The organism is Brevibacillus sp. DP1.3A, assembly GCF_013284245.2.
Lineage (GTDB): Bacteria > Bacillota > Bacilli > Brevibacillales > Brevibacillaceae > Brevibacillus.
In genome coordinates this window covers 2732666-2963351 of the sequence record NZ_CP085876.1, presented here as the reverse complement: position 1 = coordinate 2963351, position 230686 = coordinate 2732666, and the positions used below count along the sequence as shown (strand labels likewise).

Here is a 230686-nt window from a genome sequence, read left to right as displayed (position 1 = left end):
GTCCAAGGAAGGGATGAGTTCTATACTGAGTACGCTCACGTTAGACCATCTACCACTTTACAGAAAGGGATGTTTATCCCAAGTGGACAATTCCTTGGCACTGTAGACTTTTCAGGCGTGACAACAGGACTTAATCTTCATGTTGGACGGTATACTCGTGGTGATGTTGCCACTTGGTATAATAGGCCAACTTGTGATTGGACTATAGAAGGGGTCCGTCCTATCCGTCGTTTGGGACGTATTCGTCCTTAGCGTCCTGGACTTCACTTTTAGCCGTCCATTATAGGAACGGCTATTTGTGTTTCTACTTAATAACTATTGTGATACAAATAGTTTATTGTCAAATAATTCAAAGGCTAGTGATTAACTAACTTCCCTAAATAAACGATATATTGAGGTGGCACGCATGAAAGAAATCCAAGGAAATGAAATTGCCAAAATAGGCAAACTCGATAATGAAACCCTACAAGAAATTGTTAAATTTCAGCAGCATGCTGCAAAGCTTCTGCAAGTAAAGTTGGACGATCAGCCCCATGATATTGTCAAAGTCATCACCGAGTGGGTACGCGAACTGAAATCAAACAAGCAAACACTTGAAAATGACGACTGTATCGCACTTGGTGTACTACTTGGCGAGCAGTATGTTCGTGCTTTCCGCTGGCATTGGGGGACAGTAAATGATAGTAGTGCTGCAGTGCTCAATGCTGACAATTCGATTGCAATCCAGCCAATCTTTTGGGTCGATGAAGTGGTGACAAACAGAGAAGGAACTAACTTCATGCTCAATTTCAATATGGTTGCAGACGGAAATATGCCCATCTGCCCCCCTAACACGGCAATGTGGTTCCACTAAATCTACTTTTCACAATACACATCGTGTTAAGTACCGAACTTGAAAATGCTCATCTGGGCCGCGTCTGCGGAACATGTTCTTGGCTTTCGATCAGTTTTAAAACTCCATGAAAATCGCTTAATGTCAACTGTTTCACCTACTGTTGTATCAAATGACATCAAATCATTTCATCTTTTTGTGGGTGATTTGTGGGTGCGTTATGCATGTAGAAATTATGCTGCTTAGAGCCCTTCAATCTTAAATATTTTATGAAGAAAACTCGTCTCCTTAAAAATAGGGACGGGTTTTCTATTTCTTGAACACAATATGAACATTTTCATTGAATGTTCCTTTGATTTGAATTTATTCCTTTTACTGTTTTGCTCAAATCATCGAAATGTAATATATTCCTAAGAGAAATTATCCATTTTTAACAGTTCAAGGTTTTATGGATTTTGTAAAGAGATACAGTAAGTTTTTTGTAAGTATGGGTCTAATCACTGCCGTTTTATTTTCTGGGCAAAACATTAGTTTAGCTGAAGATCAACAAACCAATAAGGACCTTATTCCAACTATGACTGACTTTGATAAACCAGGCCCTATTATTATTAGTGAAAGCGCACATTATGGAAGCGGTGGACGGAATGACTATGGCTGGAAAGCATTTGACGATTCTGTTGATTTTAGCCACTTAGATTTTTGGTACGTTTATGCAACAACTCCCCCTGAAGGAGGACATTTTTTAAAAATTGACTTCGGTCCTTCCGAAAAAAAGAAAGTTAATACCATGACTATAACCCCTTTATTTCATAATGACTCTCTACAGTCACTTATAAAAGACTGGAAATTTTATGGTTCAAATGATGGTTTGACATGGTCTCTTGTTACTGAAGGTACATTTGAAAATGATAGAACTCCAATAACAGTAGAAACGAATAATGACAAATATTTTAGGTTTTATCGTATTAATGTACTAAATAGTTATTATGATCCGTCTGGTAGTTCTGTAGGAATCATGGAAATAGAGATGACAGGCGATACAATCACAAGTACTGATCCTGAGCCAAAGCCTGAGCCAGAACCAACCGGTGACAACGCTCTACTGGTTATTAAAATGATCAGTGGTCTCGAGAAAGAGTTCGAATTAACTGCAACCGAAGTTCAAGACTTCATCGACTGGTATAATGGCCGTGCAGATGGTAGAGGAAAAGAAACATACATGTTCGATAAGGACTTTAACAAAGGGCCATTTACTGCTCGCAAAGATTATGTGGCTTTCAGTAAGATTCAATCGTTTGAAGTGGTGGAATATACCAAATAACATGACGAGGCACCTCCTCTTAAACAGGGAGGTGCCTCTTTTTATTCATAGGTTAGCAATCTCTTCGATACATTTGGGTCGTCATTCTTTGGACTTCCGACCTTTGCAGGTATAGCTAGCTCCCTTTACTCAGGCCAATCACACCGCTTCTCCATAATCCTGGGCGGTTGAAATAGAACTTATATTGGAGGACAAAAGCATGACACAGAAAAAAATGCTGATGTTGATTGTGGTGCTGCTGATCGGCGCCGCCTATTTCTTTGGACTTGTGCCAATAGAGGAAAAAACAGTCAGCAACGGGAACGTAGACCATACGATTGTTTTTCCTTCTGATCGATATCCTCAGACTGCAAAGCATATCAAAGAAGCGATTGCCTCTGGGAAGTCAGCTATATGCACAATTGACCGCGATGGAGCAGATGAAAATCGCCAAGATTCTCTCAAGGGCATTCCTACAAAAAAGGGATATGATCGAGATGAATGGCCTATGGCCATGTGCGCTGAGGGAGGCACGGGAGCACATATCGAATACATATCGCCTTCAGATAATCGAGGAGCTGGATCGTGGATATCCAATCAATTAGAGGATTATCCAAACGGAACAAAAGTTGAAATCGTGGTCAAATAAAGTATTTGTTTCGTGTACCCGCAAATTCCGGATACGAATAGACATTTACAGTAAAAAAACCGTCTCCTAAAAAAACAGGGACGGTTTTTTTACTAGCCAGCTAGAATAAAATCAACAAACACTGGTGATCGACGCATGCCGCTCTTTGTCCAAATTCGCATTTTGAGACGTGCTTTTATTTGCGGCTGCAAGTAATCGTAACAGTACGATAATTGCCAAGGATAATCTGATTTGGGAAATCAGGGTTTAATGCAAATAGTTTTCCGACACCAACCATATCAACTGCTCCACTTTCGATTGCTTCATTCATACCTTCTTCGGAACGGAAACCACCTGTTACGACCAATGGTGCTTGTTTAATTGTTAAATTTTTACTTTCGTCGGTTTCGTCGGATTTCGTCGCGGCCATCACAGCGCTCCTGGTTTTCTGCCAGCTCCATCTGTTCCGGTCTATCTTCAAAGAAACGTATTGATCCAGTCAGAACCAACGGAGTCGGATCGAGCTGCCATTGTTGTATGTCAACGATTTCGACGAGACAAAGTGAGGAGAGTTTCAAAGGGGTTTTACATAAATTTTTGAAATGTAAATACTTACTCAATGACTCAAGAAGGCAGACATACACACATTTTTCAGGATTTCCATTTCTGACATATTCACCCTAAGGAAGAAAATCATATCCTATCTGGAATGTCGGACACTCTGGCCAACCTGTTCAGACACATATGGTTGAAACTGCTTAGTGAAAAGGAGTTGAGAAGTTGTCTCGTTCAGTGAAAAGCACCTTCAACAGCTCTATTAAAATTGATGTCCTGATCCCAGCTATTGAGAAAGACCTTGGCACTCTTCCGTATGTCATTGACAGTATCCGTAAGCAAGTGAAGCATCCGGTTGGTAGGATCATGGTTGTATCGCCACCAAGCAAACGAATCCAAGCCCTTTGCCGGCATAAAAACTGCACCTTCATCAATGAAAAACGCGTCCTACCGATTACCAAAAAAGACATTCACTACCAAACCAAACGCACCAATCGCTCAGGCTGGCTGCTCCAACAATTGTTGAAGCTGGCGGGAGGAAACTTGACCAAGCAAAGGTATTATCTTGTGATTGACGCCGACACCATTCTCATTCGACCTCATGTGTTTCTCGTCAATGGGAAAACCGTTTTTTACTGCCGTAACTGGAGTCGTCCCGAGTATTTTCGCACCTACAAGAAATTAATGGGGACCAAGCCAACCGCTTCGCGCTCTTTCGTTGCCCACTATATGCTGTTCGACAAATCGAAGCTCTCCCGGCTGAAGTCTAAAATTGAGGCTAGGCATAAGACTAGATGGTACTGGGCGATTATCAAGAAAACCAACAAGCAGAGTTATGCCGGCTTCTCCGAGTTCGAAACTTACGGTAACTTCGTGAAAGCTCACTACCCCGGTCATCTGGTTGTAAGAAGTTCTCTTAACAAAAGCTTATCTTCAAAACCAGCATCACTTACTCGTAAACGAATCATCAGACTCGCCCAGAATTACAGGTCCATCTCCTTTCATAAACGCGGCTGGTATATCCGGAAGAAGCGCGTGAGAAAATGAAGTGCTGCCGAGTCCAACTGCTTGTGATGTAAGATAGTCTCCAGACCTTGCCTGAATGTGTCTGCGGCAATCTTGGATTCGTTACAGGTGTATGCGGTATCCGGATCGCTTCAGATGTGTATGCCCACATCTCAAAGAAAATTGAATTAGATAACATGAACAAGTTTGAAAGTTACATGGAAAGTCGTGGGCAAAAATGTTAAACCCTGAAAAAATCAAAATTGCCCACCAAATAAAAAACCCCTCGTACCTACAGGCACAAGGGGTTTCGCTTATTAGTAAGCAGTCGTGTAATGCTCGCGCTTCCAATCGCGATCGCGTGGGGGGAACATTTTCTTGGCTTTCAATCGGTTTTAATACTCCCTAGAAATCGCATAAAATCAACTGTTTCACCTACTGTTATTTCAAATGACATCAAATCAATTCATCGTTCAGCATCCCAGTAATAATTCGGATTCGGTTACGGAACCCCTTACCGTAATGGCGAATTTTCATACCAGCCTTAATATCTGCATGGTAAAAAATGATCTTCAACGCGATTCCGGACCGAGCTGTACCCACTTGATCAGGGCGCAGGTGCGGTGTTCCGGTTTGATCCAGAAAGGATGCGATTAGTCAATTGATCGTGTTTTCTTCGTGCTGGTCCTGCAAATCCCAGCGATCGGCACCGCCTTTCCACCAACAAGAATTTGTGATGTTGACCACATATTGGCTAGATACTGCTTTTTCTTCTCCACATCGGTGATCAAGTTCCCTTCCGAATCGTAAAGAATCAAATCGTACAGAGCGAGTTCCTTAAACAGCACTTTCGGATTCTTGAAGTATTCCTGTACATCTACTTTACCAGTGACAGCCTTATTAATCGTGTCCAATACAAGCGCTGAACCTCCTTGTCGAAGGTAAGTAATCTCTTCCTCGTCGTATACTTCAACCAACATGGTCTTAGTATTCTTGGTGGCATCCGTCACTGTGTAGTAGCGAATGATGGTAATTAGCTTTCGCCTTAACTGTGGTGTCATACACAGAATACAGTCGTCAGCTTTGAACTTAGTGATGCATATCTGACCGTCCTCGTCGAAGTAGTAGTATTCGAATACCTCTCCATCGATTGAAGCGTCCTCGATAATGTCATAGGACAAGCTCTCTTCATCGTTAGTCATCAGGACAGCTTGCACCTTTTTAACGTATTCTTCCACGTCTGCTCCTGCCTCATTGGCAGAATACCGAATAGGGTTACTGGCAATGTATGAAGTACCGAAGTCGATAATTTTCCGAGCAAAAGTTAAGACGATTTTGTTATTCGGCTTGCCCTTTTCCGTGCTTTATTCCAGATGATCCATTTGATATTCAGTCTAAATTGAGTCTCTCTTTTTTTCTTTCCATCTGTACCATATAAAATTAACCAAAAAAACTACTACCAACTGAATCAAAAAAACTATGTTATCATTTTCACCATTATAAAAGAACCTAAAAACTAAAAGACTTGATAGAGCAAAAATCCCCAGAAAAACAACTGCTATACGTAGAATTGTAAACACAAATATTAGCAATTGTTTCATAATTCCTCCCTTTTACTTACTTCTTTTTTAAATCCGCCATGGATTGCCATTCTGTGTTCCCAAGATAATGATCTCCAACTAAATACCCTTCAATGTATGCAACAGATCCAGTTAACCCTGAATTTATTCCAAAAGATTGGGTCCCAGTCGTATAATTTTTAGGTGTAAATTTATATTCTTTTATTACCCCGATTGTTCCTCCTACTGCTCCATAAGTAGTTACATATAGTGTAGGTTTAGAATATACGGAACTTGTCCCAGAGTTAGCATAGATTGTACCTTCAATCTTTCCGCCTATTGCATCCAATCCAAGAAAGAGGTCATTTACCCAAACAGAGCCTGAAGCTTTTGCTTCATTAGAGTACTTACTACCACTACCGTACCACGTTTGTTCTTGCCAGTATTTTGCCATGGATTTTTGATCGTTTACACTTTCGATGTTGTGTCCTTTTCCTTTCAGCTTTTCCACGTATTCATTAATGTCGCCCTCAATAACTGTCGTGGTGACGGTAATTTCCACATCACCTTCATCAAATACTTCTACACCTTCTTGAATATTATTCTCCTGTAACAGTTGAACGCTAATCGGATTATTTACAGAACCTTCTTTAGCATATACTGATGGTGAAACGGCGGATAATACGAACGCCGACAAAATAAACAAGGATGAAATTTTCTTCATAAAACTCACTCTCCAATTTATGTTTTTTCATAAATCTTTCCAAACGAAAGTATCATACATCCTTTTCCAATTTCAATATTAATTTAAATTTTTTAACAATATTTATTTTTGTTACCATTTTGAGATAGAATTAGTGTTTTTGTTTTTGTATCATGTTTGTTTATATATTTTTATCTTCCAAGGGATTACATTGAACCGACTGATAAGAAACTGGCGGAACACCTTACTTTTAATTTGATTAGCCGTATAAGAAGGATTCATTTGCCAATACAAGGCAGCTAGTCCTGTTACGTGAGGAGTTGCACAAGAAGTACCAGTAAATAATCCGTACTCCTTAGAAATATCATAATGATTAATCCCATTTCTATTGGCGCTTGAAGGAATGGTTGTCATTACATTATGACCAGGAGCAGACACATCCAATTCAGGACCACGACTTGCATATACGGCAGGTTCTTTATTAGCCTTTAGACACCCTACAGATAATACAAAATCGTATCTTGCTGGATAAATCATATTGTCATTCATTGCCCTGCCTACATTTCCTTCATTACCCGCACCACAAATTATTAGAATATCATGAATCGATGCAGCATCTCGAAAAGCGATCCTACGGCTTTCCACATCTACAATTCCACCAAAGCTGCAATTAATAATTTTTACTCCTTGGCTAACCAACCACTCTATCGCTTCGATTTGAGCTGCTACGTCCACACCATTTCCAGTTTCGGGGGTAATTTTTACACAATAAAGAGACGCTCCAGGAGCAATTCCCACATAACCTTTATCATTGTTACGCGCGCCAATAATTCCTGCAACTGATGTTCCGTGACCCAGGTAGTCAGACTCTGGTGGCGTTGTATATCCATAGACTGCTCCATAAGCGTTATAGCGGCCTGCATATACAATGTCCTCATGATTTGCGAAACCTGAGTCCATAATGCCCACTTTTACACCTGCACCCGTGTATCCTTTAGAAACGAATTCTGGTAAGCCAATTAATGCAGATGGCCATTCTGGTGGGTTTTGTGCCATTAAGGGCTGGTCTTCAATATTCTCCTCCACCGCGAGAATGCCTAGGTCATTTCTTAACGAAACAAGTACACTTTCATCTGGATCACTAATAATAAAGGTACGAGGTAAATTTTTGAGTTCTTTCTGTACTTTTGCTCCGTGCTTAATTAGCTTTTGCATGTTACTTTCATGTACTTCTTTTAGTGTCGCTCTCTTAAATGTTTTCTCCTTAAACGAGACCAAGTAAATTTTCTCTCCATAAATTTTCTCTCCTTTGATTTGTGAATGATCTGATCAGATGGCAAACAGAAAAGCCACCCGGCGTTCTGAAGTGCACCCCTTAAAGTAGACATTGGAAAAACCCCTGTGGTTTACCGATGAACTTTAGGGGGTGCATTTTTTTATGGCAGCTAAAGGGCAAAAGTTTATGAGCTATCCAGAAACACTGAAAAGGGAAGCCATACGTTTACATCTTGAGGAAAAATGGACGTATAAACGAATTACAGAACATCTGGGAATTCTGGACAAAGATCGTGTGAGAAAGTGGATGAGAAAGTATAGACAGCTTGGAGAGTTTGGACTCCTAGATCAACGTGGACGTCGGGAGACGTATATTGACCAGGACCGTCATGTTCAAAAATTAAAGCGTGAAAATGAAATCCTAAAAAAGTGTTTGGAAATCTGGGTACGGGAGGTGTAAGGAAGAAATATCACATGGTGGAGACATTGTCTTCAATCTTCATGGTAACTGAGATTTGTAAGGCTTTAGGTGTCTCGAGAAGCGGATATTATAAATACCTCTCCACTAGAAAACAGAACAAGGACAAAGCTTTGAAAGAGAAAATCAACATGATCTATAAGCAAAGGAAAGGAATTTACGGCTACCGCAGAATTCAAGCAGAACTAGTACGCCAGTATGGTTGTAAAGTAAACCATAAAAAAGTGTTACGGTTGATGCAAAATCTGGGGATTAAAGCAGTTATTCGCCGGAAACGTGCCCATATCACCACTTTTCAAGCCATTGTTTCCGATGGACGTGTAGCCGAGAACATGCTAAATCGTAATTTCGTTGCTCAGAGACCAAATCAAAAATGGGTAACTGACGTTACCCAATATCGAATCGGAGATGAACGCATCTATCTCTCAGCAATTAAAGATTTGTGTACGCGCGAAATTGTTGCCTATCATATCAGCTCTCGAAACGACAATGCGCTTGTTCTTCAGACTTTCAAGAAAGCATTTAAAACACAAAAAGACGTGACTGGTGTGATCGTTCACAGCGATCAGGGTCACCAGTACACGTCTCATGCATACCACGACATGCTGCCTACGGTTGGCGCCAAAATCAGCATGTCACGACGAGGCAATTGCCTAGACAACTCCTCGATGGAGAGCTTCTTTTCTCATTTGAAAACCGAAGCTCTATATCCCTATGATATACGAGATGTACAAGATGCTCAAAGAAGAATTGAGGAATATATCCATTTTTACAACGAAGAACGTCTTCAACTGAAATTAAAAAAACTGACGCCTAGTGAATTTAGACGTCAGTTAGCGGCCTAACGGCCGGGGTTTTTCTTACTGTCTACGAAATGGGGTCTTGACCATTCCGAGTGGCTTATTTCTTATTTGCTTGTCTCCATTTTATCAAAGAGTCATGTTAGCTCTCATAATTATACTATACTGTAAATTTGCGTAATTAATTGTCAGCCTAGTAAGCTCATCTTATTAATCTTGTTTTGCAAAAGAAAAAGCACCGCGTGGGTGCTTATTTTTCCCCTGCAATTTCCCTAAGATCCACACCAACTACTGCACTAGAGTTATCGCCCCTAGTTACAGCTTCTCTTGGTACTATTATTGGATGAGTCCAGGGACCCTCCTGTTCCAACCTAGCAGTACAACTGCCACTATCAATGAATTGACCTAATCCAGCCCAAGCAGTGTAAACAGTTACGTATCCTTTTAACATTGAAATCCCCCCTCAATTCCATTTTGGAGTAAATGAGATGGATTGTCTATACTCCCCCCACTTACTACGGCAGAAGACTCTGCCGCGATCCACTCCTTACACCGTTGCGGTCACGGCAACCCGGGAGGTTTGGGCTATGAGCTGCCACGATTGCACACACGCAGCAACCATGAGTGAAGTATAAATAATGAGAGTTACCGGACAAGGGGCGAGGGGCCGAAGCCGTATGTCTCGCATGTGATCCCCTGTCCGGTAAATCCCAGCAGAGTAATTCACGATTTTCCAAAGCTCCGAGAGGGGTTCCCAAAACTTGAAAACCGCTGTAATGCATACAATGAAAAACAATAATTGTATGGTTCCCTGCTACGATCATCGCAAGACTAGCGCGTTCAGGCTCAGATTGTCCCCCTCTCGTAAGGTCACATTCGTCATCACCCATAGATTCGCTCAGGTACGCCATTGATAAGGGATAGACGGTATCTCCCAAGAGCAGATGTTGCTTGCTCTTGACTCAAGATTACCGATTCCACCATTTCAAATCATCCTGCCTTTTATCCTTGATTTTGTCAAGGTTTTGTCCCACTTTTTGTCGGGTTTTTGCTCTGTAATAAAGAAAAAAACCACTAAAAAGTGGTTTTCGAATTCAGCTATCGATCCCGTTAGTTGAACGGTTTGGTTGAACTTAGTAGTTGATTTTGTTGGTCTAATCGCTTTAATGCGTCATTGACTACTTCTTTTGAAAAGTTTTCCACAATTACTTGATTCTCTATTAAGAAAACATTATCGTCCATGTTCCGCTCAATGTAATCCAACAATCCAGCCTTAGTGCAAAGGGAACACCATCTCTTGTCACCTTCACTAAAGGTGACTGTGACCTCAATATGTTCTAAAGATTCTTCACTTGAATCTTGAATCGTATCGTCAAATGTCCAGTTAACTAATACTGGTACACTACTCCCGTCAGGTACGAAATAATACTTTCTATACCATCTTGCTCGGTTATTGTCACCAACAACCCTTATCTGTTCTTTTGCTTCGTCCTCTGCTAAAACTTCGTAATGCTTACCACGTGTCAGAGCGTCAAAATAAAGACCCACATCATTGCAAATTACTATCGTTCTTTTGTTGTCTGCCACCTTCGTTCACACCACCTGTTTCCCAATGACAATATATCAATATATAAAAATCATTATACATTAATGTTGTGCTAAACTGCCTGTTAGCGGAACGAACGTTATGAAAATAGAACAGCACTCAGATCATCCCTAGTGCCGTAGCAATTTGCATGATTGCCTCTTCCTTTTTTCTGTAGAATTGGTCTTTTGTCAGACCTAAGTCCAGATATACATTGATGTCCTTCACTCTAGCCGCGCTGAGATACTTCTCTTCGAAGATCTGTCGCTCTACCTCATCGAGCGAATACTCGAGTGCTCTCTCGATCTGCTTCGCTTTCAATTCGTTCTGCGTCTCTGAAAGCTGCAACCGAGGGAATAATTGCTCGATGCCCTTCTCCTCTTGCTCCTTCTTGTTCTGAACAGCAACACAGAGGGCTTTGTATGATTTCCATTCTTTCACAGCAGCCTTCCTGACTTCTCTCTCATTAACTGGTTGCAGAAATGACAGTTGTTCTTGTACCTGTGCGCTCATCTTTCTAATTCCCCCTCGTTGTTAGCCCATGATATAATTAGTTTAGGCGAACATATATACGGGCTCCCATTTGGGGGCTTCTTTTTTGTCCCACACCCCTTCTGCTACGGTTAGGTGCGGAAGGAGGTGATTAACATGACCAAGCATCTGTATTTCTACGTAAGTTTCGCGGATGCAGCTCGTCTCAATCTAGAGTTAATTCAGCTCGGCTATAGGAACTACTATCTACAACCGCCTGAACACCTGGTTGCTTTTGTGTTCCATCCGGTTACTGAAGTCAGTACGCCATCTTGAGACAACTGTTTGATGCGGATAGTCCGTTCCCCGGACTATTCAGCAAATATCACCGGTATATTCATCCGATTAGCCAGCTCATAAAATCCCCTAATTCAACAGGGTTTCTGGAGATTCGCTCAGCACTGAGGCAGATGATCTTGCTTACCACCCCTTTTCTAGGTCCGCGATTAATTGGGTCAGTTCCGAGCGATCCGGGTCAATCGCCTTCACGTCCAATTTCATGTACACCTTATGAGCTTCATTTTGGACAAGTGGCATGCATGACCCATCTCCCGAAATATTTCGTTAAATTTTTCGACTTGAGGAGAAACGTTCTAATTTGTCTGTCGTCTTACTAATTATGTATGGTATTACATGTAAACAGAAAGGAAATGACACTCTGTTATGAAAAAAAAATATGTGCTGCTTTCTTCTCTGATTTTATGTTCATTGCTTGGTACGGAGGCTTATGCAGGTTCACAACAAGAAACGGCTGCACCTTCTCCTTCCTCAGTAATTATTCCAACTAGTAGCAAAGATAAACACGGCAATACTATTGAAAAATCAATGGCCTATGTGAAAACTCTACAAGTGAAAAACGGAAAATTAGTAGTTTCGCTTGACTATGTTCAATGGTTTTTCGGTGAGGAAGCAGTTAAAGCTTATCGTCAAGATCATCCATTAGTGAAAGAGACCTATCCAGCACCATATTACATTCGAAATAGTAACCCTAAAATTAGAACGTTTGAAATTTCTCCAAAAGCTTCGTTTACTCTTCAAACCAACTCTACCAAAGATGGGGATTTACATTGGAATGAATCAGTAAACGCCGATACTTTTAGCAAGTTTGTACAATCCAAAGGAATTCCTTATCAGCTACCTTTCCACATTGAAGTAACAAATGGGGTCATCACAAAAATTACAGAGCAGTACGTCCCCTAATTATTAGCAGCACTCCCTATTTGGGATGCTGCTTTTCATTTTTTCTCTTGTGATAAATTGCCTGCAGTAGTTCTGGGTTCAAATTGTTCAGTCTGTGAGCTCTAATTATTGAATTCCCCCATTTTTTTAACTCATGTAAATTAGTCCAAGCATTATCTCTTTACCTTCATATGCTGATCCTACGAAACGTAAATAAGCGTAGAAGGTGAAAGCATGAAAAAAAAATCATCCAAGATTTTGAAAAAAAGAGGTGTAAAACGTACTAAAATCATCACCCTAAGTCAGAAAAATGTACGTATAACAGATAGTCTCGGAAATGGCTTTTGGCGCCACAGTTTTACGCCCATCGAGATTAGGCCATATTCATATCAAAATATTGCCTTGATACCAGCACCAGAAGGTACTAGGAGGGTTATCAGTGCTGGATGGCTCATTGAACAAAATGAACCTGTATATGTGCTTCAAAATTACCCATATGGACTAGATAGATGGTTTATGCGTATCTATAACCCAACTGGCTTTTTTAGAAGAGTATTAACTTTTGTAATAACTAAATCGCCATAAAAGGAATTTGATGGACACGCAGTTGTGCAATTGCTTCGGTTTCGTCAGAACCCTTGATATAGCGAGAAAACATTTTCGACTCCTGTCTTCTTGCAGGAGTTTTTCTTTTTTCGCTAGCAAAATTATGTCTGCTACACTTCATTCCATCCTCCCCTTCTCTCAAGTAATATTGTGTTAAATACTTTGGCTCCGCTGCCTGCCCACACTTAACGCAAAACAGCTTTTCTTCTCCGTCAATCCACCACATGTGCTCGCACACAATTTCACTTCCCCGCATCGATATTTTTACATAATTTGTAATTAATGGTATATTATATTTAGAACATTTAGACAGGGGGTGATACATATGAAAAAGTTGCTTGCTGTTGTTTTCACTGTAATGATTGTAGCTTCTGTTCCGGTTGCTGCTTCTGCTTCCGCTTCCCCGTTGGGCTGGGGGGTTTGCCCTCCGTGGATTACTCTTTGCAGTAGAGGATAATTGCTATTTTCATAGAGAACGAGGGCGATCATGCTCTCGTTTTCTTACTTTCTCTTATGTTAAACAGCTTCTAACAACTCCGGATTTTCGTAAAGTTTCCTATGATTATGTCATATTCACAATCACTTTGATGCTTCCAGTAAGCTAAAGGGTCTGCACTCTCATGAACTCACTTCACTTCGCCAAGCACTCTCTCCGGACTTTGCAAAATATCATCCTCGTAAATCTATTGATTAGAGGATCATTTGCTTTTCTCACTTTTGCTCAAAATGTCGTCCACTTGTCTACTATTCGACAATATCTCCTAAAGCAATGAGAATGGACATCATATATAGTGGAATATATTGGTATTATCATAGAAAGGTTGATGCTAATGTTTAAGTGTACGTTGTGTTAAATAAACCCTAAAAATTCCTGACCATACCTTCCTAAACGATCCAAACGCCAAACCACTAAGGTATCAGAAGGACGAACAAATCGAAAAACATCTTCCAATCCTTGCCTTTTATCTTTTGCACCACTAGTTTTATCGGTAAATATTTCCTCACAACCACTTTATAACAAGCTTTGCACCAGAATTAAAATACTATTAGAAAAGAGGTTATTATGAAAAAATTCTCATTAATTTTGTTTGCGATATTCATGCTTCAGCTCTCCATTGTCTCAGCGGCGTCTGCAAAGAGTACGCTCAAAGTTGGTGAAACACTCGAAAAAGGTCAAGTGTTAACCTCGAATAATGGTATATATTCCCTCATCATGCAGAACGATGGAAATCTCGTACTTTATAAGAATTTCAATAATTCCACAACGTCTCTCTGGGCTTCAGGCACTGCTAAATTTCATGCTGATTATATTGATCCAGCTACTGGTTATTATAAATCATATTATCCCGAATATTTAGGATTCGCCAAAACTCTTAATTTCCCAGTAGCTCTTGGTTTACAAGAAAGGGGAAAAGGCTATACTATATGGAGATTTGCTCCCGAAGATTGGGCTCCACGCCATTACGGAAAAAGTAATGTGCCAGCTGACCTCACTGGCGACATTCTAGTTGTTCAAGATGACGGTAATACAGTTGTTTATAACACAAAGCACGCTGATAAAGGCTGGTATCCTGTCTGGGCTACAAATACTTACGGGAAATAAGATTATAATGAGAGAGCCGCTTACTGTGGCTCTTTTTTTTGTCAAGCCAAGTGTCACTCCCCGTCCGTCGCCGTATAGAAGAGAGAGACTTCTTTTGGGAGTAATTAAATTCAAAGCGAACGCAATTATTGGTCCCGTTAATAAAATTGCTCCAAACATAAACTCCTCTTCCCAAGGGTTTATCTATTCCAGCAGACACATGTCGAAATTTCGTTCCGTTAGGCAAAACAAGTGATGCATTACTTCCATTCGCTACTGCTTCCACTTCAACAAGTAACTTATTCGCCCACCTTTTCTTAAGTAATGTTTTGTAAAGAACATCCTCTCCCACTGCGCCTGCAGTTTTTTACGTCCATTTTTGACGATTGCAAGCACTCGTCTAGTCAAGAGGTAAATTTTGTTAATAAGTTATCTTAGATCGTTATAAAGGGGGAAGTACCTCATGAAAAAGAAGAAATCTGTTTCTAAGAAATTCAAGAAAGTAAAAGGTCAATTGGTGCAATATCAACCATATGAATCATATGGGCAATATGAATCATCTAGGCAATATCAATCACGAGCTAGACGTTGTTTCCCGTGTTGCTGGGATGATGACTGCGGTTTATGTTGCCCTACCCGCCCACCAGTATGACCATCCTCTAAGATACCGCGATCGTTTTCTTAAAAGAGAATGTCCAAGTATAATCCCAACACTAATTTTGGACTTCATGGACACTCCTTCATTATTCAAGGAGTGTCTTTTTTATTTATCAAATCGTGTGTTGTGTATCGTAAGAGTTCCATTTGTTTTTTGGATCACTGGTGAAACCAGCGACTTATTATTTCGTACATTCAACCATAGACCAAATGAATGGTGGTATACCGTGGACACTATGAGCTTGCTTAAAATTCTCTTTCCAATTGTTGTTGTGTCTATCATCCTGTTTTTGTTCTGGAAACAAGAAAGCTTGAAAAAAAGTGGTACGCGGATCGCCGTGCCTTGTACTTTAAAAAGAAAAGAAATACAAATCTCACGTAACGGTATATCTCCTCAAATGAAAAACTACCTGATGGTTTTTGAAGATGACTTTGGTAACAATATCGAAGTTGAAATCCGAAACAAAAGAACATTTAATACACTAATCGAGGGTAACTCTGGAGAGCTAATTTACATTTCCACCAAGCCTAGCATAAGCAATCAATTTGTTGATTTTACAAAGAAGAATCACTCTTAACATAGTTACCGCTGTGTTAAGTGACCGCTCTTCCCGAGAACAAACACCTTTCCTTCTTCCGTTTGCAGCCAGGCTCTCAACTTCTTGGTCCCGTTCAGAGTTTTGGTTACACCGAAGCCCTTCATGGTGTCGAGCATGATCTCTACATTGCCGATCCCTTCGATCCGAACCTCGAACCACTTTACTCCGAACACGTCATTGCAGGTTATGCCCAGGATGTTCATGGTCGGACTTGTCATACAATCCCCACCGCCTCGCATTCGCCCTCGCAGTCCTCGTCGCTGAATAGAGCCAGAACGTGCTCTGGATAGCCGTTTTTCCGAAGCAATTCCCGGTACTCTGAATCGTCTGAGCTGACAGACAGGTGACCATGCAATCTTTCGGGAAAGTATTGCTTCGCATCTTCCAACGCTTGCTCGGGTGTTTCCGCTGACAAGGTAATCACCTGCTCGACTGTTCCTGATAGACCCTTGATCTTGTAAACTGTCATGGCTATTTGCCTCCCTAACTATTAAGTTAAAAAATCCGTGTCACCCAATCTGTTAATATGATTGAAACTATTTGTTAACTTGTCCGTCTACGTTATAAAAGAAACTGATTGGAGATGTGGACAAATGCCATATATCAACCTTCAAATTACAAAAGGTACAACCCGTGATCAAAAGGCTCAGATTGTGAAAGAGTTCACTGAAACTCTTGTTAACGTTCTTGGCAAAAAACCTGAACATACTCACATCGTTATTGAAGAAATTGATGATGAAAATTGGGGGTTCTCCGGCATTCTTACTGACGACTTCAGAAAACAATAGGTAGTTTTCAACCGCCCGGCTATTGCCGGGTTTTTTCATTCTAATGATGGTCAATATACCAAGTACACATTTTGTAAATTTGCTTGTTCAAGGGAAAAAAGCGGTTTAAACTTCAAAAAAATCCCACATTTAAAAACAAAGGCATATGGTGATGAACATTGAATAAAAGGCAACGAAAAAAGTTACATAAACGTCTGTTGGAAGACATCTGTTATGAAGGTAGTGTATCTAGCTATTGGAGAGGCGAATTAAAACAAGTGGCCTTCCATGCTGCAAATAACTATTGACCGTAATAACTCAACTTATCTTCCTAAATACCTTCATCAAGAAATTAAGCTGCATAACCTAAACTTTTGTCTTGAAAAACAACCCTATCGACAAATTGATATCCTTAGTCACTATCCAGATAGTTATGTGATTTTTTGTATCTCCCCCTCTGAGTTTCCTTCGGTTCGACAAATATCAATGAACAATCCAGATTTAATGTAATGCGACATTGATTATCAAATTGAGCAAATTGAGGAGAACCTTGTATGGACGTTGGTCAAAAAGATAGTCAAACATATACAAAACAGGACCTAATCGATTTTATTCAAAGATCGCTCGCTGAGTTAGAAAACAATCCAGATTGGGAAAATATCTCCCTAAATCATTTTCTCGAATCAATGGCTGCTTGGCTTGAAACCCCAATGTCGCCAGACATCCCTTCTTGGGAAGCCTTCGCAAAAATCTTATATGCTGCGAAATACTACGAGTAGTTTGAAGAAGTACATAACACTCTGAGCATTTTGCATCTATCCGCTATATGCCGGGCAGCGAGAAGATTGTCTGCTGCCCCACTTGATCAGCTGCCACTGGATTGATCCAGATAACTTCTGTTCTGATGCGACCCATTTCCGCCAATGCTTTAGGCAAATGTTGTATAAATCATTATCGTAACCACTTAGTATCACAGGTCCCGGATGTTCTTCTAATGCGTCGAGCAATTCAATATGGTCAGCATCCGTCATCTCTTTCTTGTACAAACGTTTGCTCCTTGTTGATAACAAATAAGGTGGATCCGCATAAATCAAAACGCTTGGATTTTTATAACGTTCAATCAAGTGCAAAGCTGGCTGTTGTTCTATTTGGATGATCACGGATAACTTTGAACAGATTTACCACCTCTCCATCAAGGTCATTGATCGTTTCAAGAGCGGATGATTCTTTGTTGAAAAATACTGCTCCGGATCCGAAGTATGGTTCCAAATATGTGGTATGTTCTGGCATATGCTCGATGATCCAGTCAGCCATGCTCCATTTGCTGCCGGGGTAATGTAGGATGCGTGGGCATTTCAGTCCCGTTCCCTCCCTCCTGTTTATCTCGCTGAGCAAGAGGAAATATTACTATCCTGTTGCTTGCTATTTCTTACATGCTCAGTTAAATTTCAGAAAAGTCTGTATACAAATATCTATCTCCATGTGTTACTATTTTAATTGAAAGTTAAATTCATCCATAAATAGGAGGTGATTAGGAATGTTCAAAAAACTTCTTCAAAAGATAGGTAGTAAACCCCTAGCTAGATGTACTCCTCCCTGCCTTTGGTTTCCACCCTACACTAAATGCATGTGTCCTGACTAAGTGATTTATTACAAAAGAGGCTATCCCAAAGACCATGAAAATGGTAGAGGGGTGGTCTTTTTTTCGTCTCTTTCGTTCATGTCTTTTTATCTAATCGAGCTGATTGTTTTTCATAATTGAGTTTGTGTTAAGCTTGGATATTGATCTCTAGGCTAAGCAAAGCGATTGCTTCCCTATCCGTTAGTCCGTGTCTGTCTCGGTTTTCCCTGCCCAAAGCCTTGAATTCCCCCATCATTTTTGCTTCTTGCCTCCGTTTTCAATACTCCAAAACTTGCCCGATAGTAATGCTTTTAAGGTTTTCTGACATTTCACGTTTCATTTAGACGACCTCCACTTTACGAGGCCGTGGCAAAAACATATCAGGGCCAAAATATCTTCCGTTTTCAGCAAGTCTACAATCGTCACAATAGAAATCGATGTTACCTTGCCACACACAATCCTCACATCTGTCACGCTGCTTGACCATTTCGATTTCTTTCTTCATTGACTCATCCATACAAGGCCTCCTATTTATCAAATCGTGTGCTTTGTAAAATGCCCCGTACTTCTAGTAAGTTGTTTAAAATCGATTGCATATTTACCATTTTCTTGAAATATGATCTTCATGTAGTTACTTTCCTGAGAGGGTGTTTTTTCATGAGTGCACTTAAGTCGACGTTTATCGGCGCTATTTATTCCGCTCCTTCCCCGCTGCCTGGTCAATCGCATCGTTCTAGCTCAAATATTGGTACGGAAGTCCTTCCGCCAGACACAGTTAATTTTCAATGGGTAATAAGTGGAGTTTCCAATCCTAATCAAATTAGTTTTGATGTCAGTCAAGATGTTAGTGGTGGCAATGATCCTACTCATCTTACTGGAGTAGTTAGCGAAAAAATCACAGATGTTATTTCTACTCGTTCTCTTTACATTGGGAATCCCAAGGGTGCACAAGCAAACTTTTTGGTTGAAATCTATGCACTTTCAAGAGCATAAATAATGCTGTTCAATTAGGGTGTCCTTTGGGACACTTCTTTGTTATTTGCAAATGACTATCTTGCATTTCCGTTTTGTTAAGTCACTCGATCTTACCTCTCCAAGCATTTATAATAATGTCTGGAGGTGCTATTTCATGGAAAGATTATCTGGCACCCACCCAACCGAATCTTCGTCAGGTTCATCTTATCCATTCGGAGCTGTTTACTGAATTACAGGAAAAGGGCTTTACTGTCGCTCCTGGTCAAATAGGTGAAAATATTACCACTGAAGGTGTCGATTTACTTGCTCTCCCTACCGGAACAAAACTGACTATTGGCAAATCAACTGTGGTTGAACTTACGGGCCTACGTAATCCCTGTACCCAGTTGGATAACTTCCAACCTGGTTTGATGGCTGCAGTACTAGACAGAGAGCAAAATGGTAACCTCATCCGTAAGGCTGGTGTAATGGGTATTGTACTCATCGGTGGAGAGGTATTTCTTGGAGATGAAATCAAAGCACAGTTGCCCCCTAAACCATACAAGCCACTCGATCGAGTCTGAGTCACTTCAGCCCTTCTTTTTGTTAAATCAGTATTCTTTCAACGTAGTTATGTCAATGTTCATCGCGTTCCAGTTAGCACTAGTGGCAGGGACTACTTTCTGGATAAACAAGTTCTCTGCCACTTCCTTGAGAACAGGAACAACCCTTGTATTTTTGTAGTAACGAGGCATACTGTTGATTGTTTCCTCGGTATAAAGCCCGGCCTGATTCAAATCTTCAACATATCCCCCGTTGTCTTGTCCCCACCATACATACCGATCTTTTGCTCGGGACCACTTTAGGCTGAGTAGATAAAATTCTTTCACAGTAACCACCTCCTTATCTCCACCCTCTCCCTCCCTTGTTTTACAAATCGATTGTTTTGTTCATTACTTATATTTCATGTAAAATAATCAAAAGATTAGTAAAAAACGCAAATAATTTGGAGGGTACGAAATGAAGGTCAAACGAATCGTCGCCAATATAGACACCCAGGATATCGCCGCAGCTAAATGCTTTTATCAGGACGTGCTCGGCCTAAATTTATTGATGGATCATGGTTGGATCGCAACTTACGGGACTGCCGAAGAAATGAGCGTTCAAATTAGTTTTGCTTCACAGGGAGGTTCCCACACTCTTACTCCGGATCTATCAATTGAAGTCGATGATATCGATACAGCCATCGAACGAATGAAAAATGCAGGGTTTCCAATTGAATATGGGCCAGCAGATGAGCCTTGGGATGTTCGGCGTTTCTACGTCCGCGACTCATTTGGCAAGCTCATCAACATTGTTGGTCATCTTAAGTACACTTGAAGCCTACTAATAAAATTACCGTTTTGTTAAGCAACGACTTCCAGAGCTGCATTGCAAATGTCCTTCGGTTCAACTTTGTAGATGAGGACCAGCAAGAGCACAGCGAACTTTGCCCCAAGTATTGGATCACCTTTTTTGAACTTCTCCTCGATCATCCACGCATCGGCTATGTTTTGGAGTGGGTTCCATTGCGCTGTGTCAATTACTCCGTCAGCATCCTTTTGGGCTACTATGCAGCCATCCCATCACCTTCGTTGCCAGCGTTTCAATGATCTGTCGCTCGGTCATGCTGCATCCTCCTCATCAGGGAGCATCGCCAAAATTTCCTCGTATAGCCTTACAACATCCCACGAGCAGTTTCCTGATACATATACAGTGAGGAAATCCCGTTCCAGAGAAAAAGAGATTTCGATTTCACTTCCGGTCTCGTCGTCAAATGCCATTGCATAGTTCGTTATATGACATACCTTAATTTTTGGGGGTATCCTCAATCACAATTAAGGAGTGACATTAATGAGCGCTGGCTTTTTTGGCTTGCAGTTGCGAGTAATTTTCAATGTTTATGGGCAGCTTTATAAGCTGCCCTTTTTACATAATTGCCCTCTAAACTTTGTAGTTAATTTGGATAAGCCTTTATAAAATGAACTTGCGCATCAATTAGCACATTTACGTTTACCATAGGCTCGTATCAGTTGCCAAGCTTCCCCCATTTGCATTCTCTATACCATGTGAGAGAAGCAAGGTGATTAATATGTCGAGAACTGACGTGATAGTAATTCAATTCAAACGTCTCAGAGTGGCTGGCGAACGGAGGCGAATAATACGCGTATCTCTCTCACAAAAGCATCAAATATAGTATGAAAGATCGTTTAAAAGGAGGTGCCAGAATTGGCGGCACAAAAAGGTGTTACAACTTCAGCGAGAAGAGTGTCCTTAGAAGTACAAAGAAAGAATCGTAGAAAAGCAGTCCGATTAATCAACAGAATTGTTGTAGTAAAAACAATATTTGATACATTTACCGGCTGTCTTCTCAGTGTCGGACCAAATGGTTTTCGCGTTCGGGTCTACACTGGTAGCAATGAGACGTTCACGATCATCACGATTCCATTAAATTTCGTTATAAACATCTTTCCTTTCCCTTGCAATTGCAATTGCTAGGGAAAGGCCCCGCCCCAACGGGGCTTATACATATTTCCTTTCTTTTTTTCAATCCTATATTATTCAAATGTTGGTAATTCTCTTTTGATTGAAGTGACTCTACATGAAGCTAGCCTTACTTTCATGAGCTGTTGTAACTATTACAGTAGTCGTAGCCATCTCTGGTAGTGGGGACAAATAAAAGACCAAGGTTGGTTGAAAAACAAAGTACGATAAATGAAAGGGTCAACCCAAACTAACTGCTGGTTAACATAATTGAGCTTGTGCACCCCAAGAAAAAGTCACTTATCCTACCAGAACCAAAACAAACTAGGATTCGGGGAACAGTACCATCATGATCTAAATCTCGTATTGGGCAGGAAAGATGGAAATTTCATACCGAAATCTTCTTTGTTTAACGCCTTTTCACTAGCGTTGAAAAATTTGAACATTCCCTCAATTCCCATCCACTCATTAAGACAAATCCCGTTGTATCAATGATTTCACCGAGTGCCCTTTCAAATGATTTCGAAACTTTTCATTTTTTCGTGGGCAAAAAGTGGGCAGAATTTGAAATGACTATCCCTTAAAAAAAGTGCACCTAGGAGCTTGATTGCCCCACGGGTGCATTTATCTTTACACCTATGCTGCCAGAATACAATCTACGAAGACGGACGAACGAAGCATGCCGCTCCTCGTCCAATTCCGCATTTTGACGCGTGCTTTTATTTGCGGCTGCACGTAAACAAAGTCGTGATCCTCTCCGGTAACCAATGATTTCGCAACGCCGTAAAACGCTTGCTTGTGAGTATGTGGCACGCTAGGTTAATGTTCTATGTTTATCCGTTTGTATCGAAATAAAGCCGATATCCTTTACGCGAAGGCTACCGACTATTCCCGCTATGGCTACTTTCATTTTGTCCCATCATCTAACATGTGATTATGTACCGCTGTTACGGTTATGCCATTTTTCGTTAATTTACGAACAACTGGATTCACTTCATTTGACAACAAAACGAAATCACCAGTAGTTGCTGCCTTGTCACCAATCAATTGTAAGTTAATAGGCATGGCGATACCCATAGCAGGTGGGATACTTATACCTTTTTCTGTAATTTCCTCTGGTCTCAGTATAGAGAATTGAAACACCTTTCCTTTTTTCTCACCTTTCCACCCCATGATGCTCTCAACCTTAGACCAGTTAAAAGTAGACGGAGATCTCTCAGCTGGCGCAGAAGTTAATGGAGTGCCTGTGAGGCCAAGAACATGCTTCATTTTTTGAGCCAGAGTTACTGGATCACCATGACCAACAACATGCAAATACATGATCTTTGGATTTTCTTCCATGATGTGGTTGTGCAAAGCAGTCACTTCAATCCCTTGCTCCACTAACAAGTTCTCGACAGGTTTTACTTCTTTTTCAAGAAGAACAAGATCGCCCATCATCATCGAATGGTTGCCCACTTGTTTGAATGCTAAGTAAGATGTTAAAGCAAGGTTCGGATCGAGTTGAACATCCCCGACTTCTACATGCAAATCGGAACGTGGAAACGTGACTTTACATACATCTTTTTGAACAGTCCCCTTGTTAAACACTTTTTTTACAGATTCCCAATTAGCCCCTTTCTCTTGCGATACATTTGAATTATTTTTTAAGTCTGCCTGCTGAATGACACTTTTTTGCTCAATTTTGTCGGTTATTTTCATGATGCTAACTACTGTAATCATTAGGACGATTCCCATCCATATAAACATGACTGACTTCTTCATTTTTGACCTCCTACATAACATCTCATTTCTTATCTTCCCTACGTTTTTTAGAATATACTTCAGGGAATCAGAATTGCCTTCAGGAGCCGAACCGTTTGATAATCCTGGACTTCGTTATTCTCACTACAGAGGACATTGCACCTTTAACGCACTGTTACGGGCACACTCAGACAGTTTTTGCCAAAAGAAAAGTCGGTTTTCCTATGCTAAGGATTACCGACTTTTGGATCTTTGTATTCAGCTTTCGTTACACGTTAGTTGGACAAGTTGCTATTGGGATTGTCCTGAATATATACCATCAAGAAACTCGATTGAGACGCGTTCTGCTTCCTTCCTAGGTACAATTTCCGAACCTTGGCGTAGACTTTGGTACATCTTGATCGTATTTTTTAGCGCCTGGTAGCAACTTTCAAAGCTGTGGATGGGAATCGTTCCTTTTAGTTCCTCCAGTTCCTTGATAGCGTATTTCTCGAGCTTTCGAACCCCTCTCGGGGAATGACCGTTGCGAATGAGTACCAACGGCCCTAACACTGCATTGCGCATAAATGTTAGAGTATCGATTAATTCGAATAATTCGCCTCTCCCTAATTTTGTGGCGCAGTAATGCACCCATACCCAGAAGCGATCTTCGATCCATTGAGGATCAGGGAAAGAGAGAGAGGGACTTGTTTTACTGAGTATCATTGCAATACCAGAACCTCTCTCCCAAAGAATCAGTGGGTTCTCGACTCGGGATTCGAGCTCTTCCAGTTGTACAAATTTAAGGTCGACATGAAGAGGGGCTGGGCCATATAAACAAATAAGCAATCTGGGTTCCCCGACATGCTCGCCTGTGAATGCAGAAAGTAAATTACCGAGCCTTTCGGCAATTCGGAAGCGTTGTTCCATGATCTCGTTTCGAAAAGCATAATTGTAGACGATTATTAAATCCAGATCACTATACTCATCCATTTCTCCGTACATCATAGATCCGCCTGCGAGGAGACCTATAAGTCGTTGATCTTGGCTTACATACTCAATTGCTTGTTCAATGAATCGATCGTGTAATGGTAACTTCATACCAAGCACTCCTTAAATAGTGACCCATAAAATGGGTATTATTATAAATTAACATTTACATTGAGTGGTAGTCAACTGTATGTAGATCAATATAGCAACAGATTACACTATCCTGCCAGTTAGTTTAATATTTACAATCGGTCATCCATAAATCTTTCAGCTTATTGGGATTATCCTAATGTCTGGTTGGAAATTTTGCCTCGCGTGAGGAATGAGTAAACAAAAAAGCCCCAACTGCTTTAAGCAAATTGGGGTACACAAGAAGTAATACGTGAATAAAAAAGTGCACATACATATAGTAGATTATCAGCGCAGTATTTACTACAAGTATATATAGGTATGCATACCTTCTCTTGCCACAAAAAAATAGCGCAGACTCATCTGCACAGATTGAGTCGTACAGATACTTTCTGCATTAAGCGCTATCGCCTTAAACAGCATGCCGTATAGGATCGTTTCATGCAGGATTTCTCGCCATTGGTCAGGTTGAATCATTGTCTAATACACTCGCTCAACCTGCAGCATTTTTTCAATGGGCACCCACCACACTCCATCAACGCGAACAAGCTTGATCTTGTTCTCATCCCGGTCGATGTCTTTTACCACGCCCCATTCCCTACGGATACAGTTCTCGTGCCAACTAACATTGATCGCATAGTCTTTTCGCACCGAGTCGTAAATGATCAAGTTCATTTCTGCCAAGGAATCTGGGCCAACCTGGGGTAGCGGAGCCACGACTTCCTCATAATGATGTTCATACAATATGGTCATTCGAAGTCTCATCCACCAATCCAGCCTCGATCAGATCCCGGAGAATGTCAGGGGCGCATCCAAGACTTGCCCCAGTACGGATTTTGCTAATTGCTTTTAGATGCTTTGGTGTTAAAACGGGAACAGCTTGGAGTTGGCCATCAATCACTGCTTGGATTGTCTCCATGTTAATCACCCACTAACGAACGTTTGTTCCTATTTTATAAGAACGACATGCGAACATGCAATCGCAATTTTTTCCAAATAAAAAAAGGGGCTGGTTGTGCCAGCCCCTCTTTCATTTCTTTTTCTCCAACTCCGCCTTTAATCTTGCATTCTCTTCCAATAGCTTTTGAATGTCCTGGACATCCTTGCCCGAAAACCAGCCATACAAATCGTTTCTTGCTGCATACTCCGGCAATTGATCACGAAATACCATTTTAATGTGCCGTACATCTTCAACATAATAGGTAGGAATTTGTTCCATGACCGATTGCTTAAACTCTTGAAACTTCTGATAGTATTCAATTGCTGCGAAGTCGTATGGCTTTTGTCTTAATGCTTCATCTGTGACAACAAAAGCAAATCTAGGTTTACCCGCTTCTCCGGCATACTCATATTCCCAATGCGTATAGCTCTTGGATTCATCAGGAAGCGTTAAACCATAGAATCCTCCGAGAATCAGGATATATACATCGGACTCATCGATCCATCTCTTCCTAATTTTCATTGGACTTTCCTTAAAAAATTGCTCGATTCCAGCAGGAATATGACCGGCTTGAAGTACGGCTTCAACAGCGGTATGTCTTTCCTCAATAAGATCGTAGTAAGTAGGCGATATGTAAATTTGTAATTTTTTTCATAGGCCCACCCAAATTAAAGAATTAGTATAAATAGAATCTACCACTCACTCACTTTATTTGTCAGAATTGACTGGAGTTTTCATGCGGCAAGCTTGCACCAGACGCCAAATAGGAGGTTTATTCGTGCAGAAAAAATGGACAAGAACACAATCAGGATGTCTTGGCGGTTCGTACCGTATAGATAGTGAAAGGCGGGCGACTTATACGGGATCCCTGGTGAAGCAAACCAATCAACATTTACAGAGAATCGAAGACCTGCTTACTAAGTAATCGATAAGAAGGATTAACTTAGTTCATCACAATTTCTCTTGTGTTAAATTGCTCCGGGAAACTGGTTCCATTCCTCGTCCAGCCCGTTTTTTTCCAATGCAGTAACCGAATGCAGAGAAGCAAGGAGCCCCAAATTACAGAGGAGATCAACATTATTTAGATGCTCAATCTGTCCGTGATGAGAATCTAATTACCGCGAATGGAAGCGGAGCATCGGAGCCTACCATATATATTGGAGAAATTGGGTTCTTTTCCACTCTTTTAATGCTCTCATCTGGTCAAATCTCACAACTGCCTCCATTTGCACTTTCTTCAGTTATTCAAAATATTGTCAATTTCAACCGCTGTTCGACAATCTCTCCTAAAGTTACGAGGGTCGATTTTGTGATAAAATGGTATATATTGGTATCCAAGGAACAAAATGATAGTCACCTCTTTTTTTGCAAGAAATGCTGCAACAATTGACCTCTACTCGATGATAGTTTCCAAACAACTTTTATCATGAAAGGTTGATGTTCATGTTTAAAAAAGCACTTATTATCCTGTCATTAAGTTCAGTCGTCGTAGTACCCTCTCTAGCCACACAAGTCCAAGGGGCAGCGCTCCCTACACAGGAAAAGGCAACCACCTACGCTTCCAATAAAACAATCAGAAACGCCACGTATGGTGAAGAAATCTGGGTGTCGCTTACCTCACCTATTCCAGCCGGATGGGTTATCGTTAGAACTTTAGGAACCCAGAACCTGATCAGGAATGTGAGCGGTGCTTCTTATGGCACGGAGGTAGAGGTGCTGCTAGCTTCGCCTATCCCAACCGGATGGGTCATGGTTCGAGCCTTTCGAGGATCGAATGTAATCAAGAATATGAACGGTGCTTCTTATGGCACGGAGGTAGAGGTGATGCTCGCCTCGCCTATTCCAAAAGGATGGATCTTGGTTCGAGCCTTTGGAGGATCGAATGTGATCAGAAATGTCAATGGTGCTCCTAATGGAACACAGATTGAGGTAATGCAAGCCTCGCCTGTTCCTGAAGGATGGATCATTGTCAGTTCAGGCGGAAATTCGAAAGTGATCAGGAAAGTTGGCTAAAACAAAGCACACATGGCATGCATCTAGTCCGCGAGCTGACGTCGGAATGAATGTGAAGCCACCGCTAAAGTGATCAGAAAATACGATACTTGGTTTAATCAAGAATTTAGGTTTCATTATCACAAGTAATGTTTTGTAAAGAACATCCTCCCCCACTGCGTCTGCAGTTTTAACGTCCATTTTTCACACTTGCAAGCACTCGTCCAGTCAAGAGAGAAATTTTGTTAATAAGTTATCTGAGATCGTTATAAAGGGGGAAGTACCTCATGAAAAAGAAGAAATCTGTTTCCAAGAAATTCAAGAAAGTAAAAGGTCAATTGGTGAGTTATCAACCATATGAATCATCTGGGCAATATCAAGCGCGAGCTAGACGTTGTTTCCCGTGTTGCTGGGATGATGGCTGCGGTTATTGTTGCCCTGGCCCCCCAATAATGTGACCATCCTCTAAATAGAGCGATCATTGTCTTAAAACAGATTGCCCAAGTATAGTCCCAACATTAAACTTGGACTTCATGGACACTCCTTAATTATTCAAGGAGTGTCTTTTTAATTTCCTATTAATCAAAACGTGTGTTGTATTAACCAAAAAATATACTGAATAAACGAAGGACCTTTTTCAAAACGTATAATGTCAACTATTTTTAGGAGTGATTTCAGTGTCAACAATGGAACAACAAAAATCATCCACACAAGAAGGTATTGTCTTAGCTGAAAAAGACCAGGAGACGATAAAAAAATTGACTGAACAAGTTAACGAAACCGCACAACAAATTTTTGAAATTATTAATCGAACTTTAGAAAACAAGTCTTCGAATGAATTCGATAAATTCGAATTTGTAAAAGGGCCTGAGGTTTTCAACGTAGCAGAAGCGTCTGACGATGAGAATGTCACAAGAATCATTATCTCTGGTAAAGGAGGTTGTGGTGTATACGTAGACCCGCCAGGAATTTGTAGACCTTGTTAAGCAGCTATGGCTGCTTTTTTTATTCAACTGACTTACCGAAGTGTTAAACTTCCATTTGCTCTCGTACCTGCTCCGCTATAGCAGAAGCAACAGCCGCAACTTGGATCAATTCTTTGTATAAATCTTTTGAATCCGTTGGCTTTCCCCAACCCCAAGTACCCTGCATTGCTTGGGAGACTTCCCCAACCTCTTCCGTTAAGATAGCTAGCCAACGCCCTAAATCATGACGCTGCTTGCCCCATTTTGCGTCTTGTCTGCATCGCTCCTCGAGCACATCAGAATTAACCTTGTCCATAACCATCGTTACTCTTTCAAGCATTTGCACCCTCCTTGTCTTAGTAACTACTTTGTATAATTTCCTTTCCATCACCAGATGCTAAAAAATAAAGGAGGTATTTCTGTTTGACACCATCAAATAATGATCCCAGATCATGTGAACCTAATTGTTTACCAAATCCAGTGATCCCACCACCGGGTGTAGTGCCTAAACCACCAACCCCTTGGCCACCACCGGTATTGGAGCCACCCCCGGCACTGCAGCCACCGAATTCACCACCTGCACCCAAGCCACCTTCGATACCTCAATTACCCAATCCACCATCGATCACGCCAGGAATTGAACCACCTCAACCACCAGTCCCATGGTGATCACCCGATAGATTGTTTATCCAGGAGTAGCTGGTTCCAGCTACTCCCTACACATCAAGTTAAGTCGAGACGTTTCGGGTAAATCCATCCCTTGCGAACCTTCTCCATCCATGTTTCTTTATCAGATTTTCAAAACACTTCTGACTTTCTCCATTAAGTAGAAACCACTCGAACTGTATATTATTTGTAAAAAGAACCGTTCATTGGCCCACTTCCCTACCTCAGCAGTTGTATTTTCACTTAGTATCCCTAAACTCATAAGTTGTGCGGAAAATTACAGCTAGAACCTTAGAGAGGATAAATTGGTCTCCATAGTAAAAACTATCCCTAATATGTGGTAAGGGGGAAAGACATGACGAGAGTCTGGAGAGAACATGATGTTGATACTACTTTTAGACGTGCCCATAGATATATTGATGGAAATGAGACAAAAGTAATTGGAGCATTTCCAGTGCTAACGTTTAAACCAGATAACAGTTTTGATCTAATTTTTGTGAAAGAAACAGCAGGTGCAATGACCTCGTATTCCGATATACATCAAAATGACTCTGCACTGATTTTCCTTCATGAACAATTGCAAGGATCAAATATCATCGACGGAGATAAAACTTATGTTACTGCCTTCCCAATTCATGAATTCAGAGATTCAACTGTTGGGGCAATATTACTGTCTTCAGATGCAGTAGAAGTAAAACATATACATTGGAATGCACTTGGTTTACCACGTTTAGTATCTAATTGGTCAGATATGGTTATTGCTTTCAATATTGTTGACGATTATGCCGTTGCAAATAATTTTGCTGGTGGCTTCTTAGACTGCCACTTAATAGATGAGCACCGTAGGCTATTTTTGTTCAAAAAAGACTACTTTGAAAGAAAAAGTATACCTGAATGGAGGCTTAACCATCTCACAAATTTTCGTTACAATTTTTGTAATCCTCCTTTTGAAGCACGAATAAGAAAAGCGCATAATATTATTTGCTCTATCCTTGATGCAAATTCCTGTAATGTATTAACTGAAAGAGATACCCTCAAACTTAAGGAAATGTACTATAATAATTTGACGTTATCTCACTTTGAAGATAACAATATGCCCACTTTAGGAGGTGCAAATATTAATTGCCCAAGCATTTATTTTAATATTAATCGTTTATCGTCCGCTGATGACATTTCAATAGCACGCATTGTATTTCACGAATTAATGCATACCATTGGGTACGATCACCCCGCTGATGAGAATGATCCTGCGTATAAAGCTTCAGTCCCACATAGAGTGATATTTTGTATTCCTTCTAATGGTGATAGTAACGACGCCCAGATTCCAATCCCAAATTTTTGTCAATTAAAGCGTGATTTACATTGTCCAACATAAGATACAATTAATTATCAGCATGAATCGTTATGTTCTATTTAATGCCGCGATAAGATTAATTGCGGATGGGTTTTCTCTTCATGCTTTTCATTTAAAATATTGTGCAATTCTTTTTTGTCCCACCAATCCACGTTACGCTCCAAGAAAAAGGAGTGTTCCCGTGTGGAAAGGTCGTTTTACTATGTCGTTACTTAGAGTGAGGCAAACGCTCTGGTTAGGGTCTTATCCGAACGCTTCATTCCGTTTGCACTCGTTCAGTCCAAGCTGCTGAAAATACCACCAAATCAAATTGCTATCGTTTTTCCTGATCTACCAGTACAGCTTTACGCTGTAGTCCGTGAACTATTTGGAGGGGACGGGCTGCGCTATCCTGAGTAGCCCTGCTTCCTCCCGTTCCATGGCGGCAATGCTCCGCTTACTTTCCAGTTGTTCACGTATGGGTTAACGATAGTTTGTTTAATCCGCTATTGCCACAACCTCATGAAACACTTCCGTTTCTTCATAAACACATATTGCGGCTTCGTAAGCATCCATTGGTGAATCGTATGTCGCCATTACCATTTCGCCTACCTTGATCCCATATCTCATGTCACATACCCCTCCCGTTTATCAAATCGTGTGTTGTGTTTCCTATTCATTGACAACCTGATTGCCGCCCTCCAAAATGGTAATATGTGTGGATTCAGATTAGGAGAGAGCAGACATGCTCTTTCGCTCTTTCCTAAGTTATCGAAAGGAGTGAAGATAAAAATGGATTTAGATAACTACAAACTCATTTGGACAACCGGAAAAGAAAATTATGTTTTAGTCAAGATGGATGGTCGTTATTTTGTTTGTAACCGAGTTACTAATACACTTTTGTTAATTGAAGATGAAGATCTGCATGAAGCGATTGTCAACGAAATGTTAAAAAATCAGTGCGAGATAGTAGAAGAGAGTTAAACTCAATTTACCGTTGTGTTAAGCGATGGCTCTTAGAGCAGCTCCACAGATTGCCTCTTGTACGGTAGAGGCTATTGCGACATGACCATCTTTTCTCGTGTACGTCCTGTAGATGACGACTCTGGCGTTGGGTGATTTCGAACCGAGGTCAATGTTTACTTCCCAAAAAGATTCACCCAACTTTTCGACTACTTGCCATGCATCAGCTATGTTTTGGAGTGGGTTCCAAAACGAAGAGTCAAACAAGTTTCCATTATCTCCATACCAAAATTCTGTTTCTCCGTAACGTTTCCACCCCATCACCTTCGTTGCCAGAGTTAGAACGATCTGTTGATCTGTCATTTTGTTATCCCCCTAGCCCTATTTTCATCGGTTCCAACACTTCCCCTGTATCAATATTCACGAGCTGCCACTTGCAAAAGCTGTCGGCGTGCCACCTAGCTACGTACGAAACGTGCCTGAAGTCGCTCCAATGCGTAGCATCCTCGATCTTCTCCACGTCATCGTATGGATAAGCGCATGGGTTGTAATTCCCGTTATGCTTTAGGAACGTCTTAGTTTCCTTGTTCTGCACCGTATATTTTTTCGACATGCCCTTTCCTCCCTAACTAATAAGTTAAAGTCGGTCCTTAATTATGGTATTGTATTTTGACTGACAAATTTTGAGGTGAAGCTATTGATTTATGCTAAAGTAAAAAACATTATTGATCGATGGGACCCGATTGGGTTAGTTGGTATAGATCCCGAACACGATCATTACCGATTTGAAATAAATGAGATTATTAAACTTCTTCAATCTAACTACAGCACCCCTGAAGAGTTAGCCAAACATGTAGAAAGCATTTTCATCGAATACTTCGATGACGAAATTTATAATCGTCCCTTCGCTGAATGTCTGAATGTCGCTCGCATTCTAGTTACAATCAATAGCGATTAACAATTAACGACTGTCTTTTAAGTGCTGTATTTACCTTTTCCCTCCATTTTCTGAATACACATTTTGTTAATTCACTGATATTTCAAGACCTTCCTATAAGACACGGCAGTGTCCTTCTATGCCTGTTTTTCATGCCTGTTTTTCATGTCCATTTTTGACCCTTGCGAACACTCGTCCAGTCAAAATGAAAATTTTGTGAATACCCTATCTTAGATCATCATGAGGGGGATATCTCTTGAAAAAGAAAAGATCTAAGTCTAAGAAATTCAAGAAAGTAAATGGTCAGTTGGTGCAACATTCAGCTCACTATCCAACTCAATTCGGAGCAGATTGTAGGTATATTTGCACTCGCTATGGGTGCGGTTGGTGGTGTCCAGATCCCCCAGTTTAATGTGTCATTGCAGACGACGAGAGAAAGCCTAGTTCATTAAAGTCTCTGCTGAGATACTCATTAACCTAGGTTAATTATCCACCAAAAAATTCAAGTGATTGTGTATTGAATAGTGTAGCTGAGCATAATTAAACACGGCTCATCTCCTCCCCCTGCATATAATGGCAGGGGCCTTTATTTTTCAAAATGAGCATTGTGTTAATTGCTGTTTGACCCAACAACCCGTGGTAATATATGGTTAATTCTGATGCCATACATTATTGAGGTGTTTTATGAATTTTGATTCATGGGTACTTATTCTCATTGTTGAATTTGTTTTTTTATGCGCTGTTCTTTATGCCAAGTCATGGCGAGCTGTAACTATCGTTTGTGCAATTTTATTGATAACACTTATAGTTGGTTCAACCTCCCTAATTCTGGATGTTTTAAAGTAAGTATCCTGAGCAATTTGTAAATAAACAAATTTCGTGATACATTTTTTGTAAAATACTGTATATAGGTGAGTATTATGAAAAAAATAACTTTGCACAAAATAGTTTCAATTGCAATCTACTTGAGTGGTCTTTATTTAATGATAACTAGCCTGGATTACGGTTTACTCGGTATCCTTTTTTTAGCAATTGGAGTATGGCATGTTTTTACGTACTTTGGCAAAAGTAATGTGTGATTTAACATAATTCAGATTGTGTACCCTATAAGCTGAAGCTATCTACTGCTTCGTCCATAAGGTCTTGATTGATACCGATGTACCGTAACGTAATTTCGGATGACTGTGGTTGAAAATCAGTTGTAGTGTTGCAATATCCCGTGTCCTCTTGTAGAAGAAGCATCCAAAAGTTTTGCGCGTTGAATGGCACCCGATTTCCGTCAATCCAAGTTTCGCAGCAGCCCCATTGAAAATTTGATAAGCTCGTACCCGCGTAATTGGCTGTTGGCGCTTAGATGATGCGACTATATACTCATCTGGACCTTTTCCTGCAATGTACCTCGCTATCTCTACCCGCAAATCTGCATTCAACTTGAATTTCTTACGTTTCTTCGTCTTCTTCTCGATGATCAGGAGATGACTTTTCCCTTTCACATCCCGTACTTTTAAAGGCAATAGATCAGATATACGTAATCCTGTGTTGATACCCATCACGAACAAAAAGTAGTTCCGGTCCGATTGCTGCAAAAGAAGTCGTTTCATATCCTCAATCTTTCCTGGGTCACGTATTGGCTCAACGAAATTCATGCGAATACCTCCCTAGTACGATAAGATTGAAAAAAGGAGTGTTTCGTATGGAAAAGTCGTTTTACTATTCTGTGCTTTGGTCTGATGTTGGTTATTTGAAAGAGACTCTACAAGCTATCGAGATACCTTTTGTGATTGAGCAATCATCTGACAGATTGGCTCTGGAGGAAGGAGCCGTTGCTTTTGTGTTCCCAGATATGCATGTTCGAGTGTATCGCCATGTTCATGAGCTATTTGACTGCCATGGCCGCGCTTATCCTGGATGACCCTTTCTCTGCATAGTCTTATCAGTTGTAACATTCATGCCAATGATCCGTTCTTTCGGACGAGGCTTAGGTAGTGAATCCAGTCTCTTTCGCTCTTCCTCGGTAATTTGTCTGGTAATGCACTCGCCTACCGCTGAACTTATGGCCTCATCCCTTTTTCTCGCTCTCATATCAGTTCCAAATCTACTTGGAGCTCTATGAAATCTTCTCATCTTCCACACTCTCCCTCTCGTTCATGCCCTTGATCTCAACCGTTGGAGCCGTTCAAACATGTCCGGGAAATCAGTGATGCTTTTAGCTTCCTGAGTAAGATTTGCCCCTTCTTTCTCTTGCTGCATTTGCCACTGAACGCTTTCAGGCAGCTTGTCCACCATGGGAACGACATTGTTTCGTCTTTTCCATGGTCGATGATGACTTCGTTCAGGCATAGGCTGTGCGGTTTTGCCACTCTCAACAGCCTTGTCCCGCTCAAGTTTCTTCCAAGCAAATGACAAGCAGTAGTTCACCGATGTAATCTTGTCTTTTGGATGACGTGGCTGGTACTGCTCGAACGCTTCGTCAATTGCAGCGAGGAGCATGTCCATTGTTCCTCCACTGGCAATAAAGGTCTGAATATTTTTAGGTTCATCACCTTTGAGGTAATACATCTGGCCTGTTTTCGTGATCATCTTTTCTTCTACTCTCTGGAAAGCCAGCTCCGTTTCATTTAGGTCTTCTTCCTGAACAGTGTCATTTATGCCGATCCCAGTAGGTATCTCGTTCGTAGAAGAAGATATTTTTAAAGATTTATTTAAAAGACTTTCTTTAGACCCCTCTCCATCCTTAGAACCGCAAGGGATTGGAGAGTTATCCCCATCATATTTTTCATTGTCGTCCGTCATATTTTTTATTGATTCCGACAATGATTCATTGTTAGCTTCAATGTTTTGTAATAGCGACGACAATAAAACATTGGTGACCTCAATATTTTGTAAGCTGCTATTTACCAGCTTTTTCAGGTGTTCCGATGATGCTTTTTTCTTTCGAGCGATCTTCCATTGTTCAAAGTGTTTGTTGAACATGATGAGTCGATACTCTGAAAACCACTTGATGACTCCGTTCGCTTCTAAATGCTGTAGCTCTTCGCTCACTACGTTGCGGTACACGCCCACGGCCTCGAAATCAGCGTAACTGTCATACCTCCATGCCTTTTTGCCGCAGCCCCAGCTCAACCGTAGAACTAAATCAATCATGCTTCTCTGACGCTTGGAGAAATCTCGCATCGCGATTTCTTCATATAGTGAATGGGCTATTCTAATATGTGCATCTGTAGGTTGTGGGTTTACCATTGGCCTACCACCTTTTTATATAGTGCCCTTACTGTATAGCGGGAGGAGCACTGTTTGCTGATACGTCTCGAACGCTAGGCGGCCCTCTCTTGTGTTATGAGCTTTCCAATGGCAGGTTCCCGACTGAGTAACTGGCCCGCACGCCAAGGCTACATTCCATGGGGCTCCAGTACCTCCTTGGCTTCGGAAAACGATATGGTGTCCCTCCAGTGTCCAGACCTAGAATGAATCTTTCTCGCACACAACACATCGCCCGTTGTCCCGCTCCCAAACTTCCGCTAATACTGCCGGGGTAATCTTTCCACGATCTTTTTGTTTCTTAACCCGTCGCTTGTGATCGGGTTTTGGTACCTTACGTACCTCGTCAAACATCCCCATCGTTATCACTCTGCCTTTGCCCTAGCACTTGATACTGGTTCAATTTGATGGGCTTCCACTTTGGATATCTAATCCGCATGTAGGCTACAGCATATCGTTTCAAGGTTTTCGAATCACCTAGCGTTCGATATAAATCCGGTAGTGGAAACCATTTCTCTTCATGGACTATCGCAACTCCCGCTCCATTTAGCTGGACAACAAACTTTCATGTATTCATATTTGCAACATTCGCTATAATGATTAATAGTGAGGCTTGTCCTCCATAGTTTTTGGTTGTCGTTTCCGCGTCCGGCAAGACACTAGGAAATGACCGTGTTATCCCCCACCTGTTCGCTGCAGGTGGGCTTTTCTTTTTCTATCAAACGCCCTAGTATTTGTGCTGCTTGCACTGATTCTCTTGCTTTCTTTATGTCTAATACTTTTTCAGCTGTAATCCGCATTTTAAGTGCGACCATGATCATCCCTTGCTTATCGTAGCGGATTGCCGTATCCTGCAATGCCGAAACGATCAATGATAACTGTTCTTCATCTACTCCATCCAGCGTTTCTTTTACATTGTCTTGACGCAATACTGCCATCCCTTTCTTGTAGGATTTTCCACTTTTCTATCGAATTTGGGAGTTGTCCAGACTTACCCAATCGATACAGGAAGGAAGTGATATCTTGTACAAAAATCCGTTAATAGCTCCCTCGTTGACAGATGAAACAGAACTCGATGATACTGGAAAAGAGGTTTACACTCACGACTGCCATAACCTACCCATTTGTATGTCGTATGGTAGCAACTACACTGCCTGTCTTACCGGTGCGTTCGCAGGTAACAGATGTAGCCGTGGTGAAAAAATGAATATTCGGATTCTGAATGATATGAATCCAAATGCCACTTATAAACCCGCGAAGACATCATCAGAAACAATTGAGGCTTATATCAAAGGGTAAACTTCGACTGTAAAATCGCATTTTTAGCCTCATCCAGTATTGAGATTGCATCATGAACTGTAAGTCCCTCGACATAAAGGCGACTTGCGAATTCTTGAGTAATCTCATTTTTTTTACTCTGAACTGCTTTCTCCAGAAGAATCCCTTTTGACGACGTTGCAGGACTTCTCTTTTGCACAATAAGCATTTGTCCAAGATTTTGAAACCCAACCTGCTCAACAAAGGCTTGCCAATTATTCAAATCATCTAGTACCCCACCTCGTTGAATGACTATTGCCTTGTTGATCCGTTCCATTACGGTGTCCAGATCAGTCTTTGCTTTATCCATCGCCACTCACCACCTTTCTCTTTAGTCACGAGGCCGCCAGCAGCCCGACCTCTCTGCCAGCCGTATAGCTACTCTGACTGATCCCGATGACCCCGCTATGTATTACTTGGAGGTTCGAACCTCCGTGCAACTGACATTTTTTTATCAGCTGCACGCAGGGCCGAAGCCCGCGTATCATAATGAGCAGTTTGTTAAATCACGATCTGTAATATTCAGAAAATTACCTTTTTAATAGTTTCCTACATATGTTAAGATGTATTTGGTGGTAAAATTTCCCTTTTAATTGGAGGTGATTAACTATGTGGAAGAAACTCCTAAAAACAATCAGCTCAAAAGGTAACGTTTTCCCTTGCGAAAAAACACCTGGCTGTATAACTTTGCCCAATTTGCCTTATTGCATCTGCACTTAGATGTAGCTAATCTCATTAAAGGTCCAAGAAGGCTGACTTAAAGCTTTGAAAGTGACAAGGGATGGTCTTTTTTATCGCTTATCTTTATCAAAATTCAGAATTTGTCTCCTGATTGGGACAGCCCTGATGTATCACAGTGCTTGTCCATCTCCACAAAAACGTGGTAGGATAGGTGTATTCAAATTTGTTTTGTTGTTGAATTGGTCACTGTTGCGAGCAGTGGCCTTTTCGTTTTCTCTGGCTGCTTCCATTTCGCTTTCCAGCTCGTTAATTTCTTTCACAATCCACCAGTCCCATGTACCATCTGCTGGCTGAAAGCGCAGGGAACGGTAGATTCTCCAAAGCTCAGCTTTTCGGGTAATCGCTGAATCAAAGTCATACCTCACAGCCTGTCACTTCCCTTTATTTCGATTTAAAATCGGCTTGCTTTAACCGTTTACCTCCATTTGTAGAAGCATGTCCGCCAGCAATCAGTGCCTTGGTTGTTCATACAGCCACTTAATCAAAAATTCTCTTGTCTCTCTGGCTGGGAAATACCACTTTCCTCCTACCTTAAATTTTGGGAACCTTGGATCATAGAAAACCTTATCCTGTATGGTGTTCCAACACATTGGGTGCGTTTGTGGGTGAAACGATTTTTACTCCCGCACCCACAAATTAAAAAAACCCCTCGCACCTACAGGCACAAGGGGTTTCGCTTATTAGTAAGCAGTCATGTATTGCTCGCGCTCCCAATCGTGAACGCGTGTGCGGAACATATCCCACTCAATTTCTTTCGCTTCAATAAAGTGTACCAATGCATGCTCGCCCAATGCTTCGCAAATCACCGGATCTGCTTTCAGGCACTCGATTGCTTCCTTCAAAGTAGCAGGCAAGTTCTCGATTCCGTTTGCTTCGCGGTCTTGCTCGGTCATCACGTAGATGTTGCGATCAATAGCAGGTGGTGGCGTAAGCTTGTTTTTGATTCCGTCCAAACCAGCTTTCAGCATAACTGCCAACGCCAAGTATGGGTTCGTTGCAGGGTCTGGGCTGCGTACTTCAATACGCGTGCTCAAGCCTCTGGAAGCAGGGATACGGATCAATGGAGAACGGTTTTTCGCAGACCAAGCTACGTAGCAAGGAGCCTCGTAACCAGGAACCAAACGCTTGTAAGAGTTTACGAGCGGATTCGTGATCGCAGTAAAGCTGCGAGCATGCTGCAAAATACCTGCCAGGTAATGCTTCCCTGTTTGGCTCAGTCCCATTACATCGGACTCGTCATAGAAAGCATTTTCTTTACCACGGAACAGCGATTGGTTCGCGTGCATACCGGAACCAGCTACACCGTACAGCGGTTTTGGCATGAAGGTCGCATGCAGACCGTGTTTTTGTGCGATGGTTTTAACAACCAGTTTGAACGTCAAAATTTGGTCAGCTGCTTGGAGTGCATTTGCATACTTGAAGTCGATTTCGTGTTGACCTGGGGCTACCTCGTGGTGAGATGCTTCCACTTCAAAGCCCATTTTCTCCAACGTCAATACGATATCACGACGGCAGTTTTCACCGGAGTCGAGTGGAGCAAAGTCGAAGTATCCGCCTTGGTCGTTCAGATCCAGCGTAGGCTCGCCTTTTGCGTCCAGCTTGAACAGGAAAAACTCAGGCTCTGGACCTACGTTGAAAGCTGTGAAGCCCATTTCTTCGGCTTCTTTCAAGGCACGCTTCAGGATGTAGCGCGGATCTCCTTCGAATGGAGAGCCATCTGGCATGTGGATATCACAGATCAGACGTGCAATTTTACCAAATTCATTGCCCCATGGGAATACAACCCATGTATCCAGATCAGGTACCAGGTACATGTCGGATTCCTCGATGCGAACAAAACCTTCGATGGAAGAACCATCAAACATCATTTTGCCATCGAGTGCTTTTGGCAATTGGGACAGCGGGATTTCTACGTTTTTAATGATCCCCATCAGGTCGGTAAACTGCAGTCGGATATACCTTACGTCCTCTTCTTGGGCCATGCGCATGATGTCTTCTCTTGTAAACTTGCTCACATTTCTCTCCTCCTGTCTCTATATCGGCTTTCTATCTAGTGGAAGAAGCGGGAAAGCTCTCCACGTATCAATGCACCCTCGCCATGGCGAGTGGCATCGCGATACATAATCTGTTGCCTTAGGAGCTGATGCAGCTCTTTGTCGGACATGTCCTTGCGTTTCTCTTCGGACGTCGTGGTAATCTCTGTTTGTTCCAAAGCAGGCTCTTGCATTTGCAGGACTTGCTTGATCCCTGCAATATTCAGTCCTTTTTCAATCAGAGCCTTGATCTCCAACAAGCGATCTACGTCGTTGAAAGAAAAGAGCCTCTGCTTCCCTTCTGTGCGGGCAGGCTGAATCAGGTCGTTTTGTTCGTAATAACGGATTTGCCTCGCAGTGAGATCCGTCAGCTTCATGACGATCCCAATGGGAAAGAGGGCCATATTCCGGCGAAGGTCATCACTCATGACTTGTCCCTCCTGTTTCGTATTTCTTAGTCTTATTCTATTTTATAACAAAATCCCTGTCAATAGATGTTAGATAATATTACACAGAAAGTTATGTACAGTTTTTTACATGAAAAAACGGCATCCTCGATTATCTAGAGAATGCCGTCCAATCCTTGCGATTTTATCCTATTCACCCGGTATTTCGAGTAAGCCTTTTTCCAACATCCCGTTCAACGCTGTCAAAATCCCCACTTTTACGTGCGAGTACGTCAACCCGCCTTGAACGAAGCCCAAGTAAGGAGGACGAATCGGGCCATCTGCAGAGAATTCGATGCTCGCCCCTTGAATAAACGTACCTGCTGCCATAATCACAGGATCAGCGTATCCAGGCATTTCACTTGGATACGGAGTGACGTGTGAATCGACTGGTGCTGCTTTTTGTATCCCTTGGCAAAACGTAATCAGTCGTTCAGCACTGCCGAATTCCACGGATTGAATCAGGTCCGTCCGCGGCTCATGCCACAATGGATTCGTTTTGAAGCCCAGACGCTCCAGCATTGCCGAAGAGAATACCGCTCCCTTTAAAGCTTCTCCCACTACGTGTGGAGCCAAGAAAAAGCCTTGGTACATCTCCAGTAGCGAGTAGAGCGATGCACCACCCTCTGCGCCAATTCCCGGTGCTGCCATTCGATACGAAGCAAGCTGAACCAAATCCTGGCGTCCTACTATATAACCGCCTGTTTTGACCAAGCCACCACCCGGGTTTTTGATGAGAGAGCCTGCCATGATGTCTGCACCTACGTGCAATGGTTCTTGCTCCTCCGTGAACTCTCCGTAGCAGTTGTCTACAAATACGATCAGATCAGGCTTGATTTCTTTTACAACCCGAATCATTTCTTTGATTTTCGCAATGGTGAAAGAAGGTCGATCTGCATAGCCTCGCGAACGTTGAATCCCAATGACCTTTGTCTTTGGCGTAATCGCTTGTGCAACTGCCACAAAATCAATTTCACCTTCTGGCGTCAAAGGCACATAGCTGTAGCCGATGCCGTAATCCTTGAGTGAGCCTTGCCCTTCGCCGCGCACACCTACTACTTCTTCAAGCGTATCGTACGGTTTACCCGTAATATAGAGAAGGTCGTCGCCTGGACGAAGAATGCCAAACAAAGAAATCGCAATCGCATGTGTACCCGAGATAATATGGTTACGCACCAATGCCGCTTCTCCACCAAACACTTCGGCATAAATCGATTCTAACGTTGCACGTCCGGAGTCATCGTAGCCATAGCCTGTGGATGTTGAAAAATGAAATTCATTGACCTCATGTTTTTGGAAGGAACGCAATACTTTCAGTTGATTCGTATCCACCAAAGCGGAAATTTGACGATGTCTCTCTGAGATCGTCGCTTCCACCTCCATTACGAGGGGGCGAAGCTTTTCTCCATGGGAAAAATATGAAAACATCTGTTACTTACCAACTCTCTTCAACAGTCTCTGGTTTATCCAGGAGGAAAGGAGCAATCCTGCCGTAAATCGGATTATCCTTGTTCACGCGGACAGTGATCAAGTAGGCCGCTTCCTCTTCATTAAATTCTTGTTCCATCTCTACCCCATCCCGATGCAAAAGGGAGAGAATGTCTCCGCGCTCGACAGGAACGCGCAGCTTCATCTCATTGAAAGATTCGAGTGCAAATGACTCAATCTGGCTGAGCAGTTGCTTCAGGTCATTTTCCCGCATGGCAGAAATCAAAATCGATTCGTCTGCACGCGGCAAGTAAGAGCCCTCTACAAGCATATCTGCCTTGTTGAAAACGACTAGCAGCGGAATTTCTTCTGCTTTTAGCTCGCGCAAAATTTTGTCTACGACTTCCATATGTACTTGGAAGTCAGGGTGATGACTATCTACCACATGCAGGATGAGGTCCGCTTCTTTTACACCTTCCAATGTCGAACGGAATGCAGCGACTAGACTCGTAGGCAAGTCTTGAATAAAACCAACCGTATCTGTCAAAAGCACATCCAGTCCGCTCGGCAACTCCAATTGTCTGGTTGTAGGGTCCAAAGTGGCAAACAGTTTGTCTTCCTGCAAGGTGTTTGCATTCGTAAGCTTGTTGAGGATCGTCGACTTCCCAGCATTCGTATAGCCGACCAACGCAATCTGGAACACATTGTTTTTCTTCCGACGCTCCCGATGCAATTGTCTCGTCCGAACAGTATCCTCTAATTGCTGCTTGAGTTCACTGATCCGCTTGCGAATATGTCGACGGTCGCTTTCCAGCTTGGTTTCACCCGGTCCACGCGTACCGATACCGCCCCCGAGACGAGATAGCTGCTTTCCTTGCCCGGCAAGTCGAGGCAGCAAGTAGTTGTACTGCGCCAGCTCTACCTGGATTTTCCCTTCACGCGACTGTGCACGCCCTGCGAAAATATCCAAAATGAGCTGCGTACGGTCAATCACTTTGCAATCAAAAACTTTATCCAAATTACGAGTCTGACTCGGAGACAACTCATCATTGAAAATGATCACGTCCACATCCAGCTCTTCAGCTCTCTGCGCGATTTCATCAATTTTTCCTGTCCCCAAATACCAGGCAGAATCAACCCGGTCCCGATTTTGCGTGATGACGTCCAGTACTTCTACACCAGCAGTATCTGCCAGCTCATGCAATTCTTCCATGGAAAGACGGGTTCTTTCTTCATTCCGGTTATCTAAATAGCAACCAATCAGTATGGCTGTTTCTTTCGTTTTGATCAGATCGTTCACCGATTCACGCCCCTTCATGCACTATCATACCACATTTTGCCCAAAACGTTACGGCAGCAGGGCACGCCAACTGAAATCAACTTATGTCATGGGTTACTTGTCGCTTTCTCTGAGAAAATCTCCTTCACGAAATACAGAATCGCTTTGCTAATCACTTTGCGGAGTTCCTTCTCATCATATCCACCAGGCAAGGCATCCACCTCTTCCTTGAGGAGATCTTCATGAATGCGGAGATTCAGATTTTTCAGGATAACCCCCATGTCTTTTACGCCAAATGTCTCTTCCAGTACACCTTCTGTCGTCTGATGGCCGAGACGTACAACGTCCGTATATTTCTTTTGCTCCATCTTGTTCCTCCGCATGTTTGATGAAGTTCTTTATTTTGGAAGATTATATCATATTGTGGAATTTCGAATAGGAGTCGTTAAAGAATACAGAACGACCATCACCCTTTGGTTACGGAGTAATGGTCGTTTTTCTTCTGGTTTTAGTTTCATCAATTCTTCTGTGGTTAAATGACTCGCTTTCATTTTCTGGAAATTCAGGAGTCAAACTTCTTTTACTTCTCCCGTTTGTGCGTTAATTTGTAGAAGAGTATCTACTTCAATATCATAATCTGTTGCTTTAATCTGCCAATGATCTTTTTGTCCATTTGCACTTTTAATAATGATTCCGTCATCAAGTTTGCTCTTTAAATAATGGATTGCGTGTTGAATAGCCTTTTTTTCATCCATTTCATTAATAGGGTTTTTGCTTTCTTCATTAATTACAAGTTTACTGAGTTCTGCTGAACTGGGGTATGCCAGCGCGGATGGTGTCGTTGACCATGTAGATACCATGTGTCCTACTTCGATTTTATCAAATGAGATGTTATTGCCCTTGCTATCTTGAAAGACTGCTTCTTCTTTTGGGAAGTACCACTCTGCTTCATAGTTAGTACTGTCCTTCGTCTTCGTTTCATCATTTTCTATGACTAAGAGACGTTTTTTTGCAGTATCTTTTTCAATGACGTATCCTGTTATTGTTTGTCTTTCAATCTCAGTGTTACTCGTTGCACATCCAGACATGAGTAATGCTGCTAAAAATAATGTTAAAACGTTTTTCATTGCAATCCCTACCTTTCTAGGCTCCCATGAAAGAATTTTTCTCATGAGAACCTAGATTTCAATTTAATTTTCAATAAAAATTGCATCAAGGTTGAAAGAATCTTCTATTTTACTGATATGAGTATAACCTCCTGTATCAGCACGATGAACACCGATTGCTGTTCCCCCATAAAATATAGGCTCACTACTATCTCCGCTTATTTCAGAATAACTAGCTTGTCTCATGTTTGTGAAGTATTGTGTTTCTCCATTTGAGCTTACTATATTCCCTCTCCAATTGGTAGATTCCAGAGTGCCGCATTTCACTTTTCCCATCTGACTTCCTGAAATACACACAGTATCTCCAATGGTCTCGTTCCTTGTCCTCTGAAATCAGAACCTAGATTCAATAATGGATAATAATGATGTCTTTGACTGGGACATTGATGGCCCAACAAGGTATGACAAAAGTTAAGAACCTCTATAACGACTAATATTGAAAGGGCGTGTAGTTAATGAAAAAATTAATCACAATTATTTCAATGGCAGCTTTAGTTGTTGGGGTAGGTTCAGCACTAGCTTTTAAAGAAATCAAGGAAACAGCACACGCAGACTCTCATAGCAATGCTTTGGCTAAAGTATATAAATCAACTGACGAGTTGGTTGAAAACTCAAACGTGATTATCAAAGCAAAATTACCGAATGAGTACAGAAAAGAACAAGTTTCTGAAATAGTATTTTATGTATATGATGCTAAAGTAGATAAAGTATATAACAACGAGACTGACCAAAAGATTTCAGAAGGTGATACTGTTGAAGTTTATCGTGTTATAGGTTTCGACACTGGCGGAGGTAAAGAAATGGCTGACATAGTAGCACCGAAATTTCAAGAATTAGAGCAGGGTGAATATCTCTTGTTCTTAAATGGTAGTTACGATGAAGATCTTAAGAAGCACATCTTGATCCCAAATTCACCTCACCAACTCTATAAATCCGACAGCTCAAAAGGTTTGAATTCTAAGAAATCTGTTGATAGTCAATTTGAAAGTATTTCTGAATCAGAAGCTCTTCCTTCAATTAATGAAGACGATCTTCTTGATTCAATCAAGTAGTTTCCCACGGCACTTGTTTATCAGGTGCCTTTCTTATTTTAATAAAAACATCATTTTAAAACCTCTTTCTCTGCTTCAAACTCACCGAAATCTTGAAGGGCATGATAGTTAAAACAATTAGTGGCTGCAACTTTGTTTGTAAAACACCCCAAATATTTGTTGCCACCTTTCCCGTCCTTAATACGAACCTCCCAAATTTGATTTTTCTTTTTCGATGCAACACCTCTGTACTCAGAAGTGGTGCCTACACGTAATTTACAATCCCTCATGTTTTCCATATGAAGACACACTCTAAGATTGCTTTTTTGATTATCTAGTTAATTCCATTTATATGGTCAACTGTTTCGGCATCAATTTTACTTTGTATCAATCTCACAACAATCCATGCAATGACTTGTCCAATTCGATCTCTTGCGTAAAAATTGGCAGGTTTTCCGATGTTCCTGAGTATACTTTCTGTATGATGGTCAAGGCAGGTGAAACATGTGAAGCAAGCAGGAGCCATTCCTCAAACTGAGGTGCTCGAATCTTCAAGTAGCAATAATCGAATTCAAGTTGTATTCAATCGACCAGTAAGTGTTAAGCAGACAAATACTTTACCTGAAATAGTACGTACTACGTCGAGTTCAAATTTAACAACTGTTTTTGAAGAATTAGAAAGCCTGATTGGCTTACATGAAGCCAAGAAAACGATTTATGAAATTTATGCGCTCATCAAAATGAATAAAGCAAGGGAACGACACGGGCTTAAAATTGAGAAGCAAGTTTTCCATATGGTTTTTAAAGGAAATCCCGGTACTGGGAAAACAACAATTGCACGCCTTTTCGGAAAGATTTTTAAGGAAATGGGTGTTTTAACTAAGGGTCATCTAACTGAAGTAGAACGTGCAGATCTCGTTGGTGAATTTATTGGGCACACAGCACAAAAGACCCGTGATCTTGTTAAGAAAGCCATGGGAGGAATACTATTTATCGATGAAGCCTATTCATTAGCTCGTGGCGGTGAAAAAGATTTTGGAAAAGAGGCTGTAGACTGTCTTACAAAATGCCTTGAGGACTTTGGCAATGATTTCGTCTGTATAATTGCAGGGTACAATGATGAAATGGATACATTCCTTGAGTTAAATCCGGGACTGCCTTCACGCTTTCCCGTCCACATCAACTTTGCTGATTATGAGGTTGATGAGTTGATGGATATTGCAAATGTAATGGCAAAGAACAAGGAGTATAGAATCTCTACTGAAGCAAGTGAAAAACTGAGAAGAAGACTGCTAACAGTAACGAGTGATCCATTTCATGTGAATTTCAGCAATGCAAGATATGTACGAAATAATATTGAAAAGGCAATACGTGTGCAAGCCGTTAGATTGCTCAAAATTCCTGACCCAACCCGTGATGATTTAATGAATTTGAAGTCTGAGGATTTTTCAATTTAGAAACAATAAAATCCCTCATATTGAGGGATTTTACTTTTTCAATCTGAGCCTGTCCAAAGCGAAGCAGAGCACCACGATTCCAAGCAGAGATCCCGAAAGAAACGGGACCACATGCTGCAAAGGATGGACGAAGGGTGAAATTCCTTTGACCAGCAATGCGTGTAAAACGACCGTCACGATACCAAACAACCCCACCCCGAACCAGAACATCCATTTTTCCAAGACAGGTACTTGTCTCATAACGATCTGGCTGTTTTTGTGCGCCCTTCTCGCAATGACATACAAAATGGCCAAGCCACCGAAAAGGGTACTACCGTGCTGCAGCAGCTTGTAAACAGGCACCTTATAATGGGCAATCGAGATGGATTGTTGCAAGAACAAGAAGTGGTCTACCATACGTCCACCATCATGTGTAAAAGCATCCCATGCCATATGGCTCAAACTGCCGATTAACGCTGAGTATATAAACACAATTGCCGCTCGCCATGCTGGCATTCTGCTTCCATGGTTTGTGTTGTCCATCCCTCGTCCTATCCACTCCGGCAAACGCGCAAGCATCGGATTCTTGACCACGTACCGGTACAAAAACGCTAATAGGATCGCGATGGGCAAATCAACTAGCCACAATCCGAGCATGGTGTGACTGTACACGCTGTATGGCTGCATCCGGAAGAAATACTCAAAATCCGGTGCCATACTGCCAAAGACGAGGGCAGAGAACGAAAACCACTTGCATTTGCGTAACGGCAGTACTATAGCCGGATGAGCAAAAGTAAAAGGCATGCGCTTACTCCCTTTTCGTCATTAGAGTGGCAATAGATTGGCAACTACCTGCTTGCCGCTTACTTGAATCCCTTTATCCTGTTTTCCGCAATGAGCCAGATCTTTGATGAGCTGCTCAATTAATCGCTTGGCTTCCTGACCTTCCTTTTTCTCCAGTTTTACAGTCAACTGCACGGCATCCCCGGATGAAAGAATTCGTTCTGCCTGTCTTATTTTCGTATCGTAATCATGGTCTTCGATGTAGGCACTTAAACGAATTTCTTTTACTTTTACGCCTTTTTCTGCTTTTCGGTTTTTGGCGTTTTCCTTGATGACCTGTTCCTTATAATTCGTTCGATTCACTAACTGACAAGGCGGCGGACTCGAAGCCAAAGACAGACATACCAGGTCCACTCCCTGTTCTTTTGCCATTTGAAGCGCTTCTTTTGTGGAGATGATTCCGAGATCTTCCCCGTCTACCCCTGTTAATTGTACGACTGCCGCTTTTATTTTTTCATTCAGGATCATCTTGATCTCACCTAACCTATTCATTCGATTTTCAAGGACATCATTACTTCTCCAAAGAATGCAGCGTATCCTTCCAAAGCTCGTAAATGCAAATCATTTTCATGACGAAGATCAATCGTTTTTGTATAATAGGACAAGGCATTAACTTACGGACGTCTTTAACAGAATATTCATTAGCAAACTAATTAATTGGGGGTACTTTGGTGGAGTTCAGTTATGCAACCGCATTAACCCATTCTGCGTCGCATGTAATGAAAATGCATCGGCAAAATGTAGAATTTCTGATTCAAAAATACGACGTCTATCCAGGTCAACCCATTCTGTTGATGCGCTTGATTGAAAAAGATGGAATGATTCAAAGAGAATTGGCCCGAAAAATCGGGGTAAAGCCTGCTACGCTTACCGTCATGATTAATCGGATGGCCAAATCGGGACTTGTCGAGCGCAGAGCAGATGAACGGGACCAACGTATCTCCCGCGTTTATCTTACCGACAAAGGTCGGATGGCTACCAAGCATGTCAAAGAAGTATTACGTGTCATTGAGGAAAATTGCTTCATCGGATTTTCTGATGAAGAAAAGGATGTGTTGCGTGGCTTGCTCGATCGCATGCACAGCAACCTCCAAGCTTTTTACTTGCAAAATACGCAACCCTCTTCTGAGTTGTAAAAAGCTTCTTTCCTGGAATAATAATGAGAAAGGTTTGACAACTTGCCGTGAATAATCTAGCAAAAGAACTTGATTCCTCGTCCCTAACTGGCAACAAATCACGCCGGCTGTGGATGGCTGCGATTCTAGGGTCACTTTCTGCTTTTGGTCCACTGTCCCTAGATATGTATTTACCTGCGCTTCCTATGCTTGCTGATGATTTGCAGACGAGCACCTCCATGACCCAACTCAGTCTGACAGCATGCATGCTCGGCCTGTCCATTGGTCAGTTATTCGCAGGGCCGATCAGCGACGTACGCGGTCGAAGAATCCCTTTAATTATCGGGCTCATTTTGTATGCGGTCTCTTCCTTTTTGTGTGCGATAGCTCCCTCTATTTATACGTTCGTCTTGCTTCGCTTCGTACAAGGTCTTGCTGGTTCTGCGGGAATTGTTATCGCCCGCGCTACCGTTCGCGATTTGTACGCAGGGACAGAACTCACGAAGTTTTTCGCCCTCTTGATGCTTATTAACGGAATCGCCCCGATCGCGGCACCTATCGTGGGGGGACAAATTCTCCAATTTACTACCTGGCACGGCGTGTTTGTCGTACTGGGTCTGATTGGCGCTATCATGTTCCTAGTCGTGCTGCTTGCTCTGCCAGAAACATTACCACAAGAGCGCCGCTCCAAGGCGGGAATCGGCAATACACTGACTACCTTTGGTACCTTGCTGAAGGATCGCGTTTTTATGGGGTACGCCATCGCGCAGGGACTGGTGACTGCTGCCATGTTTGCATACATCGCCGGTTCGCCCTTTGTGTTTCAAAAAATATTTGAAGTGTCTCCACAAACGTTTAGTCTCATTTTCGCGATTAATGGTGTAGGCATTATTATTGCGAGTCAAATCACAGGTAAGCTTGCAGGTAAAGTGAGAGAAACTTCTTTGTTCATTGCTGGGATTACCATTGCGGGAGTCGGCGGAATCCTCCTTCTGGCAATGATTCTATTTCAAGCTGGTCTTATTGCTGTGCTTGTTCCCCTCTTCTTTGTCGTATCCAGTGTAGGGATCGTGGGCGCGACAGGATTTTCCCTCGCCATGCAAAATCAAAGCAAGGCGGCAGGAAGCGCATCTGCTCTCCAAGGGCTCCTTTCCTTCATCAGCGGCGGAATTGTCGCTCCACTTGTGGGAATCAGCGGCGAATATACCGCAGTACCAATGGGGATCATCATTGCTCTTTCTACGATCAGCGCCATTGTCTGCTACGTAGTCATGGTTCGTCGGAGTTCATCAGCGTCCTGATCAATTTACCACTTGCAAACATACGTTCTGTGCATTACAATCACATTATGGGCAATAATAGCAAGTGGCTTTGACAAGTTGGTCATATGAAAACCAAGGGAGATGTTGACACATGGCATTGCGTTTGATTCCTTACATCGTTTTGAATGGTACTGCAAATGAAGCAATCAGCTTCTACGAGGGTGCGCTAGGTGCTGAAGTGCTGTTCAAGCAAACCTTCGGTGAAATGCCGGAAAATCCGGAGTTCCCATTACCTGCAGAAGCCAAGAATCGTATCGGACATGCTACTATTCGCGTCGGTGAAACTGAAATGATGTTTTCCGATACCTTTCCAGGACAACCGCATCAACTTGGTGATCAAGTGACCATCTGCATCTCGACCGATGATAAAGAACAATCTCATAAGATTTTTGATGCCCTGCAAGAAGGCGGTCAAGTGCTTATGCCTCTGCAAGAAACGTTCTTCAGCCCAGCATACGGCAATGTGAAGGACAAGTTTGGCATCACTTTCCAAATTTACACGAATAATCATTGCATGGAGTAATGTGAAAGCCCTGTTCGCTTCAATGGTCAAGACCCCATTTCGTAGACAGTAAGAAAAACCCTGGCCGTTAGGCCGCTAACTGACGTCTAAATTCACTAGGCGTCAGTTTTTTTAATTTCAGTTGAAGACGTTCTTCGTTGTAAAAATGGATATATTCCTCAATTCTTCTTTGAGCATCTTGTACATCTCGTATATCATAGGGATATAGAGCTTCGGTTTTCAAATGAGAAAAGAAGCTCTCCATCGAGGAGTTGTCTAGGCAATTGCCTCGTCGTGACATGCTGATTTTGGCGCCAACCGTAGGCAGCATGTCGTGGTATGCATGAGACGTGTACTGGTGACCCTGATCGCTGTGAACGATCACACCAGTCACGTCTTTTTGTGTTTTAAATGCTTTCTTGAAAGTCTGAAGAACAAGCGCATTGTCGTTTCGAGAGCTGATATGATAGGCAACAATTTCGCGCGTACACAAATCTTTAATTGCTGAGAGATAGATGCGTTCATCTCCGATTCGATATTGGGTAACGTCAGTTACCCATTTTTGATTTGGTCTCTGAGCAACGAAATTACGATTTAGCATGTTCTCGGCTACACGTCCATCGGAAACAATGGCTTGAAAAGTGGTGATATGGGCACGTTTCCGGCGAATAACTGCTTTAATCCCCAGATTTTGCATCAACCGTAACACTTTTTTATGGTTTACTTTACAACCATACTGGCGTACTAGTTCTGCTTGAATTCTGCGGTAGCCGTAAATTCCTTTCCTTTGCTTATAGATCATGTTGATTTTCTCTTTCAAAGCTTTGTCCTTGTTCTGTTTTCTAGTGGAGAGGTATTTATAATATCCGCTTCTCGAGACACCTAAAGCCTTACAAATCTCAGTTACCATGAAGATTGAAGACAATGTCTCCACCATGTGATATTTCTTCCTTACACCTCCCGTACCCAGATTTCCAAACACTTTTTTAGGATTTCATTTTCACGCTTTAATTTTTGAACATGACGGTCCTGGTCAATATACGTCTCCCGACGTCCACGTTGATCTAGGAGTCCAAACTCTCCAAGCTGTCTATACTTTCTCATCCACTTTCTCACACGATCTTTGTCCAGAATTCCCAGATGTTCTGTAATTCGTTTATACGTCCATTTTTCCTCAAGATGTAAACGTATGGCTTCCCTTTTCAGTGTTTCTGGATAGCTCATAAACTTTTGCCCTTTAGCTGCCATAAAAAAATGCACCCCCTAAAGTTCATCGGTAAACCACAGGGGTTTTTCCAATGTCTACTTTAAGGGGTGCACTTCACAACGGCGACAGGGCTTTTTTATTGATACTTTTTCGATTGAGGTATTTCCATCTCTGATTGATGAGAAATGCGCTGATGAAAAAAGATGCGCCAGAGTACCAAACAGCAGAAAATGCAATCATCCCCCACGCGCCAGATCATAAAAAAAGAACCAGGATCACATGTATCCTGGCTGTTGGTGTTGATTTGCTTACTGTTGGTTGTTCTCTTGAGACATGAGCGATACAGGGCGTTGCGGAGTGAAAGTGGAGATCGCATGCTTGTATACTAATTGTTGCTTGCCTTCGCTATCAATCACAATCGTGAAATTATCGAATGCTTTAATATACCCGCGCAATTGAAATCCGTTCACAAGGTAAATGGTAACCGCGATGTTTTCTTTCCGCAAATGATTCAAGAACGTATCTTGAATGTTGATCGTCTGTTTCATGTACACTACCCCCTAAAAGGACTTGTATGTTATATATTCGGCAATTGTTGAAACTTTCCTGCCAATATTCGCTTGATAGTTTCCACGTTATTCCTCTGTTCGGCCGGATCAGTCATGTCAAACCATTGAATTTCTGCCATGCGCCGGAACCAAGAAAGCTGGCGTTTTGCAAAATGTCGCGTTCGCTGCTGTATGTCGTTCACTGCTTTTTCTAGCGTGATTTCTCCATACAGATAAGGGATGAGCTCCTTGTACCCCAAGCCTTGCATGGAGACGAGTGACGCGTCGTAGCCAGCATCTAAGAGCCCCCTCACTTCCTCAACCAGTCCCGCTTCGATCATGAGTTCGACCCGGTGGTTGATTCGTTCGTACAGCTTTGCGCGGTCCATCGTGAGACCGATCATCACCAAATCATAAGGTGAATGCTGCGCCCGTAGCTGAAAGTCGGACATTTTGTACCCGCTGCTTTCATAAATCTCCAATGCGCGTATCACCCGCTTTACATCATTGGGATGCAAGCGTTCGGCTGTAATCGGATCGACGCCGGCCAGTCTGGCGTGCAGTGCTTCCACGCCTTCGCTGTCAGCCAATCTTTGCAGACGATCACGGAACTCAGGGTCTTGAGAAGTGGTGGAAAACTGAAATCGATGGGTAACCGATTCTATGTACAGACCTGTCCCGCCGACGATAAACGGAAGTTTGCCACGTTGGTTGATGTCTGTAATCAGCGCTGCGGCACTTTCCTGAAACATCGCGACAGAGTATTCTTCGTCTGGATTTTTAATATCAATGAGGTGATGCGGTATGCTCGCAAGTTCCTCAGGCTCTGCTTTTGCGGTGCCAATATCCATTCCACGGTATACTTGCATGGAATCTCCGGAAATGATCTCACCGTCGAACTGTTCGGCCAGCTCCAAACTAAGCTGGGTCTTGCCAACCGCTGTTGGGCCAATAATCACGACTAGCCTTTCTCTCTGTTGCAAGGTCACTCCCCTCCACCTATCTCTTTGTAGCTGTACACGACCTGCTGGCCACGGGAGCGAAACGGCGTAAAACCAAAACGCTCGTACATCCTACCTTCTTTTCCTTCTTTCATTACCACACGTTTTCTCGCAACTCGCTGCGCTTCCAAAACAGCCTCTTCTGAAAGAGCATCTGGATTGGCGAGCTCCCGGACTCCGGCGATCCCCGACGAGCTTTGTACAGTTATCTCGAACATGGGATCGAAATAAACGACGTCGAAGGAACGTGTAGGCAGTCCTCTCAGTACTTCTAGATGGTCGCCACATCGTACCTCAATACGGCGCATGGCTTGCTCTAATTCTTCCGCATCGGATGACCAATGCCGCAGTCCATCTTCTACCAAGATAGCTAACAATCGCTCAGATTCGATGCCAACGACTTTCCCATTTGCGCCAATCGCATGAGAAAATACAATAGCATCAGCACCCAAACCTAAGGTTGCATCCAGCACTTCATCCCCTGGATGAATTTGGCAAGCAACAAGCATAGTATCAGTATCGCCGCGCATAAGCCGCTTTATACGAAAAGCAGATGTGTTCGGATGAAAAAAGAATGGTTTTTTCCCCGGCACTTCCAAACGTGCTCCGAGAGCGGAAACCACCAATACTTCTTCTACCCCATATCGCTTGCGCATTTGACCCAATGAAAAATCGCGTCGATTCACAACCTGTAGCCCCAATGTACTAGCCAATTCGGCTGCGTGACGCAAGGTTTCTTCACCAGGCTCAAGTCCTGTCGTAACAATCACGCCTTTGTTCCCTTCCTTACGTCTTCGCCCTTTTTGACAAGAACTGCTGTTCTAGAAAAACGACTCGACGGTTTTTACATAAACGGTAACGATCATATTATTGTAAGCAGGATTAATTTGCCGGTCAAATAGAATCTGAACCAAACTGTTTTCCTCTTTGCTATGACAATCATACCATTTTTTATGAAAGCGCGTCGGACTGAAGTATGATTTTCCAGTCCATCAGTTTCACACATGTAAAAAAGACCCGCGAAGTTCCGTGGGTCTTTTTTGTTATGAGCATATCTACTCCTCTATGGTAAGGTTCGCCTGTCTGATCCAGTCCAGCCTGCGGTTATTTAACAGGCCGAGATTGTAATAAATAATCGATTGAGCGCTTGCGTCCACTGCAGTTTTCACCCTCGCTGCCAACTCGACTGCTGACTGGATTTGGCTATGATGTAGGGAGAAAGCTGCCCCCAGCGCAGCTTCTGGCGCTACAAGCTTGATCGCATGAAAGGTATACGCCACATCACCGACACTGTCTCCATAGGCGAGCGGAACGAGGCGATCCAATGTAGCGGCAGCTTTTCGCAACGAAACCCCTTCCCAATAGGACTGATTCACAAAAAACGGTGTCGAGGACGGAAAGCCATCCAACGCAGTCCCCTTACTCTGCGCGATTTCCTTCAGGCTCCTCCATAGCCCATCTACCACTTCCAGACGGGATTGTTGATAGTGATACAATTCCGGATATTCCAGCAGCAAAAAGGCAACTTCTCTCGCTTCAGCGGATACTTGCGAGATACGATCGGCTTCCACCATTTGACTGACTAGCCTCGATACAAGCTGTTGGACTGCTCCGACATCGATTCTCTTTGATTCGGCACGTTCCGTACACGCCCCACAAAAACAAAGCGAGAGTAACCATTGCAGTGACTCTCCTAACGGCAGGAGGCATACTTCATGATGCTCGCCATGCTTTATCGGCAAAAAGGCGGTCGCTTCGATCAAAATCCGCTCTGGCTCTACCTGCTCAAGCGTATCGCTAAAAAGCGCCTTGGCGTAATGCTGAACCTCAGGCTGCGAAGGACATAGCGCGTAAGTGTATGTATCCCCCCAAATGTTTTGTACGCAAAGATCTGGATGAGCCAAACCAAGCGTAGAATTGTGAAGGCCAACCCACCATGTATGAAACCCCATTCCTGCCTGCTCACAAGCTTCTTTCATTTTGGCAAGAATGCCTGCTTGTGCAATTTGCTCGTGTACGGTCGGGCGCAAACGGTTGTACTTCGACCATTCAGGCGTAAACGATACTCCTGAAAACGGCAGCCTGCGAAACGTTTTGCTTCGCGGGTGAAAAAATCTCCCCTGATGGTAACTGCTATTGACCACTGCTGTATTGCACCTGGCTTCTTGCAATGTTTGCATCACAGCTTCGATACCACTCTCAGCTATATCCCACGGATAAATAAACATCCCCGTTTGGCGTGATGAACTCATTTCGTTTCACCTCTTTTTTGCAAGTAATCATAAGTCAGTGTTTATCTAAAATCAATCTTGATTTTTAAATTTTCTGAATAAACCAAAGAGGCGGAATAGTCGTCTATTCCGTTTTTTATTGAAAAAGAAAAAGAACCACTTGGGTGAGTAAACAGCGTAAATATGTCTCGGATCAAAATCTTGGGAGGCATGTCCGCGAACTTTAAAGTTGTCACCCACCTGCCAAATCCTATGCCACCTGCCGATGCAGCGTCGATTTCACCAGGCCCTAAATCACCTCTACTCACTTCCTCGGCTTACATAGTCTTCTGTTCAGAAGCTGGGGCTGGTGCAGATGAGGTAGTTGTAGCTGATGGAACTGGCGTGTTATTCTCTGGCGTTGTACTGCAGCCACTTAACACGATGCCTAATGACAATGCAATAATTGATGCTCTTTTCGCTGGTAAAATCCCCCTGATTTTAATAACATGGGATAAGATTTATCGACAAAAACCCTCCAGCAACTTTCTTTGCCGGAGGGTTCAATTTTAAAAGGTATTTATTTTTTGTTCATCATTGAAATCTACACTGGGGCTATCTTGGCAGCAATCCTATCCAATGCTTCTTGAACTGTTGTCGGAACAGGTCCCAATGACCAATCAGCGGGATTGGCAGGGGTATAAGCTAAACCAGCAGCATCATTCAATTTTTCTATCGCTGAATTTCCTATTAATGTTACTCTGCTTCTAATAGGAATCGAGTCGACAGTAGCCTTAATTCTAGTTACGACACCTGCTACACCGTTCACAATCAAACTGCCTTTTATAGCGAAACTTAAAAGGTCGAATGGATCGATAGGAACAGTTCCATTTGCCACATTCACTATTACATCGCCATCTGTCCCTCCACCAATTAGATGTACTTGAGTATCGTATGGAACGATAGAATTTATTGTGATGACGGGTTGGGGTAACGGTAAAGGAACACCTCCAACATATGAAGCGAACATTGTGACATTTGCACCATTCTGCGTATAGCCACCAAATAACTGGGAGTCACGGATATTAATCTGACTAAGGAAAGTGCTATTTCCTGTAAATACTGGTGTTGGAGTAAAATTGATGCTCACAAAGAATAATCGACCCGTAGAAGGGGTGATTACATTAGCTGTAAAGTTAAAATCAAGGGGCGCTGTCAATAACGATAAATCCACAAAGCCAGCACGATTATCAACATTTAGGTTTCCATTCCAGGATGGGTCATTTATATCAAATGGGATAGCGAGTCTGGTTAATAATGTACTTGCTCCAATTAATTGGACATTTGCCTTCAGGTGAATAAGTGGTTCTGTGAAGGTTCCTGGTCCTATAGAAATTGCATAACGTTTTGTCGGTGAAGCATCTACAATGAACGCCATCGCCCTTGTCACAGTTAAAAAGGGGTTGCATTCCGTACCATCACCCGTTGTATCATTCCCGCCCTTATTCACGTAAACAATCTGAGTTGCTACTGGTGGCGGATCTATACACCCTGGACCAGGTGGGCCAGTAGCACCTTGTGGACCGGTTGGGCCTATGGGACCAGGAGGACCAGGGGGACAAGTGCATCTTGGGGGGAAAATGGGTTGACAACCGCTTGGTGGAGGTCTCCAGCAATTATTATACATCGGAATGTCAAAACTCCTCATCATAATGACTTCACATCGACACTATACTATGCAAGCCAACATCCAAGGTGTAAAAATCAGGAAAATTCCCGAAAGGAGGGCACTTGCTTTTACAATGTCGCTTCTTCTGTTGCTCAATCCAACATCGTTAACATGAGCCAGGGCAATTTACTCATTACGCCTGATGCCCTGAGTCAAGATTTGTGATCAACATATATGCGGTATACAGATAAATACAGAAAGACGTCCTAATTCGGACGTCTTTTTGCTTTCTTAATTGTTTTCTTTTTGTTATTAGTCACACAAAAATACCCTCCCCAGATTTCTCCGCAGGAGGGCACAGTTTACATCACACGCTTAAACATTTTTTCTAAGTCATAACCAGTAAAATGAATCACAATCGGCCTGCCGTGTGGGCACGTATACGGACTGCTCGTCTTGCGCAACTGATTCAGCAAGCTTTCCATTTCTGCATGTGTCAGGAAGCGATTCGCTTTAATCGATGCTTTGCAGGACATCATGATGGCAGCTTTCTCACGCATCAGCACGACATTGGCTTGGGTATTTTCGCCCGTTTCCAGTACAAACTGAATGAGCTCCTCAATGACCTCCAGCTCTGCCCCTTCTGGGAACCAATGCGGATGAGCGCGAACGATAAAGGTCCGCCCACCGAACGCATCAATCTCCAAACCAAACGATTGCAAAAGCGACAGTCGCTTTTCCAGTTTGCTTGCCTCTGCAGCCGTATACTCCACCGTATGAGGAAACAGCATGATCTGGCTGGAAACGCCCTCTTCTGCAAGCTTGTCCATGAAATACTCGTAAAAAATCCGCTCCTGCGCGGCATGTTGATCGATTAAATACATGCCTTCGTCATTTTGCGCGACGATGTAGGTGCCATGTACTTGACCAACAGGGTACATAACAGGAACAGGTGAATCCGTCTCATTTTCATTGGTAGCATCCGGGAGTGGCGGTGATTGATCAGTACCTGCTGCGGCTGAATTGTCCGGAGCCATGTCCAACTGTGACGGAAGCTTAGTCTCGTAAGGTTGGAAAGCTTCCCTCGTGTCCGTTTGATCCAACAGAGTCGCTTGCACGATTTCATGCGGGATAGCCTCTACTTTCGCAGACTCCAGCTTTTCGTAGTTGGCTGCAGTCTCCTTCACCGTGCCGTTCTCAAAGGATGGCGCGGTATGCGTCACAACATCCACTTGCTTACTTGTCGTTTCCTGCTTAGCCATCCATTCCTGGAGTCGGGGACTCGCTGCTAATAGTGACGATTGCGGTGTTTCAGGCTTGCTGATTTGCAGGTCAAACTGCGGTTGTACGACCTGGGTGACGACCTTAGCTTTTGGTTGCGTAACCATGGGTCTGACAATTCCTAAGCCTTGTCGCAATGTCTCTTTTACCGACTGTTCAATTGCACTGCACAATTCATCTTCTTTACTGAATCTCGCCTCTAGTTTGGCAGGATGTACGTTCACATCGACCAGTGACGGATCCATCTCGATCTGCAAAGCCACAATCGGATAGCGGCCGATGGGTAACAATGTATGATAACCGCGCATAATCGCATTGTTGATTGAATAGCTTCGCACGTACCGACCGTTTACCAGTGTCGAAAGGTAAGAGCGATTCGCCCTTGTCACTTCCGTCTTCGAAAGAAAACCAGACCACTTATAGTCGAGGGTCTCCCCTGCAATTGGTAGCAACAGCTTCGCTACTTGCACACCGTAGATAGCCGCCATGACGTGCAGCAGCTTTCCGTCGCCAGACGTTTGCAAAAGTGTCTTGCCGTTATGAGTCAGCAGAAAGGAGATTGATGGATGCGTAAGTGCAAGCCGATTCACATAATCGGAAATGTGTCCGACTTCCGTAGCGATCGACTTCATGTATTTCAAGCGAGCAGGTGTGTTGAAAAACAAACTGCGTACACATACTTCCGTCCCTTTTACAGCGGCTTTATCGGAAATCGTTCCGAGCTGCCCACCTTCCATCAAGAGATGCGTACCTACCTCACTACTGGACGTACTGCTCGTCAGCTCCATGCGCGAGACTGCCGCAATACTCGGCAGTGCCTCGCCACGAAATCCCAGTGTACGAATGCGGAACAAATCACGCGCATTGCTGATTTTACTGGTGGCATGGCGCTCAAAAGCCAGCTGGCAATCTTCCCGATCCATCCCTTTCCCATTGTCAACGATCCGAATCATCTCCAGACCGCCTTCCTCTACGTGGATCTCGATGGTCGTTGCACTGGCATCAATTGCATTTTCGACCAGCTCTTTGACAACCGAAGCTGGTCTTTCCACTACTTCCCCTGCAGCAATCATATTGGCGAGATGCTCATCTAAAACTTGAATGGTTCCCATGAGTGCCTCCCCTCCGGACGAACCCTATCGCTTTTTCAATTGCTGTTTCCATGCATATAGCTTCATCATGGCGTCCATTGGCGTCGTTGAATTCAAATCCAGCTCGCGCAGTTCAGCCATAATCGAGTCTTCCTCCGCCGACGTAAACTGCATCGGTTCTTCACGCACCGCAGCAACTGGTGCCGTCCATAGCGTTTCGAGCGACATTTGCATGTCACTCGCTGCATTTCCATTCCCTGCATTTCCATTCGCTTCAAGCCCAGTTAAGATACTGCGCGCCCGTTCAATGACCCAGGTCGGCATTTCAGCCAGTTCAGCCACATGGATTCCATAACTTTTATCTGCTCGTCCTTCTTCAATCTTGTGAAGGAACAGGAGCTTTCCTTCCCGTTCTTCGCATCGAGCGTTGACATTCACGACACCACTCAACGTCTCTGCTAGCCCGGTCAACTCATGGTAGTGCGTCGAGAAGAGTGTTTTGGCACCGATTTTTTGGCAAATGTACTCAATGACCGCTTGTGCGAGCGCCATTCCATCGTACGTCGAAGTCCCGCGGCCAATTTCATCGAGCAGGATCAAGCTCTTCGCTGTCGCTTTTTGCAAGGCGTGTCTGGTCTCCAGCATTTCCACCATAAACGTACTGTGTCCACCTACCAGGTCGTCAGCTGCCCCAATCCGAGTAAAGATCTGATCGACAATCGCCAGCTTGGCCTGTTTAGCCGGAACGAAGCAACCGATCTGTGCCATCACCGTAATCAAGGCGATCTGTCTCATGTACGTACTCTTACCTGCCATATTTGGACCCGTAATGAGCAAAACTTGACGGTTCGTCTGATCCATCTCCACGTCATTTGCCACGTATTTTTCGCGTTCCAGAACGGCTTCTACTACTGGGTGACGCCCTTCTGTAATGACGTATTCGCCGTTTTCCACAAGCTCAGGGCGTATAAAGCCCCGCTCGTCACTTACCGTAGCAAACGCCTGGAGAACATCCACAGATGCAATGCGCTCTGCGAGGTTCTGCAATCTTGGTATATGCTTCGCAACTTCACTTCTTACAGCCACGAACAGTTGGTATTCCAGCTCAATCATCTTTTCTTCCGCTTCAAGAATGAGCGCTTCGCGTTCCTTCAGCTCTGGTGTGATGTACCGCTCTGCATTGGCCAATGTTTGCTTGCGCTCATACCGCCCAGATGGAACGTTTGCGATATTGGACTTCGATATTTCGATGTAATAGCCAAACACCTTATTGAAGCCAACTTTGAGTGAACGAATCCCTGTCGCTTCTCGTTCACCCTGCTCCAATTGTGCAATCCATGTCTTCCCTTCACGACTTGCCGTATGGAGCTTGTCCAGGTACTCATCATATCCCGTCCGAATCATTCCGCCTTCACGAACCGATATCGGGGGATCATCCACGAGCGCATGAGCCAAATAGTTGACGATATCCGTGCACTCATCCATCCCTTGCGCCAGTTCCATCAATACCGGCGTATTCGTTTGGATCATATACTGCTTCAGCTCTGGTACGGCTTCCAAAGACATTCGCAGCTGAATGAGATCTCGTGCGTTCGCATTCCCGTAGGAAATTCGGCCCGCCAGACGCTCCAAATCATAGACACGATCCAAGCAAGTCCGCAAATCGGAGCGAAGCAGCATGTCACCCTTCAAGGCTTCCACAGCGCTCAGACGTGCCTCCAACTGATCGCGACTGAGCAACGGACGCTCAATCCATCTGCGCAAGAGACGACCACCCATTGCGGTTTGAGTCCGATCCAACAGCCACAACAGAGAGCCTTTTTTCGTCTTATCGCGAATGGTCTCTGTCAATTCCAAATTACGTCTGGAAAAGCCGTCCATTTGTAGATACTGCTTTGCATCGTACTGCTTTAACAGTCGCATATGGGCAAGACTGCGTTTTTGCGTCGTCCCTATGTAGAACAAGAGAGCATTGACCGCCGCTCGCATGGACATATCCAGCCCTTTTGCCTGCTCCGCATATTGACTATCCACCGCAAATGCGTCCAGTTGGTGCGCATCCACGACAGTAGATGGCAGTGCTGTCTTCGGCAAAACAGCGAGGCCAAAAAAGACGAGCTCCTTGGGGCGGTATTGCAAGGCTTCATCCAGAAATGCCTCTGCCTGTCCCACCAAGGACGTCACGTACATCTCGCCTGTACTCATATCACACGCAGCAACACCCGTTCGCCCCTCTACTTGGGCCAACGCTGCCATGTAATTGTTTTCCTTATCCGTCAGCCATTTGCCTTCCATCATCGTTCCCGGGGTAATGACGCGTGTAACTTCCCTGCGAACGACCCCTTTGGCTTCTTTTGGATCTTCGACTTGCTCGCAAACGGCTACTTTATGTCCTTTTCTCAGTAGCTCTGCAATATAGCCATCTGCCGCATGATGTGGAACACCACACATTGGTATGCGCTCAGAACCACCACCCTCACGTCCCGTCAGTGTAATTTCCAGCTCACGGGACGCAAGAATGGCGTCATCAAAAAACAGTTCATAAAAATCGCCTAAGCGAAAAAATAAGAAAGTATCCGGATAATCTTTTTTGATAGCCAGATACTGTTGAATCATCGGGGTATATTGAGCCATGGTTTTCTTCTCCTAGCCTACTAATTCTCGTCGCTATTATATCATGATTGTACGGTAATGTTGACCCTGCATCCGATGGTAGATCTGTTTATAGTAGCTTCCATGTCTTGCGAAGGTCTTCATCCGTTTTCCACGATTGGCTTTCGATTAAAAAAGAAAAGTATTGATCCAAATGAATTCGTGACAGCGTATAGCCTGGTAGCTCCTTTAATTCTTGCCAGACTTGGACAACGTACGGCAGGAGCTTTTCTTTTTCGCCCTGGTAGTACGCTTTGATGAGTGGGAGCTTTAGATGAGGCGTCGCTTGTAGCTTCTCGTGATTGGTTGCAACCAAATGGGCCAAATGAAGAATACCTCGAGTGACAAGGGGATCAACCAGCCAGCTGGGGAGTGTACGATATTCGAATCCATATTCCTTCTCCCTTACATCCCCCAAAAATCCATATCGCTCTCTCCGGCTCATACAACCTGCATCCTCAATCAGAACAAGGGGAAGAGCCAAGTACGCATCCAACTTTCGCCGAAGAGAAAAAGTAGGGGTAAGCCCGCCAAAATGAATATGACCACCGATTGGGTAACCTTGAAACGGCATTCCGCCAGCGAGCCATTCGATAGACGAATTCCCTATTTTTTGGGATGCGAGTGCCAGATTATCGTAGATATGCATAAATAATTGATCAGGGTCCTCCGATGGCGCAGGTCTCAACTCCGCAACTGGGTGCTGATGAAGACCTAATTCTTCCCGATAGCGTGTCGTATCACACCCAACCGTGCCATTAATACTCAGGAAGTCAGAAGCAAGTGCCATCTCTCCTGTAGGCTTGCGTAAAGCAAACTCGGGATCAGCCCCCATGCTTTGCAGCTTTTGCGGCTGTTTGCGTATCCGACCTTCCCACCAGTCTCGAGTCCGCTGCATATATTCGTCAGCATGCTTGGCTGGCCAATTTGGTTCCACCTCGACGACCTTAAGACGATGGGGAGAAGCAGCCATGATCGTCACTTGACCCGCATCGGCTCCGGCGGCATACAAACTTCGAGCAGCTATCCCTTGCACCACCTGAACCTCCGTTTCGGTGGAAGGCAAGGAGACGGAATACCATTCGGGCTCCTCCATCCGGTGCAGCAGCCATTGTGATTGCTCCTCGCTCCTGGCGATATCCAGTACATAGTCTTGGTAAAGGCAGATCCTATATGTCCGCCAGCCCGGTCGCGCTGCTTTTCCTGTCGTTACAGGTATTCTCCCTTGCCGGACCAACCAGCGCCCGATTTCTGGACGATGCAAATAAGCTACGACTTCTTTAGCGTTGGCCGTCATCGGTTGTGTTGCTGGCGCTTCCTGCTTGTTAGCTCGCTGACTCGCCTTTGTGCGTAGAATCATGCCTTCCACACTCCCCCGCTATTCTCTCGTTATCTTATGACTGCGCCCAGAAAAAAGTGTGAATGGTACATATCCGAAAAAAAGAAAAAAGAGGAGATAATTTCTCCTCTTTAGTCGAGCTCGTCGAGTAGCGTAGCGGAATCAAAGTCATCAAACTCGTCACTGTTATCTTCAAAGTCGTCACTCAGATGAAACTCTTTTTCATCACAACTATTGCAGACAACAACGCACACCTTTGTTTCCCCAATGACCTCTACTGCATATTCACTTTCAACTCTGACTGTGATTGTGCCACCACCACTTAACTCCGCTTTTATGCACTTCGGTTGCTCCACGGCGCGTGCAACGATTTCCAGATCGCCTCTGCAGTTCTTGTCGAAGAACGTAAGCGGTACGAGTACGGAGAACTGAACAGTTTCCCGCTTGACTTCGGTTTGCGTGTTATTAGCAAACGAAAACCACAGGTTGACGTCATACGTACCAGATACTTCAACGGCATCTCCGACTTTCTCTGCTTGGAAGTTCGTGTTTATAATCCAGCATCCGAGGATCGTCGAAGGAGTTTGCGACGGTATGATGGTGTGGGTGGTAATAGAAAATTTATGGCCTTTGCCGCAGACTGCTTTCGCGATAAGTTCCCGGCACTGTAGATCTTTGTCTATACCCGACATTTCGTTACCTCCTCCATACAACGTTTCTGTACATTTGTATGCAGGGCATTCGACTAGCGTGCAAACAACCACCTTATATTTGGGAAAGTTGTTGGGTATTCATCAAAACAGCGCCGGGAAGGCTTTTTATCAAGAATTAGGAGCAGCAACCGCCAGATTTTTTCTTTTCAGGCCCGCCACCTGTCTCTCCGGTCAATGGGTTTCCGCCTGTATCCAAAATAATACGCTCCGAAACGGTGTTCGTGATCACGTTCGTGACCATTTGCAAAAGATCGTTCACATCGACCTGCGATTGCTTGAATTCCGTAACGATTGGAATGGAATCCAGCTCCTCATGCAATTGGTTGTACTCGCCTTCCACTTTTTTCACCAGTTCCGGCTTGTTGATGGATTCAAACATCACCATTTGCTTTTGCTTCTGCTTTAATGTATCAATTAAATCTTGCACACGTTCATTGTGCTTGATTTGCAGTTCGGCACGTTTGAAGAAATCGACTTCATTCGTACGCGCGATCATAGCTGCAAGTTCGCGAGCTTTCTCAAGAATTTCATTCTGGGTATACACGTTTGTTTGTTCCATTATGACCTACACCTCAACTTTGGATACGAGTTCTCCGTGGAGTGTCCACGTTTTCGCATCTGTAATTTTTATGTGCACATACTGTCCGATCAAGGATTTGTCGCCGGTGAAATGGACCAGCTTGTTCGTACGCGTACGTCCCGCAAGCACTTCCGCATTCGTCCTCGATTCTCCTTCCACCAGTACCTCGACAACCTGATCCTGCAGTTTTTTGTTCTGCTCCAGTGCGATGCGAGCCAGCACTTCATTGAGTCGATATAAGCGCGCTTTTTTCACTTCCATTGGAACGTTGTCTTCCATGACAGCGGCCGGTGTACCTTCACGTGGGGAATAAATGAAGGTATACGCAAATTCATACTTAACCTCTTCCACCATCGAAATGGTATCTTCAAACTGCTCATCGGTTTCGCCTGGGAAGCCAACAATAATATCGGTAGAAAGTGAGACATTCGGGATCGCGTCCTTGATTTTGCGAACGAGCTCCAGATAATGCTCACGCGAATATTTGCGCGCCATCCGCTTGAGTACTTCTGTCGATCCGGATTGAACAGGCAAATGGATTTGCTCCACCAGGTTGCCGCCCTTTGCCAGCACCTCGATCAAGTGGTCGTCAAAATCACGCGGATGACTTGTCGTGAAGCGCACGCGCGGGATATCAATCTTGCGGACCTCGTCCATCAGGTCTCCAAAACCATACTCGATATCCTCAAAATCTTTCCCATACGCATTGACGTTTTGTCCAAGAAGCATGATTTCCTTAAAGCCTTGGCGAGCGAGATCACGCACTTCTGCGATAACATCTTCCGGGCGTCGACTGCGCTCTTTTCCGCGGGTATACGGCACGATACAGTACGTACAGAATTTGTCACAGCCGTACATGATGTTAACCCAGCCCTTGGTGTTTCCTTCGCGGAGCTTCGGCATATTTTCGACGATATCGCCTTCTTTGGACCAAACCTCAATCACCATTTCTTTGCTGAACATCGCATCGCGCAACAGTTCTGGCAATCGGTGAATATTGTGCGTTCCAAAAATCAAGTCAACCTGCTGGTAGCTTTTCAGGATTTTCTTGACGACTTTCTCTTCTTGGGACATACAGCCGCAAACACCGAGGATCAGATTCGGATTGTTATTCTTGAGCCGCTTCATGTGGCCAAGCTCTCCAAATACTTTATCCTCTGCATTTTCGCGGATCGCACAGGTGTTAAATAGGATGACATCCGCATCTTCGACAGAGTCAGAGGAGGTATAGCCCATTGCCTGCAAGATACCAGAAATCGTCTCCGAATCATGCTCGTTCATTTGGCAGCCATACGTACGAACATGATAACGCTTTCCTTTTCCGATGTTCTGCATGTCTTCTGGGATATTAAAATCGTAATGGACTAAAATCTCTTCCTTACCACGCTTTTTCGCATCTTTCAGAGAGGGGGCCTGGAAGTATTTCGCATAGTCTTCCGTTTTCTTTGGAGACTTATCGGATTTTAAGTCCACAGTCGCCTCTTTCGTTTCCTTCATCATGTATCACCTCAGCTAAAATCATCTACATAAGTAACCAATAAAGAATTATATCATTTTGGGTGATACAAAAGCTAATGCATAATAACCATTATGAGGCAAAATATGTACGAAACGGCGAGTGACCGTTCCGATCATCTCTGGGTATTCCCGGCAAGAGGATGTGGTTGTTTGGTGAGATGCTCGCAAAGAAAGACATTATCGGCGCACGCAAATCGCTTGATTTCGCAAGAGAAAAAACATATTGATACGGCAGATTCGGTTGTTATGTTCGCCTGAACCTTCTCGTTTGTACGTTTGCTGATGGAGATTCCTCTATTTTTCTCGCCACTCTCCTAGGATCGTGATCAGTTGGGGAATTTCATCGATGATAGCGTCTGCCTCCACGTTATCCCCCCAAAACATGTCCCGCTTCCAAACTGCCTTCATCCCTACCGCACGCGCACCTTGTACATCGTTAACCGGGTGATCCCCCACATATACCGCTTCACTCGCTTTCACTCCCATCCGGTCCAGCGCTCTTTCAAATATGATTGACTCTGGCTTGGACACCCCTTCCCGCTCCGAAATCAAAATGGCATGAAAAAATGCTTCAATTCCAATCGCATTCAAGTTTTTCATTTGAAACTCACTGTGTCCATTCGTAATGATCCCTAGCTTCATACCCGATTGGCGTAAAATCTGAAGTGTTTCAACTACGCCTGTAAATGCCAGACAGTCCTGCCAGAATAGCTGTACGTATTCTTCTAATAAAAATACAGAAGTAACCTCTTCGATCGTTGACTCTTCCACGATGGTCTGATAGACAACGTCTTTCCACACATACCCACGCTGGTCCAGCTCATGAAAACGGGACATGAACGCATTCAGTGACATTCTTTTCTGGAGCGGCCGTGTACGTTTATATTGTCGTGCCAAAAATGCATCCAACGACCGTTCCCGATCCAAAAGCGTTCCATCCAAGTCAAACAAGCATGCCCTTACCATTGGTACATGCTCCTCCTTACCTGCCAAATTTTTTGAAACTCCGTCTTTTTTCCTATTTTCACCATAATATTTTTTTCTCCTGCAACAATACAAGCCCACTCTCCGTCTGAATAGCAGTCAACAAAAACTACATTGCCATTATGAGGAGGTTAACATGAAAAGAGCACTAGCCGTATTTTTGTCGGTGTTGATGTTCTTAACGGTTATCCCAGTCGTCGGTGCCGCTTCCACTCCTTCGTTCTCAGACGTTCCACGTAGCCATTGGGCATACAAGGAAATTACGGAGATGGCGGCAAAAGGGATCATCAAAGGGTACGACAATCGGACATTTAGACCGAACAATGAAGTTACCCGCGCCGAATTTGCCAAGATTATGATCGCAGCAGCAGATGTAGATATAAACAAACGCTACGTCGACCAAACCTTTAAGGATGTACCGCGTCATCACTGGGCATTTCTGTATGTGGAATACGCCAAGCCTTACTTGACTGGTTACAAATCCGGCTCCACCTACACGTATAAGCCAGATCAAGCTGCAGTACGTGAAGACATTGCTGTCGCATTGGTACGCCTGTTGGGCTACGATCAAAAGTACAAAGCCGACCTGAATCAATTGAAAAAGTTCCGTGATTACGACGATATTTCGTCAGCTCTACGTCCGTATATTGCGATCGCGATCCAAACTGATCTGATGAAAGGATACAATGGCAATTTCCGTCCACAAGATCCGATTACTCGTGCGGAAGCTGCTTCTCTGCTCTATCGTGCTATTTTGGATCGTGACGATGATGATGAGATCAAAATTGTATTCCCTACCCCTGGTCAACCACAGCCTCAGCCAGAACCAGAGCGACTCAATATCAGCGACTCCTTCTCTGATTCCAAATTGAAAAACTGGGATACAGACAAAGCGACAGGAAACTGGGAGGTCGCTAGCAAACAAGTGACAGCGGAATCCGATGACGATGATCTAGATCACTACTTCCTGCCACTTAATTGGAATGAGTCTGACAAAGTTAAGAAATACGAATTGAGCGTTGATGTCAATGTCGTTGGCAGTGAAGGTTTAGGAGGCCTTTACTTCAACGGCAAAGACGGAAAAGCCAATGTTGTATTCGTCCAAAAAGATCGCGTTGTTTTAGGTAAAGTGAATGATGTCGAAGAAGACGATATTGACATCATTACTTCTAGCTCCTACAAGCTGAAATCCAGCAATCGCTTAAAAGTAGAAGTTAACGAGAACACTGTTTCCATTTACCTGAACGATCAATACTTGTTCGGTCAACAGTATGTGAAACAAGAAGGCACAAAGCTCGGTCTGTACCTGCAAGAAGAGGCAACTGAAAACGCGCCTCGCAAAACGACCTATCTGGACAATTTCTCCTTCAAGGAGACCAAATAAAGAACCATATGAATACCCGACAAGCTATCTTGGCCTGTCGGGTATTTTTTCACTCTACTTGACATGCATGTTCTACCAAATGGAAAAAAGATAGCGAAAACGTAGAAATAAACGCATTTCAGATGTTATAATGGTAGCTATTCTTGTCCTGTGAAGGAGCCTTCCTATGTCATTTTCTGTTAATCAACCGTTTCGTTGGATGGACTCCGGTACCTACCAGGATAGTCCACTTGAGCCTTTAATCCGTGATGAAGCGTTGGCAGCCAGCATGCAATTTGAATCTGCATCCCCTGTGATTCATCTCTGGGTGTACGATCAGGCGCTGTATCTCGGCCGCAGAGACGCCAAGCTTCCTCATCTCCAACAAGCCTTGCGTGAATTCGGTCAAGATGGCTTTGGTTGTGTTCTTCGCTCGTCTGGTGGAGCTTGTGTTCCGCTTGATGCTGGCGTACTCAATATGGCTTGTTTATTGCCTGACACTTCGATTTCCATTGACTCCTTCTTCTCGTTTGTAGCCCAGCTTCTTGATGTGGGCCTGCGCGATTACGGGAAGCTGGAATTTGGAGAAGTGAAGGGTTCCTACTGTGCAGGGGAATACGATTTTTCCATTCACGGTAAAAAAATCGGAGGTATGGCACAAAGACGCACGCGACACGGTTCTATTTTGCAGTTATGCATTAACGTAGATGATCGGCCACGAGGGGAATGGATGGAACGCTTTTACCATCTCGCAGGCTTGGATGAAATGCAAAGTCATAAGCCAATTCCTTCCATCAATGCTTCTACTGTTGGCAGTATTGCGAGTTTGACTGGAAAATTGGCCACTATAGATGATGTGAAAGCACGTCTATTGGAGACAATTCGTTCTGAGTGGGCTGTATCACCTACCCCCTTTTATGTGCAAAATGAGTTAGTGACAGAGTCGAGGCATCATTTGTCGCAACGATTACACTTATTTTCTTATACCGCAAAAGAACTGGCCGCACCTGACTGGCACTTACCCGAATAACGGGCAATTTACTTGCTTTTGATTCTCCAGGTGCTGCCGGTAAAATTCTGGAGGAATTATGAATAGCAATCGAAAGGGGACGTTTCAGGATCTGAATGCCCTTTTTGTTTTTGGGGCTCTTACTGTCTTGATGATTCACATCCTCAGTTTTTTTCTCTCAAATGAGAAGACGTATCCGTGGAATAGTGATTTACAAGCCGTTCTAATCATCTTGTTAAAATTCGGTCGCTCTTTGTTTATATTTGCAACTGGAATGCTGCTGTTTTACTGGTATCAGAACCGACAATTGGATTGGCGTGCTTTCTGGAAAAAACGCTGGCGCGCGGTTATTTTTCCTTACGTAATTTGGACGGCCATCTTCACCTATTTTAAACACCAAACCTTTGACCCGGCCGTGCTGGTAGGACCGTTTTTCGATAGTCTGTTTACGGGTAGCTCATTCTACCACCTGTATTACATTCCGCTTTACTTGCAACTGTGCTTGTTGTTTTGCCTGATCAAATCGTGGATAGAACGGTACTTGAACTTCCGCTGGATCATCGCCCTATTTATTGGACAAGCTGGTCTGTACGTTCTCTACCATTATTTGTTTATCAAGCCTTTATGGGCCATTGATTGGGCTGCAAACCCATTCCTGTCCCTCATAAAGCATAGTTATGTTTACGGACAGCATTATGTTTTCATGTACGTATTTACTTTTGCACTCGGCGCTTATGCCGGGATGAATGTGGATAAATGGCGGACGTGGGTGAAACGCCTTCAAATACCTTCTATCGTTGTGATGGCAAGTGCAGCCGTATGGATGGCGTACAGCTATCTTTCCGGCTCCAAAAGCTATTACGAGAGCATGAATATTTTCGAACCGCTTTACTTGGTGTACACACTCTGTGTGATTATCAGCTTTTACCCTGCATCCAGTTATCTCGGCAAACTGCCTACACTCGGTCCTTGGCTTGCCCGGTTAGCCAAACAAAATATGGCTATCTACTTGGTTCATCCGTTGATCTTGTTCTTACTGCAGAGCTACGTCATTCATCGACTAGGCTGGTCAACACCGTCAATAGTTCTCGGCATGTTCGTGATTACACCGCCACTGTGCATTTTCCTTTACGAGTTGACGACGATGTCCTTTTGGTTCAATCGGAAAAAACGGGTGGAAGCAAAACCGATTTTCAAAAATCAAACGTATAAAGCGTAAGGGAGAACCTGGTTTCCTCTAAACTCCTAATGTAAAAAACAACATGATCTCCCATACTAGAACTAGGGACGATTGTTCCACACCTCGATTACTTGCCTGGCGTAACTGCCGGGCTTTTTTTCGTCTAGTGCCCACCAAAGGCTTGCCAACGCCAAGTTTTCTAAATGTAACCCTACCGTTTGTACCTCGCTTACGGTATCATAGAAGAGGACCACAAGCAGTGCTCACTGCTATGGACGTCAGAAAGAAAAGGTGGTGGATCTGGATGAATCAAGAGATCCCTTTGTTACATATTCCGATCAAAGATCTCATAATCGCGTCCACAAAGGTCGCACATGTGCAGTTAGGTAATTCGCTTGAGCACACCCTTCTAGTACTAATCAAGTCCGGCTATTCAGCCGTTCCTGTACTGGATCATCAGTATCGTTTGCATGGGTTAATCAGCACGAATATGATCATGAATAAGACTCTAGGTCTGGAACGCTTTGAGACCGAGCGTATGTCCGAACATATTGTAGATGACGTGATGGATACGAAGGTCCCTCGATTGCGTGACACCGATGAATTTTTGAAAGCATTGGAAGTGTCCATTAATCACCCTTTCGTCTGCATTGAAGACGACGAGCACTATTTCCAAGGAATCTTGACTCGAAAATCGATATTGGCTTTGGTATATCGTCACTTTCGCAATCTGCCCTTTCCTTTGGCTGCTGACCAACAACAGCCGGCAGAATCGTAGGTCACCGCATACGAAAAGACGGGGCAATAATTGCCACCGTCTTTTTCACATTCTTCTGCATTTCTTCTTTAGAACATATAACTTGGCGATAGCAGCTGATGCTTCTGTTTCTTTTTTTCAGCGAGTAATGTCTGCGCATATTCCAGTGGATGACGGTATGTTTGTTTAAACATTGCACTCTCTCCAGCCTTGAAAAACGAATAGCGCTGATCACGCACATTGACTTCAATCAAATACGGATTGCCTCGCTCGTCAATTCCCATATCCATGCCTAAGTCTGCTAACGATGCAAAATGCCGACCGTACTGCTTCGCAATTTCCACCGCCGCTATGCTAACTCTTTCGATGACCGCTTGTTGTTGTTTCACCTCAGCAAAGATGGGTACCAAAGCTTCCGAAAACGGTACTGCTGTCCCTCCTCGAGAGAGATTGCTCAGCTTGTTTTTCTTATTGGCGACCTTGGCAACCATCCCGCTCACAGTCCACTGCTTCTCTTTGTTTTTCTGCACCGAAACACGAATATCAAACGTTTTTCCTCCATAGCGCGCCAAAGGAATTCCTCGCTGGATTAGAAATCGTTTGTTACCGACCCAGCGTCGCACCGTGGAGAGTATCTGCGAATGAGATAAAATCTGCCGTTTTTTCGATGCAATGAAGTGATAATTGCCTCCGTGCCGTTCAATACGTGCTACCCCAATTCCGACTGATCCAATCGAAGGCTTGACGTACACCACCTGGTACTTATCCAAGAACTGACGCAACTGCACCATGGAATAAGGCACTGTATGCGGCAGATAGCTACGGAGTTGCTCGTTTTTCCAGAGCATCTGGTGCACTTTTCGCTTATCCCGTACAACCAAGCCATTGAACACCGTCTTCTTTTGGCTCAATCTTCGAATCACATTCCTCGCTGTTGCATCCCCTGTCAAAACACGATTGTGGATGACTCGCGGGACTGAAACCAGTTGGGAGACGAGTCGATTTCCGTTCCAAAAATATCCCTTGACTCTTTCATCTCCTGGCTTCACATGCCGCGGATGGAAAAAAACAGGCTCCAATCCAAGCTCTTTACCGATTTCGACATAATAAGGCAGACGCTCATATGACTTGATGCCATGAATTCCTTTCTCCATAAGGGCCCAATCCAACATTATCCCGATTCTGTCCACGTAGATCCCCCTTGCCACATTGCTCTACATAGGGTATGTGCCAGAAAGAGCAAGAGCGTGCCTATTTTTGTACACCTCTACGCGACCTGACAAAATAATTGCTTTCCCATAGGAATGATGTCGGATGTTGCGCTTGCCCGGGAAAGGATCCCGTTTCGTTCTCTTTATTGCTCCCTGCGTTCGATGGCCAGTAAAAACGGGGCTTGGTTTTGCTGATTGATATATTGGTATTTTAAAACCAAATAATCCAATTGACTTAGCTCGTGGCAAAATGTTTCCACTGCCTCTTTTTCCGTTTCTCCCGCCGGATGTCCCCAGTAAATCATGACCGTCATGATTCCGCCTGGTCTGAGTACGCTCAACCCTGATTGAATCGCCTGAATGGTACTGCTCGCTTGTGTTGTGATTTCTTTGTCTCCACCCGGCAAATAGCCCAAATTAAACATAATCGCCGCGGCACTTATCTCCAGCTTGTCAATTTCCTCATGACTGGCGAGCTTCATTTCTACTCTGTTCGCCAGACCTTCTCTCTCGAGTCTCTCTCGCGTTTTCTCGATCGCCTGTGGCTGGATATCGAAGGCGATTACTTTCCCTTCTTCTTGCACCAATTGCGCAAGAAATAAGGTGTCATTTCCATTCCCCATCGTGGCGTCTACAACAGTTTCTCCTACTTGTACCCGTTCACGGATTAATTTGCGTGCGACTTCTAATACATTTGGAAACACAGTCAACTCTCCTCTCTATGTACACAAACAACGTTATAAATCGATTTGTAGACCGATGCGCGCCGCATAAACGGCACCTGCGACAAAGGCATTGGCCTCCGCAATTACTTGAGACTCCTCATAGCCGTAAAACAAATGTGTAACTAATAAAGAACGGCAGGATAGAGATTGTGCCAGTTCTGCCGCTTGGCGAACAGACAGGTGCCCATTTGGCTTCGCTGTTAAATTGTAATCCAGATAGGTCCCCTCGCAAATAAACAAATCCGCTTGATTTGCAAACCCTTCCCAGGCTGTACCTGGTCCACTGTCAGCACCGTATACGAGGACACGTCCGTTTGCTTCTAAGCGCATGGCGTAGCATGGATCTCCATCACCATGGTCTGTCCGTAAAAAAGTGATCGAAACGTCCCCAATGGTAACAGACGTTTCTCCTGTGATTGGGGTAAATGTGGTCGCATCTCGATACACCAATGTCTGGGCATTAGCCACTGGCAGCGCTGGAGCGTAGATCGGAAGCGGCTTGTCAGCAGGTCTTTGGCCAAATAGCTGATGAACCATCAAACCGTACTGCATCACTCCTACATCCGCAACATGATCATGATGATAGTGAGATAAGAGCATGGCATCCAGCTCATAAATGGGCAAATGCTTACCTAGCTGTGCAAGAACACCGCTGCCGCAGTCGAGAAGAATTTTGACACGGTCTGTCTCAATCAGGTAACCCGGAGTAGCACCTCCAGGGCCAGGATAAGGAGATTGATAGCCTAACACGGTAACGCGCATATTCGGTTCACTCCCTCTCATAGGATGGAATAAGGTGGGACAGGAGGTCTGAGATGCAAGGAACATGGAGAGCCGCATGGCAGATCGCTTTTACGTATATTGGGACAGTCGTAGGAGCTGGTTTTGCCTCTGGCAAAGAAATTGTAGAGTTCTTTGTTCAATATGGAACACAAGGCTTAGTAGGCATCATTCTGGCGACGACGCTGTTTATTTGGGCAGGCATCCGCGTCATGCTGATTGCCTATCGGATTCAGGCCGATTCCTATCAAGAAGTCAGCACCTATTTATTTGGACATCCGTTTGGCACTGTATTTAATACCTTGCTTCTAACCGTATTGCTAGGTACTACCTCCGTCATGCTCGCTGCTACCGGCGCGATTTTTTGGGAGTCTTTTCGATTATCTCCCCAAATCGGCATTTGGTTTAGCATGATTTTGATTTTTTTCGTGACGAAAAAAGGGCTGTTTGCCATCCATCACGTGAACAGCATTTTTGTTCCGATGCTCATTGGCTTTACTGTACTTGTCTTCCTTTATACGAAGCCATGGTTAGATACGAATGTCGTCGTTGAATCGTTACGGCCTTGGGCGTGGCTTAGTTCTCCCTTTTATTATGTTGCCTTAAATGTCACGCTTACACAAGCGGTTTTGATTCCGATGGGCAGACAGAGTACGAGCGAGAAGCCTCTCATCCTAGGGGGAATCATAGGGGGGTTAGGAATAGGCCTTCTGCTATTACTCGCCTACGCTTCTCTGTCTGTAAAAATGCCGGGAATTCATCACGCGGAAATGCCCATGATTGCTGTGCTGCAAGGCTTGGGACCGACTATTCCCTTTTTGTTCTCCCTATTGGTGTATGCGGAAATCTTCTCGACACTTGTAGCTAACGTTTTTGGTCTAGCCCAACAGATAAGACAAGTTACCCCCCTTCGAGGTCCGACTATTCTACTTGGGATTTTGCTGATTTGTTATTTGATCAGTTTTATCGGGTTTAGCTCGCTTCTCCGCTTCCTGTATCCACTCTTTGGTCAACTGGTCGTCTTTTTCCTTGTCATGCTCGTGTACAGGCAGTGGCGCGATCGTATGTAATAAAAAAACCTCTCCCGTTAAGGAGAGGTTTTTCACTCTAACAAACTTAAGCAAATTCTTTAACCAATTTTTCGAAGTCTTCTTCAGACAAGCGAATGTCTTGGTTCACCAAACCTTCTTCTTTGAAGCCATTTACGAGAGCTTCGTAAGGTTTTTGCTCAGTGTTTTGGTAGATCAGACCTGTAATCAGGCCTTTGTGTTGCATAGAGGTAGACATTGCTTTGATACGGTCATGTGGATCGTATCCTTCGAGTGTGTCTACTGGTACGATGTTCTCTTTGAACCAGTCGTATGTGTTTACCTTGTTGTAGGTTACACAAGGGCTGAATACGTTGATCAAGGAGAAGCCTTCGTGTTGGATACCTTTTTCAATCAGTTCAGTCAAGCCCTTCAGATCGCTGGAGAAGGATTGAGCAACGAATGTCGCACCTACAGACAGCGCCAGTTCAACTGGAGAAATCGAGGACTCGATGGAACCTGCCGGTGTAGACTTGGTCACGAAACCAGTCGCGGAACGCGGGGAGGTTTGACCTTTTGTCAGACCGTAGATTTGGTTATCCATTACGATGTACGTAACGTTCATATTACGACGGATAGCGTGTACAGTATGGCCCATACCGATCGCGAAACCATCCCCGTCACCACCTGCTGCGATAACTGTCAGCTCGCGGTTCGCCATTTTCACACCTTGTGCGATTGGCAGGGAACGTCCGTGAATACCGTGGAAACCATAACAGTTGATGTAGCCGGAAATACGACCAGAGCAACCGATACCGGAAACAACCGCCAGATTTTCAGGTTCCAGACCTACGTTCGCTGCAGCGCGTTGAATAGCCGCTTGGATGGAGAAGTCTCCACAGCCTGGGCACCAGTTTGGCTTTACGTTATTTCGAAACTCTTTCATAGTCGCCATGTTTTACCAGCTCCTTCACTTCAGCATAGATTTCCTTCGGCAGGAATGGGTTACCGTCATATTTAAGCACGGATTCGATTTTTTCAGCGTTTCCAACGTGTTGTTTGAGCAAGCTTGTTACTTGCGCTTGAGCGTTGTGCTCAACAACAACAACTTTCTTCGCTTTATCTACGAGTGCTTTGATTTCTTCAGTTGGGAACGGATGCAGCAAACGGATTTGTGCATGGTTTACTTTCATTCCCTCTTGTTCCAGACGGCCTTTTGCTTCTTGAATGGTACCAATTGTGGAGTTGATACCCACAACCAGAACATCCGCGTCAGCGTGAGGAGCATCTGCTGTTACAGCGCCTTTGAAGTTTTTCAGGACGCCTTCCATTTTGCGCATACGTTTATCCATTTGTTGAATACGGTTTGCAGCATTCTCAGATGGACGACCAGTTTGATCATGCTCAACACCAGTTACGTGGTGCAGACCGTATTTTTGACCAGGAATAACACGAGGAGAAACGCCGTCTTCTGTTACTTCATAACGTTTGAACAGGTCGTTTTGCTCTTTTTCTGGCAATTCTTGTCCAGCAAGCAGTTTTCCGCGGCGGATTTCTACTTTGCTGTAGTCAAATGGAACAACGGTTTGTTTACCCAAGGACAGCGTCAAGTCTGTCATCAGGATAACAGGCAGTTGGTATTCTTCCGCAATGTTAAACGCTTCAACTGCATCGTAGAAGCACTCTTCTACTGTGCTTGGCGCGATAACTACTTTTGGAATGTCACCATGCGTACCGTAGATCATAGCATTCACATCGGATTGCTCGATTTTGGTAGGCATACCAGTAGATGGGCCACCACGCTGTGTGTTCACGATTACAACTGGTTGTTCCGTGATACCAGCCAGACCAATTGCTTCCATCATCAGGGACAGACCAGGACCTGCAGAAGCAGTCAAGGAACGAGCACCCGCGAAGTTAGCACCGATTGCCATCGTAATTGCAGCAATCTCGTCTTCTGTTTGGATAACAGTACCGCCCAATTTAGGCAGCTTTTTAATCAAGTATTCCATTACCTCGGAAGCAGGTGTGATCGGGTAAGCTGGCATGAAACGGCAGCCTGCTGCTACAGCACCCAGAGCGATCGCATCGTTACCGATGAGGAACAGTTGTTTTTGTGGATCAGCCTTTTCCATTTGGAACTCAGGCAGTTGACCACCAGTCAATTCATTTACAAAATCAAAACCGCGGCGAATGGCATCCATGTTCTTTTCAACCACTTTTTCGCCCTTGCGGAGGAACATATCTTCAACAATGGGACGGAAGCTTTCCACTGAAATGCCGAGGATGGCACTGGACGCACCAATCGACACCATGTTTTTCATCAGGGAAGTTCCCAGCTCATCAGCGATCTCAGTCAGTGGTACAGTGAAGAAGCGAACTGGCTTCAAGCCGTCCGGCAACTTTGGATTAAATTTCGCGTCCGCGATAATGATACCGCCTTCACGCAGCTCATGCGCATTGAAATCGATCGTCTCTTGGTCAAACGCTACGAGAATGTCCAGATCGTCAGAGATCGCACGCATTGGCGTTGTGCTCACGCGAATTTTATTGTTCGTGTGTCCACCCTTAATACGGGAAGAGAAGTGACGGTAGCTATACAGATGGTACCCCATCCGGTTCATTGCCATCGAGAAAATCTCACCAGTACTCTCGATGCCCTCCCCTTGCTGTCCTCCAACTTTCCAGGAAAGTTGACTAATCATTCAGATTCCACCCTTTCAGTGACTGTGAGAAAAGCTGCCCTATCACACCTTAAAAAGACTGATAAGATGTGACATTTCTGTGCATAGACAGTAACAATTGTAGTCCTGTCCATGTCAAATTGCAAGTGCTTTTACTCAACTTACTTTTGACCTGAATTTTAATGTTGAACTTGGTACATTAATATCCTCATGCTTTATTGTAGCACGTTTCCGAAAACACGCAACCAATTTCCTTGCACAAATTTCAATACTTCCGCCTCTTTATAACGTTTTAACAAAGCTTCTAGTAATTGGGAGTAATCTGCCGCGGATGCCATGTCTCCAAACGTCTCGGTAATACCATCGAAATCGGAGCCAAAACCTACGTGGTTTACGCCCCCCAACGCGCAGATGTGATCCAAGTGGCGCAGCAAGTCATCGATCCAAACCGTGCGCTTGTCCGGCACGGTAAAGAAGTCTACAAACGTTAAGCCAATCGCGCCGTCTTTGGCGATTAACGCTCGAATTTGCTCGTCCGGCAAATTGCGAGAGTGATTGCATAGGCTTCTCACGTTCGAGTGGGAAGCGATCACTGGTGCTTTCGAGCATTCTAGTACATCCCAGAATCCAGGATCGGCCAAATGCGAAACATCAATGATCATCCCCAGCCGATTCATTTCTTCTATGACTTCTCGTCCAAATGAAGTAAGTCCACCTGGATTCGGCTCTCCATTTCCACTCGCTATGGCATTGCCATGATTCCAGGTCAGCGTCATTCCTCGTACACCAAGCCGGAACCACGTACGTAGCTGAACCAGACTCTCTTCTAATGCATGCGCACCTTCTACAAACAGAATAGCCCCTTTCTGTCCCTTTAATACGCATTCAGCCAAATCTGCCTTTGTGAAAATGGGCCGGAATTTATCACTGGCCACCTCTTGATAAAAAATATCGATCATTTCTAGTACAGAATGAAAACGACGTCCAAAAGGCACTTGAGAAGGGACGAAACAGGCAAGCACTTGTATGTCTACATTCCCTTTTTCAAGGGCGGTAAAACCAGCTTGCAAGAGCTTGTCTTCTTTATAAAAGTCCAGCTCGGGGTTCTGCCATAGCTTGCATAATACATCGCTATGCGCATCAAAGATTTTCATATGGAAACGTCCCTTTCTTCGATCTCTTCGGAGGTCATACTTCTGGACAAACGAAAAAACCTGTTCATTCTTCGAACAAACAGGCAGGTGAAGCATTTGCAGTTGTATCATCTGGGTTCTACGATTAATTTGATTGCAGTTCGCTCTTCTCCATCAATCACGATGTCGGTAAAGGCTGGAATACAAATGAGGTCAACTCCACTCGGCGCTACGAACCCTCGTGCGATTGCTACTGCCTTCACAGCTTGATTAAGCGCCCCAGCGCCAATGGCTTGGATCTCAGCCGCGCCTCGTTCACGAAGAACTCCGGCAAGGGCACCAGCTACGGAATTGGGGTTAGACTTTGCTGAAACTTTTAATACTTCCATCCTTTTTGAACCTCCCGTCTGATAGGAATCCTGTCATCATTAGAATGATATTCGCATAACCCCTAAAAATTCCTGCTAACTTGCTTGAAAGATTCAAAAAATTCTAATCTTATTCCCATTATTCCATAAACGGATGGTCAGAGTCAATTCTGATTCGCTCCATTTTTTTCGCATGCCCAGTCGTTTTATCTAGAGTAATCAGCACCGCATTCAACTGCGCAGGATCTGGCGCTACCTCAAAGCGAACAGGGAGCTGTGTCAAAAATTTCTTAATAACAGCTTCTCGCTCCATCCCCAAAATGCCATTACTCGGGCCACACATTCCTACATCACACAAGAATCCGGTTCCTTGAGGCAATATACGTTCATCAGCGGTTTGCACATGGGTATGTGTCCCCACGACCGCCGTAACCTTCCCATCGAGATACCATGACATTGCTTGCTTTTCCGATGTGGCTTCCGCATGAAAGTCTACAAAAATGAGCTTCGTACGCTTCCGAGCTTGCTCTACTAGCTTATCAGCCATTTGGAACGGACAGTCGAGCGGTGGCAAGAACGTACGCCCCATCAAATTAATGACGGCTAGTTCCCCTTCATGTTGTTTGATATATGTAATCCCTTTTCCAGGAGCCCCTTCTGGGAAATTCGCGGGTCTGATCATCCGCGGTTCATCATCAATAAAATCGAAAATTTCCCTTTGGTCCCACGTATGATTCCCGAGCGTAATCGCTTGAACTCCCCACGCGAATAGCTCCTTGGTAATTTTCTCTGTGATCCCGCGACCATGCGCAGCGTTCTCTCCATTCGCTACGATAAAGGTAGGGTTGTATTTTCGTTTCAATAACGGCAGATATGTTTTCACGATCTCTCTGCCAGGCGAGCCCATAATATCTCCAATGAATAACAACTTCATTACCAAATCACCTCATTGCTAGTATACACAATTCCTCTGCTCATTAGAAAACTTGACATCGTCAACCATTTGATGTGCTACAAAAAAAGTAAAGTGGCACGCAGCCACTTTACTTTGCATACTCAACTGCCCGTGTTTCACGGATAACCGTTACTTTAATATGACCTGGGTAGTCAAGTTCATTTTCAATTCGTTTCGTGATATCCCGTGCCAGACGGGTAGCTTCCGCATCGTCAATCTTATCAGGTTGAACCATCACGCGAATTTCGCGTCCTGCTTGAATCGCATAAGACTTTTCTACGCCATCGAACGACTCAGAGATTTCTTCCAGTTTCTCCAAACGTCTGATATATGTTTCCAATGTCTCACGGCGTGCACCTGGGCGTGCGGCAGACAGAGCGTCAGCTGCTCCCACGAGCATAGCAATGACGGAAGTTGGTTCGGTATCACCGTGATGAGACGCAATACTGTTCACTACTACGTGATGCTCATTGTACTTCTTAGCCAGTTCTACACCGATTTCAACGTGTGAACCTTCTACTTCATGGTCAATCGCTTTTCCGATATCATGCAGCAAACCTGCACGTTTGGCCAGCTTCACATCTTCTTTTAGTTCTGCCGCCATTAAACCGGCGAGATGTGCCACTTCCATAGAGTGCTTCAGTACGTTTTGACCGTAGCTTGTACGATAACGCAAACGTCCAAGAATCTTGATCAGATCTGGATGCAAGCCGTGAACGCCTGTTTCGAACGTTGCTTGCTCACCGTATTCACGGATTCGCTCGTCTACTTCGCGACGCGCTTTTTCCACCATTTCCTCGATGCGAGCTGGGTGAATGCGACCGTCTGCGACCAGTTTATCCAGTGCTGTCTTGGCGATTTCCCGACGAATCGGGTCGAAGCCAGACAGGATGACTGCTTCTGGCGTATCGTCAATAATCAGATCGATACCAGTCAACGTCTCCAGGGCACGAATGTTACGTCCTTCGCGTCCGATAATACGTCCCTTCATCTCATCATTTGGCAGCGTAACCACAGAAACGGTTGTTTCTGCTACGTGGTCTGCTGCACAACGTTGAATGGAGGTCGTAATGATCTCACGAGCACGCTTGTCCGCTTCTTCCTTAGCCTGAGTCTCAATCTCCTTGATCATCACAGCCATTTCGTGACGGACGGTATTCTCCACATCAGTGAGAATGATCGTCTTCGCCTCATCCTGCGTCAAGCCGGAGATTCGTTCTAGCTCTGATACTTGCTCTTTATATAAGTGCTCTACCTTGCTTTGCAGTTCTGCGATGGCACGGTCACGCTCAGACAATTCTTCTTCTTTGCGCTCTAACTGTTCCATCTTGCGGTCCAACGATTCTTCTTTTTGTAGAATTCGTCGTTCCTGACGCTGGATCTCATTGCGTCTCTCACGCAATTCGGTTTCCGCTTCGGATCGAAGCTTGAACACTTCATCCTTTGCCTCCAGCACCTTCTCCTTCTTAACGGCTTCGGCGTCCCGCTTGGCTTCCTCCACGATCTGTCGTGCAGCTTCTTCTGCACTGGAGATCTTCGCTTCCGCAATCGATTTACGAGTGAAGTAGCCAGCACCCAAGCCAATCAGCAGGGCAACGAGCACAATGACAACAGTAATTATAGGATCCATAGGCTTTTTCGTTTCACCTCCTTATTGTAAGACATCTCCCCGCTTTCCAAGCATTTGTTTTTCATGGAGTGCTCTCACATTTGAACATTCGGCTAAAAAACAAGACCGATTTTACTCGGTCCGCTGAATCCGTACTGTTATCGCACGGTTTTTCAGTTGTTCCATAGGCAACGAGTGAGCAAATCGCAAAAAGATATGATACACCAAGTAAATACAAACCTATTTTATTATTTGTGAACAAGAATTGTCAAGATCATGCAAATAGAGTTGCGTCTAACTATCGCTTCTCTGACGCAATTCTTCACGCATTTGTTGAATGATAGCATGAGAGAATCCCTTGCGCATCAGCATAGACAGCAGCTTGCGTTCTTCATCTGGGTTCGGTGCGCCTTCTATGCGTCTCGCCTTCTTCTCTATCAATGCACGGGCAGCATCTAGTTCAGCCTGCCTAGACACGCCACGGACTGCGTCCTCTACAATCGCTCTGTCCACTCCACGCTGGGTAAGCTCCATACGCAGCATATACGGGCTCCTCGGCTTCAAACGCAATCGTTCGTCTACCCATTGCTTCGCAAATGCTTCATCATCGATGTAGCCGTGATCCTTGCAGCGCTGGCATATCTCTTCGGCAATCTGGGTAGAAAACCCCTTCTCTACCAAATAAGAATGCAGCTGACTACTTGTCCGTGGGCGTATGCCGAGGTATCGCAAAGCACCTAAATACGCTTTATGCTTTTCTTCTGCTATCAGGACTTCTCGGCAAAAATCTTCATCTAATTCTGTTCCCTTAAATAGGTTGTACTTTACCAGTATGTCTTCGTGTACGGTAATGGCATACTCGCCTTCTACATCGATATGGTAGCGTTGCTTTTGTTTGATATCTCGATGAACGGCAGTGATCAGGCCGCTCTTCATGATGATTCACTCCTTCGCAAAGCTAAAATAACAGCCTGTCTCATCGACAGGCTGCTCTTCTACTCTTCATTACTCCAGATCAAATGTAGGCTCTTCATCTTGCTCTGGGTCATTTACTGCTTCACCTTCTGGAACAGAACCAGGGTTTAGGCTGAAGTATTCGCGCACTTTTGTTTCAATCTGCGATGCAATGTGCGGATTTTCCTTCAGGAAAACCTTCGAATTTTCTCTACCTTGGCCGAGTCGCTCTTCATTGAAGGAATACCAAGCACCACTCTTTTGCACGACATCAATCTCAGAACCGATGTCGAGAATGCTACCTTCTCTGGAAATACCTTCACCGTACATGATGTCCACTTCTGCAACCTTAAATGGTGGAGCCACTTTATTTTTGACAACTTTGATCTTTGTCTTGCTACCCAAAATGTCGTTGCCGACTTTGATAGATTCCGCTTTACGAACATCCAAACGAACACTCGCGTAGAACTTCAAAGCGCGTCCACCTGGAGTTGTTTCCGGGTTACCAAACATAACTCCCACTTTTTCACGAAGCTGGTTGATGAAGATCGCAATCGTTTTGGACTTGTTGATGGCACCAGACAGCTTACGAAGTGCTTGGGACATCAAGCGCGCTTGCAAACCTACGTGGGAATCTCCCATCTCGCCTTCGATCTCTGCTTTTGGCACGAGTGCCGCAACGGAGTCGACTACGATAATGTCTACCGCACCAGAACGCACCAGTGCTTCCGCGATCTCCAAAGCTTGCTCACCAGTGTCTGGTTGGGACAACAGCAATTCATCGATGTTCACACCCAGCTTAGCAGCGTAAACCGGATCCAAGGCATGCTCAGCATCGATAAAAGCAGCTTGTCCACCCTGTCTTTGCACTTCTGCGATGGCATGAAGCGCTACTGTTGTTTTACCAGAAGACTCTGGTCCGTAAATCTCAACAATCCGTCCGCGTGGGAACCCACCCACACCAAGTGCGATATCTAGAGCAAGTGCACCGCTAGAAGCCGTAGAAATCTGGATGTTGGATACTTCCCCCAACTTCATAATGGAACCTTTTCCGAATTGCTTTTCTATTTGACGCAATGCACTCTCCAAAGCTGCGCGACGATCTGACAAATGGTACACACCCTTTCAATTTTCGCATCTCTTTTGCTTGTCTTCATCATACCTCGAGACAGAAGTGTTTGCCAAGTATTTTTTACGAACAAATATTCGCATCGCATAAAAGCAGCCATTTCCTGGTTGTTCCCAGCGAAATGGCTGCTTCTCATTTCTATCGAATTAGGAACGCTTCGCTCCGCGAGGCTTTGCAGGCTCCAGATTGATTCGTTTTCCGTTGATACGGGTTTGACGCAGTGACTCATATACGAATGCCGCTACTTCTTCTGGAACCTCAACGAAAGTGAAGTTCTCGAAAATGTCGATGCGACCTACTGATTTTCCTGGGATACCAACAGATTCAGAGATCTCACGAACCAGATCCTGTGGCTTCATGTTTGCATTGCGACCTACGTTCAGGAAGAAGCGAACCATGCCTTTTGCTGCACCCGTCTCACCAAAGTTGTACGCTTCTACTTCCTGCCCTTGTCCTGCTTCTGTATGGAATGCGAGGTGCAAGGCAGCTGCTGCTACTTTTTCAGCAGGGTATTGACCTACGAGAGCATCCGCTACTTTTTGATACATATCCGCGATTGCATCGCTTTCCAAAAGGCTAGTCAACTGTTCACGCAATTGTTCTTGTTTGCGCTCAGCCACTTCCTCCAAGGAAGGAACATTGCGAGAAAGCACTTGTGCTTTTGTCTGCTTTTGGATAAACATCATTTGTCTTACTTCACGAGGCGTAACCAACGTCATCGCGATTCCTTTGCGACCTGCGCGACCAGTACGGCCAATACGGTGTACGTAGCTCTCAGAGTCTTGTGGAATATCGTAGTTGATTACGTGGGAGACGTTTCCTACGTCGATACCGCGTGCTGCTACATCTGTCGCGATCAGGAATTCAATCGAGCCCTCACGGAACGAGTTCATGACCTTGTCACGTTGTGCCTGTGACAAGTCACCATGCAAGCCGTCTGCAAGGTATCCGCGGGATTGCAGCACTTCGGACAACTCATCTACACCGCGCTTGGTGCGGCAGAAAATGATTCCCAACTCAACATCCTCACTATCCAAGATGCGGCAAAGGCTCTCCACTTTATTGCGGTCAAACACTTTGTAGTATACCTGTTCGATCAATGGCGCCGTTACTTCCTCACGGCTCACCGCGATCGTTTGCGGCTGTTTCATGTAACGGGTAGCCAAACGCTTGATTTCTGGCGGCATCGTCGCAGAGAACAGCAAGGTTTGACGCTCTTCTGGCATATGCGTGATGATCGTCTCGATATCTTCGATGAAGCCCATGTCCAGCATTTCATCCGCTTCATCCAAAACGAGTGTATGTACGTGATCCAGCTTCAATGTTTTACGGCGCAAGTGGTCCATAACACGGCCAGGAGTACCTACAACGATTTGTACACCTTGACGCAGTGCACGAATTTGATGTCCGATCGATTGTCCGCCATAGATTGGCAGCGTACGAACTTTATTGTATTTGGAGATGCGCAGGAGCTCTCCCGCAACCTGAATAGCCAGCTCACGAGTTGGGGTCAGCACGATCGCTTGTACACGATTGGCAGGCGTAATCTTTTCTACAAGTGGAATCCCGAATGCAGCAGTCTTACCAGTACCTGTCTGTGCTTGACCAATCAGGTCTCCGCCATCCAGAACTTTTGGAATGCAAGCTGCCTGAATCGGTGATGGCTCCTCGAAGCCCATATCGTGAATCGCTTGCAGAATAGATTTATGTAAAGGAAAATCGGAAAAAATCGTCATGAAAAAATCACCTTTCTTTTTGCATTTGCAGCGCATAAAACAACGCGTATTTAGCGGCACGTCCAACGATTGCATGCCTTCTTCCGGCAAGGCGCAGCTCTTTTACAACTGTGGGCATTCCTTCTGCTGCGATCCCTACGTAGACAAGGCCAACAGGCTTACCCTCGGAAGGATCTGGTCCAGCCACTCCCGTAATAGAAATACCATAAGTAGCTCCCAGCTTTTCTCGTACATGTTCAGCCAGCAATTGAGCTGTTTTCTCACTGACTGCCCCATCTGTTTGCAAAATGGAATGAGGTACTTCGAGCAGCTGATTTTTCACTTCATTGGTGTAGCAGACTACCCCGCCACGAAACACTTGCGAGCTTCCTGGTACAGAAGTAATCAACGAGGCAATTGCTCCTCCTGTGCAGCTTTCTGCACAAGCGATCGTCTCATTTCTCTTTTTCAGCTTAGAAACCAGCACATCATGCAGCGACGAGTTCTCGCCCATCCCGTACATATACTGGCCAACACGGCTGAGTATTTCTTTTTCTACAGGCAAGATTAGGGCTTCTCCTTCTTCGACTGTAGCAGCTCTTGCCGTAATCCGCAGCGTTACTTCGAATTCCTTGGCGTATGGCGCGATCGTTGGATTTTCCTGCTTTTCGATCAGATCGAGCAATTTTTCCTCCAAAGCGGATTCGCCTATTCCGTAGAACCGGAGTACATGAGAATGAAACACTTGTTTTTCGGGAAGCAAATCGGTCAAGTAAGGCATCACGTAATTCTCCACCATTGGATACAGCTCGCTTGGTGGTCCAGGCAACAGCACGAACGTACTACTGTCATGACGGATCGCCATCCCCGGCGCCATCCCGAAATCGTTGGAGAATACATGGCTGCCAGAAAGCACCAGCGCCTGCTTACGATTGTTCTCCGTCATGACAATCCCACGTTGCAAAAAGAATTTTTCAATTCTCTCCATGGCCTCTGGATTCGTTTCCAATCCAATGCCTACATGCCCCGCCAAGGTTTCTTTCGTCAAATCATCTTGAGTCGGCCCTAGCCCACCCGTGAAAATGACGAGATCAGATCGTCCTGATGCCAATCGAATCACTTGTAGCAATCGCTCCGTGTTGTCTCCCACAACGGTATGAAAGTAAACTCCCACGCCAATTTCCGCCAGCTTCTGAGAAAGAAACTGTGCGTTGGTGTTAGCGATCTGGCCTAACAAAAGCTCAGTACCTACCGCGATAATCTCCGCTCTCATATTCCTCATCCATTCTCTTTGAGAGTAGAAAAGCCTCTAAACTAATAGTTTATCACTTGCAAACGCTCAAGAGAAGAGTCTTGTGAAAAAAGAGACCAATACCCGCATTACGAGTATTGGATCACGTTACGATTTTTCGCAAAGTAGTCGTACCCGGAGTAAATCGTGATGATCACCATCGCCCAAGTAGCTACTTCGTCGAACGGAATGCCGAAGAACCCAAATGGGAAGTTGCGAATCATGACAGCCGTAATCGCTACGATCTGCACCCATGTTTTCAGTTTACCCAATGCACTCGCAGCAATTACCTGTCCTTCTGCCGCAGCAACTAGCCGTAGACCCGTTACCGCAAACTCCCGGCTGATAATGACAATCGCAATCCACGCTTCCAGACGCTGCATCTCTACGAGTGAAATGAGTGCTGCAGATATCAATAGCTTATCAGCAAGCGGGTCCAGAAACTTCCCCAAGTTCGTCACGATTTTATTTTTCCGTGCAATATAACCGTCGAGTCCGTCCGTACTGGCTGCTAGGATAAACACCAAAGCCGCAATCAGCTCGTTATACGTCATCGTCAGGCTGCCAATCGTAAATGTCCCGATGTTGTAACGCACCAGCATAAAAAACATTACTACCGGCACCAGAAAAATCCTGGCGAGGGTGATGCGGTTGGCGAGATTCACCTAGACTACCTCCCCGGCTAAATCGTATTCATAGGAGTGTGTAATTTTTACTTTTACGATGTTGCCCAGCTCGCCTTTAAAACCAGTGACGAATACTTCACCATCGATTTCCGGAGCGTCATACTGTGTTCGACCTACATAAATATCGTTACGTCCTTCGTAACGTTCAATCAAAACTTCCAAGACTTGACCAACAAAGCGTCCGTTGCGATCTCCGGCTACTTCACGCTGAATTTCCATCAGCATGTTCGCACGTTTTTCCTTAACCTCTTCGTCTACGTGATCAGGCAGACGGGAAGCTGGCGTGTCATCCTCGTTGGAGTAAGTAAACACACCCAGTCGATCAAAGCGAATATCCTTCACAAACTCGCTCAGACGCTCGAAGTCTTCCTCTGTTTCCCCCGGGAACCCTACGATCAAAGAGGTACGCAGCGCCACATCTGGAACCTGCGCGCGAATTTTTGCTACCAGCGCTCGAATGTCCGTCTGTCTTCCAGGGCGACGCATTCTTTTCAGAATATGGTCTTCGGAGTGCTGCAAAGGCATATCTACGTATTTGCACACTTTTGGATTGGTTGCAAAGGTGTGGATCAATTCATCGGTGAAAAATCCAGGGTATGCATAGTGAAGACGAATCCACTCGATGCCCTCGACTTCAGCCAGACGGTTTAAAAGTTCAGGAAGCATCAGTTTTCCATCGTAAATATCCGTACCGTAGTTCGTAGAATCTTGTGCAATCAGACTTACTTCTACGATACCTTGAGCAGCCAAATGACGCGCTTCTTCTACGATGGACTCGATTGTACGACTGCGGAATCCCCCACGCATCAAAGGAATCGAACAGAACGTACAGGCGTTGTCGCAACCCTCGGCAATTTTAATATATGCGGTGTATGTGCCTTGTTTTACTTTCCGCTTCACTACATCTTCGTACGTAAAAATGGGATTTCCTACAAAAATCGGTCGCTTGCCCTCTAGAGATTCTTCGATAATACCTGTAATCGACATAAAATCGCCTGTTCCGACAATGCCGTCCACCTCAGGAATCTCATTCAAGATATCCTCTTTGTAACGTTGTGTGAGACAGCCCGCCACCACAAGCGACTTCAGTTTGCCGGATTCCTTCAATTCACCCATTTCCAGAATCTTATTTACGGATTCTTCCTTGGCTGCATCGATGAAACCGCAGGTATTGACGATGACCACAGTTGCTTCTTCCGGGTTATCAACCAGTTCATAACCTTTTTCATCTATCAGATGGGCCATCATGTCCGAATCAACGAGATTCTTTTCACAGCCCAGCGTAACAATCGCTACTTTTTCACGCGTGCCTACCTTCTCTGTCATCTTTTTTCCTCCAATTGGTCACACCAACCCATATTACACCTATCCAGTATAATATAAGCCTAAAGGAAGTGTCAAAACAGAGAAAAGTACGAAAGGCAAGCATATGCTTGCCTACTGGGTGACCGCCTCTTTTACTTTCATCGTAATATTGGACGGCATTGACTTCATTTTAGACGTGTCTACCAAGACTCCGTTAACCTTCAATTCCACTACAGTCGGTTTGCCCAAACGAATATAAGCGGATTTCCCCAGCTCAATCGTTTTTTCCTGATCCTTCTTGAGCGTTCCCTGCTCAACATAAGTTTTGCCTTTTCCTTCCGAAATACCAAACCAGCTTGTTTCTTCTTTCACCTTCAGATAAACCGTGATTTTTTCTCCACCTTGCAAGGAATAGTTATACATCGATCCTTGCTGCGATTCGAATGTGATGGTTGCCTGAGGAGTTTCCGTAACGGTCTCAGGTGGTTTTGTTCCTGTTTCAGGAGTCGGTGTGGTAATAGAAGGAGGCTTCGGTTGTTGAGCAATCGGGGATGTTGCCGCTCCACCACCAGGCGTGACAATTTCAGCTCCAGGGTTAACTGTTCCACCCGGCACTGGCTGAGTCGACTGACCTCCGTTGTTATTGACGACAGCGAAATAAATAACCCCGATAATCAAGGCAATAAACAATACGAGCAAGGTCTTGGTAACCCATCGCCCCGCTTGTAATGGATTGTTCGCTGAAGCAACTCGTCTGCGACGCAGTCGTTCTACTTGCTCTGTAGGTGGCTGGGCCGGCAAATCGGACTGAAAGTGATTCAAGATGTGGTTCGGGTCTAGACCGACAGCTTCCGCATAACTCTTTATAAATGCACGCGCGTAAAAGTGGCCAGGAAGTACGTGAAAATGACCCCTTTCAATGGCTTCCAAATATCGCCGCTGTATCTTGGTGATACGTTGGATGTCGTCGAGCGTGATTCCTTTTTCTTCGCGGGCCCTTTGTAGGACTTGACCTAGCTCAGACACAGCTGCCCCTCCTTAATTCATTTCGAAATTATCAAAGCCGCGATTGTTGATAAGCTCATATGTAATCTCTTCATCCGGATGATGACGCAGCTCAATAATGTAATGGAAATCATCAAGTTGGTACTCAGATTCCCTTACGAATATATCCGGATGCTCAATGATTTTTGCGGCAGGAAAGTTCATAATCTCCCGAAGCAAGGTAAAGTGCTTTTCTGTCGATCGCAGCGTTGAGACAATTCCATCTATCAAATATACATGATCAGTAGACATTTCATCAATGGCTAAGGAGCTACGCACCGTCTGGCGCAGCAAAGTAGAGGAAATGAATGTCCAACGTTTATTGGCGGATACGCTGGCAGCAATCATGGATTCAGTCTTCCCTACGCGAGGCATGCCACGAATCCCGATGAGCTGGTGACCTTCCTTCTTCAGGATTTCTGCCATGAAATCGACCAGCAAGCCCAGCTCCTCACGAACAAAACGAAACGTTTTTTTGTCCTCGCTATCCCGTTCAATATAGCGACCGTGGCGTACAGCCAATCGATCCAGCATGGTCGGGGGACGTAACCTCGTTATGGTTATGTTGTCCATTTTTTGCACAACGTTGCGCAAAACCTCCATTTTTTCATCATCATCGGTCAAGAGGAGCATACCTCGACGCATGGTATCCACACCATTGATCGTCACGATATTGATGTTCAACATCCCCAGAATAGAAGATACGTCCCCTAAGAGACCGGGACGGTTACGGGCAATCTCATACTCCATGTACCATTCTTTCTTCGCTTCCATATGCAATCCTCTCCGCCAACCAGAATTCTCTTCTTATGTAGTATATCACGTTCGTTTCATTCGACAATCGCGAAAAGAAAAATCCCCAAGAGTAGGGGATTTGAATGGCTAGCTGCCAGCGTTCGCGTCATTGCGATTCTGAACAAGCTTCACCATGAGTGTTGCCAAAGCTTGTTGCTGCTGTTGATCACCTGCGTCCCACAGCTGTTTCAACAGACGCTCCTGATCGTTTTTCGGGTCTACTTGCTCAGACAGATAGCTACCAATTTGATAAGCTACATTTTGAAGCGTTTCGCCTTCCATCCCGGCTTGTTTCGCTTGGTCTACCCTATCTCCGAGAAACGCTTTCCAGTCGCTGAAATTGTCAAGAATCGACATAGGGAAATTCCCTCCTTTTGTACGTTGCGAACAGATTTGCTGCCCACACAAAAGGTAGAATTCCATCATTTCTCCTATTTTATTCATGCATACTTCTCTTCTACGTGTACCATCCACCGTTTGGACTAATCACTTGCCCCGTCACATAACTAGAATCCGCCGAAAGCAAAAAGCGCACGACAGCGGCTACCTCATATGGTTGTCCGAGACGGTTGGCAGGTATTTCTTCCGCGATCATGTCCATTTCATCTGGAGCAAAGCGCTCCATCATTCCACCAGCAATAGCTCCAGGAGCGACTGCATTTACCGTAATTCCGTTTGGGGCCATTTCCTTTGCCAAGGCTTTGGTGAACGTATTGACTGCTCCTTTGGTCATGGAATACAACACCTCACATGAACCGCCTGTCAGCCCCCAAATGGAAGAAATGTTGACGATACGCCCATATCTTGCGCGCAGCATGGCCGGAACAGCAGCTTGACAGACCAAAAAAGCGGATCGAACATTGAGTGCGATGAGCTCATCGAATTTCTCGACAGTTACATCCGTAAATAAGCCGACATCGTCCACTGAGGCGTTGTTTACGATCAATAGTGGTGCAACCTGCATCTGAGCAAACATCGCCGCAATTTGCTGTGGATCCCGTAGATCAGCTTGGAGGATGCCGCACGGAACTCCCTGCTCCTGGCATTTTTGCACCAACGGCTCCAATTTTTCTATATTTCGATTGTAATGCAGATAAAGGGGAACCCCCGTATCAATCAGGTAGGCAGCGATCGCCTGCCCGATCTCTCCGGAAGCTCCCGTAATTAACGCCCACGGCGTCTCTTGCTTGAACATGAATACATTACTCCTGTGGCGAAGCGGAACGAACGATGGAAACAGCCATCTGCTCGATTAAAAAATGCTCCTTCAAACGTTTTTCCACATCTTCGCGTGTGATCGACTCCAAGGTCGGCACTACGGAAAACAGATCATTTCCGTTAAATTTGAAGCTGGTAAACTGGTTAGCGATAAACTCTACGGAGTTAAGAGAACGCATGAAGTTTCCGATTTTTTTACGCTTCGCACGCTCAAAATCATCCTGGGCTATACCGTTTTGCTTCAACTGTTCGATTTCTGCTTTGATCGTTTCCACTAAGCGCTCTGGATCAGGTGTATCTCCGCCAATAATCGTATACGCATAATCCTGCTCGCTGCTGTAGTCAAAATCAAAGCTTTCCGTAATCAGCTCGCTGTCATACAAACGCTCATAGACAGCGGAGCTTGTGCCGAACGCGATGTCCAATACCAGTTTAGTAGTCAACTCGCGTTTTAACAAGGCTTCCTTGGTTAGACCGTTTTCCTTTTCTTTGATTCCGATCATGCATTTGGGCAAGCCCACTGTTAGAAACGCTTCTACTTTCGCTTCCGCTGGAGCTGATGGCTCTTCTGGAAACACACGCGTGATTTGTGGTGCAGGAGAAAACTCTTTAGCTCCCTGATTTTCACGAATGAGCTTCATGATCGCTTCTGGCTCGAAGGAGCCCACAACCAATAGGAGCATATTGGCAGGATGGTAAAACGTTTCATAGCACTGATACAAATATTCTTTTGTAATATGAGAGATCGTCTCGATCGTACCCGCAATTTCAATGTTAATCGGATACTTTTGGTACATGGCCTTTAGGAGGTTCATGTACACCTTCCAGTCAGGATTATCATCGTACATGGTGATTTCCTGGCCGATGATTCCTTTTTCCTTTTCTACACTGGCATCTGTAAAATACGGGTCCTGCACATAATCGAGCAGCAAATTCAGATTGTCATCTAACTTATCTGTGCACGAGAACAAATAAGCCGTACGATTGAAGCTCGTGAATGCATTGCAGCTCGCCCCGTTTTTACTGAATTCGTGCATGACATCCCGATCTTTTTTCTCAAACATTTTGTGCTCAAGAAAATGCGCAATGCCATCGGGAACATTGATTTCTTCCCCGCTTCGAGTGCGGAAATGGCTATCAATGGAGCCATAGCGCGTAGTGAACACGGCGTATGTTTTGCTGAAGCCCTGTTTGGGAACCAAATAGACTTGCAATCCATTTTGGAGAGTTTCATGATATACCGTTTCATTTACTTGTTCAAAAACAGTGGTCTGCATCTTATGCCTCTCCCTTCTTGTCCCGTAGCAGATAAATCGTGTCGATCGTCACCTTGCTCGCTACTTTTTTGATATCCTCTATGGTCGCTTGGTTGATCCCCGCCAAAAGCTCTTCGATTTTCCGAGGACGTCCGCTAATCACACCGTTGTACGTAAATTCAATCATGCCGCGAGCACTGTCCAATAGTTCACGGAACTGGTTAGACAAAGTCGCACGGGTCTGGCTCATTTCCTCATCCGATATGGTTCCTTGTTGCATCAGATCAAGCTGCTGCTTAATAATCTCAACCGCACGCTGATATTTGCTAACTTCAATCCCGGACATAATCATGAGAATCCCTTTGTGGCTCTCTAGCCTGGATACGGCATAGTAAGCGAGACTCTCCTTTTCACGGACGTTGACAAACAGCTTGGAGTGAGGAAAACCGCCTAAAATCCCGTTGAATAGCAACAGCGTTGGGTAATCGTCATCCTTATAAGTGATCTGCGTGCGGCAACCGATATTGAGCTTTGCTTGGTTGACATCGAGTCGATCGATCACTTCGCGTTCAGCAGATACGTCTTTCACCGTCGATTCGATCTGCAGTTCTCCTACTTGCGAGCGCTCCAATGGGATATGCTTGCGAATAGCCTCACTTACTTCCTGCTGATCAACATCCCCCACCACGAACATATTGATCGGATTCGTCGTCGTTACTTCTTTAAAATATTGATACAGCTCCTGACCGGAGATTTTCGGCAAATCCGCCACGCGCCCTTGGACGAGAAGAGAGAATGGCTCTCCTTTACACATTTCTTCTGTTACGCGTTGGTTCGCATACTTCATTTTGTCGTCGATTAAACTTTCCATCCGCTTACGTAGCGTCTCTTTTTCCTGTGCCAAGTACTTTTCGGAAAAAGCGTTGTTCTGTACATGCGGTCTGACGAGCATATCTCCAACGAATTCGATGGCCTGCTCCAAAAGTGAGGATTCATTGGACAAATATTTTTCATTCGGTACTTCCATATAAATTTGCAGGATTTGCCGCTCGCCTTTTTTGGTGACATCTACATCAAAAATGGCACCATACAGGAAATCCAAATGTGCTCGCAATAGCTTCGTTTCTGGAAAACGAGCGCTGGCACGTTTCATGACCATCGCAAGCAATGCTGTTTTCGTTACGTGCTCCTCCGATAACGTCTGTTCAATCATCGTCACGATCGTCGTTGTCTTGAACTTTTCTGTTGGAAGGATATGTACGTTCATCCCATTGATTTGGGAGCTTTGAAATGCAATTTCGGTTGTAGAAGCAGTCATAGTCCAATCTCCCTTCTCCATCAGCTTACTCATACTCTTCTCTATTGTAACCAATTGTCAGGGCATCAAGCATCAGAATCTTCCATTATATATCCCAGTGCTTCATCCTATGCGCTCACGCAAGTCCCATAATACGCAAATCACAGCGCTTCCAACGTATAAAAAAAGAGCGAACGCCACCTTATTCCGAAGGGCGTTCACTCTTTTCCTTACATATCCATTGCATCCCAGTCTCGAGGATCATCCGATGTGCTATGCTCTTCAACAAATCGACCGCAATCAGACGAGAGACAGAGCATGCCATCCAACTGCTCATCGTGAAAGGGTAAGCCGTGGCTTCCCCCACAGTACGGACAAGTCCACATACGAAGGGCCTCCTTTTATTCGTGAAGGTACTCCGTAGTAGTTTGTCCCAATATTAGAGGGGACTCCCCACTTTATTTTGCTCCCACATCCGCAAGTAATCATACGGATCGATCGCTTTCCCCGTGTTGTTACGATAAAGACCAAAATGCAGGTGAGGTTCAAACATTCCCACTGTACCAGTTCCACCGTAACCTGTATCTCCAACAAAACCGATCAGTTGTCCAGCTTTTATCGTTTTCCCTACATGCAATCCCGGTGCATACGCCTGCAAATGAGCGTAATACATCCGATATTGACCATTCTCATCCGTAATGTTTACTCTCCAGCCACCATACGTATTCCAGCCCACTTTGTTGATCGTCCCATCGGATACCGAGTAAATCGGCGTTCCTTTCGGTGCCATAATGTCGATGCCCTCGTGACTACGGACACTGCCGCTATTCGTCTCGGTCCACTCTCGATCGGACCCGAAACTATCCCCATACGGCTCATACCAACTATTATCGTGGAAAGGAAACCGAAATTGTTTCCCAACCAATTCATCATCGGCAACCTTTGTGGCAATGGGATGCTCAGCTCTTTGTGCACCTTCTGGCAAAAATAAAATTTGGCCCAACAGTAACTCATCAGATGAGAGATGGTTATTTTTCTGAATGGCACTTATGTTCGTGTCGTGGCGAGCTGCAATTTCTGATAAGGTATCACCCTGTTGAACGACATATGGATTCAAGGAGTATTTCACACTCGCAGCCTTGTCTTCCACAGGTTTAGATTGTATGTATGCAACGGCCGACGTCTCATCCCATTGAACTTGATAGCCAAATGCCTCGGAGATAAATCGGATCGGAACAAGCGTGCGCTTATTCACAATACTTGGAGAAACATCCATCTTCAAGCGTTTTCCATCTACGTACGCAGTCTGGCTTCCAATTGTAAGGGTTATATGCTTGCCTTTTTTGTTGAGCAATACTTTTTGGGTGTCGGCATCGTAGCTTACTTCTGATCCTGTTGCCTCCGCTACTACCCTTATCGGAACGAGCATGCGCCCGTTTCGATGGATTGGTGATACATCTGATTGGACTCCCATTCCATCAACAACGACAGAAATGACCGGTCCTGGCTCTTTTGCTGAAACCATTCCACCGGATCCTGCTATCATCAGGCAAAAAACAAAAGCGCCTAGAAGCCTGTTCCATCGATAACTGCTGTACATATGTAGACAGCGGTTCATCTTTTTCCCTCCCCACAGACAATTTCCAAAAACGGATAGGACCGTTTTTTGCGGACCGCAAGCAGTCACAAAAATTATCGCACAGGGGAAGTGACAGGTTCTAGACGCTAAATTTTGTCAACGAATGATTAACGCGATCCCGTATCGTACGGTTTGCCGAGGGCCGCTGGAGCACTGGATCGTCCTACCAGACCAGCCATCACGAGAATCGTCAGTACGTACGGAAGCATGAAGATAAATTCAGTAGGAATGTAATTGGTCAATCCGAAGATTTGCACCAAAGACTTGATCGCTTGAGCGACACCAAAGAATAATGCTGCTCCCATCGCACCCATTGGATGCCATTTACCAAAGATCAAGGCCGCAATCGCGATAAACCCTTGTCCGGAAACCGTGTTATGGGAAAAGTTACTGGTTGTCGTCAAAGAAATGGTAGCTCCACCTAATGCAGCCAGCATACCACTGATCATAACAGCCGTGTAGCGCATTCTCTTAACATTGATCCCTACTGTATCAGCAGCACGCGGATGCTCACCAACTGAACGCAAGCGCAATCCGAATGGTGTCTTAAATACAACATACCAAGTAAGGAAAACCGCAATGAAAGCTAGATAGCTAGTAGGATACGCCTCAAAAATGGCATGTCCGATATAAGGAATTTCACTCAATCCAGGAATACTGAATTTGTTAAACACATTGTTCAATGTTGTTGTCTGACCTGCTCCGTCGAAAATAATTTTGGTCAGGTAGATGGAAAGTCCAGCTGCCAAGAAGTTCAGAGCCACACCACTGACGGTCTGGTCCGCTTTAAATGTAACCGAAGCAACGGCATGCGGAAGTGCAAAAATAGAACCGGCAATACCTGCTGCAATAAATCCAACCCACGGTGCCCAAGCACCCAGTGAATCTTGGAAAGCATAGGTCATTACGGCACCGGTAAAAGCACCGATAATCATCATACCTTCTAGTGCAATGTTCACGACACCAGAACGCTCAGAGTACAGTCCACCCAATGCGGCAAAAATCAAGGCAGTGGAAAACACGATGGTATCATGAACGAGGTTGCTGAGAATTAATCCCCAATCCATCAGTTTCCACCTTCCTTTTTCTTCATCAAGATCGGCTTAACGAAAATTTTCACGATGCCATGTGCAGCAACGAAGAAAATAACGGAAGCAATCACGACACGAATCAACTCAAACGGTACACCCGCACTAAACTGCATGCCGCTCGCACCGAATGTGAGCACCCCAAACAATATGGCAGCAAGGATAACCCCGAATGGTGAATTTCCGCCAATCAATGCTACCGCGATTCCATCAAAGCCATAGCCCGTATGCTGCGTCATAATCGCTTGATAGTGGAATACGCCCAAAATCTCAGTAGCTCCACCAATCCCTGCAAACATACCACCAATGAACATAGCCTTTACAACATTTCGATTCACGTTCATACCAGCATACTCAGAAGCATGCGGGTTCAAACCAACGGAACGCAATTCAAAACCAGATTTTGTTTTCCACAGGATGATATAGAAGAAAATAGCTGCGAGTACGGCAATCAGTGTACCCCAGTGCAAACGAGCATTGTCAAACATTTCAGCGAGCCATCCAATAGTAATGATCGCGGAATCCTTTACCTCTTCAGAGGTTTGTTTGCCTGCTGGAATAAAGAAAGCATTCATGACCCAGTTTGCAAAGTAAAGAGCTACCCAGTTCAACATGATGCTGGTAATAACCTCATTGACACCACGGGCTGCTTTCAAATAACCGGCAATGGCACCCCACAAACCACCTGCTACAGCACCTGCAAGGATAGCAAGTGGAGCGTGAATGATAGCTGGAAGGTCAAAAGAAACACCTACGACAGTAGAAGCAATCATCCCTACGATAAATTGACCTTCTGCCCCGATGTTAAAGAGACCTGTACGGAAAGCAAACGCTACAGCTAAACCTGTAAAGATCAATGGCGTAATTTGGCGAATCGTTTCACCAAAGTTATACGCGCTTCCAAATACTTTTTTAATCAAAGCCATATAGGCATCGATTGGATTAAATCCACCTGCCAGCATTGCGATTGCTCCAGTCAAAAGACCAAGAATGATCGCAACGGCAGGAACGAGAAACGATTCTTTCGTGAAGACCGCAATAACTCTATTCATCGTTTCCCCCTCCTTGCATTACTTTTCCGCCGGACATCATCAAACCGAGCTCTTGCTCCGTTGTCGATTTTGCATCGACAATCCCCACAATGGCTCCCTCATAAATAACCGCAATCCGGTCGGACACATTGATAACCTCATCCAACTCCAAGGAAAGCAAGAGAACCGCTTTTCCTTGATCGCGTTGATCAATCAGTCTGCGATGAATGAATTCGATAGCCCCTACGTCCAAGCCACGAGTAGGTTGAGCCGCAATCAGCAGATCCGGGTTCTTGTCCACTTCGCGGGCAATAATTGCCTTCTGTTGGTTTCCTCCCGAGAGCGCTCGTGCTGGCGTGTAAATACTCGGAGTCCGAACGTCGAATTCTTCAATAAGCTTGGCCGCATGCTTGTCAATGGCGCCATAATCAAGAAAACCGCCTTTGCAAAACGTTGGATGGAAGTACGTTTCCAATACCATATTTTCACTCATGGTGAAATCAAGAACCAATCCACGTTTATGTCGATCTTCAGGAATATGAGACAATCCTGATTCCGAGATGCTGCGCGGATTTTGATTCGTAATTTCTTTCCCATTAAGAAGGACACGCCCACTTGTTGCTTTACGCAAGCCAGTTAATACTTCAATCAGTTCACTTTGGCCGTTTCCGTCGACTCCAGCAATTCCGAGAATTTCACCGGCGCGAACCTCTAAACTGAGATTGTTCAGTGCATTCACACCTCGGTTACCCATCGCAGTCAATTTCTCTACAGCCAAGATCGTTTCTTTTGGTTTTGCTTCCGTTTTATCCACGCGGAAGTTCACTTCACGACCAACCATTTTTGCAGCCAAGTCGTCTGGATTCGTATCTTTTACCAATACGGAGTCAATGACTTTTCCTCGACGAATGATCGTAACCGCGTCACATACAGCCATAATTTCTTTCAGCTTGTGTGTGATCAGAATAATCGTCTTACCTTCTTTTACCAAGTTATGCATGATCTCGATAAGCTCATGGATTTCCTGCGGCGTCAATACAGCCGTAGGTTCATCAAAAATCAAGATGTCCGCACCACGATAAAGCGTTTTCAAAATCTCTACACGCTGCTGCATCCCTACTGAGATATCCTGAATCTTTGCTCTCGGATCAACTTTGAGCCCGTATTGATTCGACAGTTTTTCTACCGCTTTCTCAGCGCTTTGAATATCTATCTTCAACCCGTTTTTCGGTTCATTTCCTAGCACAATGTTTTCCGTGACTGTAAATGTTTCTACAAGCATAAAATGTTGGTGAACCATTCCGATACCAAGGTCGTTTGCAATCCTTGGACTGGTGATCTGTACAACTTTCTCGTTAATCAGAATTTCGCCTTCATCCGGCTGATATAGACCGAACAAGATATTCATGAGTGTGGACTTACCCGCGCCATTCTCTCCGAGCAGCGCATGAATTTCACCTTTACCTACGGACAGTGTAATACTGTCATTCGCAACAATGCCTGGGAACCGTTTTGTGATCCCTCTCATTTCAACCACTTTTTTTACCGAGTTCATGCATGCTCACCCCATTTTTTGGGTCTATTGTGAAGGTAAAGGACAAGGCCAGTAGCTCGAACCAGCCTTGTCCTTTTGCAGCTTCCTTAGTTTTTACTTGTCAGGAACTGTGATTTCGCCTTTAACGATTTTTTGCTTGTATTCTTCAACCAGCTTCAGTACGTCTTCAGGAACGTTTTTCGTGGAAGTGTCAGCCAGACCTACACCGTTTTCAGCCAGTCCGAGCCATTGTACTCCGCCTTTGAATTTACCCTCAGACAAGTCTTTCGCTACACGAATAACTGCTTCGTCAACACGTTTTACCATGGAAGTCAATGTGATCTCGTCGCCGAAAGTCAGGGACTGGTCTTTGTCAACACCGATTACCCATACGTTCTCGCCTTTAGCTTTACGGTCTTTTGCTTCGTTGAACACACCGTCGCCTGTACCGCCGGAAGCGTGGAAGATGATGTCCACACCTTGACCGTACATGGAGGAAGCCGTAGATTTACCCATGTCTGGTTTATCAAAAGCACCCGTGTAAACTTTCACTACTTGAATGCTTGGATCAACAGCTTTTACACCCGCTTCGAAACCAAGATCAAAACGTTTGATTACCGGGATGTCAACGCCACCCACGAAACCAACCTTTTTCGTTTTGGTCATTTTCGCTGCAACTACCCCAGCGAGGAAGGAGCCTTCATGCTCTTTAAAGAGTACAGATGCTACGTTAGGAGCATCTACTTCAGCGTCGATGATCGCCAATTTTGCGTCTTTGTTTTCATCTGCTACTTTTTTCAGGTGGTCACCCATCAGGAAGCCGATACCCCAAGTCAGATCCCAACCGTCTTTTACGAATTGAGTCAGGTTTGGTACATAGTCAGCATCTGATTTTGATTGCAGATAGTTTACGTTTTCTTTCGGGAGATTCAAATCGGTTTGGAGTTTTTGCAGCCCTTCCCAAGCACTCTGGTTAAAGGAGTTGTCGTTTACACCGCCAACGTCTGTAACCATACCTACTTTGATAGCTTTAGCGGCTGGAGCGCCTCCATTGCTACCAGTTTGGCCTTGAGGCTGTGCTTCTGGTTTGCTTCCGCAGCCAGCGAGAACGAGCGACAGGCTGAGTGTTGCCACAGAAAGCACGGATAGAACTTTCTTCATCTGAGATTACCCCCTGTTTTTAGTTGATGAAATTGTTGAGTGAGGTTGCCCCCACAGTTACAACCGTCTCCGTACGACATGAAAGTGAATTTTGTCAGCCCTGAAGTAATTATGGGAGTATAGCACTGGCTTTTCACTTTCGTCGTAATGAATCTGTTTGAGCAAGAGCATGGGAGCAGATTTATCGCAGTGCAGCAGGTTGGAAACCTTTTCATTGTAGCCCATGGGTTCAATATCGGCTACTGCGTATGCGATCCTTACCCCTGTTACGCTCTCCAGCCATTTGAAGATAGACTCTCCACTTGCCGCATAGCCCCCGGGCACCAGATGTGCAGGAATGCGGTCCACACAATAAACCACTGGCTCACCATCAGCCGTTCGAATTCGCTCTACTATGAGAACGCCTTCACCCGGATTTAAGGCTAGCCGCTTCCTCTCTTCTTCAGCAGATTCGCCAAAGGATGTTTTCAGGATCAAGGTTCCTGCCGTATATCCTTGGCGCTCGATTGCATCCGTCACACTAAAGAGTTCCCCAATCCCGCCTGAAAAAACAGGCTTTGAATTAATAAAGGTACCTACACCGTGTCTACGAATGACAATCTTCTCTTCCTCAAGAAGTCGGAGTGCCTCGCGAAGCGTCGCCCTGCTTACACCAAGCTGTTTAGATAGTTCGGCTTCAGAAGGGAGGCGTTCACCAGGACGAAGAAGTCCGGTTTCGATATCACTCTTGATCTTGTCCATTACCAAGAGAAACAGTGATCGAACATTCCCTTTGATGCTCATCATCATTCACTCCTGCTGTCCTTCAGCCATCCCAACAGGTAGGACGTCAGACCTCTGATTCGTATGAGACTTAATAACAACAATTTCCGTCAATCTCTTAGAAATTTTACATGAGGGGCGAGTATCATGCAAGCCAAATATTTATGAATAATAATGCAAAATGATTAATTTCGACAGGGATTTTTCTACTAAAATAGGAAAAAAGACCCTGCCAATACAAAAGCTGGCAAGGTCTCACTCTATGAAATATTACTTTCTATGGACGGACGTGGCAGACGAACCTCACGAGGCTTGCTTCCCTCATAAGGACCGACTATTCCTTGGGCTTCCATCATATCAATCAATCGTGCCGCTCGCGTATAACCGACGCGGAGACGACGCTGCAACAAGGATGCTGATGCCGTTTGGGCTTCAGAAACGATTTGGACAGCTTGATCGTACAGTTCATCATCCACGACTGGCTGCTGTTCCTCCTGCACGTCACCGGGGATCATTTCTTCATTGTAGCGAGCTTCTTGCTGTTCTTTCACAAAACGAACGACTTCTTCTACTTCCTTGTCAGATACAAAGGCTCCTTGAACACGAGTCGGCTTGGATGCCCCCATCGGAAGCGAAAGCATGTCCCCTCTTCCGAGAAGCTTTTCTGCTCCTCCCATATCCAGAATTGTTCTGGAGTCAGCCATCGAAGATACCCCAAAAGCAATGCGGGAAGGGATATTTGCCTTGATCACACCCGTAATGACATCTACGGAAGGACGTTGTGTCGCGATGATGAGATGAATCCCGGAAGCACGAGCCATTTGCGCGAGTCGACAAATCGCATCCTCCACTTCTCCCGGCGCTACCATCATCAAGTCCGCAAGCTCATCGACGATGACGACAATATAGGGAAGTGGCGTCCCTTCCACTTGCGCATTGTACATTTCAATATTGCGGCTCCCTGTTTTGGCAAACAAGTTATAACGCCGCTCCATCTCGGCCACGACCTTTTTCAATGCAACAGAAGCCCTTCTCGGGTCAGTAACAACAGGAGCCAACAAATGTGGAATTCCGTTGTACACATTCAGTTCCACCATTTTCGGGTCAACCATCATCAGCTTGACTTCTTCTGGTTTGGCCTTGAACAAAATACTCATGATCAATCCGTTAATGCATACTGATTTTCCGCTTCCCGTCGCACCCGCTACGAGCAAATGGGGCATTTTGGTCAAATCTGCTACGATCGGCTCTCCGGAAATATCCCTGCCAAGAGCAACGGTAAGCTTCCCTGGCGCATCTTGATACTCGGAGGCTTCCAGCACTTCTCGTAGTGATACGACCGCTACCTCCGAGTTCGGAACCTCGATCCCGATGGCTGATTTTCCTGGGATTGGTGCCTCAATCCGGATATCTTTTGCCGCCAATGCCAAAGCAAGGTCATCCGTCAAGCTGACAATCCTGCTTACTTTTACTCCTGTAGCAGGCTGAACTTCATAGCGTGTAACAGCTGGTCCGCGATGTACTTCGGAAACCGTTGCATTGACCCCAAAGCTCTTCAGTGTCTGCACTAATTTTGCCGCATTTGAGGTATGATCGACGTCTTTACCTGTTGAACTCGCTTTTGGTCTTGCGAGCATTTGCAGACTTGGGAGCTCATACGGTATAGTGTTCTGTTCTTCTTCAGTATCTAGTGTACCGAAGATTTCTTCTTCTCCTTCAAGCGCAAACGTAATTTCCTGATTCGTTTTCGGTTGTGCAGCTCTCGCTTGATGACTAGGATCAACCTTTTCCTCATCCTCATCCAATGCAATGCGATCTGTAAAATCACGTATTAACGGGGCGTTTGGTTTCTGGACTTCTTCCTCCTGAATAGCAGGCTGTGGATGAGATTTTTGCTCTTTCAACGCAGTAACTGCGATGGCCTCGCTCTCTGCCTCCGATTGTTTTTGCTTGCGAGCCCCTTCGGCTTCCTTTGCTTCTTTCTTTCGCTTCTCGTTTTCTTCCTGCAAAAGCTGTACAGAGTCCTTCACTGTATCTTTCGCCTTTCCGTAAAACATAGCGAGCTTGTCCTTGGCAAACATCAAAATGTTTACATAAGAAAGATTGAACAGAAACATCAGTCCCACAAGGAAAAGGAAAACAATCACGAGACCAGTACCAATTGTTCCAACAAGACCATTGGTTACGGCAAAAAACAGGGCACCGATCATTCCTCCGCCTACCCCGGTGGTGGACACTTTCTGACCATGATCGAGCCAAATTCTGTCCCATGTAACCTTAATGATGCTCTGCTCTGCAAATTTTCCATCTGCGGTAATTTGTTTGTATAGAATCATGTGATCCCAGGTCAAAATCGCCACACCAATGAGAGCTATCCCTAAGACGCGGTAAGTAAGCTTCGGTGACTTTCTCGTAAACATCATATGTATGGCCATACCGATTAGCAGAACAGGAATGATGAAATCCCATGAACCCGCAATAAACCGAAATAGAAGCGCCAGTACATTTTTGCCCAGCCATCCACTCTCCAAAAGCCCGATCAAGGACAGAACGATGATGAGAAGTCCCAGCAGCTCTATTTTGACAACTGAGGCCAATGCCGCTTGTGAACGCTCTTTTTTTCTCCTACTCAATGGCACGCCTCCTCCTCGTCATTACACTCGTTATATACCGTAATGGTAAAAAAGGCAGCCGTCGCGTGTTCGGCTGCTGTTCGTACATCACTAGTATAACACAGGAAATTCATAGAAATACAGGACTTCTTAGGCGAGCCATTCAGGTTGAAACTGAATTTTTTGTCCGGGTGCGTACTGCTCCTTCAGGTAGTCTTGCGGATCTGGACTAATCAGCCTGACGATTTTTCCTTCAAACGGTCCGGTTTGCTCAATGAGCATCGTGGCATGACCCACCGCGATCTCTTTCAGCTCTTGTTTCTCCACTTGCTCCATGTTCTCAAAAACCGTTTCCATCGGAATGATGGAGTATAAGATCATTGGAGTACACTCTCCTCGCCTTTTTGCGCTTTGATCAGTTCGTTCAGCTTTTTCAGCGCACTACCAAGGCCGCCGACTTCATCAATCAAACCGTATTTAACTGCATCTACGCCAATCACATTGGTTCCGATGTCTCGTGTCAATTCACCTGTTCGGGTCATGAGCTCACGGAACTTTTGTTCCGAGACATTGGAGTGACGGGAAATGAAGCTAACCACACGATCTTGCATTTTATCCAAGTACTCAAACGTTTGCGGTACACCAATCACAAGACCCGTCAAGCGGATCGGGTGAATCGTCATTGTAGCGGTTTCTGCAATAAATGAGTACGAACCGGCTACAGCGATTGGCACACCAATACTATGACCACCGCCGAGTACGAGTGTGACTACCGGTTTGGACAAGGACGATACCATTTCCGCAATCGCCAAGCCCGCTTCCACATCCCCACCAACCGTATTCAAAATAACGAGCACGCCCTCTATTTTGCTGTTTTGTTCTGCCGCAACCAATTGAGGGATGAGGTGCTCGTATTTGGTCGTCTTATTTTGAGGAGGAAGCTGAATATGCCCTTCTACTTGTCCGATGATGGTCATACAATAAATATTGCTTTCGAGCTGTGGGACGTTTGTCTGACCCAGTTGCGTAATGGAATCGAGCAGTTTTTTCTTCGGATCTTCTTGTGCAGGTGCTTCAGATGGCGGCGAAGCAGCAGGCTCCTGATCATCAGTTGGTGATTGTGGTTGGGATTCCTTACTATTTACCTCTGTGCTTGCAAACGGCCGCCTATTTAAAAAATCGTTAAATTGTTGATTCGGCATGGATGATCCTCCCTCACTTTCCTCTGTAGTATGGATAAGGGGAGGAAAAATCATGCGCCCACAAAGCCAAAAAAAGCCAGAAACCCTTCATCAAAAGGGTTTCCAGCTCTTTATCAAGTGATCCTACACTTCCATGATAATCGGCAAGATCATCGGACGTCTGCGCGTTTGCTCGTACAGATAACGGCCTAATGACTCTTTTACGTTATTTTTCAGTGAAGACCACTCATTCACATTTTCTTCCATGCATTTGACAAGTGTTTGGGTCACTATGCGATTTGCCTCATCCAGCAACTCTTCGGATTCACGCACGTAGACGAAACCGCGAGAAATGATGTCTGGACCTGACAAAATCGTGCCATTTTGTTTGCTGAGTGTAACGACAACTACCAGTATGCCATCTTGTGACAGTAATTTGCGATCTCTAAGCACGATGTTTCCTACATCACCAACGCCCAAGCCGTCAATCAAAACGTTGCCAGCATGGACTTTTCCACCGTAACGGGCCTTGCCCCCTGAGAATTCAACTGTATCGCCGTTATCCAGCAAGAACGAGTTTTCTTCAGGAATGCCAACCTGTTCAGCAAGTAAGGCATGCGTTTTCAGCATGCGATATTCACCGTGAACAGGAATAAAGTACTTAGGCTTCATTAGGTTAAGCATCAGGCGCAATTCTTCTTGGCTACCATGACCGGAGACGTGGACGGTTCCGTTAGGTCCATGGCCACCATAAATGACATCTGCACCAATGCGCGATAATTGATCAATTGTACGCGCCACGTATTTTTCATTCCCTGGAATGGGAGTGGCTGCAATAATAACTGTATCCCCTGGAAGGATGTCAATTTTCCGATGGGCGGATCGGGCCATCCGAGTGAGCGCGGACATAGGCTCTCCTTGGCTTCCAGTTGATAATATAACGACTTGTTCAGCAGGCAATTTGTTGATTTCATCGATCTCAACAATCAAGCCCTCAGGGACCAACAAGTATCCTAAGTCTCTGCTGATATTAATCACATTTTGCATGCTCCGGCCGACAACCGTCAATTTACGGTTGAACTGTGCTGCAGCGTCCACCACTTGTTGAATGCGGTGAACATTTGATGCAAACGTAGAAACAACAATACGTCCAGATGCTTTGCTGAACACATCCATGAGTGCTTTGCCTACTGAGCGTTCCGATCCGGTAAATCCAGGCCGTTCTGCATTCGTACTGTCAGAGAGCAAGCACAAAACGCCTCTGTCACCGATCATCGCCATTTTTGCCAGATCAGCTACCTGATTGTTAACAGGTGTTTGATCGAACTTGAAGTCTCCTGTATGAACGATGTAACCTTCTGGCGTATCCAGGCATACCCCTACACAATCCGGGATGCTGTGGTTTACGCGGAAAAAGGTCGCCTTCATCTTTCCGAGAACGACTTCCGAGTCGCTGTTGATCAATACGCGTTTTGTTTCGTTTAGGATGCCCGCTTCTTTTAACTTTGCATCAATTAAACCAAGGGTAAGTTTTGTCGCATAAACCGGGACTTTCAAATGCTTCAGCACGTAGCTGAGGCCGCCGATGTGGTCTTCATGTCCATGCGTAATAATAATACCCCGAACCTTGTCGCGATGTTCTTCCAAGTAGGTGATATCCGGAATAACCATATCAATCCCCAGCATTTCCTCTTCTGGGAACTTCAATCCGGCATCAATCACTACGATGTCGTCACCGCTTTGTACCACGTACATATTCTTCCCAATTTCGCCGACTCCGCCCAGGGCGAAAACGAGAACAGAGTGATTCGACTTTGCCAAAACGTGTAACCTCCTATATTTAGTTGTCATGTCCACTCAAAAAAACCGCCCCAAATCACTTGTTCTTATTATACCCGAAGTGAAATCATGAACACAAGGAAAAAGAGCCATCCCGGGCAGGAATGGCTCTTGATCTTCTATGGAGTTAAACAAGCAGGGAATAAACGAATGCTTTTTCTTGTTCGTTCAGCTCGACTAAAGGCAGTCGAACGCCCCCAACTTGAACGCCGAGCTTTTCTAAAGCAACCTTGGTCGGTCCTGGGCTCGGGTAGGCAAACAGGCCTTCAAAAATCGGCAACAGCTTGCGATGGAGTCTTGCTGCCTCCGTAAAGTTACCGGCAAAAAAGGCGTCCATCATGTCTGTCATTGGGCGACCCGCTACGTGACTCGCCACACTGACAATGCCCACTCCCCCGATAGACAGGATTGGCAAGGTTAAGCCATCATCACCACTGTACAGCTCAAAGCCTTCCGGAGCATGTTCAATGATTTGCGACATCTGCGACAAATTGCCAGAGGCTTCCTTGATGCAAACTACATTAGGCAGTTCCGCCAAACGAAGTGTCGTTTCAGCAGTCATATTGACGACGGATCTTCCTGGCACATTATATAGCATCACGGGTAGCTCGGTCGCTTCCGATAATGTCTTGAAGTGTGCGTAAAGCCCTTCCTGTGATGGCTTGCTGTAATAAGGAGCAACCACCATGACAGCGTCTACCCCAATGGATTGTACAGCTTGGGTGAACTCAATGCTTGATGCTGTATCATTACTGCCTGTTCCTGCAATGATGTGGCATCTTCCTTTTGCGTAGGAAACCACATGACGGAAAAGATCGAGCTTCTCCGTACGGGATAAAGTCGGTGATTCACCCGTGGTACCACTTAGTACGATTCCAGTTGTACCATTTGCAATCAAATGGTCAATCAGTCGCTCTGTTTTATCGTAATCGACCTGTAGCTGCTCATTAAAAGGCGTTACCATAGCGGTAACCAGTCGACCAAAACGTGCCACTACCTCTCCAACTCCTCTTATCGTGATCAGTAGGTATTAAAGTCAGGATATGCTCTTACATATGTTGAACATGCAGGTTGAACTGCTGATGCAGCGCACGAACAGCCTTCACCATATCCATTTCATGCACGAGTACCCAGATGGTTGTATGGGAGTCTGCTGATTGAAGAATTTGAATGTCTTCTTGCGTAAGTGCCTCCACGATTCGCGCCATCACGCCCGGCACGCCCGTCATCCCTGCACCAATCACGGACACTTTTGCGCAATGTGGCAAAAGCTGCGGCTCGTATCCCATTTCCGTTAACAGGCGAGCAGCTTTTTCTCCCATTTCATCATGGACCGTGTAAGCAACACCCATTGGGTTCACATTGATGAAATCTACACTGATGTTATTGGTTGCCATCGTTTTGAAGACTTGTAGCTGTGTATCGTAAGACCCTTCTTTGTTCGCGACCTTGATCTGAGTAATGTTCGGTACATGAGCAATTCCCATGACGACTCTGTCGTGTACAGTGTAGCCCAGTTTCCCGATCTCCAGCATAGTCGTAACGAGTGTACCGGGGTCGTCCGAAAACGTAGAGCGAACACGAATCGGCACGTTAGCGTGCATCGCGATCTCCACCGCTCTAGGATGAATAACTTTTGCACCCAGGTGAGCCATGTTGCAAATCTCCGTGTAGGTCACCATACCGAGCCGCTGCGCTTCTTCGACGATACGCGGATCAGCCGTCATGATACCTTCCACGTCGGTGAAAATATCCACCGTTTCAGCCTTCAAGGCGACACCGAGAGCGGTTGCAGTCGTATCGCTTCCGCCCCGCCCCAGTGTCGTAATTTCCCACTCGGCTGTACGTCCCTGAAATCCTGGAACGATCACAACTTGACTTTCCTGCAAGTCCTGCAAAATACGACTTGGATCGATCGACATGATTTGTGCATTCGTAAAGTCGTCGCTCGTCACAATATTTGCCTGACCGCCTGTCAAAATCTTTGCTTTAATTCCTCGTGCATTCAGCATGCTGCACATGACTGTTGCAGAGATGATTTCTCCGGTATGCATCAGCATATCCGTTTCTCGACTTGGCAGTTGGTTCCCATTACCACGAACCAACTGCAAGAGTGTATCAGTTGCGTATGGATCACCTTTACGACCCATCGCTGATACGACAACGACGAGGGCATAGCCCTCATCAATTGCTTTTTCCATATGGTAGATTGCCCGCATCCGGCAATCCTCCGTCGTCAAGGAAGAACCACCGAACTTCTGGACGAGAATCTTCACTAACCTCTCCCCTATACTCTTGCTTTTATGAGTTCTTCAGCGATTTGTACTGTATTCCATGCTGCACCCTTGAGAAGATTGTCAGAAACGATCCACATATGCAGTCCACGAGGATGATGGAGATCACGACGCACCCGGCCCACGAATACTTCCAGTTTGCCTGTTGCATCAGTAGCGAGTGGATACTGCTGTTCCTCCGGCACATCTATTAATACGATACCAGGAGCGTTTTTCAGCAGGGCCTTTACTTCTGCCAGATCGTAATCCTGTTTCAGCTCTACATATACCGACTCGCTATGGCCGTAGACCACTGGAATACGTACGCAAGTAGCTGAAACAAGTACAGTGTCATCACCGAAGATTTTTTTGGTCTCATTGATCATTTTCATTTCTTCATAAGTAAAACCATTGTCGGTGAACACATCAATCTGCGGAATCGCGTTGTACGCAATCTGATGATGTACAGGCAATTTGCCTACGGGGAGTACGTTACACTGCGGTTCTTTACCATCCAAAATGTCTCGACTTTGGTCGAGCAATTCATTGATCGCAGATTGACCTGCACCAGATACTGCCTGGTAAGTAGAAACGATGATTCGGTCTATACCAAAACGATCATACAGGGGTTTTAGAGCGGCAACCATCTGAATCGTAGAGCAATTCGGATTCGCAATGATTCCATTATGAGCGAGCGCAGCATCCATGTTTACTTCTGGCACAACGAGAGGAACATCCGGGTCCATCCGGAATGCGCTGGTATTGTCAATGACAACTGCACCATGACGCACTGCGTGATGAGCCAGTTCCTTGCTGACCGATCCGCCAGCACTAAACAAGGCAAAATCAACCCCTGCAAAACTGTCTGGAGTCGCCTCTTCCAGTACAATTTCTTGCCCCTTGAAAGTGACTGTTTTTCCTGCAGAACGTCCAGAAGCAAGCAGCTTAAGCTGTTTGATTGGGAAGTTGCGCTTTTCTAATAGTTGAATCATCTGCTGTCCGACTGCACCAGTCGCACCGACTACAGCAACATTGAAAGTCAGTTGGTTTGCCATCTCTTACTCTCCTCCTAATCGCGAAAAAGCAGGTTAATTGTTTATTCTGTAGTCTTATTAGTAGTTAAATCTTTCGATGAGCAAGGGTTGCAATTGTCGACCTTCCAAAGCTGCTTCGCATGTTTCCAATAGGAGATCCATACGAGCTACAAGCGAGTTCGGTTTTTTATCCGGGGCATCCTGCCCGAACGGCACGAAATACATATTTTTCGCGGCCAATAGCTTGGCAATATTGGCTGCATTTAATCCCAGACCATCATTGGTGGAAATGGCAATCACAATGGGTCGCAGATTACGCATCGTCGCTTTAGCCGCCATCAGTACGGCACTATCCGTAATGGCATTCGCCAGTCGACTCGTCGTACTGCCTGTGCAAGGCGCAATGAGCATGACATCCAACAACTTAGAAGGTCCCAACGGCTCAGCCTGAGGAATCGTCGAAATAAGTTCTTCCCCCGTCAGTTCCTTGATTTGTTGCTGCCAGCTTTGAGAAGTACCGAAGCGTGTATCCGTGGTCATAATCGTATTCGATACGATCGGTACCACCCGTGCTCCAGCATCCACAAATCGCTTAATTTGCGGCATGGTTTCCTCAAAGGTGCAATGCGATCCAGACAATCCAAATCCAATGGTCTTTCCCTGGAGCTTACTCATGTTGCATCCCCTCCTGGCGCTTTCCTTTGATCCGCAATAAGACGAGACAACGTTTGGGCTAAAATTTGTCCAGCGGTTTTCGGTGCAACGATTCCAGGTAATCCGGGAGCAAGAAGAGCTTTGATACCTCGTCTTTCAGCGTATCGAAAATCTGTTCCTCCTGGCTTGGAGGCAAGATCTAGAATAAACGCCGACTGAGGCATTTGAGCAATCACTTCTGCCGTGAGTAATAATTGCGGGATGGTATTAAAAATGAAATCAGCATTCGTAACCTGTTTCCTTACTTCGCTTATATGGAAGGGAGTCAATCCCATCTCATAAATGCGTGCCAAGTGTTCCTGACGTCTGGCCCCAACTCTTACGCGGGCCCCCAACGCATGCAATGCTCGAGCCATGGACAAACCTGTTCGGCCCAATCCCAAAACAATTGACTGTGATCCATGAATCGTAATATCCGTATGTTGAATCGCCATCATTAACGCTCCCTCTACAGTAGGGATAGAGTTATAGATAGCTACGTCGTCACGATCCAAGAGCTCCACGAGAGGAAGCTGTGTGGAAGCCAACAGCTTTTTCAGATAAGGCTTTGCCATTCCTGTGTAAACCACGCAATGACTCGGCAGACTCGCCACATGTTCGTCTAGCAACTGCATTTGTTTGGAGCAGAAAATACTTTCCACGTATCCTTGGTCATCGGTCCCTACGATGGGTAGGATGAGGGCGTCCACGTCTTTCAACACATCGCATGTTAATGGTTTCTTCGTTGCCCCTGTAAAATTACTTTCCAGGTTGTCGAAGCCAACTAACGTGACGCTAGCATCCAGTTGTATGCATCGCTTAATAACTTCCAACTGGCGAGCGTCTCCGCCGATGAAGGCAACATGTATGCCCGTTAGCATGCTGCGTTCCCCTTTCCACACATTTTACTGCATTAAATGATCGGAACGCAAAGGTTTTCCATTTGGAAAAGTTGACGGAAATCCATGCGGTCTACCCCCATCCTATTCCGCTCCTGCTACTTCGGTGACAGAAGCGCCTACTTTTGCGAAGCTTGTGCCTCAGGCGCTTGAAGCTGGATGATGACCATATCTGGCCCAATTTTTACGATAGAGCTCCATGGGATCACGAGGTCCTCTCGCTTCTTGCCGAAACCAAAGAAACTGCCTCCTGGCAAGATGATGGATTGAATCGTACCGTTTTCAGGATGGATGACTAAATCGGAATCACTGATGACCCCCATTTTCTCCCCGTTGTCCAGTCCGATGATCTCCTTCCCACCCAACTCACTTAAGCGCATGGAGAAACCCCCTTTGTCCTTTCATTTACTGTTGATATACGCAAAAAAATCCGGGCTATGCCGGATTTTTGCTTACAACAATATATCGTTCTTTACGTTTTCAGGGAAGCCGTCGAGTGGACTCACCATCGCCATAGACATCTTGGAACGGAACAGCTGCTGCGCCACAGCCAAAACAGATTCATGGGAAACACGGTCAATTTTGGCGATGATCTCGTCTAGGCTAAGGTGACGGCCCAACAGGAGTTCATTTTTTCCAAGTCGACTCATACGGCTATTCGTGCTTTCCAAGCTGAGCATCAGACTGCCTTTCAGCTGCTCTTTTCCTTTGTTCAGCTCTTTGTCTGTAATTCCATGATCAGCGACATCGCGCAGGACGCGCGAGACGATGTCAAATACCTGTCCTACTTGCTCTGGTGCCGTTCCTGTATACACATGGAACGTACCCGCTTCTTTATAGGACGAATGATAGGAATAAACAGAGTATGCCAAGCCGCGTTCTTCGCGAATCTCTTGGAAAAGACGCGAGCTCATGCTGCCACCAAGCACGTTGTTCAGCAAAATCAAGGAGTAGACTTCAGGATGCCCTACCTTAAACCCAGGTAGTGACAGGCACAGATGCGCTTGCTCTGTCGCCTTATGATGCGCGATCACATTTCCAGCAAAATCAGGAGTAGACAAGGTCGGCATACTGCCTGAACGCGAGAAAGTCTGAAAGCGCTTTTGAATGTCTTCAATCAAACTGTCTTCAAAATTTCCTGCTACTGTAATCACCGTATTCGTTGGCAGGTAATGCTGATCAATATAAGCGAGCAAATCGTCCCGTTTCAAGCTGCGCAGGACATCTTCCGTACCCAAAATCGAATACCCCAGTGGGTGTGTGCTGTACGAAGCGCGTGCAATCAAATCATGCACCAAATCATCTGGCGCGTCTTCATACATGCTAATCTCTTCAATGACGACGTTCTTTTCCTTTTCCAACTCATCGGCATCAAACACCGAGTTGAAATACATATCGGAAAGAACATCGAGAGCGATTGGAGCGTGTTGGTCGAGCACCCTTGCGTAATAGCAGGTATACTCCTTCGAGGTAAAGGCGTTCACGTTCCCGCCAATCTCATCAAAGGTTTCCGCAATTTCCTTTGCAGAACGAGTAGTTGTGCCTTTGAAAAACATATGCTCGAGAAAATGGGAAATCCCGTTGTTTTTCTCGTTTTCATATTTCGAACCAGTCCCTACCCAGATGCCTAAGGCAACGGAGCGAACGGACGGAATCCGTTCCGTCACGATTCGAAGACCGTTATCACACGTATGACGTTGTATCACGTAAATCCTCCTCGGTTGTTCATCTTTCTCTACCCGAAACCTCGGGGAATTTCTTGTAAACACGTCTAACTATAGCAAACTTCCTTTGTCTCCACAATAAATGAACATGTATTTACGGTGACGGGAGTCTACGACTCGATATAACCTCCGAAACTGTCGTCGGCTGTAGCCCCTTCTTTTTGGCGATCGTCAGAAGTTGATCTAAACTGGCCTCGGAAGTAGAAGTAGGGTGCATGAGTACGAGGACACCATTCTCCATTTTCCGGCTGATTTTATTGATCACATAACCAGGCGAAGGTTTCTGCCAGTCAATCGTATCTGCCGTCCATAGAATCGTCTTCATTTCATAAGACGAATGAGCGATTTGTACAACCCGTTGGTTAAAAGCACCTGATGGCGGTGCAAACAACGACGGCTTCACTTCCATCGTTTTATAAATAACATCTTGCGTACGACTTATCTCTTGATGAATTCTCTGTGTCCCCAGTGTGTTCATATCGGGATGGGAATACGCATGATTCCCAATCTCATGACCACGTGCCAAGATCTTTTTTGCTTCTTCTGGGTAACGTTTTACCCAAGAGCCATCCAGAAAGAAAGTTGTCTTTACTTTGTGTTTATCGAGTGTATTGAGCATCGAATCGAGATACTCATTTCCCCAAGCCACATTGATCATGAAAGAAATCGTTGGTTTATTCGGATTTCCTCGATAGATGGGATGTGCACCCAATTGCTCAAGCGAAACCGCTGGAGGTACTTCCTTGTATACCAGCAAATCTGGACTGGACACTCCCGCAGCCAGCATTTTATTGATTGATTCTTCTACATCCACTACACGGCCATTATATCCCGGAATCGCCTTCCACGTCTGATCGACAACGGCATCTATCGGCTGTTCCTCTCTGCCCTCTTTCCACTTTTCAATCTGCGCCCGCAAACGCGCTTTTTCGTTTTCGTTACGATCTCCACTCACTACTTGGACATTTTTGATCGTACTGATGTAATGATGAATAGGCTGATAATTCAAGAGAACGATCAGCGCTGCTCCATATATAAATATGAACAAAAGTCTCCTGGTCCTATTCGTCATTAGGGCGTCGCCCTCCTCTATCGATCGTACGAGTCTCTCTTGTCCAATGTATGAGAAGAAGGAACGACTTAGACATACGAAACGGGAGCATCTGGCACACAAAAGAAAAAAGCTTCCGTACACGAATTTCTTCGAGTGACGAAGCCTTTTGTTTTTTTTATTCTGCTTTTGGTGGTGTTTCAGCAGTTTGTGCCGCAGCAGCTTGCTCTTTCAAAACTGCTTTGCGAGAGAGATTCACACGACCTTGGTCGTCGATCTCGGTCACTTTCACTTCTACCTTATCACCAACTGCGACAACATCTTCTGTTTTGGCTACACGCTCTTCAGCCAGTTGAGAGATGTGGCACAAGCCCTCTTTACCTGCGAACAACTCGATGAACGCACCGTATTTCTCTACGCGTTTTACTGTTCCCAGGTACACCTGACCAACAGCTACCTCACGAACCAGATCTTCAATGATTTGTTTCGCGCGCAGATTCGCTTCGTGGTTGATGGATGCGATGAAGACTCGTCCATCTTGTTCGATGTCGATTTTTACGCCGGTTTCTTCGATAATCTTATTGATGACACGACCTTGTGGACCGATTACATCACGAATTTTCTCCGGATTGATCGTCATGGTCATGATTTTTGGTGCATAAGGAGACAGTTCTTTACGCGGTTCGGAAATCGTGCTCATCATATGGTTCAGAATGTGCAAACGACCTACACGCGCTTGCTCCAAGGCCAGCTCTAAAATCTCACGGTTGATACCGGAAATTTTGATGTCCATTTGGATAGCTGTTACACCAGCCTCTGTACCCGCTACTTTGAAATCCATGTCTCCCAAATGATCTTCCATACCTTGAATATCAGTCAGGATCGAGAAAGATTTCTCATCTTTGCTCATGATCAAGCCCATCGCAATACCTGCTACCGGTGCTTTGATTGGTACACCTGCATCCATCAAGGCAAGTACGCTCGCGCAAATCGACGCTTGCGATGTGGAGCCGTTGGATTCAATTACTTCGGATACGAGACGAATCGTATAAGGGAATTCGACCTCAGAAGGAATGATCGGCTCGATTGCACGCTCACCCAACGCACCGTGTCCGATTTCTCGACGCCCTGGAGGACGCAACGGACGTGCTTCACCCACGCTATACGGCGGGAAGTTGTAGTGGTGCATGAAACGTTTCGATTCTTCCAGACCGAGTCCATCGAGAATTTGAACATCTCCCAGCGCGCCCAATGTGCAAACGCTCAGCGCTTGCGTCTGACCGCGGGTAAACATAGCAGAGCCATGTGTACGGGAAAGAATGGTTGTCTCACTGGACAGCGGACGGATTTCGTTCAGTGCTCGTCCATCAGGGCGAACTTTCTCGTCAGTAATCAGACGGCGAACCTCATCCTTGACAATATTGCCAAGTACTTCGCTAATCATCTTTTCCTGCGCTGGATATGCCTCAGGATCCTTGGCTGCAAAATGCTCTTTGGTTTCTGCCTTGATATCGTCAATAGCATCGTAGCGCGCTTGTTTTTCTTCGATGCGAACAGCTTCTTTCAGCCGAGCTTCCGCATATTCACGCACAGCTTGATCGATTTCAGGATCAACCTCATGCAAGATAACTTCCATCTTTTGCTTGCCAATTTCGGACACGATCATGTTCTGGAATTCTACCAGTTGCTTAATCACGTCATGACCAGCCATGATCGCTTCGAGCATTACATCTTCCGGTACTTGGTTCGCAGCTGCTTCCACCATGTTAATCGCTTTGTGCGTACCTGCGACAGTCAGGTGAATATCGCTTTTCTCCGCTTGAGCTACAGTAGGGTTAATGACGAACTCACCGTCAATTCGTCCTACGATTACTCCTGCAATCGGACCTTCAAAAGGAATCTCCGAAACGCTTAACGCTGCGGAAGTACCGATCATCGCAGCGATTTCAGGTGAGCAGTCTTGATCCACAGACAGAACAGTATTTACGATTTGTACATCGTTACGGAATCCTTCTGCAAAAAGAGGGCGGACAGGGCGGTCAATCAAGCGGCTAGCCAAAATCGCCTTTTCGCTTGGACGTCCTTCTCTTTTAATAAAGCCGCCAGGAATTTTCCCAACCGCATAGAGACGTTCCTCATAGTTAACAGTCAACGGGAAGAAGTCAAGAGGTTTTGGCTCCTTCGAGACTGTAACTGCGGACAGGATTGCTGTATCGCCGTAACGAACCAAGACCGAACCATGCGCCTGTTTAGCCATTTTGCCAAATTCCAGGGTCAGTTTACGGCCTGCCAGTTCGAAGTCATATGTACGGTATTGTTGCTCCATGATGCTAGCAGTCCTCCTTCACAACAATGTGCATTTCACACTTTGTTTTCTACCTATATGTATTATTTCCTGCCATCATAAAAATTAAATGGGTACCTTTGGCAGTCGTTCTAGATAATAAAAAAAGCTTCTTTTGTGAAGCTAATTTAATCAGACAAATTGGCTCTAACCCTTTTTACTCGTTTCGGATGGGCTTAGCGCATTTCTACGCTAAACCCTCCTACACGATAGAAAAAGCGGGCAGAACCCGCTTTTTACAAAACGCTGATTAGCGGCGCAGACCCAGACGGTCTACTACCGAACGATAGCGTTGAACATCTGCTTCACGCAGGTATGTCAACAGGTTACGACGTTGACCAACCATTTTCAAGAGACCACGACGGCTGTGGTGATCTTTCTTGTGCGTACGCAAGTGTCCGTTCAGATTGTTAATGTTTTCGGTCAAGATAGCGATTTGCACTTCCGGTGAACCGGTGTCGTTCTCATGAGTACGGAACTCTTGAATCAGTTGAGTTTTACGTTCTTGAGTCAATGCCATCATGACTCACCTCCTCATTTTTTATACCGTTCGCCGAGTCTGCCGTCGGTGAGAATCGGACAGCCAAGCTACGGTTATCTGTACAACGTTATGAATTATAGCATACCATTTTGTGAAAAGCAAAGAGAATCCTTTACGAGATTCCCTCTGCGAATTTTTGCTTCGCCGTTTGTACATCTCGTCCAATTTGCGCGATGAGTGCATCGACTCCAGCAAATTTCTGTTCTTCCCGAATGTAGAACAGGAACTCTACTTCTACTTCCTTGTCATAGATTTCACCAGAGAACTCAAAAATGTGCACTTCTAGTGACTTTTCTTTTTTCTCCAGTTCAAATGTAGGCTTGATTCCTACGTTCATGACGCCATAGTAGCTTTGTTCATCCACAGTAAAGCGAACACCGTATACTCCATTCTTTCCGATCAAGTACGGCTGATTCACTTGGACGTTCGCTGTAGGAAAGCCAATGGTTCGACCGCGTTTGTCGCCATGCACGACTGTCCCGCGCACTTTGTAGGAGCGGCCTAGCAAATGGCGAACCTGTTCGACATCTCCATGATGAAGATATTCACGGATGATTGTACTGCTCACTTTTTCACCCAAGCGATTTACCGGACCCACTATGTCGAGCCCATAGCGACCTTTGCTCATTTCTTGCAAAGTATGGGCAGTCCCCATCCCGCGATAACCAAAGGTGTAGTCGAAGCCAACGACAATATGGCGGCATTCCAATGGGAGAAGGCACTCCGCGATGAAATCTTCTGGATAAATAGCCGCAAAGCTAATATCGAACTTCATCACATATGTGGTGTCTACGCCCATCTTTTCGAATTGCTCGAGCTTGTCTGCAAGTGGTGTCAAATAGCGGGTATAACCGCTTTGCCCCAATACTTCTCGAGGATGCGGATCAAAGGTCACTACCGTACTTTGCCATCCGTTTGCTTTCGCTGTATCAATCGCCTTTTGAATGACTCGGCGATGCCCAATATGTACACCATCAAAGTACCCCAGTGCAATCGCACAAGGATTCGCTTGCAGGTCAGACGGAAACGGGTATGTTAGGTAGATCGTTTTCACGGATTACACCTCGGCTGGAAAGACTTTTTCTGGTTTGGCGAAAAGTCCTTTGTCTCCACGGCATACGCGATGGATGCCAAGTAATTCTTCCCCCGCAAACAAGCAAATCAAACTTCCTTCCTCCGCAGTGACGCCCGGAAGCGCAGTCGCAAGTCCATTACGTACTGCTTTGATCCGTTCTGGCTTGACCTGAAACGATGGTAAGAATGAGATTGCCTGAGGGATGGAGACCAAGTAGCGGGAAATATCTTCCCCGTTTGCTGCCTGTTCCTCAATTTGCTGGAGAGGGATTGCCTCTTGCTCCTGGAACGGGCCGCTTTTTATTCGCCGCAACAGCTTCATATGGGCAGGATAACCCAGAGCGCGTCCGAGGTCAACACATAAGGTGCGCATGTATGTGCCTTTTGAGCACGTGCACGTGAATGCAACATCGACAGTGTCCCCATCCACGCTAATCTTATGAAGCGTCAACTCATACAGCGTCACTTTCCGTGCCTGTCGCTCGATCACCGTGCCTTCACGAGCCAGGTCATACAGCCGCTTGCCGTTTACCTTTACCGCTGAGAACATCGGAGGTACCTGCTCCATTTCACCCAAAAAGGATTCGAACAGCGCTTGAATACGCTCCGTCGTAATCGATGCTGCATCTACTCCAGCTTGCTCCACCACTTCTCCGGAAGCATCTTCCGTCGTGGTAGTTGAGCCGAGGCGCATGACTACATCATAGCGCTTAGGCAGCTCTTGCAAATATTCAACTAGCCTCGTTGCGTGTCCCACACAAATGGGGAGTACACCCGTCACATCTGGATCCAGTGTACCCGTATGCCCCACTTTTTTCGTTCCATACAATCGACGAATACGTGCTACACAATCATGGGAGGTCATACCAGCTGGCTTGTCGATAACCAGTACGCCGTTCACGTTACTCATCGAATTTCACTCCTACTGCATCGTCCAGCACAGTCCATACTTTTTGCTGTACTTCTGAAAGTGCTCCTTTGATGGTGCAACCTGCTGCTTTTGCGTGTCCACCACCACCGAGTTGCTTCGCAATGACAGCTACGTCAACTCGATCGCGAGCGCGCATGCTCACCTTGACCACTCCCGGTTCCGCTTCCACAAAAGAAACGCCGACCTCGACTCCCTCAATGTTGCGGCAGTAATTCACCAATCCACCAGCATCTTCCCGCTCGGCACCCACTTCGGCAAAATCTGCGACTGAAACAGTGATGGAAGCAACCAAATTTTGATGGGACAGTTGCAAGGTTTGGAGCGCGCGTCGCAAAACTTTCACATGGGCAAAAGTGATTTCCTCCAAGCAGCGCTCTGCTACGTCTCCTGGCTTCACACCGTATCCGAGTAATCGAGCAGCGATCTCCATGACGCGCGGCGATGTATTGGAATAGCGGAAACCGCCTGTATCCGTCAGAAGACCGGTATAGATGCACAGCGCAAGCTCTTCATTGAAAGAAACTCCTGCTGCTTCTGCAACATCAAACAAAATCTCTGCTGTTGCGGCTGCACCCGGACGAACCAGATTTACCGTTCCAAAATGATCGTTGGTCGGATGGTGATCGATATTCAGCAAAGCAGCGCCAGACGCAAATAAAGACCGTACATCGCCCATCCGCGACTCATCCGCGCAGTCTACAGCGATTACGGCCCCGAACGTCTCGTTCAGTGATTGTTTGCGCAGGTTATAAAGACGGTCAAACCGCGGCAAGAAGTTGAACTTGATCGGTGTTTCCCCTTCGTTTACAACCACATACTCTTTTCCCAACTGCTCTAGCATGAGCACGACTCCCAAAGCAGATCCTGTAGCATCTCCGTCAGGACTTACATGAGAGAGGACCAGGAAGCGGTCGTGCTCCTGCATAAACCGCGCCGCTTCCTGTACTGCCATTTGATTAGGATTCATCCTGTTTCTCTCCCTCTGTGGAGATTTCCCGCAGGATTGATTCAATTTTGCTGCCGTAGTCAATGGACTCGTCCAGCTTGAATACAAAATCAGGAATGTGACGCAGCTTTACGCGTTTCCCGATCTCCGTACGCAAATAACCTTTTGCTTTTGTCAAACCTGCAAGAGAAGCTTTACGCTCTTCCTCACTGCCAAAAATGCTGACAAAAACCTTCGCCAATTGCAGGTCACTGCTTACCTCTACATCTGTTACCGTTACGAAACCGACACGAGGATCTTTGAGTCCACGCTGCAATACGAGGCTCAGCTCTTTTTTGATTTCTTCGCCTACGCGGCTAATCCGTGTTTTATTCATCGATTTTTCACCTCCGCTGACTGTTCATTAATCGTAGTATTCCGTATCCACACGAATCAACTCTACATCTGGATGGTTCTCTACAAATCGAACGACAGTCTGCATTTCTTGTTGTAAAAAAGATATCTCATTAGCAACGGCAGCGATACCCAACACGGTACGCTGCCATTGCTCGAGATAAGCCACCTCTGCCGCGGAGACGTTAAATCGGCTCCGCAGCTTGCCGATCAGACTTTTGACGATGGCTCGTTTTTCTTTCAGGTTTTGGCTAGCGGGCAGAAACAGTTCAATCTGCACACCTGCTATCATTATTGTTTCACTTCAACCATGACGAATGCTTCGATTACGTCGCCGATTTTGAGGTCATTGAAGCGTTCCAAAGTCAGACCGCACTCATAGCCTGCTGCAACGTCTTTCGCATCATCTTTGAAGCGCTTGAGGGTATCGAGCTTACCTTCATAAATCACAATGCCTTCACGGATCAAACGTGCACCAGCATCGCGGCTCAGTTTACCTTCAGTCACATAGCAACCTGCAATGTTTCCGACTTTGGATACTTTGAACACTTCACGAATCTCAGCTTGGCCGATAATATTTTCTTTGAAGACTGGATCAAGCATCCCTTTGAGAGCAGACTCGATCTCTTCGATTACAGTATAGATGACACGGTGCAGGCGAATGTCGATCTTCTCTTGTTCAGCCATGCTGCGTGCATTTGGCTCAGGACGTACGTTGAAACCAATGATGATGGCATTCGAAGCATTCGCCAACGTAACGTCGGATTCCGTAATCGCCCCAGCACCTGTATGAATAATTTTCACACGTGTACCGTTGACATCAATTTTCTCCAAAGAACCACGCAGAGCTTCTACAGAACCTTGTACGTCACCTTTTACGATCAGGTTCAGCTCTTTGATGTCGCCTTCTTGGATGTGCTGGAACAAGTCATCCAAAGAAACGCGGGAGCTCTCACGACGCTCGGATTCACGCTGCTTGGATGCACGTGCTTCCCCGATTGCGCGCGCCTTTTTCTCGTCTTCAAAGACACGGAATTGGTCACCTGCTTGTGGTACATCATTCAGACCAGTGATTTCTACTGGCGTAGATGGACCAGCTTCCTTCAGACGGCGTCCTTTGTCGTTCACCATTGCACGTACACGTCCGAAAGCGGAACCTACTACAATTGGGTCACCAACGCGTAGGGTACCTTGTTGAACCAGAATGGTTGCAACTGGACCGCGTCCCTTGTCAAGCTCAGCTTCTACAACAGTACCGCGAGCACGCTTGTCTGGGTTTGCTTTCAGTTCTTGTACCTCGGATACGAGCAAGATGTACTCAAGCAGTTCTTCGATACCTGTACGCTGCTTAGCGGATAATGGGGAGAAGATAGTTTCGCCGCCCCACTCTTCTGCAACCAGCTCATACTCGGTCAATTCTTGCTTAATACGGTCCATATTTGCTTCTGGTTTGTCAATCTTGTTGACCGCAACGATGATTGGCACATTTGCTGCCTTCGCATGGCTAATCGCTTCAATCGTTTGCGGCATGACACCATCATCTGCAGCAACAACCAGAATAGTAATGTCTGTAATTTGCGCACCGCGAGCACGCATGGTTGTGAAGGCCGCGTGACCAGGTGTATCGAGGAAAGTAATTTTCTTTCCTTTGATCTCTACTTGGTACGCACCAATGTGCTGCGTAATTCCGCCTGCTTCGCCTGCTACAACGTTTGTAGAGCGAATCGCATCCAGCAAAGTTGTTTTCCCGTGGTCAACGTGACCCATGATGGTGACAACTGCCGGGCGCTCCAGCAGGCTTTCTGGTGCATCTACTTCTTCCAATGTTTCGAAGTTGGTTTCATCGATGATGATTTTTTCTTCGACTTCAATGCCATAATCTGCGCAAATAAGTTCGATGGCTTCACGATCGAGGTACTGGTTAATCGTTGCCATGATCCCCAAATTAAACAGCTTTTTGATGACTTCTGCTGGTTCTTTGCGTAGTTTTACAGCCAATTCGTTAACGGTCAAAGACTCGGTAAAGGTAATTTTTGTTGGTGGGTCAAATACTGGACGTGGAGCTTTTTGTCCACCACGATTGTTATTGCCACGGCGATTATTTTGGTTATAGCGATTATTACCACCGCCACGGAAAGGCTGACTCTTCTTGTTATCTTCAAAAGTCTTTTGGGTCTGTGGACCCTTTTTGATTTTCTCACGTTTTTCTGTACCAACATTGGATGGGAGATTTACTTTATCTTCAAATTCTTCCCCTGTACGTCCCTCTGTTTGATTAGCAACAGGTTGTTGTGCAGAACGCTGTTGGTTTTGTGGTCGTTGCTGATTGTTCTGTGGTCTTTGTTGTCCTTGACCCTGTGGTCTCTGTTGTCCTTGGCCTTGTGGTCGTTGTTGTCCTTGGCCTTGTGGTCTTTGTTGTCCTTGGCCTTGTGGTCGTTGCTGATTACCTTGTGGCTTGCGGTCATTCGGCTTTGCGGGTTGACTTCTCATATTGTTTGGTTTTCTCTCCTGATTCTTCCCCTGATTTTTTCCATGCTGAGGACTTTGCTGATCGGAATTAGCACTCGCACTGTTGTTAGCTGGACGATTGATGTTTGATGTGCTTCCTCCACGATCGCTGTTTGGTCTGTCATTACTAACCAGTTGAGCTTGCCCCGCTTGTTGTTGGGGTTTGTTCTGTTGTCCTCTGGAGTCGTTGGGGCGTCGTTGATCTTCCGTTTGTTTGGGTCTTGCATCACTTGACGTATTACGTTGCTCCGGTTTGGCACCAGAACGCAATTTGGCCATGTGATCCTCGATCCTTTTGATCGTCCCTTCTTCCATGATACTCATATGATTTGCTACTTCTATATTCAATCGTTTTAGCAAATTGAGGATTTCCTTACTGCTCATGTTGTGCTGTTTGGCATACTCATACACACGTGTCTTCAAATATACTTCACCCTTTCTAAGTTAGGTGAGCAGACGCTGAATGCTTTCGGCCAATTTCCCATCGGTTACCGCCACGGTAACGCGCCCATCTTTTCCGATTGCGTGTCCCAATGAATGTCGGTCGCCAGTGGTTACACATGAGACACCGTAATAGGAACATTTATCCTTTACTTTCTTGGCGGTATTGTCTGATGCATCTGATGCGAGCAAAACCAGGCGGGCCTGCCCATTACGAATAGCGGTAATGACCAGTTCCTCCCCGGTAACGATCTTTCTCGCACGCATCGCCAATCCGAGTAGTTGTGCTGCTTTTGGGATCATTTTCCCATCATCTCCAACCATTTCTCACGGAAAGCATCATACTTTTCTTGGGAGATGGACATATTGAGGGCACGTTCCAGCACTTTTTTCCATTTTCCCGATGCGAACGCATCCGGCTTCAGACAGCTTTCCTGCCGACACACATAGGTACCGCGTCCCGCCGCCCTTCCAGTGAGATCAATGACGATCTCTTCTTCTGGCGTCCGGACGACGCGGATTAATTCCTTTTTAGGAAACATTCCTTGGCAAACAATGCACTTACGCAACGGGATCTTTTTTTGCTTCATGATTATTCGTTGTCCGTCCCTTCATCGCTCTCTACTTCTCTTGGATAAGCGATGCCTTCTTGGTCGGCTTGGGACTCGCTCTTGATATCGATCTTCCAGCCAGTCAGCTTGGCTGCCAGGCGTGCGTTTTGACCGCGCTTACCAATTGCCAGAGACAATTGATAATCAGGAACGATCACACGTGTAACCTTCTCCGCTACGTTAACCTCAACATGCAGCACCTTTGCAGGGCTGAGAGCGTTAGCTACGTACTCGGCAGGATCTTCAGACCAACGAACAATGTCGATCTTTTCGCCTTTCAGCTCCGTAACGATCGTTTGGACGCGCATGCCCTTTGGACCGACACAAGCCCCTACTGGATCAACATCTGCGTTGATGGAATGCACAGCGATCTTCGAGCGATCACCCGCTTCACGCGCAACAGATTTGATTTCAACCACACCGTCATATATTTCTGGCACTTCTAATTCGAAGAGACGCTTCAAAAGCCCCGGGTGAGTACGGGAAACGACGATTTGCGGTCCTTTAGTGGTTTTCTCTACTTTGATGATGTATGCCTTCACACGATCTTGTGATTTAAAATCTTCGGATGGCATTTTTTCGGTGATCGGCATAACGGCTTCCGCCTTACCCAAATCAATGTAATAATTGCGAGCGTCCATACGTTGAACGACACCAGTTACGATATCGTCTTCACGCTCAATAAACTCGCTGTAGATCAAACCGCGCTCCGCTTCACGAATGCGCTGTGTAACCACTTGCTTCGCTGTCTGAGCAGCAATACGACCGAAATCACGAGGCGTTACCTCGATTTCGACGATATCCTCCAGACGGAAGTTAGGATCGATTTCTTGTGCTGCTTCTTGAGAGATCTCAAGACGCACGTCCAAAACCTCTTCGACTACGCTCTTCCGCGCAAACACACGCACCATACCTGAATGACGATTTACATCCACCCGCACATTTTGGGCCGAGTTGAAGTTACGTTTGTATCCAGAGATAAGAGCCGCTTCGATGGCCTCGATCAGTACGTCTTTGGTGATGCCTTTCTCTCTCTCAATGGCTTCTAAAGCCTCGATAAAATCGCCGTTCATGACTTTCGTTGCCTCCTCCTTTACTTACCACGGGCTAACACAGGCCGCGACAACTAAAAAATAATTGCCATTCTAGCCGTGTCAATTTGCTCTTGGGAAATTACATACGTTTTCTTTGCTTCTTTAACTGTCAGCTTGCCATCCTCATAGGATACCAGTTCGCCTTCGAACGTGGTTGCACCTTCTATTGGCTCTTTTGTTGTGATATGCACATTTCTGCCGACAGCTTTCGTGAAATCCTTATCCTTGCGTAATGGGCGCTCAGCACCCGGCGAAGATACTTCTAAAAAGTATGCCGTAGGGATGGGATCTACTTCGTCTAGTTTTTCGCTCAGCTTCTCGCTGACAAGGCGGCAGTCATCGATGTCGATGTTGCCAGTTTCATTGTCGATAAACACGCGCAGAAACCAGTTGCTGCCTTCCTTTTTGTACTCGATGTCAACTAGCTCCAGGCCCACTCCTTCAACAATGGGCGTGACGAGTTCAGTGACGATGCCTGTTACCTTGCTCAAGCAAGTACCTCCTTCTCATTTGAACCATGAGGTGTAGCCAGAAAGAAAGAGTGGGTTTCCCCACTCTCGATCAGCCATGCGTATAAAACCAGTATTTCCAAAAAAATTATAGCATAACAGCCCTCCGCTGACAACCTTTGGATGACTGTGAGCCTTGACTGCACGCCTTAGAACAAGGATAGCTGGTTGGATTCTGGCAATCCTTTCAAAGCACCTTGCTCGTCCAAGAACTCCAAAATGGTCTTGGAGATGCGGGATCGGGATAGGAGGTCCTCCTTGGACAAAAACTCTCCATGCTCTCTCGCAGCTACGATGCTGATCGCCGCGTTCGTCCCTAAGCCAGGCAGGGCGTTAAATGGAGCGATCAGCGAATCTCCCTCGATCAAGAAGCGCGTGGCGTCTGATTTGTACAAATCAACGTTGGCAAAGCGGAAGCCCCGCTCTATCATTTCCAACGCCATCTCCAAAACAGTCAGCAATGCCTTTTCTTTTGGCTGTGCATCGTGTCCCTTGCCCTCGATCTCTTCAATCTTTTGCTTGATCGCAGCTGAGCCTTTGACCATCAGCGGAATGTCAAAGTCGTCTGCGCGAACAGTGAAATATGTTGCGTAAAACTCCAATGGACGATGTACCTTGAAGTATGCGATCCGCACAGCCATCATAACGTAAGCAGTCGCATGCGCCTTCGGGAACATGTACTTAATCCGCTGGCACGACTGAATATACCATTCTGGCACATTGTTATTGCGCATTTCTTCCTGATCGTCCTCAGGAACCCCTTTACCCTTACGCACGGATTCCATGATCTTAAAGGCGCGTGAAGGCTCTAGCCCTTTATAGATCAAATACACCATGATATCGTCACGACAACCAATTACGTCTGGTAGCTTGCAGGTACCGTTGCGGATCAAGTCTTGTGCGTTGTTCAACCAAACGTCCGTACCATGAGAGAGTCCAGAAATCTGAACAAGCTCGGCAAACGTTGTCGGTTTGGTGTCTTCTAGCATCTGACGTACGAATTTGGTTCCGAACTCAGGAATGCCGAGTGTCCCCATGTTCGTACCGATTTGCTCTGGTGTAACCCCCAAGGCTTCCGTCGTACTGAAGATGGACATCGTCTTTTTATCATCCAGTGGAATCGTCTTCGGGTCCATTCCCGTCAAGTCTTGCAGCATACGAATGACGGTCGGATCATCGTGTCCCAGAATATCGAGTTTTAACAAGTTGTCATGAATGGAGTGGAAGTCGAAATGGGTTGTGCGCCATTCTGACTCATTATCATCAGCCGGGAACTGAATCGGACAAAAGTCTTCAATCTCCATGTAGTCAGGTACTACGATAATACCGCCCGGATGCTGTCCTGTCGTCCTTTTTACACCTGTACAGCCGTTGACGATCCTGGATATCTCCGCATTGCGCAACGTCATGCCTCGTTCATCGGCATATTTGCGCACGTAGCCATACGCTGTTTTTTCTGCAACGGTACCAATCGTTCCTGCACGATATACGTAATCCGCTCCGAACAGCTCCTGTGTGTACTTGTGTGCACGCGGTTGATAATCACCGGAGAAGTTCAAGTCAATATCCGGTACCTTGTCTCCTTTAAAACCGAGGAACGTTTCGAACGGGATGTCCTGCCCGTCCTTGGCATACATGGTTCCACATTGCGTACATTCTTTATCCTCCAAGTCAAACCCAGAGGCGATTGAACCATCTGTAATAAACTCGCTGTGCTTGCAATTTGGGCAGCGATAGTGAGGTGGCAATGGGTTTACCTCTGTAATCTCAGACATCGTCGCAACAAAAGACGAGCCTACAGACCCACGTGAACCTACGAGGTAACCATCATTCAACGATTTCGTTACCAAACGCTGCGAAATCAAATAAATCACACCGAAGCCGTGCTTGATGATACTGTTCAATTCTTTTTCCAAGCGATGCTCAACCAGTTCGGGCAATGGGTCACCATACAACGACCTTGCTTTGTCATAGCACATTTGACGAAGCTCTTCGTCCGCCCCTTCAATGATCGGCGTGTACAGCTTGTCTGGAATCGGACTAATATCCTCAATCATATCCGCAATGGCATTCGTATTTGTTACGACAATTTCTTTTGCGGTCTCTTCCCCCAAAAAGGAGAACGCCTCTAGCATCTCTTCCGTTGTATGAAAGTAAAGCGGCGGCTGATTCCCTGCGGTTGGATCCCCTTTTGACAATAGGAAAACATCGCGGAAGATTTCATCTTGGGGATTCAGGAAGTGCACATCCCCTGTAGCAACGACCAGCTTGCCGAGCTCTTTTCCCATTTCGACGATCTTTTCATGGTAGCCTTTCATCGTCTCCAGCGAAGGAATTTCTTCATTACGCAACAGTGGTGAGTAATGAGCGACCGGCTGTAATTCCAAATAGTCGTAAAAAGCAGCAACTTCCTTCAACTCTTCAGGTGACTTACCGCGAAGAATCGATTGCATGAGTTCCCCGTCTTTACACGCCGTACCAATTAGCAAGCCTTCGCGGTATTTGGTCAGCTGGCTTCGCTGAATTCGGGGCCAACGGAAGAATGTTTCCACATGAGAACGAGTTACGAGCTTGTACAGGTTTTTGAGGCCTTCTTTATTTTGCACGAGAATCGTCGCATGGAATGGACGTCCACTCTTGTAATCCGCCTCTTCGTTGCTTTTTTCATTCAGTTCAGCAAGCGATTTGATTTCCGCTTCTTTTATGTCCTTCAACATTTGCTGGAACACGTGAGCAAGAGCCACAGTATCGTCTAACGCACGGTGAGCATTGATGAGCTCGACGTTGAACTTTTTCGCTAATGATCCCAAACGATAATTACGCATTCCTTTGTACATCAAACGAGCCAAAGGCAGCGTATCTAAAAATGAATTGCTCCATGGTTCCATGCCAATCCGTTTGGCGCAGGCGTTAATAAACGCTTTGTCAAACTCAGCATTATGCGCAACCAGGATGGCGTCACCAGTAAAATCCTTGAACTTGCGGAGTACCACATCAAGTGTCTCTTGCCCGCGGAGCATTTCGTTGGTAATCCCCGTAATCTCGGTTGTCTTTGGCCCAATTTCCAATTGCGGGTCGATCAGCTCCGTCCATTGGTCGACAATTTCTGAGCCTTTCATTTTGACAGCAGCGATCTCGATGATTGTATGCTCTGACGCGTTTAAACCCGTCGTCTCCGTATCAAACACGACGTATTCGGTATTTTCATCAATGGCAAGATTATTGTCTGCGTGCAGGTTATAAACGATATCGATACCATCCTCGACTACATATGCTTCCATACCGAGAATGCATTTGATGTTGTTCTTTTTGGCGATGGAATACGCCTCTGGAAAAGCCTGCACGACACCATGGTCAGTGACAGCAATTGCTTTATGACCCCACTTTGCTGCCGTCGAGACCAGTGATTTTACCGATGCAACGGCATCCAGCGCACTCATCGGCGTATGGCAATGGAGCTCAACGCGCTTTTCTTCCGCGTGATCTTTGCGAATGACCTGCTCAATCTGGTTCAAATCATTGGCATTCATCACGAGATCGCGTACAAATGTGTCATGCTGTACACTTCCCCGTACTTTCACCCACATACCGTCTTTCAGCAATTCAAGCATTTTCACGTCTTCTTTATCGCGAGAGAACATCTTCACTGTAAGAGAATCCGTATAGTCTGATACGTTGAACGTGAGCAAATGGCGTCCACTGCGAAGCTCTTTGACTTCTACGTTAAATACAGTTCCTTGGATGACGATACGGCGTTCCTCATCTTGAATCTCGCAAATCGGGATCGGCGCATCTTTAATTTCATAGCCCATCATGAGCGTAGTGACAGCATCAGCTTTATCAGACGATTTGTTTTCCTGTTGAACAGCCGTCATCACAACTTCGACGAGAGCACGCTCTTCCTCTTTACGTTGCTCCTCAAAGGCCTTATACGCGTCATCGCTTTCTTCCCCATGAAAAGTAAAGCGCATCGAGCAATCCGTAGCTTTCTGGAAAGCAGCCAAAAGCTCATTATCCGCTCGTTTACGCTTGGCAACCTCAACGGACATCTCCGTTGGCAAGTATACCTTGACTTCCTGTTGGTCGACTTGCTTACGCGCTTGACGCATCGTAACTGCCAAGGAGTTCAGAGCCGGCTCCAGTCCCGCCAGCAAGACGTCCCAATACTCTTCGACTACATGATCGAGAGACGGCTTTTGCAGATAGCGAAATCGGGTATCTACTTTAGCGAGATGTGAAAATGTATGCGTCAATCGCTTGGTAAAAGCTGCATAAACATCCGCTGGTATCATTCTCGGGAGGGCAAAGTGAAAAACCCATTCTTTGTTCTGCTTATATAGCTCTAGCTTTTCAATCTGAGCATCAAGAAAAAATCGCTCCACCCATTCGTCAGGAACTTCCATTTGCTTGACCAATAGGGAGAAGCGATGTTTTTGCTCTTGTAAACGGTCCACGGTTTTCCCACCTTCCCTATAAGTGAGCGTTCAAACAAGAAAAAGAGGCACTCCCCATTGATCTAGGGGAGTACCCCGTAAAAATTCGACAAAATCCTTCTTATTCCTGCATGCAACTAGTTACCGAACAAGGCAGCTCCAGTTTGGTCAACACGAGATAAGAGACCTTTTACTTCATCGACCAATTGATCCAGCTTCACATCATGTGTTTCACCGTTTTTGCGGATACGCACTTCCACTGTTCCTTCTTGTGCAGCTTTATCGGAAACCGTAATACGCAGAGGCAGTCCAATCAAATCAGCGTCTTTAAACTTCACACCAGCACGCTCAGGACGATCGTCAAACAAAACTTCTACGCCTGCCTTGCGCAATGCTTCTGTAATTTGTTCGCTAACTTGACGTTGCTCTTCTACTTTAACATTGACCGGAATCACATGCACATGGAAAGGTGCAACAGATACTGGCCAAATGATACCATTTTCATCATTATTCTGCTCGATCACTGCCGCAATTGTACGAGATACACCGATTCCGTAGCAGCCCATGATCATTGGTTGACTGCGACCGTTCTCATCCAGGTACGTAGCACCCATTGCTGTGGAGTATTTCGTACCCAGTTTGAATACGTGACCGACTTCTACACCACGTGCAAACTTGATAACACCACCAGTACGAGGGCACTCGTCACCTTCTGTAATGTTGCGCAAGTCAGCGTACTGGGAAACCGTGAAATCACGGCCAGCAACTACGTGAGTCAGATGATAGTCCGTTTCATTGGCTCCGACGACACCATCATAAACATCTTGAACAAAATTGTCCGCAATGATTTCTACTTTTTCAGGATCAATGCCAACGGGGCCAACAAATCCTGCAGGCGCTCCTGTTACCGAAACAATATCCGCTTCAGAAGCCAGTCCTACGATCGTAGCATCATACAAGTTTTTCAGCTTCACTTCATTGATCTCATGATCACCGCGCACCAGCACCATAACCAGCTTGTCGTCTACACGATAAATGAGGCTCTTGATGATTTGCTTTGCCTCGATTTGCAGTGCTTGTACCAATTGGTCGATCGTTTTGGTACCAGGCGTATGCAATTTTTCTCGAGCTGGCGCTTCTGTTGCTGGCTTTGCAGATGGCTTGTACACGACTTCTGCCTTTTCCAAGTTGGCTGCATAATCGCCTTCTTCAGAATAAGCAATCGTGTCTTCCCCAATGTCGCACAACGCCATGAATTCGTAAGTGCCTTTTCCGCCGATTGCACCTGCATCCGCTTCTACTGCACGGAAGTTCAAGCCTACACGGGTAAAGATGTTTGTGTACGCATCATACATAGCCTGGAAGTTGCGATCCAGACCTTCCTGTGACGAATCGAAAGAGTAAGCATCCTTCATAATAAACTCGCGGCAACGAATCAAACCGAAGCGTGGACGCACTTCATCACGGAACTTGGTTTGAATTTGATAAAGGTTGATCGGGAGTTTTTTGTAAGAGTTAATCTCATCACGCACGAGACTCGTAATGACTTCTTCATGGGTTGGACCCAAGGCAAAAGGACGATCATGACGGTCACGCAGGCGAACGAGCTCGGGACCGTACACATCCCAGCGACCCGTTTGATGCCACAGCTCAGCTGGTTGCATCGCTGGCATCAACAGCTCTTGTCCCCCAGCATTGTTCATTTCTTCACGCACAATCGCTTGGATTTTGTGCAGGGAACGGAGCGCCAGGGGCAGGTACGTATAAATACCGGAAGCCAGTTGGCGGGCCATACCTGCGCGGAGCAGCAGCTTGTGGCTGGCAATCTCCGCGTCGGATGGCACTTCCCGCAGGGTAGGGATCAACATTTGACTTTGCTTCAACACGTGCGTGTCCTCCTTATGCCTTATCAGCAATCAACGTGCATTATCCTACAGTTGTAGGCTTTTGCTCGTTTACTATTTCGTTAATTTCTTTCATCAGCTCTTCAAACAACTCGGTTTCTTTTACTTTCCGAACAATTTCACCATTACGGAAAATCAAGCCCTCGCCATTTCCGCCGGCAACGCCTACATCTGCTTCACGAGCTTCACCAGGGCCATTTACCGCGCAACCCATTACCGCTACTTTTAACGGTACTTTCAGCGTGGAAATGGCATCCTCGACTTTTGTTGCCAAGCCGATCAGGTCAATTGCGCATCGACCGCAAGATGGGCATGCAATGACCACTGGATCGTTGTTCACGATATCCAAGCTGCGAAGGATTTGTTTTGCTACTTTAATTTCTTCAACAGGATCAGCCGTCAGGGATACGCGAATGGTGTCACCAATTCCCATCGACAATACCGTTCCGATTCCAACTGAAGACTTAATGCTGCCGGAGAACTGTGTACCTGCTTCTGTTACACCGACGTGCAGCGGATAGTTGCGTTTCTGTGCCATCAACGAATATGTTTGGATCATCGTTGGAACATCGGAAGACTTCAAGGAAATGACGATGTTGTCGTAGTTCAAGTCTTCCAGAATTTGCACGTGGTCTATCGCACTTTCTACGATCGCTTCCGGAGAAGGGTACCCGTATTTTTCCAAAAGTCTTCTCTCTACTGAACCGGAGTTGACCCCGATACGGATCGGAACATTGCGCTCACGGCACGCTTCCACAACGCGTTGCGTTTTTTCTTTCGAACCGATGTTGCCTGGGTTGATACGAATTTTATCAATCCCGCTCTCCAGCGCAATCAATGCCAGCTTGTGGTCGAAATGAATGTCGGCAACGAGCGGCAACGGGGAGCGTTCTTTAATTTTTTTGATGGCACGGGCTGCATCTTCGTTGATGACGGCCAAGCGAACAATTTGGCAACCGACATCATGCAGTCTCTGAATCTCAGCCAGAGTTTTTTCTACATCACGCGTGTCTGCTGTCGTCATTGACTGGATGACTACGCTTTTTTGGCCCCCGATTTGCACTCCACCTACAAAAACCGGTTTCGTCTCCTCGCGCTTGAACATTTTGCACCATCCTTTTAGGTATGTCTGTTTTTCTCTCTATCGTGTTAGTACGTGATTAGGAGAACAATCGTTGCAGATCATTCCACGTCACTACCAAAATCAGCAACATCAAAAAGGCAAAGCCCAAGAAATGTACCATTCCTTCTTTATGCGGGTCAATAGGTCGACCACGCAGCGCCTCTACTCCCAAGAATGCGAGACGTCCGCCATCCAAGGCTGGCAGCGGCAACAGATTGAACAATCCAAGGTTAATGCTCAATACTGCAGCCCATTTCAAAAGAATCGCCATACCTTGTTGAGCAACCTCTCCAGTCATCTTGAAAATACCGACCGGACCACTCAAGTCCTTCAGTCCATATTCACCCGTTACGAGCATTCCCAAGCTTTTCAGGATCATCATCGTAAACTCGTAAGTGGACGTTGCACCGTATTTGAGAACTTCTCCTGGGGCAAACGTGAGTGCATTGGTCACCATGATTTTGCCTACGTTGTTTTCGTCTTTCCCTACTTTAACTGGCACAGTCATACGCTGGCCATTGCGCTCGTACTCAAATGTTAATTGTTGGTCCGGCGCTTTGCTAATCTTCTCTACAACGTCTTTCCACGAGGATACAGGCTGACCTTGAATCGCGATCACCTTATCACCTGGCAATAATCCAGCTTGAGCAGCAGGTCCTCCAGGGATCACATTCCCCAGATAGCTGCCATTCGGTACGCCGTACAAGAAGCCGATCACGATAAACAAAACAAACGCCAGCAAAAAGTTGGCTGCAGGTCCTGCAAAAATCGCCCAAAAACGTTGTGAAACTGTCTTACCTTTGAACTGTCTGTTCAGAGGGGCAATCTGTACTTCTTGTCCATCCTTGACCAGTTGAGCCTGAGGATGAACAGCAAACGTCTTCTGCTCTCCATCTAGTTCAAGCACAATATTTAAATTTTGCTCCAGATCAAATTGTACCACCGTACCGGTGATCGCACGAGCAGAACCAGAACTTGGCCCATCGAGCAAAATATGTGTGACCTTTCCTAACGCATCCCGCTCCAAGCTTACTTCCATGTGCGGTTTCAACATATCCATCTCCGGGTCTTCCCCCGCCATGCGAACAAGACCACCGATGGGTAAAAGGCGTAAGGTGTATTCCGTTTCTCCCCGCTTCACGCGAAAAATTTTTGGCCCCATTCCCAGTGCAAATTCACGACATAAGATCCCTGCCTTCTTGGCCAGAAGGAAGTGTCCTAGTTCGTGCACAAAGACAAGTACCCCAAATACAACTACAATCGCGAGAATTGATTCAACGGAATCCAGGTTGGGCAAAGGCAAGTGAACAGCCACCTTTCTGTCAAGTATCTAACACTCATATTCCTTAGATGGAGACGAGCGCATAAGAGCGTGCCCACTCATCAGCTGCAAAAATATCTGCAAGCTCTGGACTCGCTACACCAGGGTGAGCTTCGCAAGTTTTTCGGACGACCTTTTCGATGTCTAAAAAACTGATCGCTCCCTTTAAGAACCTATCAACTGCGACTTCATTGGCTGCATTCAGTACTGCAGTATGCGTACCTCCTGCCATGCCACACTCATACGCTAATTTTAACAGAGGATAACGCTCATAATCCATGGCTGCAAAATGAAGCGTGGCGATCTTGACCAAATCAAGTGGTTCCGTAGGTAGTTCTTTTCTGATGGGATAGCTCATGGCGTACTGAATCGGAACCTTCATATCAGGCGTACCGAGTTGGGCCATGACCGCTCTGTCTTTGTATTCTACCATAGAGTGTATGATACTTTCATAATGCAATACGCATTCGATTTGCTCATAAGGTAAATCGAACAGCCAATGAGCCTCGATCACTTCAAAACCTTTGTTCATCATGGTAGCAGAATCGATGGTAATTTTTGCACCCATGCTCCAATTCGGATGAGCCAATGCCTGCTCTACAGTCACTTGCTGTAGATCCTCGCGAGAGAGGTGACGGAAGGAACCTCCTGAAGCGGTCAAAATAACCCGCGCCACATCTTCCTTGCGTTCGCCTTGCAGACATTGGTAGACAGCTGAATGCTCGCTGTCTACTGGAATAATCGAGATACCTTTTTCTTTTGCTCGTTTCATGACGACAGGGCCAGCGCTCACCAGTGTCTCTTTGTTGGCCAGTCCAATTGTTTTTCCCGCCTCTATCGCAGCGAGTGTAGGTGCGACCCCTACACTGCCGACAACCGCGGTCATAACGAAATTGGCAGCTTCATGACGGGCAACCAGTTCCAATCCTTCCGCCCCGTAAACGATTTCTGGTTGAGACTTACCCGCCAATCTATCTCGCAGTTCAACGGCAGCCTTCTCATTTCCCACAGAAACGAGCTCGGGCTTGAATTTTTCCACCTGGCGTGTCAATAGATCCACGTTTGTTCCGGCAGCCATAGCCACCACCGAAAAATCCTCTGGATGCTGGTCTACGACTTCAAGCGTGCTCGTTCCAACTGACCCCGTTGAACCTAAGAGCGCTATTTTTTTCACGGATTTCACCCTCTATATCTCTTTCTATATGCAAAAGGTTTTAGACAATACCTAATAGATGTAGAACCGGAAAGACGAGCAAAAAGCTATCAAAGCGATCCAAAACGCCCCCGTGACCCGGAATGAGCTGTCCTGAATCTTTTACATGGAAATGTCTCTTGAAAGCCGACTCAACCAAATCACCCAATTGCCCGACGATCCCCGCAACAAGTGCGATGGTCAAAGCCTGATCAATCGCAAAATGTCCGAAGCTTGCATTGATGGAAAGAACAATCAGGACAGAAGCAACGAGACCTCCTAAGGCTCCCTCTACCGTCTTGTTTGGACTTATTTCTGGCCAAAGTTTACGCTTACCTATTGCTTTTCCGACAAAATAGGCGCCCGAATCAGTCGACCATATTCCCATAATGACCATGACCGTCAGCATGAATCCTTCAGGTAGGTTTCGGGTAGCGGCCATGTAAGTAAAACCGTAGCCTATGTATAACGCCCCCACCAACGTAAGGGCGACGTGTTCAATGTGAAACTGATTTTTCCGTAAAACGGAGTAAATCAACAAGAGCAGGATGACGGGCAGCATCAGATCCGGCATGCTGATACTGAGCCAATCCGAAAATAATAGAGACGGCCACAAAATGCTTAACATCAATACATATCCGAGCAATCCTGCCAAATAAAATGACTGAATGCCAGCCATTCTCATAAATTCAAAATAGCCAATGACAGCCAGTAAAAACACCAAAAGTGAGTACCAAACTCCACCAGCATACATCAATAATAGAAAACCAGCCCCACCAATCAGGCCTGTTATTATACGTTGCTTCAACTGATTCCACCTCTCGGCTATACCGCCCCGTAGCGACGAGCTCGGCCTTGGTATTCCACGATTGCTTGATAAAAATGTTCACGGGTAAAATCAGGCCACAGCACATCCGTAAACCATAATTCTGTATATGCCAATTGCCACAGCATAAAGTTACTCAAGCGAATCTCTCCACTTGTGCGAATCAAGAGGTCTGGATCGGGAATTTCGCTTGTATACAGGTAGCTCGATATCAATTCCTCAGTCAGTTGCTCTGGTTGAAGCTCACCTGCTTTTACTTGTGCTGCCATCACTGAAAATGCTTTTGCAAGTTCATCTCGCCCGCCATAGTTCAGGGCAAAATTCAATTGCAAACCGCTATTGTCCTTCGTTTTCTCTTCTGCTTCCAGCAACGCTTTCAACGTATGAGAAGGCAGCTCGCTTTTACTGCCCAGCATGCGTATGCGGACACCACGTTCTATTAATTCATCCAATTCTGTCGACAAAAATTCCTGCGGAAGTTTCATGAGAAAATCCACTTCATCGCGTGGACGCTTCCAGTTTTCGGTAGAGAATGCGTACATCGTCATATAACGAACGCCGATCTCGTCTGCAACCTTCACGACTTCTTTTACTGCTTTCATACCTGCACGGTGCCCGGCAACCCGGGGTAAACTGCGCTTACTGGCCCAACGACCGTTGCCATCCATAATAATTGCCACATGCTCCGGAATTTTACCGGAACGATCGAACTCGGCTGGCTCCGATTGCTTTTCTTTGCGGCCCCATTTGCGCGCCAGATGTTCTAACATAAAGTGTTCCCCCGTAATGAGAGATATAGACGTACATCCCCCTCAAACGAGGGGGATTACCATTACCTATACTTCCAAAATGTCTTTCTCTTTGTCTTTGACGACCTTGTCAACTTCAGCAATGAATTTATCCGTTGTTTTTTGGATAGTTTCTTGGTGACGACGGGAATCGTCTTCAGAAATGGTAGCAGCCTTTTCCAGCTTTTTAATTTCATCGTTTGCATCACGACGGATGTTACGAATCGCTACCTTTGCTTCTTCTCCACCTTTTCCAGCCAGCTTCACGAGCTCTTTGCGACGCTCTTCTGTGAGTGGAGGAATCATCAGGCGGATAATCACGCCATCGTTGGATGGAGAAATTCCCAAATCCGATTGCTGCAGCGCACGGTCAATTTCTTTGAGCGCTGTTTTATCCCATGGCTGGATAATCAGCATACGTGGTTCTGGTACGCTGATGTTAGCCAATTGGCTAATCGGTGTTGGAGTGCCGTAATAGTCTACTGTAACACGATCCAGCATCGCTGGGTTCGCACGTCCTGCACGCAGGCTGGACATGTCTTTTTTCAAAGCATTGATCGCCTTATTCATGCGATCTTCCATGTCTTTTAGCACAGTTTGAGGCATAATTATTCCCCTTTCACTAGAGTACCGATTTTGTCGCCCATTACTGCCCGACGAATATTGCCTTCTTCAGAAATGTTAAAGACGATCAATGGAATACTGTTATCCATGCACAGGCTGGATGCTGTAGAATCCATGACACCTAAACCTTTGTTCAGCACTTCCAGGAATGTCAACTGGTCGTACTTCTTAGCATTCGGGTCAAGACTTGGGTCTGCAGAGTACACACCATCTACCTTGTTTTTCGCCATCAGGATTACTTCAGCTTCAATCTCAGCTGCACGCAGAGCAGCAGTCGTATCCGTTGAAAAGTAAGGGTTACCAGTACCGGCAGCGAAGATGACCACGCGCATTTTTTCTAAATGACGAATGGCACGACGGCGTATGTATGGTTCTGCTACCTGTCTCATCTCAATCGAGGTTTGAACACGAGTCGGGACGTTCACTTTTTCTAACCCATCCTGCAAGGCGAGTGAGTTCATAATTGTGGCCAGCATCCCCATGTAATCGGCTGTTGCCCGATCCATTCCTTTAGAGCTGCCGGAAAGTCCGCGCCAGATGTTACCTCCTCCGACGACTACTGCGACTTGTACACCCAATTCTACGATTTCCTTGATCTGGTTAGCGACGGAGAAAATAACCTTTGGGTCAATACCATACCCTAAGTCCCCCGCCAAAGCTTCCCCACTCAACTTTAACACAACCCGTTTATAGGCAGGAAGTGGCATGTGAAACGGCCTCCATTCATGAATCATTCTCTGTGCCCAGTCTTCATTCCTTCTACAAGGGTACAGGTACACATTGCTCTTTACATGCAGAGAGTTTCACACTAAGTGAAACTCTCGCTTTGAAAATAGGGAACACGAAGGTGTTCCCTATAACCTTTATTATTGCTTATTAACTTGTGCCATAACTTCAGCAGCGAAGTCTTCTTGTTTTTTCTCGATACCTTCGCCTACTTGGAAGCGAGTGAATCCTTTCAAGGTAGCACCTGCTTCTTTCAGCAGAACAGCTACTTTCTTGTCAGGATCTTTTACGAATGGTTGCTCAACCAGTACGTATTCTTCGAAGAATTTGGAGAGGCGGCCTTCTACCATTTTCTCAACGATGTTAGCAGGTTTGCCTTCAGCCAGCGCTTGGTTCTTCAGAACTTCACGCTCGCGCTCGATCTCATCAGTGGAAACTTCATCACGGTTAGCAAAACGAGGGTTAGACGCTGCTGCGTGCATGCCCAGGTCGCGAGCCAGTGTTTCGTCTTGTGTACCTTCCAAAGTAACCAGAACGCCGATACGGCCACCCATGTGCAGGTAAGCACCGAAAGCACCGTTGTCTGTTTTCTCGGAGAGTGCAAAACGACGGAAGGAGATGTTTTCTCCAATAGTCGCGATTTTCTCGTTGATTACATGAGCCAAAGTCTCGCCAGCACCTTTGAAAGGTTGCTCCAGAGCTTCTTCAACAGATGCAGGACGTTGGGATACAACGTGCTCAGCGATGTCTTTAACAAGGGTTTGGAACTCAGGGTTTTTACCAACGAAGTCAGTTTCGCAGTTTACTTCTACAACTGCTGCAACGTTTCCAGCTACCGCAGTTGCAGTCAAACCTTCAGCTGCAATACGTCCGGATTTTTTCGCTGCTTTCGCTACACCGCGCTCACGGAGCAAGTCAATTGCTTTTTCCATGTCGCCTGCTGTTTCTTCCAACGCGCGTTTGCAATCCATCATACCTGCGCCTGTACGCTCGCGCAGTTCTTTAACCGCTTGTGCACTAATTGCCATTGAGTGAAACCTCCTCGGAAAGTTACGATCCTATTATAGTCGAAAAGCAAATCGCCTGCTAACACCTCAGCGACGCTAATCAGCAAAAAAGGATGGACGGGGGTTCTGACACCCTCAGTCCACCCTTTAACACACATGCTTACGCAGTTGTTGTTGCTTGTTGCTCTGTACCTTGGTTTCCTTCTTGCAGAGCGTCTGCCATTTTAGCAGTGAGCAATTTCACAGCGCGAATTGCGTCATCGTTACCTGGGATCACATAATCGATTTCATCTGGATCGCAGTTAGTATCTACGATCGCTACGATTGGGATACCCAATTTACGAGCTTCTGCTACAGCGATGCGCTCTTTACGAGGATCGATGACGAACAGAGCGTCAGGCAGTTTATCCATGTGAGCGATACCGCCCAAGAATTTTTCCAGACGATCCATTTCTTTGCGCAGAACGATAACTTCTTTCTTAGGCAATACTTCGAAAGTACCATCGTTTTCCATACGCTTCAGCTCAGCCAAGCGAGAAGTGCGTTTTTTGATAGTAGTGAAGTTTGTCAGAGTACCACCCAACCAACGTTGGTTGATGAAGTAGTGACCTGTGCGTTCTGCTTCTTCTTTAACGGATTCTTGTGCTTGTTTCTTCGTACCAACGAAGAGCACTTTACCGCCGTCTTGAGCGAGTTCACGTACGAAGTTGTACGCTTCCTCTACTTTTTTAACGGTTTTTTGCAGGTCGATAATGTAGATTCCGTTACGTTCGGTGAAGATATAGCGAGCCATTTTCGGGTTCCAACGACGAGTTTGGTGACCGAAGTGTACACCAGCCTCGAGCAATTGTTTCATCGAAATTACTGCCATATTTCACACCTCCTTCAAAAATGGTTTTTGTGATGCCTACCTCCGTCTCACCGCATGTTCCAAGCAATTCTGCCATAGGCAGCACCGTTGCCGGAATTGGTGGACGTGCGATTTCAACACCGTAAATGAATATATCATATGGGAGTTTCAATTGCAACAAACGAATTCCATTTATTTCGCAAAAAAAGTTTTGAGCCTTCTTGGCAGACGACAAATGGACACATTTGGTTACATTGAAAAAACCGCCTATTTTTTAGGCGGCGTTGTTATCAACTTGACGATATCTGCTTCCTTAGCAGCGGTCGACACTTCATAGGTACCGACACGAATACGATTTAGCTTGTCGCTTGCACGTAGCTGGGCCACAAATTGATTGTCGGCAGGAAGAATTCCTTCCTTGACTAGAACCTGCGCTACATCTTCTGCAGTTGCTTTGTAAGGTACAGTGAAAGATACCTTCTTGTCTGCTACTGGTGCTTCCACAGTCGGAGCTTTAGGAGCCACCGTATTGGGTGACGTTGGTGTCTGCGTATTCGGTACGGTTGGAGTAGGCTGGCCGTCCTTACTCACTGGATTCGTTGGCGGAATCACCTTTTGCTCTGATGAAGCTGCAGGTGTTGTAGGCTGTACAGCTGACGTTTGCGGTTGCTTTGTCACAGGCGCCACTGGGGCCTTAGGCACTCCAGGAGCTGGCTGTACGTTCACCTTCTTTTCTTCCTGCCACTGTTTGTATTCTTCTCCTGTAAGTACGACCATTTCCAGCTCTTGTGCAGCTTCTTTCATTTGATCGACAGTCATGGCTGGGGCTTGCGCAGTTTGCTTAGGCGCTAACAGTCCGATAATGGAGGTAGCCACTATCAGTCCTGCTCCAAATCCAAATAACAGCTCTTGTTTACGCATCGGCAAGACCTCGCTCATGCCTGTCAGCCAAGGAAAAGATCAAATCGATTTCCCCTCTGCCGGCACCGAGTCGTTTTGCGATCTCATCCCGAGACAAACCTTCTTTACTCAGCTCAAAGGCACGGCGATAACGTTCTCGCAGTGCCAGCATATCCACCTCTTGAGCTTGAGGTGCTGGTTCTATCCTATTCGTATCCTTTGGAGCTTCTTGCTTATGAGTTTCACTCTTTTTCCATTGTTCTTCCACATTGTCTAATCGCTTGCTCAAACTAGCAATATCCTCGAGAAGATCCGCTCTCATTTCCTGCCATTCTGCAGCAAGCAGATTGGTTTCTTGCTTTACCTGTTTTTGAAGACGCTGCACGCTTTTTTCGAGCTCGTCTTTGTCCGTCGTGCGTTGTGTCGGTATTGAGGAAAAGGAGTCAACAGGCTGCTTCTTTTTAATGACAAAAGCAAGAAGCATGCTGATCATTCCTGCTCCAATCAGGATGGGATACACTACGTCCATGTTGTCCACCTTTATTTCTGGCTTGACTTCGTTTATAAAGAAATATCTATAATACGTCCACGCAATGGATCTCTCATGAGATCAGCATTCGCAGATACACCTTCGCTCGATTCGGACAATTGACTTCCAGCGGATTCTTTTTTGTCCTGATGTTCTTGCTGTCCTTGCTTTTTTTCTCGTTCGCGTATCTGGTTCTTTTGTGATTGCTCAAGATCGCTCGGGCGCTGGCGCATATGTTCATCCAGGTCTCTTCGCTGATCAATCATTGATTGTTGTTCATGTATGGTTCGTTGTTGCTGATGCTCCTGAATTCGGCTGACTTCTAGCGTGCGTGGTATTGCCACCTGCAATTCAACCGCTTTCAAACTCATATGGCCCCAACTCCCTTTGTCACACTAAGTATGTAAGCATCCTGGATTAGATAAGAGTTGCAGTGCTAATTTCACCGTCCAGCACAATAAATCGCGTTCTCGCATACTCGTGCTTGATAAAGTGCACCAGTTTTCCAAACGTCATTTTAATTCCTGGATACATCACATGATATGCCTCAATAGCTGATGGTCCTTCCCCTTTCAGCTCGAGTTCAATATCATTTCTGCGTGCTTCTAATTCCTTGCTTTCTTTTTCCAGAACCAGACGAGTATTGGTTAGCTTGATTTGCATGAGACGTTTGTCTGCTGGAAGTTCTTTGCTGACTTGAAGGATCTGATTAATAACGCCTAGGCCTTGATCTGTTTTGCGTAAATTTTCATACACATTTTGTAGTTCTTTTTGAATGTTCGCCAGTTCTTGTCTTAATTCCGGTTTGACTCCTACTTCGAGTATCGTAGGAGTGGCGCTGCTGTTCCCAAATACTCGAGCGACAATCTTTTCCCCAGCTTGCAACACGCCGCCAATGATGAAGCCTTTTGCCCCTTTGCAAATGATTTGCTTTCCGGCTCGTACGGTTGAGAACATGATGCTTTGAGAAACAATCACTTGATTCCCAGCCGTTACATTGGCGTTTTGGATAAAGGAGGTCCGGACATCTTTCCCCGCTACAATGCAGCCTTTGTCCTGGGCAACAATCCCGCTTTTGATTTCAATGGAGCCTTCTGCGTACAACTCGGCCCCTTCTACACTACCAAGTACGCGTATATCTCCTGATGACTTTACGCGAAAGCCATTCAATACGTTCCCGCGAATGACCACCGTTCCCACAAAATCAATATTGCCAACACCAAAATCAACATCCCCGTTTACTTCAAATACGGGAAACACGTTCATTTTTGCCTGTTCCGTAAAGGAGACTTGTCCGTCAATAGCGGCGTATAGCATTGTCCGCTCTTGATTAAGCACAACATTTTTCCCAGGCTTCATGTTTATTTCCTTGCCGGCTTTGGGAGCGATGGGCTCTCCGGTAACTGCTGTGCCTGGTTGTCCCTGGCTTGCTGGTATTTTACGTGCCAAGAGTTGCCCTTTTGCCACATTAGGGATTGTCGTCACATTATAAAAATCAACACGGCCATCCTCTAGCTCTCTTGGACCTTCCCCTTCATTAATAGATGCCAAATAGGGGTACTCGATAGTCCCATCTGTTCCAGCCACAGGTGCAATCCCCAGAGCAACCTTTACTCTCGCGTTTGCATACTTCGCAGGTAAGGTACATAAGTTCTGAACTACATCATCGAGAATTCCATACTTCACATTGCTTGTTTGTAATGCTTTGTATACATCTGTTTCCAAGATGACAATTTCGTCGATATCTTGTTCGTCCACACGGAGAAGTAACTCAGCCTCCAATTTATCAGCTGAAATTCTTACTTCTATTTTATATTTCCCGATCCCTTCCATCATTCTACCCCTCTCAAGCTTGGGTAATGTCCCCTTACATCAATTGCGATTTCCATCTGGACAACGCAGAACGAAGTCGGAAAAGAGCTTTGGAGTGCAACTGGGATATTCTTGAAGGTGACAAGCTCATGATTTCCGCAATTTCTGATAAGGTCATTTCTTCAAAATAAAACAAGGAGACAACCAATCGTTCCTTTTCAGGCAATTTGTCGATGACCGTTACAAGAACCTCTTTTAAGCTGGATACTTCCGCCACATTATCAGGGCGAGGTGTGAGCTCGTCGATGATATACGAATGTCTTGCTGTTTTTTGTTCGTCCTCATCCCCTACTGCCTCATCGATAGAAACCATGCTGGCAAGAGAGGTTTCCAAGAAAACCTGTTGAAGCTCCTTTTTGCTTATTCCCAGATAATCAGACACTTCTTGATCGGTTGGCATTCGCAGCATTTGCTGTTCCAATGTGGTGTATGCTTCTTCGATTTTTTTGGCCTTGTCTCGAACAGTACGAGGGATCCAGTCGTTCTCGCGTAGTCCATCGATCATTGCACCACGAATCCGCCACATGGCGTACGTCTCAAATTGGAGACCCCGGGTATGATCGAATTTAGCCAAAGCGTCCAATAGCCCAAAGCGCCCATAACTAATCAAGTCATCCTTGTCCACATTAGCTGGCAGATTAATTGCCAACCGATTTGCCACCTTATCTACCAGTGGCAAAAACCGCGTGATCAAGTCAACCTCCGCCTCGCGACTTCCCTCTTGCTTCCACATGACCCATTTATCGAACTCTTTTGCTTTTTCTTGACTGGTTAGCCGTGCCACGAATAGTCACCAACCTTTACTCATCTGATAAGCGCCTAACGACCTCTGCAACGGTGGCTGGATCCTCAGTAGGATGAATCCTTTCCATCTTGTTGATCGAGAGTGGTGCAAATGTTTGATCTTCCTGTTCCAATTGTTGTCCAATTTCCAGAATGACCCCACCTTCTGCTAGAGGAGAGCTTGTCCCCTCTAGCGTGTCCGTAACCATTGGTGGAGTAGATGACTGTATGAACGTTGCGAGCAGCCAACGAATTGGAAATGCAGCGAGGAAGAATAGGACAAATGCGATACCTGCTCTCTCCAGTGATACGAGCCAGACATTACTCGCCACAGCCGTACCCAGCGTCACAAGAAATGCGAGCATTCCTAATCCAAAATTAATCCAAATGGTTCCTAACATTTGTTATACTTCCTTCACACCTTGATTTACGGTCCTGATTTGAAGAATGCCGTTTGTGGCATCTAACTCTATTGTCCGACCGCAGTTTCCCCCTGTATCTTCTGCCACGATCTTTATATGAGCATCCTTCAATGCAAGTTTGCATGCCTCTACATTCCGAGGCCCAATCCGCATGGTGTCATTATTCCCTAAAAATGCGAACATTTGTGCACCGCCAGCCAATTTCGCAACTGTGTGTCTGGTCTCCGCGCCAGCCTTCACCATCAACTGAATCAGATGGGGGATTGCTGTATCCGCATACTTGCCTATCGTTAGCTCCCCGCTTTTAGCCAAAGACGATTCTGGAAGCATAACATGTGCCATCCCTGCAATTTTATGGATATGATCGTAGAGCACTACCCCTACGCAAGAACCTAAACCGGTAGTTCGGAGCTTACTCGGCGGCTTTGCCACACCAAGATCAGCCATCCCTATCTTAATAATCTCCATCGAACGGAACCCCTAATGAACGAAATAGTATTGGGAGCGATTCAGGATCAGGAATTAAGAAAAAGTTCCCTTTTACTTGATCATTGCCTTCGAAAAAAGCGGTGTCAATCGTGAGGGCAAAGTCACCCGCTTGACCCAACGCTATTAATCCATAACTTAGAATAGCTCCAGCCATATCCACAGCGAGTGCAGGTACGGACGGCTGCAAATTTAATTGAGTAAAATCAGCCAACGATGATAGATAAGAACCTGTTAAGATGTTGCCAATCTCATGCAGCGCTGAGATCTCCAGCTCTTCCCACTCGTATACATCTTTATTAATTCCTGTAATTTGTTCGAGCAGGTGCTTGGCAGAATCCAAATCAAGGATGAAAAACATGTTCCCTGGACAATCGCCTTCAACCCGGAGGAAGACGGTCACTACTACAGTTTCCGCTCCTCCTACAAAATCTGCAACTTCGTCGAAGGAGATAATCTTGACTTGTGGAACTTTCATATCGATTTCTTTTTGTATGAGCTTGGAGAGAGCCGTGGCAGCGTGACCAGCACCGATATTCCCGATTTCCCGTAAAACGTCAAATTGGAAATCCCCAAACTTCGTAAAATCGCCCATTTTACTTACCCCTCAATTGCGTCCAACTGCTTGATTTCCTCAGTGCTCAATACTTTATCGAGGTTTAAGAGGATTAACAGTCGTTTATCCAGCTTAGCGACGCCTCGCAAATAAGCAGCTTCCACTCCTCCAACAACCTCTGGAGGCGGTTCAATCGCATCAACTGGTATATCGATAACATCGTTAGCAGCATCTACAATGAGACCCACTTCCAACTCACCTACGGCCACGATAATGATTCGAGTTGCTTCGGAATAGACGCTTTCTTCGAGACTAAAGCGATTGCGCAGGTCAATAATCGGTGTCACAACGCCACGCAGATTAATAACCCCTTTGACGAAACTAGGCGTTCGCGGAACTCTTGTGATGTGCTCCAGCTTTTCAATGGATTTGACCTGATGAACCTCTACGCCATACTCTTCGTCCTTCAATCGAAAGACAATCACTTTCACTTCGCTAATGACTTCTTTTTGATCGAGCATGTGGCTGCCCCTCCTTCTACTTAATCAGCGAGTTACAATCTATGATGAGCGCGACCTGACCGTCTCCCAGAATCGTTGCACCTGAAATGGCAAATACATTAACCAGATATTTGCCGAGAGATTTTAGAACAATCTCTTGTTGGCCGATGAACGAATCGACGACAAGGCCTGCCATTTTCTCACCTTTACGTACGATGACGACTGCCACTTCATCTTCCATCGTTTCCCCATTATCAGGCACTTGGAAAATGTCCTGTAGCGAAACGAGCGGAACTACACGTCCCCGGAAGTCGATCACTTTTTGGCGGTGAGCCATCATGATTTGATCTTTTTTAAATACAGCCGTCTCAATGATGGAGCTAAGTGGGACAGCGTACTTCTCATCTTTCACTTGTACCAGCATCGCGGAAATGATAGAGAGCGTAAGTGGTAATTGAATGAGGAAAGTCGTGCCCTGGCCGCGCACAGAATCTACGCCGACACTACCGCCCAACGATTCAATTTTGGACTTAACAACATCCAGTCCAACACCACGACCGGAAATATCAGAAACAACTTCCGCTGTACTAAAGCCTGCTGCAAAAAGCAACTCGTGGATTTGCTTGTCGCTCATGCTATCTGCAGTAGCAGGATTGACAATGCCTCTCTCAAGCGCTTTTTTGAGAACTTTATCTTTATTGATTCCAGCACCATCATCTTTTACTTCAATAAATACATGGTTCCCACTGTGGAAAGCGCGGAGCTCGATTTTTCCTTCCTCTGGCTTACCCGCCTTTTTCCGATCTGCTGGAGACTCAATTCCGTGGTCAAGCGAGTTACGCAGCAAGTGATTGAGTGGGTCCCCGATTTCGTCGATGACAGTACGATCCAATTCTGTCTCCGCACCGATAATCTCCAGATTCACTTTTTTATTCAGATCTTTTTGCAGATCGCGAATCATACGTGGGAAACGATTGAATACTTGCTCTACCGGAACCATACGCATGGTCAAAATGATGTTTTGCAAATCGCCACTAATCCGGCTCATGTGCTCCACGGTTTCCTGCAGTTCATTCTTTCCGATCTCGCGTGCCAACTGCTCCAAACGACCGCGATCAATGACTAATTCGCTAAACAGATTCATCAAGATATCCAAGCGTTCGATATCCACACGAATTGTTTTTCCACCAGCCGTCGCCTTCTTCACAGGTGCCTGAGGAGCTTCTGCTGCTCCTTTTTCAGCTGGCGCTGGTGTCTGTTGCACTACGGGAGCAGGTGGAGCTTCACTCTTCAATTGAATGGTCTCGATTGTCACATCTTGGATTTCCGAAATGTTAAGAATCGTAGTACGAACTTTTTCAATCGATTGCTCCGTCACATAGGCGATTTCAAACGATTGTTCAAATCGCTCGTTCTCGATATCTTCAACAGCTGGCTTCGTTTTGATCACTTCACCCATGGATTCCAATTGATCAAAAACCATGTAAGAGCGAGCAGCCTTGAGCAAGCAGTTTTCATTCAATGTCACTTTGATCCACAAAACGTTGTTTCCGAGCTCCTGAGACTGCTTCAAGACCATCATTGCATAATCATCCAGCTCATGATCTTCAGCAGGCGTGCTTTCCTCTTGCGGTGCTTCCACTGCCATCGTAGCAGCTGCTACTTCCTGCTCGGCTGAAAAGTCTCCAGCTACAATCGCCCGCAGCTTCTTTACAATACCGGATACATCCGCTGAACCGTCTCCACCTTCTGTGATATCGATGACCATGCCTTCAATCAAATCTACGCTCTGAAAAATAGCGTCCATGATATCACTGGTAATCGTTAACTTCTGATTGCGGATCAGGTCAAGTACATTTTCCGCTTCGTGAGTCAGACTCGCCATGTCTTCAAAGCCCATGGTCGCCGACATCCCCTTCAATGTATGAGCGGAACGAAAAATCTCTTTGACGTGGCCAATATTACCCGGATCACTTTCCAAGAGTAACAAGTTGGCGTTGATTGCCTGTAGGTGTTCCTTTGACTCCTCAATAAACATGTCCAAATACTGATTCATATCCATAGGTGATCCACCTCCCAAAAATCAGTGCAAGAGCTTGCACAACAGCTCTGGAATCTTTTCTAATGGGGCCACGTTGTCTGCCAAGCCTGCTTGAATCGCTGCTCGTGGCATTCCGTATACGACACAACTCGACTCATCTTCGATAATACTTGTGACACGGTCAAGCTCCTTCATGCGTTTTAGCCCTTTAGTCCCATCATTTCCCATGCCTGTCATGATGATTGCCCATTTGTCTACATTTGTCAATTGACTGACTGATTCAAACAGGATATCGACAGACGGTCTGTGACCGCCTCGTGGCTCCTCTTGATGTAAATAGGCCTGCAGTCTCCCATTTACTTGACGAACTTCGAAATGGAAGCCGCCTGGAGCTATGTAAGCTGTACCATTTTCCAAATACTCGCCATCGACAACCTCGGTTACTCGAATTTGGCATAACGAGTCTAGCCGATTTGCTAACGATTTTGTGAAACCTGCTGGCATATGTTGAACGATGGCAATTGGTGCCGGAAAATTTGCCGGAATTGCAGTCAGTACACTCTGCAATGCTTTAGGACCACCCGTGGAAGTACCTAAAGCCACCAGTCTTGCCTTTCCACCCACTTGTGACCGCATCACGGCAGGCGGGCTCGGTATTTTCGTACGGATTACTGGAGAGGCCGGTGCAGCTTTTGATTCGGAAGATACCGGTTTGACTACGCGAGAGATCTGCTTTTTCAAACGTACTTTCGATGCTGCCGCAGCCTTCACGCGCTCGATAAGACGATCGCCCACTTTGTGGATGTCGAGAGAAATTGGACCAGAAGGCTTCGTTACAAAGTCAAACGCGCCTAGTTCCAACGCATGAATCGTAGCTTCGGCCCCTTCTTTTGTCAGGCTGCTCAACATGACGATCGGAACCGGGCACTCATTCATCAGCTTTTCCAGAGCATCCAAACCGTTCATAACCGGCATTTCAATGTCGAGTGTGAGAACATCCGGCGCCAGTGCTTTACATTTTTCAATACATTCGAGTCCATTCTTGGCTCGATCAATCACTTCAATCTCAGGATCCGTTGATAAAATGTCCGAAATCACTTTACGCATGAATGCAGAATCGTCCGTGACGAGAACGCGGATTTTGCTCATTCGAATGTCGCTCCCTTCCTACTTTTATGTCTCATCGTATGAAGTGCCTCAACTTCGCAAGAAACCCTTTGAGACCACTAACAGAAGCATCTGAAGTAACTGGACCATCCAAATACCGTTCTACCAGATTTCGTATGCTTCTCGCGGCTTGCGATTGTGGATATGTAAGTAGAAAAGGACGCTGCAGTTTAACAGCTTTTGAAACATAAGAATCATCCGAAACATATCCAAGCGACTGAATATCCATATTCAAAAAACGTTTGGAAACCATCGCAAGCTTGTCCGCCGTCATTTTCCCTTCTCTCTCCGACGACACTCTGTTTATCACCAATCGAATGGAGACAGCGGGATTACGTGCGTGTAGCATCTTAATGACTGCATATGCATCCGTTATCGCTGGTGGTTCGGGGGTGGTAACGAGGATGACCTCGTCAGAGGAGAGCATGAATCGCATAGATTCTTTTGAAAAACCTGCTCCCGTATCAAAAATGATTGTGTCGGCATAGCCTTGCAATGGGTCCAGATGCGAGAATAAGCGATCTAGCTTCTCATCATCTAACTGCATAATCTGCGTAAATCCAGAACCACCCGCGATGAATTCTAAGCCTCCTGGCCCATGCTCGATAATGTCCCAAACAGTCGTATCTGGCTCTAACAAATGAAACAGATGCTTTTTTGGAGTAATTCCCATTAATACATCCAGATTTGCCAGACCCAGATCCAAGTCAAACAAAACCGCCTTATGACCCTTCTCAATCAAACCAAGCCCAAAATTCAAGCTGAAATTGGACTTGCCGACACCACCTTTTCCACTCGTCACTGTCACCAGTCTAGTTGGTCGTGTCTTCTTGTTTTGTAGCATCCGCTCACGGAGTTGCTCTGCTTGGTCACGCATCTGTTTACTCTCCCATAATCATCGTTGAAACCAGCTCGGGTGTAGCTACAACGATATCATCTGGTACATTTTGACCTGTGGTTACATAGGAGAGCTGTAGATTCATCTCCTGACAAACATTCAACATTGTGCCAAAGCTGTTCGTCTCATCCGCTTTTGTAAAAATGACTTGCTTCACTTGAACTTCCGCAAAATTTTGGACGATCGCTTTCATATCGTTGAATTTGGAGCTCAAGCTAAGTACTAGGTAGTTCACGCTGTCTTTTCCATGCTCCAACAATTCACGAATGCCTTCCACATATTCATCGTTGCGAAAATTTCGTCCAGCCGTATCGACAAAAATGAGGTCACAATCACTTAAGCGTTCCATCGCTGCCGCCATTTCTTTCGGTGAAAAGACAACTTCCAGCGGGACATTCAAAATGTTTGCGTACGTCTTCAATTGTTCTACAGCTGCCATTCGATACGTATCAGCCGTGATAAAGCCAATTTTTCGTTTTTCCCTCAACATGCTGTTCGCCGCAAGCTTCGCAATGGTCGTTGTTTTTCCAACCCCTGTCGGACCGAAAAAGAAAGCGTACCGTACGTTCTTGCCCAGCTTTGGCGAAGATGCTGTATATGGCTCGATCATCGAAGTGATAATCGTTCGGCATGCCACAAACGCTTCCTCCTCCGTCCACTTTTCACCCGGTTGCGGCATTTCCATTACTTTTCGAATGATTTCTGCTGTTAGCTCTTCAGTCAGTTCTTGCTTCAATAACTTTGCACGAATAGACTGTATCGCCGGAGGAAGTTGTTCACTTAAGTCATGCACCAACAGCTTTTGAAACATTTGACGCATATCTCGCATTTCAGTGGCAATCGCGTCATGATTACTTGCGGGTAAAGCTCTTTCTTTGGATGTCGTGACAGGAGCATGCTGCTCAGTTGGCTCTCCTTGCTTTTGCACAACTCTCGTATCTGAGATCTCTTCTTTTGGAGGCGTCGCAACCGCGGTTTGTGTCATCGCGGCCACGACCTGCTCCCTACCTGTTGATTCAACTTGTTGATTCTCTGATGTTTTTGTCACAGTCGGTCTTCGATACGCTTGAGCAGCCGTGTACGTACCCGTCTGCGATTTGGGCAAAACGTTGTTGGTTCGATGTTCAGCTGCTACTGTGGGATTATCTCGCTCGGATGCCTTTTCATCGACAGCAGCGATTACTTCGATTCGTTGTTGGCCAAACATCCCGAACAATCCACCTGTTTTGATCGGCTTGGAATTAAGAATCACTGCATCCATTCCTAAGTCCGTCCTGATTTTTTCCATTGCTTCTGGCATCGAATCGACAATGTAACGTTTTACCCTCACGAAATGTTCACCATCCCTACGCTTTGCACTTCAACATGTGGTTCGAGCTCGCTGTACGACAAAACGGGAACGTCTGGCATCATGCGATCTACTAATTGACGCAAGTACATTCGGACCGCTGGTGATGAAAGAATGATCGGCTGTTGACCCGAGTTGATCATTTTGCTCACTTCAGTCGACATGTTTTGGAATATTCGCTGAGACGTTTCCGGATCCATCGCCAGATAGCTTCCTTGCTCAGACTGTTCCACACGTTCAGAGATTGCTTTTTCCAATCCTGCTCCAGCTGTAAGCACATGAAGTGGTTGCCCTGGCTCCGTAAATTGGAGTGTGATCTGTCTCGCCATCGCCTGTCTCACATATTCCGTGAGTACATCTGGATCTTTTGTATACAAGGCTTGATCCGCAAGTGCTTCAAGGATGACGTGGAGATTTCGAACAGACACTTTTTCACGCAACAGCTTTTGCAATACTTTTTGTACGTCCCCAATGGCGAGCAGACTTGGAATCAGCTCGTCTACGAGAACTGGTGCTGTCTCCCTTACATTGTCGATCAGGGCCCTTGTTTCTTGGCGACCTAACAATTCGTGGGCATGTCGCTTGATAACCTCTGTCAGGTGTGTAGCCACAACAGAAGGCGGATCGACAACTGTATAGCCAGACAGCTCAGCAATCTCCTTATTCTCTTCTGTTACCCATAATGCAGGCAATCCAAACGCAGGTTCTACGGTTTCTATCCCAACAATGGAATCATCTTCGATCCCCGGGCTCATTGCCAGATAGTGATCCAGCATGATTTCCCCTTTTGCGACCTGGTTGCCTTTTATTTTGATCATGTATTCATTCGGTCGAAGCTGGATGTTGTCACGTATACGAATGACCGGTACAACGATCCCCATCTCGAGTGCGATTTGTCTTCGAATCATGATGACCCGATCTAACAGATCTCCTCCCTGCTTCACATCAGCAAGTGGGATTAAGCCATAACCGAACTCGAATTCGATCGGATCGACCTGTAACAGGTTCACGACGCTTTCTGGACTGCGTACTTCTTCCAATTGCTGCTCTTCCACCTGGTCTGCGGATTCTTGGATTTGCATCTTTTGGTTCTTTTCCATTTTCCAAGCAGCAAATCCCATTATCCCGCATACCGGAAGTACTGGAAGAATTCCAATCGGTGTAAAGAGCCCCAGCAATAACATGCATCCGGCTACGATATAGAGAAGACGCGGAAAGCTGAACATTTGCTTGACGATATCTTCTCCAAGACCTTCACCAGAAGTAGAACGCGTTACAATAATACCTGCTGCGGTCGAGATTAAGAGCGCTGGAATCTGGCTCACCAGTGCGTCACCGACAGACATAGTAGTGAATCGAGAGGCAGACTCGGCAAAGCTCATATCGTGAATGAGCATCCCGATGATAAAACCACCGATAATATTTACGATAAAAATGATAATACCCGCGATGGCGTCCCCTTTTACGAATTTGCTGGCACCATCCATTGCTCCATAAAAGTCAGCTTCGTTCTCAATCTTTTTTCTTCGGACACGTGCGTCTGCTTCTGTGATCATTCCTGCATTCAGATCGGCGTCGATACTCATCTGTTTACCAGGCATCGCATCGAGCGTAAAACGTGCTGCTACCTCAGCGACACGCTCAGAACCTTTGGTGATTACAATAAACTGAATGATGATCAAGATCAGAAACACGACGAAACCGACGACTTGATTACCACCGACTACAAAGCTACCGAACGTTTCAATAACTTTACCGCCTTCACCGTGCGATAAAATATTTCTCGTCGTCGACACGTTCAAGGCTAGTCGAAAAAGTGTTGTAATAAGCAAAACCGTCGGAAAGATCGAGAATTCCAAAGTTTCTTTTGTATACATCGACACAAGCAAGATGGTCAATGCAAGGGAGATATTCAAAATCAACAGCAAATCAAGTAGCGCTGAAGGAAGTGGGATTACCATCATGACAACAATGCTTATGACAAAAAGGATCGTACCAACTTCTTTAAATTTGAATCCCACTGGTTATCCTCCTTCCATTTATTTCACTTTCCCTTGCAGCTTGTAGACGTACGCGAGAACTTCCGCGACCGCTTTAAACATCTCTTCGGGAATTTGTTGCCCAACTTCAACTTGACTATAGAGAGCCCGGGCCAAGGGCTTGTTTTCCATGGTAACGATACGATGCTTTTTCGCAACTTCCCTTATTTTTAATGCTAGATAATCTTGCCCTTTGGCGATTACCGTCGGTGCACTCATCGCACTTGCGTCATAGCGAACGGCAACGGCAAAGTGAGTCGGGTTCGTAATAATGACATCCGCTTTGGGAAGCTCCTGCATCATACGGCGAATGGCCATACTTCTTTGCCGTTCACGAATCTTCCCTTTAATGAGCGGATCACCTTCCGCTTGCTTATACTCGTCCTTGAGATCCTGCTTGGACATCCGCAGATTCTTTTCATGCTCATAACGCTGATAGGCGTAGTCCAGAATCGCGAGAATGAAAAGCAATAACCCGAGATAGATTCCCAGCTTTGTCACCTCTTCGGCAGTAAACGATAGGACTGCTCCGATAGACATTAAGGAAAGCTGTACAACTTGTTCCTTTGCATTCCACAAAATGACGTACGCGACATATATGCCTGCGCTTATTTTTAATAATGATTTCAGTAGCTCTACGAGCGAGCGTAAGGAAAAAATTCGTTTTGCCCCTTTAATCGGATCGATCTTTTCCAGTTTCATTTGAAGGGGTTCTGTACTAATTTGCCAGCCTACCTGCATGTAGTTCACCGCAAATGCGACAAGAAAACTCAAGCCTAGGATAGGTCCTACAATTTTTATCGCTTCAAATACGAGTTGCATCACGATGACTTTTAAATTTTCTTCATTTATTTGCCACGTGGTGTATGTAATCAATGACTCACGCATCAAATCTTGAAATGTGCCTAGCATGGTTGAGCCAAGCATCATTAACAGAAAGAAAAATGCTGTCAAAGATAGGGCTGGGGAAAGATCCTGACTTTTCGCGACTTGCCCTTTTTTTCGTGCGTCTTGCTTTTTCTTGGGCGTAGCTTTTTCTGTCTTTTCCCCATTAAAAAATTGAAGATCTACTTGATAAGAAAGCCTCAATTGATTCATGGTGATCCTCCGAGCGAATTCATCATTTCTGCAAGTGCCCGGAACATGTTCCCAAACAATCCGTTCAGGGTCAGCAAGAACGCAGGCATCACCACGATAAGCAGTAAAAAGCCGGCAAGCAGTTTAATGGGCAAACCCACCACAAAGATATTAAACTGCGGGACAGATTTGGCGATAATACCAAGAGAGAGATCAACCAGAAACAATGCAACGACGATAGGTGCCGCAATCATAAACGCACTCGTAAACATCGTTTGAAATGTTTTTATTGCTGTCATCATGACGTTTTCGCTTCCGAAAGCCGCCCACATGATATCCACCGGTATAACCTGGTAACTGCTTATCACACCTCGTATCAGCATATGATGCCCGTCAATACTGAAAAAGTACAGGACAGCGAGAATGTTTTTGAAGTTACCTGTCACCGGGATATATGTACCCGTTTTAGGGTCAATCACGTTTGCCATTGCGAGACCCATCTGCATGTCCATCAGTCCACCGGCAACCTGAATGGCGATAAACATCATTTCACATATGTAACCAAGAATGACACCAACAAGCGCTTCCTTCATGACATACAGAATAAATGTCAAATCCATCGGAATCTCGCCTTGTACCGGCAAGGATTGAAAACTGATGACGGCAATGATAAACGCGAGACCGATTTTAAACTGATTCGGTACACCACGAATGGAAAAGAACGGAGCCGTTACAAAAAAGGCACTCATTCGGACAAAAACAAGCAAGAATACGGGCAGATACATCAGAAAAAGATTCATATGCTACCCAACAAAACGATGAAGGTTACCGAAGATCCCCATCGTAAAATCAAGCAGTACCCGAAGCATCCATGGACCAGCAGCCAAGATCACGACAAATACGGCCACGATCTTTGGAATGAAAGCGAGTGTCTGCTCCTGAATTTGTGTCGTTGCCTGAAAGACACTGACCATCAAACCGACCAGTAAGGCGACCCCAAGTGCGGGTGCCGAAATCAGCAGGATGGTATAAACAGAGCTTTGGGCAATCTGCATAAGTAATTCTTGTGTCATGCTCTACCCCCTGAGGCATTCGGAATGTCGCTAAAAACTGGTCAAAAGTGATTTCACAATGAGATACCAACCGTCCACCATGATGAATAATAAAATCTTAAACGGCAATGAAATCATAACCGGTGGTAACATCATCATCCCCATCCCCATCAAAATACTGGAGACGATCATATCAATTACAAGAAATGGAATGAATATCATAAAGCCGATCTGAAAAGCCGTCTTCAATTCACTAATGGCAAAAGCAGGTACCAGCGCATTCAAAGGAATATCTTGGATCGATTTTGGTCGTTCGGCTTTTGTGTATTCCAGAAAAAGTGCTAAATCTTTTTCACGCGTCTGCTTTGCCATAAATTCCTTAAAGGGGATGACCGCTGCGTCCAATGCCTGCTGTTGCGATAGCTTTCCTTGCATAAATGGCTGCACGGCTGTTTCGTTTACTTGTCCGAGTGTCGGAGCCATAATGAAAAATGTCATAAACAACGCAAGGGCAATCAATACCTGGTTCGGTGGCATTTGTTGAGTTGCCAACGCATTTCGAACAAAAGACAACACAATGATAATTCGCGCAAAACTGGTCATTAAAAGCAAAATCGCTGGAGCCACAGATAGTACTGTCAAAATCAGTAACAGCTGAATGGCCGTCGATGTCTCCTGCGGTGTTCCTGTTCCGCCGCCTATTTTCAAATCAATACTCGGAACAAGCGGTGTACCCGCTGGCGCCGCCATGACCATATCAGGTACGGATAGTAACACGGCAACAAGCATCAGCACCTGCAAAAAATACTTCATTTTTGGTCCCCTCTGTCCTGAGCTTGCTCTTTCTTCCAATGTTCTGTTTGGTTTGGACGATTTTTCAAGTCGTTCCATTGACCCTGCAACAGATCTTGAAAGCTTTTGCCCTCCATATCAGAAGAAAACAAGATTTCTTCTTCTGCCTGCTTTTTCTTACCGAACGGGAGCCATTCTAGCGAGAATGGGCTTTTTATCGGTTTGATCTCTGCGTCAGCCAAGATCAAATCTACCTCTTCGCCCGGTTCGATCCTACGAAGCAATTGAACGTTTTCTCCCACTCCCACGATGTACAATGACTCGCCGATCATAACAACCTGAAGTGTTTTGCCACTGCCTAGTGCAGTAGCGCTAATCACTTTAATCGGTCCATGACTTTGAGCCCCTTGACGTCGACCAAGAAAACGGAGCAATAAAAAGATCAATACTGCAATAAAGCCAAGTGAAAAGATGACTTGAACTAGATACCCGATCATACTTCCTGTTCCGCTGCCCGGAATGGCCGCCGGCTGTTCACTGCCGGCGGACGCATTGCTAGTTGGCACTTTTCCCTGGTTGTACACATCCGCTACTGAACCTTCCGCAAAAACGGTACTAGGCAGGGAGGAGACGAAAAGCAACAGGATCAGACTGAAGGCTAAAATGAGTCTTGCCCCTGCATTCCGGATCATCATCATTAGCTCATTGTCTTTTTGATCGCTTCCAGAACGCGATCCGCCTGGAATGGTTTTACGATGAAGTCTTTTGCGCCCGCCTGGATCGCATCGATTACCATCGCTTGTTGTCCCATCGCGGAGCACATGATCACACGCGCGTTAGGATCCAACTTTTTAATTTCTTTCAATGCAGAAATTCCATCCATCTCTGGCATGGTAATATCCATGGTTACGAGATCAGGTCCCAATTCTTTGTACTTTTCAACTGCTTGTGCACCGTCACTTGCTTCCCCTACGACGCTGTACCCGTTTTTCGAAAGAATTTCCTTGATCATCATACGCATGAATGCTGCATCGTCTACGATTAAAACTTTGTTAGACATGAATAGCTCCTCCCTAATACTTCCCTCTTGATTGTATTATTGTAATTTTTGAACACGATCTATCTGACTGATGATGTCTGTAACACGAACCCCAAAGTTCTCATCAATGACGACAACCTCGCCCTTGGCAATTAATTTGTTGTTCACCAAAATGTCTACATGCTCACCTGCCAGCTTGTCCAACTGTATAATCGATCCAGCGGACAAGTCAAGAATTTCTCTAATAAGCTTTTTCGTACGACCTAACTCAACTGTTACTTGCAATGGAATATCGTGAAGCAAGTTTAAGTTCTGTATGTCTCCTGTATACATAGGAGCACCTCCAAGTGGAGCAAATTGTGCTGATACTACATTCGCCTGACTAGCTGCAGGACCTCCGAAATGCTGTGGTGTTGGCGGAGCCATTGGCGGCTGCTGATACATTCCTGGGTATGGAGCGTAGCCAGGTGGCATCATTGGTTGTCCATACGCGTCAGGATACATCGGCGGCTGTCCTGGGTAGCCCATCGGCTGTGCGTAACCCGGCGGTTGCTGATACATCGGCTGTTGCTGTTGTGGCGGCGCCACAGGCGGTACGTGGCTCTGTGGTTGCTCTTGCGCACTCGATTGGATAGAAGGAGCCGACAGACTCATAGCAGGCAGAGAAGGCATCTCTATCTCATCTATGAGGGCCGCCGCTGCTGCTTCATCCCCTGTACCTCCAACCAGTCTATCAATCATCTTTTTCGCAAAGGAAAGCGGGAGAAGTTGCATAATATTTGAATCGATAAGTTCGCCTTGTTCTCCTACCTTTAAGCGGAAAGATACTTTCACCAGAGGACTGTCATCATCAGAGAAGCTGTCTCCACCCTTGCCTTGCGCCAGATCCATTACATCAATGCCTGGTGGCGTAATATTAATGAACTGGTTGAAAATCGTCGACATGGACGTAGCAGCGGAACCCATCATCTGATTCATCGCTTCCTGAACCGCGCTGATATGAAGCTCAGACATTTCAGTGTTCGCTGGTCTGCCGTCTCCGCCCATCATCAGATCCGCGATAACTGCAGCATCTTCCATGCGAATGACTAGCAGGTTAATTCCTTTGAAACCATCTGTATATTCCACGTGGACGGCCACGTGAGGAATCGGAAATTCGCTTTCCAATTCATCGACATTGACTACGGAAACAGTAGGGGTTGTAATATCTACTTTTTGACTTAACAAAGTAGATAACGCAGTAGCAGCGCTCCCAAAGGAGATATTACCAATTTCTCCGAGTGCATCCTGTTCAAACGGGGACAGAAATTCAGCAACATCCTGGGTCACTGCCGACACAGCTTCCTCTTCGTCCTCAACCAAGTTGTTCGCACGTAACAGCGCGTCAATCTCGTCTTGAGAAAGCATATCTCTACTCATTTTGTTCCTCCCCCTCCTCTATGACTTCATCAATCTGTACGGCGACTCTTCCTTTATGTGTTCCTGGTTGACCCAAGAACTTTAAGTGGTCGCCCACTTTAATTTTCAACTTGTTGTCGATCGATTGATCTAATTGAATCACATCGCCTTTTTGTAGCTGTAGGAAATCTCCTACTGTAATCGTAGCGGTTCCCATTTCAGCAACAATCGGCAATTTTGCTACTTTTACTCGCTCTTCTACACGCAGGCGCTCTTCTTCATCCCGCGTTTTCTTTTGTTTGGAGAACCAGTATTGTCCAGACAGCTTTGTCATGATTGGCTCCAGTACCACGTGAGGCAAACAGAGATTGATCATTCCTGTTGTATCGCCGATTTTGGTACTAAAGGAGATTACCACGACAATCTCGTTAGGTGAGACGATCTGCATGAACTGTGGATTCATTTCCAAACCTTCCTGGTACGGATCTAGCTCAATGATTTGCTTCCATGCCTCGTGGAAAGTATCCAGCGCTTTGCCGAATACGCGTTCCATCACCGTTGTTTCAATTTCCGTAAGGGCGCCCATCTTTTCCGGAATCGCCCCCTGTCCTCCCAGAAGTCGATCCAGCATGGTATAGGCGATGTTTGGATTTACTTCCAAAACCATTCTTCCTTCCAGCGGAGGAGCTTCAAAGATGTTCAAGATGGTCATCTTGGGAATAGAACGTATAAATTCGTCATACGGCAATTGATCGACGGAGGCAACCGTAATTTGCACGAAGGTACGGAGCTGAGCTGAAAAATACGTGGTCAACAGCCTCGCGTAGTTTTCATGGATTCGCGTTAAACCACGGATCTGATCTTTTGAGAACCGCAGGGCGCGTTTGAAATCATATACTTTGACTTTACGCTCAGTTTCTTCCTTTTTCAGCTCGTTGGCATCCATTTCGCCCGAAGATAGGGCGGCCAACAGCGCATCAATCTCACTCTGTGAGAGAACCTCGGCCATATGTCGTCACCTCCTTGCTATGTATACCATAATCGCTTCCTATGACAAGACGCGTTTGGTTGTCACTACTTGAACAATCTTACCTTCTTGCATCAGGGAGCTGATTTCATTCATAATTTTTGCTTCCAGCTTGTTCACACCTTCAGTTCCTTTTATGTCTTCTGGTGTCAACCCCGCCAATGTTTTAATAATCACCTGATTGACTTGCGGCAAACGCTGCTCCAACTCTGTTTTTGCATCAGCACTGTCCGCCGTAATGCTAAAGCGTACAATCATGTAATTATTCGTTAGCAAGTTCGTAGTAATTTCGCCAGTGTCAACGGAGAACTCTTTCATTTCCTCTGCCGTGAGCGGCTTCACTTCTTGCTCTTCCGTCGTGGCTGTTTGCGCAGCCGGAGAGAGATACGTTTGCCAGAGAACAAACGAGATCACTCCCAGTAGCGATATCGCGATGATAATGATTAGAGCCATGTTAAACAATCGATTTTGAAACATCGCTAATGCCTCCCGCTATTCATTTGAATCACCCGGCATTTTCGGTACAGATGTTGCCGGAGGAACATTATGATAAAAAGCCTGAACACGTTCAGCGATGGATTCCACCGAATCCTTCACGATGTACTTTCTGTCGTTGAACAGCGTGATTACACTATCCGGAGTTGCTTCAACAGTTTCAATGTGAGTGATGTTCAGATAAAAAGTAGATCCGTTAAACCGCGTTAACTTAATCATTGGCTGCTCCTTTCCGGATCAAGCTGGGGAAGGTTTAGAACACTTCCCCGGCTTTTCCGTTAAACGAAATTATCGTTTCAGGTTCACCAGTTCTTCTAGCACTGTGTCAGATGTCGTGATGATCCGAGAGTTTGCTTGGAAACCGCGTTGTGCCACGATCATTTCTGTAAATTCTTCAGAAAGGTCAACGTTGGACATTTCCAGTTGCCCTGCAATGATGCTTACTTTTGCATCTACTGGCGTCACTGGTGTCAACGGGTCACCACCATTCGCTCCAGCGTTTACTGTGTTTTCGTAAAGATTGTTCCCAATCTTCTTCAAGCCACCTGGGTTATTGAAGGTCATTACCCCAATGGTATTCGCAGAGTCTAAAGCACCTGTATCATCCACCGTTGTGATGACTCCGTCTTTTCCAATGGAGTAAGAAACAATCCCATCATCTTGGTTGATCTGAATTACACCTGGATCAGAGTTCATGAGCTTCATCCCTTGGGAGTTCACCAGGTATCCATCTGCATCACGTGTGAAGTTACCTGCACGCGTATAGTAGATTGTTTGTCCTTCATCCGGGCTTACCATAAAGAATCCATCGCCCTCAATAGAAAGGTCTGTTGGCAGGTTGGTTGTCATCGGGCTACCAGCAGAGAAGACGGTATCAATGGATGCGATGGAAGCTCCTAGTCCAATCTGAGTTGGGTTAGTTCCGCCCTTCGCACCAGCTGTAGGAGCCCCAGCCCCTTGAACATTTTGGCTCAAAATATCTTGGAACATCACGCGGCCCTTTTTGAAACCAACGGTGTTTACGTTCGCGATATTATTACCAATAACGTCCAACTTCGTTTGAAAACCACGCAAGCCTGAAATACCTGAATACATAGATCGAAGCATACTAATTTCCTCCTTTACCTTCTCATCTACAGCGGCTACCTCTGTCAGTCGGTAGCCGAATGGGCTTCCTCAAAAGGAGGTCCAGCCCAGTAAACAGCCACCTATACGAAAATGGCACTGTCAATGTTAGTAAATACGTTGTCCTTCATGCTGCCATCGTCTACGGCGGTAATAATTTTCCGATTTACGATGCTCACGACGTAGGCCACATTATCCATCATAACGAGAGACTCTCTGGCGCCTTTGGCGGCTGCTTTTTGCACAGCGGATTCCAAACGCTCCATCTGCTGTCTTTCTAGCGTAATGCCCCGCTCCTGCAAGCGATTGACGGCATGCTGGCTAAAGCTAAGTGGCTCTGACTTGGTTGCAGCGCCAATCGATTCCGTCAAATACTGTTGAAATAACGTGTTGTTTCCCGGAGCAGTTTGGGTAGTAGCTTTTGCGACGTGATTCGTTTTCGGAGGAAAATAGGGTTGCCCCACACGAAAATGGTTCATGGCGCTTCCTCCTTATATCCAATCCTAGACGATGTCGTCAATGCCGCGAGCCGTGTCCCGCAATCGATTCCATAGCACTTCTGTTGATTCATTGCTGTCTACTAGGGCATCGAGAGCAAATTCTTGCTCGTCATTATCCTGCTGTTGTCGATTCTCTTGTTGCTGTCGTGCTTGTTCACGCTGCTGTTGGAAGTTAAAAGCTGTATCCTGCTGCTGGTTTACCTCCAAGCGATCAACCTGCAAGCCTTGTTGGGTCAAAGCAGCTCGAAGCTGCGGAAGCTGATTGTCCAGCATTTCCTTTCCAGCCTGTGTTTCAGCATGGAACTGTGCTGTAATCACTCCATTTTGGGAAGTAATTGTTACATCTACTTGGCCCAAAGATTGCGGATTCAGAATCAGCTTTGCCTCATGGACGCCATTGTGTTGCGTCAACTGCATCTTGGACACGAAAAGCTGTGTAACTTGCTGTGTCAGTTGATTGGCGTTCACATGATGTGTTGGAACCGAGTGTTGCTGAAAGGTCTGTACAGATTGTGTCTGCGTATTAGACGAAGCAATAATCGGTGTCTGACCATTTCCATTCAACATGCCCTCTTCTGCATTGCCCTCTTGATTCAAAAGGCCGCTTTGAAGGGTAGACTGTACTGTTTGGGACTGGATCCCTGCCTCTTGCTTGTAAGCCGAGAGACCTTGATTCAACCGCAGTGGAGAAATCGACTTAAACGTGTCCTGTTGCGTTGTGTTCACGTTTACCATCACATCGGATCGCAAGTTCAGTCCACTTCGTTTTGACTCCTCAGCATTTCCTTTTTGATTCTTCAGGGATTCGAGAAGAGCTGCCAGCTTGTCTAGTTCGTTTTGGGTTGCTTCCCCTTTTTTCAGGTTAGCTAGAATCTGCTTTAAATCCTCACTCACTTGACCAGCATTTCCTTGGGCTTTACCCAAGAGTTGTTCAATTGCAGTTGCAAATTTTTCTTGGGCGTCAGGCGGCAATTCGTCTTGCGTAGTTTGACCAGAGCCAAGCAGTTGGGCAAATAATGCCATGAGCTCAGCTAATGCTAGCATTTCCTCTTCACTTAAACCCTCTGGCGCCACCATAGTCTCTTCTGCGTTCCCCACCTGATCCAACACCTGCATCAATTGCATGGAAAACATTTGACCTAGACCAGTTCCTCCTGCATTTACGGCAGGGGTTGCTGTAACAGATCCTGCTGATCCTACTGCAGGGGTCAAATTGGCCACATTCATCTCGTTCACCTCCTCCTTTTGATATTTGTTGCTTATAGGAACGAAAACAGATGATTGCTCATTCTATTTTCGAAGCAACTCTTCTGTAACGCGAGCCGCCATATTATCTGGTTCTTTCTGCTTTTTGTCGTCATTGGCGATCGCTGAGAGAGTTTGTGCCCGTTTATCCACAGGCAAATCTTTCATTAAGGCAATAGCTTGACCCTTGTTTGTATCCATGAGTGAACGAATGATGGCAGCAGCATCCGCTGGAGGCAATTGAGCGAACGTCTTTTTTAGATCCTCTGCATCAGAACCATCACGCGTATCGCTTAATGCCCTTGTCAGCACATCAACACGTTGTTGCAAGGCCGCAATGTCATCATCTTTGTTCACTACTGAATCTTTTAACAAGATCGAAATATCAGCAGCTTTCTTCGGTTCCATCTTGGCCAAAATGTCTGCCTGTTGTGCAGGCTTCATTTTTGTCATGACGGCAACTGACTCTTGCAGTTTTAGGTTTTCAATGATGGCCGCCGCATTCTTTGGAGACATGGTTGTATACACTTTAGCCAAGCCTGCAAACTGCTTCTGACGTTCTTCCTCAGTCGCTCGCTTGTCTTCCATTGCCTTGTTTATGTCATCCAGTTGTTTTTCCAGCGCCACAATGGTGGCGTCTTTCTTTGCTGACTCTTCTTTTAAAGTGGAAATCTGCTGCTGATTTTTTGCATGATCTTGCTGTAAGGTTGCCACTTGTTTGTCCATGTCAGGTTGTTCTTCTGAGTTGCGAGTTGCCGCATATTCGTCCGGGACTAATTTTTCCACGTACGGTATGGAGTTAGCCCAGTGGAGAACAGTCCCTAACACATTTACTCCGAGCAAGCTCAGGAGCACACCGCCAAGGAGGCTGGCAAACAGTGCAGGAATGACAATCATATAAAAGAACCATTCCCACCTGCCGTATTCCCGTTCTTCTTGGATTTCTTCCATTTGGAACCTCCCTCAGTAGCTTCGGCGAAGATAGAGTTGCGTACCGATCTCATCCAACTCTTTTTGCTCTCTTTGCTTCTGGTCGTCCAGAAATTGATGGAGCGACTTTTCCCGAAGGCGTTGCCATAGTTGGGACTCTTTCATACGTTCCGTCAATCGTGACTGACAGCGTTCCACATCCTGTACACAACCATGCAAAGTACGTTGCTGATGCTGAATGGATCTCGCAACCGATTGCTGATATTGCGTAATGGTAATGAGCTGTGCAGCACTGCATGTCTGCATCTGTACTTCCTGGAGCTTCACCGTCATCTCGTCATGATGATCGGTTAGTTGAGAAAGCTTCCACTCTTCTTCGTTTTTACGCTGGATCGACTTTCCGAAAGCCCACTCTGCTTGTTCTTTTTCTTTTTCCTTTAAATCAAGAACCTTTTGGAGATGAAACTGAAACACACGCACGTTAGTTCACTCCTCCGAAATGAGCTGTCAACGCTTGGATAGTGCCCTGCAAAGTAGATGGCTCATGCGTTCCTTGTGCCGTAAAACCAGAAATGATATCACGATAGCGAATGGCTGCATCGATTTCCCGATTGCTCCCAGGCTTGTACGCCCCAATATTTATGAGGTCCTCCGCTTCACGAAACGTAGCCAAATGCTTTTTCAGCTGACGAGCAGCATCCAAGTGGTTACTATCGACGATTTCATTCATGACACGACTCACACTCGCCATCACATCAATGGCAGGAAAGTGACCTTTGTGAGCGATTTTTCGGTCAAGAACGATGTGACCGTCCAAAATCCCCCGCGCCGCATCCGCAATCGGATCGTTCATGTCGTCAGAATCAACCAATACGGTATAAAAGGCCGTAATACTTCCCTTATCCGCTGTTCCTGCGCGCTCCATCAGCTTTGGCAGCATCGCAAACACTGATGGCGTATAACCACGTGTAGCCGGCGGTTCTCCGATGGCCAAGCCCACTTCACGTTGTGCCATGGCAAAACGCGTGACGGAATCCATCATGAGCATGACATTCATTCCACGATCGCGGAAATATTCCGCTATGGATGTCGCAATCATTGCTCCCTTGATTCGAATCATGGCAGGTTGATCGGAAGTAGCTACGACAACAACAGACCGCTTTAGTCCTTCTTCCCCAAGATCACGCTCGATAAACTCCATGACTTCACGGCCGCGTTCTCCAATAAGACCAATGACATTGATATCTGCCGTAGTATTTCGGGCGATCATTCCCATCAACGTACTTTTTCCTACCCCTGATCCAGCGAAGATGCCGACCCGCTGACCTTTCCCAATGGTAAGCAGACCATCTATCGCTCTCACACCTACACTCAATGGTTCTTGAATGCGCGGTCGAAGGATCGGATTTGGCGGCATATTGTTGGTAGGATAAGACGTCAACCCAAATGGCAGTGAGCCTTGATAGGGTCGGCCCAATCCATCGAGGATCGAACCCAATATTTCTGGTCCAACTTTTACATCTAACGAACGTCCTGTCGCGACCACATCGCAACCTGGACCAATTTCGGTCAATTCGCCTAATGGCATTAACAGCACTTTGTTTTCTCGAAAGCCAACTACTTCTGCGATGATCGGTTCCTTTGTGTTAGCCGGATATAGATGGCATATCTCACCTAATCTCACTTCTGGCCCTTGCGACTCAATGGTGAGCCCAACAACCTGTGTCACTTTGCCATTCACGCGCATCGGATCTAATCCATGCAGCATGTGCTTGTACTTCGAGAGATCTAGGATGCTCATGGAGCCTCACTTCCTCTGGCAATCGTAAGCAGCGCCTGCTTAATCTCCTCCATTTGTGTATCAATGCGGGCATCGACACTTCCCAAAGCAGTACGGATGACACATCCACCATCTTGTACTGTATAGTCAGGGTAAATGGAGAGCTCTGCTTGTCCATCTAACAATTCCAGAAAACCAGCACGATGTTCGAGCACATAATCAAAGTAATTATGGTTGACGCACACCGTAATCTCGCCATGAACACGGGAGCGGCGGAGTGCCTTTTTCGTCATTTCCAGGACCTGCTCGGGATGCTGTTGCAATTCCTGTCCAATGATTTTTTTTGCGATTTCCATGCTGAGTTCCACTAGAAAAGGCTCCGCCTCAGCTATAATCTGTTTTTTTTCGGCAAACGCCTGTTCCAGAATGGTTTTTGCTTGGCTGAGTGTAGCTGTTTGCGCCTCGTACACCTCACGTTTACCCGCTTCGAAACCTGCCTCTTGCCCTTCCGTCATAGCCTGCTCTTGTACTTGTTGAAACAGTTGCGCAGCTTCCTGACGCTTTTGTCCCCACCATTCTTCCATCTGAGCAAGCGTCTCTTGTCTTAATTGCTCTGCTTGCTCCGCAGCTTGCTGCAGGATGTTTTGCGCGGTCTCTTCTGCATCTGAGATGATCGTTTTCGCTTCAATCTCAGCTTGATTTAAAATTTCTTGATTTTCTTGCAACCTTTCAGCAACTTCTTCCGTCTTAAGTGGTACAGGCGTTACCGAGAGGAGAAAAGATTCCTCAGAAGGCCGATAATTGGCGCTTTTGATGATCCTAGACAATGATATCATCTCCTCCACCGCGGGCGATGATGATCTCACCAGCCTCCTCTAAGCGACGGATAATTGCAACGATACGAGATTGTGCCTCTTCTACGTCGCGAAGGCGAACTGGGCCCATAAACTCCATTTCTTCTTTGAAGGTATCCGCCATCCGTTTGGACATGTTTCGGAAAATAACTTCCCGAACTTCTTCGCTGGATACTTTGAGAGAAAGTTGCAGATCGGCATTTTCCACATCGCGGATAACGCGCTGAATCGAACGGTTGTCGAGTGTAGCAATATCCTCGAAAACGAACATACGCTTCTTGATTTCTTCTGCCAGCTCTGGATCTTGAATTTCGAGGGAATCCAGAATCGTGCGTTCGGTTCCACGATCGACACCGTTGAGTACAGCCACGATTGCCTCGATCCCGCCTGCCTGGGTGTAATCTTGGGTAACAGTGGCAGAGAGCTTTTGCTCCAATACCTGTTCAACTTGAGCGATTACTTCCGGTGAAGTACTGTCCATAGTCGCAATACGTTTCGCAACCTCTGCTTGACGTTCTTGCGGAAGAGCGGACAGGATCATGGCTGCTTGTTGAGCTTCCAGATAAGAAAGCACCAAAGCTATCGTCTGCGGATGCTCATTTTGGATAAAGTTAAGGATTTGACCTGGGTCAGCCTTTCTAGCAAAGTCAAACGGTCGAACTTGAAGGTTTGCCGTCAGGCGATTGATAATATCCATCGCTTTGGTCTCACCCAAAGCTTTTTGCAAAATTTCTTTGGCGTACGTAATTCCGCCTTGTGCAATTACCTCCTTGGCAACTGCTATCTGGTGAAATTCAGATAAAATTTTATCTTTTTCATCTGTATCCACTTTTCGCACATTGGCGATTTCTAATGTCAGTTGCTCGATCTCATCCTCACGCAAATGCTTGAACACCTGGGCAGAAACTTCTGGCCCGAGTGAGATGAGGAGGATAGCTGCCTTTTGTCGTCCTGACAACTCTTTAGCGCCGCGAGCCATACCATTCACTCCTTAATCTTCTGCTAACCAAGTACGAAGCAGAACAACAAACTCATCTGGTTTGCTTCGCGCCAATTTTTCAAGTTGCTTTCTGACCACTACCTGGTCTCCATCTTCTTGGTAAATCAAGTCTGGTATTTCGGCCGCGTTTAACGGTGTCAGCAAGTCTGGCAATTCCTCTTCTTCTTGTTGTTGCTTCGCTTGACTGCGTCTGCGATAAACGAGGAAGGCAACAGCAGCAAGTGCCAAGACTGCAATACCACCAACTGTCCAAAGAACAGCAGGACTTAGTGCACTGGAATCCTCAATCTCAGCTTTTCCTGAGAACTGACGAGGGAGTACAGAAATATGCTTGTCCAACTCAGCATCCGTTAAATCAGAAACCTGATCACTTAAAGTGACACGAACAACATTGCGCAACACTTGTTTGATGCTCTCGAGCGTAGCAGCATCCAACGTTGCACCATCTGGCGGTTCTACCCCAACGTTGATTGTGATGTCTTCGATCTTGTACGGGCTTGATGTAACATTTCGTGTGATGCGATTTACTTCACGGTTAATCGTATCATTCAACTCTTCGTATTGACTGTTACTTCCTTGTGGGTTAGCTCCCGGGTAGTTCGTAACTGCATTGTTATTGGTTCCTGCAATTCCCCCTGGAGGTTGACCTTGCCCAGAGAAGGCTTTTGATAATTTTTGAGAAGAAATGATAAGTCCTTCGTTATTCTCTTTGTCAGGTGCCTCGACTATGTTCTCTACGCGATTTTCTTTGTCAAAGTTCATTTTTAGGAACGTATGGACGATGACTTTATCGCGTCCCATGATTGTACCCAACAAGTTGTAAAGGTTTTGTTGAATTTTCTTTTCAACATCTGCTTTGATTGTTTCCTGTTGCTTAAAGCTACTCATTGTGCCTTCGTTTTCATTGCCTTCGGAACGTTCTAGCGGATTGGAATACTGGTCTGTAATCGCAATCGCTTCCATCGGCAATTTCGGAACGCTTCGGGAAACAAGCAGATAAAGCGAGTTAATTTGCTTTTGATCAAGCGTTGTTCCAGGTTCAACATCAACGATAACAGAAGCCGTCGCTGTATCCGGAGTCTCCGTCACCCAAACGCTTTCCTGCGGCAATGTAATCATCACTTGTGCGGAGCGTACACCTTTCACACGTTCCAGCATCTTGCGCAGCTCTTGTTGCAAAGCCTCTTTCTTCATAACATCAAATTGGCGATCTGTAACTCCAAGGGTACTGGAGAAAATTTCTGCATTAATTCCTGCTTGACTCGGAATACCTTGTGCAGCCAAATCGACAATGACATCTTGTGCCATCTTTTCTGGAACCTCGATACTTGTACCATTCCCCGTGATCCGATATGGGATTTGTGAAGCTTCCAACTCTTGCTTGATAGTCCCGATTTCTTGTTCACTCAATTTTTGGTTGTAGAGTGGTTTGTACACCGGCTGAGAAGCGATGTATATGTATAGACCAAGCGAAATCAAGAGGAAGAGCGAAATACCGAGAATCATCCATTTTTGTTTCTTGGAAAATTGGTTCCATTTTGACGTAATCTGGTCTTTGTATACTGCTAAACGTTCGTTCATGTTTCACCTCTCAAAGGATACCAACAACGATCAAATCGGCATGCGCATGATTTCTTGATAAGACTCAATCATCTTATTCCTGACCTGCATAGTCATTTGTAGCATCACGGAAGCTTTTTGACCTGCAACAGTCAATTGGTGCAAATCGGTAATTTCTCCCGCTGCAAACTTGTCGGCAAGATTCGACGATTCTACTTGCGCCTGATTCACTTTATTCATGGCATCCGATAGAAACGATGAGAATTCTTGTGAAACTTCAGCTGGGGTTGGCTTGTTCACACTCGGTGTACGAATTGGCGTTAGTTGGGAGATTGCACTCATTTCCATTCCTTACTGTCACCCGCTTTACTTGATTTCCAATGCTTTTAGCATCATCGATTTGGAAGCGTTCAATGCTGTCACGTTGGCTTCGTATGATCTTGATGCGGAGATCATGTCCACCATCTCTTTCATCGGGTCGACATTCGGCATCAAGAGATATCCGTCTTGATCTGCATCTGGATGAGATGGATCAAATACTCGCTTAAACGGAGTATTGTCTTCTTGAATCGCTGTGACCTTCACACCTTGTCCACCCTGACTTCCTGAGACCGTCCCTACGGCTGCTTGCAGGAAGTTATCAAATGTTCCATTTGTTTGAGGTGACAACTCCACCATTTTCCTCCGATATGGCTGCCAGGCGCCATCTACGAAGTTTGCTCGAGTGGTTTCCGCATTTGCAATGTTGGAAGAAATCGTATCCAATCGCAAGCGGTTAGCTGTTAAGGCAGAAGCACTTGTGTTAATCCCCTGAAACAAGCTCATCTTTATTTACCTCCACCCTCAATTACACTGCGTAGTTTCTGAAAATGTCCTGCTGTCAATTGCGTTAAACCGCTGTACCAAATTTGGTTCTTAGCCAATTCTGTTGTTTCTGATTCCAAGTCAACATCATTGCCACTGTTCTGAATGAAGTTATTCGGATTGGACACAACCTGCGGTACTGCAACGCCCCCTACATTTCCAAACGGGAGGTGTCGTTGATTGGTCCGATACGCTTCTAACTTGCCATTTCCCGCTCTTGCATTCAACTCATCTTGCAAAAAGCTCTCAAAGATGACTTGCTGACTTTTGAATTGAGGGGTGTCTATGTTGGCAAGGTTGTTTGCGATCGTTCTATGTCGCAATGTTGCAGCGTCGAGTGATCTCTCCAGGACCTGCAGATGGTAACTATCCAGCATTTTTCCTTCTCCCCCAATATGAGTCAATTACTTTCCCTAAAACCACCTATATTTCCTGTATTTTCGACATCCTAATACGATTCAATCATAGCAAAATCAATTTGGACAAAAAAGCCCCTTTTCATGACGTTTTTCAAAATGATTCAATGGGACTAAATCCCTTATCTTTCCTGTTTTTTTACTGCATTTTACAAGGAAACCATATTCAAACCATCGTAAATGTCGAGGCAAGCATTAAAATTCAACATATAATTTATGGTAATAATGTGTCGTTTCTTGAAATAACTAGGACTAAAGTCCCATGAAGAAAGGTGCAGCAACATGAGTTGCTACACCTTTTGTTTACTTCCGTGTAACTTTTGGCAAGGTATATTACGAGGTTTTGAGCTTCTCCAGTTCAGGCAACAGCTTTTCATTCAGCACTTTAATGAAGGTACCTTTCATTCCCAAAGAACGGGATTCGATAACACCCGCACTCTCCAGTTTACGCAGTGCGTTTACAATTACGGAGCGAGTAATCCCTACGCGATCCGCGATTTTGGAGGCTACGAGCAAGCCTTCTTTGCCTTCGAGTTCTTCAAAAATATGTTCAACTGCTTCCAACTCACTATAAGAGAGGGAACCAATCGCCATTTGCACAACCGCTTTGCTGCGCGCTTCTTCTTCGATTGCTTCAGAACGCTCGCGCAAGATTTCCATACCTACTACAGTTGCCCCTACTTCTGCAAGAATCAGGTCGTCATCGACAAATTGATCATTAATGCGACCCAAAATCAGCGTACCGAGACGATCTCCTCCACCCATGATTGGAACGAGCGTCGTCCAACCTGTACGGAATACTTCTTTCATTTCAACTGGGAAAATGGTGTATGGGCTATCTACATCCAGGTTCGCAGATGTTTCATCTACTTTCAGTAACCCCATGCTGTACTCTTCTGGAAAACGGCGTTCTTCCAGCATTTTGCGCATACGGCTGTTATCCATCTCTTGATGAATCGCAAAGCCGAGAAGCTTTCCTTTGCGGCTTACAACATAAGTATTTGCTTCGATAACGTCACTCAAAACTTGGGACATTTCATTGAAGTTCACGGCATGACCCGCGGATTTTTGCAACATGCGGTTAATTCTTCTTGTTTTTGACAGTAGATCCATCTGTATTTCCTCCTAATTATATGTGCTGCCTATCCAATGTTTATAAAATATATTGACTCAAGTCTTTGTTCCCCACGATTGTACCTAATTTCTGTTTGACATAATCGGGGGTAATCTGTACTACTTCTAGGTGGATTTCTGGGGCTTCAAAAGAGAGATCCTCCAGTAGCTTCTCCAATATGGTGTGCAATCGTCTAGCACCAATGTTATCTGTGCTCTGATTGACCTCAGCAGCGAGACGAGCGAGTTCCTGAATGGCTTCCGGTGTAAATTCAACACGCACACCTTCTGTTTCCAAGAGGGCAACGTACTGCTTAAGCAACGCGTTTTTAGGCTCAGTCAAAATTCGGACAAAATCTTCAACGCGCAAGCTAGTCAGTTCCACCCGAATCGGAAAACGGCCTTGCAATTCAGGAATTAAATCTGATGGCTTTGCCATGTGAAAAGCACCAGCTGCGATAAACAGAACATAATCTGTTTTGACAGGACCATACTTAGTCATCACAGTTGAGCCTTCCACAATCGGTAAAATATCACGCTGGACCCCTTCACGGGATACATCCGGGCCACGCCCATCCTTACCCGCAATCTTGTCAATTTCGTCAATGAAGATAATACCGTGTTGTTCAGCTCGACGAATTGACTCCTGCGTAACTTCGTCCATATCCACCAGTTTTTGCGCTTCCTGCTGAATTAATACCTTTCGCGCATCTTTTATTCGCAATTTTCGTTTCTTCATCCGCTTAGGCATCAGGCTACCGAGCATATCCTGCATTTGCATCCCCATTTGTTCTGTACCCGGAACCTGGAACATGTCAAACATCGAAGGTGATTGATCTTCGACTTCAATCTCAATCATTTGCTCTTCTAACTGGCCATTCGTCAATTGCCACATGGTTTGTCTGCGTTGCTGCTGGATCGATACTTCTTCTTGATCAGAGGTATCCTCCTGCTGTTGCTGCTGTCCACCAAAGAACATCTCCAACGGATTTTTGAACGAGTTCGACTGCTTGCGAGATGGGACAAGCACGTTCACAATCGCTTCATTCGCAAGCTTCTCGGCTTTCTCTTTCACCGACTCTACTTTTTCCTGTTTGACCGTACGGATAGAAGCTTCCACCAGATCACGGACCATCGATTCCACATCTCGTCCTACATAACCGACTTCCGTAAACTTCGTTGCTTCTACTTTAATAAAAGGAGCACCTGTCAGTTTTGCAATCCGACGTGCGATTTCCGTTTTTCCAACACCAGTAGGTCCGATCATCAAGATGTTTTTTGGAACAACCTCTTCAATCATTTGCTCTGGCAAACGACTTCGACGATAGCGGTTGCGAAGCGCTACAGCAATGGCTTTCTTGGCTTGTGCCTGCCCGACAATGTATTTATCCAAATGCTCTACGATCTTACGCGGGGTTAATTGCTCAAGATTCAGCACAGCAGGTTCCTCCCTTTCGCTCAATTCAACTCATCCACAACAAGATTGTTGTTTGTGAACACGCAAATTTCAGCAGCGGTACGAAGTGATGCTTCCGCAATTTCACGTGCGCCGAGATGAGGCGCATATGTTTTCAATGCACGACCTGCTGCAAGGGCAAAGCTACCGCCAGAACCAATTGCAAGAATCCCATCATCAGGCTCAATGATTTCGCCATTTCCGGAGATAAGCAACAAATGCTCCTTATTGGCAACAATCATCATTGCTTCCAAACGACGCAAAATTTTATCCATGCGCCACTCTTTCGCCAGCTCTACAGCAGCGCGCTGCAGATTGCCGTGGTACTCCTCCAGCTTTCCTTCAAACTTCTCAAAAAGCGTAATGGCATCCGCAACAGAGCCAGCGAATCCTGCTAAAACTTCGCCGCGATATAGACGTCTTACTTTTTTGGCACCGTGCTTCATTACCATGCTGTTGCCAAAAGTAACCTGACCATCTCCGGCCATCGCTACAGACCCATTGTGCTGTACAGCAAATATGGTTGTTGCGTGAAACTGTTCCATCACTGATTCCTCCCGTTATGTCCGATTGGCGGAACCTGTATTGCCCGGGTTTGCTCGTGGGTGAGCGGTGTCATATACATGCCGAAGTCGCTCTTTGGTCACATGCGTGTACACCTGTGTCGTTGAAACATTGACGTGGCCCAGTAATTCTTGCACGGTACGCAGATCAGCGCCACCGTTCAACATATGGGTCGCAAACGTATGACGAAAGGTATGTGGTGAAACCCGCAATTGAAGAGCGTACGTATCTACGTATTTGTCTACAATCCGCCGAACACTGCGGTCGGATAACGGTTCTCCCCGATAGTTAACCAGCAAATTGCCGTGTTCTACTTTTCCAGCCAACAGTTTTTCTCTTCCATGTTCTAGGTATTGCCGAAGAACGTCGCAGGCATAACTTCCAACCGGCACATACCGTTCTTTCGCTCCTTTTCCATAAACCAATGCGACTCCCATGCTCGGATTCACATCATTCACAGATAAAGTGGTGAGCTCCGTAACGCGCATGCCGCTTGCATACAACAGTTCAAAAATCAGCCGATCACGAATTCCCAGTGGAGTAGTGGTATCAGGCAGATCGAAAAAAGCTTGAACTTCTTGCGGATATAAAAAGGAAGGAAGTTTCTTCTCCATTTTGGGAGTGGAGACTAGTTGAAATGGATTCTGTTCCAGTTGATCTTCACGCAACAGAAATCGGTACAAGCTACGCAAACTGGATAGCTTGCGGGCAATACTTCGTCGGGAAAGCCCCCTGCCAGCCAATTGCGCGAGAAAGGAGCGACCATGCAAATAAGAAACAGCAGCAAATACGGTGATTTGGTGCTGTTCCATAAAGGAGACAAATTCGCTGATATCTGCCACATACTGCTTCACCGTATGAGGAGAGGCGTTTTTTTCAACTCGCAAATAGCGGGTAAACATCTCAATATCCGCAGAATTTTGTTGCGAAATGTCCATACGGGATGCACCCTCCTCGAAGCACCTATATAGTAACACAGACGAAAATCGGATATCAATGTTAATTGTGTCGTTCTTGTGTAAAATTCTGAATTGTATCTAGCGCCCGCTCAGCGAGCTTTTCATTTTTCAAACGCTTGTCTCGGATTCTTTCTGGCCATTCTGGTACCAAGCCAAAGTTTGCGTTCATTGGTTGGAAATGCTTTGGATCTGCCGTTGTAATATAACGAGCCATGCTGCCCATAATTGTTTCTGGTGGAAGCTCGATCAATTCTTCCCCTTTTGCGAGTCGTGCTGCATTTATCCCCGCAAGCAAACCAGATGCCGCTGACTCTACATATCCTTCTACACCAGTCATTTGACCAGCAAAGAAAAGTGTTTCCCGGTCTTTATACTGATACGTAGGATTCAACAGTTTTGGCGAGTTGATAAAGGTGTTGCGGTGCATCACACCATAACGAACGATTTCGCAGTTTTCCAACCCAGGAATGAGTGAAAAGACTCTTTTTTGATCCGGCCATTTCAAGTGGGTCTGGAAGCCTACGATATTATACAATGTCGCAGCACTATTGTCCTGACGAAGTTGTACAACCGCGTAAGACTTTTTACCTGTCCGCGGATCAACCAGACCCACTGGCTTCATGGGACCAAATGTCATGGTTTTGTGACCACGCTTTGCCAATACTTCAATCGGCATGCAGCCTTCGAAGAAAATTTCCTTTTCAAATTCCTTCAATGGAACTGTTTCTGCAGAGATCAGCGCATCATAGAAGCGATTGAACTCCTCTTCTGTCATCGGGCAGTTCAGATAGGCTGCTTCACCTTTATCATATCTGGAAGCAACGAACACCTTGTTCATATCAATCGAGTCTTTCTCGATAATGGGCGCTGCTGCATCATAGAAGTACAGATATTCTTCACCCGTCAGCTCTTTTAACTTTGTAGACAAAGCTGGAGAAGTAAGTGGTCCCGTCGCAATTACGACAATCCCTTCAGGAATTTCGGTAATCTCATCCGAAATGACCTCCACTAATGGATGATTACGAACGGCATCTGTAACATGAGCCGCGAACTCGTGTCTGTCTACGGCAAGCGCGCCTCCAGCTGGAACCGCGCAACGATCTGCCGCATCGATAATGACAGAGTTCAGTCGACGCATTTCTTCTTTTAATACACCCACTGCATTCGTCAACGTGTTAGCACGCAATGAATTACTACATACCAACTCTGCAAATTTATCGGTATGGTGTGCAGGCGTTTGTGTCTTCGGTCTCATTTCATACAGCTTTACTTTTACACCCGCCTGCGCGATTTGCCATGCTGCCTCACTACCAGCGAGACCAGCGCCCACTACTGTTATTGTTGGTTGTGACATGCTGTTAATCCTCCAAACTACAAAATCGAATCAAGCTGCTTAGGAGTCTGCCTCTTCTTGATAATCACACTTCGTACAAACAATGCTAACTCCTTGCTTCTTGCGCTTTTTCTCCACGAGCATGCTGGAACATTTTGGACAAGGTCTGGCAATCGGTTTGTCCCACGATACAAAATCGCATTCCGGATATTGATTACATCCGTAAAAAATACGACTCTTCTTAGATTTACGTTCGATAATCTCTCCGGTTTCACACTGCGGACACTTTACACCGATATCTTTTACAATCGGCTTCGTATTTCGGCAATCCGGGAATCCGGAACAAGCTAAAAACTTGCCGAATCGGCCAAGCTTATATACCATCACACGGCCGCAAAGCTCGCACGATTCATCCGATTCTTCGACTTTCAGCTCTACTTCTTTCATTTCTTCTTCTGCAACAACTACGCGCTTTGCAAAGTCTTGATAAAAATCGTCCAGCACCTGCACCCAATTGGTGGCTCCTGCTTCGATATTATCCAAGCCCGATTCCATATGCGCAGTGAATTCTACGTTGAGAATCTCCGGGAAAAACTCCTCGACAAGCGTGATCACAATCTCACCCAACTCGGTCGGGACGAATCGCTTCTCCTCTAATGCTACATAGCCACGCTTTTGAATGGTTTCTAATGTAGGCGCATAGGTAGACGGACGTCCAATTCCCATCTCTTCCATCGATTTAAGCATGCGCGCTTCGGAGAATCGAGGTGGTGGTTGTGTAAAGTGCTGACTCGGCTCGATTTCTTTTTGTTCGAGGATTTGTCCTTCTTCAATAGGCGGAAGGAAGCTTTCTTCTTCTGCGCCATCATCGTTTCCTTCAATATATACCTTCATAAATCCAGGGAACTTCACTTTTGATCCTGTTGCTCTGAAGGTAACTCCACCTGCGTCAATATCTACGCTCATCGTATCAAGAACAGCAGATGACATTTGACTGGCGAGGAAACGCTCCCAGATTAATCGATACAAGCGCAACTGATCTCTCGACAAGTATTCCTTAATTTCATCCGGTGTACGTATCACACCTGTTGGACGAATCGCTTCATGAGCATCTTGAGCATTTTCGTTTTTCGCCTGATTGCGTGGCTCAGATAACACATAGTCTGGACCATATTTCTCAAGTATGTATTCTCTTGCTTCGTTCTGTGCAGTTACAGATAGGCGAGTAGAGTCTGTACGCATATAGGTAATCAAACCAACTGCGCCTTCTTTATTGCCAACGTCGATCCCCTCATAGAGCTCTTGAGCAATTCGCATGGTCTTAGAAGTGCGGAAATTCAGCTTACGCGCTGCCTCTTGCTGTAAAGAACTCGTTATAAAAGGAGGTGCAGGATTGCGCTTGCGCTCACGCTTGGTTACCTTTTGTACCACATATGGTTTGTTCTTCATTCGTTTCAATACCGCTGCTACATCATCTTCCGAATGAAGCTCCATCTTTTCATCGCCATAACCATAGAACTTCGCGTTAATTTCTTTACCGTCGCTGATCAATGTACTCGCAATTGTCCAATACTCTTCCGGGATAAACTCTTGGATCTCCCGCTCACGATCCATGATAAGCTTTACCGCAACCGATTGAACACGTCCGGCACTCAAGCCTTTTCGAACCTTTTTCCATAAAATTGGACTGATATTGTAACCAACGAGTCTGTCGAGAATGCGACGTGCCTGTTGAGCATTTACCAAGTCCATGTTTATGTGTCGTGGATGCTTGAACGCTTCTTTAATGGCATCTTTGGTAATCTCATTGAATACCACACGAAGCGGTTGATTCAAATCGAGACCCAAGTATTGTGCCAAATGCCAAGCAATTGCCTCCCCTTCGCGATCCGGGTCGGCTGCGAGATATACTTTTTTCACTTTTTTAGCGGCATCTTTTAAGCCCTTCAATACATCGCCTTTGCCGCGAATGGTTATGTATTTGGGTTCAAAATTATGTGTAACGTCTACACCCATTTGACTTTTCGGCAAATCGCGTACATGCCCGATAGACGCTTTCACGATATATTTACTACCCAGGTATTTTCCAATGGTTTTGGCCTTCGTAGGGGATTCTACGATTACTAGCGTATCAGCCATTTTTTTCCTCCCCTTTTAGTAAGGAATCTTCCCTATTATTAAATACCCTCATCCGGTTTGTCAAACACTTGTGCCTCTAAGCATTGCCAAAAAGCTACCGGATATGCTATCGCCGTGCAAAATAACCGCCAGGAAGTGCCACAATGGCCCCTTTAGCTTCCAAACGAATGACCAGCTGATGTAGCATCCTGCGTTTGTCTTTTTCTAAGCTGCTCATTAACTCATCCAGATGAATTCCATCATATGTTACGGCTTCCACAATAGCTTTTTCTTCATTAGATAAGGGAATGACATCGGTTGCATTGCTTTTCACGACCTGCTTCATCTGCCCAGCTTCTGGAAGATGATGTTTGATTTCATGCCATATATCGCTACTGCACGTTACTAGCTTTGCACCTTGTTTGATCAAGTTATGCGGTCCTGCACTCATCAATGAAAAAATCGGACCAGGAATTGCAAAAACTTCCTTGCCCTGCTCAAGTGCACAGTCTGCCGTAATCAAGGATCCGCTTTTTTCTGCTGCTTCCACCACTAATACACCGATAGACAGTCCACTTATGATACGATTTCTCTCTGGAAATAATCCAGAAACAGGTGGAATATGAGGAGGATATTCGCTGAGGAGTAGGCCAAAAGATTCAATTTCGCGATAAAGTTCTCGATGTCGAGAAGGATAAACATGATTCATTCCGCAGCCGAGCACGCCAATAGTCTTACCCCCTGCTTTCAAGGTAGCTTGGTGAGCCTCCGCATCAATTCCATACGCTACCCCTGAGACAATGACAAGACCTGCTTGTACCAGTTCTCGGACAAAAAAGCTACAGCTCGCTCTTCCATATGGTGTCGGTTTGCGCGAACCAACGACGCCAATCGACAATTTTTCCAATAATGTGTGATCGCCACGATAAAACAACGTCCATGGAAAATCAGGGATATTGCGGAGCGAAACAGGATAAGCATCGTCAAAAGGACATAAGAAGCGCGTTCCCTCTTCTTCACGCTTTTCCAATAGTGCCATTGCTGAAGCTACATTGCTATGCTTGTCAACCTGCCCAGTGATCAAGGGAGTCAATCTGAGCTGACGTGCCAGTTCATGCCAATTTTCGACGGCAACCTGAAAAGAACCTGTGATTTCAAAGATTTCTCGGATTTTCCTTCTTCCCAAACCTGAAATCATCGTAAACACATACACCCAGTCTCTCTCGTCGAGCTTCGCCTTTTCCACTCCAAAATCCTCCTTCATCCCGATCACAATTGTCACTGCAGACGGTATTGAAAGCTATTCTATCGAAAGAAAGAGGCTGCTTCAAAAATAAAAAAGTGGACAAGCCTAAGCCTGTCCACTTCTGTCTTATCTGCTTACTTGCCCATTACTTTCTCGAGCATACCGCGCTCTTTCAGCAATTCAACAAGTGTTTCACCGATAACTGCAGGTGTTTTCGCTACGCGAATACCGCATTCTTCGAGCTTCGCGATTTTCTCAGCAGCTGTACCTTTACCGCCAGAGATGATCGCACCAGCATGGCCCATACGTTTTCCTTCAGGAGCAGTTTGTCCTCCGATGAAGCCTACAACTGGTTTTTTCATGTTAGCAGCGATCCACTCTGCTGCTTCTTCTTCCGCAGTACCACCGATTTCACCCAGCATGATAACTGCTTCTGTGCCTGGATCTTCGTTGAACATTTTCAGTACATCGATGAACTCCATACCTTTTACTGGGTCTCCACCGATACCTACAGCTGTGGATTGACCAAGGCCGCGAGTAGAAGTTTGGTGAACTGCTTCATACGTCAAGGTACCGGAGCGGGATACGATACCCACTTTACCTGGAACGTGGATGTAACCAGGCATGATACCGATTTTGCACTCACCTGGAGTGATTACGCCAGGGCAGTTAGGACCTACGAGAAGGGTTTTCTTGCCTTCCATGTAGCGCTTAACTTTTACCATGTCCAGAACTGGGATACCTTCTGTGATGCAGATTACCAGATCCAGTTCAGCGTCAACTGCTTCCATGATCGCATCAGCAGCGAAAGGAGGAGCAACGTAGATAACGGATGCAGTTGCACCAGTTGCTTCAACCGCTTCTTTTACTGTGTTGAAAATTGGAATACCGTCAACTTCGGTTCCACCTTTACCAGGTGTTACACCGCCCACCATTTGTGTACCGTATTCAACGGCTCCGCGAGTGTGGAACAGACCAGTTGCACCCGTAATCCCTTGCGTAATTACTTTTGTATTTTTATTAACGAGAATACTCATCGCGTAATTTTCCCACCTTTTTTAACGTATCTACTCGAAATATCTTACTTCACCAAGGATACGATTTTCTCAGCACCATCCGCCATAGATTCTGCAGCTACGATGTTCAAACCGGACTCATTGAGGATTTTCTTACCCAAATCTACGTTTGTACCTTCGAGACGTACAACGAGAGGTTTGTCCAATTTGATTTGTTTTGCTGCATTCACTACGCCGTTTGCGATAACGTCGCATTTCATGATGCCGCCGAAGATGTTGACGAAAATACCTTTTACTTTTTCGTCACGGAGAATAATTTTAAACGCTTCCGTTACTTTCTCTTCAGTAGCTCCGCCACCAACGTCAAGGAAGTTAGCCGGGTCTCCACCGTAGAATTTCACGATATCCATCGTTGCCATCGCCAGACCTGCACCGTTTACCATGCAACCGATGTTACCATCAAGTGCGATGTAGGACAGATCGAACTTGGAAGCTTCGATTTCTTTCTCATCTTCTTCATCCAGATCGCGCAGAGCTACGATGTCAGGGTGACGATAGAGAGCGTTGCTGTCGAAGTTCAGTTTCGCATCCAGTGCCATTACTTCACCGTCGCCAGTTACAACCAGTGGGTTGATTTCAGCGATAGAAGCATCTTTATCAACAAAAGCTTGGTACAAGCTCATCATGAACTTGGCAGCTTTGTTAATCAATTCTTTTGGAATGTTGATTGCGTAAGCCAGGCGACGAGCTTGGAAGCCATTCAGACCTGTTACTGGATCAACTACTTCTTTGAAGATTTTTTCTGGATTGTTTGCTGCTACTTCCTCGATGTCCATACCGCCCTCTTCGGAAGCCATCATTACAACGCTTCCAGTAGCACGGTCAACTACTACACCAACGTAGTATTCTTTCTTGATGTCGCAGCCTTGCTCGATCAGAAGGCGCTTAACTTCTTTACCTTCTGGTCCTGTTTGATGAGTAACCAGTACTTTACCAAGAATTTCGCTGGCATATGTACGAACTTCATCAAGATTTTTTGCAACCTTTACACCGCCAGCCTTACCACGGCCACCAGCGTGAATTTGCGCTTTTACTACGTTTACTTGGGTGCCCAGTTCTTTCGCTGCTTCAACAGCTTCTTCCACTGTGAAAGCTACGCGTCCTTCAGGAACTTTTACACCGTACTGCTTAAGTATCTCTTTACCTTGATACTCATGAATGTTCATTCTCCATCCTCCTATGGCAGATAAAGATCGGCAGGCTTTTAGACCGGTTCAAAGACGTCTGTCTTTTTCCGGTCATAACCTCCACTATCAGTGCAACGTTACTATTCTACGACAAAAACTGCAAAAGTGGTAGTAATATGTTCTGTTTATCGTGACCAGAAATGCGAAACTTCATGAGGAAATTCCTCATTTTCGTAGAGATTGAAACAATTTCCACTGTTTTTCAGCGAGTTCATCGTGAATGTACCAAGTTTGGTCATACTTAAAGTAACGTGGATATAATTCAATTCTCTGTTCTGTATCATTCACCAAAAAATGAAGTTCGTATTGTTTTGAGCCCAGATCTTTCGGTAGAGCATTTAGTGGATCTGCATTTTTTAGCAATCGGACGGATTGATGGGCAATACCTTGCTCGATCGTCGTTTGGGTGACATCCAACTCTGAGTCTTTGACGTTCATTTCGCCATTTGCTGTGATGCGAATCCGTGTAGATTTAAATAACTGGTCGATTCTGTCTTCCTTACGATTGCTTGGCGGCATCCATTCCGTTAAGCGCGAAAAGAGGCTACCCTCTACGTGAAAGAAAAACGTTTCTCTCCCAAAGGGAACCGCAATCAGCGTCGGCGTCAAAATGGCCACTTCAACCGGTTTGTCAGCAGAATTTATTCTCATCCGATAGTTTGGGTAGAGTGGATACTGTTTGCTGCGACTGTCCAACTCTGGAACTGCCGATCCCATTACTTTCCTGATGTATTCTGCTTCTGCTTCGTTCAACACGCGCGCCTGACCAAGGTCCTCTGCAGATAAACGCACGCTCTGAATTTTTTGTGAGAGCACTCCTTTGCCAGTTAACTTGTTTACCCACTGATAAAAATAGCTGGCACCCGCTCCACGATACGTATGTCCTCCAAACTCACTTGCCGATTCCCCCACTGTCACAACGAGTGGAGCCTGCTGAGTTCGGTAGAGAACAAGTGTAAAACGTACATCTTCTTGCTTTAAAGGCTCGGATGATATTTGTAAATCTTGTCCCTGTCCGGACAGTTCTTGCAAAAACAAGCGCAAGTCCACTAATACTTCCTGTCCATCTGTTGACATCACCGTTACTTTTTCAACCGCACCAAGTTCTGTCTCAATATGATCTTTCATGTCATCAGAAACCTTGCCTGGCTGTGCACAGCCAGAGACGAACAAGCTACTCACCATCATAACCAGTAGACACGTACGTAAAGACGATATCACGCAGTAACCCTCCTCGTGTATTCCTGTAAGATAACGCTACAGAAGTCCCAATCGACGGCTGATCTCACTGCCAAGCTTTCGTTTCACGTAAATTTCACCAATTTGGTGCGGATCTTTCACGACAACAGAGCGATTGTTCGTACGGATCACCACATACTTTTCATTGTTTTTGTCCAAACCACAAATCAAATCAGATGAGGCTTCTACAAAGATAGCTACCACTGTTTTCCCATCTATTTTTTTCAACGAAATTTTTGGAAATGGGGTCACAAACGGTGACGTCTTATCTTGGATGTATTGCGTAATGGCAAGAATGTATTTGTCCGGGTCTCCATACTGCTCGATCTCATGATCAATCCCGCACACTGTCCCCTCATCTGAAATGCCTAAAAATAAGTTCCCGTTGTTTGAATTCGCAAACGCCACAATAGACTTAATAATTCCCGTCTTCGAATAAAGAAAGTCGCGTTTGAATTCAATCATGTCGTTCTCACCAAGTTTTGTTGCTGTTACGGGATCATCGATTCGGCCTAAATAGCGAAAGCGACTAATGGCGCCTAAGCGATAGACGTATTCTTCAAATATATCAGCAGGCAGCGAAAGGTCTTCTATGCTTGCATCTGTGTTTTGCCACAATTTATATGTTTGTGGAGCAAAGCACATGTCAAACAATACGTTTCCACCGAGCGAGCGTATGTTCATACCGATGGAAGCAGGCATGATCTTCCCCGGCTGATATGGGGCATCTGTTTCCACTTCCAATACTCCTGAATGAATTAAATAATCGAAATAATGACGCGGTAATTGTGCATGATGCTTTAATAACTGACGTTCTGGCTTGGGTCGTCTGATTTCTTGATAAAAATCAAAACGCACAGATTGTTCTTCCAGTTGGCTTACCATCGCAATCAATGAACAAATATGGCGCATGTTTCCCCTCGTTTTATGTTAGAGTAGGTGTCATTGTTTGGTCATATTTTAACGCAACCTTTTAAGAATTGACTAGTTTTTTCGTTATTTTTCTGATTGATAGTGATGTAAAATTGTTTGCAATTTAAACGAAAGTCCCATTTCTCCGCTAATTTTTAGCTTACCTGTTACAAAAGCAACGGTGGGATTCAAGCGTCCCTCTACGAGCTTAATAAAATCTTTGTCAGACAACTCCAGCTTGCAGCCTGCTTCCCTTGTCACACCCAGCTTGTAGTCCGCTTGATTATCGGCAAAAACAACCTCGTAGGTGCCCACCTCTTCTCCACTTAGGACAAAATGGTACACCGCATGTACTCCTGCGATCCCTTGTGGCTGGGCGTTTATTCTATCCGATAAATCCTGAAGAGTTTTTTGTACTTGCATGGTCACTTCTCCTTGCATTCTATGTAGTAGCACCCCTTTAGGTAAAAAAAGAAAGCCGGGTGTTTACCGGCTTACTTCACACGTACAGCTGTGCCTGTGGCAATAACCATCATCATACCTTCTCGCAATGTTTCGAAGTCGAGATCAACCCCAATCACTGCGTTTGCACCTAATACCCGTGCTTTTTCTTTCATTTCACGCAAGGCCAGTTCACGACCTTCTGAGAGCTTGCTCTCATATGAGCCACTTCTGCCTCCGATGATGTCCGTAATCCCCGCGAGAAAGTCACGGACTACGTTTGCACCCATGATCACCTCTCCACTGACAATATCCAAATACTCCTCCACTTCTTTCCCTTGGATCATGCTGGTAGTAGTTACAATCATGTCATTGCCTCCTCATATCGATCTATTCACAATATGTATTACGTACCATAAAATAATCGGTTGCAAAGAAAGATCTTAGCCTGTCCAAAAGTGTATGCGCATTGCTGGCAAACTATACTTTTCCTATCCCACTGTGGGAGTAAGTGTTTTGGATAATTTGGCAGCTGAGGAGCCTAAACTTGCTTCCGCGATTAATTCCCGCCACGATCTGGCGAAGAAGTCTGGTGTTTGGTACCCGTTCACATGACCAACAGCTGCAGATACGAAGATATCCAGAACGTTTGTTGGACGTTTAATGAGCGTAATGTATTCCTGAATCTGTTCATCGGAAATCGTAGAGATCAAAACAAACTCGTCCCCTGCATAACGACATAAGTAATCTCCCTGTTCTTCAGCTAATGAAGAGAGGACCGAAGAATAGGTGCGGATGACATCATCCCCAAATGGATGGCCATGCAGCTTATTAATTCGACCAAAGTCGTTCAAATCGATGAAAAGCAAATGGAAAGGTTTTCGCTCCTTTAAAAAATTTTCCCCAATAAACTGGATATATGGAGCGCGATACAAACCCGATAATGGGTCTCGATATTCTGCTATTTTCATCTCTACGATTTCTTTTGTGATGAATCCGATCAGTTGATCCTCTTGTTTGACTAAAGCAAGCCCATTTTGTTCTTGATGAAGCGCGTGATAGGCCTCCCAAACATTGTGATTGGCTGACAGATAGAACGGCTGACTACTCATGGCATCGGCAACGATTCGGTTTGGATGAGCTGACAAAACATCTCTCGTCGTAACCATTCCCAGTACCTCTCCGTGATCCATGACAACTAACGAATCAACATGAGATTCGTTCATTCGCTCCGCCGCATAAGAGACACTTTTGTCAGAGGTGATGGTACAAATCGTCGTCGTCATGATGTCGGAGATGTTCATAACAGATCCACCTCTCGTTGAACAGACAATGCTATTTTCAACTCAGATCGCAGAACCATAGAGTCGCTAATCATACGCTCTGCCTCTTCCAGAATGATTTTCATCAACAATTTTTCATCAATCATTTGCAAAAGGGTATTTCTTAACAAAACCGCCTCAATCTTTGGATGATTCATTTTCAGTAAGGTAAACTGCTCTGGTGAAAGTGCATCCGCCATTCTCCTTACTGCCTCAGGACCAATTGGTGCTTTCCGTCCGATGATCAACAGATCTTGCATCGGAGGGACTTCAAACTCGGATATTTTTAAGGAAAGCGTTGCCTTCCGCGAATATACGTTGTTATCACTAGCCATAAAAATTCCTCCAATTCTGCATTGCCCTCTTATTCGTCCGGCAAACTGCCTGGTTTACCAAACAAGTACCCCTGGCCGATTGCAACGCCCAATAAAGAAGCACAAGCAAAATCCTCTTCTTCTTCAACTCCTTCGAGAATGAGTTGAGGTGCATCTTTGCAAAAATCGACAAACAATTTTACAGTCTTTTGCTTTTCTAATGAACTCGAGAGCTCTTGCGAAAAAAAGCGATCAATTTTAATGTAATCAGGCGAGATATCTTCAATTTTACTGAATATGTTTGCGCCATCTCCGACATCATCCAACGCAATTAGGAACCCCAACTTTTTCAATTCAGCTATGCGTCGTGTAAAAACGGGTTCGCTCCAGCATTCTCCTTCCATAATCGATTCGTTGATCTCCAAAACGATTTGGGTTAAAAAGGGACGAAAGGAACCAGCGATATTTTGAATGAAGCCAGGAAATGTGTCTTCTATTATGGTAGAAGGAAAAATATTCACAAATAAAAGCTCGTTTTTGTGTTCAATCGACGAATGAAAAAAAGTCAAGAGCGCATAATGCAGGGAATGAGCGTCGAGTTCTGGTAGCTTTTTGTTTTCCTTCGCCAAAGAAAACAATGCCTCTGGATGGATCCCCGCTTTACTGCGAAGTAATACTTCATACCCTATCCTACTTTTCTCAGGAAGCTGACATATGGGCTGAAATGCGTGGTAGTACTCTTTTTTCTTAAATAATTCTGCAATGCTCTCCATCAATTTTCCTTTCCCTTTCCTAGCAAGTATGAACACAAAGAAAAAGCTTCTTCCATGCGCGAGATATTCTGCGCCATGGAAGTGCTGGGAAATGTACCTACATGCACGAGCAAAAGAAATTCTACTCTCTCTGAATATTTCTAGTCATAACACCAACTAGGTAATAAAGATTACAAATAACAACAGACATTTCGACAATATATGTCTTTGTCCCTACATATTCGCCAGCATCTTGCATATTCCTTTCCAGATCATACTAATTGTTTCAAATTAATTAGGAACATTGTACGTATAATGGCTATTTTCTATCGTTATATTTTCGCAAAATGATAGATGTATCAAGTAATTCCACAACTTGTAAACGCACTGAATCACATGAAATAAATGATAATAAATTTTTTACTGCTTGTTTTGTCATTAGCAGCTATCAAGCTTTTTTCATACGGTATGGAAAATGGGTATCGACATCATTCAAAGGGGGAAAGCCAGTGGTCAAGACCTCAACGTATACACTGCAAGTGCAGGAAGGCCACTTGTTCACGATTACGCTAGTGGCAAATCCCTCTACCGGCTACCAGTGGGACTTGTCTAATCCAGTGGATGCTCGCTTTTTATCGTTGCATGCGAATCATTTTGTTCCTCCACCATCGCCAGCTCGTATTGGGCAAGAGGGACATCAGGTGATGTCCTTTCAGGCTCTGCGGCGAGGAATGATGTCGATTTCAGTGAAGTATTGTCGGCCTTGGGATAGTGGAGATTGCGGGGAGTTTGTGTTTTATGTTGTTACGGTTGTATAGGGTTATGTTTAAAAAATACTTACTGTTACTTACTTGGTAGTGAAGTGGTTAGTCTGTATGTGCCGTGTTCATTTACAGGCGCATGCAGACTAAACGATTTTCCTCGACAATTTAACTATTTGACATTTGGACAAGCGTTGACATCTATGCAGACGTGACCATGCAGTAAAGCAAACTGTGCATCGAAGCAACATTAGTTGAGGAGCAAAGAAGGAGCATGATCAGCATACTGATTCAAACTGCGCGCAAATTGATAATCATCCAGACACATATGGTATAATTTGGATGAGGTGAATAGTTTGACTTTCATTATTCTTACTGCGTTGTACCTTAATCCTATTCTTGCTATTTTGTTCTTTGTTAACTTTACATTTATTATGAAGAAAATAATTGTCAACAATAAGGATTATAGGCGAAATGCAGTCTTTGGATCATTGTTGATCGTATGGATTTTTTTTTCGTATGGATTGCTTGCTATGGCAAGATAGTTGATTCACTGCTGAGAAAATTATCTCTTGGTTTTAGGAAGTGAGCAAATTCAAGTGAATACAAAATTTACTTGTCCATGTTGCGGTTATAAATCGCTCTACCATTATGGAGAATTTGATGTCTGTTCATTTTGCTTCTGAGAGGGTGATCTCCTTCAATTTATGGACCCAGATTCAGATAGAGGAGCAAACAAAGTATCCCTCCGAGAGGTACAAGGAACCTTTATTCGTTTTGGGGCTTGCGAAGATCAAGGCAAACCATTTGTTAGAAAGCCTACATACGATGACGAAAAAGATAAAAAGTGAATGCCACTTACTTGAGACTAAATGTAATGATGCGAGTGATAACTACTGCCCTACTCTGTTTTCTTAACCAAAATGTTGAGGATTTCTACTTTCCACAAAATTGGATACTTGGGGTTGAGAGTATTGTTCAAACGCTATACAAATAAATACGCTCGATGGATTCGGATTCTGGCGTCTGTTATTACTATAGTTGGTTTTATCGTCGGGTTATATATTTGGTTCGACGATCTTAATGATAATTTTCTTCATTTTCTAACCAGTGTGTTTTATTCCATCATTCCTTCTATATTCTTGCTTGGATTTGCTGAAGTAATTGAAATCTTGTACCGTATTCATTTGCGATTAGAATTTACTGCTGAAGATAAGACTTTGTTTGATGAAACTAGTGAGTCTGAATGAGGTTAAAATTTACATATATACGCCTAATATTAATGAAAATGATGGTTTCTTCCTCAGGGCATCTATGTTCTTTCTTTTCATCGTAGCAAGGAGGGTAAATGTCCATTTCTTTGATGTATTAGCACTGAGACCTCAAAATTTAACGGTTTTTTTATATATTCAGGACTCTTAAAATAGTAACCCTCGATCCAATGCTCTGTAGCGAATTGCTTCCGCTACATGTGCAGCATCAACACGAGAAGCCCCATCTAAATCTGCAATCGTTCTCGCCACTTTCACAATCCTATCGTAGGCTCTTGCACTCAAACCTAATGTCTCGAAGGCAAGCTGCAACATCTCTTGTCCTTCCTTATCCAGCTGAGCAAATTGGCGCAGCTCTTCTCCATTCATCACACTGTTAAAAGGACATCCTGGACGATAGTGGTATCTTTCGCATTGGACAGCTCTCGCTTGCTCTACTCGCTTCTGAATGTCTTTTGAGGACTCCTCTGCTTTTCTGTTGTGAAGAAGTTGAACGGGTACTCTCGGCACCTCGATGTGCAGATCGATGCGATCTAGCAAGGGACCTGAGAGCTTTGAACGGTATTTGTAGATTTGTTGGGGAGAGCACGAGCAGGTTTGCTTCTCTCGAGTACCAAAGAATCCACAAGGGCAAGGATTGCACGAACCGATTAACAGAAGCCGAGCAGGGAAGGTAAAAACCTGCTTAGATCGTCCAATCGTGACAACCCCTGATTCCAGAGGCTGGCGCAGTACCTCTAATACATGTCGAGAAAACTCGGGCATCTCATCCAGGAAGAGGATACCACCGTGAGACAAGCTACACTCTCCGGGACGCGGAATTTGCGCACCACCGCCAATTAGTGCAGTAGCGGTAATCGTATGGTGTGGGGCACGAAAAGGTCTCTCTTCGACGAGCCCACTCTCCCGCTTCAATTGACCAGCAATACTGTATATTTTCGTCACTTCGTATGATTCATGAATGGTCATGTTGGGCATGATGCCAGGCAGGCAAGTAGCTAAAAGAGTTTTCCCTGAACCTGGAGGCCCCACCAAAATCACATTATGAAATCCAGCTGCTGCGATCTCCAAGCCACGTTTTACAAATTGCTGTCCGTAAACATTAGCAAAGTCGGGAGGCAACTTGTTCGCATTTGTCTTACCTGTTTCAGATTCGGGAAAAATCAAGTCTGAGTTTTTACTATGAAGTCCTTCTTTCCAATAGCTCACGGCCTCCTCAAGATTCCTCGAAGGTAATACGGTAATGTCGACGAGCCGCGCTTCCGGTGCATTTTGTTCGGGGAGAATCACGTGGGTAAATCCTGCATTTTTAGCTTCTAGCAGAATGGGAAGTACACCCGTTACAGGGCGAAGAGAACCATCTAATGCCAACTCTCCTAGAACGAGTATTCTCTCTGGTCTAGGGAGCATTTGCTTCGAGGCGAGTAAAATTCCAAAGGCAATAGCAAGGTCGAAACCTGAGCCTTCTTTACGCTGGTCAGCTGGTGCTAGGTTGACGGTGATCCGCTGCATTGGGTAGTCGTATCCTGCGTTGCGCAAGGCAGCACGAACGCGATCTCTCGCTTCTTTTACTGCTGAACCGCCTAGTCCGACCAAATCGAATTGAGGTAAGCCATTTGCTATGTCTGTTTCTACAGTGACAACCATACCGTCTATGCCGAGCACAGTGCCTGAATAACTGCATGCGTACATGTCCTCTCCCCCTCTGGTTTTAGAGTAGGAAAAGATAGAGGGGGTGGGCAAGTAAATTGGAGCTTTTGCCAGAACGTTTATACAAATTTGTCTAAAGTCTTTAATTCGGACTTCATTTGTATTGGGTATAGAACAGTAAAATGCTTTTATTGATAGCTGACCACACTGTTAAAGAATTCCGTGATTACTATTGATTCTATTGACACTAAATCTAACTCCTTCCCAAACTTGACGTCTGCACTCTCCCCAAGTAGTTTCTACTCCCCCATACATCTATGGAAAACTTTCACTCCAACAGGTATACTGCAAATAAACAGGTAAGGAGTTGATTCTATTTGATTTTTACTGTTGATAGCCATCAAATTTCCATCCACTACGAACATGCTGAACCTGTTCAAATAGACTGGGACGAAGTATACAGTGTCTCTTACTATAAGATCGATTGCATTGAGTACGAAATGGGGTACCTCGTTTTTGACTTGGTATACGGTGAGTTCATTGAGATTAGTGATAGTGATCAAAATTGGGAAAAAATCGTAAATGACCTCGAAAAATACTTACCCTCGCAAACAAGCGTTTGGAGGCATTCATTGCGTTGTTGGTCGATCGACGACGGTATTCTTTATCTTTATGAAAAAGCGTAAAAACGAAGGTGGACTGGACCGCATCACTTTATCCAACGATTTAAAACGGGTATTATTGCTGAAACCATTTGAATACGATGGGGGACGACACCGTGCCAGATGGATGTAATTACAATTTACTCCTGATTAGCGATTTTCCACTCATCGATCATCATGCAGAATACGTAATAAACTGCTTACTCCACGCCTATCGTGACAACTGCGCCCTCGTGCTCAGTCACCCTTAACCTCACTGCTTTCTCTTCAATTCATTCAGTAGTTCAATGATTCGCTGGTTTTGATCCACTTGTGTTACGATGTTCTGGTTCATCTTCCGAATCGCGTCGTAGATTGCAAAAAGTCCTGCCAACAGTAGAAAAGCAAACAACAATTCCATGCCGCTTTTACCTCCTTACGATTAACGTTGATATAAAAAAGACCCGCGATCGAATGCGAGTCTTTTCTCATGCTGCGTTGTTTCTTCTCGAGCAAATCGAGCTACTTCTGATAGATAGAAATGTACTCTTTTTGCACGTGATCTGCTAACCAAACGAGCTCATTTCCATGGTAAAACCTCACACCATCTTGCCAAGCTTGCCTCGCATCGATTCGCAAAAGTACGGGATGATCGTCTCGTCTTTTCCCAACCTGCTGGGCTGTTTGGACGTCTTCAGACAGATGCACATACTGTCTTCCTTTTGGAACAAGCCCGCTAGCAAAAATAGAATCGAGGAATCTTTGCGGCGTGCCATGAAAAAGATACGCAGGCGGTTCTTTTTCTTCCTTTTGGATCTTTTGCGGCACTGAATGTCCATAAAGGGCGCGAATTTTGCCTTGATTGATCTCATGGCGCTTTTTTTCGGATAACGCAATCATCGTATGTAAATCTTCTTCGGTAACCGCTCGCCACTTGCGCTGTTCATGAAGTGACAAAAGCAATTGTTTGATAGGTACCCATCCTTGTTCGTCTAACTCAAGCTCATATTCATGGGGGGCATGACGAAGCGCATAGGACAATTCTTTACTCAATTTTTGATAATCCATACACTCATCTCCCATTACAGGTCATAGCCACTTCTTTACGCAAAAAAGTAACCGAGACTCAAAATTGCAGCAATAAATAGGTGAATGATGAAATTTCCTGTTAGTCGAACCCATAGCTGTGGGCTTTTCATCGTCCAAAATCCATAGAGGAGAGCAACGATCAGGTAAGCCAGAACATAAACGAAAAACACAGGACTGCTCTCCTCTTTAGGACATTTCTTTTTTTATGTTAGCAATTAGCTTGTCAGCATTGTTTTCATCGTTATCAAACATGACTAGGTCTTGCAAGGCAATCCCTTCCACGGATTGAATTGCTGTGGACATAGAATCTGCCAGTTGCTGCATATCAGCTTTGTCTGCTACTTCAACATCTAGAACCAGTACAAGTTTTTTCTTCATGGTGAAAATCCTCGCTTTACGATAAGTATGGATAGTGCGATCGAGCCATATCATCCCCATTATACATAATAATCCGGGATACATCGACAACGGATAATAACAGCTTAATCCGGAATCTCTATATATGCGGAAACACTCGATTTTAATATCTCGATCAGTTCCTCATCCATGTATATGTATTCATCGGGGATACCCAAGCAAATGATCCTTTTATCCATCAGTTCCAAGCTAAACTTTTCTTGTAACCGCCTTACATGTTTTTTCTCCATACAAAAAATAAGATCAGCCCATCCAATAAGGCCACTTGTTACTTTAATACGGGCCCCAGTTTCAGTACCTGCTGATCTTACATCATAGTCATTGATCCCATGAAAAATCTTTTCTGCCGTTAAGCTCCTCCATTTATTTCTGCTGCAAATGAACAGTAGCTTCATTCTTCCTCCTCATCCAAATCTTCAAACTGCCATTCCTCTGGTACCGGAAAATAAGCGTCATACTCTTTCCTGGCATCCACACTCATTTCCTCTAGCCATGGCCAATAATGCATGAGATAGTCCTCACCAAATCCCATCCGCCAACACAAACTATAAGGATGCTCTTCTGGAAACACAATCCATGGCGGCAAATAGAAATGCGGTTGGTACCCATCTAGGCTTTTACGCACTTCCATCCATAATCTTCCTAGTACGTCTGAATCGTTGCTCGTACAATCGATTAAGGTGGCATCCCCAGTAGAGAGCAGAATTTCACGAATGACAGGGTACTGTTCTACTTTTGCTTGTAATGCCTTGCGCATGATCTCTTTTTCTTGGGTAGTCCCTAAAAATTTCTTGGCTTGCAGATAGTGTTCCAAAGTTGTCCAAAGTTCCCCTTCCAACTCTACTGGGTGACTAGAGAAATTGGAGAAGCAGCCGTATGGTTTATCTGGTTGATCAAAGTGAATTTCGAGAGGTTGCTTTATACCTTTTCGGATATGATCCTTCATGAATATTTGTACCTCCGTATCTATCATAATGATTCCATCATAACGAATTGATTAGCCACGCCCTGTGCAAATACTTCCGAAATACCTCATCCAGCTTGTCTGTTGGGTCCTCCAGATCATTTGTATATTGGCTAGTCAGTGCAGTCAGACGCTCTATTTGATCCTCAATAAAATGGTGAAGCTCTTCGATCCTTGGCTCCAAGTTCAACTCATCCCCAGCTATTTTTCTTTGGAGCAGCTCAGAAATTTTACCTTTTAACGTAGAATCGGTTATCAGCTCTGTAACTAACCGATCAAATCCAATGGGGGGATTCGTATGATACGTTTCGATCCAGATGCATGCGAGAATCGGGCGTAACACATAAAAGTATTTTTTGATTTTGACTTGCTCCCCTTGCAGATAGTCCCGAAAATTCCCTTTTGCCATACTGAGGTAATGATGCAAGGAAGCCTTTGGCGAAAATACTTCCCCTTGCAACCTTTCCAGTTCATCTCGAAAGCCAAGTGTATCGAGATAAACAATGTCTGATACAAGCCATTCTTGTAGGGGCGGATTCGATTTTCGAAATAGCTTAAGCGCTTTTCGAATATCCCAGCCGTTTATATCTAAAAGGTCATTGATCGGTACTTCTACAACATCCCGTTTGTCGTCAATGGACAAATACCATTCTGGCTTCTTCACATAGACAAACCGTACATCATAATCGCTATCTTTGGATGGAAATCCCCATGCCCGACTTCCTGATTCAACGGCGAACAATACTTTTAAGTCATGCGCTTGCTCGATTTCTTTTAACTTTTCCAAGATGATCTCTCTCAAGAGTCATTCCTCCTCCACAACAAATAACAGGGTTTCCTTACTCTTGGAAAAAAACTCGCTGAACCAATTAAGATTCAGCGAGTTTCCTGTCATCCATTATTTTACTGTTACTTCGATTTCCACTTCATAGCCTTTGTATTCAGCTGTAATAGTGGCCTTACCTTTCTTTTTACCTTTTACCGAACCGCTGCTGGATACTGAAGCTACGGAAGATTTATTCGACTTCCATTTTGCTTTAGAGCTGCTGATGTCATCGCCATCATAGGTGAGTTTGATCTTTTCAGAGTCACCCTTTTTAATGGTAATGCTTGTGTCATCTGCTTCCAGCTTGCTTGAGCCTTTGCTGCCAACTTCCACTTCAATTTCAACTTTTTCGCCTTTATACGTAGCGGTAATGGTTGCCTTTCCTTTTGCTTTTGCTGTAATCGTACCACTGCTGGTAACGGTTGCTACAGAAGATTTAGAGGTTTTCCATGATGCTTTTGAATTGCTAATTGTGTCGCCATCATATCTCAGTTTTACAGTTTCTCTCTCGCCTTTTTTCAAGGTGACGCTCGTATCGTCTGCTTCCAGCATTCCTGAGGAGCTATCGACAGTCACTTCAATTTCTACTTTTTCGCCTTTGTATTGAGCGGTAATGGTAGCTTTACCTTTACCTGTTGCTGTAATCGTACCAGAGCTGCTTACTGTTGCTACTGAGGATCGGGATGTGGACCAAGATGCATTCGAATTACTAATGGTGGAACCATCATATTTCAATGTTAATGTTTCTCTTTCCCCTTTTTTCAAGGAGACCGTGCTGTCGTTTACTTCCAGTTTACCAGAGTTGTTGTAATCGACCTTAACACGAATTTCGACCTTATCGCCTTTGTATGTTGCTGTAATGGTAGCAGTTCCTTGGCCTTTTGCCGTAACGACACCATCATCAACAGTTGCCACGCTGGAGTTGGATGTTTTCCAGGTTGCTTTTGATCCAGACAATCTGTCATCATCATAAGTTAGTTGAATCGTGTCTCTGTCGCCTTTTTTCAAAGAGATGCTGGTTTCATCAGCTTCCAGTTTACCAGAACTGTCTGTACCTACGTAAACATCAACCTCTACTTCGTAGCCTTTGTATTTTGCAGTGATCGTTGCTGTACCTTTGCCCTTTGCAGTAACGACACCATCATCGTTTACAGTTGCTACAGAGGACTTCGAAGTTTTCCAGGTTGCTTTTGAACCAGAAATTTTATCGTCGTCATACGTCAACTTAATGGTTTCTTTATCGCCTTTTTCCATTTTCAGCTGAGTAACATCTGCTTCCAGCTTACCGTCTGAATTTCCGCCTTCAACATCAACGCGGATTTCTACCTCTTGGTCTTTGTAGCTAGCAGTAATGACAGTGCTGCCTTGGCCTACACCTTTAATTTCACCATCGTCAACAGTTGCGACAGTTTTATCCGCGGTTTTCCAAGTCGCTCTTGACCCAGGGAGACTGCTACCCGCAAATTTCAAACTAACGTTTGTTTTTTTGCCTTTTTTAACAGAAACCTCTGTTTTCGTTGCTTCGAGAGTCTGAGCTCTGTCAACAGTCACTCTAACTGTAGCACGATAACCATTGTATCTAGCAGTAACAACAGTCGTTCCTACTTTCTTACCGTACACAACCCCATTGTTGACAGAAGCGATGCTAGAGCTACCAATTTCCCAATCAACCAATGCGTTATCGATAGGGCTGCCATTATAAGTAAGGCGAATGGTTTCTGAATCCCCAATCGTGACGTCCACTGAGCCTACGCTTGCTTTCAAGCCATTGGAAACTGAGCTTGCTACCACGCTATAAGCTTCAATAGGTTTTGGTGTCGCAACTTGTGCAGAAGCAATGCCTGTTACTGAAAACTGAACAGTACAAATAGTTGCTACCGCTAAGGAGACGTTTTTCATTAAACTGTTCTTAATCTTTTTCATGTTTTTACCTCCAAATTATTTCCTATACTTCTATTGACGAATGAGATGGAAAAATGTCACACCAAAATGGCTATTTTTTTGAAAAACATTTGTTTTTCTTTCGAACATTTGTTTATGCGCCGGATTCCAAAGCAAAAGTGATACTAGTTATGGGCTCGTCTGTACGAATCGAAACGATCCGTTTCACAAAAAAAGTGCTTTCCAGCTTTGAGCCGGAAAGCGGATATTGATGCTTGGAGGAGTTTCATCGCGTCGAGTACAGTACATAGTACGCTGGCTCTGCGACTGATGCTGTAGACGTATCCCCAATATATCCGTGGTCAAGAGCCCGTTTTTCCTAGAAAGCACTCTCATAATGCTCAATGACCGGTTTCATGAAGTCTCCACCTTGCGTAGATGTACCCGTGTATATCCCGATGACATCAAAACGAAAAGCAGGGATTGGCTGTGAGGTTTTTTGCAAGTATTCGATGGCGAGCTCACGCAGCTTCTGCTTCTTCTTCCAAGTAATGGACTCGCCTGCTGTTCCAAAAAAATGGCTGCTCCTCGTTCGAACCTCAATGAAAACCAAGCAGTTCCCGTCTAGAGCAATCAAATCCATTTCTCCACGTTTTGTTCGAACATTTCGATCGACAATACGGAAACCCTTGTTCACTAAATAGCTTTCAGCAAGCTGTTCTCCTCTTTGACCAAGAAGACGGCGGCGATCGCTCATTATTTGGGTCCTCCGCCTTTATCGATGCGATAGACAAAAGCAAGGATTTCTGCCACAACTTGATACAGCTCCGGAGGAATTTGTTGATCCAAATCCAGCTTGCCCAAAACCTCTACGAGTGATGGGTCCTCTTGTACCGGTATATCATGCTCCTTTGCTGTCTTTAGGATATTGTCAGCTACGTACCCCTTGCCTTTTGCCACAATCTTTGGCGCTTCCATGATACCCGCCTGGTATTTTAGCGCAACTGCCTGTTTGCGTTTTTGCTCTGACGAGGATGGCGGCATCATACGCGAAGGTCAACCCCTTTATAGTCAGCCAGGATGGGGCCTTTGGTTTGAATCGGACTTGTCGACTTCCCGCGCTCGGCCGGAACTGGCTGGACTCGCATAGCCGATAGATGGTAACCAACGTCCTGTAATTGGTCAGCAAAACGATCCTTGGACCCTTGAATGAGTGCTTCCACCCATGGCGTATCGTTAAAAATTTGCAGGTTAACGATTCGATTCACGATACTTACATCAATCATGGTTGTCCCCATACTTTGGAGTTCCAAATGAAAGAACAGACGGCAGTTCTCGGGATCAAGCTGTCCAGAGCCTTTCTTTTTCGACTCAATTTGGACAAAAGCCGTCTCATCCCCATCTGCTTGGCGAATCGGAATTTGCATAACGATTTGAGACAGAGCTTGGTTAGAGGGCTGTACCATCATCAATTGTTGTCCGGTCACTTGTTGCAGCAGTTGATCAGCAGCTTCACGCAAGGCGGTTGGAAGTGCCTGAGCTGGCGCTTGACTGATTTGCAGCAAGAGGGATTTGACTGTATCCATCTGCTTTACTGAATGGGAATCGATCGCCCCTTGTGAAAATGCCTGTCCCATCAATTCTCTCTCGTGGGTTACGCCTAAATGACGAAACAATTCAGCAATCGGGTTAGCAGCTGTGGCTCCATTCGCTGCACCAGATGCTTGAGACATCATTTGTGGAATGACTTTTTGCCCCGCATCTGTCACTACGGCCCTTTGCTCTGCCATCTGCTTGTTTTGGACCGTGTCCTGATTCATCTGTAATGACTGAGGAGTAGGCAATGGCTCGTTTCGAGCGATTTTTGACTCGACGCTTGGACCACTGGTCTGGTTAGGCAGCAACTGATTACTCTTTCCGGTCATGACGTTTTGCTGCGATTCCACCTGCTTTGTTACAGTGTTTGGTGCAGGTACTGTCTCAGTGGTAACAGTTGACAAAACAGTTTGTGATGGCGATGGTATGTTACTGAAAGCCTGCGTTGATGGTTGAGGCGATGTCTGGACTTGCGATGAAGGCTGACCGCTCTGCCCAGGCAGCGGCTGAGTCTGGCTTCCTCCAGTCACGTTCTGAGAAGCAGCTTGATTGGGCTGATTCCCTTGTGGCATTTGTTTGACCGCCAGTCCCTCGTCTGCACCATCGTTACCCGCGATAAGGAAAGAGAGTCCCGTCAACTTTTCTTTTAACTGACTAACAAGCTGTTTGACATCTCCCGTTGCTGCATTAGCTTGTCCGGGGACTTGCTGTGATTGGCTTTGAGACACCTGCCCAGTCGGCTGTGAAGTCTGGCCCTCTCCCTCTAAAAAGAGTGAGGCTTGCTGCAGCAGATTTTGTATGAGCTGCCCCATTGGCTTGTCTGATAAAAAAGCTTTGAGCCCTGCGATTGTATCGGGAGTCAGTGGCAAATTTCGTTTCATGGCAGTCATGAATGCCTCAATAGTGGCATTGTCTACGCCTAAACGCCCAGCCACGGCTGAAAAAGCTTGTATCGTTTCCTTATTCACAGGAAGATTGGCACCAAGCAGAGCTTGCACGATCGCTTTGTTCTCTTTTGTATCGGCAATCCCTAGTGACCGCATTAGCCCTTCTAGAGATGCGTCTTTGCCAGCTCCTTCTCCGACGTTTTCCAAAACCTTCAACGTGACGACACCTGTTGATGGTTGGACTTGCAGCCAAGCTTTCTGGCCCGGTTCCAGACTTGCTTCCATTTTCGCCTGAACCTGCATTCCCCCGACTTGTACGAGCGCCATATTGTCCGGGTAATGCTTGATTACCGTGCCTTTAAACACTTGTCCGGGAGTAAGCTCAACCGGCTTCGGAGCGGATATGGGTGCTTTTTGCACGAATGATTGAATAAGTTGCGACGGGGAAAACATGCAGATCCTCCTCCTGTAAGCAATATGTTACTAGCACTTGTTAGGCGTGTTCTTTTACGCCAGTGAATGTCTTGCGATGAATCGGTGTAGGTCCAAATCGAGCGATTGCTGCCAGATGCTCAGGGGTGCCGTAGCCTGCATGTTTGTCAAAGCCATAGGCTGGATATTGTTCGGCATACTGGGCCATCAATCGATCGCGGGTGACTTTCGCTACGATCGATGCGGCTGCAATCGAGACACTCTTGGCATCTCCCCCGATAATCGGAACCTGCTCGCAATCCATTCCGGTTAGCTGCACAGCGTCAATCAGTAAAGCATCTGGAGATTTACCTGCCTGTTGGATCGCCAGCTTCATCGCCTCTTTTGTAGCAGCTAATATATTGATCGCATCGATTCTTGCTGCATCGACAATTCCGATTCCCACAGCAAGTGCATCCCTTTGAATGATTTCGCAAAAAGCCTCCCGGGTGGATACAGGTACTTTCTTCGAGTCATTCAGGCCTGGCAAGTAAAAATCCTTGGGCAGGCACACGGCACACGCGACCACTGGACCAGCTAATGGACCTCTTCCGACCTCATCAACTCCGAATATGTACTGATGCCCCTTCTCAAACATGGCTTTCTCATATACAGTCATGTCAGCCCACATCTGTGCGAGCTTTTCTTGACGCGCAATCGCTACTTCCACCTGCTTCGCTAGAGCCTGTACACCCGCTCTTTTATCTTCTTTCAGCAATTGTAAAAAATCTTTGGGTACCTCGTCCAACTTTTCCATCGTCACTCGTATTTCTTTTATCGACATATCCGCTAGATTCATTGACTCATTTCTCCTTACCGATCCTCATAGTAAAAAACCTGCCTACCGTATATATCGATAGACAGGTTTTAGATGGCTGAAAAGCTTATTCTGGAAAAGATACTGGCTTACCTATCGGTTCGTCCATTTCCCAGTCAATCGGGCGCTCGACTGAGATCGTTCCCAGCTTGCCGGAACGCAGCTCACGCAGGAAAATTTCCGCTGCCTTGTCGTAGTCGATATTTCCGCCAGAAACGAGGCATCCGCGCTTCTTCCCGATTTCTTCGAGCATTTCTACTCGATCCTCAGGCAATTCTTTTAGCTTGAAGCGTTCGATCAGGCGTTCCGGATAGTAGTGCATCATATAGCTGATAACAAATAATGCTACCTCCGTAAAATCGATGAGCTCGTCTTTAATTGCCCCACTTGCCGCCAATCGCAGACCTACCATTTGATCTTCAAACTTCGGCCAAAGAATACCAGGCGTATCGAGAAGCTCTAGTGTATCGCCCATTTTTACCCATTGTTGCGCCTTGGTTACCGCTGGTCGATCACCTGTTGCCGCTACCGAGCGCTTGGACAAGCGGTTAATGAGGGAAGACTTGCCGACATTGGGGATTCCCAAAATCATAATGCGGATGGCACGACCTTGCATCCCGCGCTCACTGCGCTTTGCCAGCATGTCAGCAGCTAGCTCCTTACACATTTCTGGGAGCTTGTTGACACCTTTACCACTCAGGGCATCAATCGGCAATGTGCGAATGCCTTGTTTGCGAAAATAAGAAATCCACTCATCTGTTGCCCGTTCATCCGCCAAATCTGCTTTGTTAAGTAATATCAAACGTGGTTTATCACTGACAATCTCGTCAATCATCGGATTACGGCTGGAAAGCGGCAGACGTGCATCGAGAAGCTCAATGACTACATCGATTAACTTCAGCTTTTCCGTTACTTGACGACGTGCTTTAGCCATATGGCCAGGAAACCATTGGATCGTCATGATGTCTCACCTACCTTGAAGCTTTGCGTTATCTTGTCAAGCGAATTCCCGCAACCGGCCAAAAAGTAAATTCAGCTCTACCAACAACCGTACTGACGGCAACAGGACCAATGGCTCTGCTGTCATGACTGTTCAACCTGTTATCGCCCATCACAAAGATATGGTCTGCTGGTATTTGGACCGGGGGAAAATCGTGGGTAAAGAACGGCTCTCCCTGCTGCTTCGCTTGTTCTTTTGATTGTGCAAGATACGGTTCCTCTACCACTTTGCCATTGACCAGCAGCTGATCGCTTTTGACCTCTACTGTATCACCCTCAACAGCGATGACTCTCTTGATGTAATCTCGTTCCTTTTCAGCATGGAACACGATGATTTCACCAGGCTTCGGATCTTGCAAAAAGTAAATCGCCTTGTTCACAACTAATTTTTCGCTATTATGTAATGTACTTTCCATGGATTCGCCTTCTACAATAAACGGGGCGAACAAAAAGGTACGAATGAGAAACGCCAAGACTAAGGCGATCCCAAGTGCTTTTGTCCATTCCCATAGTTCATTTTTCTTCTTATGACTGGAGGTAATTTCTTCGCTCATGACTTACGATCCTCCCATGAAAGCTCGTCCAACCTTAGCTGTAACATATGTCAAGATGAACTATTTTATTTCAAGATCGTTAAATGGAAAAAAGAGGCCTGGCAAGCAGGCCAGTCCTCTTTCTAAGCTTTACGCTTATCGACGAATTTCTTTAATACGAGCTGCTTTACCTACGCGATCGCGCAGATAGTACAGTTTCGCACGACGTACTTTACCATGACGCACGATTTCGATCTTGTCGATCTTAGGCGTGTGTACTGGGAATGTACGCTCAACACCTACGCCGTAAGAAATCTTACGAGCAGTAAATGTTTCGCTAACACCTGTACCGCGACGGCGAATGCATACGCCTTCGAACAGCTGGATACGCTCACGCTGACCCTCGATAACCTTAACGTGTACACGAACAGTGTCACCAGGTCGGAACGCAGGAATGTCCTGTTTCAGTTGCGCTTTTTCCAGTTCACGGATAATTTGGTTCATTTGAATTTCCTCCTTCCGATAGACGTTCTTACTCGTCTAACCCGTAGGTCCAGCCGCTTGGCTGCGTTACGAGTAGCGGACCGCCTTAGTCAGCGGGCAAAATTGCCACAAGAAGTATATTAACATAGAGGGCACAAAACTACAAGACTCTGCTCCTATTTGTTCCCTACTTTTTTTCTTGCTCCAATTCAGCCAATAGCTTTTTCATTTCATCTGTCAGCGCAAGCTTTTCCAATAAATCTGGACGCCGTGCTTTTGTCCGGCGCAGCGATTCTTTTAACCGCCAGCTTTCAATATTGGCGTGGTGCCCTGACAACAGTATGTCTGGCACTTTCCAGCCGCGAAACTCAGCCGGTCTTGTGTAATGAGGGTATTCCAGCAGTCCTGTTGAAAAGGAGTCTTCAACAGCTGACGTCTGGTTTCCCAACGCCCCTGGTTGCAAACGAACGACACTGTCAATGACCACCATCGCCGCAAGCTCTCCACCAGTCAGGACGTAATCGCCAATCGAGATCTCATCCGTGACGAGATGCTCCCGAATTCGCTCGTCGTACCCTTCATAATGACCGCAAATGAAGACAAGGTGCTCTTCTTGCGCTAACTCTTCTGCAAGCTTCTGATGATAAGGCACACCTTGTGGGCACATCAGAATCACTCGGGGTTTTTTCTCTCCTGTCAAGGCTTCTACGGCCCGGAATAACGGCTCTGGCTTCAAAACCATTCCTCCGCCACCGCCATAAGGGGTGTCGTCTACCGTACCGTGCTTGCTCTCAGAGAAATCGCGAAAATTGGTGACGTGAAAATCAACCAGTTCTTTTTCGCTTGCCTTTCCCAAAATACTGCTGGATAAAACACCTGTAAACATTTCGGGAAAAAGCGTGAAAATATCGATCCGCATCTGAAGTTCCTCCTACAGCAAGCCTTCCATCAGATGGCAGACCACACGTTTGTTCGCGATGTCCACTTCCTTGATGCATTCATCGATATACGGCAGCAAGATTTCTCCGCGTTTGCCCTTCACTACCCACACATCGTTTGCTCCTGGCTGCATGACATCCACAATTTTCCCCAGTTCTTCGCCCTCGTCAGTTACTACGATGCAACCGACGAGCTGATGAATGTAGAACTCGTCCTCTTCTAATTCCATCAGCGCTTCCGCTGGAATCTTCAACTCTCCACCCTTGTACTTTTCGACATCGTTAATATGCTCATAGCCTTGAAAGCTCACAATCTCAAAATTTTTATGCGAGCGGCGAGAAACGATTTTCAATTTTAGCGGCTCACTGAGTGTCGGATGGAACAAGTACAGCTCATTTCCTTTGCGAAAACGCTGATCTGGAAAATCAGTCGTAGGTGTTACACGTACCTCACCACGCAGGCCGTGCGTATTAACCAGTTTGCCTACTCCGTAAAAACTATTTTGGCTCAACGTGTTCATTCCTCCTTATTCTTTGTTCCCATTTTTCGTTTGTAGCCGAATCTCATGTACCAGGCCATCTTTTATCATGATTTCCGTTCCGGACATCATTTCATCCCAGACATCGCCCTCTTGAATCGTGACAGGGCTTTGAACAGTCTGGTAATCGATCTCGCTTCCCTCTGGGAGATTTTCTACCTGCTGGAGGGTATATGTCAGGTGATCTATCTTTTCCTTACGTCGACGCTCTTCCTGCGCTATTTTTTCCTGCGCCAACGCATATGTATCCGCAGACTTTTTCTTCGCCTCGGTTAGTAGCTTTTTCGATTGAAACTGCCACTGCTCCCACTCTTTACGCTGCAAACGAAGGCGTTGGCTATACTGATCAATGAGAGCAGCCCGTGATGCTTCCGTAATGATCAGTTTAACCTGTACCGTCCGAAATATAGTAAGCACCTTCGCCACTCCTTTCGGAAAAACCATCATGGTTTATAAGCATCTTGGATACTAGAAAAAAGACTGGGAAAGCTCCCAGCCTTTTCTCATACAATTTCAACCGTGACACGCTTGTCCGTTTCCACGGATGCCGCGATCACGACCGTGCGCAGGGCTTTCGCGATTCGTCCTTGTTTACCGATAATCTTCCCCATATCATCAGGGTGTACCGACAATTCAAAGACGAGGGTTCGCTCTTTGTCCACTGCGTTAACACGAACCTCATTCGGATGATCGACGAGAGCTTTAGCGATCGTTTCGACCAGCGCTTTCATCATCAAACCTCCAGATGACCGACTTATTTGCCGTATTTGGTTTCGTGCACTTTAGCCATAACGCCTTCTTTGGAGAGAAGGTTACGAACGGTATCAGTTGGAGCTGCACCATTCAGGATCCATTGAACCGCTTTGTCGGTATCAATTTTCACCACTGCCGGTTGTGCAACCGGGTTATAGTAACCGATTTCTTCAATGAAACGGCCATCGCGAGGGGAACGGGAGTCAGCTACTACTACACGGTAGAAAGGAGCTTTCTTGGAACCCATACGCTTCAGACGGATTTTTACTGCCATGTTGTGTCACCTCCTGTATTAATCAACGCTAGAAGAGCATCTGCGTTGGTGCTACTATATCTGAACCATCGCGGCCAGCTGACAAGTCAGTGTCGCGAAGAGATCATGCCTACTTACTTGAACGGTGGTTTGAAGTTAAATGGGAAATTCATCCCGCCCTGGTTGTTGCCTCCGCCTTTGCCCATGAAAGGTAATCCGAAGCCTTTTTTCTTCGACTTCTTGACCATCTTGTCAGCAGCGCCTGAGAATTGCTTCATCATCTTTTTCATTTCCTCGAATTGCTTGAGGAAACGATTGACTTCTTGAATACTCGTTCCGCTTCCGCTTGCGATGCGCTTGCGACGGTTGGCATTCAATAAATCAGGATTAGCGCGCTCTTGTTTGGTCATGGATTTGGCGATCGCTTCAACGCGGGCAATCTGCTTCTCATCCACGTTCATTTTGCCCTTCATCTTGTTCATTCCTGGCAGCATGCCGAGAATGTCTTCAAAAGGACCCAGGTTGCGAAGCTGCTGCATGGAATCCAGGAACATGTCGAAGGTAAACTCACCTTGACGCATTTGGCGTTCCATATCGCGTGCTTTGTCTTCATCCACGGATGCCTGTGCTTTTTCAATCAGGCTGAGTACGTCCCCCATACCCAAAATACGGGAAGCCATACGATCCGGATGGAACGGTTCAAGCGCATCCAGCTTTTCACCCATCGCCGCGAATTTGATCGGCTTGCCAGTGACAGCTTTGACGGACAGTGCCGCACCGCCTCGGGTATCACCGTCGAGCTTCGTGAGAACCACACCAGTCAGTTCGAGTTGGCTATTAAAGCTCTCTGCTACATTGACGGCATCTTGACCTGTCATCGAGTCCACGACGAGCAAAATCTCATCGGGCTTGGTTACCTCGCGAATCTGCTTCAACTCGTCCATTAGCGCTTCGTCGATATGCAGGCGACCTGCGGTATCGATGAGGACTACGTCGAGATGATTCGTCTTCGCGTGTTCAATCGCTTGGCGAGCGATTTCGACAGGACTGACTTGATCACCGAGAGTGAAGACGGGAACATTGAGTTGGTCCCCTAAAACCTGAAGCTGCTTGATCGCAGCAGGACGGTAAATGTCTCCCGCTACCAGAAGCGGCTTACGGTTTTGCTTTTGCAAATACTTGGCCAGCTTACCGGTTGTGGTCGTTTTACCTGCCCCTTGCAGACCTGCCATCATGATGACGGTCGGCGGGCGGTGCGCCATCGTGAGCTGAGCGACGTTGCCACCCATCAGAGCGACCAGCTCTTCATTCACGATCTTGATCACCATTTGACCAGGCGTCAGGCTTTTCATGACTTCCTGACCGACTGCGCGCTCCTTGACACGAGCAACGAAGTCTTTTACTACTTTAAAGTTAACGTCTGCTTCCAGCAGGGCCAGACGAACTTCACGCATCGCTTCATTCACGATGGTCTCGTCTATTTTCCCTCTGCCGCGCAGTTTGTCAAACGCGTTTTGCAGCCGATTGGCTAAGCTCTCAAACGCCATGCGAGCCCTCCTAATCCATCTCTGACAGTTGGTGGAGCAAAGTATTCAGCTCGTCTCTTGTCTCGCTCTCCGAAAGCCCACTTACAAGTTCATTCATGCGATTCAACACATCCATGCGCTTTTCATGACGCTCAGCGAGGCGAAGCTTCTGATCGTATTCAAACAGTTGCTTCTCTGCCCGCTTGATATGATCATAAACAGCTTGGCGGCTGACCTCATGCATCTCGGCAATTTCTCCGAGCGATAAATCGTCCAGATAGTACAGCTCAAGATATTCTCGCTGCTTGCCCTTGAGTAGCGACGCGTAAAAGTCAAACAAGAGATTGACTTGATTGGTCTTTTCTAACATGAAACCAATCCTTTGCTATGAGGTACTCGTTTCGAACTGTAAAGACTTTTTCTTTACAGCACGTAGATTATAGTACCTAATTCCACACCTAGTGTCAAGGTTTTTTATTGACATCATTTTTTCATCTTCGAAACACTATGTTTTTACGCATTTTCCTGCTGTTCTGTTTCATCTTTTTGGATCAATCCAGCAAACAATGCGTGAACAAATTGCTCAGGATCAAACTGCTGCAAGTCATCCATTTTTTCACCCAAGCCCACGTATTTCACCGGAATGTTCAGCTCGTTGCGAATCGCAATGACGATACCGCCCTTTGCTGTACCATCCAGCTTGGTCAGAACTAAACCTGTTACACCAGCAGACTGTCCAAACGTCTTCGCCTGTGAAAGCGCATTTTGCCCAGTCGTAGCGTCCAAAACAAGCAAGACCTCGTGCGGAGCTCCTGGCAATTCTCGCTGCAATACGCGGTGCACCTTCGCCAACTCTTCCATCAGATTGACTTTGTTTTGCAAGCGGCCTGCGGTATCGCACAACAGCACATCAACCTGTCGGGATTTCGCTGCCTGAATCGCATCGTAGATCACTGCAGCTGGATCAGAGCCTTGCTGCTGCTTGATTACGTCAACTCCTACACGCTCTCCCCAAACCTCTAGCTGTTCAATCGCTGCTGCACGGAACGTGTCACCTGCTGCCAACAGCACTTTTTTATTTTGCTGTTTGAACATATGTGCCATTTTACCGATCGTGGTCGTTTTCCCTACTCCGTTTACCCCAACGAACAAAATGACATTCAAACGACCGTCCTCTACGTTCAGAGTCGTATCCGCAGCATCATCATTTTTCAAAAGGGCAACCAGTTTTTCTGAGAGAATCGGCTGCAGGTCGATCGCATTCTCAATTTTTTGCTTGCGCACTTCTGTCCGCAGGTCGTCAATGAGCTCCATCACGGTATTGACGCCCACATCGGACGTAATCAAAATTTCCTCTAATTCATCGAAGAAGTCATCGTCGATCTTTTTGTAGCGACGTACCAAGTCCTCTACTTTTTCTACTAACAGGTCTCTCGTTTTAGCCAGACCATCCGTAAACTTCTGGGTGACCTCTTCAGACTTTTGGACAATAGCATCACGAAGGCGCTTGAAAAAACTCATGTTCATCTTCCTTTGCGGGTAGTATCAATTGAATGGCAAATCCGTTTAAGAGGCTGATTCGATAAACTTGTCGCTGTCCTCCAGCTTCACGGAGACGAGTTTGGACACGCCGCCCTCTTGCATCGTGATACCGTACAGCACGTCTGCGCTCTCCATTGTGCCTTTTCTGTGCGTGACGCAAATAAACTGCGTCTGGTTGCTGAAATAGTGCATGTACTCGGCGAAACGGTTAACGTTTGCCTCATCCAAAGCGGCTTCTACCTCATCCAATACACAAAATGGTACTGGTTTCACACGCAGGATGGCAAATAGCAAGGCCATTGCAGTCAAAGCGCGTTCGCCCCCGGATAAGAGCGCAAGATTTTGCAGCTTCTTACCAGGTGGCTGCGCCACGATATCGATGCCCGTCTCAAGCAGCTTATCTGGATTGGAGAGTACAAGATCTGCACGTCCTCCTCCAAACAGTTGGACAAACACGTCGCGGAACTGCTCCGAGATCGCATCAAATGTTTCTTTGAAGCGGCGCGACATCTCTGCGTCCATTTCTTGGATCACTTGATAGAGCATGTCTTTTGCTTCATTCAAATCAGCTTCCTGCGAGCTTAAGAACTGCTGACGCTCGGACAAGCGTTCATATTCCTCAATCGCACCAAGATTCACAGTACCAAGTGCCCCAATCTGCTTTTTGAGACGATTGACCACTTGTGTCTCTTCCTGAATCTCGCCACGTGCCGGATATTTTTGCTTTGCCAGGTCGTAGCTCATTTCGTATTCTTCGGAGAGTTTATTCAACAGATGATCGAGCTCTACCTCGTTGCGGTTGACTTTTACTTCTTCCTGATGAAGCTTTTCCTCGAGCGATTTGACCTCGCGGCGGATTTCCTTCACCTGCTGTTCCACTTGCTCCTGTTTGTAAAAGAGAGTCGCCCGCTCACTTCGCCGCTCTTGAATCAAGCCAGCTACACGGTCTTTATCCTGACGCAATTCGCTAATCCGCTGATCCAACTCAAGCCCGGACGATTCGTTTGTACGCTCCAGCTCATCAAGAGATGCCAAGTTCGCGTTTTGTTCTTCCCATTCGCGCTGCAATTGGCTTTTTTGCTCCATCAAGCGTTCTGTTTGCTCCAAGCGTGATTGATACTCTTGCTTGACCTGCGCATTCAATACTTTGAGACTTGTTATTTTTTGATTCATTTCTTCTTTGGATTCGAGCTGCTCTTGGCGTTTCGCCTCTGCTTCTGCGATCTGCGCACCGAGCTCTTTTTCCTCTTGCTCCATGGCAGCCAAAGAGGCTTGCAGCTGCTCTTGCTTCCGTTTGGCTTCTTCCATCTCGCGGCGATAGCCTTCAATATCTTGTTCAACAAGCTTTGCTCGCTCGCCCAAGGATCTGCCTTCCGATTCTTTTTGCTGCAAAAGCCCTTTTACTTCCTGTTCTTTCAGACGCAGACTCTCGCCTTCTGTACGCAGAGTTTCTTGCTCCTGCTGCATTTGCGCCAATTCCTTCGTCAGCTGCTCCATAAGGGTAGTATGCCCAGAAATTGCCTGGTCGATTTCTACCAGCTGTGCTTCCAACTCTTCTGATTGACGGTTGCGTCCAAGCAAGTTCGTGCTGTTCTTTTTCAAGGCCCCCCCTGTCATGGAACCGCCAGCATTCACGATATCGCCTTCCAGCGTCACGACGCGATAGCGGTAGCCAAGCGTACGGGCCACACGGTTTGCCTGCTCCAGCTTTTCCGTAATAATGACATTGCCCAATAGACTTTCGAGGATGGGTCGGTACGCTTCCTCAAAGGTCACGAGCTCACTCGCGATTCCGACGACTCCGCTCTCCGCCTCCAGCTGGCGCTTATCGCTTGCCTGCAAGGTGCGAGAACGAATGACATCGAGCGGAAGAAATGTCGCCCTACCCGCATTGTGCTGTTTCAAGTGAGCAATGGCTGCACGACCGGATGCTTCGTTGTCCACGACGACGTTTTGCAGTGCGCCACCCAATGCGACTTCCATCGCTGTCTCGTATTGCTGTGGCACGACAACGAGCTCAGCGACCGCTCCATGAATTCCTTTGAAGCCCCGCTCGCGTGCTTTCAAAATTTCTTTTACCCCTTGCTGAAACCCTGCGAACTCTGACTGCATTTCTTTTAACAGGTCAAAACGCGACTTCGCTGCTTCCCGCTTTTGTTCCCAGTGGCGCAGCTCTCGACGAGTTGTTTCAAGGCGGGCTTGTCCTTCGCGCATGCCCTCAACCAGCTCTTTGTATCTGACGCCGGTTTCTTGAATGGTAGAAACGATCTTCTCCAATTGATCTTGGAGCTGGCTCAACCGAGCTAGTCGCTGCTCTTCTTCTTCATCGAGCTGTTTTTTTCCAGACAATTGACGTTCAACTCTGGCCTCGCTTGTCTTGAGAAGCTGCTCTTGATGACGATTTTCGTTGCGCAGATTCGCCATTTCGTTAAGCTTTTCGAAGTAATCACTCTTCAAACGCTCTACGTCATCTGTCAGTGATTGCACCATGGAAAAAAATTGACCTTCTGCTTCTTGCAGCGAGGCGTGGGCTTCGGTCATTCGGCGATCCGCTTCCTTGGCCCGCTCTTGTTCTTCAGCCAGTTCTGCCTCTAGCCCGTGCTGCTTCTCGGTAATCCGATGCATCTGCTCCATCGTCTGCTGGCGATTGGCATTGAGATTGCGCATACGCTCCCGCAATACCTCACGTTGTCCTTCGACTTTCTCAGTCTCTTCACTGACTGTCAAAAGTACTTGTTGCAGCTCTTCGATAGATTGGTCGATTTGGGTGACATGAAAACGCGCCTGCTCCAATTCAGCTTCTTGCTTGGATGCTTCGGTCGTTTGTCCAATTAACAGATGCTTGAGCTCCTCTACGCGTCCTGTTGCTGCTTCCCACTTTGTATGAGCTGCTTCAATTTGCTGCACGTAAAGAGCTACTTCATGCTCAACCAGCTGGCGATGAAGCTCCTTGTACGTCTTGGCTGTTTCCGCCTGCTCCTGCAAAGGTCCAATCTGTTCCGTAATTTCACTGACGATATCGTGAATACGCACCAGATTTTGCTCAGTGTCATCGAGCTTTTTCTCCGCCTCGCGCTTGCGTGTTTTATATTTGACGATTCCGGCTGCTTCTTCAAATATTCCACGGCGATCCTCGGACTTGGTACTGAGAATTTCCTCAATTTTTCCTTGACCGATAATGGAATACGCTTCTTTACCCAGCCCGGTATCCATAAACAGCTCCATGATGTCTTTTAGACGGCAGGATCTGTTGTTTATGTAGTACTCACTGTCACCAGAACGATACACTCTGCGGGTAACGGATACCTCCGAATATTCCACATCGAGCGAACGATCTGTATTGTCCAAAGTGAGTGTCACTTCTGCGAAATTCACTGGCTTGCGCTTATCACTGCCCGCGAAAATAATGTCTTCCATTTTCGCTCCACGCAACGACTTTGCGCTCTGTTCCCCCAGCACCCAGCGGATCGAATCAGAAACGTTACTTTTCCCGCTTCCATTCGGTCCCACTACAGCTGTTACTCCTGGTACAAATTCCAATTCCGTGCGATCGGCAAAGGATTTGAATCCAGCCAGCTCCAGGCGTTTCAAATACATACGTACGGTCCTCCTTAAGAAACCATCCAGACTGCCTGCCAAACTGACAGACTTAAAAACATGCAAGGTTCGGATGGTACCCGAAAAGAAGCCCCTGCATCGAACAGGAGCTACCTACTACGAGCCTACATGGTCATCTGTAGGTAAGTGTATCATAGATAGCGGTCATCTCGCAGTATTTTCCCTATGTTTCCCACCCGAAAGAAAAAAGCTGCACCATCTTGTAGCAGATGATGCAGCCCTTCTAGCTGACGAGTGATTATTTATCCCCCAGCTTGACCAACGCTCGTGCAGCAGCTTGCTGTTCCGCTTCTTTTTTGGAGCGGCCAGAGCCGATGCCAAGCGAACGATTGTTCAAAAGCACCTCAGATACGAATTCTCGATTATGAGCTGGTCCTTTTTCTTCTACTATTCGGTAATGGATGTCTCCCAGATTGTCTTGTTGAACAAATTCCTGCAACTGGCTCTTGAAGTCGGTTACCTGGGCAAACTCTCCTTTGTCGATGCGCGGGTACACGTATTTTTCCATAAAGGAAAAGACCGCGTCCAACCCCTGATCCAAGTAAAGCGCACCTACAAACGCCTCAAAAACGTCCGCTAGCAAGGCTGGTCGCTGACGTCCACCTGTCAGCTCTTCCCCTTTTCCCAGCAATACGAGATCGCCAAAATTCAACAGTTCAGCAAACTTGACGAGAGAAGGTTCACAGACAATGGCTGCACGCAGCTTCGTCATTTCCCCTTCGCTCATCTTCGGAAAAGTTTTATACAAAAACTGGGAGACAGTCAACTCCAACACAGCATCCCCCAAAAACTCTAGCCGCTCATTGTCTGATATACGTTTGCCGCGTTGCTCGTTCACGTAGGAAGAATGGGTGAATGCCTGCCGCAAAACACTTTCATCGCGAAAGCGAAAGCCTATCGTTTCTTGCAGCTGTGCAAAATTCATCACCCTCACCACCATTCCAGGAGACTGCCTACTTTTTCTATCAGTAGGGCTCATTTATGCTTCGTATCGCTTCAAGATTACCGTTGCGTTGTGACCGCCGAATCCAAATGTATTGGAAACAGCCACATTGACGGTCGCCTTGCGCGCATGGTTCGGAACATAGTCCAGATCACATTCTGAATCCGGATTTTCCAAGTTAATTGTTGGAGGCAGTACTTGATCACGCAGCGCATATGCCGTCGCGATTGCCTCGACACCACCAGTAGCACCCAGCAAATGGCCTGTCATCGATTTGGTCGAGCTGACAGCCAGTTTGTATGCGTGCTCGCCAAACACACTCTTGATCGCTTGTGTTTCTGCGATATCTCCTTGGCCAGTAGAAGTACCATGTGCATTAATATATTGGACTTCCGTTGGGTCAACGCCAGCGTCTTTCAGTGCGCTTGCCATGCAACGCGCTGCCCCTTCACCACCAGGAGATGGAGAAGTAATATGGTGAGCATCTGCACTCATCCCGTAGCCAATGACTTCCGCGATGATCGTTGCCCCACGTTTTTTCGCATGCTCAAGCTCTTCCAAGATCAGAACACCAGCACCTTCGCCCATTACGAAGCCATCGCGATCTTGGTCAAACGGACGGCTTGCTTTTTGCGGCTCATCGTTTCTAGTGGACATCGCTTTCGCTGAGCAAAAGCCTGCAAATGCCATTGGACGCACCGTTGCTTCTGCTCCACCTGCGATCATGACATCTGCGTGATCGAACTGGATCAGACGCAGTGCATCACCGATCGCATTTGTACCTGTAGCACAAGCGGTAATCGCGCTGGAAGTTGGTCCTTTTGCACCGTATTGAATGGATACTGCACCAGACGCCATGTTTGCAATCAGCATCGGTATGAAGAATGGACTCACGCGACGCGGTCCTTTTTCCAACAATACGGAATGCTGTTCTTCCCATGTAGTCAGACCACCGATTCCGGATCCGATGTATACACCCACTCGTTCCGCATTTTCTGGCGTAATCTCCAGTTTTGCATCTTCTACAGCCATTTTGGCAGCAGCTAATCCAAACTGAACGAATCGGTCTGTACGTCGGATATCTTTCTTGTCCATATACTGCTCAGGATCGAAGTTTTTCACTTCGCCTGCAATTTGTGTTGGATAATCAGAAGCGTCAAAGGCAGCCACACGGTCAATGCCTGATTTCCCTTCCAGCAAGCTGTTCCAGAAAGTCTGCGCGTCATTCCCAACTGGAGAAACGACACCAACGCCAGTAATCACCACTCTGCGTTTCATTGCAATCACCTCTATATGAAAGTCAGCAGTCAGCTTCTTACATCCACTGCATGCAAAACGTGTATCTATTTGGATTATGTACAGGCGGCAATTGAAGGAGAAGTCCCGTATGGTACGGGACTTCCAACAGATCAACCTACTTGTGAGATTCTATGTATTTAACAACCTCACCAACAGAAGTGATCTTTTCAGCATCTTCGTCGGAAATCTCTAAATCAAACTCATCTTCGAGTTCCATTACGAGTTCAACTACATCCAGGGAGTCAGCGCCCAGGTCTTCTTTGAAAGAAGCTTCCAAAGTAATTTTGGACTCATCTACACCCAGACGATCGACGATGATTTTCTTCACACGCTCCAAAGTATCTGCCATCTTGCTTCACCCCCTCTCCCGTATTATAGTGGATGAGCTTTCAAAAAACCAGTTTTCAGAAAACGCTCGATTGAGGTTTTCTTCCTACATGTACATTCCGCCGTCTACGTGCAGGGTCTGCCCCGTCATGTAGTTGGCTGCGTTGGATGCCAGGAACAGCACTACAGATGCGATATCATCTGTTTGTCCCAAGCGGGCAAGCGGAATTTGGCTTGTGAGTCCTGCTTTGACATCCTCCGGTAATACAGCAGTCATTTCTGTATCGATAAATCCTGGTGCAACAGCATTCACCGTGATGTTACGGCTAGCCAGCTCGCGAGCAGCCGTCTTCGTCAAGCCAATAACCCCAGCTTTTGCCGCCACATAGTTAGCTTGTCCAGCGTTCCCCAAAACACCTACCACAGAAGTGATGTTGATGATTTTGCCTGAACGCTGCTTCATCATTGGGCGGGTCGCTGCCTTTACGCAGTTGAATACACCCTTCAGATTCGTCGCAATGACATCGTCCCACTCGTCTTCTTTCATGCGCATGATCAGGTTGTCGCGAGTAATTCCCGCATTATTCACGAGAATATCGATCGCACCAAAATGATCCAAAGCGGCTTTGAACATGTCGTTGACATCTTCTGTAGAAGAAACGTTTGCGCGAATCATGATGGCATCGCGGCCCATTTCTTTAATAAGCGCAACAGTCTCACTCGCTGCTGCTTCACTACCAGCGTAATTGACAACCACATTAGCGCCAGCTTCTGCCAGCTTCAATGCAATCGCACGCCCAATACCACGGGAAGCCCCTGTGACCAGTGCTGTTTTTCCTGTTAACATAGTACCCCTCCGTTCAAAAGCTCAGTAAGCGAATCCATATCCTGTACAGAGATAATCGTTGTATCCGCTGGTGCGATTTTCTTGATCAATCCAGCCAAAACTTTTCCTGGACCGATTTCTACAAAGGTTGTCACGCCTGCTTCGACCATCCATTGTACAGAATCCTCCCACAAAACTGGAGCGGAAACTTGTTGAACCAATTGATCTGCAATGATTGTAGCCTCAGACACCGGTCTAGCCGTTACGTTTGCCACAACAGGCACAGTCGCTTCTTGTACCGTTACGCCAGCCAAAACTACTTGGAGTTTATCTGCTGCTGGCTGCATCAAGCTCGAGTGGAACGGACCACTTACATTCAATGGAAGGACACGCTTTGCACCCGCTTCCTTCGCTTTTTCACCAGCCAGCTTCACACCTTCAGCAGAACCAGAGATTACAATTTGCCCTGGGCAGTTCATGTTCGCTAATTGTACAGGATGTCCAGATGCTGTTACTTCTTCGCAAACCGCATGCAGTGCTGCGCGTTCCATGTTTAAGACAGCCGCCATTGCACCTTGTCCCGCTGGAACTGCCTCTTCCATGAACTGACCACGAGCTCGCACTGTTTTGACTGCATCTGCAAAGGACAACGCCCCAGCTACAACCAAAGCAGAATACTCACCCAAGCTGTGACCCGCTACAAACGCAGGCTTATAGTCAGGCAACTTTTCGTTCAATGCTGCCATAACAGCGATGCTTGCTGTCAAAATAGCTGGCTGTGTGTTTGCTGTCAGCTTCAATTCCTCTTCTGGTCCTGCAAAACACAGTCCCGACAAGGAAAAGCCGAGCGCTTCATCAGCCTGCTCAAATATGTGACGGGCAGCTTCCGATTGTTCGGAGAGAGCTTGCCCCATTCCTACAAATTGTGAACCTTGCCCCGGAAAAACAAAGGCTACTTTTCCCATTCCTACTTGCTCCCTTCTGCCGGAGTCGTGCACCACTTCAAGAGCGTCGCTCCCCAAGTCAAGCCGCCACCAAATCCAACCAGAATCAGGTTATCGCCTTCTTTTACGCGACCAGCCTTTACTGCTTCATCCAGCGCTACTGGAATGGAAGCAGAAGACATGTTTCCATAGCGATCCAGGTTGATCGCAACTTTATCCTCAGACAGACCGAAACGCTGTACAGCAGAGTCGATGATGCGTTTGTTTGCTTGATGCGGCACCAACAGGTCGATCTCATCCTTCGATACGCCCGCTTTGGACAAGACAGCCTCTGTTGCAGAATTCATGACGCGAACGGCGAATTTGAAAACTTCTCCGCCTGTCATGTAGAGATAATGCAGTCCTTGTTCGACAGACTCAGCGGATGCAGGTGTTCTGGAACCACCGGCCGGCATGCACAAGAGGGACCCACCTGATCCATCTGCGCCGAGCTCAAAGGACTGGAAGCCGTAGCCCTCAGTAACTTCACCGATAACAGCTGCACCTGCGCCGTCTCCGAACAACACACATGTATTTCGATCTTTGTAATTCGTAATTTTGGACAAGGTCTCAACGCCTACGACCAACACTTTTTTATACAAACCGTTTGCGATGAACTGAGTCGCTGTCGTAATTCCATACAAAAAGCCTGTACAAGCCGCGGAAAGATCCATCGCAGCCGCACGTGTAGCACCCAGTTTTTCTTGCAGCAAGCAAGCAGTAGATGGGAACGACATGTCAGGCGTTACGGTAGCGACAATGATCATATCCAACTGTTCCGCGCTGATGTTTGCTTTTTGGAGCGCTTCTTTGGCAGCCTCGTAAGCCAAGTCGGAGGAAGCTTGCTCCGGTGAGCTAATGCGGCGTTCTCTGATTCCAGTACGGGAAACAATCCACTCATCAGAGGTTTCCACCATTTTCTCCAGATCAAAGTTCGTCAACACCCGTTCCGGGGTATAAGAGCCTGTAGACAAAATCCCTACTGAACGCTTTGCACTCATCTGCTTCACTCGCTTTCTCCCAAAGTATTTTTCTGTAATGATTGCTGGATAACCTCGTTCACGTCCTGCTGAATAAACCGCGTAGCACTGACGATCGCGTTTTTCATCGCACGCTCATTTGAGGAACCGTGGGCCTTGATCACAGGGGATTTCAATCCCAGCAAGGGAGCACCACCGTATTCCGCATAATCCATTTTCTTTTTAAAGCGAACCAATCCAGGTTTCAGAATGGCCGCTCCTAGCTTATTTATCAGGCTGGAAGTAAACTCCTGCTTCAACTGCGAAAAGATTGTGGAAGCAGCACCCTCTACGGCCTTTAACAAAACATTTCCGACAAAACCGTCGCATACGAGCACATCACAGGCTCCTTGCATAACATCGCGCGCTTCCACATTTCCTACAAAGTTCAAGTCAGCTTCTTGAAGGAGAGGAAAAACCGCTTTCGTCAATTCGTTCCCTTTTCCTTCTTCCGTCCCGACATTCAGCAAGCCTACTGTGGGACGCTCGAAACCCAACACTTTTTCAGCATACAAGCTCCCCATCACCGCGTATTGTACAAGCTGATGCGGCTTGGCATCCATATTGGCTCCGACGTCCAGCGTCAGTGTTACTCGACCTTTTGTATTCGGGATATAAGCACAAAGCGCAGGGCGCTCGATTCCATCCATGCGACCTGCGTACAACAAGCCTGCTGTCATTAATGCGCCCGTATTCCCAGCCGAGATCATCGCGTCGACTTTTTTCTCGCGCGCCATCTCAACAGCTACTACCAGCGAAGAATTTTTCTTACGTCGAACAGCTCGAACCGGTTCATCATCTGGCAAAATCACTTCCGCTGCAGGAACAATTTCAATGTTTGCCGGAATATCCTGCGGCAAGTGGTTCCGAATAGCCTGTTCATCTCCCACCAATACAACTGTAATGGCCGGGTTTTCCTTGATGGCAGCAAGCGCCCCTAATACGGTACTCTTCGGTGCGTGATCGCCGCCCATCGCATCCACTGCAATTCGCAACCGTGACTCCTCCTTACTCGTCATTCATGCTGTTATGGTAGCTCGACATTTCAACTACACGGAAGGTTGCTGTAAAGACCAATTCACCTTGGACCTTCGTCTCTACACGTACCTTGCATTCGTCGCCGTTACGGCTTCTCACCACTGCTTTGGCAACCAGCTTCTCCCCTGATCGTACAGGACGGACAAAGCGGATTCTCGCCGTAGCTGTCAACGCTACATCTGCGTTAATTACTGCTACTGCCAATGAGTTGGCCTGAGCAAATATATAATGCCCTCTGGCAATTTGTGTTTTCGAAAATACGTGTTCTTCTTTTATTTCCAATACGGAAATTGCCTGTGAATCGAGCTGTAGATCAACCATTTCACCGATGATTTCATCGACGCCCAATGATTTTACAGGATCAAGACTTTTCTCTGCGACCGTCTTGATACGTTCACGCAGTTCCGGTATTCCTAATTCCAGTCGATCTAAACGTATGGTTTGAATACTGACATGAAATAACTCAGCCAGATCTTCGTCCGTCGCAAATGGATTATCCGCCAGATACTGCACCAAGCGGGACTGGCGATCTTTTTTTGGCAAGCGGGCGATGCCGAACACCCCCTTAAGCAAGATTCATTGTACTATGTATGATTGCGATCTGTTTTTAATACCTGGTACCAAAACACAGTATAAGGGAGAAGATGTGGAATTACAAGTATTGTTCACGAAATTAGGTAGCCGTCCCTAACGATAAATGAGTCGAATGATCTCCTCAATTCCCGGTTCTTTCATCTGAATGTCCAGAGGCTCACCCCACCCCGCCACTTCGGCAAGGATTCGCGGGGAAGAAATTTTTCCTTTGTCGAAGTAAATCGAAAGTACATTCTCTGATAGCTCCATTCGCTCAATTCCCTCTAGGTCGTAAAGCTTTTCGGGCGGTTGTCGAAATTCGATTCGAATGAGGCTTGGCAACCCTATCTGACGTCGCAAATCGGCCAAGCTCGTATCCATCATCTTTTTGCCATGATTGATCACGATGATTCGGTTGCAGAGTTGTTCGATATCGTCCATATCATGAGTCGTCAATAGAATGGTCTTCTTCTGGGATTGATTCACTTCTTTCAAAAACGCTCTGATGCGAGTCTTCGCGACCACATCCAAACCAATCGTAGGCTCGTCTAAAAACAAGACAGGCGGATCATGCAGTAGTGCCGCCGCTAAATCAGCTCTCATCCTCTGACCCAATGACAGCTTACGCACTGGCGTATCAAGGAATTCATGCAGATCCAGCAGTTCCTGATACGCCTCCATCGATCGCCGATATGTCTTGTCGTCAATCTTGTACATCGCTTGCAAAATTTCGAAGGAATCTCTGACCGGCAGATCCCACCACAACTGTGTTCGCTGACCGAACACCACACCTATTTGTGAAGCTACTTGAATTCTTTGCCGCTGTGGACTATATCCGCCTATTCGTATTTCCCCCTGACTGGGATGAAGAATTCCTGCGAGCATTTTGATTGTCGTCGATTTTCCTGCGCCATTCGGCCCGATATATCCCACGAACTCGCCTCTGTCAATCGAAAAAGAGATATCGTGGACGGCTTTGACTTCCCTTCGTTCACGAGAAAAGAGTGTTCGTAGAGAAGCAAAGCGCCCCTCTTTCGCTTGATTCAGGAAAAATGATTTTTCGATGTGCTTTGCTTCAATCATGTTACGCCTCCTTAGCTCCCTGTACTATGGTAGTGTCGAATCCCGACATTCCACAGCATACGAGCGAGATAAAAAGCAATCGCTGCGGCTACCGGGGTGAGTATCGGATAAAACCATTCGCCCCCTTTGCCTAACAGCGTCAACATTGGCAAATAATTCATATACGCGATTGGAATCGCTGAGAAAAACAGCCATTTGAGCCAGTTTGGATATAGCCCGATCGGATAATTGGAAGCATTGGCTGGCGCATAAATGGTAAAGGTCAGCATGTCTTTCATCTGATGCGTCCAAAAGGCGACCCCTGCCGTAGCAAGCCCCATGGAGAAATAGATCACTCCGCCAGACAAAATGGCAATCGGTGAGAATAGCACCAACCCCATGATCGATTTTCCTTCCGCCGCAAGACCCGACAATGAGATGACTAAAACAGACACCCCTTGCACCAACCCTCCCACTCTCGACAAATCAAGATTGCGTGTCAATAGCAGAAGCAAAGGTGAAACAGGACGAATGAGCAATTGATCGAGCTCCCCTTGTACGATGTACTTCTCAAAGTCGTTGATTTCCGGGGCAAACAGTCGATACAAGGAGACAGATGCCGAGGAAATCCCGTAAAGCATCCCAACCTCGTAAATATTCCACCCAACCACATCGTGAAATCGGTACAAAATCGCAGAGAGAATAATAAAATCAAGCACCATAATCATTCCGGTCGTGGCAGCGCTCGTGACAAAATTTATCTTGTATTGCATTTGCGAGCGAATGCTGGCCGCAATCAGTTTGCGATAGAGGGCAAACATGTGGTTATCCTCCTTGAATTTCTAGCTTTCTTCTTGCCATGTTCGTCACCAATAAAGCAACTGCCGTTAAAACGAGCGCCCAGCCACCTTGCACAAGCATGCCATAAGGAGGCGCAAGCTCTAGCAAGGTCATGACTGGATAATAAATCATCGCGGAAAAAGGCAAATAAGGTGCTACCTTTCCAATCATCCCGGGCATCAAGTCTATCGGAATCATTTGTCCACCTAACCCAAAGATCAATGACAAAAGGATGAGGTGTACCTAGCGAATTTCTGTCGTCCAGAAGGAGGAAATACCCGCGAGATAAAAGAGCAGCATACCTACGTAAGTTCCTAGCAGTAGCGAGAGGATAAACGAGAAGTAAGTGAACGGATGGGAGGGATAAAAGAAGCCTACCACTAATCCTAGCAACAAGCCGATCGGAACACTTCGGTAACAAGCGTTGTACAAAAGTCTTCCAAACTCCTGACTGAGCATGTACCAGAGGTAATGAACAGGCTTGATCATATCCAGACTGACAGCTCCGCTCCTTACCGCTATTTGCACATTCAGGCCCGGCGATATAAATGTGGTCATCCAGAGAACACTTTGGCAAATCGCGATGTAATACCCCATCGTTTTGACATCATAGGGACCGTATACTTGTTTTCCAGAAAGGACACCCGTCCAAATGGCAATAAAAACAAGCCCAAAAATCGAGCTTGCGACATTGTTGATGACATGCGATAAACGATACTGAAGATTTCGACGATAGCTCTTGCGAATAATCCGCCAATAGACCATAAAACCCTCCTCTTGGAAAAGTCAGGATTACTAGAATAGCAGGGGCCGTACACAAATGCAAGAAAAAAGAAAGAGCCCTTCCCATTTGAAGGACTCTCTTTCGATAAATCCATTTGCTGTCACGCTGGTTACCCATTCACGCCAGCCAAATGGAAATTATCCTCTTTTTTATGGATCAATAGCTTCATGTGGAAGCTACAATCACCTCTACATCGTTGGCGTGCAAAACCTCAGCTATTTCCTTTTCAGGCAGCTTATCGGTCACGATAATATCGATCTGCTCAAAACCTGCAACGCGATACAGCATGCTTTTTCCAAACTTGGTATGGTCGGTGACTATGATCACTTGATCGGCCCGCTTGATCATTTCTTTGATCAGAAAGCCGTGATCTTCCTGCGTGGACATGAGTCCTTCTTTTGTAAGACCGCATGCACCAACCAGGACCTTATCCACATGAAAATCAGCGAGGTTTTGAATCACGCGTGAACCGAGCACACATTGATCCTCAGCATGTACGTCTCCGCCTAAAAGCTTGACAAGAACACCTTCTTTTCGGGACATACTGGAGGCTGTCGCTAATGAATTCGTGATGATGACATGGTCGCGGGTCTGCAAGGATTCCACTGTTAGCTGAACAGTTGTGGACGCATCGAGCAGCAAGTAATCGCCGTCTTTGATCAGACGGGCCGCCGCTGCTGCAATACTGCGCTTTCCTGTCAAATCAAGCTGCATTCGTTCCTGATGGGAGTAGTTCTTTTTGTTGAGGCTGGGTAATACTGCTCCTCCCCTAGTTCGCAGGATTTGACCCTGCTCCTCCAGCTTGACGATATCACGCCTTGCTGTGTCACGGGAAACCCCAAACTGCTCAACTACCTCTTGCACGCTGATTCGCTGATACTCCTGCAAATACGCAAGAATTGCAGCGAGCCTCTCCTCTTGAAACACGAAGCCTCAACCCCATCCTTATCTTGACTTCATTATAAGTCATTTAAGTAAATGTTGCAAGTGATAATAAGCATTTGTAAGTAATCATAAGCAATAGGAAGGAACAAAAAAAGCAAGGCGATTTCTCACCTTGCTTTCTTAGCAGCGAATATTACTTCGCTACTTTCACGCCTTTGTAGTGACCGCAGCTTGGGCAAACACGATGCGCAAGCTTGTATTCGCTGCAATTATCGCATTTGATCATGCCTGGAATCTCTAATTTGAAGTGCGTACGACGCATTCTTTTACGGGTTTTGGAAGTTCTCCGTTGAGGTACTGCCATCTTCCTTACACCTCCTTCAACTGACAAATGCTAAGAAGCTCTATTGGGTGGACAGTATAGGCAAAATGCTTATGCTATCCTTCAAAAATGAGACGCTGCCACGAATGGTCGGCGAATCATCTTGAATACAGTAAGAATACTTATTTGCTGTCTTTGAAAAAGTCAGCCAACCCAGCCAAACGCGGGTCAACACGCTCATTCTTACAGCTGCATGCCACTTCATTACGGTTCACACCGCAAGTCGGGCACAGACCTTTGCAATCCTCCTCGCAAAGCGGGAAGGTCGGCATTTCCAGTAAGAAATCCTCTTGAAGCAGTGAGTTCAGCTCGATTTCATCGCCTTCCAGAGGAAGGATATCGCTGTCCTCGTCATCTTGCAGGATTGGATCATCCGCAAGAGCAAATGTCTCAGAGAAATCTACTGTTGCCTGATCGACAAAAGGATTCAAGCATCTCGCACAGACAAAATTCACATCTGCCTTCATGCTTCCTTTTACGTAATAGAGATTGCCTAGCTGTACAGCTTCACCACTCGCAGTCACAGGAGTAATCCCGCGAATCTCATGATGGCGCTTCTTCAGCTCATCTGCATCCAGAGTTACCTGGAATGGCAACGGCTCTCCTTTTCGATGCTCTAACTCTGCTAACTTAATGTTCATAGCATTTCACCTCATGCACAACAAAGATGATTATAGACCCTGCCCAAAGCTTTGTCAACCATTTTTGCTTGACAGCTAGTTTGCTCAGGTAGATTTCGGTTTTTGTCCATTCAAGTACGTAATCGCTTCTTCTACCGTCTTGATCGGAACCACTTTCATTGAAGTTCCAATCCGCTTGGCAGTCGCTAACGCCTCCTCGTAATTGGAGTTCGTATCTGGCGTATCCTGTGGAGCAAAGAAGATCTCTGCGCCCGCTTTGTCCGCTGCGATTACCTTTTGATTAATGCCACCGATCCTGCCTACTTTTCCGTCTAACGAAATCGTGCCTGTTCCTGCAATTTTATAGCCTTTTGTCAAATCCGTCTCCGTATTTAACTGGTCATAAATCTCCAGTGTCATCATTAATCCAGCAGAAGGACCACCAATCCCTTGAGAGGCAATGGTTACTTCTTTCGGAATGATGATTTCCTGTTTGTTGTCAGGGCGTACACCAATTCCAACTGACTTGGATTCAGGGAGTGGTTCCAAGGTTAACATCGTTTTGGCCTCTTGTCCATCTCTTGTGTACGTAATTTCGACTTGATCGCCTGCTTTTTTTGCAGAGAGGGCTGTCAGCAAATCTTTTGCCTCAGACGTGCGAACCCCGTCTACATACGTAATGACATCACCAATTTGCAATTTTTTATAGGCAGGGAACCCTTCCAAGGTACCCATCACCCACACACCCTGCTTCTCGATTTTCACTTCGAAACCGGCAAGACGGAATGCGACTGCCTCCGCAATTTTTTGTGAATTGTCCATGACTGCTTGTTCTCGACGGATAAAATCTTCGCTGTCCTCGCCCTTGCTGACAACCAGCTCCTTGGGCATCAGTTCAACATCCTCCGCCATTTTTGCATACCAATACCACGGCAAATTCGCTTCGCCCATTCGAACCGTCGTGAGCATGAAGGAGCCAGTCTCGTCTCTCTTGCCGCCTTCCACTTGAATCATCGGCCCCAACTCAATCGCTGAACCCGGACGACTCACGTAATAATTCGTCGGTACAAAAAAAGAAATACCCAACAAGACGACAACCAAGGCAAGTATCCAGCTAAAGCCTCTGGTTCCTGTAGATCTGCGTCTATTGGCATAAAGCTGTTCCTCACTCATTCTTGTGCCTCCCAATTTGCAATTAGTTCCTGAATGCGTTCGATATGTTCAGTACCCGCACGTTCGCCTAGCTCGATAATTTCTTCGACACCCGTGTACGCGATACTGCTATAGTGTCCAACATCCGGCCTGATTACGATGTCTGCCGCAATGATTCGATGTCGCAGAATTTCCCTTTCCATCACATCAATCGTCTGGGCGATGACATCAAAAATACTTTTGACCTCCATCCGTGTATCGAATTGGGCGACATCTACGGCAATTACGATATCGGCGCCCATTTCACGCAGTACCGTCACGGGCACACGATCAATGACTCCTCCATCGACTAAAAGCCGCCCCCCTACTTTTTCAGGTACGAAGATGCCCGGAATGGATATACTCGCCCTCACCGCTTGATCAATTGGACCTTCACGAAATACGACTCGCTCTCCTGATTCAATATCCGTCGCCACAATGGCAAGCGGCTTGTTCAGCTCTTCCAAGTGCTTTCCGTGAGTTAACAGACGAATCAATTGCTTGATCTTTTCCCCCGTAACAAAGCCCATGCTGGGTACGGTTAAATCGAGCCAATGCTTGCGTTTTAAATTAAGGGCAAGCTTTCCCATCATGTGCGGTTCAATTCCGTTGGCATAGACGGCCCCAATCAGACTGCCCATACTGGAGCCAGCCAGCATGTCAATCTGGATGCCATGTGCCTCTAACGCATTCAATACACCAATATGCGCAAAACCGCGAGCGCCCCCAGAACCCAGGGCTACACCCACGATTGGTTTACGCTTTGTCTCCATGGAAAAACCCCTCCCCGTAACCAGCCTATGTGGTAAATCGCCGTACCTTTCGCACTTGGGAGATATTCGTCGACCAAGCTTACGCATAGTTCTCCCGCCTGCCACGTAGACATGTACTACTACTTTTCTTCGATTCAGGAGGAATCCATGTCACGCCACTCACCCGTACTTACTTTGTTGCTCGCCATCTCGACAGTTTTCATTGTTATTTCGTTGATTGCTTACTCGCAGATTTCTTTTGAAGCTGCCGTACGCGGTCTGAAAATATGGTGGGAGGTAGTTTTCCCCTCTACCCTTCCCTTTATTGTGCTGTCTGAGGTGTTGATGGGTCTGGGCGTCGTTCATTTCGTCGGCGTGTTACTGGAGCCATTAATGCGCCCACTGTTTAACGTTCCGGGCACTGGCGGGTTCGTACTGGCTATGGGCTTCTCGTCCGGCTATCCGGTAGCCGCAAAGCTGACAACACGCCTGCGTCTGCAAGGCAATGTGACGAAGGCTGAGGGTGAACGTCTCGTCTCTTTTACAACGACCGGAGACCCCTTATTCGTCATGGGAGCAGTAGCAATCGGATTTTTTCACAGTGAGCAAATGGGCATCACACTAGCTCTGACTCATTATTTGTCAGCTGTACTCATGGGCGTAATCTATCGTTTCCATGCGCCTTTTGCCATTACTTCAGCCCCATTAGAGAAAAATTCACTGCCTCTTCCTTTACGCGCCTTGCAAGCGATGCATCGGGCACGTGTCCGCGATGGACGTCCGTTCGGAAGATTAATGGGGGAAGCGGTGCAATCCGCCCTGAATACATTGCTCATGATCGGTGGCTTCATCATTGTTTTTTCGGTATTAATTCAACTATTCTCCACGATTCATCTGACACAGATCATCAGTACGCTTCTCTCGATCATTCTCGGTCCCTTTGGTTTTCCACCAACTTTTTCCCAAGCAATCGTGGCTGGGTTGTTCGAAGTAACCCTCGGCGCACAAGCAGCGAGCATTGTGCCTGACAATGTTTCCTTGGTCTGGAAAGCGGCCATTGCCAGCGCAATATTGTCCTGGGGCGGCTTGAGTGTTCACGCGCAGGTCGCGAGTATCTTGAGTGAAACGGATATTCGCGTCGCCCCTTACTTGATTGCCAGAGCGCTGCACGCTTTTCTAGCTGCGATTTTGACCTTTGTCTTTTGGGGTCCTCTTGCCACAGTCAGCTCCTGGTTCGTGGAGAAAGCCGTCCCTGTATTTGTACAAGTGAAATCTGAGATTCCGGCGACGAGTTGGTGGGAGACCTTGCTCCTATCAGGGGGAATCGCCATCGGCGTCGGTGCGATTCTGTTGTGTACCAGCTTGACTCTTTCGCGCATGAACCGAAGCAAAACGTGATAATCTACTCGGCCATTTTTCGCTTCAGTGCCTCTTCTACGACCGGCGGCACCAAATCGGCGACACTCGCCTTGTATTTCGCAACTTCCTTTACAATACTTGAACTCAAGTACGAATATTGATTGTTCGTCATCATGAAAAACGTTTCGATATTTTCGTCGAGCTTTTTATTTATCGAGGCGACTTGCATCTCATATTCAAAATCAGAAACAGCACGAAGACCACGAATGATCACCTGTGCACCCTTTTTGTTCATATAGTCAATCAACAAGCCGTCAAAAGAGTCCACTTCTACATTTTTCATGTCAGCCGTTGCCTGACGAAGCAAATCGACGCGCTCTTCTACGCTGAACAATGAGTTTTTCTTTGAATTGATCAAGACGGCAACAATGACCTTATCAAAAACGTTGGCACCCCGCGCAATAATGTCGAGATGCCCATAAGTAACAGGGTCGAAGCTTCCTGAACATACGGCGATTGCCATAGCGGGTTATCCTCCCTTGGTGCTCTTTTGCACCTTGATTTGAAAGTTAGGCTTGTGGCTCCAAAGCGTAATAATATACCGTGACGGCCGTATCCCCATACTTAGCCGCTCGATCCTTTACACAATGACCAATCGCATCTGGAAAGGAGTCTGCGATATCATGCTCAGTCACGATCCACGCTCCGTCCGCCAACATTCCCAGCTCCTGCAACATCTCAATTTCTTCGACAATTTTTTGCTGGGCATATGGCGGGTCCAAAAAGACAAGATCAAATTTTTGATTGCGCGTACTCAGTGTGCGAATGGCGCGGTCCGCATCCATCCGATATAGTTCTGCATAATCGTCCAGCCTGCACGTGCTGACGTTTTGTTTTACCACGGCAAAAGCTTTATGATCTCGCTCCACGAAAACAGCGCGATCCGCTCCCCTACTTAATGCCTCGATCCCGAGACCACCTGTTCCTGCGTATAGGTCCAATGCCCAACCGCCATCGAAATACGGACCAATCATATTAAAAATCGATTCTTTAACTTTATCAGTTGTCGGTCTGGTTCCTTTGCCCGGAACTGCTGCCAACCGTCTTCCTCTGTGTTCTCCAGCGATGACTCGCATACTCACTTCACCTGTCTGCTTTCCTATGTATGTTGTAAGAGGTTGTTCAAAAAGACGACTTTTTGAACGCGTGTTGGTAGACTCCATTTTCTAAGACTGAGAATGATATCATACTATCACAACTGCATACACCCGTAAAATTAGCAACTGGAAAAATTTATGTGTAAGAAAGGTATACAACCCATTTCGATTGGAAAAGATGATGAATAGCGACGCAACGGTGTCGCTGACAACCGCGGAGAAGACTTACGTTTCCCCATAAGCTCTTCCTCCGGTTTCTCCTCTCCCATAATTGAAAGGCTGTTCACTTTGGCGCACGACGTGTCTGATAGGAGCATTTCGTGCCATCGCTCCCTTCATCGGGAGGAGTTGAACGGCTGCCCCTCGTCATTTGACGATGGGGTATTTTTTTGTGTGCAGCGCATACTACATGTACCTGCAACACCCTCTACATGTAGATTGCCTGAAAGGAGTGAGTCGTTCATGGCAGAAAAACGACCGTCTGCACAAAAACTGAAGGCGTCCAAAGCCCAGTCCATTGCGGACCGTACTGGCAAAGATGTCGAGCTGGCGCGAGACATGCAATCACGTGCAGATCAATCAGACATCGTCAAACATGGGCAGTAGCTATACAAGAGGCCAGCCACATCGAATCGGCTGGCTTTTTACTTTTCCACCTTCAATTCCCTCGGCACTTCTTCTATGCAGTTACAGATACTATACAAAAATAGCTGTGAAGGAGGTATCCGCATGCATACGGTGTGGAAGGGCTCGATCAGCTTCGGCCTCGTCAATATACCTGTTCGCATGTTTACCGCAACGGAAGAGCGCGATATTCGCTTTCGCCAACTTCATAAAGAGTGCAATACCCCGATCAAGTACACGAAAATGTGCCCGCACTGCCAACGCGAAGTTGATACGAGCGAAATCGTCCGTGGCTTCGAATATGAAAAAGGACACTTTGTCATGATCGACGATGATGAGCTGGAAGCCATTACGCCAGAAACACGCAGAGCCATTGAAATTATCGACTTCGTAGACTTGTCGGAGATCGATCCGGTTTATTTTCATAAAAGCTATTTCCTATCCCCACAGGACACTGGTGAAAAAGCATACGCCCTACTGCGCTCCGCCATGGAACAGACAGGCAAGATCGGCGTTGCACAGGTGACGATGCGCAATCGGCAAAGCCTGGCCGTTATCCGACTGTATGAGCATTGCATCATGCTGGAGACGATCTTCTATCCAGATGAGGTACGTCCCGTCAGTCAAGTCCCTGCCTTGCCGGAAGCCACTGTACCATTGGCCGAAAATGAACTGAAGATGGCAACTGAGCTCATTAGCAATATGACGATCCCTTTTGATCCCACAAAATATACTGATGAGTATCGATCCGACCTGCAAAAACTGATTGAGAATAAGCTGGAGGGTCAGGAGATCGCTACCGCACCTACCGTGGCAAGAACCAATGTCATTGATCTCATGCAGGCCCTAAAAGAAAGCTTGGAGTCTACAGCCGGTCAAGCCGCAGTCCCCATCAAAATCGAGCCTGAACCGACTCCGTCAAAGCCTGCGCGAAAACGCACCACTGCTGCCTCCTCGTCCGAAAAAGAGCAGGTATCGAAAAAGGAGACCGCAGCTAGTCCGAAAAAGACTACGTCTACAACCAAAACACTACGCAAAAAGAAGGCTACCCCTGTTTAATTGCACCTAAAAAAACCTGCCCACTATGGACAGGTTTTTTGCATTCACATCATGAAATCTAGTTTGGAACCATCTTCCTGCATGGTTCAATATGGATATGAACGGCGTTAATGCGGTGAATCTTGCGCATCTGCTCTTCAATTTTCTCGGTGATGGTGTGGCTCTCCACCACATTCAGACCTGGATCTACATGGATCACAACATCCACCAGCACGCTGCTGCCATGGTAGCGGGCTTTGATGTCACTGATATCCTTAACTCCCGAAATCGAGGAAATAGTAGCCCGCAGGTCCGCAAGCTCACTTTCGTCAAAGCCATCTGTCAAACGGTGAGTTGCTTCCCTGAAAATGTCCCAAGCAGTCTTCAAGATGATGAGACCAACAACAAAAGCAGCTAAAGGATCAAGCCAGTGCAATTGAAATTGTGCGCCAGCTACCCCGATAAACGTCCCAATACTGACGAATGCGTCTGAACGGTTGTCAGCGGCCGCTGCATT

At 45.6% G+C, this 230686-nt stretch carries 251 protein-coding genes and 4 pseudogenes (2 of these 255 cut by a window edge); 41 read left to right on the top strand and 214 right to left on the bottom strand.

Annotated features, from left to right (window positions below; translation table 11 throughout):
• The 4 genes from HP399_RS31150 to HP399_RS13910 form a co-directional block, all read left to right on the top strand.
• Window positions 1-252 carry the 3' portion of a M23 family metallopeptidase gene (locus HP399_RS31150; RefSeq protein WP_370642720.1) on the top strand. It extends 87 nt beyond the left edge of the window, so the window shows 252 of its 339 coding nt (coding positions 88-339); its start codon lies beyond the left edge, outside the window; the stop codon is at window positions 250-252.
• A gap of 154 nt (window positions 253-406) precedes the next feature.
• Window positions 407-853 carry a hypothetical protein gene (locus tag HP399_RS13920; RefSeq protein ID WP_173621379.1) on the top strand — a complete coding sequence of 149 codons (447 nt, stop codon included), beginning with the start codon at window positions 407-409 and terminating at the stop codon, window positions 851-853.
• A gap of 427 nt (window positions 854-1280) precedes the next feature.
• Window positions 1281-2153 (top strand): discoidin domain-containing protein, encoded by an 873-nt coding sequence (locus HP399_RS13915; RefSeq protein WP_228088517.1) that lies wholly within the window; start codon window positions 1281-1283, stop codon window positions 2151-2153.
• 199 nt (window positions 2154-2352) lie between these two features.
• Window positions 2353-2781 carry a NucA/NucB deoxyribonuclease domain-containing protein gene (locus HP399_RS13910; protein ID WP_173621380.1) on the top strand — a complete coding sequence of 143 codons (429 nt, stop codon included), beginning with the start codon at window positions 2353-2355 and terminating at the stop codon, window positions 2779-2781.
• Window positions 2782-2956: 175 nt separating this feature from the next.
• On the opposite strand, the gene HP399_RS31000 is transcribed toward HP399_RS13910, so the two are convergent.
• Complete coding sequence (locus HP399_RS31000; protein ID WP_255654145.1) at window positions 2957-3190, bottom strand: hypothetical protein; 234 nt, start codon at window positions 3188-3190, stop codon at window positions 2957-2959.
• A gap of 350 nt (window positions 3191-3540) precedes the next feature.
• Between HP399_RS31000 and HP399_RS13900 the strand changes: the two genes are divergently transcribed.
• Window positions 3541-4362, top strand: coding sequence for a DUF6492 family protein (locus tag HP399_RS13900; protein ID WP_173621381.1), 822 nt, complete (start codon window positions 3541-3543; stop codon window positions 4360-4362).
• 611 nt (window positions 4363-4973) lie between these two features.
• Here the strand turns inward: HP399_RS13900 and HP399_RS13895 are convergent.
• The 3 genes from HP399_RS13895 to HP399_RS13885 all read right to left on the bottom strand — a co-directional run bounded on the left by HP399_RS13895 (window position 4974) and on the right by HP399_RS13885 (window position 7860).
• Complete coding sequence (locus HP399_RS13895) at window positions 4974-5627, bottom strand: phage portal protein (protein WP_255654192.1); 654 nt, start codon at window positions 5625-5627, stop codon at window positions 4974-4976.
• Between the two features lie 310 nt (window positions 5628-5937).
• Window positions 5938-6603: a hypothetical protein gene (locus tag HP399_RS13890; protein WP_173621382.1), complete on the bottom strand. Its 666-nt coding sequence runs from the start codon at window positions 6601-6603 to the stop codon at window positions 5938-5940.
• Between the two features lie 150 nt (window positions 6604-6753).
• Window positions 6754-7860, bottom strand: coding sequence for a S8 family peptidase (locus HP399_RS13885; protein ID WP_173621383.1), 1107 nt, complete (start codon window positions 7858-7860; stop codon window positions 6754-6756).
• 160 nt (window positions 7861-8020) lie between these two features.
• On the opposite strand from HP399_RS13885, the gene HP399_RS13880 reads away from it, so the two are divergent.
• Both HP399_RS13880 and HP399_RS13875 read left to right on the top strand, forming a co-directional pair.
• The gene (locus HP399_RS13880; protein ID WP_173621503.1) at window positions 8021-8317 is read left to right on the top strand and encodes a helix-turn-helix domain-containing protein; all 297 of its coding nucleotides are present in this window, start codon (window positions 8021-8023) and stop codon (window positions 8315-8317) included.
• 14 nt (window positions 8318-8331) lie between these two features.
• Window positions 8332-9180 carry an IS3 family transposase gene (locus HP399_RS13875; protein ID WP_173621502.1) on the top strand — a complete coding sequence of 283 codons (849 nt, stop codon included), beginning with the start codon at window positions 8332-8334 and terminating at the stop codon, window positions 9178-9180.
• Window positions 9181-9385: 205 nt separating this feature from the next.
• Here HP399_RS13875 and HP399_RS13870 read toward each other — a convergent pair whose 3' ends face one another.
• The 3 genes from HP399_RS13870 to HP399_RS13860 form a co-directional block, all read right to left on the bottom strand.
• Window positions 9386-9586: a hypothetical protein gene (locus HP399_RS13870; protein WP_173621436.1), complete on the bottom strand. Its 201-nt coding sequence runs from the start codon at window positions 9584-9586 to the stop codon at window positions 9386-9388.
• A 659-nt stretch (window positions 9587-10245) separates the two neighbouring features.
• Window positions 10246-10722, bottom strand: a complete 477-nt coding sequence (locus HP399_RS13865; RefSeq protein WP_173621435.1) for a hypothetical protein — start codon at window positions 10720-10722, stop codon at window positions 10246-10248.
• A gap of 118 nt (window positions 10723-10840) precedes the next feature.
• Window positions 10841-11233, bottom strand: a complete 393-nt coding sequence (locus HP399_RS13860; protein WP_173621434.1) for an ArpU family phage packaging/lysis transcriptional regulator — start codon at window positions 11231-11233, stop codon at window positions 10841-10843.
• Between the two features lie 135 nt (window positions 11234-11368).
• Between HP399_RS13860 and HP399_RS13855 the strand changes: the two genes are divergently transcribed.
• The 4 genes from HP399_RS13855 to HP399_RS30995 all read left to right on the top strand — a co-directional run bounded on the left by HP399_RS13855 (window position 11369) and on the right by HP399_RS30995 (window position 13493).
• Complete coding sequence (locus tag HP399_RS13855) at window positions 11369-11527, top strand: hypothetical protein (protein ID WP_173621433.1); 159 nt, start codon at window positions 11369-11371, stop codon at window positions 11525-11527.
• Window positions 11528-11914: 387 nt separating this feature from the next.
• Window positions 11915-12451, top strand: a complete 537-nt coding sequence (locus HP399_RS13850) for a hypothetical protein (protein ID WP_173621432.1) — start codon at window positions 11915-11917, stop codon at window positions 12449-12451.
• A 213-nt stretch (window positions 12452-12664) separates the two neighbouring features.
• On the top strand, window positions 12665-13015 hold the full coding sequence (locus tag HP399_RS13845; protein ID WP_173621431.1) for a hypothetical protein: 351 nt from the start codon (window positions 12665-12667) through the stop codon (window positions 13013-13015).
• Between the two features lie 346 nt (window positions 13016-13361).
• Complete coding sequence (locus tag HP399_RS30995; RefSeq protein ID WP_255654144.1) at window positions 13362-13493, top strand: hypothetical protein; 132 nt, start codon at window positions 13362-13364, stop codon at window positions 13491-13493.
• A 393-nt stretch (window positions 13494-13886) separates the two neighbouring features.
• On the opposite strand, the gene HP399_RS13840 is transcribed toward HP399_RS30995, so the two are convergent.
• Complete coding sequence (locus tag HP399_RS13840) at window positions 13887-14033, bottom strand: recombinase family protein (RefSeq protein WP_173621437.1); 147 nt, start codon at window positions 14031-14033, stop codon at window positions 13887-13889.
• Window positions 14034-14099: 66 nt separating this feature from the next.
• Here HP399_RS13840 and HP399_RS13835 point away from each other — a divergent pair, with 66 nt between their 5' ends.
• Together HP399_RS13835 and HP399_RS13830 are read left to right on the top strand one after the other, a co-directional pair.
• Entirely contained in the window at window positions 14100-14639 is a 540-nt protein-coding gene (locus tag HP399_RS13835; protein ID WP_173621430.1) for a hypothetical protein, read from the top strand.
• Between the two features lie 512 nt (window positions 14640-15151).
• Window positions 15152-15853, top strand: coding sequence for a hypothetical protein (locus HP399_RS13830; RefSeq protein ID WP_173621429.1), 702 nt, complete (start codon window positions 15152-15154; stop codon window positions 15851-15853).
• 5 nt (window positions 15854-15858) lie between these two features.
• Here HP399_RS13830 and HP399_RS13825 read toward each other — a convergent pair whose 3' ends face one another.
• Both HP399_RS13825 and HP399_RS13820 read right to left on the bottom strand, forming a co-directional pair.
• Window positions 15859-16092 (bottom strand): hypothetical protein, encoded by a 234-nt coding sequence (locus HP399_RS13825; protein WP_173621428.1) that lies wholly within the window; start codon window positions 16090-16092, stop codon window positions 15859-15861.
• Window positions 16089-16343, bottom strand: coding sequence for a hypothetical protein (locus HP399_RS13820; RefSeq protein WP_173621427.1), 255 nt, complete (start codon window positions 16341-16343; stop codon window positions 16089-16091). Before HP399_RS13820 ends, HP399_RS13825 begins: the two co-directional genes overlap by 4 nt.
• A gap of 124 nt (window positions 16344-16467) precedes the next feature.
• Here HP399_RS13820 and HP399_RS13815 point away from each other — a divergent pair, with 124 nt between their 5' ends.
• Window positions 16468-16662 carry a tautomerase family protein gene (locus HP399_RS13815; RefSeq protein WP_173618869.1) on the top strand — a complete coding sequence of 65 codons (195 nt, stop codon included), beginning with the start codon at window positions 16468-16470 and terminating at the stop codon, window positions 16660-16662.
• 533 nt (window positions 16663-17195) lie between these two features.
• The gene (locus HP399_RS13810) at window positions 17196-17420 is read left to right on the top strand and encodes a DUF7660 family protein (RefSeq protein WP_173621426.1); all 225 of its coding nucleotides are present in this window, start codon (window positions 17196-17198) and stop codon (window positions 17418-17420) included.
• A gap of 43 nt (window positions 17421-17463) precedes the next feature.
• Here the strand turns inward: HP399_RS13810 and HP399_RS13805 are convergent.
• Window positions 17464-18000: pseudogene (locus HP399_RS13805) on the bottom strand (DNA adenine methylase).
• 602 nt (window positions 18001-18602) lie between these two features.
• Complete coding sequence (locus HP399_RS13800; protein ID WP_173621425.1) at window positions 18603-18779, bottom strand: hypothetical protein; 177 nt, start codon at window positions 18777-18779, stop codon at window positions 18603-18605.
• Between the two features lie 140 nt (window positions 18780-18919).
• Here HP399_RS13800 and HP399_RS13795 point away from each other — a divergent pair, with 140 nt between their 5' ends.
• A complete protein-coding gene (locus tag HP399_RS13795; RefSeq protein ID WP_173621424.1) occupies window positions 18920-19255 on the top strand; it encodes a DeoR family transcriptional regulator in 336 nt (111 codons plus the stop codon).
• Between the two features lie 116 nt (window positions 19256-19371).
• Entirely contained in the window at window positions 19372-19800 is a 429-nt protein-coding gene (locus HP399_RS13790) for an MOSC domain-containing protein (RefSeq protein WP_173621423.1), read from the top strand.
• Window positions 19801-19827: 27 nt separating this feature from the next.
• Here the strand turns inward: HP399_RS13790 and HP399_RS13785 are convergent, their stop codons facing one another.
• Window positions 19828-20106: a hypothetical protein gene (locus tag HP399_RS13785; RefSeq protein WP_173621422.1), complete on the bottom strand. Its 279-nt coding sequence runs from the start codon at window positions 20104-20106 to the stop codon at window positions 19828-19830.
• Between the two features lie 130 nt (window positions 20107-20236).
• Between HP399_RS13785 and HP399_RS13780 the strand changes: the two genes are divergently transcribed.
• Entirely contained in the window at window positions 20237-20596 is a 360-nt protein-coding gene (locus tag HP399_RS13780; RefSeq protein ID WP_173621421.1) for a VOC family protein, read from the top strand.
• A 2049-nt stretch (window positions 20597-22645) separates the two neighbouring features.
• Here the strand turns inward: HP399_RS13780 and HP399_RS13775 are convergent.
• The 6 genes from HP399_RS13775 to HP399_RS13750 all read right to left on the bottom strand — a co-directional run bounded on the left by HP399_RS13775 (window position 22646) and on the right by HP399_RS13750 (window position 26159).
• A complete protein-coding gene (locus HP399_RS13775) occupies window positions 22646-23503 on the bottom strand; it encodes an LppY/LpqO family protein (RefSeq protein ID WP_228088516.1) in 858 nt (285 codons plus the stop codon).
• Window positions 23504-23773: 270 nt separating this feature from the next.
• Complete coding sequence (locus HP399_RS13770) at window positions 23774-24562, bottom strand: nucleotidyltransferase domain-containing protein (RefSeq protein WP_173621420.1); 789 nt, start codon at window positions 24560-24562, stop codon at window positions 23774-23776.
• A 321-nt stretch (window positions 24563-24883) separates the two neighbouring features.
• A complete protein-coding gene (locus HP399_RS13765; RefSeq protein WP_228088515.1) occupies window positions 24884-25057 on the bottom strand; it encodes a hypothetical protein in 174 nt (57 codons plus the stop codon).
• Window positions 25058-25060: 3 nt separating this feature from the next.
• A complete protein-coding gene (locus tag HP399_RS13760; protein ID WP_173621419.1) occupies window positions 25061-25333 on the bottom strand; it encodes a YolD-like family protein in 273 nt (90 codons plus the stop codon).
• Window positions 25317-25499, bottom strand: coding sequence for a hypothetical protein (locus tag HP399_RS13755; RefSeq protein ID WP_173621418.1), 183 nt, complete (start codon window positions 25497-25499; stop codon window positions 25317-25319). Before HP399_RS13755 ends, HP399_RS13760 begins: the two co-directional genes overlap by 17 nt.
• A gap of 111 nt (window positions 25500-25610) precedes the next feature.
• On the bottom strand, window positions 25611-26159 hold the full coding sequence (locus HP399_RS13750) for a DUF4062 domain-containing protein (RefSeq protein WP_228088557.1): 549 nt from the start codon (window positions 26157-26159) through the stop codon (window positions 25611-25613).
• Between the two features lie 804 nt (window positions 26160-26963).
• On the opposite strand from HP399_RS13750, the gene HP399_RS13740 reads away from it, so the two are divergent.
• Window positions 26964-27533, top strand: a complete 570-nt coding sequence (locus HP399_RS13740; RefSeq protein ID WP_228088514.1) for a hypothetical protein — start codon at window positions 26964-26966, stop codon at window positions 27531-27533.
• 656 nt (window positions 27534-28189) lie between these two features.
• Entirely contained in the window at window positions 28190-28498 is a 309-nt protein-coding gene (locus HP399_RS13735) for a hypothetical protein (protein ID WP_173621486.1), read from the top strand.
• Window positions 28499-28541: 43 nt separating this feature from the next.
• Here the strand turns inward: HP399_RS13735 and HP399_RS13730 are convergent, their stop codons facing one another.
• On the bottom strand, window positions 28542-28817 hold the full coding sequence (locus HP399_RS13730) for a MazG-like family protein (RefSeq protein WP_228088513.1): 276 nt from the start codon (window positions 28815-28817) through the stop codon (window positions 28542-28544).
• Window positions 28818-28833: 16 nt separating this feature from the next.
• Window positions 28834-29064, bottom strand: coding sequence for a hypothetical protein (locus HP399_RS13725; protein WP_173621485.1), 231 nt, complete (start codon window positions 29062-29064; stop codon window positions 28834-28836).
• A 434-nt stretch (window positions 29065-29498) separates the two neighbouring features.
• Here HP399_RS13725 and HP399_RS13720 point away from each other — a divergent pair, with 434 nt between their 5' ends.
• Complete coding sequence (locus tag HP399_RS13720) at window positions 29499-30518, top strand: hypothetical protein (RefSeq protein WP_173621484.1); 1020 nt, start codon at window positions 29499-29501, stop codon at window positions 30516-30518.
• Between the two features lie 456 nt (window positions 30519-30974).
• Here the strand turns inward: HP399_RS13720 and HP399_RS30990 are convergent, their stop codons facing one another.
• Window positions 30975-31106 (bottom strand): hypothetical protein, encoded by a 132-nt coding sequence (locus HP399_RS30990; protein WP_255654139.1) that lies wholly within the window; start codon window positions 31104-31106, stop codon window positions 30975-30977.
• 162 nt (window positions 31107-31268) lie between these two features.
• Here HP399_RS30990 and HP399_RS13715 point away from each other — a divergent pair, with 162 nt between their 5' ends.
• On the top strand, window positions 31269-31460 hold the full coding sequence (locus tag HP399_RS13715; RefSeq protein ID WP_173621483.1) for a hypothetical protein: 192 nt from the start codon (window positions 31269-31271) through the stop codon (window positions 31458-31460).
• 18 nt (window positions 31461-31478) lie between these two features.
• Here HP399_RS13715 and HP399_RS13710 read toward each other — a convergent pair whose 3' ends face one another.
• Window positions 31479-31802, bottom strand: a complete 324-nt coding sequence (locus HP399_RS13710) for a BC1872 family protein (protein ID WP_173621482.1) — start codon at window positions 31800-31802, stop codon at window positions 31479-31481.
• Window positions 31803-31806: 4 nt separating this feature from the next.
• Window positions 31807-32052 carry a hypothetical protein gene (locus HP399_RS13705; RefSeq protein ID WP_173621481.1) on the bottom strand — a complete coding sequence of 82 codons (246 nt, stop codon included), beginning with the start codon at window positions 32050-32052 and terminating at the stop codon, window positions 31807-31809.
• 75 nt (window positions 32053-32127) lie between these two features.
• Between HP399_RS13705 and HP399_RS31145 the strand changes: the two genes are divergently transcribed.
• A complete protein-coding gene (locus tag HP399_RS31145) occupies window positions 32128-32397 on the top strand; it encodes a DUF1871 family protein (RefSeq protein ID WP_370642719.1) in 270 nt (89 codons plus the stop codon).
• A 1083-nt stretch (window positions 32398-33480) separates the two neighbouring features.
• Here the strand turns inward: HP399_RS31145 and HP399_RS13700 are convergent.
• Window positions 33481-34022: pseudogene (locus HP399_RS13700) on the bottom strand (tyrosine-type recombinase/integrase).
• 47 nt (window positions 34023-34069) lie between these two features.
• Between HP399_RS13700 and HP399_RS13695 the strand changes: the two are divergent.
• Window positions 34070-34288, top strand: coding sequence for a hypothetical protein (locus tag HP399_RS13695; RefSeq protein ID WP_173621416.1), 219 nt, complete (start codon window positions 34070-34072; stop codon window positions 34286-34288).
• 233 nt (window positions 34289-34521) lie between these two features.
• Here HP399_RS13695 and HP399_RS13690 read toward each other — a convergent pair whose 3' ends face one another.
• The 12 genes and pseudogenes from HP399_RS13690 to HP399_RS13635 all read right to left on the bottom strand — a co-directional run bounded on the left by HP399_RS13690 (window position 34522) and on the right by HP399_RS13635 (window position 44320).
• Window positions 34522-35616 carry a replication protein gene (locus HP399_RS13690; RefSeq protein WP_173621415.1) on the bottom strand — a complete coding sequence of 365 codons (1095 nt, stop codon included), beginning with the start codon at window positions 35614-35616 and terminating at the stop codon, window positions 34522-34524.
• A gap of 677 nt (window positions 35617-36293) precedes the next feature.
• Entirely contained in the window at window positions 36294-36563 is a 270-nt protein-coding gene (locus HP399_RS13685) for a hypothetical protein (RefSeq protein WP_217367964.1), read from the bottom strand.
• A gap of 359 nt (window positions 36564-36922) precedes the next feature.
• Complete coding sequence (locus HP399_RS13680; RefSeq protein WP_173621413.1) at window positions 36923-37261, bottom strand: hypothetical protein; 339 nt, start codon at window positions 37259-37261, stop codon at window positions 36923-36925.
• A 541-nt stretch (window positions 37262-37802) separates the two neighbouring features.
• Window positions 37803-38057: a hypothetical protein gene (locus tag HP399_RS13675; protein ID WP_173621412.1), complete on the bottom strand. Its 255-nt coding sequence runs from the start codon at window positions 38055-38057 to the stop codon at window positions 37803-37805.
• An 84-nt stretch (window positions 38058-38141) separates the two neighbouring features.
• Window positions 38142-38282: pseudogene (locus HP399_RS13670) on the bottom strand (group-specific protein); the annotation flags it as partial.
• 90 nt (window positions 38283-38372) lie between these two features.
• Window positions 38373-39707, bottom strand: a complete 1335-nt coding sequence (gene glnA, locus HP399_RS13665; protein WP_173621411.1) for a type I glutamate--ammonia ligase — start codon at window positions 39705-39707, stop codon at window positions 38373-38375.
• 35 nt (window positions 39708-39742) lie between these two features.
• Window positions 39743-40153, bottom strand: a complete 411-nt coding sequence (locus HP399_RS13660) for a MerR family transcriptional regulator (RefSeq protein WP_007719086.1) — start codon at window positions 40151-40153, stop codon at window positions 39743-39745.
• Between the two features lie 168 nt (window positions 40154-40321).
• Window positions 40322-41599, bottom strand: a complete 1278-nt coding sequence (locus HP399_RS13655) for a methionine gamma-lyase family protein (RefSeq protein WP_173621410.1) — start codon at window positions 41597-41599, stop codon at window positions 40322-40324.
• A 7-nt stretch (window positions 41600-41606) separates the two neighbouring features.
• Complete coding sequence (hflX, locus tag HP399_RS13650) at window positions 41607-42899, bottom strand: GTPase HflX (RefSeq protein ID WP_173621409.1); 1293 nt, start codon at window positions 42897-42899, stop codon at window positions 41607-41609.
• Between the two features lie 86 nt (window positions 42900-42985).
• Complete coding sequence (locus HP399_RS13645; protein ID WP_228088512.1) at window positions 42986-43246, bottom strand: hypothetical protein; 261 nt, start codon at window positions 43244-43246, stop codon at window positions 42986-42988.
• A gap of 201 nt (window positions 43247-43447) precedes the next feature.
• A complete protein-coding gene (locus HP399_RS13640) occupies window positions 43448-44005 on the bottom strand; it encodes a DUF3221 domain-containing protein (RefSeq protein ID WP_173621408.1) in 558 nt (185 codons plus the stop codon).
• 63 nt (window positions 44006-44068) lie between these two features.
• Window positions 44069-44320, bottom strand: coding sequence for a hypothetical protein (locus HP399_RS13635; protein ID WP_173621407.1), 252 nt, complete (start codon window positions 44318-44320; stop codon window positions 44069-44071).
• A gap of 179 nt (window positions 44321-44499) precedes the next feature.
• On the opposite strand from HP399_RS13635, the gene HP399_RS13630 reads away from it, so the two are divergent.
• Entirely contained in the window at window positions 44500-45096 is a 597-nt protein-coding gene (locus HP399_RS13630) for a hypothetical protein (RefSeq protein ID WP_173621406.1), read from the top strand.
• Between the two features lie 50 nt (window positions 45097-45146).
• On the opposite strand, the gene HP399_RS13625 is transcribed toward HP399_RS13630, so the two are convergent.
• Window positions 45147-45374 carry a hypothetical protein gene (locus HP399_RS13625; RefSeq protein WP_173621405.1) on the bottom strand — a complete coding sequence of 76 codons (228 nt, stop codon included), beginning with the start codon at window positions 45372-45374 and terminating at the stop codon, window positions 45147-45149.
• 207 nt (window positions 45375-45581) lie between these two features.
• On the opposite strand from HP399_RS13625, the gene HP399_RS13620 reads away from it, so the two are divergent.
• A complete protein-coding gene (locus HP399_RS13620; RefSeq protein ID WP_173621404.1) occupies window positions 45582-46532 on the top strand; it encodes an AAA family ATPase in 951 nt (316 codons plus the stop codon).
• A gap of 30 nt (window positions 46533-46562) precedes the next feature.
• Here HP399_RS13620 and HP399_RS13615 read toward each other — a convergent pair whose 3' ends face one another.
• Both HP399_RS13615 and infC read right to left on the bottom strand, forming a co-directional pair.
• Complete coding sequence (locus tag HP399_RS13615) at window positions 46563-47315, bottom strand: DUF4184 family protein (protein ID WP_173621403.1); 753 nt, start codon at window positions 47313-47315, stop codon at window positions 46563-46565.
• Between the two features lie 21 nt (window positions 47316-47336).
• Window positions 47337-47822 (bottom strand): translation initiation factor IF-3, encoded by a 486-nt coding sequence (gene infC / locus HP399_RS13610; RefSeq protein WP_173621402.1) that lies wholly within the window; start codon window positions 47820-47822, stop codon window positions 47337-47339.
• A gap of 200 nt (window positions 47823-48022) precedes the next feature.
• Between infC and HP399_RS13605 the strand changes: the two genes are divergently transcribed.
• The 3 genes from HP399_RS13605 to HP399_RS13595 all read left to right on the top strand — a co-directional run bounded on the left by HP399_RS13605 (window position 48023) and on the right by HP399_RS13595 (window position 50314).
• Window positions 48023-48490, top strand: coding sequence for a MarR family winged helix-turn-helix transcriptional regulator (locus tag HP399_RS13605; RefSeq protein ID WP_217367962.1), 468 nt, complete (start codon window positions 48023-48025; stop codon window positions 48488-48490).
• Window positions 48491-48537: 47 nt separating this feature from the next.
• On the top strand, window positions 48538-49770 hold the full coding sequence (locus tag HP399_RS13600) for a multidrug effflux MFS transporter (RefSeq protein WP_173621401.1): 1233 nt from the start codon (window positions 48538-48540) through the stop codon (window positions 49768-49770).
• Between the two features lie 112 nt (window positions 49771-49882).
• Window positions 49883-50314: a VOC family protein gene (locus HP399_RS13595; protein WP_173621400.1), complete on the top strand. Its 432-nt coding sequence runs from the start codon at window positions 49883-49885 to the stop codon at window positions 50312-50314.
• A gap of 67 nt (window positions 50315-50381) precedes the next feature.
• Here HP399_RS13595 and HP399_RS13590 read toward each other — a convergent pair whose 3' ends face one another.
• From HP399_RS13590 to HP399_RS13565, 6 genes are all read right to left on the bottom strand, one after another.
• The gene (locus HP399_RS13590; RefSeq protein ID WP_255654190.1) at window positions 50382-51203 is read right to left on the bottom strand and encodes an IS3 family transposase; all 822 of its coding nucleotides are present in this window, start codon (window positions 51201-51203) and stop codon (window positions 50382-50384) included.
• A gap of 41 nt (window positions 51204-51244) precedes the next feature.
• A complete protein-coding gene (locus HP399_RS13585; RefSeq protein WP_228088556.1) occupies window positions 51245-51517 on the bottom strand; it encodes a helix-turn-helix domain-containing protein in 273 nt (90 codons plus the stop codon).
• 291 nt (window positions 51518-51808) lie between these two features.
• Window positions 51809-52048 (bottom strand): RNA chaperone Hfq, encoded by a 240-nt coding sequence (gene hfq / locus HP399_RS13580; protein ID WP_007719110.1) that lies wholly within the window; start codon window positions 52046-52048, stop codon window positions 51809-51811.
• A 29-nt stretch (window positions 52049-52077) separates the two neighbouring features.
• Window positions 52078-53037 carry a tRNA (adenosine(37)-N6)-dimethylallyltransferase MiaA gene (miaA, locus tag HP399_RS13575; RefSeq protein WP_173617491.1) on the bottom strand — a complete coding sequence of 320 codons (960 nt, stop codon included), beginning with the start codon at window positions 53035-53037 and terminating at the stop codon, window positions 52078-52080.
• Window positions 53034-53819 (bottom strand): class I SAM-dependent methyltransferase, encoded by a 786-nt coding sequence (locus tag HP399_RS13570; protein ID WP_173617490.1) that lies wholly within the window; start codon window positions 53817-53819, stop codon window positions 53034-53036. The genes miaA and HP399_RS13570 overlap by 4 nt, the downstream gene beginning before the upstream one ends.
• Window positions 53820-54104: 285 nt before the next feature.
• A complete protein-coding gene (locus tag HP399_RS13565) occupies window positions 54105-55301 on the bottom strand; it encodes an alpha-amylase family protein (protein WP_173617489.1) in 1197 nt (398 codons plus the stop codon).
• A 189-nt stretch (window positions 55302-55490) separates the two neighbouring features.
• Here HP399_RS13565 and HP399_RS13560 point away from each other — a divergent pair, with 189 nt between their 5' ends.
• Window positions 55491-55832 carry a hypothetical protein gene (locus HP399_RS13560; RefSeq protein WP_173617488.1) on the top strand — a complete coding sequence of 114 codons (342 nt, stop codon included), beginning with the start codon at window positions 55491-55493 and terminating at the stop codon, window positions 55830-55832.
• A gap of 31 nt (window positions 55833-55863) precedes the next feature.
• Here the strand turns inward: HP399_RS13560 and HP399_RS13555 are convergent, their stop codons facing one another.
• The 8 genes from HP399_RS13555 to HP399_RS13520 all read right to left on the bottom strand — a co-directional run bounded on the left by HP399_RS13555 (window position 55864) and on the right by HP399_RS13520 (window position 67068).
• Window positions 55864-56769 carry an exosporium leader peptide gene (locus HP399_RS13555; RefSeq protein ID WP_173617487.1) on the bottom strand — a complete coding sequence of 302 codons (906 nt, stop codon included), beginning with the start codon at window positions 56767-56769 and terminating at the stop codon, window positions 55864-55866.
• Window positions 56770-57290: 521 nt separating this feature from the next.
• Entirely contained in the window at window positions 57291-59321 is a 2031-nt protein-coding gene (mutL, locus tag HP399_RS13550; RefSeq protein WP_173617486.1) for a DNA mismatch repair endonuclease MutL, read from the bottom strand.
• 24 nt (window positions 59322-59345) lie between these two features.
• A complete protein-coding gene (gene mutS, locus HP399_RS13545; protein ID WP_173617485.1) occupies window positions 59346-61934 on the bottom strand; it encodes a DNA mismatch repair protein MutS in 2589 nt (862 codons plus the stop codon).
• 88 nt (window positions 61935-62022) lie between these two features.
• Window positions 62023-63312 (bottom strand): putative amidoligase domain-containing protein, encoded by a 1290-nt coding sequence (locus HP399_RS13540; protein ID WP_173617484.1) that lies wholly within the window; start codon window positions 63310-63312, stop codon window positions 62023-62025.
• A gap of 110 nt (window positions 63313-63422) precedes the next feature.
• Window positions 63423-63983, bottom strand: coding sequence for an outer spore coat protein CotE (gene cotE / locus HP399_RS13535; RefSeq protein ID WP_173617483.1), 561 nt, complete (start codon window positions 63981-63983; stop codon window positions 63423-63425).
• Between the two features lie 136 nt (window positions 63984-64119).
• On the bottom strand, window positions 64120-64563 hold the full coding sequence (locus HP399_RS13530) for a YlbF/YmcA family competence regulator (protein WP_007719127.1): 444 nt from the start codon (window positions 64561-64563) through the stop codon (window positions 64120-64122).
• A gap of 6 nt (window positions 64564-64569) precedes the next feature.
• Window positions 64570-66081: a tRNA (N6-isopentenyl adenosine(37)-C2)-methylthiotransferase MiaB gene (gene miaB / locus HP399_RS13525; protein WP_173617520.1), complete on the bottom strand. Its 1512-nt coding sequence runs from the start codon at window positions 66079-66081 to the stop codon at window positions 64570-64572.
• A 315-nt stretch (window positions 66082-66396) separates the two neighbouring features.
• Complete coding sequence (locus HP399_RS13520; protein WP_173617482.1) at window positions 66397-67068, bottom strand: HAD family hydrolase; 672 nt, start codon at window positions 67066-67068, stop codon at window positions 66397-66399.
• A gap of 154 nt (window positions 67069-67222) precedes the next feature.
• On the opposite strand from HP399_RS13520, the gene HP399_RS13515 reads away from it, so the two are divergent.
• From HP399_RS13515 to cbpB, 4 genes are all read left to right on the top strand, one after another.
• Entirely contained in the window at window positions 67223-68470 is a 1248-nt protein-coding gene (locus HP399_RS13515) for an S-layer homology domain-containing protein (RefSeq protein WP_173617481.1), read from the top strand.
• A 166-nt stretch (window positions 68471-68636) separates the two neighbouring features.
• Entirely contained in the window at window positions 68637-69479 is an 843-nt protein-coding gene (locus HP399_RS13510; RefSeq protein ID WP_173617480.1) for a lipoate--protein ligase family protein, read from the top strand.
• Window positions 69480-69537: 58 nt separating this feature from the next.
• The gene (locus tag HP399_RS13505) at window positions 69538-70677 is read left to right on the top strand and encodes an acyltransferase (protein ID WP_173617479.1); all 1140 of its coding nucleotides are present in this window, start codon (window positions 69538-69540) and stop codon (window positions 70675-70677) included.
• Window positions 70678-70942: 265 nt separating this feature from the next.
• Window positions 70943-71416, top strand: coding sequence for a cyclic-di-AMP-binding protein CbpB (gene cbpB / locus HP399_RS13500; RefSeq protein WP_173617478.1), 474 nt, complete (start codon window positions 70943-70945; stop codon window positions 71414-71416).
• Between the two features lie 68 nt (window positions 71417-71484).
• Here the strand turns inward: cbpB and HP399_RS13495 are convergent, their stop codons facing one another.
• The 3 genes from HP399_RS13495 to HP399_RS13485 all read right to left on the bottom strand — a co-directional run bounded on the left by HP399_RS13495 (window position 71485) and on the right by HP399_RS13485 (window position 74093).
• Window positions 71485-72585: a YheC/YheD family endospore coat-associated protein gene (locus tag HP399_RS13495; RefSeq protein ID WP_173617477.1), complete on the bottom strand. Its 1101-nt coding sequence runs from the start codon at window positions 72583-72585 to the stop codon at window positions 71485-71487.
• A gap of 164 nt (window positions 72586-72749) precedes the next feature.
• Window positions 72750-73310: a tRNA 5-(aminomethyl)-2-thiouridylate-methyltransferase MnmM gene (locus HP399_RS13490; protein WP_173617476.1), complete on the bottom strand. Its 561-nt coding sequence runs from the start codon at window positions 73308-73310 to the stop codon at window positions 72750-72752.
• Between the two features lie 33 nt (window positions 73311-73343).
• Complete coding sequence (locus HP399_RS13485) at window positions 73344-74093, bottom strand: MBL fold metallo-hydrolase (protein WP_173617475.1); 750 nt, start codon at window positions 74091-74093, stop codon at window positions 73344-73346.
• A 53-nt stretch (window positions 74094-74146) separates the two neighbouring features.
• On the opposite strand from HP399_RS13485, the gene HP399_RS13480 reads away from it, so the two are divergent.
• On the top strand, window positions 74147-75181 hold the full coding sequence (locus tag HP399_RS13480) for a YkvI family membrane protein (RefSeq protein WP_173617474.1): 1035 nt from the start codon (window positions 74147-74149) through the stop codon (window positions 75179-75181).
• 46 nt (window positions 75182-75227) lie between these two features.
• Here HP399_RS13480 and HP399_RS13475 read toward each other — a convergent pair whose 3' ends face one another.
• From HP399_RS13475 to HP399_RS12915, 112 genes are all read right to left on the bottom strand, one after another.
• Window positions 75228-76094, bottom strand: coding sequence for a 2-oxoacid:ferredoxin oxidoreductase subunit beta (locus HP399_RS13475; RefSeq protein WP_007719146.1), 867 nt, complete (start codon window positions 76092-76094; stop codon window positions 75228-75230).
• Window positions 76066-77844, bottom strand: a complete 1779-nt coding sequence (locus HP399_RS13470; RefSeq protein WP_173617473.1) for a 2-oxoacid:acceptor oxidoreductase subunit alpha — start codon at window positions 77842-77844, stop codon at window positions 76066-76068. The genes HP399_RS13475 and HP399_RS13470 overlap by 29 nt, the downstream gene beginning before the upstream one ends.
• A 194-nt stretch (window positions 77845-78038) precedes the next feature.
• Window positions 78039-78977, bottom strand: coding sequence for a dipeptidase (locus HP399_RS13465; RefSeq protein WP_173617472.1), 939 nt, complete (start codon window positions 78975-78977; stop codon window positions 78039-78041).
• Between the two features lie 107 nt (window positions 78978-79084).
• Window positions 79085-79345 (bottom strand): stage V sporulation protein SpoVS, encoded by a 261-nt coding sequence (gene spoVS / locus HP399_RS13460; RefSeq protein ID WP_003385776.1) that lies wholly within the window; start codon window positions 79343-79345, stop codon window positions 79085-79087.
• A gap of 118 nt (window positions 79346-79463) precedes the next feature.
• Window positions 79464-80258 carry a TIGR00282 family metallophosphoesterase gene (locus HP399_RS13455; RefSeq protein ID WP_007719153.1) on the bottom strand — a complete coding sequence of 265 codons (795 nt, stop codon included), beginning with the start codon at window positions 80256-80258 and terminating at the stop codon, window positions 79464-79466.
• 109 nt (window positions 80259-80367) lie between these two features.
• On the bottom strand, window positions 80368-81909 hold the full coding sequence (rny, locus tag HP399_RS13450) for a ribonuclease Y (protein WP_007719154.1): 1542 nt from the start codon (window positions 81907-81909) through the stop codon (window positions 80368-80370).
• 273 nt (window positions 81910-82182) lie between these two features.
• Window positions 82183-82824, bottom strand: coding sequence for a RecX family transcriptional regulator (locus HP399_RS13445; RefSeq protein WP_173617471.1), 642 nt, complete (start codon window positions 82822-82824; stop codon window positions 82183-82185).
• 69 nt (window positions 82825-82893) lie between these two features.
• Window positions 82894-83952: a recombinase RecA gene (gene recA, locus HP399_RS13440; protein ID WP_017249260.1), complete on the bottom strand. Its 1059-nt coding sequence runs from the start codon at window positions 83950-83952 to the stop codon at window positions 82894-82896.
• A gap of 165 nt (window positions 83953-84117) precedes the next feature.
• Window positions 84118-85707 carry a DEAD/DEAH box helicase gene (locus HP399_RS13435; RefSeq protein WP_173617470.1) on the bottom strand — a complete coding sequence of 530 codons (1590 nt, stop codon included), beginning with the start codon at window positions 85705-85707 and terminating at the stop codon, window positions 84118-84120.
• Window positions 85708-85714: 7 nt separating this feature from the next.
• Window positions 85715-86959, bottom strand: a complete 1245-nt coding sequence (locus HP399_RS13430; RefSeq protein WP_173617469.1) for a competence/damage-inducible protein A — start codon at window positions 86957-86959, stop codon at window positions 85715-85717.
• 107 nt (window positions 86960-87066) lie between these two features.
• Window positions 87067-87642: a CDP-diacylglycerol--glycerol-3-phosphate 3-phosphatidyltransferase gene (gene pgsA, locus HP399_RS13425; protein WP_007719166.1), complete on the bottom strand. Its 576-nt coding sequence runs from the start codon at window positions 87640-87642 to the stop codon at window positions 87067-87069.
• Window positions 87643-88989: a 30S ribosomal protein S12 methylthiotransferase RimO gene (gene rimO, locus HP399_RS13420; RefSeq protein WP_173617468.1), complete on the bottom strand. Its 1347-nt coding sequence runs from the start codon at window positions 88987-88989 to the stop codon at window positions 87643-87645. It abuts the gene before it with no gap.
• A 111-nt stretch (window positions 88990-89100) separates the two neighbouring features.
• Window positions 89101-89994: a helix-turn-helix domain-containing protein gene (locus HP399_RS13415; protein ID WP_173617467.1), complete on the bottom strand. Its 894-nt coding sequence runs from the start codon at window positions 89992-89994 to the stop codon at window positions 89101-89103.
• 12 nt (window positions 89995-90006) lie between these two features.
• Window positions 90007-90786 carry a YmfK family protein gene (locus tag HP399_RS13410; RefSeq protein WP_016743377.1) on the bottom strand — a complete coding sequence of 260 codons (780 nt, stop codon included), beginning with the start codon at window positions 90784-90786 and terminating at the stop codon, window positions 90007-90009.
• A 108-nt stretch (window positions 90787-90894) separates the two neighbouring features.
• Complete coding sequence (locus tag HP399_RS13405) at window positions 90895-91164, bottom strand: DUF3243 domain-containing protein (protein WP_173617466.1); 270 nt, start codon at window positions 91162-91164, stop codon at window positions 90895-90897.
• Between the two features lie 100 nt (window positions 91165-91264).
• A complete protein-coding gene (ymfI, locus tag HP399_RS13400; RefSeq protein WP_173617465.1) occupies window positions 91265-92002 on the bottom strand; it encodes an elongation factor P 5-aminopentanone reductase in 738 nt (245 codons plus the stop codon).
• 7 nt (window positions 92003-92009) lie between these two features.
• The gene (yfmH, locus tag HP399_RS13395; RefSeq protein ID WP_173617464.1) at window positions 92010-93302 is read right to left on the bottom strand and encodes an EF-P 5-aminopentanol modification-associated protein YfmH; all 1293 of its coding nucleotides are present in this window, start codon (window positions 93300-93302) and stop codon (window positions 92010-92012) included.
• A 1-nt stretch (window position 93303) separates the two neighbouring features.
• Window positions 93304-94599 carry an EF-P 5-aminopentanol modification-associated protein YfmF gene (yfmF, locus tag HP399_RS13390; protein ID WP_173617463.1) on the bottom strand — a complete coding sequence of 432 codons (1296 nt, stop codon included), beginning with the start codon at window positions 94597-94599 and terminating at the stop codon, window positions 93304-93306.
• 209 nt (window positions 94600-94808) lie between these two features.
• Window positions 94809-94964: a hypothetical protein gene (locus HP399_RS13385; protein ID WP_007719195.1), complete on the bottom strand. Its 156-nt coding sequence runs from the start codon at window positions 94962-94964 to the stop codon at window positions 94809-94811.
• Window positions 94965-95017: 53 nt separating this feature from the next.
• Window positions 95018-96196: a stalk domain-containing protein gene (locus HP399_RS13380; RefSeq protein WP_173617462.1), complete on the bottom strand. Its 1179-nt coding sequence runs from the start codon at window positions 96194-96196 to the stop codon at window positions 95018-95020.
• Window positions 96197-96324: 128 nt separating this feature from the next.
• Complete coding sequence (locus HP399_RS13375; protein ID WP_173617461.1) at window positions 96325-97284, bottom strand: ABC transporter permease; 960 nt, start codon at window positions 97282-97284, stop codon at window positions 96325-96327.
• Complete coding sequence (locus tag HP399_RS13370; RefSeq protein WP_173617460.1) at window positions 97284-98357, bottom strand: ABC transporter permease; 1074 nt, start codon at window positions 98355-98357, stop codon at window positions 97284-97286. The genes HP399_RS13375 and HP399_RS13370 overlap by 1 nt, the downstream gene beginning before the upstream one ends.
• Window positions 98350-99891, bottom strand: coding sequence for an ABC transporter ATP-binding protein (locus HP399_RS13365; RefSeq protein ID WP_173617459.1), 1542 nt, complete (start codon window positions 99889-99891; stop codon window positions 98350-98352). The genes HP399_RS13370 and HP399_RS13365 overlap by 8 nt, the downstream gene beginning before the upstream one ends.
• Before the next feature lie 93 nt (window positions 99892-99984).
• The gene (locus HP399_RS13360; protein WP_048033407.1) at window positions 99985-101031 is read right to left on the bottom strand and encodes a BMP family lipoprotein; all 1047 of its coding nucleotides are present in this window, start codon (window positions 101029-101031) and stop codon (window positions 99985-99987) included.
• 57 nt (window positions 101032-101088) lie between these two features.
• Window positions 101089-101814 carry a GntR family transcriptional regulator gene (locus HP399_RS13355; protein ID WP_017249274.1) on the bottom strand — a complete coding sequence of 242 codons (726 nt, stop codon included), beginning with the start codon at window positions 101812-101814 and terminating at the stop codon, window positions 101089-101091.
• A gap of 239 nt (window positions 101815-102053) precedes the next feature.
• Complete coding sequence (locus HP399_RS13350; RefSeq protein WP_173617458.1) at window positions 102054-104432, bottom strand: FtsK/SpoIIIE family DNA translocase; 2379 nt, start codon at window positions 104430-104432, stop codon at window positions 102054-102056.
• Between the two features lie 123 nt (window positions 104433-104555).
• Window positions 104556-104786 carry a YlzJ-like family protein gene (locus tag HP399_RS13345; RefSeq protein WP_047067802.1) on the bottom strand — a complete coding sequence of 77 codons (231 nt, stop codon included), beginning with the start codon at window positions 104784-104786 and terminating at the stop codon, window positions 104556-104558.
• Window positions 104783-105607, bottom strand: coding sequence for a ClpP family protease (locus HP399_RS13340; RefSeq protein ID WP_173617457.1), 825 nt, complete (start codon window positions 105605-105607; stop codon window positions 104783-104785). Before HP399_RS13340 ends, HP399_RS13345 begins: the two co-directional genes overlap by 4 nt.
• Before the next feature lie 123 nt (window positions 105608-105730).
• Complete coding sequence (locus HP399_RS13335) at window positions 105731-107437, bottom strand: ribonuclease J (RefSeq protein WP_217367542.1); 1707 nt, start codon at window positions 107435-107437, stop codon at window positions 105731-105733.
• 115 nt (window positions 107438-107552) lie between these two features.
• Window positions 107553-108419, bottom strand: a complete 867-nt coding sequence (gene dapA / locus HP399_RS13330; protein ID WP_173617455.1) for a 4-hydroxy-tetrahydrodipicolinate synthase — start codon at window positions 108417-108419, stop codon at window positions 107553-107555.
• A 55-nt stretch (window positions 108420-108474) separates the two neighbouring features.
• Window positions 108475-109701 (bottom strand): aspartate kinase, encoded by a 1227-nt coding sequence (gene dapG / locus HP399_RS13325; RefSeq protein WP_173617454.1) that lies wholly within the window; start codon window positions 109699-109701, stop codon window positions 108475-108477.
• A gap of 11 nt (window positions 109702-109712) precedes the next feature.
• On the bottom strand, window positions 109713-110753 hold the full coding sequence (locus HP399_RS13320; RefSeq protein WP_173617453.1) for an aspartate-semialdehyde dehydrogenase: 1041 nt from the start codon (window positions 110751-110753) through the stop codon (window positions 109713-109715).
• Window positions 110754-110810: 57 nt separating this feature from the next.
• Window positions 110811-111407 carry a dipicolinate synthase subunit B gene (locus HP399_RS13315; protein ID WP_007719213.1) on the bottom strand — a complete coding sequence of 199 codons (597 nt, stop codon included), beginning with the start codon at window positions 111405-111407 and terminating at the stop codon, window positions 110811-110813.
• Window positions 111404-112306: a dipicolinate synthase subunit DpsA gene (gene dpsA, locus HP399_RS13310; protein WP_106840329.1), complete on the bottom strand. Its 903-nt coding sequence runs from the start codon at window positions 112304-112306 to the stop codon at window positions 111404-111406. Before dpsA ends, HP399_RS13315 begins: the two co-directional genes overlap by 4 nt.
• A 137-nt stretch (window positions 112307-112443) precedes the next feature.
• Entirely contained in the window at window positions 112444-112704 is a 261-nt protein-coding gene (locus tag HP399_RS13305) for a YlmC/YmxH family sporulation protein (RefSeq protein ID WP_144614610.1), read from the bottom strand.
• Window positions 112705-112776: 72 nt separating this feature from the next.
• The gene (locus HP399_RS13300; RefSeq protein WP_173617452.1) at window positions 112777-114030 is read right to left on the bottom strand and encodes a M16 family metallopeptidase; all 1254 of its coding nucleotides are present in this window, start codon (window positions 114028-114030) and stop codon (window positions 112777-112779) included.
• Between the two features lie 112 nt (window positions 114031-114142).
• Window positions 114143-115120, bottom strand: coding sequence for a polysaccharide deacetylase family protein (locus HP399_RS13295; protein ID WP_173617451.1), 978 nt, complete (start codon window positions 115118-115120; stop codon window positions 114143-114145).
• A gap of 157 nt (window positions 115121-115277) precedes the next feature.
• The gene (gene pnp, locus HP399_RS13290; protein WP_173617450.1) at window positions 115278-117425 is read right to left on the bottom strand and encodes a polyribonucleotide nucleotidyltransferase; all 2148 of its coding nucleotides are present in this window, start codon (window positions 117423-117425) and stop codon (window positions 115278-115280) included.
• Window positions 117426-117693: 268 nt separating this feature from the next.
• On the bottom strand, window positions 117694-117963 hold the full coding sequence (gene rpsO, locus HP399_RS13285; RefSeq protein WP_015891708.1) for a 30S ribosomal protein S15: 270 nt from the start codon (window positions 117961-117963) through the stop codon (window positions 117694-117696).
• A gap of 133 nt (window positions 117964-118096) precedes the next feature.
• Entirely contained in the window at window positions 118097-119038 is a 942-nt protein-coding gene (locus HP399_RS13280) for a bifunctional riboflavin kinase/FAD synthetase (protein WP_017249287.1), read from the bottom strand.
• 3 nt (window positions 119039-119041) lie between these two features.
• Window positions 119042-119968, bottom strand: coding sequence for a tRNA pseudouridine(55) synthase TruB (gene truB, locus HP399_RS13275; protein WP_048033419.1), 927 nt, complete (start codon window positions 119966-119968; stop codon window positions 119042-119044).
• On the bottom strand, window positions 119961-120956 hold the full coding sequence (locus HP399_RS13270) for a DHH family phosphoesterase (protein WP_173617449.1): 996 nt from the start codon (window positions 120954-120956) through the stop codon (window positions 119961-119963). The genes truB and HP399_RS13270 overlap by 8 nt, the downstream gene beginning before the upstream one ends.
• Entirely contained in the window at window positions 120946-121311 is a 366-nt protein-coding gene (gene rbfA, locus HP399_RS13265) for a 30S ribosome-binding factor RbfA (RefSeq protein ID WP_007719226.1), read from the bottom strand. The genes HP399_RS13270 and rbfA overlap by 11 nt, the downstream gene beginning before the upstream one ends.
• 27 nt (window positions 121312-121338) lie before the next feature.
• Window positions 121339-121620 carry a DUF503 domain-containing protein gene (locus HP399_RS13260; protein WP_007719228.1) on the bottom strand — a complete coding sequence of 94 codons (282 nt, stop codon included), beginning with the start codon at window positions 121618-121620 and terminating at the stop codon, window positions 121339-121341.
• Complete coding sequence (infB, locus tag HP399_RS13255; protein WP_173617448.1) at window positions 121620-124259, bottom strand: translation initiation factor IF-2; 2640 nt, start codon at window positions 124257-124259, stop codon at window positions 121620-121622. The genes HP399_RS13260 and infB overlap by 1 nt, the downstream gene beginning before the upstream one ends.
• 21 nt (window positions 124260-124280) lie before the next feature.
• The gene (locus tag HP399_RS13245; RefSeq protein ID WP_007719232.1) at window positions 124281-124580 is read right to left on the bottom strand and encodes a YlxQ family RNA-binding protein; all 300 of its coding nucleotides are present in this window, start codon (window positions 124578-124580) and stop codon (window positions 124281-124283) included.
• Window positions 124577-124867, bottom strand: coding sequence for an RNase P modulator RnpM (gene rnpM / locus HP399_RS13240; protein WP_048033422.1), 291 nt, complete (start codon window positions 124865-124867; stop codon window positions 124577-124579). Before rnpM ends, HP399_RS13245 begins: the two co-directional genes overlap by 4 nt.
• 2 nt (window positions 124868-124869) lie before the next feature.
• Window positions 124870-125961, bottom strand: a complete 1092-nt coding sequence (nusA, locus tag HP399_RS13235; RefSeq protein ID WP_173617447.1) for a transcription termination factor NusA — start codon at window positions 125959-125961, stop codon at window positions 124870-124872.
• A gap of 53 nt (window positions 125962-126014) precedes the next feature.
• Window positions 126015-126473 (bottom strand): ribosome maturation factor RimP, encoded by a 459-nt coding sequence (gene rimP, locus HP399_RS13230; protein ID WP_173617446.1) that lies wholly within the window; start codon window positions 126471-126473, stop codon window positions 126015-126017.
• Between the two features lie 167 nt (window positions 126474-126640).
• On the bottom strand, window positions 126641-130945 hold the full coding sequence (locus HP399_RS13225) for a PolC-type DNA polymerase III (RefSeq protein WP_173617445.1): 4305 nt from the start codon (window positions 130943-130945) through the stop codon (window positions 126641-126643).
• A 116-nt stretch (window positions 130946-131061) separates the two neighbouring features.
• Window positions 131062-132807 carry a proline--tRNA ligase gene (locus tag HP399_RS13220; protein ID WP_173617519.1) on the bottom strand — a complete coding sequence of 582 codons (1746 nt, stop codon included), beginning with the start codon at window positions 132805-132807 and terminating at the stop codon, window positions 131062-131064.
• Window positions 132808-132850: 43 nt separating this feature from the next.
• Complete coding sequence (gene ispG, locus HP399_RS13215) at window positions 132851-133933, bottom strand: flavodoxin-dependent (E)-4-hydroxy-3-methylbut-2-enyl-diphosphate synthase (RefSeq protein ID WP_007719240.1); 1083 nt, start codon at window positions 133931-133933, stop codon at window positions 132851-132853.
• A gap of 55 nt (window positions 133934-133988) precedes the next feature.
• The gene (gene rseP / locus HP399_RS13210) at window positions 133989-135254 is read right to left on the bottom strand and encodes an RIP metalloprotease RseP (RefSeq protein ID WP_173617444.1); all 1266 of its coding nucleotides are present in this window, start codon (window positions 135252-135254) and stop codon (window positions 133989-133991) included.
• A gap of 43 nt (window positions 135255-135297) precedes the next feature.
• The gene (locus HP399_RS13205) at window positions 135298-136446 is read right to left on the bottom strand and encodes a 1-deoxy-D-xylulose-5-phosphate reductoisomerase (protein ID WP_173617443.1); all 1149 of its coding nucleotides are present in this window, start codon (window positions 136444-136446) and stop codon (window positions 135298-135300) included.
• A 40-nt stretch (window positions 136447-136486) separates the two neighbouring features.
• A complete protein-coding gene (locus tag HP399_RS13200) occupies window positions 136487-137272 on the bottom strand; it encodes a phosphatidate cytidylyltransferase (protein ID WP_007719247.1) in 786 nt (261 codons plus the stop codon).
• Between the two features lie 17 nt (window positions 137273-137289).
• On the bottom strand, window positions 137290-138060 hold the full coding sequence (locus HP399_RS13195; protein ID WP_173617442.1) for an undecaprenyl pyrophosphate synthase: 771 nt from the start codon (window positions 138058-138060) through the stop codon (window positions 137290-137292).
• A gap of 66 nt (window positions 138061-138126) precedes the next feature.
• Entirely contained in the window at window positions 138127-138684 is a 558-nt protein-coding gene (gene frr, locus HP399_RS13190) for a ribosome recycling factor (protein WP_173617441.1), read from the bottom strand.
• A gap of 2 nt (window positions 138685-138686) precedes the next feature.
• Complete coding sequence (pyrH, locus tag HP399_RS13185) at window positions 138687-139409, bottom strand: UMP kinase (protein WP_007719254.1); 723 nt, start codon at window positions 139407-139409, stop codon at window positions 138687-138689.
• A 159-nt stretch (window positions 139410-139568) separates the two neighbouring features.
• On the bottom strand, window positions 139569-140456 hold the full coding sequence (tsf, locus tag HP399_RS13180) for a translation elongation factor Ts (protein WP_173617440.1): 888 nt from the start codon (window positions 140454-140456) through the stop codon (window positions 139569-139571).
• 139 nt (window positions 140457-140595) lie between these two features.
• Window positions 140596-141306 (bottom strand): 30S ribosomal protein S2, encoded by a 711-nt coding sequence (gene rpsB / locus HP399_RS13175; protein ID WP_069849249.1) that lies wholly within the window; start codon window positions 141304-141306, stop codon window positions 140596-140598.
• 246 nt (window positions 141307-141552) lie between these two features.
• The gene (locus tag HP399_RS13170; protein ID WP_228088511.1) at window positions 141553-142206 is read right to left on the bottom strand and encodes a DUF908 domain-containing protein; all 654 of its coding nucleotides are present in this window, start codon (window positions 142204-142206) and stop codon (window positions 141553-141555) included.
• Window positions 142199-142714, bottom strand: coding sequence for a DUF6115 domain-containing protein (locus HP399_RS13165; RefSeq protein WP_217367496.1), 516 nt, complete (start codon window positions 142712-142714; stop codon window positions 142199-142201). The genes HP399_RS13170 and HP399_RS13165 overlap by 8 nt, the downstream gene beginning before the upstream one ends.
• A 32-nt stretch (window positions 142715-142746) precedes the next feature.
• Window positions 142747-143085, bottom strand: coding sequence for a hypothetical protein (locus tag HP399_RS13160; protein WP_173617437.1), 339 nt, complete (start codon window positions 143083-143085; stop codon window positions 142747-142749).
• A 46-nt stretch (window positions 143086-143131) separates the two neighbouring features.
• Window positions 143132-144550 (bottom strand): flagellar assembly protein A, encoded by a 1419-nt coding sequence (locus HP399_RS13155; protein WP_173617436.1) that lies wholly within the window; start codon window positions 144548-144550, stop codon window positions 143132-143134.
• A 31-nt stretch (window positions 144551-144581) separates the two neighbouring features.
• Window positions 144582-145370: a FliA/WhiG family RNA polymerase sigma factor gene (locus tag HP399_RS13150; RefSeq protein ID WP_144614567.1), complete on the bottom strand. Its 789-nt coding sequence runs from the start codon at window positions 145368-145370 to the stop codon at window positions 144582-144584.
• Between the two features lie 16 nt (window positions 145371-145386).
• Window positions 145387-145770 (bottom strand): hypothetical protein, encoded by a 384-nt coding sequence (locus HP399_RS13145; RefSeq protein ID WP_173617435.1) that lies wholly within the window; start codon window positions 145768-145770, stop codon window positions 145387-145389.
• A gap of 3 nt (window positions 145771-145773) precedes the next feature.
• Complete coding sequence (locus HP399_RS13140; RefSeq protein ID WP_007719270.1) at window positions 145774-146259, bottom strand: chemotaxis protein CheD; 486 nt, start codon at window positions 146257-146259, stop codon at window positions 145774-145776.
• Window positions 146246-146872, bottom strand: a complete 627-nt coding sequence (locus HP399_RS13135; RefSeq protein WP_173617434.1) for a chemotaxis protein CheC — start codon at window positions 146870-146872, stop codon at window positions 146246-146248. Before HP399_RS13135 ends, HP399_RS13140 begins: the two co-directional genes overlap by 14 nt.
• A 5-nt stretch (window positions 146873-146877) precedes the next feature.
• Complete coding sequence (locus HP399_RS13130) at window positions 146878-147354, bottom strand: chemotaxis protein CheW (protein ID WP_007719278.1); 477 nt, start codon at window positions 147352-147354, stop codon at window positions 146878-146880.
• A gap of 16 nt (window positions 147355-147370) precedes the next feature.
• Window positions 147371-149395, bottom strand: a complete 2025-nt coding sequence (locus HP399_RS13125) for a chemotaxis protein CheA (protein ID WP_173617433.1) — start codon at window positions 149393-149395, stop codon at window positions 147371-147373.
• 21 nt (window positions 149396-149416) lie between these two features.
• A complete protein-coding gene (locus tag HP399_RS13120) occupies window positions 149417-150523 on the bottom strand; it encodes a protein-glutamate methylesterase/protein-glutamine glutaminase (RefSeq protein ID WP_173617432.1) in 1107 nt (368 codons plus the stop codon).
• Between the two features lie 31 nt (window positions 150524-150554).
• Complete coding sequence (locus tag HP399_RS13115) at window positions 150555-151418, bottom strand: MinD/ParA family protein (RefSeq protein ID WP_173617431.1); 864 nt, start codon at window positions 151416-151418, stop codon at window positions 150555-150557.
• A 4-nt stretch (window positions 151419-151422) separates the two neighbouring features.
• Entirely contained in the window at window positions 151423-152769 is a 1347-nt protein-coding gene (gene flhF / locus HP399_RS13110; RefSeq protein WP_173617430.1) for a flagellar biosynthesis GTPase FlhF, read from the bottom strand.
• A complete protein-coding gene (flhA, locus tag HP399_RS13105) occupies window positions 152766-154808 on the bottom strand; it encodes a flagellar biosynthesis protein FlhA (protein ID WP_173617429.1) in 2043 nt (680 codons plus the stop codon). Before flhA ends, flhF begins: the two co-directional genes overlap by 4 nt.
• 18 nt (window positions 154809-154826) lie before the next feature.
• Window positions 154827-155924, bottom strand: coding sequence for a flagellar biosynthesis protein FlhB (gene flhB, locus HP399_RS13100; RefSeq protein WP_173617428.1), 1098 nt, complete (start codon window positions 155922-155924; stop codon window positions 154827-154829).
• Window positions 155921-156703, bottom strand: a complete 783-nt coding sequence (gene fliR / locus HP399_RS13095; RefSeq protein WP_173617427.1) for a flagellar biosynthetic protein FliR — start codon at window positions 156701-156703, stop codon at window positions 155921-155923. The genes flhB and fliR overlap by 4 nt, the downstream gene beginning before the upstream one ends.
• Before the next feature lie 3 nt (window positions 156704-156706).
• Window positions 156707-156976: a flagellar biosynthesis protein FliQ gene (gene fliQ, locus HP399_RS13090; RefSeq protein ID WP_007719290.1), complete on the bottom strand. Its 270-nt coding sequence runs from the start codon at window positions 156974-156976 to the stop codon at window positions 156707-156709.
• A 30-nt stretch (window positions 156977-157006) separates the two neighbouring features.
• Window positions 157007-157768: a flagellar type III secretion system pore protein FliP gene (gene fliP / locus HP399_RS13085; protein WP_173617426.1), complete on the bottom strand. Its 762-nt coding sequence runs from the start codon at window positions 157766-157768 to the stop codon at window positions 157007-157009.
• Window positions 157765-158445: a flagellar biosynthetic protein FliO gene (locus HP399_RS13080; protein WP_173617425.1), complete on the bottom strand. Its 681-nt coding sequence runs from the start codon at window positions 158443-158445 to the stop codon at window positions 157765-157767. The genes fliP and HP399_RS13080 overlap by 4 nt, the downstream gene beginning before the upstream one ends.
• Entirely contained in the window at window positions 158445-158807 is a 363-nt protein-coding gene (locus HP399_RS13075) for a response regulator (RefSeq protein WP_007719294.1), read from the bottom strand. The genes HP399_RS13080 and HP399_RS13075 overlap by 1 nt, the downstream gene beginning before the upstream one ends.
• 36 nt (window positions 158808-158843) lie before the next feature.
• The gene (gene fliY / locus HP399_RS13070; RefSeq protein WP_173617424.1) at window positions 158844-160205 is read right to left on the bottom strand and encodes a flagellar motor switch phosphatase FliY; all 1362 of its coding nucleotides are present in this window, start codon (window positions 160203-160205) and stop codon (window positions 158844-158846) included.
• On the bottom strand, window positions 160198-161193 hold the full coding sequence (gene fliM, locus HP399_RS13065) for a flagellar motor switch protein FliM (RefSeq protein ID WP_016743325.1): 996 nt from the start codon (window positions 161191-161193) through the stop codon (window positions 160198-160200). Before fliM ends, fliY begins: the two co-directional genes overlap by 8 nt.
• Window positions 161194-161232: 39 nt before the next feature.
• Complete coding sequence (locus HP399_RS13060; protein ID WP_007719300.1) at window positions 161233-161688, bottom strand: flagellar basal body-associated FliL family protein; 456 nt, start codon at window positions 161686-161688, stop codon at window positions 161233-161235.
• Window positions 161689-161703: 15 nt separating this feature from the next.
• Window positions 161704-161925, bottom strand: coding sequence for a flagellar FlbD family protein (locus HP399_RS13055; RefSeq protein ID WP_017249323.1), 222 nt, complete (start codon window positions 161923-161925; stop codon window positions 161704-161706).
• A gap of 69 nt (window positions 161926-161994) precedes the next feature.
• Window positions 161995-162813 carry a flagellar basal body rod protein FlgG gene (flgG, locus tag HP399_RS13050; RefSeq protein ID WP_173617423.1) on the bottom strand — a complete coding sequence of 273 codons (819 nt, stop codon included), beginning with the start codon at window positions 162811-162813 and terminating at the stop codon, window positions 161995-161997.
• A 101-nt stretch (window positions 162814-162914) separates the two neighbouring features.
• A complete protein-coding gene (locus HP399_RS13045) occupies window positions 162915-163310 on the bottom strand; it encodes a TIGR02530 family flagellar biosynthesis protein (protein WP_048033452.1) in 396 nt (131 codons plus the stop codon).
• Between the two features lie 24 nt (window positions 163311-163334).
• The gene (locus tag HP399_RS13040) at window positions 163335-164558 is read right to left on the bottom strand and encodes a flagellar hook-length control protein FliK (RefSeq protein WP_173617422.1); all 1224 of its coding nucleotides are present in this window, start codon (window positions 164556-164558) and stop codon (window positions 163335-163337) included.
• 63 nt (window positions 164559-164621) lie between these two features.
• Window positions 164622-165527 (bottom strand): MotE family protein, encoded by a 906-nt coding sequence (locus HP399_RS13035; protein ID WP_173617421.1) that lies wholly within the window; start codon window positions 165525-165527, stop codon window positions 164622-164624.
• Between the two features lie 12 nt (window positions 165528-165539).
• Complete coding sequence (gene fliJ, locus HP399_RS13030) at window positions 165540-165986, bottom strand: flagellar export protein FliJ (protein ID WP_173617420.1); 447 nt, start codon at window positions 165984-165986, stop codon at window positions 165540-165542.
• Between the two features lies 1 nt (window position 165987).
• The gene (fliI, locus tag HP399_RS13025) at window positions 165988-167307 is read right to left on the bottom strand and encodes a flagellar protein export ATPase FliI (RefSeq protein ID WP_007719319.1); all 1320 of its coding nucleotides are present in this window, start codon (window positions 167305-167307) and stop codon (window positions 165988-165990) included.
• Entirely contained in the window at window positions 167304-168122 is an 819-nt protein-coding gene (locus HP399_RS13020; RefSeq protein WP_173617419.1) for a FliH/SctL family protein, read from the bottom strand. Before HP399_RS13020 ends, fliI begins: the two co-directional genes overlap by 4 nt.
• Entirely contained in the window at window positions 168106-169119 is a 1014-nt protein-coding gene (gene fliG / locus HP399_RS13015) for a flagellar motor switch protein FliG (protein WP_007719331.1), read from the bottom strand. Before fliG ends, HP399_RS13020 begins: the two co-directional genes overlap by 17 nt.
• 12 nt (window positions 169120-169131) lie before the next feature.
• Window positions 169132-170721 (bottom strand): flagellar basal-body MS-ring/collar protein FliF, encoded by a 1590-nt coding sequence (gene fliF, locus HP399_RS13010; protein WP_173617418.1) that lies wholly within the window; start codon window positions 170719-170721, stop codon window positions 169132-169134.
• Window positions 170722-170751: 30 nt separating this feature from the next.
• On the bottom strand, window positions 170752-171048 hold the full coding sequence (fliE, locus tag HP399_RS13005) for a flagellar hook-basal body complex protein FliE (RefSeq protein WP_173617417.1): 297 nt from the start codon (window positions 171046-171048) through the stop codon (window positions 170752-170754).
• Between the two features lie 18 nt (window positions 171049-171066).
• Window positions 171067-171525 (bottom strand): flagellar basal body rod protein FlgC, encoded by a 459-nt coding sequence (gene flgC, locus HP399_RS13000; protein ID WP_173617416.1) that lies wholly within the window; start codon window positions 171523-171525, stop codon window positions 171067-171069.
• Window positions 171526-171527: 2 nt separating this feature from the next.
• Entirely contained in the window at window positions 171528-171941 is a 414-nt protein-coding gene (gene flgB / locus HP399_RS12995; RefSeq protein ID WP_173617415.1) for a flagellar basal body rod protein FlgB, read from the bottom strand.
• A gap of 372 nt (window positions 171942-172313) precedes the next feature.
• Window positions 172314-173093, bottom strand: coding sequence for a GTP-sensing pleiotropic transcriptional regulator CodY (gene codY, locus HP399_RS12990; protein ID WP_016743316.1), 780 nt, complete (start codon window positions 173091-173093; stop codon window positions 172314-172316).
• 40 nt (window positions 173094-173133) lie between these two features.
• A complete protein-coding gene (gene hslU, locus HP399_RS12985; RefSeq protein WP_304502543.1) occupies window positions 173134-174531 on the bottom strand; it encodes an ATP-dependent protease ATPase subunit HslU in 1398 nt (465 codons plus the stop codon).
• Window positions 174532-174551: 20 nt separating this feature from the next.
• Complete coding sequence (gene hslV, locus HP399_RS12980; RefSeq protein ID WP_015891764.1) at window positions 174552-175094, bottom strand: ATP-dependent protease subunit HslV; 543 nt, start codon at window positions 175092-175094, stop codon at window positions 174552-174554.
• A gap of 15 nt (window positions 175095-175109) precedes the next feature.
• Window positions 175110-176051: a tyrosine recombinase XerC gene (gene xerC / locus HP399_RS12975; protein WP_173617414.1), complete on the bottom strand. Its 942-nt coding sequence runs from the start codon at window positions 176049-176051 to the stop codon at window positions 175110-175112.
• A gap of 61 nt (window positions 176052-176112) precedes the next feature.
• A complete protein-coding gene (trmFO, locus tag HP399_RS12970; protein WP_173617413.1) occupies window positions 176113-177426 on the bottom strand; it encodes an FADH(2)-oxidizing methylenetetrahydrofolate--tRNA-(uracil(54)-C(5))-methyltransferase TrmFO in 1314 nt (437 codons plus the stop codon).
• A gap of 39 nt (window positions 177427-177465) precedes the next feature.
• Entirely contained in the window at window positions 177466-179544 is a 2079-nt protein-coding gene (gene topA, locus HP399_RS12965) for a type I DNA topoisomerase (RefSeq protein ID WP_173617412.1), read from the bottom strand.
• A gap of 106 nt (window positions 179545-179650) precedes the next feature.
• Window positions 179651-180769 carry a DNA-processing protein DprA gene (gene dprA, locus HP399_RS12960; RefSeq protein ID WP_173617411.1) on the bottom strand — a complete coding sequence of 373 codons (1119 nt, stop codon included), beginning with the start codon at window positions 180767-180769 and terminating at the stop codon, window positions 179651-179653.
• Window positions 180770-180903: 134 nt separating this feature from the next.
• Entirely contained in the window at window positions 180904-181806 is a 903-nt protein-coding gene (sucD, locus tag HP399_RS12955) for a succinate--CoA ligase subunit alpha (protein WP_007719376.1), read from the bottom strand.
• Window positions 181807-181850: 44 nt separating this feature from the next.
• A complete protein-coding gene (sucC, locus tag HP399_RS12950) occupies window positions 181851-183011 on the bottom strand; it encodes an ADP-forming succinate--CoA ligase subunit beta (protein WP_007719385.1) in 1161 nt (386 codons plus the stop codon).
• A gap of 186 nt (window positions 183012-183197) precedes the next feature.
• Window positions 183198-184253 carry a hypothetical protein gene (locus HP399_RS12945; protein WP_173617410.1) on the bottom strand — a complete coding sequence of 352 codons (1056 nt, stop codon included), beginning with the start codon at window positions 184251-184253 and terminating at the stop codon, window positions 183198-183200.
• A gap of 36 nt (window positions 184254-184289) precedes the next feature.
• A complete protein-coding gene (locus tag HP399_RS12940) occupies window positions 184290-185183 on the bottom strand; it encodes an AlbA family DNA-binding domain-containing protein (RefSeq protein WP_173617409.1) in 894 nt (297 codons plus the stop codon).
• Between the two features lie 84 nt (window positions 185184-185267).
• Window positions 185268-185606, bottom strand: coding sequence for an SCP2 sterol-binding domain-containing protein (locus HP399_RS12935; RefSeq protein ID WP_173617408.1), 339 nt, complete (start codon window positions 185604-185606; stop codon window positions 185268-185270).
• A gap of 71 nt (window positions 185607-185677) precedes the next feature.
• Window positions 185678-185992, bottom strand: coding sequence for a YbjQ family protein (locus tag HP399_RS12930; RefSeq protein WP_048033469.1), 315 nt, complete (start codon window positions 185990-185992; stop codon window positions 185678-185680).
• Between the two features lie 123 nt (window positions 185993-186115).
• Window positions 186116-186928, bottom strand: coding sequence for a CBS domain-containing protein (locus tag HP399_RS12925; RefSeq protein WP_173617407.1), 813 nt, complete (start codon window positions 186926-186928; stop codon window positions 186116-186118).
• Window positions 186925-187281 carry a hypothetical protein gene (locus HP399_RS12920; protein WP_017249346.1) on the bottom strand — a complete coding sequence of 119 codons (357 nt, stop codon included), beginning with the start codon at window positions 187279-187281 and terminating at the stop codon, window positions 186925-186927. The genes HP399_RS12925 and HP399_RS12920 overlap by 4 nt, the downstream gene beginning before the upstream one ends.
• A 29-nt stretch (window positions 187282-187310) precedes the next feature.
• Window positions 187311-188033 (bottom strand): EAL domain-containing protein, encoded by a 723-nt coding sequence (locus HP399_RS12915; RefSeq protein WP_173617406.1) that lies wholly within the window; start codon window positions 188031-188033, stop codon window positions 187311-187313.
• 488 nt (window positions 188034-188521) lie between these two features.
• Here HP399_RS12915 and HP399_RS12910 point away from each other — a divergent pair, with 488 nt between their 5' ends.
• Both HP399_RS12910 and HP399_RS12905 read left to right on the top strand, forming a co-directional pair.
• A complete protein-coding gene (locus HP399_RS12910) occupies window positions 188522-188830 on the top strand; it encodes a protease inhibitor I42 family protein (protein WP_173617405.1) in 309 nt (102 codons plus the stop codon).
• A gap of 542 nt (window positions 188831-189372) precedes the next feature.
• Window positions 189373-189624, top strand: a pseudogene (locus HP399_RS12905) (CPCC family cysteine-rich protein).
• Between the two features lie 567 nt (window positions 189625-190191).
• Here HP399_RS12905 and HP399_RS12900 read toward each other — a convergent pair.
• Window positions 190192-191736, bottom strand: a complete 1545-nt coding sequence (locus tag HP399_RS12900) for a YifB family Mg chelatase-like AAA ATPase (RefSeq protein WP_173617404.1) — start codon at window positions 191734-191736, stop codon at window positions 190192-190194.
• 335 nt (window positions 191737-192071) lie between these two features.
• Here HP399_RS12900 and HP399_RS12895 point away from each other — a divergent pair, with 335 nt between their 5' ends.
• The gene (locus tag HP399_RS12895; protein WP_173617403.1) at window positions 192072-192380 is read left to right on the top strand and encodes a hypothetical protein; all 309 of its coding nucleotides are present in this window, start codon (window positions 192072-192074) and stop codon (window positions 192378-192380) included.
• Window positions 192381-192609: 229 nt separating this feature from the next.
• Here the strand turns inward: HP399_RS12895 and HP399_RS12890 are convergent, their stop codons facing one another.
• From HP399_RS12890 to HP399_RS12695, 41 genes are all read right to left on the bottom strand, one after another.
• Window positions 192610-192756, bottom strand: a complete 147-nt coding sequence (locus HP399_RS12890; protein WP_007719672.1) for a hypothetical protein — start codon at window positions 192754-192756, stop codon at window positions 192610-192612.
• A 101-nt stretch (window positions 192757-192857) separates the two neighbouring features.
• Entirely contained in the window at window positions 192858-193403 is a 546-nt protein-coding gene (locus tag HP399_RS12885) for an RNA 2'-phosphotransferase (RefSeq protein ID WP_173617402.1), read from the bottom strand.
• Between the two features lie 35 nt (window positions 193404-193438).
• Window positions 193439-193594 (bottom strand): hypothetical protein, encoded by a 156-nt coding sequence (locus HP399_RS12880; protein WP_173617401.1) that lies wholly within the window; start codon window positions 193592-193594, stop codon window positions 193439-193441.
• A 16-nt stretch (window positions 193595-193610) separates the two neighbouring features.
• The gene (locus HP399_RS12875; RefSeq protein ID WP_007719678.1) at window positions 193611-193802 is read right to left on the bottom strand and encodes a hypothetical protein; all 192 of its coding nucleotides are present in this window, start codon (window positions 193800-193802) and stop codon (window positions 193611-193613) included.
• A 104-nt stretch (window positions 193803-193906) separates the two neighbouring features.
• A complete protein-coding gene (locus HP399_RS12870; RefSeq protein WP_173617400.1) occupies window positions 193907-194236 on the bottom strand; it encodes a low molecular weight protein tyrosine phosphatase family protein in 330 nt (109 codons plus the stop codon).
• Window positions 194233-194787, bottom strand: coding sequence for an NADAR family protein (locus HP399_RS12865; RefSeq protein ID WP_173617399.1), 555 nt, complete (start codon window positions 194785-194787; stop codon window positions 194233-194235). The genes HP399_RS12870 and HP399_RS12865 overlap by 4 nt, the downstream gene beginning before the upstream one ends.
• A gap of 37 nt (window positions 194788-194824) precedes the next feature.
• A complete protein-coding gene (locus tag HP399_RS12860; RefSeq protein WP_173617398.1) occupies window positions 194825-195607 on the bottom strand; it encodes a nucleotidyltransferase domain-containing protein in 783 nt (260 codons plus the stop codon).
• Between the two features lie 96 nt (window positions 195608-195703).
• Complete coding sequence (locus tag HP399_RS12855) at window positions 195704-197554, bottom strand: Ig-like domain-containing protein (protein WP_173617397.1); 1851 nt, start codon at window positions 197552-197554, stop codon at window positions 195704-195706.
• 337 nt (window positions 197555-197891) lie between these two features.
• Window positions 197892-198269, bottom strand: coding sequence for a YraN family protein (locus tag HP399_RS12850; protein WP_173617396.1), 378 nt, complete (start codon window positions 198267-198269; stop codon window positions 197892-197894).
• The gene (locus tag HP399_RS12845; protein WP_173617395.1) at window positions 198269-198559 is read right to left on the bottom strand and encodes an EscU/YscU/HrcU family type III secretion system export apparatus switch protein; all 291 of its coding nucleotides are present in this window, start codon (window positions 198557-198559) and stop codon (window positions 198269-198271) included. Before HP399_RS12845 ends, HP399_RS12850 begins: the two co-directional genes overlap by 1 nt.
• Window positions 198556-200448, bottom strand: a complete 1893-nt coding sequence (locus HP399_RS12840; protein WP_173617394.1) for a hypothetical protein — start codon at window positions 200446-200448, stop codon at window positions 198556-198558. The genes HP399_RS12845 and HP399_RS12840 overlap by 4 nt, the downstream gene beginning before the upstream one ends.
• A 40-nt stretch (window positions 200449-200488) precedes the next feature.
• Window positions 200489-201265, bottom strand: coding sequence for a ribonuclease HII (locus HP399_RS12835; protein WP_173617393.1), 777 nt, complete (start codon window positions 201263-201265; stop codon window positions 200489-200491).
• Window positions 201266-201350: 85 nt separating this feature from the next.
• Window positions 201351-202244, bottom strand: a complete 894-nt coding sequence (gene ylqF / locus HP399_RS12830; protein ID WP_173617392.1) for a ribosome biogenesis GTPase YlqF — start codon at window positions 202242-202244, stop codon at window positions 201351-201353.
• Window positions 202245-202272: 28 nt separating this feature from the next.
• The gene (lepB, locus tag HP399_RS12825; protein ID WP_173617391.1) at window positions 202273-202836 is read right to left on the bottom strand and encodes a signal peptidase I; all 564 of its coding nucleotides are present in this window, start codon (window positions 202834-202836) and stop codon (window positions 202273-202275) included.
• A 135-nt stretch (window positions 202837-202971) separates the two neighbouring features.
• Window positions 202972-203319 (bottom strand): 50S ribosomal protein L19, encoded by a 348-nt coding sequence (gene rplS / locus HP399_RS12820; RefSeq protein WP_007719703.1) that lies wholly within the window; start codon window positions 203317-203319, stop codon window positions 202972-202974.
• 166 nt (window positions 203320-203485) lie between these two features.
• Window positions 203486-204217, bottom strand: a complete 732-nt coding sequence (trmD, locus tag HP399_RS12815) for a tRNA (guanosine(37)-N1)-methyltransferase TrmD (RefSeq protein WP_173617390.1) — start codon at window positions 204215-204217, stop codon at window positions 203486-203488.
• A 12-nt stretch (window positions 204218-204229) separates the two neighbouring features.
• Window positions 204230-204757, bottom strand: a complete 528-nt coding sequence (gene rimM, locus HP399_RS12810) for a ribosome maturation factor RimM (protein WP_173617389.1) — start codon at window positions 204755-204757, stop codon at window positions 204230-204232.
• 6 nt (window positions 204758-204763) lie between these two features.
• The gene (locus HP399_RS12805) at window positions 204764-205192 is read right to left on the bottom strand and encodes a YlqD family protein (protein ID WP_144614437.1); all 429 of its coding nucleotides are present in this window, start codon (window positions 205190-205192) and stop codon (window positions 204764-204766) included.
• 86 nt (window positions 205193-205278) lie between these two features.
• Entirely contained in the window at window positions 205279-205506 is a 228-nt protein-coding gene (locus tag HP399_RS12800) for a KH domain-containing protein (RefSeq protein ID WP_007719711.1), read from the bottom strand.
• 23 nt (window positions 205507-205529) lie between these two features.
• Complete coding sequence (rpsP, locus tag HP399_RS12795) at window positions 205530-205802, bottom strand: 30S ribosomal protein S16 (RefSeq protein ID WP_007719713.1); 273 nt, start codon at window positions 205800-205802, stop codon at window positions 205530-205532.
• Window positions 205803-205915: 113 nt separating this feature from the next.
• Window positions 205916-207328 carry a signal recognition particle protein gene (gene ffh, locus HP399_RS12790; RefSeq protein WP_007719715.1) on the bottom strand — a complete coding sequence of 471 codons (1413 nt, stop codon included), beginning with the start codon at window positions 207326-207328 and terminating at the stop codon, window positions 205916-205918.
• 10 nt (window positions 207329-207338) lie between these two features.
• The gene (locus tag HP399_RS12785) at window positions 207339-207677 is read right to left on the bottom strand and encodes a putative DNA-binding protein (protein ID WP_173617388.1); all 339 of its coding nucleotides are present in this window, start codon (window positions 207675-207677) and stop codon (window positions 207339-207341) included.
• 143 nt (window positions 207678-207820) lie between these two features.
• Window positions 207821-208828, bottom strand: a complete 1008-nt coding sequence (gene ftsY / locus HP399_RS12780) for a signal recognition particle-docking protein FtsY (protein WP_173617387.1) — start codon at window positions 208826-208828, stop codon at window positions 207821-207823.
• A 45-nt stretch (window positions 208829-208873) separates the two neighbouring features.
• A complete protein-coding gene (gene smc / locus HP399_RS12775) occupies window positions 208874-212446 on the bottom strand; it encodes a chromosome segregation protein SMC (protein WP_173617386.1) in 3573 nt (1190 codons plus the stop codon).
• 259 nt (window positions 212447-212705) lie between these two features.
• On the bottom strand, window positions 212706-213392 hold the full coding sequence (gene rnc, locus HP399_RS12770) for a ribonuclease III (protein WP_026043146.1): 687 nt from the start codon (window positions 213390-213392) through the stop codon (window positions 212706-212708).
• A gap of 54 nt (window positions 213393-213446) precedes the next feature.
• Entirely contained in the window at window positions 213447-214688 is a 1242-nt protein-coding gene (gene fabF / locus HP399_RS12765) for a beta-ketoacyl-ACP synthase II (RefSeq protein WP_173617385.1), read from the bottom strand.
• 136 nt (window positions 214689-214824) lie between these two features.
• Window positions 214825-215058 carry an acyl carrier protein gene (gene acpP / locus HP399_RS12760; protein ID WP_005834336.1) on the bottom strand — a complete coding sequence of 78 codons (234 nt, stop codon included), beginning with the start codon at window positions 215056-215058 and terminating at the stop codon, window positions 214825-214827.
• Between the two features lie 84 nt (window positions 215059-215142).
• A complete protein-coding gene (gene fabG, locus HP399_RS12755) occupies window positions 215143-215883 on the bottom strand; it encodes a 3-oxoacyl-[acyl-carrier-protein] reductase (RefSeq protein ID WP_173617384.1) in 741 nt (246 codons plus the stop codon).
• Window positions 215877-216827, bottom strand: a complete 951-nt coding sequence (fabD, locus tag HP399_RS12750) for an ACP S-malonyltransferase (protein ID WP_173617383.1) — start codon at window positions 216825-216827, stop codon at window positions 215877-215879. The genes fabG and fabD overlap by 7 nt, the downstream gene beginning before the upstream one ends.
• A gap of 2 nt (window positions 216828-216829) precedes the next feature.
• Window positions 216830-217846, bottom strand: coding sequence for a beta-ketoacyl-ACP synthase III (locus HP399_RS12745; protein ID WP_173617517.1), 1017 nt, complete (start codon window positions 217844-217846; stop codon window positions 216830-216832).
• A 5-nt stretch (window positions 217847-217851) separates the two neighbouring features.
• Window positions 217852-218859, bottom strand: coding sequence for a phosphate acyltransferase PlsX (gene plsX, locus HP399_RS12740; protein WP_017249375.1), 1008 nt, complete (start codon window positions 218857-218859; stop codon window positions 217852-217854).
• Between the two features lie 13 nt (window positions 218860-218872).
• Window positions 218873-219463, bottom strand: coding sequence for a transcription factor FapR (gene fapR / locus HP399_RS12735; protein ID WP_173617382.1), 591 nt, complete (start codon window positions 219461-219463; stop codon window positions 218873-218875).
• Between the two features lie 126 nt (window positions 219464-219589).
• Window positions 219590-220558, bottom strand: coding sequence for an ABC transporter ATP-binding protein (locus HP399_RS12730; RefSeq protein ID WP_173617381.1), 969 nt, complete (start codon window positions 220556-220558; stop codon window positions 219590-219592).
• A gap of 11 nt (window positions 220559-220569) precedes the next feature.
• Window positions 220570-221358, bottom strand: coding sequence for an ABC transporter permease (locus HP399_RS12725; protein ID WP_173617380.1), 789 nt, complete (start codon window positions 221356-221358; stop codon window positions 220570-220572).
• 4 nt (window positions 221359-221362) lie between these two features.
• Window positions 221363-221575, bottom strand: a complete 213-nt coding sequence (locus HP399_RS31140) for a hypothetical protein (RefSeq protein WP_370642716.1) — start codon at window positions 221573-221575, stop codon at window positions 221363-221365.
• 45 nt (window positions 221576-221620) lie between these two features.
• The gene (locus HP399_RS12720) at window positions 221621-222142 is read right to left on the bottom strand and encodes an ABC-2 family transporter protein (RefSeq protein WP_370642714.1); all 522 of its coding nucleotides are present in this window, start codon (window positions 222140-222142) and stop codon (window positions 221621-221623) included.
• A gap of 184 nt (window positions 222143-222326) precedes the next feature.
• The gene (locus HP399_RS12715) at window positions 222327-223088 is read right to left on the bottom strand and encodes a DeoR/GlpR family DNA-binding transcription regulator (RefSeq protein ID WP_173617379.1); all 762 of its coding nucleotides are present in this window, start codon (window positions 223086-223088) and stop codon (window positions 222327-222329) included.
• Between the two features lie 151 nt (window positions 223089-223239).
• Complete coding sequence (gene rpmF / locus HP399_RS12710) at window positions 223240-223410, bottom strand: 50S ribosomal protein L32 (RefSeq protein WP_005834357.1); 171 nt, start codon at window positions 223408-223410, stop codon at window positions 223240-223242.
• A 140-nt stretch (window positions 223411-223550) separates the two neighbouring features.
• Complete coding sequence (locus tag HP399_RS12705; protein WP_173617378.1) at window positions 223551-224069, bottom strand: YceD family protein; 519 nt, start codon at window positions 224067-224069, stop codon at window positions 223551-223553.
• 84 nt (window positions 224070-224153) lie between these two features.
• The gene (locus HP399_RS12700; protein WP_173617377.1) at window positions 224154-225221 is read right to left on the bottom strand and encodes a SepM family pheromone-processing serine protease; all 1068 of its coding nucleotides are present in this window, start codon (window positions 225219-225221) and stop codon (window positions 224154-224156) included.
• Window positions 225218-226012 (bottom strand): patatin-like phospholipase family protein, encoded by a 795-nt coding sequence (locus HP399_RS12695; protein WP_173617376.1) that lies wholly within the window; start codon window positions 226010-226012, stop codon window positions 225218-225220. Before HP399_RS12695 ends, HP399_RS12700 begins: the two co-directional genes overlap by 4 nt.
• 147 nt (window positions 226013-226159) lie before the next feature.
• Here HP399_RS12695 and ylbJ point away from each other — a divergent pair, with 147 nt between their 5' ends.
• Window positions 226160-227389: a sporulation integral membrane protein YlbJ gene (ylbJ, locus tag HP399_RS12690; protein WP_173617375.1), complete on the top strand. Its 1230-nt coding sequence runs from the start codon at window positions 226160-226162 to the stop codon at window positions 227387-227389.
• A 4-nt stretch (window positions 227390-227393) separates the two neighbouring features.
• On the opposite strand, the gene coaD is transcribed toward ylbJ, so the two are convergent.
• Window positions 227394-227873, bottom strand: coding sequence for a pantetheine-phosphate adenylyltransferase (gene coaD / locus HP399_RS12685; protein ID WP_007728199.1), 480 nt, complete (start codon window positions 227871-227873; stop codon window positions 227394-227396).
• 46 nt (window positions 227874-227919) lie between these two features.
• Window positions 227920-228486: a 16S rRNA (guanine(966)-N(2))-methyltransferase RsmD gene (gene rsmD / locus HP399_RS12680; protein WP_173617374.1), complete on the bottom strand. Its 567-nt coding sequence runs from the start codon at window positions 228484-228486 to the stop codon at window positions 227920-227922.
• A gap of 483 nt (window positions 228487-228969) precedes the next feature.
• Here rsmD and HP399_RS12675 point away from each other — a divergent pair, with 483 nt between their 5' ends.
• Window positions 228970-229113, top strand: a complete 144-nt coding sequence (locus HP399_RS12675; protein WP_016743266.1) for a hypothetical protein — start codon at window positions 228970-228972, stop codon at window positions 229111-229113.
• 123 nt (window positions 229114-229236) lie between these two features.
• A complete protein-coding gene (locus HP399_RS12670) occupies window positions 229237-230190 on the top strand; it encodes a non-homologous end joining protein Ku (protein ID WP_173617373.1) in 954 nt (317 codons plus the stop codon).
• A gap of 58 nt (window positions 230191-230248) precedes the next feature.
• Here HP399_RS12670 and HP399_RS12665 read toward each other — a convergent pair whose 3' ends face one another.
• A protein-coding gene (locus HP399_RS12665; RefSeq protein ID WP_173617372.1) for a cation diffusion facilitator family transporter crosses the window boundary here: on the bottom strand, window positions 230249-230686 show its end. Its footprint extends 444 nt past the window's final position; only the last 438 of its 882 coding nucleotides appear in the window; the start codon falls outside the window, past its right edge; its stop codon occupies window positions 230249-230251.

What these genes read in the sequence shown, in the direction of transcription:
- HP399_RS12885 (WP_173617402.1), bottom strand. Translation starts at nt 193,403, where the DNA reads ATGGATTATCAAAAATTGAGTAAAGAATTGTCCTATGCGCTTCGTCAT.
- HP399_RS13590 (WP_255654190.1), bottom strand. Translation starts at nt 51,203, where the DNA reads ATGGTAACTGAGATTTGTAAGGCTTTAGGTGTCTCGAGAAGCGGATAT.
- HP399_RS13385 (WP_007719195.1), bottom strand. Translation starts at nt 94,964, where the DNA reads ATGTGGACTTGTCCGTACTGTGGGGGAAGCCACGGCTTACCCTTTCAC.
- HP399_RS13715 (WP_173621483.1), top strand. Translation starts at nt 31,269, where the DNA reads ATGGATTTAGATAACTACAAACTCATTTGGACAACCGGAAAAGAAAAT.
- HP399_RS12745 (WP_173617517.1), bottom strand. Translation starts at nt 217,846, where the DNA reads ATGAGTGCAAAGCGTTCAGTAGGGATTTTGTCTACAGGCTCTTATACC.
- HP399_RS12700 (WP_173617377.1), bottom strand. Translation starts at nt 225,221, where the DNA reads ATGAGTGAGGAACAGCTTTATGCCAATAGACGCAGATCTACAGGAACC.
- flgC (WP_173617416.1), bottom strand. Translation starts at nt 171,525, where the DNA reads ATGAGCTTGTTTCAGGGGATTAACACAAGTGCTTCTGCCTTAACAGCT.
- fliP (WP_173617426.1), bottom strand. Translation starts at nt 157,768, where the DNA reads ATGAAGTATTTTTTGCAGGTGCTGATGCTTGTTGCCGTGTTACTATCC.
- rpmF (WP_005834357.1), bottom strand. Translation starts at nt 223,410, where the DNA reads ATGGCAGTACCTCAACGGAGAACTTCCAAAACCCGTAAAAGAATGCGT.
- HP399_RS13635 (WP_173621407.1), bottom strand. Translation starts at nt 44,320, where the DNA reads ATGGGAAAAGTGAAATGCGGCACTCTGGAATCTACCAATTGGAGAGGG.
- HP399_RS13170 (WP_228088511.1), bottom strand. Translation starts at nt 142,206, where the DNA reads ATGCGTAAACAAGAGCTGTTATTTGGATTTGGAGCAGGACTGATAGTG.
- HP399_RS13195 (WP_173617442.1), bottom strand. Translation starts at nt 138,060, where the DNA reads ATGTTAGAACATCTGGCGCGCAAATGGGGCCGCAAAGAAAAGCAATCG.
- HP399_RS12870 (WP_173617400.1), bottom strand. Translation starts at nt 194,236, where the DNA reads ATGAAGCTACTGTTCATTTGCAGCAGAAATAAATGGAGGAGCTTAACG.
- HP399_RS13755 (WP_173621418.1), bottom strand. Translation starts at nt 25,499, where the DNA reads ATGGAGACAATCCAAGCAGTGATTGATGGCCAACTCCAAGCTGTTCCC.
- fabG (WP_173617384.1), bottom strand. Translation starts at nt 215,883, where the DNA reads ATGTTAACAGGAAAAACAGCACTGGTCACAGGGGCTTCCCGTGGTATT.
- cbpB (WP_173617478.1), top strand. Translation starts at nt 70,943, where the DNA reads ATGAATCAAGAGATCCCTTTGTTACATATTCCGATCAAAGATCTCATA.
- HP399_RS13870 (WP_173621436.1), bottom strand. Translation starts at nt 9,586, where the DNA reads ATGTTAAAAGGATACGTAACTGTTTACACTGCTTGGGCTGGATTAGGT.
- HP399_RS13910 (WP_173621380.1), top strand. Translation starts at nt 2,353, where the DNA reads ATGACACAGAAAAAAATGCTGATGTTGATTGTGGTGCTGCTGATCGGC.
- HP399_RS13790 (WP_173621423.1), top strand. Translation starts at nt 19,372, where the DNA reads ATGTCTGGAGGTGCTATTTCATGGAAAGATTATCTGGCACCCACCCAA.
- HP399_RS13410 (WP_016743377.1), bottom strand. Translation starts at nt 90,786, where the DNA reads ATGGAAGCGAAGAAAGAATGGTACATGGAGTATGAGATTGCCCGTAAC.
- HP399_RS13855 (WP_173621433.1), top strand. Translation starts at nt 11,369, where the DNA reads ATGACCAAGCATCTGTATTTCTACGTAAGTTTCGCGGATGCAGCTCGT.
- rnpM (WP_048033422.1), bottom strand. Translation starts at nt 124,867, where the DNA reads ATGAAGCAAAAAAAGATCCCGTTGCGTAAGTGCATTGTTTGCCAAGGA.
- HP399_RS13485 (WP_173617475.1), bottom strand. Translation starts at nt 74,093, where the DNA reads ATGCGCGTTACCGTGTTAGGCTATCAATCTCCTTATCCTGGCCCTGGA.
- HP399_RS13245 (WP_007719232.1), bottom strand. Translation starts at nt 124,580, where the DNA reads ATGATCCCAAAAGCAGCACAACTACTCGGATTGGCGATGCGTGCGAGA.
- HP399_RS13810 (WP_173621426.1), top strand. Translation starts at nt 17,196, where the DNA reads ATGGACGTTGGTCAAAAAGATAGTCAAACATATACAAAACAGGACCTA.
- rplS (WP_007719703.1), bottom strand. Translation starts at nt 203,319, where the DNA reads ATGAACCAAATTATCCGTGAACTGGAAAAAGCGCAACTGAAACAGGAC.
- fliF (WP_173617418.1), bottom strand. Translation starts at nt 170,721, where the DNA reads ATGAACGAACGTTTAGCAGTATACAAAGACCAGATTACGTCAAAATGG.
- HP399_RS13920 (WP_173621379.1), top strand. Translation starts at nt 407, where the DNA reads ATGAAAGAAATCCAAGGAAATGAAATTGCCAAAATAGGCAAACTCGAT.
- HP399_RS13470 (WP_173617473.1), bottom strand. Translation starts at nt 77,844, where the DNA reads ATGATTAGTCAACTTTCCTGGAAAGTTGGAGGACAGCAAGGGGAGGGC.
- HP399_RS13020 (WP_173617419.1), bottom strand. Translation starts at nt 168,122, where the DNA reads ATGATATCATTGTCTAGGATCATCAAAAGCGCCAATTATCGGCCTTCT.
- HP399_RS13660 (WP_007719086.1), bottom strand. Translation starts at nt 40,153, where the DNA reads ATGAGTGATGACCTTCGCCGGAATATGGCCCTCTTTCCCATTGGGATC.
- HP399_RS13035 (WP_173617421.1), bottom strand. Translation starts at nt 165,527, where the DNA reads ATGGAAGAAATCCAAGAAGAACGGGAATACGGCAGGTGGGAATGGTTC.
- fabF (WP_173617385.1), bottom strand. Translation starts at nt 214,688, where the DNA reads ATGAAACGCAGAGTGGTGATTACTGGCGTTGGTGTCGTTTCTCCAGTT.
- HP399_RS13355 (WP_017249274.1), bottom strand. Translation starts at nt 101,814, where the DNA reads ATGAGCATCAAAGGGAATGTTCGATCACTGTTTCTCTTGGTAATGGAC.
- HP399_RS13260 (WP_007719228.1), bottom strand. Translation starts at nt 121,620, where the DNA reads ATGATAGCAGGTGTGCAGATTGAACTGTTTCTGCCCGCTAGCCAAAAC.
- HP399_RS13125 (WP_173617433.1), bottom strand. Translation starts at nt 149,395, where the DNA reads ATGGATATGAATCAGTATTTGGACATGTTTATTGAGGAGTCAAAGGAA.
- HP399_RS13880 (WP_173621503.1), top strand. Translation starts at nt 8,021, where the DNA reads ATGGCAGCTAAAGGGCAAAAGTTTATGAGCTATCCAGAAACACTGAAA.
- HP399_RS12785 (WP_173617388.1), bottom strand. Translation starts at nt 207,677, where the DNA reads ATGTTAGAAAAGACCAATCAAGTCAATCTCTTGTTTGACTTTTACGCG.
- HP399_RS12705 (WP_173617378.1), bottom strand. Translation starts at nt 224,069, where the DNA reads ATGAACATTAAGTTAGCAGAGTTAGAGCATCGAAAAGGAGAGCCGTTG.
- HP399_RS13510 (WP_173617480.1), top strand. Translation starts at nt 68,637, where the DNA reads ATGTCATTTTCTGTTAATCAACCGTTTCGTTGGATGGACTCCGGTACC.
- HP399_RS13380 (WP_173617462.1), bottom strand. Translation starts at nt 96,196, where the DNA reads ATGAACCGCTGTCTACATATGTACAGCAGTTATCGATGGAACAGGCTT.
- trmD (WP_173617390.1), bottom strand. Translation starts at nt 204,217, where the DNA reads ATGCGGATCGATATTTTCACGCTTTTTCCCGAAATGTTTACAGGTGTT.
- HP399_RS13165 (WP_217367496.1), bottom strand. Translation starts at nt 142,714, where the DNA reads ATGGACGTAGTGTATCCCATCCTGATTGGAGCAGGAATGATCAGCATG.
- HP399_RS13435 (WP_173617470.1), bottom strand. Translation starts at nt 85,707, where the DNA reads ATGACGATTTTTTCCGATTTTCCTTTACATAAATCTATTCTGCAAGCG.
- fliQ (WP_007719290.1), bottom strand. Translation starts at nt 156,976, where the DNA reads ATGACACAAGAATTACTTATGCAGATTGCCCAAAGCTCTGTTTATACC.
- HP399_RS13875 (WP_173621502.1), top strand. Translation starts at nt 8,332, where the DNA reads ATGGTGGAGACATTGTCTTCAATCTTCATGGTAACTGAGATTTGTAAG.
- HP399_RS12865 (WP_173617399.1), bottom strand. Translation starts at nt 194,787, where the DNA reads ATGAAGGATCATATCCGAAAAGGTATAAAGCAACCTCTCGAAATTCAC.
- HP399_RS13850 (WP_173621432.1), top strand. Translation starts at nt 11,915, where the DNA reads ATGAAAAAAAAATATGTGCTGCTTTCTTCTCTGATTTTATGTTCATTG.
- HP399_RS13465 (WP_173617472.1), bottom strand. Translation starts at nt 78,977, where the DNA reads ATGAAAATCTTTGATGCGCATAGCGATGTATTATGCAAGCTATGGCAG.
- HP399_RS13705 (WP_173621481.1), bottom strand. Translation starts at nt 32,052, where the DNA reads ATGTCGAAAAAATATACGGTGCAGAACAAGGAAACTAAGACGTTCCTA.
- yfmF (WP_173617463.1), bottom strand. Translation starts at nt 94,599, where the DNA reads ATGACTGCTTCTACAACCGAAATTGCATTTCAAAGCTCCCAAATCAAT.
- mutS (WP_173617485.1), bottom strand. Translation starts at nt 61,934, where the DNA reads ATGGCTCAATATACCCCGATGATTCAACAGTATCTGGCTATCAAAAAA.
- cotE (WP_173617483.1), bottom strand. Translation starts at nt 63,983, where the DNA reads ATGTCGGGTATAGACAAAGATCTACAGTGCCGGGAACTTATCGCGAAA.
- HP399_RS13455 (WP_007719153.1), bottom strand. Translation starts at nt 80,258, where the DNA reads ATGAAGTTGTTATTCATTGGAGATATTATGGGCTCGCCTGGCAGAGAG.
- xerC (WP_173617414.1), bottom strand. Translation starts at nt 176,051, where the DNA reads ATGGACATTTCGCAACAAAATTCTGCGGATATTGAGATGTTTACCCGC.
- HP399_RS12840 (WP_173617394.1), bottom strand. Translation starts at nt 200,448, where the DNA reads ATGTTTTCCCCGTCGCAACTTATTCAATCATTCGTGCAAAAAGCACCC.
- HP399_RS12930 (WP_048033469.1), bottom strand. Translation starts at nt 185,992, where the DNA reads ATGATTGTAACTACTACCAGCATGATCCAAGGGAAAGAAGTGGAGGAG.
- tsf (WP_173617440.1), bottom strand. Translation starts at nt 140,456, where the DNA reads ATGGCAATTAGTGCACAAGCGGTTAAAGAACTGCGCGAGCGTACAGGC.
- HP399_RS13915 (WP_228088517.1), top strand. Translation starts at nt 1,281, where the DNA reads ATGGATTTTGTAAAGAGATACAGTAAGTTTTTTGTAAGTATGGGTCTA.
- HP399_RS13800 (WP_173621425.1), bottom strand. Translation starts at nt 18,779, where the DNA reads ATGGATGAGTCAATGAAGAAAGAAATCGAAATGGTCAAGCAGCGTGAC.
- mutL (WP_173617486.1), bottom strand. Translation starts at nt 59,321, where the DNA reads ATGGGAACCATTCAAGTTTTAGATGAGCATCTCGCCAATATGATTGCT.
- nusA (WP_173617447.1), bottom strand. Translation starts at nt 125,961, where the DNA reads ATGAACGGCGATTTTATCGAGGCTTTAGAAGCCATTGAGAGAGAGAAA.
- HP399_RS13475 (WP_007719146.1), bottom strand. Translation starts at nt 76,094, where the DNA reads ATGGCGACTATGAAAGAGTTTCGAAATAACGTAAAGCCAAACTGGTGC.
- HP399_RS13375 (WP_173617461.1), bottom strand. Translation starts at nt 97,284, where the DNA reads ATGGATTGGGGATTAATTCTCAGCAACCTCGTTCATGATACCATCGTG.
- HP399_RS13740 (WP_228088514.1), top strand. Translation starts at nt 26,964, where the DNA reads ATGTTTAAAAAAGCACTTATTATCCTGTCATTAAGTTCAGTCGTCGTA.
- HP399_RS13480 (WP_173617474.1), top strand. Translation starts at nt 74,147, where the DNA reads ATGCAAGGAACATGGAGAGCCGCATGGCAGATCGCTTTTACGTATATT.
- rbfA (WP_007719226.1), bottom strand. Translation starts at nt 121,311, where the DNA reads ATGAATAAAACACGGATTAGCCGCGTAGGCGAAGAAATCAAAAAAGAG.
- HP399_RS13270 (WP_173617449.1), bottom strand. Translation starts at nt 120,956, where the DNA reads ATGAATCCTAATCAAATGGCAGTACAGGAAGCGGCGCGGTTTATGCAG.
- HP399_RS13765 (WP_228088515.1), bottom strand. Translation starts at nt 25,057, where the DNA reads ATGATTCAACCTGACCAATGGCGAGAAATCCTGCATGAAACGATCCTA.
- frr (WP_173617441.1), bottom strand. Translation starts at nt 138,684, where the DNA reads ATGCCTCAAACTGTGCTAAAAGACATGGAAGATCGCATGAATAAGGCG.
- HP399_RS13445 (WP_173617471.1), bottom strand. Translation starts at nt 82,824, where the DNA reads ATGAAGAGCGGCCTGATCACTGCCGTTCATCGAGATATCAAACAAAAG.
- HP399_RS13615 (WP_173621403.1), bottom strand. Translation starts at nt 47,315, where the DNA reads ATGCCTTTTACTTTTGCTCATCCGGCTATAGTACTGCCGTTACGCAAA.
- HP399_RS13520 (WP_173617482.1), bottom strand. Translation starts at nt 67,068, where the DNA reads ATGGTAAGGGCATGCTTGTTTGACTTGGATGGAACGCTTTTGGATCGG.
- rpsP (WP_007719713.1), bottom strand. Translation starts at nt 205,802, where the DNA reads ATGGCAGTAAAAATCCGTCTGAAGCGTATGGGTTCCAAGAAAGCTCCT.
- fabD (WP_173617383.1), bottom strand. Translation starts at nt 216,827, where the DNA reads ATGGGAAAAGTAGCCTTTGTTTTTCCGGGGCAAGGTTCACAATTTGTA.
- HP399_RS13560 (WP_173617488.1), top strand. Translation starts at nt 55,491, where the DNA reads ATGTCCGCGAACTTTAAAGTTGTCACCCACCTGCCAAATCCTATGCCA.
- ylqF (WP_173617392.1), bottom strand. Translation starts at nt 202,244, where the DNA reads ATGACGATCCAATGGTTTCCTGGCCATATGGCTAAAGCACGTCGTCAA.
- fliM (WP_016743325.1), bottom strand. Translation starts at nt 161,193, where the DNA reads ATGGCCGAGGTTCTCTCACAGAGTGAGATTGATGCGCTGTTGGCCGCC.
- HP399_RS12725 (WP_173617380.1), bottom strand. Translation starts at nt 221,358, where the DNA reads ATGTTTGCCCTCTATCGCAAACTGATTGCGGCCAGCATTCGCTCGCAA.
- HP399_RS13645 (WP_228088512.1), bottom strand. Translation starts at nt 43,246, where the DNA reads ATGGAGCAAAAGAAATATACGGACGTTGTACGTCTCGGCCATCAGACG.
- fliR (WP_173617427.1), bottom strand. Translation starts at nt 156,703, where the DNA reads ATGAATCTTTTTCTGATGTATCTGCCCGTATTCTTGCTTGTTTTTGTC.
- HP399_RS13680 (WP_173621413.1), bottom strand. Translation starts at nt 37,261, where the DNA reads ATGGATAAAGCAAAGACTGATCTGGACACCGTAATGGAACGGATCAAC.
- HP399_RS13695 (WP_173621416.1), top strand. Translation starts at nt 34,070, where the DNA reads ATGGAAAAGTCGTTTTACTATTCTGTGCTTTGGTCTGATGTTGGTTAT.
- flgG (WP_173617423.1), bottom strand. Translation starts at nt 162,813, where the DNA reads ATGCTTCGATCTATGTATTCAGGTATTTCAGGCTTGCGTGGTTTTCAA.
- HP399_RS12730 (WP_173617381.1), bottom strand. Translation starts at nt 220,558, where the DNA reads ATGATTGAAGCAAAGCACATCGAAAAATCATTTTTCCTGAATCAAGCG.
- miaB (WP_173617520.1), bottom strand. Translation starts at nt 66,081, where the DNA reads ATGAAGGAAACGAAAGAGGCGACTGTGGACTTAAAATCCGATAAGTCT.
- fliG (WP_007719331.1), bottom strand. Translation starts at nt 169,119, where the DNA reads ATGGCTCGCGGCGCTAAAGAGTTGTCAGGACGACAAAAGGCAGCTATC.
- HP399_RS12720 (WP_370642714.1), bottom strand. Translation starts at nt 222,142, where the DNA reads ATGGTCTATTGGCGGATTATTCGCAAGAGCTATCGTCGAAATCTTCAG.
- rny (WP_007719154.1), bottom strand. Translation starts at nt 81,909, where the DNA reads ATGGATCCTATAATTACTGTTGTCATTGTGCTCGTTGCCCTGCTGATT.
- HP399_RS13160 (WP_173617437.1), bottom strand. Translation starts at nt 143,085, where the DNA reads ATGAGTTTGAAAGCGGTTGAATTGCAGGTGGCAATACCACGCACGCTA.
- HP399_RS13140 (WP_007719270.1), bottom strand. Translation starts at nt 146,259, where the DNA reads ATGGAGATTATTAAGATAGGGATGGCTGATCTTGGTGTGGCAAAGCCG.
- HP399_RS13770 (WP_173621420.1), bottom strand. Translation starts at nt 24,562, where the DNA reads ATGAAGTTACCATTACACGATCGATTCATTGAACAAGCAATTGAGTAT.
- pyrH (WP_007719254.1), bottom strand. Translation starts at nt 139,409, where the DNA reads ATGCCACTTCCTGCCTATAAACGGGTTGTGTTAAAGTTGAGTGGGGAA.
- HP399_RS12920 (WP_017249346.1), bottom strand. Translation starts at nt 187,281, where the DNA reads ATGGCTAGTGATAACAACGTATATTCGCGGAAGGCAACGCTTTCCTTA.
- fliI (WP_007719319.1), bottom strand. Translation starts at nt 167,307, where the DNA reads ATGAGCATCCTAGATCTCTCGAAGTACAAGCACATGCTGCATGGATTA.
- HP399_RS13835 (WP_173621430.1), top strand. Translation starts at nt 14,100, where the DNA reads ATGAAAAAATTCTCATTAATTTTGTTTGCGATATTCATGCTTCAGCTC.
- truB (WP_048033419.1), bottom strand. Translation starts at nt 119,968, where the DNA reads ATGAGTAACGTGAACGGCGTACTGGTTATCGACAAGCCAGCTGGTATG.
- sucC (WP_007719385.1), bottom strand. Translation starts at nt 183,011, where the DNA reads ATGAACATTCATGAGTATCAAGGTAAAGAGATACTTAAGCAGTACGGT.
- HP399_RS12845 (WP_173617395.1), bottom strand. Translation starts at nt 198,559, where the DNA reads ATGATGCCGCCATCCTCGTCAGAGCAAAAACGCAAACAGGCAGTTGCG.
- HP399_RS13365 (WP_173617459.1), bottom strand. Translation starts at nt 99,891, where the DNA reads ATGAACTCGGTAAAAAAAGTGGTTGAAATGAGAGGGATCACAAAACGG.
- topA (WP_173617412.1), bottom strand. Translation starts at nt 179,544, where the DNA reads ATGGCTGATACGCTAGTAATCGTAGAATCCCCTACGAAGGCCAAAACC.
- HP399_RS30990 (WP_255654139.1), bottom strand. Translation starts at nt 31,106, where the DNA reads ATGAGATATGGGATCAAGGTAGGCGAAATGGTAATGGCGACATACGAT.
- HP399_RS13305 (WP_144614610.1), bottom strand. Translation starts at nt 112,704, where the DNA reads ATGCGCTTAAGTGAGTTGGGTGGGAAGGAGATCATCGGACTGGACAAC.
- HP399_RS12940 (WP_173617409.1), bottom strand. Translation starts at nt 185,183, where the DNA reads ATGCGCCATATTTGTTCATTGATTGCGATGGTAAGCCAACTGGAAGAA.
- codY (WP_016743316.1), bottom strand. Translation starts at nt 173,093, where the DNA reads ATGGATCTACTGTCAAAAACAAGAAGAATTAACCGCATGTTGCAAAAA.
- HP399_RS30995 (WP_255654144.1), top strand. Translation starts at nt 13,362, where the DNA reads ATGAAAAAGTTGCTTGCTGTTGTTTTCACTGTAATGATTGTAGCTTCT.
- HP399_RS13815 (WP_173618869.1), top strand. Translation starts at nt 16,468, where the DNA reads ATGCCATATATCAACCTTCAAATTACAAAAGGTACAACCCGTGATCAA.
- flhB (WP_173617428.1), bottom strand. Translation starts at nt 155,924, where the DNA reads ATGAATCAATTGAGGCTTTCTTATCAAGTAGATCTTCAATTTTTTAAT.
- HP399_RS13075 (WP_007719294.1), bottom strand. Translation starts at nt 158,807, where the DNA reads ATGTCTAACAAAGTTTTAATCGTAGACGATGCAGCATTCATGCGTATG.
- HP399_RS13360 (WP_048033407.1), bottom strand. Translation starts at nt 101,031, where the DNA reads ATGAAGAAAGTTCTATCCGTGCTTTCTGTGGCAACACTCAGCCTGTCG.
- HP399_RS13530 (WP_007719127.1), bottom strand. Translation starts at nt 64,563, where the DNA reads ATGGAACAAACAAACGTGTATACCCAGAATGAAATTCTTGAGAAAGCT.
- HP399_RS13710 (WP_173621482.1), bottom strand. Translation starts at nt 31,802, where the DNA reads ATGACAGATCAACAGATCGTTCTAACTCTGGCAACGAAGGTGATGGGG.
- HP399_RS12855 (WP_173617397.1), bottom strand. Translation starts at nt 197,554, where the DNA reads ATGAAAAAGATTAAGAACAGTTTAATGAAAAACGTCTCCTTAGCGGTA.
- HP399_RS12695 (WP_173617376.1), bottom strand. Translation starts at nt 226,012, where the DNA reads ATGGAGACAAAGCGTAAACCAATCGTGGGTGTAGCCCTGGGTTCTGGG.
- HP399_RS12890 (WP_007719672.1), bottom strand. Translation starts at nt 192,756, where the DNA reads ATGGAATTGTTGTTTGCTTTTCTACTGTTGGCAGGACTTTTTGCAATC.
- HP399_RS13345 (WP_047067802.1), bottom strand. Translation starts at nt 104,786, where the DNA reads ATGATCTTATACTCCATCATTCCGATGGAAACGGTTTTTGAGAACATG.
- HP399_RS13775 (WP_228088516.1), bottom strand. Translation starts at nt 23,503, where the DNA reads ATGAAGAAGTCAGTCATGTTTATATGGATGGGAATCGTCCTAATGATT.
- HP399_RS31140 (WP_370642716.1), bottom strand. Translation starts at nt 221,575, where the DNA reads ATGATTCCGATAGACTTGATGCCCGGGATGATTGGAAAGGTAGCACCT.
- trmFO (WP_173617413.1), bottom strand. Translation starts at nt 177,426, where the DNA reads ATGTCACAACCAACAATAACAGTAGTGGGCGCTGGTCTCGCTGGTAGT.
- HP399_RS13045 (WP_048033452.1), bottom strand. Translation starts at nt 163,310, where the DNA reads ATGAACCATTTTCGTGTGGGGCAACCCTATTTTCCTCCGAAAACGAAT.
- HP399_RS13820 (WP_173621427.1), bottom strand. Translation starts at nt 16,343, where the DNA reads ATGACAGTTTACAAGATCAAGGGTCTATCAGGAACAGTCGAGCAGGTG.
- rnc (WP_026043146.1), bottom strand. Translation starts at nt 213,392, where the DNA reads ATGAATTTTGCACAGCTGCAAGAAACGATAGGCTTTCGCTTTCGCGAT.
- HP399_RS13130 (WP_007719278.1), bottom strand. Translation starts at nt 147,354, where the DNA reads ATGCTCGATCAAAAAGAAGTCATTAGCGAAGTGAAAGTGATTGTCTTT.
- HP399_RS13515 (WP_173617481.1), top strand. Translation starts at nt 67,223, where the DNA reads ATGAAAAGAGCACTAGCCGTATTTTTGTCGGTGTTGATGTTCTTAACG.
- infC (WP_173621402.1), bottom strand. Translation starts at nt 47,822, where the DNA reads ATGATCCTGAATGAAAAAATAAAAGCGGCAGTCGTACAATTAACAGGG.
- HP399_RS13845 (WP_173621431.1), top strand. Translation starts at nt 12,665, where the DNA reads ATGAAAAAAAAATCATCCAAGATTTTGAAAAAAAGAGGTGTAAAACGT.
- HP399_RS12675 (WP_016743266.1), top strand. Translation starts at nt 228,970, where the DNA reads ATGGCAGAAAAACGACCGTCTGCACAAAAACTGAAGGCGTCCAAAGCC.
- rimM (WP_173617389.1), bottom strand. Translation starts at nt 204,757, where the DNA reads ATGAACACGTTGAGCCAAAATAGTTTTTACGGAGTAGGCAAACTGGTT.
- acpP (WP_005834336.1), bottom strand. Translation starts at nt 215,058, where the DNA reads ATGGCAGATACTTTGGAGCGTGTGAAGAAAATCATCGTCGATCGTCTG.
- HP399_RS12875 (WP_007719678.1), bottom strand. Translation starts at nt 193,802, where the DNA reads ATGAAGAAAAAACTTGTACTGGTTCTAGATGTTGAAGTAGCAGACAAA.
- flgB (WP_173617415.1), bottom strand. Translation starts at nt 171,941, where the DNA reads ATGCTGGATAGTTACCATCTGCAGGTCCTGGAGAGATCACTCGACGCT.
- smc (WP_173617386.1), bottom strand. Translation starts at nt 212,446, where the DNA reads ATGTATTTGAAACGCCTGGAGCTGGCTGGATTCAAATCCTTTGCCGAT.
- HP399_RS12925 (WP_173617407.1), bottom strand. Translation starts at nt 186,928, where the DNA reads ATGAACATCTCCGACATCATGACGACGACGATTTGTACCATCACCTCT.
- HP399_RS12835 (WP_173617393.1), bottom strand. Translation starts at nt 201,265, where the DNA reads ATGAATCTAGCGGATATGTCGATAAAAGAAATACGAGTGACGATGGAA.
- HP399_RS12900 (WP_173617404.1), bottom strand. Translation starts at nt 191,736, where the DNA reads ATGTACGCATGCAGTTATTCAGGCACTGTGCTCGGCATAGACGGTATG.
- HP399_RS13730 (WP_228088513.1), bottom strand. Translation starts at nt 28,817, where the DNA reads ATGCTTGAAAGAGTAACGATGGTTATGGACAAGGTTAATTCTGATGTG.
- ftsY (WP_173617387.1), bottom strand. Translation starts at nt 208,828, where the DNA reads ATGAGTTTTTTCAAGCGCCTTCGTGATGCTATTGTCCAAAAGTCTGAA.
- HP399_RS13405 (WP_173617466.1), bottom strand. Translation starts at nt 91,164, where the DNA reads ATGTCGATTCTTGACAATTTCAGCGACTGGAAAGCGTTTCTCGGAGAT.
- HP399_RS13060 (WP_007719300.1), bottom strand. Translation starts at nt 161,688, where the DNA reads ATGTTTCAAAATCGATTGTTTAACATGGCTCTAATCATTATCATCGCG.
- ffh (WP_007719715.1), bottom strand. Translation starts at nt 207,328, where the DNA reads ATGGCGTTTGAGAGCTTAGCCAATCGGCTGCAAAACGCGTTTGACAAA.
- HP399_RS13370 (WP_173617460.1), bottom strand. Translation starts at nt 98,357, where the DNA reads ATGAATAGAGTTATTGCGGTCTTCACGAAAGAATCGTTTCTCGTTCCT.
- HP399_RS13760 (WP_173621419.1), bottom strand. Translation starts at nt 25,333, where the DNA reads ATGACCATATTGTATGAACATCATTATGAGGAAGTCGTGGCTCCGCTA.
- rimO (WP_173617468.1), bottom strand. Translation starts at nt 88,989, where the DNA reads ATGACAGAGAAGGTAGGCACGCGTGAAAAAGTAGCGATTGTTACGCTG.
- HP399_RS13120 (WP_173617432.1), bottom strand. Translation starts at nt 150,523, where the DNA reads ATGAGCAAAATCCGCGTTCTCGTCACGGACGATTCTGCATTCATGCGT.
- HP399_RS13630 (WP_173621406.1), top strand. Translation starts at nt 44,500, where the DNA reads ATGAAAAAATTAATCACAATTATTTCAATGGCAGCTTTAGTTGTTGGG.
- HP399_RS13340 (WP_173617457.1), bottom strand. Translation starts at nt 105,607, where the DNA reads ATGCCGAATCAACAATTTAACGATTTTTTAAATAGGCGGCCGTTTGCA.
- rpsB (WP_069849249.1), bottom strand. Translation starts at nt 141,306, where the DNA reads ATGGCAGTAATTTCGATGAAACAATTGCTCGAGGCTGGTGTACACTTC.
- yfmH (WP_173617464.1), bottom strand. Translation starts at nt 93,302, where the DNA reads ATGCAGACCACTGTTTTTGAACAAGTAAATGAAACGGTATATCATGAA.
- HP399_RS12915 (WP_173617406.1), bottom strand. Translation starts at nt 188,033, where the DNA reads ATGGAGAGCATTGCAGAATTATTTAAGAAAAAAGAGTACTACCACGCA.
- ymfI (WP_173617465.1), bottom strand. Translation starts at nt 92,002, where the DNA reads ATGTTCAAGCAAGAGACGCCGTGGGCGTTAATTACGGGAGCTTCCGGA.
- HP399_RS13540 (WP_173617484.1), bottom strand. Translation starts at nt 63,312, where the DNA reads ATGATTCTACGCACAAAGGCGAGTCAGCGAGCTAACAAGCAGGAAGCG.
- rsmD (WP_173617374.1), bottom strand. Translation starts at nt 228,486, where the DNA reads ATGCGAGTCATCGCTGGAGAACACAGAGGAAGACGGTTGGCAGCAGTT.
- HP399_RS13720 (WP_173621484.1), top strand. Translation starts at nt 29,499, where the DNA reads ATGACGAGAGTCTGGAGAGAACATGATGTTGATACTACTTTTAGACGT.
- HP399_RS31000 (WP_255654145.1), bottom strand. Translation starts at nt 3,190, where the DNA reads ATGGCCGCGACGAAATCCGACGAAACCGACGAAAGTAAAAATTTAACA.
- spoVS (WP_003385776.1), bottom strand. Translation starts at nt 79,345, where the DNA reads ATGGAAGTATTAAAAGTTTCAGCAAAGTCTAACCCCAATTCCGTAGCT.
- HP399_RS13315 (WP_007719213.1), bottom strand. Translation starts at nt 111,407, where the DNA reads ATGAGTAAGCTCCAGGGAAAGACCATTGGATTTGGATTGTCTGGATCG.
- HP399_RS13595 (WP_173621400.1), top strand. Translation starts at nt 49,883, where the DNA reads ATGGCATTGCGTTTGATTCCTTACATCGTTTTGAATGGTACTGCAAAT.
- HP399_RS12800 (WP_007719711.1), bottom strand. Translation starts at nt 205,506, where the DNA reads ATGAAAGCGCTGGTCGAAACGATCGCTAAAGCTCTCGTCGATCATCCG.
- HP399_RS13505 (WP_173617479.1), top strand. Translation starts at nt 69,538, where the DNA reads ATGAATAGCAATCGAAAGGGGACGTTTCAGGATCTGAATGCCCTTTTT.
- HP399_RS13860 (WP_173621434.1), bottom strand. Translation starts at nt 11,233, where the DNA reads ATGAGCGCACAGGTACAAGAACAACTGTCATTTCTGCAACCAGTTAAT.
- fliY (WP_173617424.1), bottom strand. Translation starts at nt 160,205, where the DNA reads ATGAGTAGAGATATGCTTTCTCAAGACGAGATTGACGCGCTGTTACGT.
- HP399_RS13295 (WP_173617451.1), bottom strand. Translation starts at nt 115,120, where the DNA reads ATGACGAATAGGACCAGGAGACTTTTGTTCATATTTATATATGGAGCA.
- HP399_RS13625 (WP_173621405.1), bottom strand. Translation starts at nt 45,374, where the DNA reads ATGGAAAACATGAGGGATTGTAAATTACGTGTAGGCACCACTTCTGAG.
- HP399_RS13115 (WP_173617431.1), bottom strand. Translation starts at nt 151,418, where the DNA reads ATGCGTGACCAAGCAGAGCAACTCCGTGAGCGGATGCTACAAAACAAG.
- ylbJ (WP_173617375.1), top strand. Translation starts at nt 226,160, where the DNA reads ATGTCACGCCACTCACCCGTACTTACTTTGTTGCTCGCCATCTCGACA.
- rpsO (WP_015891708.1), bottom strand. Translation starts at nt 117,963, where the DNA reads ATGGCATTGACTCAAGAACGTAAAACTCAACTGATTCAAGAGTTCCGT.
- HP399_RS13780 (WP_173621421.1), top strand. Translation starts at nt 20,237, where the DNA reads ATGAAGGTCAAACGAATCGTCGCCAATATAGACACCCAGGATATCGCC.
- HP399_RS13080 (WP_173617425.1), bottom strand. Translation starts at nt 158,445, where the DNA reads ATGATGATGATCCGGAATGCAGGGGCAAGACTCATTTTAGCCTTCAGT.
- fliE (WP_173617417.1), bottom strand. Translation starts at nt 171,048, where the DNA reads ATGGAAATGAGTGCAATCTCCCAACTAACGCCAATTCGTACACCGAGT.
- hslV (WP_015891764.1), bottom strand. Translation starts at nt 175,094, where the DNA reads ATGGAACAGTTTCACGCAACAACCATATTTGCTGTACAGCACAATGGG.
- HP399_RS13690 (WP_173621415.1), bottom strand. Translation starts at nt 35,616, where the DNA reads ATGGTAAACCCACAACCTACAGATGCACATATTAGAATAGCCCATTCA.
- pnp (WP_173617450.1), bottom strand. Translation starts at nt 117,425, where the DNA reads ATGGAGCAACAATACCGTACATATGACTTCGAACTGGCAGGCCGTAAA.
- HP399_RS13655 (WP_173621410.1), bottom strand. Translation starts at nt 41,599, where the DNA reads ATGTTTTCATATTTTTCCCATGGAGAAAAGCTTCGCCCCCTCGTAATG.
- lepB (WP_173617391.1), bottom strand. Translation starts at nt 202,836, where the DNA reads ATGAGCGAAGAAATTACCTCCAGTCATAAGAAGAAAAATGAACTATGG.
- HP399_RS13135 (WP_173617434.1), bottom strand. Translation starts at nt 146,872, where the DNA reads ATGGGCGATTTTACGAAGTTTGGGGATTTCCAATTTGACGTTTTACGG.
- HP399_RS13155 (WP_173617436.1), bottom strand. Translation starts at nt 144,550, where the DNA reads ATGATGGAAGGGATCGGGAAATATAAAATAGAAGTAAGAATTTCAGCT.
- ispG (WP_007719240.1), bottom strand. Translation starts at nt 133,933, where the DNA reads ATGTTCAAGCGCGAGGAGACGAAACCGGTTTTTGTAGGTGGAGTGCAA.
- HP399_RS13430 (WP_173617469.1), bottom strand. Translation starts at nt 86,959, where the DNA reads ATGAGAGCGGAGATTATCGCGGTAGGTACTGAGCTTTTGTTAGGCCAG.
- HP399_RS13320 (WP_173617453.1), bottom strand. Translation starts at nt 110,753, where the DNA reads ATGGCAAACCAACTGACTTTCAATGTTGCTGTAGTCGGTGCGACTGGT.
- HP399_RS12850 (WP_173617396.1), bottom strand. Translation starts at nt 198,269, where the DNA reads ATGAGCGATCGCCGCCGTCTTCTTGGTCAAAGAGGAGAACAGCTTGCT.
- HP399_RS13825 (WP_173621428.1), bottom strand. Translation starts at nt 16,092, where the DNA reads ATGACAAGTCCGACCATGAACATCCTGGGCATAACCTGCAATGACGTG.
- coaD (WP_007728199.1), bottom strand. Translation starts at nt 227,873, where the DNA reads ATGGCAATCGCCGTATGTTCAGGAAGCTTCGACCCTGTTACTTATGGG.
- HP399_RS12935 (WP_173617408.1), bottom strand. Translation starts at nt 185,606, where the DNA reads ATGCAAGTACAAAAAACTCTTCAGGATTTATCGGATAGAATAAACGCC.
- hfq (WP_007719110.1), bottom strand. Translation starts at nt 52,048, where the DNA reads ATGAAACAGACGATCAACATTCAAGATACGTTCTTGAATCATTTGCGG.
- HP399_RS13830 (WP_173621429.1), top strand. Translation starts at nt 15,152, where the DNA reads ATGAATCATATGGGCAATATGAATCATCTAGGCAATATCAATCACGAG.
- HP399_RS12670 (WP_173617373.1), top strand. Translation starts at nt 229,237, where the DNA reads ATGCATACGGTGTGGAAGGGCTCGATCAGCTTCGGCCTCGTCAATATA.
- HP399_RS13145 (WP_173617435.1), bottom strand. Translation starts at nt 145,770, where the DNA reads ATGTTAGGAACCATTTGGATTAATTTTGGATTAGGAATGCTCGCATTT.
- dpsA (WP_106840329.1), bottom strand. Translation starts at nt 112,306, where the DNA reads ATGCTAACGGGCATACATGTTGCCTTCATCGGCGGAGACGCTCGCCAG.
- HP399_RS13585 (WP_228088556.1), bottom strand. Translation starts at nt 51,517, where the DNA reads ATGAGCTATCCAGAAACACTGAAAAGGGAAGCCATACGTTTACATCTT.
- HP399_RS13055 (WP_017249323.1), bottom strand. Translation starts at nt 161,925, where the DNA reads ATGATTAAGTTAACGCGGTTTAACGGATCTACTTTTTATCTGAACATC.
- HP399_RS13335 (WP_217367542.1), bottom strand. Translation starts at nt 107,437, where the DNA reads ATGACAACTAAATATAGGAGGTTACACGTTTTGGCAAAGTCGAATCAC.
- HP399_RS13890 (WP_173621382.1), bottom strand. Translation starts at nt 6,603, where the DNA reads ATGAAGAAAATTTCATCCTTGTTTATTTTGTCGGCGTTCGTATTATCC.
- HP399_RS13640 (WP_173621408.1), bottom strand. Translation starts at nt 44,005, where the DNA reads ATGAAAAACGTTTTAACATTATTTTTAGCAGCATTACTCATGTCTGGA.
- HP399_RS13040 (WP_173617422.1), bottom strand. Translation starts at nt 164,558, where the DNA reads ATGAATGTGGCCAATTTGACCCCTGCAGTAGGATCAGCAGGATCTGTT.
- HP399_RS13565 (WP_173617489.1), bottom strand. Translation starts at nt 55,301, where the DNA reads ATGAGTTCATCACGCCAAACGGGGATGTTTATTTATCCGTGGGATATA.
- sucD (WP_007719376.1), bottom strand. Translation starts at nt 181,806, where the DNA reads ATGAGTATTCTCGTTAATAAAAATACAAAAGTAATTACGCAAGGGATT.
- HP399_RS13795 (WP_173621424.1), top strand. Translation starts at nt 18,920, where the DNA reads ATGAGTGCACTTAAGTCGACGTTTATCGGCGCTATTTATTCCGCTCCT.